This window comes from Aminobacterium sp. EBM-42, from assembly GCF_001896635.1.
Taxonomy (GTDB): Bacteria; Synergistota; Synergistia; order Synergistales; family Aminobacteriaceae; genus Aminobacterium; species Aminobacterium colombiense.
Map to the genome: position 1 here is coordinate 1 of NZ_MPPC01000010.1, position 230,686 is coordinate 230,686.

The window sequence follows — 230,686 nt, forward strand, 5'->3', positions numbered from 1 at the left end:
AGTGGGCTTGTCCTTTTGGCCATTGTTAAAACCTCCTGTTGTCAGTATATTTTACTTCACCGACTATGAGGAAGTTTACACAAACTTATAGGCACTACCCTCTAATGTGTTGGTAGGCGAGGTTATACCTTTTAAAAATATTGTCGGTATCGCAGTTACTAACATAGCAATAGGGGATGTAGGCGCCGTATCTATTTCTGGTGTATATCAAATGCCAGCAGTGAAGACAACGGCATTTGAAGTTGGAGACAAGCTCTATTGGAATGATACGGCAAATCAGTTGACAGCTACAGCTACAGATAATACATATGCTGGTATTTGCGTTGAGCCTAAGAATAGTGCTACTGAAATTGCACTAATAAAGCTGGGATAAACGGTGTCGAGATTTAAAGATTTTGTCCAGAGTGATTTAACAACTTTCTTTAATTCCTCAGAGTTCGCTTCGTACCATGTGATAAATGACAAAGAAATCCTTTGCGTGATTGATGAAGCCCTCATACACGAGCGCCGCCTACAGTCGAGAACAGAAGCTGTAGACGGCGTTTTTTCCAAAGAGATCATTCTTTATGCTAGGGCTGCTGACATGGAATGTGAACCCTTACGAGGAGAAGAGTTCCGGCTGGACGGATCTCTTTTTTTTGTAGGGGAAGTCGGGCATATCGGTGGTGTTTTAGAGATTACATTGGTGGCGAATGAATCATGATCGATTTAAACACAGAAAATATAGAACATACTCAGAAAGCATTAGCGGGAATTAAGGGAGGGGCCGAAAAGGCCCTTTCCCGTTCCTTGAATAAGGCAGTAAAAGGAATCAGAACAGATGCTGTTCGATCGGCGCGAGAAGAATATGTTGCTAAGGCAAAAGACATACGGAGTACGATTCGTATTTCACGCTCGAAGCCCAATGCATTAAGAGCAAGTGCAGTATCAAGAGGAAAGAGGATATCTCTTTATAACTTTAAGGTTAGTAAACAAAACGTAAAACAGAAACGGCCGGTTAGGGTGCAGGTAAAGAATACTGGGGGAGCCATGAAACCATTAGCTCATGCCTTTGTGAGAACAATGAACGGTAGTCAAACAGGAGTTTTTGAACGTGTTGGCAAAAGAAGACTTCCAATAAAAAAACTGACAGGCCCGGCTACTCCGACAATGATCGGCTCAGAAACAGTTCGCATAGCTATAGAAGAAAATGCCTTGCGACGTTTTGAGAAAGAGCTTGACCATCAAATCATCTACTTAATGGAAGGAGGCCGCTAAATGTGAATGACCTTGTCGATTCAATTTGTGCGTTTCTGGGTACTGTCGTTGCAAATTATTCGCTTGAAACAAACCAAAAAGCTACAAAGTCTCCGCAGGTTGTCGCTGGGTGGCTTCCTCCCAAAAGATCGAGCGACATCCCCGACTTCCCTTATGTCATTGTACGAGCTTCAGAAGGCAAAGACTCTGAAGAAATGGCCACTGTTACGGTAAAAATACTGGTTGGCACATATGCGGAAGATCCGAACGGATTCCGGGATGTTCTGAACATCATGGAACGAATTCGCATTGCATTTGGAGAGCAGCGTGTTTTAGAGAAAAAATATAGGATGGAATACCCTTTTTCGTGGCGGTTGTTTGATGACCAGCCATATCCTGAATGGGCTGGTGAAATTACAACAACGTGGGTTGTGCCACTTCCACAGGAAATAACCGAGGTGATGTAAATGTCAAAAAAACGAGACAAGAAAACTCTACCTGAAATTGATTCAGTTGTTTATTGCGGGCCGAACTTACCAGGAGGTAGCCTAGCTCAATTTACAGTGTTTCAAGGTGGAATACCTCCCCATGTAAAAAAAATGGTAGAAAAAACTCCAGCGATTGGAGCTCTTATTGTTCCAATCAAAGGTTTGAGCAACACTCGAAAAAAAATCAATGAACAAGGGACAAAAGAAAATCTTCTATACAGACAGGCAAAAGCTCATATGAGAGGTGATGAGGATGTCGTATAAACATGGCGTTTATGTTTCTGAGATTCCAACTGCCATTGTTCCACCAGTAAGAAGCGATGCGGCTCTGCCTGTCGTTATTGGCTCAGCTCCAGTGAATTTATCTTTAGATGGCAAGGGTAAGGTAAACGAGCCGGTTCTTTGCTACTCTTATCAAGAAGCTGTGCAAGCATTAGGCTATTCTGCAAACTGGAAAGATTACACGCTCTGTGAGTTTATATATTCGCAGTTTGCCTTATACGCCGTTGGGCCAGTTGTGCTTATAAACGTGCTAGACCCAGTGACCCATAAATCTTCAGTGCCAACAGAATCTGTAACATTAAATGCAGACGGCGAAGCCATTTTGAAAAATAAAGGCGTTCTCTTGTCTTCTGTTGTTATTAAAACCGATGCCACAACAAATAAGCTTAATACGGATTACGTTTTATCATTTAATAATGAAGAAGAGTGTGTTATTTCCCGTATACCTACAGGAACAATCACCGAAGGAGCTACTCTTACAGTTGAGTACGATTATCTTGACCCTTCTGCTGTTGCTTCGACGGATATTGTTGGAGGAGTAGACATAGCGACAGGTAAAAAGAAAGGCCTTGAGCTTATTAATGAGATATTCCCTCGATTTAGATTAATACCTGGTCAGATTGTCGCTCCTGGTTGGAGCGATGATCCCGTTGTTGCAGCAGTCATGACGGCAAAGGCAAGCAATATTAACGAACACTTCAAAGCCATTGCTATAACGGATATCCCGACAGATGAGGTAACTCTATATACAGATGTTGCTGCATGGAAGAACACGAACAATTATATGGACAAGCTTCAAGTTGTATGTTGGCCAAAGCTCAAATTAGGAGACAAGACTTTCCACATGAGCACTCATGTAGCTGGTGTTATTTGCAAAACAGACGCAGATAACGAAGACATCCCGTACATGAGCCCATCTAATAAGTCTTTCCAAGCAAATAGTGTTGTTTTGGACTCTGGGGAAGAAGTTTGGCTTGGGCCAGACCAGGCAGCCTATTTAAATGGGCAAGGTGTTGTGACAGGATTAAACTTTATTGGCGGTTGGAAGTGTTGGGGAAATAGAACTGGTGTTTACCCCTCTGTAACAGATCCCAAAGATGCATTTATACCACTACGACGCATGTTTAACTGGATAGGGAATACGTTAGTTCAAACCTTTTGGCAGAAGGTGGATTATCCCATCAACAAGCGGCTAATAGAAACAATAGTCGATTCAGCGAACATCTGGTTAAACGGATTGTCTGCGCGGCAATTTATTTTGGGTGGGCGAGTAGAGTTTTTGCAAGAAGAAAACCCTACTACGGACCTCATGGACGGTATAGTGAAATTCCACGTTTACATCACACCTCCTACTCCTGCCCGTGAAATAGATTTCCTTCTTGAATATGACCCGGCATATTTACAAACACTGTTTGCTTAGGAGGTCAGATAAATGAGTAACCCAGTACCTGAAAAACTAATAAATTTTAGAGTGTATCTAGAAGGTTCAATTGATTTACTTGGCGTTGCGGATGTTGAACTACCATCGCTAGAAGCCATGACAGAGACTGTTAAGGGCGCAGGCATTGCCGGAGAGGTAGATTCACCAGTGCTCGGGCACTTTGGCTCTATGGGCGTTACCTTAAACTGGAGGACTCTTACAGAGAAAGCAACTACCCTAGCAAAACAAAGAGCGCATGCGCTAGATTTACGTGGATCTGTTCAGGTTTATAATGCTGCCTCAGGAGAATACAAAACAACACCTATAAAGTTAGCCATCAGAGGTATTCCTAAAACTATCGGTTTGGGAAAGTTTGACGTTGGAACAACTTCTGATTCTAGTGTTGAATTTGAAGTCGTATACCTTAAGCTTTGGTATGACGGGGTTCCTCGAATAGAAATCGATAAGTTTAACTATATTTGTGTAATAGATGAAGAAGACTACCTAGCTTCTGTGAGAGAAGATTTAGGTCTGTAAGGAGTGGGTGAATATGAAACATGAATTGAATAAGCCTCTTACATTTGAGGGGAAAGAATATAAAGATATCAATGTTCCCCTAGAATCCCTAACCGGTGATGATATTGTTGTGGCGGAGAGGGAGTTTGTGGCCACGGGTAATGCTGCTGGAGTTGCAGAGACATCAAAGGCTTTTCAGGCTTATGTGGCAGCAAGGGCAGCGAAGGTTCCAGTTGAGCTCATCCTTTCTCTAGGAGCTAAGGATTTTACGGCTATAACATTGCAGGTGCAGAATTTTTTGCTAATGCAGGACTAGCCAAGAACGCCAGCAACCAGATCCGCGATATTGTAACTCAACTTGCCATATCATCTTCAACTTCTATAGCATTTTGGCTCAATGTCCCCCTTCGTGAACTACCAGCATGGGCTGAATCATTAAAAAAAGCACTGCCAAGGGTGTGATAGCATGGCAAAAATTTATGAGTTAGCTTTTCAGTTAGATGGGAAGCTAAAAAGCTCGTTTAATAAGTCTATGCTGACAGCAACTGGGGCTTTGCAAAATCTTAACAAAGAGGTTTCTGTTCTTAACAAGGTTCAAGCGGAAATAGGTAACTTTAAAAAGCTTGGATCTCAGGTGACAGAAACCTCTTTGCAATTTCGTAATGCGAAGGCAGATTTAGAGCGTCTCGCACGCGAAATAAAAAACACCCAAAACCCTAGCAAGGCACTCACGCAAGATTATGAACGGGCGAAAAAAAAGGTTTCTGAATTAAGTACAAAGCTTAAAGGGCAGAAAGAAGATTTTAAGTGCTCGGCTGAATCTATGAAAGCTGCTGGAATATCTACAAAGAACTTGAGCGCAGATACCGCTAAACTAGCGGCTCAAATAGAGAAGGCTACTCGGGCACAAAAAAACCTCCAAGCCACAAGGGGAGCAATAGAAGCAAACCGTGAAAGAACATCAAAACTTCGAGGTCAGCTTTTTGACGCTACGGCAATGGCAATTGCAGTAGGAGCACCTGTGCGTGCCGCGATGAATTTTGAGGCTACCATGTCTGAGGTGGGAGGCATTATGGATGCATCCGCCCAGGAAATGCAGGCTCTTAGTGTTGAGGCTAAACGGTTAGGGCGGGATACTGTTTTTTCTGCATCTCAAGCTGGCGAGGGCATGAAATTTTTAGGCATGGCAGGATTCAAGGTAAATGAAGTATTAGCAGCCATGCCTGGTATGCTGGATTTGGCTTCTGCAGGCCAACTCGATTTAGCGCAAACTGCTGATATCGCATCAAACATATTGTCAGGATTTAGTCTTAAGGCAAAAGAAATGGGTCGAGTGGGCGATGTTTTAGCGAAAACAGCCACAACATCAAACACTAACATTATCCAACTAGGCGATGCTATGAAATACATAGCTCCAGTTGCTTCTGCTATGGGAATCTCTATGGAAGAATCTTCGGCGATGGTAGGACTGCTCGGAAACGTTGGTATTCAGGGGTCGCAAGCCGGAACAACGCTAAGATCAGCTATTGTAAAGATCGCAAAACCATCAAAAGAAGCGTCTGATGCATTGGAATCACTTGGCCTATCGACAATGGATGCTCAGGGGAATTTGCGATCACTCCCGGCTATTTTGAAAGATATTGCACAAAAAACAGAAGGGATGGGGAGTGCTCAGAGAGCTGCTTTTATAGCTACTTTATTTGGTCAGGAAGCAGTCGCTGGCATGACAGAGCTTATTAAACAATCATCGACCGGAGCCTTGGATGAATATATCTTGCAAATTCAAAACGCAGAAGGCGCGGCGCAAAAGATGGCAAAAACATTTACTAGCAATGCCAAGGGGGCTATAACAAAATTTAGATCTGCTATGGAGTCTATTTCAATTTCTGTTGGAAATACTCTTTTACCGACAATAGCAGCTTTGGCATCTAGAGCTGCTACTGTTGTTTCGTTTGTTTCTATGGGGGCAGAAAAATTTCCTACCCTTACTAAAGTTGTTGTGGGCCTGGTTGCGGGGCTCATGGCATTACGAATTATTACTATAGGCACTTCTTATGCTTGGTCTCTTTTGTACGGAGGTTTCTTACAGGGGAAACTAGCATTGCAGACTCTTCAAGCTCTTTTAACCTCATCTCAGGTTAAGATGAAGCTAGTTACTATTGCTACTAAAGCTTGGTCAGGCGCCCAGTGGTTATTGAATGCGGCGATGAATGCAAATCCAATAGGCTTGTTGATTATGGGTGTTACTGCGTTAGTAGCTGCTGGGGTCATCTTATATAAAAACTGGGATGTCATAGCCGCTAAGTTTGGAGCTTTTGCAAATGGTATAAGAGAAAAATGTGCAGCTCTTGTAAGTTTCATAAAATCAATCCCAGCAAAAATCCTTAGTATTTTCAACTTTGACCTATCTGAGTCTGGAAGGGCCTTGATACAGACTTTTGTCGCAGGCGTAAAGAGCGCGGCCTCAGCGCCGGTCGAAGCTGTTAAAGGGGTGCTTTCTCGTGTCCGGAAGCTTCTGCCATTTTCCGACGCTAAGGAAGGACCTTTATCTCACCTAACGGAATCTGGGCAAGCGATAATGAAAACACTAGCCCAGGGTGCCAGGTCTGTTCCTCAAAGCACCTTGAGCACCCCATTAGAAGCAACACTTGGCCGTTCATTCAGCGATAGCATGAAAGGTTTTTTAGGGGATGCGGCATCAGCACCGACAATGCGCGATGGAGGATCTCATAACAACATAACGATAAACTATTCGCCTGTCATTCGTATCTCAACGAGTGAAACGCGAGACACCCGGCAAGATGTTGAAAGAGCTGTTGCCTCTGGTAACGACGATTTACTTGAAAAGATGCGAAAGATGTTTGATAACGAGAGGAGGCTAAGTTATGTCTAAATACAAGACGGTTCAGGGTGACACATGGGACCTCATTGCCTTAAAGACATGTGGGGACGAGCATTTTATGTCAGATATTATCGAAGCTAATCCCCAACATAGAGAAACAGTTTTTTTTAGTGAGGGGGTAGATATCAAAATACCTGACGTCAGTAAAAAATACAGGTTGCCAGACTCTATGCCTCCTTGGAAAAGGAAGAGACTTTTATGAAGAGTCGACGGACAGCGGTTTCCCTATTATACGAAGGTACTGATATTAGCGCAGACATTTCTGCCTTCCTTCTCTCAATTACATATACGGACAATGCGCATGGAAAAGCTGACGATATAACAATTATCCTACAAGATAAAAAGGAGCTTTGGAGAGGAGGGTGGATGCCTCAAAAAGGAGCAACTATTAATGTATCTTTTAAGACAAAAAATTGGAGAGCCGTTGGTGATGAAAAGATACTTCCTTGCGGCTCTTTTTCTATTGATGAGATTACATTATCTGGTCCACCTGGGGTTGTTGAAATAAAAGCTATTTCAATTCCTGGGAAAAGTTCATTGCAAAATGAGAAGAAAAATCGATCATGGGAAAACATTTCTCTTTCAGGCATTGCTGGAGATATCGCTAAAAATAATAGGGTTGAGCTTTTATACGATGCAGTTGATTCTTTATATGAGAGACGCGATCAGCGAGATGAATCTGACCTAGCTTTTCTTCAGAGACTTTGCGAAGAAGCCGGATGTTTATTAAAGGTAACAGATGAGAAAGTGGTTATTTTCGAAGAGCAGGCATATGAGCAAAAAGACGCGGCTCTAGTTATTAAAAGCGAACTTAGCTATGTAGAGCGTTACTCCTTTTCATCGAGTTTAGTCGATATTTTCGCTAAATGTACTGTGAAATACTATGACTCTGTAAAGAAAGAAGAACAAACTTATACATACACCGTTCCAGATGCTGAAGAAGGCCAGACGCTGGTGATAAATAAGCGTGTCGAATCTTTAGCCGAGGCTATGGATTTGGCACAAAAAGAGCTTAGGAAAAAAAATAAAAAGCAGGCAACGAGCAGTATTACGTTAGGTGGAGATCCGCGCATTGTCGCAGGTATCAATGTTGAATTTAGTGGCTGGGGGCATTTCGACGGTAAATATTTTATTGACAAAGCAGTGCATTCATATCAACAGGGAGGCTATTTAACTGCTTTGGAAGCTCACCGGGTGTTGGAGGGGTACTAATGTTCGACTATTATCAAGCCCTCATGGATATAGAGGAACGACTAAATAATATTTTGCGTGTAGGGACGATTTCATCGGCTAATGCCGAAGAAGGCACCGTTCGAGTGCTTTTTCGGGATAAAGACAGCATGGTAAGCTACGATTTACCTGTTCTAGTGAGGCAGACCTTGCGCAATAAAGACTATTTTATACCCGATGTTGGAGAGCAAGTGTTATGCGTTTTTTTGCCCAATGGTATGGAACAAGGTTTTTGTCTAGGGGCTATGTATAACGCAAAAGACAAGCCAACGATCGGTGACCCCAATAAACGCCGCATAGATTTTGAGGATGGTACATGGATTGAGCATGATCGTAGCAGTGGAGCTACGACGGTGCATTCCACAGGAGATATCGTAATTGAGAGCGAAAGTCATATAACGCTTCAGGCACCTCGAATTGATTTAAACTCTTAAGGGAGGTGAAGACGTGCCTGCTGCAACTAGGTTAGGAGATGTTTGTACCGGCCATGGCTGATGGCCATCTCGGCCTTCGGTTGAAGGATCTCCTAATATTTTTGTTAATGGCAAAGCATGGCATAGACAAGGCGATGCTTGGGCTGAGCATTGTTGCCCTGATATTCCAGAGTGCCACGCATCTGTGTTGGCGTCTGGTAGTTCGTCTGTGTTTATAAATGGCAAAGAAGCCGGAAGAGTTGGGGATCCTGTAGCGTGTGGATCTTCCGTTGCTACAGGATCAAATAACGTTTTTGCAGGGGGGTAACTTTAAATGATAGGTAGCTTTGATGATGTTGTTTTTGAGACGTCAGCCGATAAAGTGAGAACCCCTGAAAACTTTCAAAGGCAAGGTGCCGCACGATTTGGCACACATGAAGTGGCAGGCCAAAAGCCTGTATTGGAGTTTATGGGGCCTGGGCTAGATTCTGTGACAATGACAATTTGTTTTAGGGTTGCTTTGGGTGTAAATCCTCGCGTTGAAATAGATAGATTGCGCGAAATGAGAGACGATGGCATTTATGCACCTCTTATTTTAGCTGGAAGACCGTTGGGGACATTTGTTATAGAGAGCATAAACGAAACATGGTCACAAATTGATAATCATGGGCGCCTGCTTCGGGCTACTGTTGATTTGACTTTACGCGAATATGTGGAGGAATAAACAATGGAATATGAGGTGATCGGAGCACAAGGTGCAATTGATTTTGGGCCTAAAACGGAGGTTGCAGAAGTTTTACAAAACATTCGTACTATCCTCACCACGATGAAATATTCTGTTCCACTTGATCGCGAATTTGGACTCAGTGCAACCATGCTTGACGAGCCAATACCCAAGGCTCAGGCTGCATTGTCAGCTGAAATTGCTAGCGCGATTCAAAAGTTTGAACCTAGAGCGAAAATAACGTTTGTAGGTTTTGTTGAAAGCGATCATTTTGATGGAATTCTGATCCCGAAAGTGAAGGTGAGAATTCGTGACGTTACCTAACATAGACTTTACAGAAAAATCTGCAGCCAAGATCGAGGCTGAGATCATAGCGAAATATGAACAAACAGCAGGCCGGATTCTCGCAAAGGGGGATCCGGTCAGACTTTTCTTGGAGGCTGTAGCGGCTGTTATAGCGCAACAGCGTGTAATTATTGATTTTTCAGCGAAGCAAAATTTGCTGGCTTATTCAACGGGAACCTATCTTGATCATCTTGGTGACAGGCAGGGGGTTGTGAGGCTTCCTGAGCAGTCGGCAATGGCCACTGTTCGCTTTTCACTGCCCATAGCTCAAACATTCGCCGTTTCTATACCTCAGGGAACTCGCGTTACTCCTGGAGATGGGCTCTTTTTTGCTACGCAGGAAGCCCTCGAGATAACCCCAGGAGCAACGTATGTTGACGCTGTCGTTACCTGTACTCAGAGCGGTTCAATCGGGAATGGTTTTGCAATAGGGCAGATCAGTAAACTGGTGGATCCTCTTCCGTATATCTCAAAAGTGGAAAATATAACTGCTTCCACGGGTGGTGTTGATGAAGAATCAGATGATAATTTTAGATTGCGTATAAGGCAAGCTATGGAAAGGTACTCTGTTGCAGGGCCTCGACTTGCCTATGATTTCTGGGCACGTACTGCACACCAGGGAATAATTGACGTGTCGGTAAGATCTCCTGCTGCGGGAGAAGTTGAAATAAGGCCGTTGATGGAGGGAGGGGAACTCCCCAGTTCCGAAATTCTTGATGCCGTTTTAAAGATTTGTTCAGCTGATGACGTGCGCCCACTGACAGATCGGGTATCGGTTTTAGCCCCGGAACGGGTTGCCTATTCTATTGATATTACATATTTCATAGATCGCGTAGAAGCTATCTCTATTTCTGCGATACAGGCTCAGGTGGAAACTGCGGTGGGGGAATATATTGCGTGGCAGAAGGCGAAGCTGGGCCGAGATATTAACCCCTCGGCGCTTATCAAGCGTGTGATGGATGCTGGGGCGAAGAGAGTTTCTGTAACATCTCCAGTTTATACGGCATTAGAGTCATGGCAAATCGCTCAGGAAGATAGTGTGACGGTAAATTATGGAGGACTTGAAGATGGCTAGCGGGCTGAGGCAGCTTATCCCTGGAAGCATTGCTGAAGATCCTCAGGTGGAAGCCGCAACTTTAGCGTTAGATGACCAACTGGCTGATATTAATACCCATTTGATTCAAACTATCATATTGCCGCGTATCGATGAGCTGTCCGAAATGGTTCTAGATTTATTACTGTGGGAGTTTCATATCACCCTTGATGAGGGTGCGGGGTTGGCCGTTTCGGTTGAAGAGAAAAGAGATCTTGTTAAAGGGGCTGTTGAGATACATCGTCTGAAAGGAACGAAAGCGGCGCTGCTTCGCATTTTCGAAATGCTCTCCATGCGTGGAGTTATTTCAGAATGGTATGAATACGGTGGGGAGCCGTACAAATTCAAGGTAGAGATTCTTGAGCTTAGCGAGCGTGGACTTGATGAGCAGACCTATGTGCTTTTAGAGCGACTAATAGATGAGTACAAGAACGTTCGTTCGTGGCTCGACGAGTTGAATGTATATCTTACTGTACGGGGTGTGGTTCCTAAAGTTGCAATGGCAAGCCTCTTTGGTGAAGAAATTACAGTTTATCCGTACAACGTGACGGAAGTTGAGAGTGCAGCATTTTGGCGATGGGGCATTGGAGCCCAAGTTGTTGAAACTGTTACGGTTTATCCGCTTTAGGAGGTGGTGATATGGCTGAAAACTTTTATACGATTTTAACAAATACGGGAAAAGCTAAACTGGCTAACGCCCAAGCGTTGGGAACAACAGTGCAGTTTTCTTCCATAGCTGTTGGAGATGGCTCTGGAAATTATTACGATCCTATTGAGTCGCAAACAGCTCTTAAAAATGAGGTTTGGTGTGGCCCGATAAATCAGATAAAAACGGATAGTGAAAATCCCAACTGGATTATCGTTGAAGTGGTGATTCCGACATCAACAGGAGGTTTTACCGTTCGAGAGGCCGGAATTATTGACTCAGAGGGCGATTTGATAGCTCTGGGCAAATACCCGGCTACATACAAGCCAGCTCTGGCTGAGGGATCTGGAAAAGATCTTTATATCAGGATGATTTTAGAGGTGTCGAATACGTCTGTGGTTACGTTGAAGATTGACCCTGCCGTTGTGCTGTCAACACGGGGATATGTGGATGATAGCATTGCAGAGCATAACACAGCGCCCTTGGCGCATGGGAATTTGCCTTATCTAAAAACCTCCGAGGTAGTAACCTCTCCGGAACCGAACAAGGTTTTAAAGCTCGATGCGGCGGGGAAACTCCCGACGAGCATAACAGGAAATGCAGCAACCGCTACTATAGCCACTACTGCTAACGACTCTTCAACCCTCAACGGCAAACCCGATACAGCCTTCCAGGAAATGGCTGAAAAAGATCAGCCTGGTGGCTACGCAGGCCTGGACGCCGACGGGCACATTTTAGAGAGCGCTCTTCCCGCAATATCTGAGTTGAGCCCCTTCACCATCACGGCCAGGGATTCTCAAGGCGATCCGACGGCATACATCTTGGATGGCAGAGAATATACAGTAGCGAGAGATGCAGGTGGTAGGCTGACGCAGATACAAAGCGGGCTTACAAGCTATATATTACAGTATGACGAAATCGGCAACCTAATGGGAGGCGCGTATGCATGAATATAAATAAACTGACATACCCTAGCGGTAAGGGGCTGGCATGGAGCGTAGATATAAATATTGCCGAAGATTTTTCGGTTACGATTCCCGCCTTCGATATATCTGTCAATGGCGCAACACACAAAATGAGCGGTTCGACTTTTACCCTAAATGACGGCGATACAGTGTACATGACAGCTACGGGGCTTGTAGTTGAGAACGGAAACGAGGGAGCAATTCCTGTAGAAAAAGAATCATTCCAAGAGACGGGCAGTTGCTACTGGCTTGTAAGCCGGAGCGGGGACGACGTTCTTGTATTGGAGGTGCAGAATAATGATCACAATTAACGCTAGAAATTTTCCAACCTACTTCCAAGATGGCATCCTCGTAGAGCCGCTCTTCCTGAAGCCCGACGGAGAGAGAACGCGATACCCCATTGGGTGGCAGGGGAAGGGGCGATACGAAGCAGGGACATTACGGGTGTGGCGAGATGGGCAGAAACTTGTTCCAGGCACCGACTACACGGAAGAGGCAAACGGCGTCTTTTTCAACTTCACCACGTCGCCTCCTGCGAGCGCAAAGTACAGCGAATATATTATTGGGTATGTACCACGAGCGGCAGATCTCGCTTTTGCCCGTGGCGAGACGACGGGCGATGAGATGTTTTTGTTCCCGAATTGGCTTGGTGGCTCATGGATCGGCGATGCCTTTTGGGTCGGTCGGCACCTCGCAAGCAAATCCGACGCTACGGCGGCAAGTGGGGGTTCTACAACGACCCCAACGTCAAGACCTGGCGTTGTACCGTGGTGCAACGTAACCTTTGACGAAGCATATACAGCAATAACATCGAAGGGGACTGGCTGGCACATCGTACGCAACAGGGAGTGGGTAAATATCGCGAAATGGTGCATTCATCACGATATTTACCCCACCGGCAACAGTGTCAGCGGATCGGATGGCATGGGCGTAGCTCACACGCCAGACCCGACAGTTTCTGGCCGAGCGTTGACATCTACAGGGCCAGTAACGAGTGCACACAACCTTCGTGCAGACGGAATCTTTGATCTTGTGGGGAACACGTGGGAGTGGATTGACGGGCTGCAGCTTGTAAGTGGCACTTTATATCTCGCTGATGAAACAGGCAACATGGTATCAACGGGCATTCAGCCCACTTTTGGTACGAGTGGTGGATCTTTTAATTTTCTAAGGGCCGATTTCCCCCTAGAGCTTGTTCCGGCAATAAGCGGAGAAGCGTACAGGGGAACTGACGGCTTTTGGTTCGACACGGCTATTACGGCTCAGGCGTGTCGTGGTGGCCATTGGGGCAACGGCCCACTCGGCGGGCTGTGTGCCTTGATTCTGTGCGCCACTCGCTCGTACTCGGGCACGGACAGCGGGGTTCGCCTCGCTTGTTCCTTGACGATCTGATATCTGGGTTTCTGGTGATCTGTTTTGGAAAAGCTTGTAATAAAGAAGAAATTCGAGGATTGCATGGAATACGTTTTTCAGGCCCTTACGCATTTCCCAAAATCTGAACGGTTCACCACGGCGGCAGAAATACGGAATACGATGCTTCGAATTTTGAAACTTATTATTAGGGCGAACAAAACGAGAAGCAGGCTGACGCTACTCTATGACCTCGACGTTGAGCTGGATGTTTTGAGATCACTGATCCGCATTTCAATGGCTATGGGGTTTATGCCGTTCAAAAAATATGAGCAGGCATCTTTACGGCTTGCGGAGATTGGGAAAATGCTAGGCGGGTGGATTAAACAGACAGCAAGAAGATAAAGACATAGGGAACAAATCGTTAGTGGCGTTTCGTGGTGGCAATTGGAGCAACGGCCCACTCGACGGGCTGTGTGCCTTGAATCTGAACAACACTCGCTCGAACTCGAACACGAACAACGGGTTTCGCCTCGCTCTCCCTTCAGGAAGCCTAGATGTCGCAAGGCCATGGCCTTGCGAAGTGGCAGAAGGAAAAGGGATTTGTTTCCTCTCCAGTAGGGAGAAAGATATATATACGCGGCGCGGTAAGTAGCTTTGCTATGAGCGAAAATGGCGCTGCTTCGTCATTCTGGAAAGAGGTGAGAGAATCGCCTAAAACTTTCAATGGTCTTTGGTTAAGCATAGTATCGTTTGAAAATCTATATAAGGGATACCAAGAAGCACGGAAGCTAAAACGATTTAGATCTGAAATCCTTAGATACGAGAAGAACCTAGAGGAAAGGCTTATTGACACGCAGAACCGACTTATATGGCATGCATGGAGCCCAGGAAAGTGGAAGTCTTTTATCACGTATGAACCTAAAAAACGGGTTATACAAGCCCCGCCATTTACTGACAGAGTTGTTCACCATGCATTGGTACGGGTAATAGAGCCTCTTTTTGAGAAGAAATTTATCTATGATTCGTACGCATGCCGTAAAGACAAAGGCACTCATGCCGCGCATAGTAGAGTTGTTGAATTTTTACGGAGCTTTTCAGCTAAGCGATGCTATGTGCTCCAAACAGATATACGCAGTTATTTCCCATCTATTGATCACGATGTTTTGATGGGGCTTCTTCAAAGAACGATACGAGACAAAAATACTCTTTGGCTCTTGAACAAAATCGTGAGAAAAAGTGGCTTTGAAGGGAGGGGCATACCTATAGGAGCTCTCACATCGCAGCTTTTCGCAAATATCTATCTAAACGAGCTTGATCACTTCGTAAAAGATGATTTGGGGATCAAAAGGTACTTACGCTATATGGACGATGCCTTGTTCTTCTCAAGTGAAAAGGCGTCGCTGAAAGATATTTTAATCGAAGTGCGTGATTTCTTGCGTAATAAGCTAAAACTTGAGTTAAACCCTAAGACTCACATATACAGCGCTGTACAAGGGGTTAATTTTTGCGGGTATAGAACTTGGGCGACTCATACGCTCCCGCGTAAGAGAAATGTAAGACGAGCGCAGCGCAAATTGCGGAAAATGGCGAAGTTATATTCAGAAGGCAGAATTAGTATCGAAACAATAAAATCGGTGCTGTTTTCGTGGCTAGGATACATGCAACACTGCAATGGCCATAAAACAGTAGAGAAGTTTTTACAGGAGTTTAAATTGCGGCCAGAAGAGAAGCAGGAGGTGATTCCATGAAAAGAATCTGTATAGACCCCGGCCATGGCGGGAAAGACCCGGGGGCCATTGGTCCGGGTGAGAAAAAAGAGAAGATAATAGTACTTGCAGTAGCTAAAAAACTTGAAAAATTGCTTCAGGGAATACATAAAGTCCTCCTTACACGCCGGGGGGACTTTTTTGTTGGGTTGAACGACAGAGCTATTATGGCTAACGCCTTCAATGCGGATCTCTTTTTGTCGCTTCATTGCAACGGATCAGCTTCCGCACGGGCAAGTGGTTTTGAGGTATGGACGAGCCGTGGAAAAACAAGGGCTGATGATGTCGCTACGAGTATATCGAAAGCGTGGGCGGAAGCATTCCCTGATGTAGTGATCCGTGGAGACTGGAGCGATGGAGATATTGATAAGGAGTCCAATTTTTGTGTGCTTAGAAGGACATCTATGCCAGCAGTTCTTATCGAACTGGATTTTATTACGAATTCAAAAATGGAGACGCTCCTTTCAAATGCTGCGTATCAGGACTTAATGGCAGTTGCACTCTTTAGAGGAATAGAGGCAGCTTTCAAGGAGGAGCGGTATGACTGAAGACAGCAAGATTCTTCTGGAGATCCGCGACCGAACCGCCAGGATTGAGCAGCGGCTCGATGACAGGGATAGGCAGATGGCCGAGCTATCTTCTGATCAAGAGGGGCAGCATGCAAGAATTAGTGAGCTAGAACGGCAGTATGCAGGGCTCAAGGCGTGGATTACTGCTGCGGGGGTGGTTGGTGGCGTCATCGGATGGACAGCACATTCTCTATTCCCAACTTTCTTAAGGAAGTGATTCCATGTTGAACTGGATAGGGTCAAGGCCTTTGAGAAAGCCTTTAGCGGTTTATGCTGCGGTGCTGGTAGGAGGAGTTTTGATTGCATGCAGAGTTCAAGGTGTTGACGTGCCGCCTAATACAGCAGAACTCTTGAAGTGGTTCGGAGGAATTACCCTGGCAGCCTATTATGCATCATCAAGCTACGAAGCCACAAAGAAGGCAAGGGAGTGAGGGTATGTTTTCCAACAAGCAGTTGAATGTATTTCTTATTATTATGGCCATTCTCATAACGTTTGGGGCTGTATGGCTTACTTACTCAGCGTTTAAGGCTCCTCCAGTCCCAGAAGTGGCACAGCATACAGATTTACAGGCTCAAAAGATCCAGAAAGAAATCGAAGCCTTGGGGAAGAGAATAAACGATCTTGAAGCAGCGACTAAGAAAGAGGTGAGGGTGATTCGTGAGAAAACGATTAAAGAAATTAGTGTTTTGCCTCCTAATGATATTTGTAGCGAGCTTAATCGCGAGCTCTCCAAGTTTCGGATGGCAATACGTTCCGAAGGGCTGGATGACTTCTGAGCCAGGGTACTTTGGCTCCGAGGCTGACGGCAGAGATGCCCTCGCAGCGCTGAAGACATATAAGGGGCAATCTGAAGCCTGGGAGAATGCGTACGGGGATCTGAGATCTGAAATCCTCAGCTATCAAAAGAGCGCAAAAGAAGAATTGAAACTTTTAAAGGAGCAAATGGAAGTGGAAAGGAGAGCCTGGAAGAAAGAAATACAAGTCTCTCAGACAAAAAATACTATCTATCTCCTGCTCGCCCTTGGGATTGGGTATGTAGCAGGAAATTAGGAGGTGATAAAATGAATATGAACGTTTTAGCAGGAATTCTCGTCTTAGCAGCCGTAGGGTGCGTTATATTTAAGCGGACAAAAAATCATTGGCCTTGGGAGAAGAAATGACCTCTCAAAATGCGATTTAAACACCATAACTTTTTAAAGAAGCATCAATAAGTTCGTTAAACCATAACAAGATTTGAGGCCTATTCTGCCAAATAAGGGGGATGGGCCTTGTCTCTTTACTCCTAGAGGGGTATTATTTTCAAATAAGCTCTAAAGAGCGCGCCAAAAGAGAACGCTTCAAAAAGTAGCCACTTTGAACTAACCGGACACACAGCCGGACACAGAAGAAAAGTTATAGCTTAATAATGTAGTATTGATAAGGCTTTGTGAGATTTGTTCTATCCCCACCCTCTCCGCCAGAGAATATTACGGGCACATCGCCGTGCCCGTTTTTTATGGGGAAAGTGCTTGACGCCCCCATGGAAAAATGATATGGTTCCTAACCATGAAGAATATAGAGAAAACTCAAGAAACATTATCGATAAACCGCTTTTTCCTTTATTGGTTTAGCGTGGGTCCCTCACCTGGGATCGACGCTTAATTGCGTTGGTCTTTTAGGGCGGGGCCCCTTTTTTCTATGAGAGGGGCCCCGCCCTTTTTTTATATTTTTATATCTCAGGGGTGGAAAGGAGCAGAGATATGGAGCCCCCATTTCAAGAAACAGAGTTTTAATTATTTTCTTAAGAGGACGGTGAAAAAGATGAAAAAGGATGCCCCAAAGGGTTCTATCATCTCAAAATTACTGGATATTACGCAGGTCAAATGGTTTAGCCGATGGCTGATGATTGGGTTTTTATGTCAGTCTGTGCTTATTGGCGGCGGATACGCAACAGGCAGGGAGCTTGTTGAATTCTTCATGATGAACGGACTTGCCGAGGGTTTATACGGCATGGTAGTTTCTACTGTTTGTTTTGCTCTTGTAGGCATCCTTACCTTTGATTATGCTCGCAAATTTCGTCTGTACAATTACCGCAGCTTCTTTAAGAGCCTACTTCCTGGCTCAACCTGGCTTGTTTTTGAAGCGGGATATATCTTCCTGGTGGTTCTTGTGGGCGGCATTTTATCCTCTGCGGCTGGAACCATTCTTCAGCAATGGTTTGGCATTTCCTACTGGGTTGGCGTAACTGTCCTTCTTGTAGGTACTTCCATTCTCCTGTTTGCCGGAGGAAAAGTAATTTCAACCATTCTTTCATACTGGTCATTCTTCCTGTATGCCGTAATGTTTATTTTCCTTGTAGCTACAGTTCGACACTTTGGAATGGATGGGGTTTTTGGCAGTTTTATTCGAGACCATGGTGTCGCGACAAGTTCAAATTGGCTTATGGGGGGCATAAAATACACCCTTTACAATATGGTCTCATTTCTTCTGGTGCTGTATGCGTTACAAGATATAATAAAAACAAGACGGGATGCTGTCATCAACGGCATAGTGGCTTCAATCCTTATGATGATTCCTGCCTTTATCGAATACCTTGCCATGGCTCCTGTTTTTCCGGCAGTTCTGGAGGAGTCGGTTCCTATCTTTGGCATTCTTAAAGGCCACCTTGGAGGGGGAGTTCTTCTTTCTGCCTATGTGTTGATGCTTTTTGGAACAAGTATAGAAACAATTACGGGTTTTGTACACGGACTCAATGAGCGGATCAATTCGGTTTACCAGGAAAAGGGAGGAGAGATGTCTCCGAAGATGAGAGGTGTTGTAGGGCTTGCCGTTTTAGTGGTTTGCTTCATCTGTGCCAAGGCCGGTCTTGTCGCTCTCATAGCTCGCGGTTATTCTTTCATGGCGTGGTATTTTCTTGCGGTGATGGTTATTCCTCTGGCTACTGTAGGGCTTATGAGGCTGCGTGGCAAAGAGATGCCGGCAGTTCCTGATAAATTTGAGGAGGCGAAAGTGCATGTGGAACCCTAAAGTAAAACCCCACCTCAAAGATTTTGAGCGGGGAAGTTACATTCACGAAGCTCACTATCCTGTAGTCCTTAATTGCAATGGCCTGGAGTCGACATTGCCTCACGTTCCGGGGGTCGAAGAATTCATTCGCAATTTTGACTGGGTTTCAAATATGTGGAAAACGGGGGATACTTCTTACAAAACCCTTTTGGAAGAAATATGTCATTACTGGAAAGACTTTGCAGACATAAGAGAAGATCAGGTAAAAGTAGGTTATGGTTCCATGCAGGTATTAGAAAGGATCAACAAGGTGTTTCTTGATGATCGTTCTTCAGTATTGGGCTATATTCCTCAGTTTGTAGAATATATTACTGAAGTGCGGGTCACCGGGGCTCGCTTCGAAGGCATTGCCATGAACCCTGAAGACAATTTCAGTTTTCATGTGGACCCATTGCTTGGCGCGTTGAATGAAGGGCATACCCTGCTCTATGTAGATAACCCTAATAATCCCACAGGGCAGCTTATCCCTCTTGACCAGATAGAAGCACTTGTAGCCAGGGCCCATAAACTTGGAGTCATTGTCATAGTGGATGAGGCCTATTGTGATTATGCTCCGAAAGAAGCGTCGGCCATGCAGCTTGTGCCGAGATATGAGAACGTAATTGTGACTCGAACATTGACAAAAGGATTTCACTTTGCTGGAACTCGTGTGGGCTATGGGGTGTTTAGCGGAAATCTTGGAAAATTCTACGATAAAGGCGACCTCCCCTTCCCAATGCCCTCAGTAAGCGCCCTTTTAGCACGGGAAGCCCTGCGAGGCGGGACTCTTCTCGAAACAGTGCGTAAATTGATAGGGGAACAGAAAGAAGTACTCGTTTCCGGACTCAAAGAAAGAGGATATAGAGTGGCAACTACATATAACAGCTGCCCCATATCTCTCGTTTCTGTTTCAGATCGAGATGTTCATTTGGGAGAAGTTTTTGCTTCAAAGGGAATCGACGTAAGGTCTGGTGAAGATTACCCAAATCTGGGCAAGAATTATGTCAGGATCGCTACGCCTGAAAAAGCTTCAGACCTCTTTGCCTGTCTGGATCGATAAGCCAGCAAAGTATCCATGGGAGAAAGTCCTTTTAATTCAAGACTTTACAAAAACTCAAAGCTTTGGTAACATCTCGTGTCATTGCATCAGAACAGTTTGCTTAAAAAAAGGAGGAAACGGACCGTGAGAGAAGCAACGATATTAATAGTTCTTATTCTTATACTCGTGCTCATTATTACATGTCGGTCCTATCCTCGGGCGACAGTTCTGTGACGCATGGGCTGTTGAGAGGTCGGGACCTTAAGGTCCCGGCCTCTTTTTTTATACCCAAATATCCCGGGAAGATATATGGAGTACTCCGCAGCTACGATTACACTATTTCAAAAGAGAATTGGAGGAAGTATTCTATGAATTTTTTACTCGCATTGCTGCCTATTGCAATTATTATTGTTGGAATGGCAGGTCTTAACTACTCTTCGAAAGTCGTTGCTCCTGTTAGCTGGATAGTCGCTCTTTTTCTTGGGTTTCTGGTTTTTAAATCCCCGGTAGAAGCACTTTTGCTTACTAGCTGGAATGGTTTTCTCGATGGAATTAGAATCGTATGGCTTATATTTGCGGCCTTTACTCTCCTGATCATAATGGTGGATTCGAAAGCTATGGATTCTATTAAGCAAGGGCTTTCTCACGTCACTCGGGATAAAAGGCTCATGGTATTATTTTTAGCCATTCCCTTTGGAACATTTCTTGAAGGCGCTGCAGGTGCCGGTGCACCGGCAGCTCTGGCAGCCCCCTTCCTTGTAGGTCTCGGAATGGATCCCGTTATTGCAGCCGCAGCTTGCCTTATTGGCAACTCGTGCCCAGTATGCTGGGGTGGGGCAGGTGTTACAACAGTGGTTGGCTCAGGTGCTGCCGGTCTTGACTTTGTTCCTGTTTCTGCCATGACCGGTCGCTTTATGGCCCTGGGCTACTTGTTGCTTCCTGTTCTTATTATCGGATTTGTCTTCGGTAAAAAGGCCTTCAAGGGCATTTGGAAGGATATTGTTGTCATGGGCCTCATGATGGGAAGCATTAACTTCACCATGAGCAACTTTCTGATTTCCGTTACAGAACTGACCAGTTTGATCGGAGGAATGACTGGGACCTTCTTGTTTGGAGCATATCTCTGGTTCAGAAAAGACGCGGCAATGCCGGAAGAGTATAGATTTAACTCTCAGAATGAATCCCTATCAGAAGAAACCTCTGAAGAAAGGAGTTCCCAACTCAGCTTTATTCGTTCATTGTTGCCCTATCTCATCTTGAGTGCGTTACTTGTCGTTGTCCGTCTTTCATTCCCCTTGAAAACTCTTGTTTCTTTTGGCGGCGGCTACACTGTCTGGGTAGGTACAGTTATTTTAGCAAGTGCCTTTGTTGCTTCATTTATATTAGGGTATAGCCAATTTTTTGTATCATCCGCTGTAAAAGCTTTCAAACGGGTTATCCCGGCACTTGTTGCTATGGGGTTGCTTCTTGCCATGGTGAATTGTATGAAACTTTCTGGGCAGATAAGCACTCTGGCTGTCACCTTTGCAACCATTGCCCGTTTCTTCTATCCCGCAGTGGCAGTGCTCATTGGTCAGATTGGAAGCTTTGTTACAGGAACGAACCTCGGGTCCAATCTGATGTTTAATCCATTACACGTAGAAGCGGTTAAGAATCTTTCCATCAATGTTCTTCCTGTGGTTGCAGCGCAGAACACGGGGGGAGCTATTGGCAACATGATATGTCCAAACAACGTGGTAGCAGTGTGTGCTTGTGTAGCCATTTTGGGTCGTGAAGGGGAAGTGATGCGAAAAACCCTTATTCCTTCCTTCTGTTTCTTTCTCTTCTTCGGATCCTTAGCCATGTTCTACACATATGTTATTTTTCCTGCATGAGGAGGAGTATTGATGTATTCGAGCACCATAAAATATGGAAAAGGAGATGTAGCTTTTTCGATTCCCCGGAAGAACCTTCTCGGTGTTATCGATAGCGAACCCCTTGAATCTATCGGTACTGAAGAAGAAGTGACACGCCACGCTCTTGAGAATCCTATAGGTTCACCCAGATTGGGTGAGCTCGTAAAACCGGGAGAAACAGTTTGTATTGTAGTATCTGATGTAACCAGGGCCTGGCAGAGGATGTGGGTATATTTACCATTTATAGTAGAAGAACTTAATAGGGCAGGAGTGCGGGACGAAGATATACTTTTTCTCAGCTCTACGGGAACCCACAGAGAGCAGACGGCAGAGGAACATGCCTTGTTGCTGGGGCCGGAATTATCGAAAAGATTTTCTGTAACCGACCACCGTTGTCTGGCTCATGAAGACATGGTTCATGTTGGGACAACATCCTATGGGACAGCCGTACATTTGAACAAAAAGGCCCTGGAGTGCGACCATATTGTTGTGACTGGCGCCATAGTCTACCATTTTATGGCTGGGTGGGGCGGAGGCCGCAAAGGTATTCTCCCTGGCATTTCTTCCTACGAGACCATAATGGCTAATCACGCTCTGGCGCTTGACCCAGTTCCTGGAAATGGCCGGAATATGAACAGCAGATCGGGGAATTTTGAGAACAACCTCATGCACCTGGATATGATGGAAGCTACAGCTATGGTGCACCCGACCTTTATGCTCAACGCTATCCCTGGAAACGATGGCAAAATAGCCTTCGCTGTAGCGGGAGACTGGCAAGAAGCATTTTACGAAGGGGCCAGGATAGTTGATAAAAAAGATGGAGTTACTATCCCAGAGTTGGCTGACCTTGTTGTTGCAACGGCTGGGGGCTACCCTAAAGATATTAACTTTTATCAAACATCAAAAACCATCTTTAACGCTATGGAAGCGGCTCCCCATGGCGGATCCATGATAGTGTTGAGCGCGTGCAATGAAGGCTACGGCAATGATGAAGTTCAGTTCATGCTTCAAGAATTTCCTAACACAGTGGAACGGGAAAAGGAAGTCCGCCGTGAATTTACCATTGCAAAATATGTAGGCTATACAATCGGATATGTGGCTGAAAACTGGGATTTCTATATGGTGACTGAAATGCCTCCTTCTAAATTTGAGGGAACGGGCATTACCGTTGTAAAGACTCTTGATGAAGCCCTCGATATGGTCTACCAAAAACGGGGAACCAATCTGAAAACATGGCTCATGCCCCATGGTGCCAACACTTTGCCTAAACTGAAAAAATAAAAAATAGGAGGGCGCAAGCCCTCCTAAATATCGTCTCTCCAGAGAGGCATGGTGGAGCAGCGGGGGCCCCCTCCCCCTTTGACCAGCTCGTCAGCTTCCACGGCTACTACATCTATTCCGCCTTTTTCAAGGGCCTTCATAGTCGCTACATTTCGATCCCATATACAGACTTTACCCGGCTCAAGGTTGAAAGTGTTTCCTCCAGAGCCAGCTCTCTGTTCTGAAAAGGCAACGGCTTCGCTTTCATCCCCTCCCACCTTGATAATACGTATACTATCAAGTTTCAACACTTTTTTAATAGCGCCGAAAAGAGAGCTTTCCCGTTTGACATGAAGCCTCCCCCCCTTGCCGCGGGTAATATGAAGCACAGTGATCTTCTTTTCTATATAAGGAAAGAAAAGAAAGGCATCATAATCAATCATATTGAGGAACATGTCAACATGCACAGTCAACCCTATGGAATCTGTAGAGCTCAGTCTCGGATTTTCGAACATCAGTGCCAGCACATCCGTGATCGCTCCATCTTCCATTGTCCTTTGTGCGATCTTTTCGATAGAAGCTGGGTGGGTTCGTTCATTAATGCCAATAATAAATACGTTGGGGCTATAACAATGGACGTTTCCTCCCTCTACAGGGGTAGCATCATCAGGATCTTCTCCATACCAGGTTTTAAATTCCAAATTTCGAAATTCAGGATGATGTTTAAAAATAGCTCGAATACAATAGGGCTCTTTAATTCGATCCCGATTAAACATATTGCCGTAAACAATGCCGTTTCCCAGCACAGCGGCGGGATCTCTTGAATAGAGTACATTAGACATGGGAAAGAGGCACCACTCATTTTTCTTATCCACCAGGTCTACAAGGGAAACCTCTCCGGCTGCTTTATTAAGCTCATCTTTTGTTATACCAAATAACAACTGGTCTACAAGTTTAGGAGCAGAGAGACCTAAAAGATACTCTTGCAATACGTCCATAGTCTGCCTTGTAATAAAGGATTCTTCAGTTTGAACCAGTTGAGAGATAAGCTCCTTTTTTACTTTCGAAACAGAAAGGATCTTTCGCAAAAGATCTTCCATTAGAAAAACTCTGGCTCCAAATTTTTCTACTGTGGCAACCCATTTCTTATGCTCGTCTTCCGCTTTATGGGGGCTTGGAACGGCGTCCCATGCGAGAGCACCGATATTAAGGGGAGTGCATCGTTCGATGCCTTTCCCAGGAGGTTGCATAATGACGGCACGAAGCTTCCCAATCTCTGAGTTAACCTGTATTTTCATTCCCGTTACCTCCGCCTGTTTCCTCTTCAATTCTAATTTGTTGACCATGAGAAAGACTATCACTCTTTGTTCTGTTCGGCAACGAAATAATGAAAATATTTCTTAGCATACATCATTGCAAAATTCTCTATATTTAGTTTATAATACTTCTAACCGAAAGGAGGGATGAATATGAAAAAAGCTTTGGTAGCTATCGACCAGAGTCAAAACAGTCAGTCACTTATTAGTTACGCCTTTCGTTTTGCTGAGAAAAATAGTATTGAGCGCTTGGATTTTATTCATGTCGTAACTCGTATTGATCTGACCATACCAGGCTATGTAGACTATCCTCCTCACTATAATGAAGATTCTATCCGCCAGTCGTTCCTCAACATGATTGAAAAGGGCATGAGGGAGTCAGGGGCTTCTGCCACACCCTTTGAGTTTGTGCTGGCCACTGGAACACCATACGAAGAGATTTTGAGGATGGCAGAAAAAAATAAATATGAACTAATACTCATCGGCCATCGGGGACTGAGCAATCTTGAACGCTTCTTCATTGGAAGCGTAGCGGCTAAGGTTGTGCGTCATGCTCCGTGTAATATTCTTGTCCACCTTCCGAAGGAAACAGAGGAACCGGCGAAAACATGATAATACGATCGAGTCAAATAGAAGAACTTGAGAGCCATCCTCTTTTTGGCGTTTTAGATGGGGTAGGAAGCCGCACCATTTCCCCTGACGAATTTTATGAAGAAAGTAATTTTCATGAAATAAGCTGGGTGGAAATGGAGCCTCGTGCTCTGATTCCAGAGCACGAGCATGAAGGGTGTGAAGAAATTAAGATTATCATATATGGCATTGGTATGTACACTGAAGGTAAGCAGAAAGAACGGGTGGGTGCCGGAGATGTGATTCTGACAGAGAAGGGATTAAGGCATTCCTTGGAAAATATTGGCAGTTACCCGTTAGTATATATTGCTATTTCTTCAAAGTGTAATGGATAAACACCCCCTCCATTCAACGTGGGCAGACGGTGGCAGGGCCGATCTGCCCATTTTTTTACAGGGGGGTAGCAAAATTTTGAAGAAATTGTTATAATACCCAGCGTTGCCGATAGGGAGAAGTGGCCGAGTGGTCGAAGGCGGGCGCTTGGAGAGCGTCTGAACCGCGAGGTTCCGTGAGTTCGAATCTCACCTTCTCCGCCATGAATATTAAAAGCTGCCTCAATGGGCAGCTTTTTTTATGTCTTATTACCACACTATTGTATTTTTCCCCAGCTTTTTGGCTTCATAGAGCAGCGTGTCTGCTCGTTGGATGAGACTTTGCGCCGAATCATCTTTTTTAAGAGTGGCTACGCCTCCGCTTATGGATAAAAGATCGTTTCGTGTTCCTTGAAGACGTTCCAGCAAGTTTTTCCGAAAACGCTCGCTACACGTTACGGCAGATTCCAAATTTGTCTCAGGGAGGATAACCAGAAATTCATCCCCACCGTATCGACCAAGAATGTCTGTATTCCTAAAGGTTAATATCATGGTTTGGGCAACCCGCAAAATAACCACGTCTCCTTCCTGATGTCCAAATGTATCATTTACGTTTTTGAACCCGTCCAGATCGAATATTCCTACGGATAGGGGAGAATCGTAGCGAAATGCCCTTCGTATTTCTTCTTCGAGACGCTGACATATGTGTTTATGGTTATAAAGCCCTGTCATGCTGTCCCTTATAGAAAGGTCCTTTAATGTCTCAAGTTGTTCCTCTATGATCTTTCCGTCTAGGAAAGTCCTTGTTTTTAATTGAAAACTGATTCTCGACACTATGAAGGCTATCACAACCGCACCTGTCGAAATTAAGATGTGGTTTTGTATAACTGAAGTATTGCTTTGCACGTAAAAAAGAGTACCGACAAAAAAACCATGAGCAATTAGTAAAACACTCAATATGGTAGGGAGAGGTACGTAGAAAAAAGAAGCTGCACAAAAGAGTATGATTAGGTATTCAGAAATAGCTTCAGTATAGAACTGATTTGTCAAACTTAGAGATGCAGAAAAAATAAGGATATCCAAAAGGAATAAAAATTCAATGCGTGGAGAATAGGGGGGTCTTTCTATATATCTTCTTTTATTCAGAAACGCAATAAAAGGGAAAATAAAGAACACCACGCAATAAAGAGCACCATACAGAGGCAAGTATCGATCGGATCCGACCTTATAGACATGGATTGTATCAGCAAAAATAAGGACAAGGCCCAAGCAGCAAAAAATAAAAATATGATTAATGTTCTTCTGCCACAGAAAAAAATCAAACTCGCTTCGGTATTTAGCGTCAATTGATTGTTTGTTAATTCCCATCATTTAGTCTTTTAACATTCCTCTTCTTTTTTTATATTAATTTTATATTGAACATCCATTCTACACAAAAAAATGAAATTTTAAAAGATTAAATTGATAGGAAACGATCATAGTGTTCCATTTTTCGTGGTTATTAGAAATAGTATTGTTTCTGTTCAATGGAATCCATGAAATCCTTCCTTGACTGTGGCAAAAAACCCCTTTATAATACCATTTGTCGTAATATGACTGATTAGTCATATTAATGGATTGTTAGTCAACGGGCAGGGAGGGTTTATATGTCCCGAATTCAATCAAAGAAAAAAGAAGTTATCAGTGAACTAATGAGAGAAACCGTATATAAAGCGGCCCGTTCTGTCATAGAGCAGTATGGCTGGACTGGTACTACCATGGATCGAGTAGCCTCTGAGGCTGGCATAGCTAAGGGAACGGTTTACAACTATTTTAAAAATAAGCGCGAACTTATGATGGTGGTTATGGAGAAAAATATTGAACCTATAAATGAGCAAGTTATTACTATAGTTCAGAGAAAAAAGTTCTCCACGATGAAAGACACCTTATCAGCCATTGTTGAAACTGTCATAGTAGAGCTGATTAGAAATAAGAAAATAATATCGGCTATGATACTGGCCTTTCATGAGGATGGTGAACTTCGGCGAAAATTTGATCCACGGTCCCACCCCTACCAAAATGTGAGGGAAGTTATACATAAAGTAATCTCTCAGGGCGTTAATAATGGAGAATTCAGGCCCATAGATCCGAATTTGGCAGAAGCCATGGTCAATTCTCTTTTCTCAGGAATTTCCCGCCAGATAGCTCTGGGCGATATTGATATATCAAAGGAAGAAGTGGCCAGGGATGTTGCATCTTTTGTTTTGCGCGGTCTACTCGCTCCGGTTGAAGGAGGAACACTATGAAGGTTACAGATATCTCTTTACGCAGGCCAGTTACAGTTTTAATAGGAACCTTTGCTCTTATTTTCTTCGGAATCCTGGCTATGAGAAATATGGGAATGGAACGAATTCCAGACGTGGACTTCCCAGTTGTTGCTGTTTCAACAACAATGGTGGGGGCGAGCCCTACAGTTATAGATAACGACATAACTGACGTCCTCGAGGAAAAACTGAACACCATCTCCGGCATTGAAAATATCCGATCAAACAGCTACGAAGGCCGCTCTCTCGTTATAGTCGAATTTGAGCTGGGCCGGAACATTGACGCTGCGGCCGCTGACGTTCGCGATAAGGTGAATCTCGCCATATCAGATTTGCCGACAGAGGCCGAAACGCCCATAGTTCAGAAGTTCAACGCTGGTGATAGTCCAGTCATAACTTTAGGTGTAATGGGAACGGCGCCCTACAAGATACAGTCTCATTTTGCTGATAAAGTGATGAAGGAACACCTTCAGACTGTAGATGGGGTGGGCAGCGTTGAAACCATAGGCCTTCGAGAGCGTGAGGTCAGAATATGGCTTGACCCAGCTCTTTTAGAATCCCGCAATCTTACGGTTAAAGATATAAAAGATGCCATTAAAGATAAACACGTTGAACTTCCCGCGGGGCGTCTTGAGTCAGAACGCAGAGAACTCAGCATTCGTCTTGAAGGGGAATATGCTTCTGTTCAAGAATTGGAGGAACTTCCCATTGTTTCTAGGAATGGAGCTGTTATCCGCCTTCGAGACGTGGCGAGAGTAGAAGACGGCTACGAAGATCTTCGCTCAATTGCCACTTATAATGGGGAACCGGTTATTTTGCTTGAAATTCGAAAACAACGAGGAGCAAATGAGGTTTTTTTAGCGGATGGTGTGTATAGAGAGCTAGACTCCCTTAACAAGTTGGTTCCAGAGGGAGTAAAAATAGAAATGTTGGATGATACGTCAGGATTTATTCGCAAATCCATGGCTGGTGTTTTAAGTGACACCCTCATAGGCATAGGGCTCTGCTCGCTGATTATGCTTTTCTTTTTGCGTACCATACGCGCTACTTTTGTAACTGTAGTAACCATCCCTGTGTGTTTGCTTGGAAGCCTCATTGTCCTTAGAGCACTCGGGATTACTATCAATAACTTGAGCATGATGGGGCTGTCTTTGGCTGTGGGTATGGTTGTAGACGCCACTACAGTTGTTCTGGAAAATATTCACCGTCATCTTGAAAACGGGAAATTGCCCATGCAGGCAGCTTCTGAAGGAACCAGCGAAGTTGGATTTTCTGTTTTAGCTGGTGCGGCTACAACAATTTGTGTTTTCGCACCGATAGCGTCTATGGGAGGCATTATCGGACGATTCTTCTATGCTTTTGGAATTACAGTGGTTATGACCATCGTGATTTCTCTTGTTCTTTCCTTGACTCTTACACCTTTCCTTTGCTCTCGTATTCTGCGGAAAGATCATCCTGGCAAAATAGCCCTCAGAATAGAAGCATTTTTAGTGCGCCTTGAAGAAGCCTATAAAAAAGGGCTGGCTTTTTCTTTAAAGCACCGATTCATTGTGTTAGGGGCTGCTGCAGGGATATTTGCCCTGGGAATTTTTATTGCTGGATTCTTGGGAACAGGCTTTTTCCCCAGCGAAGATAGGGGAAGCTTTTCTATCAACTTTGAACTTCCTGCGGGAGCCTCTCTTGCGGAAAGCAGAAAATTCATGTCTGAACTGGGCGTCGCTGTCCGAGACCACGCTGAGGTGGCTTATACTTACGGAACCATTGGCTCTGGTATTGGTCAGGAAGTGAATAAGGGGAAACTGGCCGTTACGTTAATTCCCCGAAACCAGCGCGCTACATCTACAGAAATTATGGGTAAAATGAGAAAACAATTCTCCAACTATAAGGACGTAGAACTTACCTACGGAACGTGGAGTTCAGATATTACCCTTACTCTTGTAGGGCAAGATACAGAACAGCTTGACAGAGTGGCACAGAAAGTTAAAAAAGATCTTGAGCAGGATGGAAGGCTTACTGACATATCCACAGACGTAAGGCTTGACAGTCCCCGTATAAACGTCGGGATAAACAGGGGACTTGCTGATGAATTGAATGTGAACATACGGGATCTTTCCCAGGAAATACAGGCCTATTTTGGTGGTGTGAAGGCCGGAATATTTAAAGATGGCGGCTATCGTTACGATATCCGTTTAAAAGCGGAAGAGGGGTACCGACGGAACATACAGGATATTCAAAACATCGCCTTTAAAGATGGCAACAAAAACCTCATTAAAGCCCCAGGGCTCATTAAGGTTGAGGAGGGGCGAGGTCCAACCCTTGTTAAACGTTATGATAGACAGCGTTCTCTTACTATCAGCGCCAATACCGCGGGAATATCATCTGGAGAAGGAATGACTCTCGTTATGGGAACCTTTAGGAAATATGCGCCCACCGATGGTAGCATAAGAATTGTTCCCACAGGAATGTCCAAGCACATGAAGAGTAATTTTAAAGAACTCTTTATGGCTCTCGCCATTGCCATTATACTGGTCTACATGGTTATGGCGGTACAATTTGAATCCTTTATGTACCCTTTTATGGTTATGTTTTCATTGCCTCTTGCCACCACAGGGGTCTTTGGCATTTTGCTTCTTGCCGGCATAGAACTAGACATGATGAGTATGATGGGGATCATTCTTCTTGTTGGCATTGTTGTGAATAACGCTATCATCCTTGTCGACTTCGCCAACCAGCGGAAAGCCTCAGGGTGTGACCGCAGAACAGCTATGCAGGAAGCGGCCCCCCTTCGTCTCCGTCCCATCCTTATGACAGCTCTTTCTACCTCCATTGCGGCTGTGCCTATAGCTCTCGGACTGAGTGAAGGAGGAGAAATACGCCAGCCAATGTCTACTGCGGTTATTGGGGGAATGCTCACATCGACATTTTTAACGTTGTTCGTTATTCCTGCGGTCTATGTCATTCTGGGAGACGTTAAAGAAAAAGCGGCTCAGGTAGCCATGAGTGTTTTTAAAGAAAAAACATCTGCCGTACAGATAAAAGAACCTGGCGCGAATTTGAGTGGAGGGGAAAAATGAGACGCATACAGAAAATAATTATAATAAGTATGGTGTTGCTGTTTATAGGCGGCTCCTTATGGGCGGCTGCAAGCGAAGACACAGTATTGACATTAGAGAAAGCCCTTTCTGTGGCCAAAGAGCAGAACCTTGACATCCTCTCTGCCCAGCAGGAACTTGTCCGTGCGAAAGGCAAACTGACAGAAGCCAGGGCTGGAGGTCTTCCATCCCTTAATCTGGGAGCAGGTTATACCCGCCGTGAAAAACCTGACCTGGCAGGCAATGATGAAGAAAATATTTTTGGCGCTGCTTTAACTTTGACTCAGCCCCTCTATCAGGGCGGAAAGATTAGGGCAGGAAAGCAGCAGGCATCAATAGAAATACAGCAGGCAGAGTACTATTATGTTGAAATAGCTGAACAGGTTGCCCTTAACGTATATAACCGCTTCTATGCAGTTCTTCTTGAGAAAGAGAATGTAAAAACAGCTGAAGATGCCTTTGCTTTTGCCGAAAAATATCTGGATGAAGTCAAGAAAAAACATGTTTTGGGACTAGCGACAGGCTTAGAAATAACGAGGGCGGAAAAGCAACAGGCAGAAAGTAGAACGGCCCTGATTCGGGCCCGTAACAACCTTGAAGTAGCGAAGATCAACCTTCTTGAATTGCTAAATGTTAAACTCGATACATCCTATACAATTGAAGGAAATCTTTCTTACGCGCCTGTTGCTGGGCAGCCTGAAGAGTCGTTGAAAAAGGCCCTCGCCTACCGCCCAGACTACCAGCGGGCAAAATTGCAGGTAGATGTTCAGGATCAGCAGATAAGAATTGCCCAGAGCGGATTAAAGCCCTCCGCGTCTGTTTCGGGATCTTATCGGTATGATGACCCGGAACAGGCCTACTATGAGAGCGGCGACACATGGCAGGTTCGCCTCACTGTAGATATTCCTGTTATGGATAGCGGCCTTACCCATGGACGGATCGTACAGCAGAAAGCTCTGAGAGAGCAAACCATGAGGAACGTAGAAAAGAAAGAAGAAAGTATTCGATCTGAAGTGAGCAGCGTCTATCTTGACCTTAAAACAGCTGCACAAGTTTTAGAGGAAGCCAAGTTAAATCTGAAGCTTGCTGAAGAAACACTGCGTCTTGCAGAGGTTGGTTACAGAGAAGGGGTGGGTATCCAGTTGGATGTTTTGGATGCCAGGGCGTCATTGACCCAGGCGCGGCGTGAGTACTCGGCGGCTGTTAAGGATTACGCTTTTGCTATTGTGCGTTTGCGCAAGGCAGAAGGGGTACTAACCGAAGAGCCAGTTCTTCCTTAGATATGGGAGTGATCATTCTATGAAGTTTACAAAGAAACTGCTTATACTTGTTACCATCATAGTTGCTTTGGGCGGACTGTCTCTCTTCGGTCCATTAAAAAAGAAACCGGAAGCATCTCAAGACGGGTCTTCTGCCCTTCCAGCCGCGGCTAAGGTTTCTGTTATCACGGTAGAAAAAACGCCCTTATTGCGCAAAGGTTTTGAAGAAAACAGCACTATAGAAGCCATAGAGCGAGTTGTTGTGTATCCCAAGGTTACCGGGCGCCTTGAGTTTTTTCATGTCCGCCAGGGTGACCCTATAGAAAAAGGTCAGGTTGTCGCCGTTCTTGACCATAGAGATATCGACGCTCAAATTGCCTCGCTAAAAGCAAGAATAGCTGTGGCAGAAGCTCAGGTAGCAGAGGCAAGAGCCGCATTGAATAACGCGAAAACAGAACGTGAACGTTATGAGCGTCTGTTAAAGGAAGGTTTTTCAACCCAACAGCAGCTTGATAATAAAGTAACAGCCTATCTCCAGGCAGAAGCGCGGTACAAGCTTTCTGAAGCCACTGTTCTTCAGACTCGCTCTGAACTCAAGAATCTCGAGGTAACACTCTCTGAGTATTATATTAAGTCTCCCATAACAGGAACGGTGCTCAACGACTATGCTCATACCACCGGCGCAATGATGGGGCCATCCCTCGCTGTAGTGGAGATTGCCAACGTAGAAACGTTGAAGGCAGTTGTCAAAGTTCCAGAAGCAAGGGCCATTGGTCTGGAAAAGGGTATGAAGGGCTGGATCAGAAGCGATGGCCTTGGCGATAAAGTTTTTGAAGGGGCTATTGAGCGGATAAGCCCTTTCGTAAAAGAAGACACACGGACAGTTCAGGTTGAAGTCTATGTTGTCAATGGCCAAAACGGTTCCCGCCTTGTGCCTGGTATGTTCGCTCGAGTCTTTATCGTTCGCCAGGAAGCAGAAAACGCTTTGGTGGTTCCAGTGGATGCGGTGATAAAGGAAAGTGAAGCAAAAGTACTCCTCGTTAAAGACGGGAAGATTAAAGAAACGCCGGTAAAAATAGGGATAGAAACAGATTCCGTTCTTCAGATAACTGAAGGGGTTGCGGAAGGAGATATAGTTGTTATTTCTGGAGGCCGTCTTCTCAAGGATGGAGATGCAGTTGAGGTGTCACAGCAGGAATAAACTGCGGCTATTCTCTAACAGAGATAGGGATAACAGCGTAAAGCTCCCCGGGAAGATTTTACTAGCCTTTTCGGGGAGCTTTGCTGTAATATGGAGTACCATCAAAAGTATCGGAGGTTTAAAACAGAACAATGAAACGGTTCATATCTCTTCTCGTCATGTTTATCTGTGCTGCTTCTTTTTTCATCGGGCCTTGTGCGGAAGGGGCTGTAACACTTAAAGATGAAAAATCCTACGACCCCCTGGAAGTTTTACAGGCCTTGAACTATTGCACCTACTCGCTGAGTAAAATTGTTTCTTTCAACGATCGTGTCGTTCTATCTTTTGAGTACGACAACATCATCAACAACCTGAACCTCAACGCCATTACTGACGAAGAGATTGTAAAGCTTATGGCAAAGCTTATGGATACCCTAAAAGATGAGATTATATCTGAGCGAAAACGGGAACGTATCGAAAAAAGCTACCAAAAAAGGCTTGAGCGAACCCTTTATAATTTTCTATCAGGAGTGAATGTATCTCCTCAGAGTGTGGTTTCAGCCGCTGTAAGCGCTGTTTCTTCCATGGGGTCCATGTATGTAAACTATCAGAGGCGGATAGAGGAGTATATGGATGAAAGCGAAGAAATAATCGAGGCCCTTGACGATGAAAAACTCAATGTCATTAACTCCATACGCAAAGACATGCTCACAGCTTCGTGGTCTATTATTAAAAAGTACAATATCGATGACCAATATCGCTTAACTGAAAAACAGATCAATGAATTTGTTGAAAATGTAAAGTCGAATCCGGCAGAGATGCAGCATCGAAAACTTGAGCGGCTTTTGCAGGATAACCCTGCCTTTGAATACTTTCCTCCCTTCTGGTATTACTATTCTCTAACGAGAGAGGAAGATGAAGTATTTGTCCTTGACTGTCTTAACAGGTTTTTACAGACCCAGCGTCCCATATTCAGAAGAGATATCTTATGGGCCAGCGTTCTCATGGAGCGCGTTCGTTTACAAAAAGAAACAGACAGTCAAAGTATAAGAGCGGACCTTGAAGAGATTATTCGTCAATCGAATAACTCGGACTGGCAGAATTTTCTTTTTGTCGGTTTAGCCTACACGAAACTGGGAATGGTCGATGAAGCCCGCAGAAACTTGCAGCGCAACATTGATAACGGGTACGAGGTATCACTTAACAGCCGGTTGCTTGCCGAAATTTTGCTGGATACAGGCGATCAGCTGCAATTTGAGGAGACCATGAAAAAAATGCTCTCTGATACCCGCGTATCAAACAGCGATAAATTATATCTCATCGGACGATGCCGAAATGTAACCTATCTCAACAGGTTCAAGGAGGAAATATCGGAAATACGGCTTTCAGCAGTGAATGAGGCAGCAGCCACAGAGTTGGTAAACCCTACCTACCTTCTCACTATACCGAACAAATGGCTGGTAGAGGATGCTTCTTTTGATGTGAGACTTTTCAATGAGAACATAGACCGATCCCACCACTTCGAGTCCATCGACGACCCCGCCCTTGTTATCAGCACTAAAAAGAAAAGAGTCGCTATTAAGTTTCCCGAAACAGGCCATACCATAGCGAGGAAACCGGAAAAGGGAATAACGGTGAATATAAAACACCCCCTTATTGATATGACCCTCATATACGAACTGGAAAAGAAAGATATAGGGAGGGCGGCTAAGACTTTAATAGAAGCAGCGGTTCCCTTTTATTCAGAGGTTTTGGGAAATTACCGGCTAAAAGAAGTTGCTTTTATGGATGAACGGTATATCTTTACGGCGAAAGGAATTCTTGCTGAGAGTAAAAACAATAAATAGCTCCACAATTAGATGGAATAATTAAAGGACCGCCCCAATAGGCGGTCCTTTTTGTATTTTTAATCTATTGCAAATTGACAAACTATAAAGAAGACTCTATTATTGACGAAGGCAAAACTTCATAACAATAACATGAAAGTAGTTCGCACTTCTTTTTTATCCATTATCCGTTATCCATTATGCTCCCTTCCTTCTGCCTCATCGAATGTCAATTGTAACCATAAGGCTTTTTCTCTGTGGGTTCCGGCCGGACTACAACAGAGATCCTGCGAGAGTAATTTAAAAAACAGAGAGGGGATGGTTTGTGTGCCGGAATATGGGTCTATGATTCCTCGTAGCTACAAAACGGCCCTCAGAAAGGCAGTTCGAGGTGAAGGGATGTACCTCTTCGATGAAGAAGGTAAAGCCTATATCGATGGCTGCTGCGGGGCGTTGCTTTCGAGCGTGGGGCATGGCAATAAAGAGATAGCTGACGCTATATACAAACAGCTTACAACTCTTGAGTTTGCCCACCCTTCCCGATGGTATAACGATGCGACCATGGAAGCGTCAAAAGAAGTAGCGTCTATTACCCCTGACGGGCTCAACTATGTCTGGCTCGTCAGCGGCGGAAGCGAAGCCATTGAATCTGCTTTGAAGCTGGCCAGACAATATTTTGTGGAGCGGGATGGAGAGGGCTCTTCTAAGTATGTCATGATAGCCCGTTGGAACTCCTATCATGGGAGTACTATTGGAACTATGGGATTAGCAGGCAGCATGGCTCGGCGAAGAACGTTCTTTCCGCTCTATCAGGATCATCCCAAAATAGCATCCCATTATTGCTACCGATGCCCCTATGGTCTTTCTTACCCTTCCTGTGATCTTAGGTGTGCCCATGCCCTGGAACATGAAATAAGAAGAATAGGGCAACAATATGTGGCAGCTTTTGTGGCTGAACCCATTGTTGGCTCCACCGTTGGCGCCTTGCACCCGCCAAAAGAATATTGGCCCATCGTTAGGGATATTTGTTCCAGATACGATGTGCTGCTTATTGCCGATGAAATTATGACGGGTATAGGCCGCACTGGTAAAAATTTCTGCCTGAACCATTGGAATGTGACGCCAGACATGATTTGTTCCGCAAAGGCCTTATCTGGAGGGTACTCCCCGGTAGGCGCCCTTATAGCAAAAGATGAAATTGTTGAATCTCTAAAAAAAGGCAGCGGAGCTTTTCAGCATGGTCATACCTACAACGCGAACCCGGTAACTGCCGCAGCTGTAACTGCAACCCTCCGTTTGATCAAACGGGAAAAACTTGTTGAAAATGCAGCTTTACAGGGAGAGCGGTTCTACAAAAAACTAGAGACACTGTATCAAATACCCATCGTTGGTGAAGTTCGCGGAATGGGTCTTATGAGAGGAATTGAAATCGTGGCGAACCAGAGTACCAAAGAAGCTTTTTCCACTTCTGTAAATGCGGCTGGCGTAGTTACAGGCGAATGTTTCAAGGAAGGGCTTGTGATTTACCCCGGCCGGGGACAAATCGATGGAATAGAGGGAGACCAGTTCCTGGTGGCTCCTCCTCTTACTGTTACAGAGAGTGAGATCGACGAAATCTTTATGCGTCTAGAAAGAGGGCTGAGGTCAGCAAGCGATAAATTGCTGTCTGGGAAATAAGAGTGGAGTGAACCAAGTAAAAGGAGGGTCCTTATATGAAGAAAAAATGGTTGGTCTTGGTAGCGGTTCTGGCTCTCGTGGCATTTGGCTCGGCAGCTGCGGCTGTCACCTTTGTCACTATTGGGTCAGGCGGAGTGGGAGGAACATACTACCCTCTGGGCGGGGCCATGGCAGAAATTTTGTCAAAGGCCGATATTGGTGTCAAGGCGACCTCTCGTTCAACGGCAGCTTCTAAAGAGAACTGCCGCCTTGTAGCTTCAGGAAAGGCCCAAATAGGCATGTCTATGGGCTCCACTTTGTATCAGGCCTATACGGGCGTAGAAGCTTTTGAGCAGGATGGCAAACTTCCTCTTCGCATTCTTATGCATATGTATCCTGCCCCCCAGCATCTTGTGACCACGACTAAAACCGGTATTAAGTCCTTTGAAGACATAAAGGGGAAAAAAGTTTCTCTGGGAGCTCCAGGCGGCGGTGATCAGATATTGAGCCATATTATTTTGAACGCGGCAGGCATAGACCCAGATAAAGACATTCATAAACAGCAGCTGACCCAGCCGGAAGGAGTTATGGCGCTGAAGGACGGAAACGTTGACGCAGTCTTCTGGAACTTTGCGGCTCCCGGTTCGGCCGTTCTTGAAGTAGCAGCAGTTCGTGATATTGTAATGATTCCCCTTCCTAAGGAAGTGGTAGATAAAGTTGTGGAAAAGAATCCTTTCCTCTTCCCCTATATCATAACTAAAGGCACCTATCCTGATATTAAAGAAGATATTCTCACAGTTGCTGATGGCAACTTCCTTGTGGTTCACGAGGATATGCCAGAAGAGCTTGGGTACAACCTTGTAAAAACAATTATAGAGAATAATAAGGCATTTATGGATATTACACAGCAGGCTGCTCACTTTGTACCCGAAGAGGCCAGTGTGGGAATAATACCCTTTACAACAGGATCGGTGAAATTCTTCAAGGAAAAAGGCATAGAGGTGAAATAAGTCTCTTTTGAGCGGGAGAGGTTAACCTCTCCCGCATCAATGAGACGAAATTGGGGAGGGAAACTCAATGACGAATTCTTCAACATCAACGTCGCAGGATGTTCAGCCAGTAGATGTGGATGCGAAGAAAAGAGAACTCCATGGCTGGCAGTATTGGATTGTAGCTGCTCTGGCCTTGTCGGCATCTGTTTTTCACCTCTATACGGCTGTTTTTGGGTTGCGTTCAGCAATGTACCAGCGAAGCATCCACTGGCTCTTTATGGGAGGGCTTATGTTCCTTCTATATCCAGTGAGTAAAAACAGGCCTAAGAATCGCATTGATTGGTGGGACTGGGTTTTCGCCGGGCTGCTTATAGCAGGATGTCTCAATATTATTCTTAACTGGGAAGTCATTACCATGAGGGAGGGAGCACCAATAACCTCAGATATATATTGGGGCACTATTATGGTCTTGCTTGTTCTTGAAGGAACAAGAAGAGCTATGGGGCTGCCCTTGCCTATTATGGCTACGATCGCATTGGTATATGCCTTTCTTGGTCCCTATTTTCCAGGCATCCTGTCCCATGGCGGCTTTGCCCTTGATGAAATAGCTCCTTTTCAGTATCTGCGCACTGACGGGATATTTGGTGTTCCCCTGGGGGTATCTGCCTCCTTTATATTCCTTTTTGTTTTGTTTGGAGCGGTTCTTAGCGTTTCCGGGGCAGGGCAATTTTTCATTGACCTCTCCATCGCCCTGACAGGAAAAAGCCGTGGCGGCCCTGCCAAGGCGGCAGTTGTTGCCAGTGCTCTTATGGGAACCGTTTCCGGCAGTTCTGTAGCTAACACCGTTACGACTGGTGCTTTTACCATTCCTCTTATGAAGACGGCCGGATATCGGTCTGAGTTTGCAGGCGCCATAGTTGCGGCAGCCTCTACTGGAGGACAAGTTATGCCTCCCGTTATGGGAGCGGCGGCCTTTATTATGGCCCAGTTCTTAGGCATTTCCTATTGGGATATTGTTGTAGCCGCGGCTATTCCTGCGGCACTATACTTTTTTTCCATATGGGCTATGGTTCACTTCAGAGCCGGCAAAAGAGGAATCAGGGCCATGACCGATGAAGAAGTTCCCAAAATAGGGCCTGTATTGCGGGAAGGCTGGCATCTGCTAATTCCTATCATTACCCTTGTCCTTTTTCTTGCCACTGGGTATTCCGCGGTAAAAGCAGTTTTCTGGTCTATCGTTTGTCTTGTCGGCGCATCATGGTTAGGAGATAAAAAATACCGTATGACCCCCAAACGAGTTCTCAACTCCCTTATTGACGGGGCCATCGGAGCTGTTGATGTTGCGGCAGCCTGTGCCTGTTCAGGAATAGTCATTGGCGTTATCGGGATTACCGGTGTTGGTCTCGCATTTTCATCATTTGTTATGAGTCTCTCCCATGGAATACTTCCTCTGGCCCTTATCTTAACCATGATCGGCTCAATTATCCTTGGCATGGGTGTGCCTACCACTGCCCAGTACATTATTACATCGACTCTGGCAGCGCCGGCATTGGCCCAAATGGGCGTTCCCATGATGTCTGCCCACCTATTCTGCCTATACTTTGGAGTTCTGGCAGACGTGACACCCCCTGTCGCCCTTGCCACTTATGCCGCGGCGGGTATTGCCCGTTCCAATGCCATTAAAACTGGATTTACGGCCCTTGTTGTTGCTGTCGCAGGTTTTATAGTTCCCTATATGTTTGTGTATAACAGCTATCTTCTCTTCCAGGGCAGTTTAATCAGAATTGTTTTGGGCTGCGCTACGGCCTTTTTGGGAATCATTGGATTGGCGGCAGGCGTTCAGGGGTTTTTTGTTACCCATCTTGCCCTCTGGGGGCGGGCGGCTCTTCTTTCGGTTCCATTGCTGCTGATCCATCCTTCTCTTATATCGAATTGTTTAGCCGTGGGAATTATAGCGCTTATGTTTGTTATACAGAAACGAAGAGCAGCACAAGTTGTCTCTCCCGTGCTCGAAGAAAATCCGGAACAATAATGAAAGGGAGGTTCGGCAAATGCCCAAAAAAACCATTAAACCTGTTATGTCGGCAGAAGAAGCAGTTCGTTTTGTCAAGCCAGGCGCCTCTTTGATGGTCGGCGGATTCAACTATGGTGGTGTGCCTTACACGCTGGTTGATGCCCTGGTTGCTGCTGATGTGCGGGACTTGCATCTCATAGCCAACGATACCTTATATGCCAACGATAAATTTCCCCAAGGAGTGGGACACGGCAAACTTGTAGTTAATGGCCAGGTGCGTAAAGTAACCGCTTCTCACATTGGGCTCAACAGGGAAACCCAGCGCCTCTTCAACGAAAACAAAATGGAACTTGAGCTTGTCCCTCAGGGAAGTTTTGTAGAGCGCATTCGTGCTGGTGGGTTTGGCCTGGGAGGCATTCTGACGCCGACGGGTGTCGGCACATGTTATGAAGAAGGCAAGCAAACAATAGAAGTGGAGGGGAAAAAATATATTCTTGAGCTTCCGCTGCGTGCCGACATAGCTTTTATTCGTGCTTACAAGGCAGACAGATGGGGGAATTTGACCTATTTTGGAACGAACAGGAACTTCAACCCGGCTATGGCTACGGCCGCGGACATTGTTATAGCAGAAGTTGATTCCATTGTGCGTGAGGGAGAAATAGATCCCAATGACGTAGTTACTCCTGGAATCCTCATAGATATCCTTGTGCTGAAAGGAGATGGATACTATGCTTCCAGAACTTGATGAAAAGATTGTACGGGAACGAATTGCCAAGCGGATAGCCCTTGATTTCGATAACGGCGCGGTTGTCAATCTGGGCATAGGTATTCCAACACTCGTTTCAGATTATATTCCTGACAATGTTCGGGTCATCATGCAGACTGAAAACGGTGTTGTTGGAGCAGGCCCCTCTCCAGAAGAGCCTGATCTGCGCTTCATTGGCGCAGGCGGACGGGGCCTCAGCCTTATCGACGGTTCTTCTATTGTGGCGAGTGAAGTCAGCTTTGGCCTCATTCGCGGAGGCCATCTGGATGCTACGGTGCTCGGCGCTCTGGAGGTGGATCAGGAGGGGAATCTGGCAAACTGGTGGATTCCTGGCAAGCTGGTTCCCGGAATGGGAGGCGCCATGGACCTTGTCACTGGTGCCAGAGCTGTCTACGTTGCTACAACCCACACTGATAAAAAAGGCCGGCCCAAGCTCGTCAAGAAATGTTCTCTTCCCCTTACAGGCGCCGGGGTTGTTTCTACCATAGTTACAGAATACTGTGTTGTTCGAAAACAAAGTGGACGGATGGTTTTAACAGAAATAGCCCCTGGTGTAAACCTCGAGGAATTGCTGGCCAACACGGGAATGGAGTTAGAGGTAAGCAGCGATCTTTGCTTGATGAAAGGAACTGAAGAAGAAGTGTGCGAGGAGGCATCCAAATGATAAAAGCTGTTATTCTGAGCGCTTGCCGCACTCCAGGCGGAAAATATGGCGGCTCCCTTAAGCCTTTTGAAGCAACGGATCTGGGCGGAAAAGCCATTGCAGAAGCTGTTAAGCGTTCTGGTATAGCTACAGATGACATTGGAGAGGTGATTATGGGGAATGGCTGGCAAGCCGGAGTGGGAGCAAACCCCGCCCGTATTGCCATGGTTAAGGCAAACTTGCCTCAAAACATACCGGCCTTCACAGTGAATAAACGTTGCGGATCAAGTTTGCGAACCATCATGCTTATGTCCGACCGGGCAAGGCTTGGCGACATTAAGGCCGGTGTGGCTGGAGGCATGGAAAGTGCCTCCAATACGCCTTACCTCCTCCCCGAAGCCCGATGGGGTCATCGAATGGGAGAAAAAAAGGTGTTGGATGTACTCCATCAAGACGGATTTATTTGCCCTGTGGCGGGAGATTTAATGGGAACGCTGACAGAGCGCCTTGTTGATGAATATACCATTACAAGGCAGGAACAAGATGAATATGCTCTGTTAAGTCATATGAAAGCCGTGGAAGCAATGGAAAAAAAACTCTATGCCGAAGAAACCGTTCCCCTTATCATTCGAGATCGAAAAAAAGGTGAAATTGCCATCGATAGCGAAGAAATACCCAGAAGAGATACCACCATAGAAGCCCTTGGGCGCCTCCCTGCCATCTTTAAACAAGGGGGAACGATCACGGCCGGAAGCAGTTCCGCTTTATGCGATGCGGGAAGCGCAGTAGTTGTGGCAAACGAAGAGTGGGTAAAAAACGAAGGTCACGCGCCTATGGCACGAATCTTAGGGTATGCCAGCGCTGCCCTCGACGCGGACCGTTTCGGCATCGCTCCCACCCTTGCCATGCCTTTGGCTCTGGAAATGGCAAAAATGACCATGAACGATATGGACCTTATCGAAATTAATGAAGCCTTTGCGGCCCAGATCATCGCCTGTCATCGGGTCATGCCCTTCGACATGCAAAAACTGAACATACACGGCGGAGCTATCGCGCTCGGCCATCCTATAGGAGCATCGGGGGCCCGAATTCTGACAACCCTTCTCTATGCCCTTAAAAATACCGACAAAGAGTTCGGAATCGCAAGCGCGTGTATTGGAGGAGGGCAGGCTGCCGCTATAGTGGTACAACGTTTAAATTAAAAAATAAAATTAAACCTTTCTATTTAATCAATAGGTGATTTCTTGCGCAAGGCTCCCATCATCCTCTATGATGGGAGCCTTTGTCATAGCTAAAAATTCTTGATATAATAAATTCTATATGATTAATTATCCCGATTATTAAGGATTAAACCCCCTTGTTTGCTGGGTAAAAAGAACTAGAAAATGTATGATTTCTCTTGCATATAGAATGCATTTTTATTAAAATAAGATAAAATTTCCCGTTACATGGGTGGAGGAGCCTTTATGAGTGAAGATTCATTCCATGCAAAATTAAAGAGCATCTACGATAAGGTCTGTAAATATGTGGCGTTAAACCTGTCGAGTGTTTCAGTGATTCGTCAACAGGAGTTGCTGAAACTTAAAGAAGTGCGTGAAAAACTTGACTCCAATCAAAAAGACATTGACTACCTTCAACTATCTTCAACAAAAATTGATTCAGCCTTCAAAGCTGCCCAGCAAGAGCTTGTTGAAGCCATGAAAGAAGAGGACTCTGCAGCAGAACTCGCGGCTTACGAAAAAGCAGACACGTTGCGAAAAAAACTTTCAACTCACCAAGAGCGCAAGCAGAACCTGAAACTTCAACGAAGCTTTCTTCTAAAAGAAGAATATGGTGTAAAAGAGTTCCTTAGCAGAAGCGAAGAAATGGCAAACAAGTTTCGTCTTATCCTTGAGTTTTTACAGGAACAGGGAATTAAAGTCGTGTCAGACAGCGACAGTGAAAAAAACATAAAACTCCTCTCTGCCGCTTTTAGCCTGGCAGAGCTTGACAGCCGCTTTTTAGCCCGCAATCTTCATGATGGGTCTGCCCAAAAGCTTTCTGGGGCCATAATGCTCTGCGAGCTTGCAGAGCGATATTTAGAGGCTAAAAAAATAAAAGAGGCCCAGATAGAGCTTTGTAAGGTTAAAACACAAATGCAAGAGGCAGTTTCCGACATCAGAACCCTTCTTTTTCAGATACACCCACAGGGCCTTGAAGAAGGGTTGGATGTAGCTCTTGAGCGATATGCAAAGCAGGCTTGTGACCGATATGGTGTGGATATATCTTTTCAAACAGATGGCAACATTACAGGTCTCTCCATGACATTGCGAAGCAATCTTTTCAGGATTATTCATCAGGCCCTGGATAACGCCATACAAAGAGGCGGCGCTAAAAAAGTAGATATAAGCCTCAGTGCCAAGTCTGATGGGTTTAGCGCCCGTATCGCTGATAACGGCAAGGGCTTTGATGTGGCTAAGGCGAAAACTATTGCCCAGGAACGAGGTTCTTACGGCCTGACAAATATGGAAGAACGAACCCGTCTTTTTGGAGGAAAGCTTACTATCGACAGCTCTCCTGGCAACGGCACTGTCATTTTAATGAGTGTTCCCATTTCGGAGGATGATAGGTAATGAAAAAAATTACAGTTGTCTTAGCCGATGACCACAGTCTTTTTCGGGAGAGCATCCGAAAAATTCTTGACATGGAAGACGACATAGAGGTTGTTGGTGAGGCGCGGGATGGTCTTGAGGCCATAGATGTGGTGAAAAAAACCACTCCCCACGTGGTAATGCTTGATATACGCATGCCCAGGGCCGATGGCATCGAGGTGGTAAACACTCTTCGAAAAGAAGGATGTAAAAGTGCCTTTGTTGTTATAACGGCCCTTGATGCTGAAGATCAGATAACCCGTGTATCGAGAGCTGGTATAGAAGGGTATGTATTAAAATCTTCAGGTTTGGCAGAGCTTCTTTACGCCTTGCGTACGGTAGCCAGTGGAGCGCGGTACGTTGATCCTCTGATAGCCTCAAAGCTCCTTAAATCCTTTTCTCCCCATGCTGAATTTAAATCAAAGATTGAAACACTTACAATTAAGGAAAAAGAAGTTCTCTATTGGGTATCCCATGGCCTTTCTTCACGAGAGGTAGGGCGGCGTATGATTCTTTCAAACAAGACAGTGCAGAACCATATGTGCCAGATATTGAAGAAACTGGATGTGCAGGAAAAGAGCCAGGCCATCGCGCTGGCCTGGAAGTGGGGATTGACAGAACACCCCCCAACAGAAGATGAAGAGGCAGTAAGCAATTGAATTGAAGCAGACAGGCATGTTTTATTTCAATAGAGGCTTAATTATGTTAAAATCGGGAAAATTTCCCAATGTAGTGTATGGAAAATCCCCCTTTTTTAATGAGTTTCACTTTTTCTCTATGATTCTTAAGTTACTGTTAAATCTAAAATGAAGCGTGTATTATAATCCCAGTACAGTAGGGAAAATATCGTAGTAATAAATAAGGGAGGTAATATAAATGTTGAAAAGACTTCGTAATCTTGTAACAGATGAGGAAGGCCAGGGATTGGTGGAGTATGCGCTGATTATTGGGGCCATCGCAATTGGCGCTTTTGTAATTCTAAGTGGTATTGGAACAAAAATTTTAGCCCTGTTTACTGCTGTTGAGACGGAGCTTCCTTCTCCTTAAATCTAATATAGTTTATAGTTTTTAAGCATATTTTATACAGCGTGTAATCGTGAATTTTTAAGAAAGGGCAGGAAAACCTGCCCTTTCTTACTAAAACAGGAGGAGTTGTATGGAGTGGGTGGCGCTGGCAGTTCTTTGCTGGGCAGGCTTTTACGATCTGAAATATAAGAAGGTACCGAACTGGCTCACTTATGGATTTCTGTTGGTAGCGATTCTCTTCCATGCTTCCTATGGTTCTGTAGCGATGTCCCTTTTAGGGGCTGCTTTGGGGTTGGGGTGGTTTTTAATTCCCTATCTGCTGGGAGGCATGGGCGCAGGCGACGTAAAGCTTCTGGCCGCGGCTGGAGCGATGGCTGCATGGCCGGGAGCGCTCTATGTAATTTTGTACTCTTCAATAGCAGGCGGGATAGTGGTAATTGCCCTAGCCTTAAAACGCGTGGATTACCAAGGTTTTTGGGTGGCTCTCGCCGGAGGGCCGGGCAGTTTTTTTAAAAGCATTTTGAAGACAGGGCAGTCAAAACGTAGTGAAAAAGTGCCCTATGCCCTGGCAATAGCAATTGGGTACGCAATATATCTCCTGCTGTGAGCGGGGGTGATGGGATGAGGATGTTAGAGGTTTTGAAAAAAAGAAACCGAGGGCAGGCTCTCATTGAATTTGCTCTGGTGTTGCCTCTTTTGCTTGTTCTTGTAATGGGGATAATAGATTTTGGGTTGATAATGCAGCAGTATCTCACGCTTAACCACAGTGTCCGGGAAGGAGCACGCATGGCCTCTGTGGGCGGGTCAGCAGCAGATGTAACATCCAGGGTAGAAGAGATTCTGGCCGTACGGTGGACCAGTGCAGAGGTTTCTGTGAATGTTACAGAGACCGATAAAGGGTCTTATAAAGAGTCTGTGGTAACGGTGCAGGCTCCTGTCGCTTTTTTGACGCCCTTGGGGGCCTTTGTTGAAGGGCTGGTACCCAACTGGCAGGCCCACGCTTCGGCGTCTTTCAGGGTGGAGTGATAGCTATGAGAAGAGAGAATAGAAAAGAATTAAAGCGAAGCAGGGGAGCCGTTCTGGTGTGGGTGGCGGCCTCCATGGTGGTTTTGCTTGGGGCGGGTGCCCTCTCTCTTGACTATGGCCGTCTTGTTGTGGCTCGCTGGCGCCTTCAGACAGCTGTGGATGCGGGAAGCCTTGCGGGGGCCTGGGAGCTTGGAAACAAATCAGCAAGCCAGGCCCTTCGGGAAGCCAGCGCCGCACAAGTTGCCGGCTCTGTTGCCAGCGATAATAAAAGCGATGGAGCCTACTCCGTGGATTTTCCCGATGCAGATACATGCCATGTTGAAGGGCAAGAAACTATAGCCATGACCTTTGCCCGCATCTTAGGGGTTAACGAGAGTACCGTTCTGGCAGAGGCGGCGGCACGGCTTTCTGGCGCGGGGTCAGCAAAAGGGCTTCGACCCTTTGGTATCCAGAGCCAGGATTTTGTGTTTGGAGACCAATATCTTTTAAAGATAGGCCCCCACGATGGAACCTCCAGCGGCAATTTTCACGCATTGGCCCTTGGGGGGAAGGGGGCGAACAATTACCGTGAAAAAATTAAATATGGATATGATGGCGTTATATCCATTGGAGACACGATTACGACAGAACCGGGTAACATGTCGGGCCCTACAGAAGATGGCATCGATTATGTTGTTGCCCTCGAGATCATTAAAGAAGGCATAGAGTATATCCTTGACCAGTCGGGTCACATTTCGTGGGACTGGTATGCCTCCCACCTGGACGACCTTTATGCGAGCCCTCGTCTAATCCTTGTTCCCATTGTTGATAATTGGGAAGCTCACGGGCGGGATACCGTTGAGGTGGTTGGGTTTGCCAGCTTCTTTCTTGAGGGAGTAGAAGGCTCGGGAAAAAATTCTAGAGTTGTGGGGCGTTTCGTTGAAAGGGTTATACCGGGCAGCTCTGGAGGAGGAAGCACCGAGTTTGGCGGCTATTCTGTCAGTTTAATACAATGAGAGTGAGGTGAGGACGTGAAAAAACGCGGCATTTTTTTAATCGTTTCTCTGTTGTTGGGAATTATGGCAGGGCTTTTGGTATATCAGCAGATACGCAGCTATAAATTAAAGATAGCCCGGGCTGAAAGAGAGCTTGTTTCTGTGGTAGTGGCCGCACGTCCCAAGGATGCTTTTTCTATTATCACTGCTGAAGACGTGAAAGTTGTTCGCATGCCTCGAAGCAGCATTCCGACAGGTGAGGTTCTGTCTCTTGATGAAGTGGTTGGAAAGGCATCTATGCTGGCCCTCTCTGAAGGAGACCCTGTTCTTAAAGGCAAGCTTTCTTTGGATCCTGAAAAATTGGGAGTGGCCTTCCAGCTTCCTGATGGGCGCGTGGCCATTGCCTTGCCCATTGATGAAGTGATAGCGACGGGAGGGCTCCTTCGTCCGGGAGATTACGTTGATGTATTCCATGTCTATCGTGAAAAAGATGCGGTGAGCCCCACTTCCCGCCTTCTTCTCTCACGGGTGAAAGTTCTTGCCCTTGGCGGCGTTCTCACCCGAAAAGAGGAAAAAGAGGGAACCAAAGAAAAAGAAATGCTCGCCAGGTCAGCTGTGGTAGAAGTTTCTCCTGAAGAGGCAGCAGTAGCCGCATGGGCCCAGAGCCTGGGAAGCGTATGGCTGGCCCTGCGTCCTGCCAATGAAGAGACTTTGACTCCCGCAGTGGTCTATAAGGGGCCTGAAGTTTCTCCTGAGCCTCAGAAGGCAGCAGCCCAATCTGCCCCTCCAAAACCGGCTGCGAAAAGAAGCGTCAGGGCTGTTCCTCAAGGTTGGAAAATAGAAATGATACAACCTGGAAATGTATCCACAGTAACTGTATCTCCTGATGGGAGGTCTCGCTGATGGCTTGCCTTAAAAGAAAACTATGGGTGTTTTTTGCCGTTGTGTTTTTAACAGTTGTGGTGGGCGCCCTTCCTGTATTGGCGGCTACCTATCATCTTGATGTGGGCGACAGCGCGGTGCTGAAATACCAGAATGTCAAGCGAATGTCGGTGGGAAATCCAGACGTGCTTGATGCCATTCCCCTTGATAACAACCAGGTACTGCTCACAGGCAAGGTAGAAGGGGGTGCGGCCCTTATTGTCTGGGATGCCGCGGGCATGCATATGGAGAAAATTCTTGTCCACCCTTCCATAGAGGCCCCTTCCTGGGAACTTAAGGAGCTGCTTCAAGCCGAAAACATAGATGTTACAGTTCGGGGAGGCGCCGTAGTCCTCGAGGGAAAGGTAAAAACCCCTCGGGACAGGCTTCGCGCAGTGGCCATTGCCGGTGCTTTTGGCGAAAAGGTTATAAATCTTCTCGAAGTGGATAGCGCTCCCCAGATAAAGCTGAGGGCCGTGGTGATGGAAGTGAAGAAGCAGGATGGCGATGCCCTTGGCATGAAACGTCTTGAAGGTCAGGAGGGTACTTTCTGGGGGATTTTTGATTTAACGCCCGACACAGGCCATATGCTCGATTACACTAAAGGCGCTCACTATTCTGCCAAGATCAATGCCTGGATCAATGCCCTTGTAGAGAACAAGGAGGCGAAGATCTTAAGCAGGCCCTATCTTACTACATTGAGCGGCGAAGAGGCTTCCCTTAATGTAGGCGGGGAAATTCCCGTGCCGGTAGGTGTGGATAACAACGAAATAGAGATTGAATGGAAACCCTATGGCGTCATTATGAAATTTACTCCCGAACTTGACGGAATCGGCGAGATCTGGCTGACCTTTGAAGCCGAAGTGAGCGAAATAGATTGGGAGAATGCCATTGAAACCCAGGGCATTAAGATTCCGGCCATACGAACAAGAAAAATAGCCAATAAAGTGCGACTCGGCCACAACGAATCCCTTGTAGTTGGAGGTCTTCTCGACAATAAGCAGTCAAAGCTCGTTAAGAAGATACCCTTATTAGGGGATATTCCCATTATTGGCGAACTCTTCAAGAGCCGAGAGTTTACTAACGATGAAACTGAACTCGTAATCACGGTAACACCGGAGGTGGTGAGCCTATGATTCGGGTTTACGTTGTAGATGACGATGCTGTTACAAGAGATGTGATTCGGGGCATGATCCAGATCGAGCCGGATATGGAAATCATCGGCGAGAGCGACTGCCTTGAAGGTGTTATGGAAACGGTCACTCGCCTCAGGCCTTCTGTTTTGCTTCTCGATCTTCAGCTGCCCGATGGCGACGGTACGGATTTGGCAGAAAAACTGGCCCATATGCCCGGTGCGCCAGGGGTTATTATGATGTCTGTACAAAAAGACGTGGCCTTTTTGCGAAAGGCCATGCAGGCGGGTGCCAGAGATTATCTGTTAAAGCCCTTTGCCAGCAGCGAACTGGTGGATTCTATCAGGCGGGTAAATACAGAAACCCTTTCTAAAGGGGGAACCCGCCAGGCAGAGCGAATTGCTGTATTAAGCTGCCGCGGCGGGGCGGGAGGGTCGTCTTTTTCTATATCCCTTGCCTTGCAGCTTGCTTCTATGGGTAAGAGAACAGCATTGATAGACGGCGATCTCTATATGGGGGATGTGGCTTTTTTGCTCAATACCCCCTATGAGTTGAACTGGACCAGCTGGGCTAACGAATGCCTGAGCGGAACTGTTGATGGCGAAAGATATTTGGCCCTTGGCCCAAAAGATCTTATGATTATGCCGACGGCCAAGAACCCTGTACAGGCGGAACTGGTAAAATCCGGCATGGGGGACCGCCTTATAGAGTCTCTTTCTGACCGGTTCGATTATATTGTTGTTGACCTCCACCGAAACTTTGGAGATATAACCATTGAATTGGCAGAAGGATGCCAGCGGATCTGGCTCGTTACAGATTGCAGCTGTACCGGCGTTAAAAATCTCCACTTAGTGACAGGTTTGCTCGATCAGCTGAGAATATCGTGGATAGAGCGGGGGGTTATTGTTAATAAGGCGGGGCGGGAAGACCGGTCTATTGTAGAGAAGATACAAAGGGAATATGGTGTAAAGGGTCTGCTTCCCTTTGACGAAAAGCTTGAAAAGGGTTGGCTGAAGGGAGAGCCCCTTATTTTAAGCCAGCCTCGGTCTCCCTACTCTAAAGTCATACGGGAGATAGCCTCAGAGCTTGTTGGTAAGGAGAAGGTGAGCCTTTAAATGAGCCTTTTACGACGGATTGCTGGAAATACGGGGGGAGACAGGCGGGGACGAGGAAGCGTATCAGAGCTCTACCGCGAAACCCATCGCCGCATTCTCTCTCGTCTGGCCGATGAGATAGATATGGAAGAGGTTGCCTCGAAGCCCGATTGGGGAAAATCCCCTCTCGTTAAAGAGCAGATTACCCTTGAAATACAAGCTTTGCTCGAAGAGGTAAAGGGCCTCAATGCCTTAGAGATCAGTCGCCTTCACGATGATCTTTTGAACGAGGTCTTCGGATACGGCCCCATTCAGCCCTTGCTCGATGACGACACAGTGACAGAAATTATGGTAAATGGCTGCGAGCAGATTTTTGTAGAGCGGTGGGGCAAAATCGAGCCTACCGATGTATTCTTTAATAATGATAATCACATACGGCGTATTATCGACAAAATAGTGGCACCTCTGGGGCGGCGCATCGATGAGGCCTCCCCCATGGTGGATGCCCGTCTGCCCGACGGCTCCCGTGTCAATGCGGTGATTCCTCCTGTTTCTATTGATGGCCCCACGTTGACGGTGCGAAAGTTCAGACGGGAGCCATTTACAGCCCAGGACCTCATTGCCCTAGGCACTCTTTCTGATGAGTCTGTGAGCTTTTTGCGGGTTGCCACAGAGGCTCGATATAACATTATTGTCACAGGGGGAACAGGTTCAGGTAAAACCACCACCCTTAATGTGCTTTCAAGCTTTATACCAAACAGAGAGCGTATTGTTACCATTGAAGACGCGGCAGAGCTGAGCATGCAGCAGGATCACGTAGTGCGTATGGAATCCCGTCCCGTTAATATAGAGGGTACGGGGGCCATAACCATTCGCATGCTTGTTCGCAACTCCCTGCGCATGAGGCCCGATCGTATTATAGTGGGTGAGTGCCGCGGTGAAGAGGCCTTTGATATGCTTCAGGCCATGAACACGGGCCACGACGGTTCTCTGACCACGCTCCACGCCAATTCCCCCCGGGACGTACTCTCCCGTCTTGAGAGCATGGTTCTCATGGCTGGGATGGAGCTTCCCGTCCGCGCCATACGAGAACAAATATCCTCCGGTATCGACCTCATTGTTCATCAGGAGCGATTAAAGGACGGAACCCGCCGCGTTACTTCCATATCTGAAATTACAGGTATGGAAGGAGACACCATCCAGATGCAGGATCTGTTTTTGTTCAATCACCAGGGGTTCGATGACGCGGGAAGAATACGGGGTAACCTCGATCCCACGGGTATTCAGCCTCATCGCAGCTATAAGTTTGATATGGCTGGAGTGGCTTTGCCCAGCGACATATTGAGGTCTAGAAGGGGGATCTGACCATGGGAGGGATGTTGTTTGCTCTCATTATAGGGCTGCTTCTATTTTTAATGGTCTGGATTCTTTTCTTTGTCATGGTGGGAGAAGAAAAAGACCAGATGACACGAACTGAAGCCTGGTTTTTTTCAGACCGAGCGGGGAAGCAGACGAGTGAGAAAAAAACAGGGGGCAGGCCCTTTGCCCCTGATAACTTTCAAAAAAAGTTTGAGGCAGAGCTGAGCAAAGCCGACCTCCCTTTAAAGTTTCATGAAGCTTTGCTGATTTGGCTTGGCCTTATTATAGTCGTGCCTTTTTTGCTTTTTCTTCTTCGCGGCGCCTTCGGCCTGGCTGTAGGCATAGTGGTTGCAATAATTGTTCCCGTAATTATAGCCAGGGTGCGAAAACAGCGCCGTCTGCAACGCTTTGAGCGCCAGATCCCCCCCATGCTCGATATGGTTTCTTCGGGCTTGAGGGCAGGTTTTAGTTTTTTGCAATCCCTGCAGAATGCCGGGGCTCAGATAGAAGCGCCGCTGGGAGATACACTGCAGCAGGTAGTGGCAGAAATTTCTCTGGGGCTTGACCTCGAAGATGTACTCAATAGGTGGGTAGAACGGGTAGGAAGCCTAGACCTCGAGCTGGCCGTGACCTCCATATTGATTCAAAGAGAAATTGGGGGAAACCTGGCCAAAATTTTGGAAAACATTGCCAGGGTTATGCGGGATCGCCAGGATGTGGCAGCTCAAATGAAGGCTTTGACGTCTCAGGGACGTTTTGAGGGAGTTATTATCTCAGCGATGCCTCTTATTATGGGAATTGTCCTTAATTTACTAAGTCCTGGATATTTGACCCCCTTGTTTACCACTCCAACAGGGCAAATATTGCTTATTGCGGCAGTTTGTCTAGCACTTATAGGTATTGTTATAATTATGCGCATAGTGAAACCTCGATACTAAGGAGGTGGTGGAATGGATCTTCTGGTTATTACTTTTATAGCGATGGTTATAGTGCTGGGAGTTTTTCTTATATTGAATGTCATTTCTCCCGAAAAGGAAGATTCCTTTGACAGGGCCCTTCGCTTTGCAGAAGAGTGGGACGATGAAACAGCCTCCTTTAAAGAGCGGGTGGTTGATCCCTTGCGGGCAAGGATCAGCCGCATTGGCCGTTTTTTCTTTCCCAAGGAGGCTATTGCCCGTATGGATCGATACTGCCTTATGGCCGGCCGCCCCAGAGGGTTGCGGGGAGAAGTTTTGGCCGGGCTGAAGGTTTCTCTTGCCCTTATTTTGGCAATGGCTTCTTTTTTTCTTATTCCTGATCCCTTTCGCATCTCTGGAGCTCTTATTTTAGGGGCTCTAGGATATATGATTCCGGGACTCTGGATTACCAACAAGGGAAAACAGCGCCAGGTTGAGGCGCGAAACCAGCTTCCCGACGTTATGGATCTTATGGTGGTGAGCGTTGAGGCCGGTCTTGGCCTTGACGCGGCCATGTCTCGTGTGGCAGACCGTCTTCGTGGTCCCATGGGGGAAAACTTCGCCAGGGCCCTTCACGAAATAAGTTTGGGAGAGAGCCGTCAGGCTGCCTTTCGCGGCATTATGGAACGGCTGCCAATTGAGGAGGTGCGCCACTTCATAGCAAGTCTCATTCAGGCAGAAGAGCTGGGAGTGGCCGTAAGTGAAGTGCTTCGAAGCCAGGCAGGAACCCTTAAACGGCTGCGAAGGCTCAAGGCAGAGGAGCATGCCCGCAAGGCTCCCATTAAAATATTGTTCCCCATGATCCTTTTTATTTTTCCGTCTCTTTTTGTGGTTATTTTAGGGCCTATGATTATAATGATAATGAAAACGCTATAGGTAAAGAGTTGTATTAAATGACAGATCTGATAATTAATAATTCATTATTTAGCCTTTTAAATCAGGAGGGGAATCTTCTTTTCTTTCCTCTTTTTTATGCGGATTCTTTTTGGAGCCGTTTTCGGGGGCTTATGTTCTGCCCCCCCAAAAAGGGCTATGGCTTAATTTTGGTTCCCTGTAATTCCATCCACACCTTTTTTATGCGGTTTTCCCTAGATGTGTTCTTTCTTGACGAGATGGGACGGGTTCTAGATATTCGCTGGGACCTCGCCCCCTGGAGAATGGCTGTGTGCCGCGGCGCCCGCATGGTTGTTGAGTGTCCAGCGGGCCATATTCCTCATGAAAAAGTGTCTATTGGGTCGCGGCTTACTTTTCATTAACGGCTGTTTTTATTGATTTTTGGCCTCCTTTTTAACACCAAATAATATTTCTTCACATTCTCTTTGTTGCCCCCTTTTCAAATAAGAAAAGTAGTTTATAATGTGCGCACATAACGTTATACCAGAGGATGGTGAGTCTCATGACGACCGGAACGAGAGAAACACTGAAAGAGCTTTCTCTGGACCTTGTGCGGAAGTATATGGAAGAGACAAACTTCGAAAACATTACACTTATTGAGGGAGCGACCATTGTCCATAACATCTACGGAGAAGGGGAGATTGTGCAAGCGGAAGTTTCTGAAAAGGGAGTTTCGTACCTTCATATCGAATTTAAGGATCCTTCGAACACCGCTCCTCTCGTTAAAAAGTTTCCAGTGAAAAATGTTGTAGAAGCCTTCTTTTCCCGTCTTCATATTTCCCCAGAGCTTTATTCGAAGATTTGCCCCGATCGGCCATGTGAAAGGGGAGAAAAAAAGTCACCTCTCGAAGAGCGGTCTGTTCATTCCAGAGTGCTTGACACGGCACTCTCCAATGGCAACGGCAAATCCCGCCAGGAAATTTTAAGGGAGTGTCGGGCAGGGGATACGGTTTACTTTGTTGTCGAAGAAGACCATATTTTCGTTGTGACAGGGCAGCAAGAGCAGATAGGGACATTGCCAAGGGAAGTGGCAGAGTTCATATTCCCGGCTCTGGAAAAAGATTTGCCTGTGGAGGCCATAATTACGAGCATCCCCAGAGAGGGGACGCCTAGAAAACGAGGGTGTCGCCTCGAAGTGTATCTGGACGTGCCAGGGCGGGAAAAACCCACTCTTAAAGTTCTTGCAGAAAAGAATCGCACAGCAGAAAGAGCATCTCAAAGTGATGAAAACGAGATTCTCAGTCCAGAGGAGCGGTCATGGAACGATATGGGCGTGGATATTGACGAAATGAGTGATGAAGAGATTGATGTGGATATCGACCCATGGGAAGGCTACGGTGGATATGAGGATTCCAGTTACGATTCGTAGTTAAGGAAGCATTCTAGGGGCTGCCAGCGTGGCAGCCCCTAGTTTTATATGAAAGTTGCAATATTAATGGATTTGGTTACAATGGGTAGGGTTACAGGTTGACTTATCACATTACAAGGAGGTTCGTTCCATGGATGACGTCCCTAGTAGCAGGGAATGTTTAAAATTTATTACGTCTTTCAGGCAGGCCTCCTCCTTTCAGTATCGCTGATTTTTCACACGGGAACAGCCACACTCTTTTTCGGAGGCCTGATGATGGGCTCTGAATAGGAGTGATACCAATGAATATTTCGTTGACACAAGCTCTGCAGAGTTTTCTGCTGAGCAAAGATTTTTCTTTGATCAAAGAATTTTGTCTTTCTGCTCACCCAGCGATCGTTGCTGATTTTTTGTCTTCCCTTGAGCCTCAGGAAATATGGTCGGTGCTCTCTGCTCTCGATCCTCATAAAAGAGCAGAGGTTTTTTGTCAGATCGATGAAGACAGCCAGGTTGCTTTGGCCAACCGCCTGTCCCGTCTTGACCTGGCGGCTCTTGTAACCGACATGTCTCCAGATGATAGAGCTGATCTATTCAGACTGTTGCCCCATGCCACCCAGGAAATGCTGCTTCCAGCCCTTGCCCAGGCAGAAAGGGATGATATCAGGCGACTTGTTTCATACGAAGAGGGAACGTGCGGATCTGTTATGACATCCGACTATGCGGCCCTGACAGAGGGAATAACAGTGGCACAGGCCATTGAGGAACTGCGCAAGGAGGCTCCTGATAGAGAAACCATTTATTACGTCTATATTTTAGGGGAGGATCGCAAACTTCTGGGCTTCGTCTCTCTAAAAGATCTCATAGTTTCTAATCCTGCTCTCAAGGTCTCAGATATTATGCATCGGGATCTTATTTTTGCCCATGTAACGGAAGACCAGGAAGAAGGGGCTCGAAAAATAGCAAAGTACGATCTTATTGCCCTGCCAGTTGTAAATGATGCGGGCTCACTGGTCGGAATTATTACCCATGACGATGCCATTGACATTATTAACCAGGAGCATACGGAAGACATTGAAAAACTCATGGCTATTGGCGGCCGCCACGAAGTGGCATCCTATTTGAAAACTCCGGCATTGGACCACTTTAAAAACAGGGTTCTATGGGTTGTTGGCTTGGCGGCCATCGGCCTTATATCGGGAATGGTAATTCATCGGTTTGAAGCCACATTGGCTCATTTTATGATTTTGGCTCTCTACCTTCCCATGCTTACAGATAGTGGGGGTAATACAGGAAGCCAGGCTGCCACGGTGATCATACGGGCCTTGGCATTGCGTGACCTCCACCTGGAGGATATTTTTAAAGTACTATTCAAGGAATTGAAAGTATCATTGATGCTGGGGGCCGTTCTTGGGGCGCTTTCTTATGGGAAGGTTCTGTTTTTATCAAGAAGCCTGGCTATTCCGGGAGATATGACCTTATCAATGATAGCTCTGGCTATAGCCCTTGCTCTGGCCATACAGGTGATAACATCCACCCTTATAGGGGCGGCTCTTCCCATGGGAGCGGCAGCCCTGGGGTGTGACCCGGCCATTGTTGCGAGTCCGGCCCTGACAACGATAGTTGATATTACCGGACTACTAATTTATTTTAATGTAGCTCGTTTTGTCTTAGGACTCTGATGTGGTGCCAGGTCTTGAATTTTTGCATACCCATAGGGGTACGCAAAAATTCAAGACCTGGCACCATTCAAAAGGGGGAAGGAGCATATGTCTTCTGTGGTTAAACGTTTTTTACATTACACTGCATTTGATACCCAGTCTGTGGAAGGGACTGGCCTTGTTCCCAGCTCTGGAGGGCAGTTTCTTCTCGCTCATGACGTGGCTGAAGAGATGAAAACAATGGGGATGATGGATGTTTCTGTAGATGGCCATGCCTATGTCATGGGAACACTTCCGGCCAATACTGCCAAAAAAAAAGTACCGACTGTTGGATTTATAGCCCATCTTGATACATCAACTGAAATATCCGGCGCCAATGTAAAGGCGAGAGTGGTCTCCAATTATGACGGGGGCGACATCTTGTTGAACGAAGAACAGAACGTGGTGCTGTCCCCAAAGGATTTCCCCGAGCTGGAAAGCTACAAGGGAGAAGGCCTTATCGTTACAGATGGAACAACTCTTCTGGGTGTGGATGATAAGGGGGGAATGGCTCAAATAATGACGGCAGTGGAGTATCTTATTGCCCATCCAGAGATAGAACACGGGGCTGTTAAAATATGTTTCACTCCAGATGAAGAAATTGGGCACCAGGCCGCGTACCTTGACATAGAAGCCTTTGGCGCTGATTTCGCATACACTGTTGACGGCGGGCCTGTGGGGGAGTTGAACTATGAAACCTTTAACGGGGCGAAGGCTGTCATTACCATCCATGGCAGAAACGTTCATCCGGGAACGGCGAAGGGAAAAATGATAAATGCCGCTCTAATAGGGGCTGAATGCGTTTCGATGTTCCCCCAAAAGGAGACTCCTGCGGAAACAGAGAATTACGAGGGCTTTTACCATCTCCTCTCTTTCAGGGGGGATGTGGAGAAAGCTGAGCTTGAATATATTATTCGTGATCATGATGTGGAAAGGTTTGAAGAGCGTAAGGCCTTTGTAAAAGAGACAATTCTTAGTCTACAGCAGAAATATGGTTTTCGTGTTATAGGTTGTTCTCTGCGCGACCAATATTACAATATGGCGGGAAAGATCAGGGGGGCCATGTATATTGTTGAAATTGCTGAAAAGGCCATGAAAAAAGCGGGCGTGAATCCCACGGTGGTTCCTGTTCGCGGGGGAACTGACGGCTCAAGCCTTTCGCAGCGGGGCCTTTTAACTCCCAACCTTTTTACAGGCGGCCATAATTACCATGGGCGCTTTGAATACGTACCGGTATTTGCCCTTGAAAAAGGAGTAGAAGTGATAGTAAATATTATAGCAAACATCTGTGGTGCCAGGTCTTGAATTTGTGCATACCCATGTACGTATGCACAAATTCAAGACCTGGCACCATTTTTCGCTATGTGGCACCATTTTTCGCTATGGCCTGAAGGGTTTTGAATATAAGGTCAACTCCAATGAAAAGAGACCTTTCGTCGAAGTCGAAATACTTGTTATGATGTCCGGCGGTGAGATTAGATCCCACTATTATATAGGTTGCCTGGCCGCCAAGGTTTTGAACCCGTTTCATCATCCACGTAGCGTCATCGCTGCCTTCTGCTGCGGCAGTTTTTTCTATTTCTGTTATTCCATCTACTTTAACGGCTTCATTGGCGATGATGTCTACTATTTTATTGCTGCTGCGTGCAGTCGTAGCTGCTCCTGTTTCATAGACGACACTTTCAACACCGTACATTTTAGCTGCTCCATCGATAATCTCCCTTGCTCTGCTGTACATATAGGTTTCTATTTCTTCAGTTGCTCCCCTTGTTTCCACTTTCATGAATGCATTGGGAGGAACGACGTTGCGACCCTCTCCAGCTTGCAGCACTCCCACGTTTATACGGCTTATCCCTTTACCATGGGGTGCTATGGCATGCATGTTTAAAGCGGCAGCACAGGCGGCAAGAAGGGCGTTTCTTCCATTTTCAGGAGCGGCGCCGGCATGGGCGGAAACACCTGTATAGCGAACGTCAAACTTAGTAGTGCAGAGAAAACCTTGCGCTCCAGCAGTAACTTTGCCTGTTGGGTGGGACATGCCAAGGTGTACTGCGATAAAGTAGTCACAATCATCTAGAATGCCTTTGTCTGCCATGGCCTTAGCCCCTCTCACCCCTTCTTCCGCGGGCTGAAAGATAAGCTTGTATGTTCCTGTTAGAGAGTTGCTATGTTCTATAATAAGCTCGGCGATGCCTAGTCCCATGGCAGCGTGACCATCATGGCCGCATGCATGCATGGCTCCGTCATGTACCGAAGCAAAACCTTCTTTTACCGGGCGGTGGGCCGGATCCTTTGTTTCTGTAATATCCACGGCGTCTAAATCGAAACGGAGCGCTACAGTGGGGCCAGATCGTTTCGTATCCAGAATCGCCATCACTCCGGGATGACGTTCCATTTTATCTATCCATTCTTTTATCGCCCCTTGCCGGATAGCTGTCTCTACGTGGTGGTCGATGATGTCTTCATCAGGCCTTCCCATAACTGAGGTGAAATCGAAGATGGAAGAACCAAAAAGTAGATCTTTATAGCCCATTTTGTAAAGATATTCAGCGATAAGTGATGCTGTCCTGAACTCAGACCAAGCTGTTTCGGGATGTTTGTGAAAATCACGGCGATAAAAAAGCACTTTTTTTTCTAGTTCCTGAGAGATCACTATTACACCTCCGTAAGTAAAGAAATTGTCCTATCACGGCGATACAGTTAATCATACCTTTTAAATTTAAATTATGGTGTTTTCATATCTCTCGTCTATAATTATATTTATGATAGAAAGGGGGAAGGAAGAGGTGAAACTTACAAGTTCCAGTTTTAATCATGGAGAGATGATTCCCCGACATCACGGGCGAGGATTTGATAACAGCGCTCCCTCCCTGTGCTGGGAGGATGTACCAGTTGAAACTCGCACTTTCGCTCTTGTGTGCAGAGACCCCGATGCCCTTGCCGGTACATGGACACACTGGGTTGTTTATAATATTCCTGCTGAACGATGCTGCCTTCCGTCGGATCTGGGACGCGCTATCGAAACATCAGATGGCATACGACAGGGGCTGAATAGCTGGGGTGAGTCAGGGTATGATGGACCCCAACCGCCATCAGGTGTGCATCGTTATTATTTTACACTCTACGCCCTCGATGAGGAGCTTGATCTAAAGGGTGGAGTCCCATTGCATGTTCTTGAAGAGTCTATGGAAGGGCATGTGCTTGCCAAAACTGAGCTGATGGGGCGTTTTAGTAAGTAGGCAGACCTTTAGGGGCTGCAGGTTGCCAGCATTTCAAAAGGCTGTTACAATACCTTTCGGCGGTCTTCTCCGGGAGATTCAGCCCTGTGCGGCGAAACACCGTGAACCCTGTCAGGCCCGGGAGGGAGCAGCAGTAAGCGGAGCGTTTTGGGTGCCACAGGAAGCTGGATCTCCCGGAGAAGACCGCTTTTATATGCGGTTTATTCTTCTTTTTCCTGCTCCTGGTCTTCTGTAAATACCATGCCGGCAGGAGCTATGTCGATGAGAGCCTCGATGAGTTTTTCCAGGTTGCCAATGTCGGGATCCTTTGCTTCGTGGACGCATTGGTTAATGTAATTCTTCAATATCTCAATGCAAGCCTTCTGCATGGCCTTGCGTGCGGCAGAGAGCTGAAGAAGAACCTCATAGCAGGGTTTTTCTTCGATAATCATTCTCTGAATGCCGCGTAATTGGCCTTCTATGCGGCGCAATCTGTTGAGCATTGCTTTTCCGGTAGGAGACATGTTGTCCAGCTTGTTGATAAGGGAATTTTTAGTCATGGATTATCCTCCTTGAAACTATTGTTTAGTAACTTTACTCTCCAAACAATACAGGGTATACCCTTTTTCTGCAACAGTTGAAGGGCGTTCATAAAATGTGATATACTTTCCGTTGGCCCATATCACACACATAAACTGATGGAAGTGGGGGTGCCTTTGAGCTGCGAAGGTTCCACTTCCAAGGGATGTTTGTGGAGGGAATAAGAAACCAATTATGTAGGAGGGGTTATTATGTCAGTAGTAAGTATGAAGCAGCTTCTTGAGTGTGGCGTCCATTTCGGTCACCAGACGAGACGTTGGAATCCGAAGATGAAACCATACATCTTCACAGAGAGAAATGGCGTTTATATTATCGATTTGCAGAAAACTGTTCGGGGCCTTGAAAAAGCCTATGCTTTCGTTCGTGAGATAGCTCAGAATAATGGTTCTCTTCTCTTTGTCGGAACAAAACGACAGGCACAGGATACTATTCGTGAAGAGGCGGAGCGCAGCGGCCAGTACTTTATCAATCAGCGGTGGCTTGGCGGCCTTTTAACGAATTTCTCCACTATCCGCAAACGTGTAACCCGCATGGTAGAACTTCGTAAGATGGCGGCAGAAGATAATTGGAGCAATCTTCCTAAAAAAGAGGTTGCCCTTCTTAAAAAAGAGCTGGCTAAACTTGAGAAATATCTCAGTGGAATTGCCGGAATGAAAAATGTTCCCGATGCGCTGTTCCTCATTGACCCCCGGAGAGAGGAAATTGCCATTCTTGAAGCGAAGAAGTTGGGTATCCCCGTAATAGCTATTGTAGATACCAACTGTGATCCTGAAATGATAGATTACCCCATTCCCGGTAACGACGATGCGATTCGCGCAATTAAATTGATTTCTGGCCTTATGGCAGATGCCATGATCGAAGGCCGTCAGGGTGAAGATGCTGATGTAAAGAAAGTCGTTGAAGAAGGGGAAGAAGTGACGGATGAAGACATTATTTCCGTGCGAGAGCGGCTCCACGAAGTTTATGACGATACTGAAGAAGTAGAAGAATAATTAAGGGAGGACGTATTGAGCATGGCAGCGATTAGTGCATCTGCAGTAAAAGAACTAAGAGAGCGTACCGGAGCAGGTATGATGGATTGTAAACACGCTTTGGCAGAAACAAAGGGTGATATGGAAAAGGCGATTGACTATCTTCGTGAGAAGGGGATAGCAAAGGCTGCAAAGAAGGCAAGCCGCAGCGCCAAGGATGGAAGGGTCTTCTGTTATATTCATACCAATGCCAAGATTGCCTCAATGGTGGAGTTAAACTGTGAAACTGACTTTGTGGCGAAAACAGATGAGTTCCAGGAGCTTGGCCACGAGCTTGCGATGCAGGTGGCGGCTTCCGCGCCGTTGTTTGTTTCTTCAGAAGAAGTGCCTGAAGATGTTGTAGAAAGAGAAAAAGAAATTTATCGGCAGCAGGCTCTTGAAGAAGGCAAGCCTGCGAATATTGTGGACAGAATTGCTGAAGGAAAAGTGCAGAAGTATTTTGAAACATCATGCCTTCTTGATCAGGCCTATATTCGCGATGGCGATAAAAAAATAAACGATCTTATAATCGAACATATTGCTAAACTGGGTGAAAACATTAAAGTAGGACGAATCGCCCGTTTCGCGATCGGCGAGTAATAATTACAGGGGCGAGGCCAAAAGAGACCTCGCCTTTTTTTTGCCTTAATATTCTGTTGGAGGGGTATGCCATGGTAAAAAGGGTGTTGCTAAAACTCTCTGGAGAAGTATTGGCCGGCTCGAAAAGTTTCGGTCTTGATTTAGAAGCAATACATTCGATTTGTGAAGAAATTGCAGAAGTAGCACGTACGGGAGTAGAGATTGCCATGGTTGTTGGCGGCGGTAATATGCTTCGTGGCAGAGATGTTCAAACCATGGGCATAGAGAGAGCTCAGGCTGATTCTATGGGAATGCTGGCTACGGTCATAAACGCTCTGGCATTGCAGGATGTACTTGAAAAGCTGGGGGTGCCCACCCGGGTACAGACAGCCATTGAGATGAGGCAGCTAGCGGAGCCTTACATAAGAAGAAAGGCCATTCGGCACCTTGAAAAGGGACGGATTGTTATTTTTGCCGGGGGGACCGGGTCTCCTTATTTCTCCACAGATACGGCTGCTGCCCTACGGGCGGCGGAGGTTGACGCAGATTGTTTGTTGAAAGCGACGAAGGTAGATGGTATATATAGTGCGGATCCTGAAAAAAACCCCGATGCCGTGCTTTTGCATAAAATTACCTACATGGAAGCTCTAAAGCAGCAGCTCGAAATAATGGATGCGGCGGCTTTTTCCTTGTGTATGGAAAACCGTATTCCAATAGTGGTTCTTAATGTCCTTAAAAAAGGCAATTTACATAATTTTCTGGTTGATGGGAAAAAGATTGGAACAATAGTTTCGACAGGGGAGGAGGAAGTATACAGTGCCTAAAGAAGCTATAAAAACCATGAGTGAGAAAATGGAGAAGGTCATCGAGCATCTCAAAGAGGAATTTATCAGTATCAGAACAGGTAGAGCACACCCAGGTCTGGTAAACGACATCAGGGTTGACTACTATGGAAGCCAGACTCCCATTAAGCAGTTGGCGACAGTTTCCGTTCCTGAAGCGCGGCAAATTCTGATTGCTCCTTTTGATAGGTCTATTCTTAAAGGGATTGAAAAGGCCATTCAGGCATCTTCTCTTGGCATTAATCCCCAGAACGATGGAGAGAACATTCGTCTTACCCTTCCCGAACTAACAAAGGAACGGCGTATTGAGCTCTCTAAGGTTGTATCAAAATACGCTGAAGAGGCCAGGATCGCTGTTCGTAACATTCGAAGGGAAGTAAACGACACACTGAAAAAGATGGAGAAAGATTCTGTTATCAGCGAGGACGAACAGAGGAAATATACAAAAGATGTTCAGGATATAACAGACGACTTCATCAAAAAGATTGACGAAGTGCTTAAAGTGAAAGAAAAAGAAATTATTGAGGGAGACTAGCCACGATTCACTGTTTTTATTTCAAGGGCCCCCGTCGAGATACTGGATCGATCGACGGGGGCCCTTGTTATCCCTTTCAGTTTTGAAACCGCAACAGCTTAGTTGATAGCCAGTCTGTTAAAAGAATATCTCCTTGAGGATAAATACCACAAAGAGGAAGACCATCATGGGACTGATTTGATATTTGCGCCCGGTGAAAAACTTTACTATGACAAAACTGATTACTCCGAATTCGATTCCTGCCGCAATACTGTAGCTGAATGGCATAGTAAAAATAGCGATACAGGCTGGAACGAGGTCTGTCCACTCGGTAAAATCAAATTGTTTTAAGCTCATCATCATAAAGATGCCAACCATAACAAGGGCAGGGCCCGTAGCACAGGCGGGAACAATGGCAACTAATGGGCTGAAGAAGAGAGCTAAAATAAAAAGGACTGCCGTTACAAGAGCGGTGAGACCTGTCCGGCCTCCCTGTTCTACGCCGCTGGCGCTTTCTACATATGATGTAACTGTTGATGTTCCCAGAATGGCGCCGGCTGCGGTTCCAATAGCGTCGGCAAGAAGAGCTTCTTTTGCTCTGGGAAGGTTACCCTCGGCATCGAGCATTCCTGCTCTGTGGGTTACGCCTACAAGGGTTCCAACTGTGTCAAAGAAATCTACAAAGAAAAAGGTAAAGACAACTATCCAGAAGTTGGGGTTCAGAATAGAAGAAAAGTCAAGTTTTGCGAATATGGGGGCAATAGATGGCGGCATTGAAATGAGGCCGTTAGGCATGTTTGTAACACCTAGTGGGATACTTGCCGCAGTAATGATGAGTATGCCCCAGAGGATGGCTCCTCTGATTCGCCGGGCTTCCATGGTGACCATTATGAAGAAGCCGAGGATGGCTAAGAGGGCAGTGGGGGTTTTCAAATTGCCCATGCCCACCAGAACAGCATCGTTGTTAACAATAATGCCAGCGCTTTGAAGGCCGATAAATGTAATAAACAAGCCGATACCTGTAGAGATGCCTATCTTTAGGGATGTTGGGATGGCGTTGACCACTTCTTCGCGAAGACGTGTTAATGTAAGGAGTATGAAAATGACGCCTTCAGTGAATATGGCGGCCAAGGCGGTTTGCCAGCTGATCCCCATTCCAAGGACTACTCCGAAGGCAAAGAAGGCATTAAGCCCCATGCCTACTGAAAGAGCAATGGGGTAGTTGGCTAGGAATGCCATGAGAAGAGTGGCAAAAGCGCTTGCGAGGCATGTGGCGGTCATTACGGGACCGAAAGGCATTCCTGCACTTTCCATAATACTTGGATTGACGAAAATAATATACGCCATTGTCATAAAGGTCGTTATCCCCGCCAAAATTTCAGTACGCACGTCACTTCCTGCTTCCCGCACTTTAAAACGTTTTTCAAGCCATGAAGCCATGGTTTTACAACCTCCTGTTTCATTGTTTTAATATGATAAGAACAGTGGGAAGTATAATCCATACTTATATAAAATTCAATGAGCTAAAGTACATTTGTGTCATCAAACAGGATAACATCATCCCCAAAGGGGATAAAGAAATGTCTGACCAGTCAGCAGATATGGGCAAAGGTGAAAATGTGAAATATTTTACCTGCTAGAATATTATCATAACCTTTAGCGAATAATTAGGAGGTGGATTTATTGGCTTTGCCTAAAGTATATGTCACCCAAAGGATTTTAAAAGAGGGAATGGACCTTCTCAATGGACATGTGGATTATAAAATGTGGAGAGGGGAGGGAGCCCCAGATCGCGCAACTCTGTTACGGGAGGTTCAGGACGTGGAAGGGCTTCTTTCAATGCCGGCAAACGCAATTGACGACGAGCTTTTTTCCCATGCTCCAAAACTGAAAGTTGTGAGTCAGCACGCGGTAGGATTTGATAATATCGATATTGAAGCGGCAAAACGTCATGGGATCATGATCTGCAATACCCCTGATGTTTTAACTGACGCCACTGCTGATCTGGCTTTCACTTTGTTGTTGGCAGCAGCGCGCCGCCTCGTGGAGTGCAGCGAGTATTTGAGGAGAGGCCAGTGGACTACCTGGTATCCGGATATGTGGCTTGGAATGGATACAGCTGGCAAGAAACTTGGCATTGTGGGCTTTGGACAAATTGGGCAAGCAGTGGCCAGGCGGGCAAAGGGTTTTGGCATGTCCATCTGTTACTATAATCCATCAGCGAAGCCAGCGGCGGAAAAAGAGTTGGGAGCCCAGAGGGTTTCACTAGATAAATTGCTTCAAACGTCTGATTATGTGACCCTTCACTGCCCTTTGAAGGATGAAACGCGCAGTCTCATTGGAGAGCGAGAGCTGCGAATGATGAAACCTACAGCGATTCTGGTGAATACTTCCCGCGGCCTGGTGGTGGATCAAAAGGCCTTGTGTAAGGCTTTGTCAGAAAAATGGATATGGGCTGCAGGCCTCGATGTTTTTGCAAAGGAGCCGGTACCTTTGGACGAGCCCCTCCTTACCCTTCCGAACGTGACAGTTATGCCCCATATGGGAAGTGCCACGTACGATTCCAGGGGGGGCATGAGCCGCCTTGCCGCGCAAAACTTGATTGATGCCCTGGAAGGACGGCAACCGCTTTATGTGGTAAACCCATAATAATTAAAGGGCAGGGACTCTCTTTTTTGAGAAAGCTCCTGCCCCATCTTTTTTCACGCTATTTGCGAACCTATGGTTTCAGTTTATTTAATTTCCTCAAGAAATTCTTTGAGGCGCCCCATTCCCTCCGTAATTTCTTCTGTTGAGTTCGAATAGGAGATGCGCATATATCCAGGCACCATAAAGGCTGTTCCTGGTACGCCCGCTACATACTTGCTGTCGAGAAGGGCTGAGCAGAAAGAGCTATCATCTGTGATAAGTGTATTCCCGTGTTTTTTGCCAAAGGTCTTCTCTATATTGATCCATACATAGAAGGCGCCCTGAGGTTCCTGAAAGGTGATGAGCGGCATATCTTTAAGAAGACTGACAGCAAGGTCTTTCCGTTTGCTGAATTGACTGTGCATGGCGATTACATCATTGTTTGCCTCTCGAAGGGCTCCCACCGCCGCCCATTGGGCCACAGAACAGGCATTGGATGTAAGGTGCCCCTGAAAAGAACCCATAGTGGCTATTATCTCTGTGGGGCCGAGAGCATAGCCTATGCGCCAGCCAGTCATGGCGAAGGCCTTGCTTACGCCGTTTACGATGATGGTCAAATCTTTGGCTTCTGGGCAAAGATTGAGGATCTGGTGGTGTCTGGCATGGCCATAGACAAGGCGTTCATATATTTCGTCATAGATGATGACAATGTTTTTTTCCACGGCAAGTTCCGCGAGTCCTTTAAGGGTTTTCTCGTCGTAGACAGCGCCGGTAGGGTTGTTTGGCGTATTGAGCATCATGCATCGTGTTCGCGGAGTGATGGCTTGGCGTACTACGTCGAGGTTGGGAACATACCCGGTGCTTGATGTGTCTATGAGCACTTCTTTTCCTTCAAAAAGGCGAATCTGTTCCACATAGCTCACCCATGCCGGAGTAAAAACTAGAACTTCATCGCCTGGATCTACAATGCAGCCTAGGGCTTCATAGAGAAGAGGCTTGGCGCCTGCCCCTACAAGAACCTGATTGCTTTCGTATGTAAGTCCAAAGTGATTCTTGTAGTATGAACATACAGCTTCCTTAAGTTCAGGAATGCCTGCTGCGGGGGTGTAGTGGGTTTGCTCTCTTTCCATTGCCTCTTCTGCATATCGCAGAGCCGAAGAAGGAGAAGGAAAATCCGGTTCACCGGCACCAAAGGAAATTATAGGTTTTCCCTCCCGTTTGAGTGCTTTAGCCTTTGCTGTGACAACAAGGGTCGCGGAGGGTTCCATTCTCTTTGCCCGTTGGGAAATATGCATAGAATATCAACTCCTGATTTTTATAGTAAGTCACTGTATAGGATATTATACTGGTCTCTGCTTCTTAAGTCAGCCAGTGCTTGTTTATTGCTCATATCATGGGGCAATGTTAGAATAAACAGGAATAGAGCAAGATTGGAGGGATGTATATGGACGTACGCTTTGTAGCACGAAATGCTGTAATTGACGACGAGCTCAGAAGTTACATGAGGGAGAAGGTTTCGAAATTAGGCAAGTTTTTTAACCGGATCCTTGATAACCAAGTGCTTGTGAGTTTCGGTCGCGGGATGCACAACGTTGAAATTACCTCCAACGCGAATGGTGTGATTATGCGAAGCGAGGAGAGTGCTCCTGATATGCGAAAAGCCTTTGACAAGGCTTTGAAGAATATTGAGCGTCAGATCAAACGGCATAACGATTATCTCAAAGACAGGGCCCTGTTGCGGACCCGTGATATATCCTTTAATCTCGAGGGCTTTGTGGAAACTGAGCCGTTGCTCCCAGCGGAAGAAGAGATAGTGAAGACCAAACGGTTTCCTCTTCGTCCTATGACGGCCAAAGAGGCGACAATGCAGATGGAGCTTCTGGGCCATGAGTTCTTTCTTTTCAAAAACGTAGAGACTGGTTTAGTTAATGTGGTGTATAAAAGGAAAAACGGTGGTTTTGGGCTCATTGAGCCTTTAGAGTAACACTGAAAGGTTTTCTGTGAAGGTACAGAAGGCCCCCCTTTGGGGGCCTTTTTTTCTGTAGGTGTTGTTGTTAGGGGGAGTACCAATGCATGAAATGTCTCTTGTGGAGTCTGTGATTGAATCTCTTCTTGAGTTGAAAGGCCAGCACGGCTGGAAACGGATAGAGAAAGTAACCCTTCATGTCGGAGCCATGCGTCAGGTCATTCCTGATGTTATGATGTTTGCCTATGAAGTGGCAACAGAAGGGACTCCCCTTGAAGGTTCTCGTATGGAAATTAAGCAAATACCCATGGGCTTTCAATGCAAGGGTTGCCTTAAAGAATGGGGAGAGGATCAAATGGATTTTATTTGCCCTTTCTGTGGAAGTTACGAAGTAAATGTTCTATCTGGTATGGAACTGGATATAGAGTCTGTGGAGGTGGAAGAGGACCATGGCGAAAGTATATAAAATAAGGCAGTCTGTTATGGCCGCCGATGAAGAATTTGCCCGCCGGATGAGGGATGAAAGCCATCACCGTGGCATTCTTGTGATCAATATTATTGGTTCCCCCGGAGCTGGAAAGACCACCCTTCTCGAAGCTACAAAAAAGGCGGCCTCCTTCAGGTTTGCCGTTATCGAAGGAGATATTGCCACATCGCGAGATGCCGAGCGGTTGTCTAAACTGGGAGTTCCTGCTATTCAGATAAATACCCATGGGGGCTGCCATCTCGAAGCGAATCTTGTGAGTAAGGCTTTTAAAGAGCTTCCTCTTGAAGATCTTGATGTTATTTTTATAGAGAATGTAGGGAATTTAGTGTGCCCCGCGGAATTTGATATCGGCGAAGATATGAAGGTCGCGGTGAGCAGCGTTCCAGAAGGTGCTGATAAACCCCTCAAATACCCCCACCTTTTTTCTGAGGCAAAGGCAGTGCTGCTGACAAAAATGGATCTGGCCCCCTACGTCCCCTTCGATATGGATCTCTACAAAAATGATTTGCAGCATCTGAACCCGCGTGTGGAATGTATAGAAATAGAAGCTTTGAACGGAAAAGGGATTGACCGATGGGTGTCACTAGTTGAAACATGGTTGAAGGAGAAACGTTCTGTATGAGTGTAGCTGATTCTATTTTAGATAAACTGAACCCAAGGCAGCAAGAGGCAGTGCGTTATTGTGATGGGCCACTCCTTGTACTGGCAGGGGCGGGGAGTGGTAAAACCCGTGTCTTAGCCCATAAAATAGCTTATCTCATCGAGAAGGGGTACGCTTCACCCAAGGGCATTTTAGCTGTGACCTTTACAAACAAAGCAGCCAGGGAAATGGGGGAGAGAGTGCAGGCCTTGGTCGGAGCCAAGGCTTCGGCAATGCAGGTAAGCACCTTCCATTCTTTTGGTCTCCACTTTCTTTTTCGCAATAGCGACCAGCTGGAATTTCTCGGTCTCAGAAAAGGCTTTGCCATCTTTGACCGGAACGATAGCCGTTCTCTTGTAAAGAAAATTATGGAGGATCTAAAGCTTGATCCAAAACAGATAGATCCGACCAACGTCCTTGACCATATTTCAAAGGCTAAAACAGAAGGAAACCATAAAACCCTTGAGCCTGTAGGTCTTGAAGGAATAGAACATGAGGTCTATAGAAAATATCATGACGAACTTCGCAGGCAGAATGCTGTAGATTTTGACGACCTTCTTATTTTGCCTCTTCACCTTCTTATGGTTGACGAAAAACTTCGTGAGCAAGAGCAATCCCGTCTGGACTGGATTCTTGTTGATGAATATCAGGACGTTAACAAACCCCAGTATTTCTTGCTTCGCAGACTTATTGGGACAAAAGGAAATATTATGGTAGTAGGCGACCCTGATCAGTCTATTTATGGTTGGCGGGGAGCCGATATGACCATGATTCTTAATTTTGAGAAAGATTTCCCGGCGGCCAAGGTGGTAGTTCTTGATCAGAACTATCGGTCTACAGGAAATATATTAAAAGCGGCCAATGCAGTTATTATCAGCAACGAACGCAGAAGGAAAAAGAACCTCTGGACAGCAAGGGATATGGGAGAAAAAATTTATGTCCTCCTCGCCCCTAACGAATACCAGGAGGCAGATTTTATTTTATCTGAGATGCATAGACTTCATAATTTCTGCGGGTACAGGTATGGGGACATGGCGGTATTGTATCGGATAAATGCCATGAGCCGCATATACGAACAAAAATGCATAGAAAAAGGGGTTCCATATCGAGTTGTGCGAGGCACCGCTTTCTATGATCGTAAAGAGATTAAAGATGTGCTTTCATTTATGCGTTTGGCTGTGAATCCTCTCGATGGCGCCTCATTAGGAAGAATAGCAAACGTTCCGACCCGTGGGATTGGTAAGAAAAGCCAGGAAAAGCTTATGGAGGGCCTTGGGGCCATTCCTGAAATGGAAGCTGAACAGCTATGGAGAGCTGTGGCCGATGGAAAAGATCTGGGGTTGACGGGAAAAGCCAAGATTGGTGCGATGGAATTAGGCCGTCATATGTTTAATATTATAAAAAGATCAGGTAGTTTTCATGATGTTCTTCTTTATATTCTTGATAGTATAGAATATGAGGATCAGTTGAAAAAAGACGACCCCGAAGGATGGGAAGAGCGGGTAGAAAATATACGTGAGTTAGGCTCTTTGGTCACTAGTGGTGGTGATCTCGCGGAGGTTCTGGCTGAAGTAGCCCTTTTTACAGACCTTGAAACTACAGATATGGATGATCTTGAAGCTGTGAACTTCCTTACCCTCCACGCAGCCAAAGGACTCGAGTTCCCAGTAGTATTTCTTGTGGGGCTCGAAGAAGCGATCTTCCCTCATTTTAAATGTCTTGAGGTTCAGGAAAGTCTCGAAGAAGAACGGCGTCTGTGCTATGTTGGTATGACTCGGGCTGAAGAGAAACTTTATATGTCTGGCGCCCGGAGTCGACGCCTTTTTGGCACAGTGTTCCGTAATGGGCTTTCCCGGTTCTTATGGGAGATTCCAGACGGAAATAAAAATGTTGATGATCGAGGCGAGGAGGAGAGGACCAATGCTGGTTTTGGGAGTGACAGGAGACGTTGGGGCTGGTAAGTCAACTGTAAGCCAAATCTGGAAAAGCCTTGGCGCTACTATTATCGATGCCGATGCATTAGCCCATGAGGCGTGGAAAGACACCACAGTGCTTCGTAGGGCAAGTGAGCGTTGGGGAACCCAGGTCCTTCTTGGAAATGGCCATATAAATCCGTCGGTGGTGGCCTCCATTGTTTTCTCCGATATGACGGAGTATGAATGGGTTTGTGACATGATCCATCCATTTGTCCGTATCGAAATGGAACGGAAAGTTGCCTCTCTACAAGGATGGGTTATAGCGGAGATTCCCCTTCTTTTTGAAAACAGGATTCCCTGGTGGGTCGATCTCTCTGTTTACGTAACAGCCCCCCTTGATCTTCGCCTAGCAAGAAACGAAGTGCGGGGATGGAACAAAGAAGAAATAGAACGTCGCGAACGTTTTCTCCGTAACGCTGAAGAAAAGCGCGCTGAAGCCGATCTGGTTATACGCAATGATAGCTCAATTGACACTCTTGAACAGAGTCTGAGCCGATATGCGGCCTTATTTAAGAAAATGGCCGCTCTTTGCGAAATAAGAGGCTATTCTTCCGATGAACTTGTTATACGGAAGGCCGCCATACGATTAGGAGCCTCTGGTCAGGTCACAAGAATTGAAATAGTGCCCTTGACAAACGCTCTGGTTCGAGGCGGTTCCCTTTCTATGAACAAAAGATATATGATGAGGGCCTATTCATGTGAGTTTTATTGGGCCTTTGTTGAAAGGACATTGACAGAAGAGGGACTTGAAGAAACTGAGCTTATTTCGATTCGCCGCCTTTCTCGCTCTCTTCGGAACGAGCTAGTGGAGGAGATCATTGGGTGAAAGTAATAACGAGTCATATGGGAAATGATTTTGATTCCATCGCAAGTATGGTAGCGGCGTCTAAATTATACCCCGACGCTGTCCTTTCCCTGTCTGGTTCCACGAGCCGGACGGTGCGGGATTTCTTGAGGAAATTTCCGCAGCGCTGGCCAATTGTGACTCCTCGCAAAGTGCGTAAGGATGAAGTTACTCAGCTGATTATCGTCGATACTCGGTCTCGATCCCGGATTGGTCCCTATGTTACATTGCTTGGGCGCAAAGATGTTTCGGTTCATGTGTACGATCACCACCCTCCCTCTTTCGACGATATTGATGGAGAACTTATGGTCATAGACCCCGTTGGGGCCACTACCACCTTACTTGTAGAGATTCTTCTTGAACGGCAGATACCAATTACACCCCATGAAGCGACCCTTTTTGCCATGGGAATTTACGAAGACACAGGAGGCTTAACCTTTGGCGGCACGACGGAGAGGGACTTTCATGCCATCTCCAGACTCAAAGAGTTAGGAGCCGATCTGACAATCATCCCTTCCCATATAGAGATGAGCTTCTCTGCCCCTGAGCGGCGAATTCTTGATCTCCTTATCGAGAACGCCTGGGTTCGTTATATAAACGGCGCTCGGGTAGTTCTTTCATACACATCTTCCCCTGTATATGTGGACGGCCTTTCTCTCTTCGTTCATCGACTTAGAGATTATTTTGCCGCAGAGATAGCCATTGCGGCTGTCCGCATGGAGAAGAGAACCTATGTAGTGGCGCGAAGCCACGAGAGCATTCTGGATGTATCGAAGTTTCTCGCCCATCTCGGTGGAGGGGGACATCCCCAGGCCGCCTCTGTGACTTTGCATAATGTGCGCCCTCTATCTATACTGGAAAGTCTTGAAAAAAAGCTGGAGGAATCCATTCAGCCCCGTATCAAAGTGGAAGATATAATGACTAGCCCAGTTATGGCTGTGGAGCCGGATTCTTCGGTGAATGATGCCTACAGGACCATGATAAGGTATGGTCACTCCGCCCTCCCAGTTGTTTATGGAGAAAAGGTCAAGGGCATCATTACCAGGAAAGACCTTGACAAGGCCCAGCTTCACGGTTTTGGCCTGGCTCTCGTGAGGGAATTTATGACGGAGGGCGTTATTTCAGTATCAAAAGAAGCTTCCATAGCAGAGGCCCATCGGATTCTTGTTTTTCACAATATAGGCCGTCTTCCTGTGCTTGACGGCCATGTTTTGGTCGGGATAGTGACCCGTACAGATCTCATCCGGGCTCTCTATCCAGAATCCCTCCCCCCTGAAGAAAGAAAGATAGCTCCAGAGATGCCGTGGACAGATAACCTGGAACATCTTTTAAAAGAAACTCTTACTCCGCGCCAGTATGAAATTCTTATTTATCTGGGAAAGGAAGCTCAGTCTCTCGGCATGAAAGCCTATATCGTTGGAGGTATTGTGAGGGATATTATGCTTGGCAGAGAGAGCCTTGACCTTGATGTGGTTGTAGAAGGAAACGCAGTGGATTTCTTGAAAAGCATAAATCAGGAAGGGTGTCACATATCGTTGCACGAGCGTTATAAGACAGGTTCCCTCATTTTTTCTGATGGCATGAAAGTTGATGTGGCCACAGCCCGTCGCGAGTTCTACGAGTACCCATTGGCCCAGCCCAGGGTATCCAGCGATTCCCTAAAGCATGATTTGTATCGTAGAGACTTTACCATTAACGCTATGGCTGTTTCCATAACCCCTGATTCCTGGGGAACTCTTATCGATTACTTCGGCGGACGAAGGGACTTGAATAAAAAAACACTGAAAGTACTCCATAACCTGAGTTTTGTTGAAGATCCCACAAGGGTCATCCGGGGCATACGTCTTGAGCAGCGTCTTAATTTTCACTTGGAAGATAATACTCTTCGCCTTTTGCATAGTTGTTTAAAAGGCGGTCTTCTGGCCCGGCTTTCAGGTTATCGTCTTCGCAGCGAACTTGAATTGACCATGCAGGAAAAGGCTCCTTTCCCTGCGTTAAAGCGGATGGCCGAACTCGGTGTATGGGATATTCTCTTTCCCGGATTACGTATTGGAAAGACAGCTGTGCGGACTATTCGCCGTCTTTCTGCTTTTCTTGCCCGTATATCAAGAGATTTTCCTGACTTCAGAGGATATGAATGGCTGGCGTTTCTCGCTGCCCTAGCCATAGAATCTCATGAAACAGTTCAGTTTGCTATTCTTGACCGTTTGAGTCTGGCACCAAGAGAACGGGATATCATGGTACAATCCCTTGACGGCCTTCGTGCGGCAGAGCAGGATCTGGGAGGTCGAACCCTTGTAAAGAACTCTGAAATTTATGGTTATCTCCGTGAGATATCGCCTGTAACGGCCTTGTTCTGGAGCGCTGCTACGGAACGCTGGCGGGTGAGGCGTCGGATTCTTTCTTACTTGACTCGCCTTTATAGAACTAAGAGCCACCTGACAGGTCGCGATCTGATAGAGATGGGGTACAGGGGGGGGCCTCAGATCGGAGAGATTTTATCTCAGCTGAGAGATCGTTGTTTAAACGAAGAACTGACTACCCTCGAAGAGGAAGTAGCCTGGATAAAAAACAACTTCCCCTTAGAGTTGCGACAAACAAAGCGCCATTGAATATATAAGGAGTGTGAGAGCTATGTTCCATTTTCCATCCCTTCCTGAATTATTATTAAGCCTCCCTGCCGTATTATGGGCCATAACATTCCATGAATTTTGCCATGGCTATATGGCCTATCTTTTAGGAGACCCTACGGCTGAAAGAGCAGGCCGTTTATCCCTCAACCCCCTGGCCCATCTCGACCCCGTAGGGGCGCTGATGCTTCTTGTTTTTCGTTTTGGATGGGCAAAACCGGTCCCCATAGATACGCGCTATTTTAAGAAGCCCAGGCGTGATCTTTTTCTTGTTTCCATTGCCGGTGTAACAGGGAATATTCTGACCGCTTTTGCAATAGGACTGCTTATACGTCTTTTCCCGAGTTTCTTTTTGGGAAATTCCGCCCTCCGTCTCTTTATGTTCCTCATGGTGGCTATCAATGTGGGGCTGGCGGTGTTTAATCTGATCCCAATTCCTCCCCTCGACGGTTCGAAGATTCTGTATGTTCTTCTACCGCCGCAGTGGCTTGAAAAATATTTTTGGCTCGAACAGTATGGGTTTATTATTCTCATGGTTCTTCTTGCCCTAGGAGTTATTCAGGCCTTTATGAACCCCATTGTCTTTTTGTTGATACGTTGGATTCTATAATCAGTGTAGAGTGAGAAGAGAGGATGAGAGATAGTGAAATTACTTTTAACGAATGACGATGGAGTATTTGCACCAGGACTTATGACCATGGCAGCTCACCTCGCTGATAAGGGATATTCATGGGCCGTAGTGGCTCCAGATCGTGAAAGAAGCAGTGTGGGACACGCTATAACCTTGACCCGCCCCCTTCGTCTGTGGAGTGTGAGCCAGGGACTTTATCCCGAGGGACAGAATGTGAACGCTTGCGACGGCACTCCATCGGATTGCGTTGTTTTGGGAATAGAGGAAGTGCAGCCTGAAACAGATATGGTTATTTCGGGAATCAACAGCGGCCCTAATGTGGGAGATGACCTGACCTATTCCGGCACTGTTTCGGCAGCTATGGAAGGGGTCATTATGGGATGCCCGTCAATAGCGGTGTCGTTGAATTGCAGCAGCCGTGATGATACCTGCCATTACAGAACAGCCGCCGTCGTAGTGGAAAAAATATTGAAAGTCATTGAGAAAGAACCGCTGGAAGAAGGAGTATTGCTCAATGTAAATGTTCCTAATCTCTCCTTAACCTTATTGAGAGGCGTCAAGGTTACCCGTAAAGGGGTGCGTCTTTACGAAGGGAAAGTTACGAAACTTCGAGATCCCCACGGACGGGCATATTATTGGGTTTCAGGCCGGCCGGAAGACCAGCTTGTGGAAGGCTGCGACGTCTGGGCTCTGGCCAATGGTTATGTCTCTATAACGCCAGTCCATATGGACATGACTCACTATCCGTCACTGGAGCGATACAGCGAGAACGGACTTCAAAAAATAAACTTTTAGTTACTTTAAAAAAAATAGTTGACAAAGGTTCATTGACGTGTATAATCTTCTGCTATAAATAATAAGCAGTTGCGACACGGCAATGAAAGGGAAGAGTAATCCCTCCGCTATTCAACAGAGAGAAAAGGTCATCGGCTGAAAGCCTTTTCAGAATATGGGGGAAGAATAGAGCCCTTGAGCCGGCCTCGAAGAAAGACATTTTTGTCAAGTAGAGGCAAGAGAGCGGGCAAAGGGAAGGGAACATTACATCTTTTGCCAATAAGGGTGGCACCGCGGGTATCAGACCCGTCCCTGGTTGTACTGGGGACGGGTCTGTTTATTTTTTAGGGATGTTGGAAAGGGGAGTTCTTGAAAATGTTAGATAAGAAAAAGGTAGTTCTCGCGTATAGTGGGGGGCTTGACACATCGGTGGCCACTATGTGGCTCAAGGAACAGGGGTATGAGGTTATTACCATGACCGCCGACGTGGGTCAGCAGGTGGATCTTGAAGCTGCCAAACAGAAGGCACTTAAAAGCGGCGCTTCCAAGGCCTATGTTATGGATCTGAAACAGGAGTTCGTTAAAGAGTTTGTTTGGCCTGCCTTAAAGGCGAATGCCATGTATCAGGGGACCTACCCCTTGAATTCAGCTCTTTCCCGTCCGCTAATTGCCAAAGTTATGGCTATGGTGGCAAAAAAAGAGAACGCGGGAGCCGTGGCCCATGGTTGTACCGGAAAAGGGCAGGATCAGGTGCGAATCGAAGTGTGCACCAATGCGCTAAACCCCGAACTTGACGTTTTGGCCCCTGTGCGAGACTGGCATTTTAGCCGAGAGGCAGAGATGGAGTATGCCCAGGCCCACGACATCCCTGTGATGGCTACTACAGCTTCTCCATACAGTATAGATGAGAACATCTGGGGCCGCTCTATAGAATGCGGCATTTTGGAGGATCCGTGGAACGAACCCCCTGCAGACGCATATACCCTGACAGTGGACCCATGGAATGCCCCAGACCACCAGGAGTTTGTGGAGATAACTTTTGAAAAGGGAATTCCCGTTGCTTTAAATGGCGAAGCAATGGATGGCCCTTCATTGATTCAGACGCTGAACGAGCAGGCTGGTAAACATGGAGTAGGAAGGATCGACATGGTGGAAGACCGGCTTGTAGGCTTTAAGAGCCGGGAAGTCTATGAGTGTCCTGCGGCCATGACTCTTATTGCCGCCCATAAGGCTCTTGAAACTCTGACCCTTGATAAAAAAGTTTTAGCTTCTAAAAAAGAGCTGGAGGTGAAGTATGCGGAACTGACCTATGAAGGATATTGGTACTCTCCTTTGAAAGAGGCAATTGATTCTTTTGTAGATACAACTCAGGAATATGTAAACGGTGTTGTTAAGGTCAGGTTCTATAAAGGTCAGGCAGTGGTACGGGGGATGAAATCGCCCAACTCCATATACCAGCAAAATCTGGCCACCTACTCAGAGGGCGACGCATTCGATCACGCAGCGGCTGTCGGGTTTATCAAGATATGGGGACTTCCTGTAAAAACATGGAAACAGGTTCACAAAGACAAAATGCCAGTTGAAATCTTTTGCTAATGGTGCCAGGTCTTGAATTTTTGCATACCCCCCGGGGGGAGGAGAGATGGTAATGAAAAAGAGTGTAGTGCTAGTAATGTTTTTTGCGCTTCTGTTAGGGGTTGTCGGGGGTCCGGCATTTGGAGCAGGGTCCGTTATGGAGAAGGACACGGTGATTATTGGGACTTCCGGTTCCTACCCTCCCTTTGAGTTTCATGATAAAACGGGGGCTCTGGTCGGTTTTGACATAGATCTTGCCAATGAAGTGGTTGCTCGCCTTGGCAAAAAGGCGGAGTGGGTGGACATGGCCTTTGATGGGGTTATTCCTTCACTTCTGACCGGGAAGATCGATATGATCGCGGCGTGCCTGAGCATCACTGAAGAACGAAGCAAGAAGGTCGCTTTCTCTACTCCTTATATGGTGAGCCTCAGTGCCTTTGTGCTCAATAAGGATAGCGGTGAAATGGCAACCCTTGAAGACCTTAAAGGAAAGACTGTTGCCGTTCAGCTTGGAACGACGCAGGATGTATATATTTCAGAAGTGGAAGGAGTCACGGTAAAGCAGTTTCCAAAGCTGAACGATGCTGTTCGAGAGGTGACTCTTAAACGTGCCGACGCTTCTCTCATGGACGAAACCGTAGCTGAAACATATATAAACAGCGAAGAGTTCAAGGGGCAGCTTAAAAAATCCTTTACAGTGGAGTTGAAGGGTGCCAAGCAGGCTTTGGCCGTAAGCCAAAACGACCCTGCTTTTCTGGAGGCTGTAAATAAAATTGTGGTTCAGCTTCAGGAGGAAGGGTTTATCTCTGAACTCCACAAGAAATGGAACACTAAAAAGGAGTAGGTTTCTCTACTTTATGAGCATAAGAATGAGGGTGCCAGTAAATAGCTGGCACCCTTTTATTTTGCGGACATTTTTAAAAGCTGTACAATAGAGAAAATGTTTTTCTCATTATTCCCGAAAGGATGGGTCGATAAATGGCAGAAGAAAAAAGGTTGCCCCCCCGTGGGAAAATAATTATTGCATTAACCATTTTCGTTATGGTCATTTTTCTTTTAACTGCTTTCCTCGGCAGAGAAACAGTAGGAACTCTTTTTCAGGGAAAACTACGGTACTTCTGGATTATAGTACTTCTTGCCATAGGCTATTTTGCAGCCCATGACAACAGGCGTTGAATCTTGTCAAGTTAAGACAATGGACGGAACATCAAAAATGCCTCTGCAGGCGCGTTAGGTAAATCCACAATGGTTTCGCGGCCCTGCTGGATTTTTTGCGCTTCCTCTTCCCTAAAGAGAGTTAACTGCTTTCTTATCTCTTCATTCTTTCTGGCCAATATGCGGAGGGCTAGAAGAGAGGCGTTTTTTGAGCCGTCGATGCCAGTGGAAGCCACAGGAACCCCTGGGGGCATCTGGGCAATAGAGAGAAGGGCATCAAGACCGCCAAGGGTTCCTGCAGAGACGGGAACACCTATTACCGGCAGAAGGGTATGAGCCGCTAACACGCCAGGCAGCGCCGCCGACAAACCGGCTATGGCTATAATGACCTCAAGGCCTCTATCCTCGGCGAGAGCTGCATACTGGGCCGCATCTTCGGGGGTTCTGTGGGCTGACGCAATAGTCACTTCAAAAGGAACATTGAATTGGTTCAGAATCTCCGCAGCTTTATGGGCAGCTGGAAGATCAGATTTAGACCCCAACACAATTCCTATCTGTGGTGTTTTCTCCTCACTCATAGAATACCTCCTTATCGCGCTTTGGCCGCAATATCTTTACGATAATGAGCTCCCGTAAAGTGTATCTTCCTAACACTTTTGTACGATTGTTCGAGGGCTTCCTCCAGGGTTTTTCCAAGGCCCACTACATTGAGCACCCTTCCTCCCGCAGTGACGATCTCATCCTTTTCATTCAAGGCAGTTCCGGCATGAAACACTAGAACCTTGCCAGTGGCAGCGGCTTCATCAAGGCCGGTGATAGGATAACCTTTTGTGTAGGCACCGGGATAACCTTCAGAAGTCATCACCACATCCACAGCCCACTGGGTGGAATGAATTTTCGGCAGAGACCGCAGGTTCCCATCGCATGTTGCCATTATGAGCTGGGCGAAGTCAACATTTAATGTGGGTAAAACCACTTCTGCCTCTGGATCTCCGAAACGCACATTATATTCCACGACACGGGGACTTCCGTCCGGATCAATCATCAATCCGAAATAGAGAACGCCGCAGTAGGAAATATTTTCAGATCGCAGCCCCGAAAACGTAGGGGAAATTACAGTTTCCTCTACCCGGCGCAGCAGATCTTCATCTACCCAGGGGACAGGGCAGTAGGCCCCCATTCCGCCAGTATTGGGACCTTGATCATGGTCAAAGACCCTTTTGTGATCCTGGCTGCCCGGCAATATACGATAGTTTTTTCCATCGCTCACGCATAGGATGGTTAGTTCCAGGCCGGGCATAAAATCCTCAATAATGATTTTCTCTCCAGAGGTTCCCAGCTCTTTTTTGACAAGAAGATTGGAAATGACAGCCAGGGCTTCTTCTCTTGTCTGAAGAACGAATGCCCCTTTCCCCGCCGCAAGACCGTCTGCCTTTACAACGAAAGGCGCCTGGCGCTTATTGAGAGCCGCCTCTCCTTCTTCTATGGAGAGGCAGACATCGAAGGGGGCCGTTGGAATAGAGTGGCGTGCCATGAACTCTTTGGCGAAGATCTTGCTTCCTTCCAGAGACGCACCTTCCCTTCCAGGGCCGAAAACTTTAAAGCCGTTCTTGCGCAAAAGGTCGGAGGCCCCTACGACGAGGGGAGCCTCAGGGCCTACTATAATGTAATCCGGCTGAATTTTTTTGGCCAGGGCCAGTATCTCTTTCTTGTTTTCTACAGAGGCGCTGTGCAATGTAGCCAAATCTTTCATCCCTGGATTACCCGGGGCGGCATGCAATTCATTGACTTTTTCAGATTGAGAAAGAGCCCAGACGAGGGCGTGTTCCCGACCGCCGCTTCCAATCACAAGAAAATTCACAGGGCTCCCTCCTTAATGACGGAATGTGCGCCAGCCGCTAATGAACATGCTGAGTCCCAGCTCTTCCGCCCTTTTAAAGACTTCGTCATCTCGTACCGATCCGCCAGGTTGAATAATAGCCTTGATACCAGCTTTGGCTGCTGCTTCTACGCCATCTGGAAAGGGGAAAAAAGCATCGCTGCCCATCACGGCGCCTTTTGCTTTTTCCTTAGCCTGGTTTGAGGCAAAATCTACAGCGAATACACGACTGCAAAACCCCATGCCTATTCCCACGGCTTCACCATCTTTTATTATGGCTACAGCATTACTCTTTGAAAGACAGGCAACCTTCCATGCGAGGAGCATGTCTTTCCAGAGATCGTCCCTTCGTGGTCCAATCCATGTTCCCTTATCAGGATTGGGAAGAGGGGGTAAAATGTCCTGCTGTACAAGGAAGCCGCTCCATGTGCTGGTAATTTGCCAGGGGAGCACTTTGCCGCCTTTCCATTTCAGAATGCGCAGAGAGGGTTTATCCTTTTTTAGGAACTCTAAGGCCTCATCTTCCCCATCTGGAACGAGAAGTACTTCTGTAAAATGCTGTGAAACAGCGAGAGCTGTTTCCATATCCAGAGGGCGGGAAAAGCCCACAACGCCACCAAAGGCGGAAAGTGGATCACACCTGAAGGCCTTTTCGTAGGCTTCTTTCAATGTTGATCCATAGGCCATTCCGCAGGGTGTCGTATGTTTAATGACAAGCGCCCCCGGCCCATCCTGAAGCAGGGCAGCTCCCCTCATGGCACAATCGAGATCAAGTATGTTGTTATATGAAAGAGGTTTCCCCCCAAGCTGCACCCATGGCAGTTTCTTCATAGGAGGAAGATAGAGGGCCGCCTCCTGATGAGGGTTTTCTCCATAGCGGAGATCTTGTTCCTTTTTCAGGGGGATAGTGAGCTCTTTTTTCATTTCAGGCTCAACGCCGAGTTCAGAAGAAAGCCCTTCCACGATAGCGCCATCATAGGCGGCCGTATGAGCGAAGGCTTTCAAAGCAAGGCTCTGACGGGTGAGAAGGGTGACGTTGCCTTCCGCATCTAGCTCTTCCAGTATTTGTTCATAGTCTAAAGGGTCGGTCAGTATAATGACATGAGGGTAATTTTTAGCCCCGGCACGGATAAGAGTAACCCCGCCAATATCAATGTTTTCAAGGAGTTCGTCTATATTAGCCCCTCTTTGGGCCACTTCCTGGAAGGGGTAAAGATTGCAAACCACCATATCTATTAAAGGTATCTTAAAAGTTTCTATGTCCCTCAGATCTCCGTCCACATGGCGGCGGGCAAGAATTCCGCCTGAAATAAAGGGATGGAGGGTCTTGACCCTGCCTCCTAAAATGTGGGGGAATCCTGTGAGATCAGAAACTTCTATGACATTTATACCTGCTTCCTGCAGCTTTTTGGCAGTACCAGAGCTGGAAACGATCTCCCAGCCTCTTTCTATAAGTTTCTTTGCAAAATCTTCTACTCCCTGTTTGTCAAAAACAGAAATAAGAGCTCTTTTAGTTGCTGTCATCTATTGCTCTCCTCCCTTGAAAAGAATATGCGCCTTGGAATAGCTTTTTAAGTGTTTGCCAATAGAGATCATATTCTACCTCATGGATCTTTTTTACAAGATAATCAAGGGTGTCTTCTTTTTCAATAGTAACGGCTTTTTGAGAAAGAATAATACCAGTATCCACTCCGCTGTCCACTAAATGGACCGTCACCCCTGTTACTCTTACGCCATAGTCCCAGGCATCCCTGGCCCCATTTGTTCCGGGGAAGGAAGGAAGAAGGGCCGGATGTATATTAACGATTTTCCGTTCCCATTTCCTCACAAACCTGGGTGAAAGGATTTTCATAAAGCCTGCGAGGACGATCCATTCAACATCACGGGAACAACAGAGATCATGCAATACCTTTTCTGCTTTGTCTCTCCCCTCTGTTCCATAGGGAAGCAGCACTGTTTCGAGCCCCTCTCTCTGGGCATATTGCAAGCCTAATGCGACAGGATTATCGCTTGCTACAAAAGAAATTTCACAGGAAAGGTCATGGCTCTTAACTCTCTTGTTGATTTCAGCCATATTGGTTCCTGTTCCAGAGATGAGGATAGCGATACGGGGCATGACTAGTAAACTTCTCCGAATATCACAGGTTTTTCGCCTTCTCTGGTCAGAAAGCCAACAATGCCATCCGCTTCAGAAGGAGAAACTATGAAGCTGTATCCAATACCAAGGTTAAATACATGACGCATTTCTTTTTCTTCTACGCCTGCCTCAGAGATCACCTGGAAAACCGCAGGACGTTCCCATGCTGAAAAATCCACATGGAGCGATAGCCCCGAAGGTAAAACCCTCTGTATGTTCTCTTCCAGCCCGCCGCCGGTAATATGGGCCATCCCGTGGATCTGGTGTTTTTCTATGGTTTTTAAAGCAATTCTTGAGTAGAGGCGAGTTGGACGAAGAAGGGCCTTTGACAACGATTCCCCCAGCTGGGGAAGAAAGGTGTCTATGGGCAGGGCCCTTTCACCTTCCAGAAGTACTTTCCTCACAAGGCTATAGCCGTTGCTATGGATGCCAGAGCTTGGCAGACCGACGAGAACGTCTCCTTTTTCTATGGAACGCCCATCTATCAGCTTTGAAGCCGATACGATGCCGACAGAAAAACCTGCGAGATCAAAGCCGGTTTCAGGGTAGACTCCCGGCATTTCCGCTGTTTCTCCTCCGAGAAGGGCGCAGCCGCTTTCTATACAGGCTTCTGCCGCGCTTTTAACAATTGGCGCGAGCACGTCTTGGTCTAAGCGCCCACATGCAATATAGTCCAGAAAGAAGAGAGGTTTGGCGCCGCAGGTGATGAGGTCATTAACATTCATGGCCACCAGATCCTGGCCAAGGCCGCTGTAATCAGAGGCCAGTTTGGCAACTTCCAGTTTTGTTCCTACGCCGTCACAGCAGCCGGCAAGCATCAGATCATCGCTTATTTTGTAAAGGCCGCTAAATCCTCCAATTCCACCTACCACGTTAGGATCTCTTGGTAGGGTCGACATAATGCGGCCGATGGTACGAACCCACTCATTGCCGCCTTCAATGTCAACACCGGCTTCTTTATAGCTCAAGCTCATCCTGAGTTTCTCCTTCCATATATTCTCCCGTAAAACATGCGGTACAGAGTTCGTTACGGGGTAATCCGATGGCCTGGACAAGATCGTCAACAGTAATATATTCCAGGGAATCGGCTCCTATAATTTTCTCCAACTCCTTAATATTCATACGGGCAGCGGCCAATTCAACACGGCTTGGCGTATCGATCCCGTAGTAACAGGGGAAACAGACGGGAGGAGAAGAGATCCGTACATGGACTTCTTTTGCTCCCCCCGCTCGGATCATGGCTATGATGCGCTGACTTGTTGTTCCCCGTACGATAGAATCGTCGATAACTACGATCTTGCGATCTTTGATCAGATCATGTATAGGGTTCAATTTGATACGGACCCCAAGTTCTCTGACTCTCTGTGTAGGGTTAATAAAGGTTCGTCCCACATATCGGTTTCGTACGATGGCCTTTTCATAGGGGAGAGTGCTTCCTTCCGCAAATCCCATAGAAGCGATGGTTCCGCTATCCGGCATCCCTGTGACCATGTTTGCGGAAAGACATGGAGCTCTTTTAGCCAGGCAGTGCCCCAGTGCTTTGCGGACAGCGTAAACAGAACGACCTGCCAGGATGCTGTCGGGGCGGGCGAAATAAACATATTCGAAGGAGCACTGATAATGACACTTGGTCTGAACAGGAATTCTAATGCTTTTTATCTCATCCTTGTCAATAACCACCACTTCGCCAGGCGCGACTTCTCGAAGTGCTTTCGCCCCTACAAGGTCCAGTGCGCATGTTTCAGAAGAAACATATATGATACGATCGCGCTGTCCAATGACCAGGGGGCGGAACCCCCATGGGTCCCGCGCAGCTACCAATTTCCCGTCGAGAATCATAACCAGGGAATAGGCGCCCTTGAGCCGCCTCAGAGAGTCGACAAAAGCATCGATCATGGGTTTATGGGGCTGATGAGCCATGAGGTGTAGCAACACTTCAGTATCAGTAAGGGAGTGGAAAATAGCCCCCCTGTTTTCAAGGTATTGTTTCAGTGCTTCGGCGTTTGTAATGTTGCCGTTATGGGCGACAGCAACAGAACCTCTGGAATTGCTGGCGGTAAGGGGCTGAATGTTTCTTGGGTCGGAACCACCCGCAGTGGAATACCGTACATGCCCAATTGCACATCGAGTGTCTATTTTAGCCAAAGCTTCCTGATCAAGGGCGAGGTGGACCAGCCCATTTCCCTTTTGAGTTCTTATTGCGTTGTTGTCATCTACCCAGGCAACACCTGCTGATTCCTGCCCCCGATGCTGAAGGGCATAAAGACCGAGATACACATCTTCAAGGACAGGCCCTCCATTTTGGGTAAACGCACCGAAGACACCGCACATTTAACGCCCCTCCCAACGCTCAGTGAGAACCGGGACTGGAAGATCGAATATATTTTCGAGTGTTAGATAGTTTCCACCAATCTGACCGAGTTCCACAAAGGGAAATCCATTCCATACTAACCTGAACTGCACCACTTTGTCTGAAGGGACAGCGTAGAGGGCTCGCGGAGTGCCTTCTCCGAAGAGAAAAACATCCATGCGGGTTGGGAAGGGCATCCTCATCGCCGCTCCAAGACCGGTCATTACGGCTTCTTTTACCAGTGCCGCTGCCAGCCCGCCGCCAGCGATGGGTCGACCGCTATGGGCAAGCTGCTGCCGCGCTGTTTTAAGGGCGCGAAGGGAAAAATCCGTCTCTATTTCTGGGGTGAAGGGCAGTGGCCGCCCCATTGTCTTTCCAGTAGCCTGCAAGAGATACTGGCTGCCGTCCAGAGGAGCATTCATCGCACCAACGAGAAAAAGATGATCCCCTTCCTGCCAGGTGCCGCTTCTAAGATAATGGTCAGGTGAATCTATAACCCCTACGGTTCCCACAACAGGGGTTGGAAGAATGCGCTGAGTTGAACTTTCATTGTAAAGGCTCACATTACCGGAAACCACAGGGCACTCCAGGTTTTTACAGCAATCTGACATTCCGTGGACAACCTCTTCCAGCTCCCAATATTGCTCAGGCTTTTCCGGTGAAGGGAAGTTCAGACAGTCTGTGAGGCCAAGGGGAGTAGCTCCTGCCACGGCCAGCGCTCTGATGGAGCGGGCAACAGTTTCGGCTCCGCCGCGGTAGGGGTCGAGGTAGCATTTCCATGGGTCGGATTCCATTGTCATGGCTATGAGACGACCGGTTTCCTTTATTCTGATAACACTGACTGGCGCCCCCGGTCCCTGAACAGTATTGGCCTGGACCATCTGGTCGTATTGTTCATATATCCACCGTCTGCTTCGAAGAGATGGAGATGTTACAAGATCAAGTACGGCCTTATTGAAATCTTCTGGCATGGGCAGATCTTCCAGATCGAATTCCCATCTTTTTTCAAGGTCTCCCGGACGTTTTGAGGGCCAGTGTATGGATGGGCAACGGTCTCCAATAAGGGAGGCTGGCATTTGAGCCACAACTTCGGAGTTCCACAGGATGGTGTACTGATCTCCGGGGATGGTTTCTCCGATATCGGTACAGTCAAGCCCCCACTTAGAAGCAACAGCAGCTACCTCGTCATAATCTTCTGGCTCGACGATAAGGAGCATTCTCTCTTGGGATTCTGATAAGGCAATTTCCCAAGGGGTCATTCCTTCTTCTCGAAGAGGAACCTTATCGAAATGGAGGATCATGCCAACGCCGCTCTTAGCAGCTATTTCGCTGGAAGAAGACGTAATGCCGGCGGCTCCCATGTCCTGCATGCTGACAATAAGTTTTTTATCTCTGAGTTCAAGACAGGCTTCGATCAGCAGCTTTTCTGTAAAAGGGTCTCCGATCTGTATGGAAGGGCGGCTTGACTTCGTGTCGTCCGAAAGCTCGGCTGATGCAAAAGCTGCGCCAGCTATTCCATCCCTTCCCGTTTTAGAACCAAGGATCAGAACTCGAAGGCCGGGTCTGGCTGTTTTAGAACTTACAAGCTGGTCAAGGCGGACAAGGCCAAGATTAAAAGCGTTGACGAGGGGATTATCGGTATAGCAGGAATCATATACAGTTTTTCCTCCTACTGTGGGAACTCCAACAGGGTTGCCGTAACCGCCCACTCCTTCCACGATTCCCTGTGAAAGTGTCTGCGTTCTCCTATTTTCAGGATCGCCAAAGAAAAGACCGTCCATAGATGCGGCAGGTCTGGCACCAAGAGCAAGGACATCACGGATGATGCCGCCTACGCCAGTGGCTGCTCCCTGGTAGGGCGCAACGGCAGAGGGATGGTTATGGCTCTCTACTTTAAAGGCTGCTCCCCATCCATTGCCAGCGTCGACTACGCCAGCATTTTCACCGGGGCCAAGGATGACTTTTTCTCCAGTGGTGGGAAAATTGCGCAGAAGATGTTTCGTCGATTTATAGCTGCAGTGTTCTGACCACATAACTCCCATGATACGAAGTTCGTTTTCGTTGGGTTCACGGCCAAGAACGCGTTTTATCTCTTCATATTCTTCCTGTCTCAATCCAGCCAGGCGATAGTCCATCATCTGACACCTTCCTTTTTGATCCATGCTTTGATCGATTGCCACATTACAGCTCCGTCGTCTCCGCCTAAAAGCAGTTCGCTGGCTCGTTCCGGGTGAGGCATAAGACCTAAGATATTTCCTTTTTCATTGGTAATCCCTGCAATATGGTGTAAAGCTCCGTTTGGGTTGTGCTGCTCAGCTATTTCTCCATCGCGGGAAGCATATCTGAACACCACCTGATTATTTTTTTCCAGTACTTTCAAATCTTCTTCCGGAAGATAAAAAAGCCCTTCATGATGGGCGATGGGGAACTGAACTATCTGTCCTTTAGAGTAGCGAAGGGTAAAGGGTGTGTCATTGCGTTCTACCTTCAAATAACAGGGGCTGCAGATAAAACGAAGAAATTTGTTCGCAAGAAGCACTCCAGGCAGAAGACCGGCCTCTGTAAGTATCTGAAAACCGTTACAAATACCAAGAAGGAGCCCCCCCTTTTCAGAATACTCACGAATGGCATCCATAATTGGAGAGCGTGCAGCCATAGCGCCAGTGCGAAGATAGTCACCGTAGGAGTAGCCTCCTGGCAGAACAACAAGATCCGTGTTTGCTGGCAGGTTCTTTTCTTTATGCCACACAGTTTCTACTGTGGCCTGAACTACATGGCGCAGGGCATAGACTACGTCCTGGTCGCAGTTGCTTCCAGGAAAGACCACTACACATGCTTTCACGGCTATGCCTCCACTGAAATAATGGTAAATTCCTCAATAAGGGAATTTACAAGAAGATCATCACACATCTTTTCCACTTGCTGACGTGCCTCTTCTGCCGTGTCGCTATTGATCAATAGCTGGATATAGCGTCCAATGCGCACGTTTTTTACAGAAGAATACCCTAAAGATAAAAGGGAGCCGGCAACGGCTTTTCCCGGAGAATCAAGCACCTCTTCTTTTGGATAGACTAAAAGTTTTACGTTAAAGGTCATTTAATTTGCCTCCTTTTCAGAAATACGACGCCAGATCTCTCTGTATGCGCCTAGAACATCGCCAAGATCTTTCCGGAATCTGTCTTTGTCAAGTTTTTTCATTGTGGTCTTATCCCAAAAACGGCAGGTGTCTGGTGACATTTCGTCGGCCAGAAGAATAGTGCCATTTGCATCCACCCCGAACTCAAGCTTGAAATCCACCAGAATGATATTCAGAGTGTCAAAATAGGCACTCATCAGTGTATTGACTTTCAAAGATGTTTCTTTCATAAAGGAAATTTGTTCTTTTGTAGCCCAGCCAAAGAGTTCGGCATGGTCTTCAAGGATAAGGGGATCGCCGAGCTGGTCATTTTTGTAATAGAATTCTATTAGGGGACGGGGGAGACGGATGTTTTCTTCGATGCCAAGGCGTTTGCAAAGGGTTCCGGTGGTAATGTTCCGAACCACGACTTCGACGGGAAGGATTCTTACTTTTTTTACAATCTGGTGAGTATCGTCAATTTTCTGGATAAAATGGTTCGGTATGCCATTTTCGTTCATATACTCGAAAAGAGAAGCACTAATAGCGTTGTTGAGGGAACCTTTCCCTTCAATAGAATCCTTTTTCAGGGCATTGAACGCCGTGAGGTCATTTTTGTACTCTACAATAATCATATTTGGATCATCTGTTTTGTACATTTTTTTGGCTTTTCCTTCATATAAAAGCTCTTTTTTTACCATGTAAGGCACCTCCAAAAAGGGTATATGCTTACATTATTATTCTTAGCCTGAAAAATGTCAACCTTTACCTCTTCTGTTTCGAGAGATTGCGAAAGGGCGTTTATGTATGGGAAAAAAGGCTTCCCAGCCTTTTTATTGTCTCTGTCTGATGGCAAGTCAGAGGCATTATCAAGAAATATGTTTGGAATGTCTTTTCGGGTATAATGTCATTTGTTTCTGTATAATATATGTTCATCTATAATTGTAGAATGGTGGTTTGTAATAATTATAGTGTATATGGTTCGGAATTTTGTTAAAAATGAAGAGACAACTGCCTTCGAAAGAGGAGAAGCGGAGGGAATAGTTTAAATATGAGTCTTTCTAGAATACGCAACTTTTGTATTATCGCCCATATTGACCATGGGAAGTCAACGCTGGCCGACCGTCTTATTGAATATACAGGGACGGTGGAAATTAGAAAAATGAAGGCTCAGCTTCTTGATTCCCTTGATCTGGAGCGAGAACGGGGAATAACCATCAAACTTGTGCCGGTGAGAATGAGTTATAAGAGTAAGGACGGCAACGAATACATACTGAATCTGATCGACACCCCAGGACACGTGGATTTTACCTACGAAGTGTCCAGGTCTATTGCGTCCTGTGAAGGGGCTCTGCTTGTGGTTGATGCATCCCAGGGCGTGGAAGCCCAGACGGTGGCCAATGCCTATATGGCGGTAGACCAGGGGCTTGAAATAATACCGGTCATCAACAAAATTGACCTTCCATCAGCCCACCCGGAATCGGTTCAAAAAGAAATAGAGGAAGTTGTCGGTATAGACGCTGATGGCGCTATTTTAGCAAGCGCCAAGGAAGGAATAGGCATACAGGATATTCTTGAACGGATTGTAGCCCAGGTTCCGGCACCAGAAGGAGATACGGAAGCCCCCCTTCAGGCGTTGATCTTCGACTCCGTTTATAACAATTATCGTGGTGTTATCTGTTATGTCAGGGTTGTAAATGGCACCATTACGGCTGGTCAGAATGTTCGTTTCATGGTGACGGGCTCGTCTTATCAAATAGAGGAAGTGGGAGTTTTCAGACCTCTTTTCGAACCTGTGGAAACCCTTTCAGCCGGGGAAGTGGGGTATGTCATAGCCAATATCAAAACAGTAGCTGAGGCCCATGTGGGAGATACTATTACTGATTATGAGAAACCAGCGGTCAAACAATTGCCAGGGTACAAGAAGGTAAAGCCAGTTGTTTTCTGCGGATTTTACCCTGTGGAGAGAGATGATTATCCTCAGCTTCGTGATGCCCTTGAAAAACTGACCCTAAACGACTCATCCATTACCTTCGAGCCAGAATCTTCCGAGGCCCTTGGATTTGGCTTCAGATGCGGCTTTCTGGGACTATTGCACATGGACGTGGCGAAAGAGCGTCTGCACAGAGAATTTGGCGTAGATCTTGTGGCTACCGCTCCTAACGTTCTATATGAAATAACTACAAAAGAGGGAGATATTATAGAGGCCCACCGACCTTCGGATTTTCCCGACATATCAGAAATTGAAGAGGTGCGCGAGCCCATTATTCGCCTTACAACCTTTTTGCCCTCAGAGTTTGTAGGGAAAGCTATGCAGCTTTGCCAGGATAAGCGTGGAAACTACGTATCCATGGATTATCTTTCCCCGGAGAGGGTTCGTTTAGTCTATGATTTGCCCTTAGCCGAATTTATACTTGATTTTCATGATAAACTAAAATCACAAACTCGGGGTTTTGCATCACTCGATTACGACTATCGCGGGTATAGTGCGGCAGACCTGGTGCGCGTAGACGTGCTTATCAGCGGAGAAGCAGCCGATGCCTTTTCATTTATTTGTCACAAAGATGCGGCATTTCATCGGGGACAGGCAGTGGTAAGAAAACTGAAAGAGCTTATTCCACGACAGCTTTTTGAGGTGCCGATCCAGGCGTCTGTAGGACGAAGAGTTATCGTTCGGCAGAATGTTAAAGCCCTTCGTAAAGATGTTTTGGCTAAATGTTATGGCGGAGATATTTCTCGAAAGAGAAAACTGCTTGAAAAACAGAAGGAAGGAAAAAAACGAATGAAGCAGTTGGGGAAGGTTTCAATTCCTCAGGAAGCGTTCCTTGCTTTTCTCAAGGTTGATGAGGAGGATGAACAATAGACCCCCTTTCTGTTTATCTTCATGTTCCTTTTTGTTCTGTAAAATGTCCCTATTGTGCTTTTTATAGCCAGAGAGGGACAGACGATGAAAAAGATGCTTATGTTCGATCTATAGAGAAGGAGTTGCGGTGGTGGGATCGCCAATATGGCGAAAAGCCCCTTATCCATACTTTATATGTAGGGGGGGGCACTCCCACGTGCCTTTCGGTATTGCAGTGGCAGAGACTTATAGAATCCCTTGTGACCCACCTTGAACGTTGTTTGGATACAGAAATTTCAATCGAGGCCAATCCTGAATCTCTCTCAGTGGAGCATATGGCTTTGTGGAAGGATTGGGGTGTAACAAGGGTTAGTCTAGGGATACAAAGTCTATGGGACGATGAACTTCTATGGCTAAAAAGGCATCATACCGCAACACGGGCTCTATGGGCTGTTGATCAGCTTTTGAAATATGGTTTTAATGTAAGCGGCGACCTCATGTTCGGACTTGCAGGCCAGTCTCTTAAAAAATGGCATCACTCCCTTTCTGGTCTGGTCCATTCAGGAGTATCGCACCTTTCGATCTACCAGCTTTCTATAGAAGAGGGCTCTGTCTGGGGGAAAATGCCTCCTTCCGGTCTGCAGAATGGATATGGTCATTATCGATGGTCTCAGTGGTATCTGGAAGAAAAAGGCTTTTCTCAATATGAGATTGCGAGCTTTGCCAAACCTGGCTGTGAGTGTCGTCACAATCAAGCGTACTGGTTCCAAAAGAACGTATTGCCCCTCGGCCCTTCGGCGTGGGGCTATAATGATGGGGTCCGTTTCTGGAATGTAAGAACCCTAGCTGAGTACGTGGACAGGATATCTCAAGATAAATCTGCAGTAGAGGGGAAAGAGTGCCTCGACTTAGAAAAAAGGGGTAGAGAATTTGCTGTACTAGCTTTGCGAACTTCTCAGGGTATTGATATCTCTCTTTTTACACAGCGGTTTGGGGATAAACTCTTTAATAGCATCCTCAGTGATCTGCAAAATGTGCCAGAAGATTGCCTTCTCATGAACGGGACGTCTCTGGCTCTCTCCAGAAAGGGTATGAGAGTGGCCAACGCTATATGGTCGCTCATTATCTAGCTCCAAAAATACAATAAGTTTAGGAAGGAAGGAAGGAAGAGGACAGTGTATTGGTTGCTGAAATTTTCTAACGCTAACGAAGACTTATTTCAACATCTCTTATTTGAGATCCCCCGGTTTTATGCAGAAAAAACCAGGCCGCCCAAAGGCTATGAGTTGGAAGTGGAGAAAGATCTCAGGAACTATCTCGATTACGTATCTGAGGTGTCATCATCCTATGTGTATTGCATAAAAAACATGTTGAGAGTTTATGCGGCGGATGATCAAAGTGGACTCCTCGTTCTATTGGTGGGGAATGAAGCGGAAAAACTAGGAGTATGGCTGGAGAACGACGAGCTTGTCCATAAATCATCCACAGTGTTGGGCCCATTGACAGAAGTTCCCGAAATGGATTGGGCGGTTATGGGCATAACCTTTCCCGGCTGGCTGGTTATTTTTGATGAAACAGCCCCTCATACGAGCAGAGACGAGACTGGTGAAGATTTCGAGATCGTTTATGTTCCGGAGGTCGAGAAGTACAAAGATTTATTTGAAGCTCTCACTCCAGAAAAAAATACGGAAGAGGCCGCGTCCCTTCTTTTAAACATGGTGTTCAGCTCTCTTCCGTTACGGCTCTAAAGCAATGCTGGATGATCAGGCAACTCTAAAAGGATATTACTTTTGCGGCTTTAAGCAGAGTGTCAGTGATTTCAAACATGTTTGAAATAGTGCCTACGCCAACGTTATCCGTTATTCCAAAATGATTGGTACATGTGCCGCACACGAGCACTGTCGTTCCCTTTGCTGCTATTTCTTGAAGGTGCTCGCATGTGGGTGTTCCTTTGTTGGCAAGCTTAACGCCTTCGTTCATAAGGGCTATGGATGCAGGTGGAACTTCGAGCTGGGCAAGAGTTCCTAAAAAGCCTTTGATGAGAACTTCTCCAAGCTCTGCGTCTTTTCCGCCCAGAATGATTCGGGTGATCAAAATCGCTGTTTTGTTGTCCTGGGCTTGTACTAGGGTAGGAACAGGAGAAAGGTTCCCCTGTGCCTTGGCTTCTATAATTATGTGGCCTTCTTCATCCCGGAGGGACATGGAAAATCCCTGTTTTGAAAGAAAACGCTGTACATTCGATGCGGCTACAGGGTTGTCAAGATAAATAACAAGGTCCCTTTCTCCTTTTTCTACGGCCTCCTTAGTCATCATGACCGGCTGGGGGCATGCTTTTCCTCGGGCATCAATTTTCTTTGTCATTGTTGTTTCCTCCATTCTTGTTATATGGGCTGCGGCAAGGGAAGCTTTATGAATTTATGTTTGCCTCCTTGCGCGGTTAATCTTCATTATCGGTTAGAATAGTGCCTATATAGAGAGCGATACAGTTTTTAGGAATAATAATTATAATGTATCCCATTCTCTTGTTTTTTTCTAGTTTATAGATGAAAGGCATAGACGATGCCATTAGGAAGGCAGGGAGCTGCGGTGGAATCAAATAAGAACAAAATTTTAAAAAATCTTCCCGCAATGGACGAGTTGCTGAGTGAGCCATGGGTTCTTTTTTACGAGGAGCAGCTGGGGCGAGAAATGGTTAAAAATGTGTTTTCTTCTATTTTGGCGGAAACGCGAAAAGCCGTTCTCCATGACGAAGCAGTAGAAACATCCATAGACGGAATTAATCAAAGAGCAATTGCTGTTTTGAAAGGGCGAGTTGCTCTCAGTTTACAGCCTATAGTGAACGCCACTGGGGTGGTTGTGCACACTAATCTGGGACGCTCCTGCCTGCCTATTGAGGCCGTGGAAGCAGTTTGTCAGGTTGCGGCGCGCTATAACACCCTTGAGTTTGATCTAAAAGAAGGCAAAAGAGGGCAGCGTAACGCCCATGTAGAATGGCTCCTTTGTCAGTTTACAGGCGCAGAAGCTGCTGTTGTTGTGAATAATAATGCGGGAGCTGTCCTTTTATGCCTGGCGGCTCTGGCAAGGGAAAAAGAAGTTATTGTTTCACGGGGAGAACTGGTGGAGATAGGTGGTTCCTTCAGAATCCCGGATATTATGGCCTTTTCAGGGGCTAGGTTAGTAGAAGTTGGCGCTACAAACCGTACCCATCTGAAAGACTATGGGCAGGCATTTACAGATGAAACATCCATGGTGCTGAAGGTGCACCCTTCAAACTTCAGAATCGAGGGGTTCACTTCCTCTGTGCCTCGGGAAGAACTGAGCCATTTGGCCCAGGAAAAAAACGTAATCTTTATGGAGGATTTGGGAAGCGGGGTTCTTATAGACCTTTCTCCGTGGGGACTTTGCGGAGAACCCACTGTAAAGGATTGTATTATGGCGGGAGTGGATCTCGTCACCTTTTCAGGAGACAAGATGCTGGGAGGTCCCCAAATAGGAGCGGTTGTGGGCAAAAAAAGCCTCATTGACAGACTTCGCACCTATCCTCTTTTGCGTGCGTTGCGTGTAGACAAGATGACGCTGGCCGCCTTTGAAAAAGTTCTTCGAATGTATTTGCAGGGGCGATGGAATGAAATTCCCACATTGAGCATGCTTACATTAAAGGTGGAAGATCTCAGGAAAAAAGCCCAGGCTCTACGCCGTAAGATCAAAAAAACCTTTCCCCATCTGGAGCCAGCCGTGGTCGAAGTAAACGATGCTGTTGGCGGGGGGGCCTTCCCGGTAACCAGGCTTAAAGGATATGGGGTGGCATTGAAAATTCAACACATTGGAAGTGCCGGCACTCTTCAGACCCTGTTGCGTCAGGCAGAGATGCCTATAGTTGCGGGAGCCAGTGAAGACTCTCTGATCTTTCATGTGAGGACTCTGATGGACAAAGATGATGAGCGGATTCTTCAGGGGCTGGCGTGGCTGCTGGAGGTGAAGAAAGGTGAATGAGAAGGAAATATCTCTCGTTCTAGGGACAGCCGGCCATATCGATCACGGAAAGACTACTCTGGTAAAGGCGCTGACGGGGGTAAGTTGTGATAGGCTGAACGAAGAGAAAAAGAGAGGCATAACCATAGAATTGGGCTTTGCCCCTCTTAAGCTTCATGATGGCCGCGTTGTGAGCATAGTAGATGTGCCAGGACATGAGAAGTTTATTCGTCAAATGGTGGCCGGCGCGTCAGGCATTGATGCCGTTATGCTTGTTGTGGCTGCAGATGAGGGAGTTATGCCCCAGACACGAGAGCATTTGGCCATTCTCAATCTTCTTGGAGTGCATGACGGAGTCATTGTCATTTCTAAGGCTGATCTGGTTGATGAAGAGCTTTTGGAGCTTGCTATTGCCGACGTTACTGATTTTGTGCAAGGTACTTTTCTTGAGGGGAAGGTGGTAGTCCCCGTTTCATCAGTGACAAATAAAAATATTCCCCTTCTTATGGAGGAATTAGCTAAATTAATAGATAGGGTTCAGCCTCGTACAAGGCGGGGACCTTTTTTTATGCCCATAGACAGGGCCTTTCCCATTTCAGGCTTTGGAACGGTCGTTACCGGTACGGCCTATAAGGGGCAAGTAGGGCCCGGGATGGAAGTTTCAATTCTTCCCGCAGATCAGGATGTACGGGTTCGAAGTGTACAGGTGCACAGTCATACTGTGGATGTTGCCTGGGCTGGCCAGCGTGTAGCCATGAGTCTGTCGGGCGTTTCTTTAGATGAGCTGACTCGTGGAGATGTAGTTTGTGCCCGTGATGTTTACAGAGAGACCAGATGTTTCGATGTTGAACTTTCTCTTCTCACCTCCTTTTCGGAACCCTTAAAGCATTGGCAGCGGGTACGCCTTCATGTTGGGACGGCTGATGTGATTGCCCGGGTTTCACTTTTTGATAAAACGTCTCTTTTACCTGGGGAATCAGCTGTTGCTCAATTGGTTATGGAAGAAGGCGTTGTGGCCACCATAGATCAGCGATTTGTCATTCGTTTCTACAGTCCGCTGGTAACCATCGGCGGCGGAAGAATCCTCTTTGCTTACGGTAAAAAACCCAAGGGGAAAGGGGCTAAAGGTGCTTATAAACAGTGTCTTGAAGAGTTGCGTGACGCAAAGGGGCCAAAAGAAAGAATGGAAATTCTGGTGCGTTTCCATGGAAGCATTTCCAGAGAAAATATCCTTGTGGATTTGCAGGAACTTCCCGCTGATGTGGACGAAATGGCTCGTCAGCTGCAAAAGGATAACAAGATAGTTCTGCTGGCCTCGGGGGTGGATTGCTATATGTCTCAGGATACCTTCGCCCACTACCAGCATGATATTGCTGCCTTCTTGAAAGCATTTCACGAAGAACGCCCTCACCAGGCTGGCGCAATGATCGACGATATACTTACCGGCCCCCTTAAAAGTATAGAGAGAAAAACGGCTCGTTTGTTGATCGACTTCATGGCGCAGAAAAATATTTTTGTTATTGATAGCAACATGATGCGCTTGCCTGATTTTGTTCCTCAGGACGACAGCGCTTTCTTTAAAAAGCTTGACGAGTTCAAGATTTTTTGCGGGAACCTTGAATTTCAGCTGCCCCTTATAGATGAGCTGCAGCATGGTCTTTCCATGGGAGAAAAGGAATTCTCTCTTTTCTTGAAGGATTTACGGGAACGGGGGGAGGCCTTCGTTATTGGCGGAAAGTTTGTTTTGGCGAAAGATGTAGAGGAGAAGTTTATTACAATTGTTAAAGAGATCAAAGATGACATCACTATCGCTGCAGTTCGTGATATAACTGGAAGCAGCAGAAAATTCGTTCTTCCCCTTCTCGAGTATTTGGATGCCAGGGGGTATACTCGTCGAGTGGGGGAGAAACGAGTCTTGCTTCTTCATAAACTGGAACAAAAAAGTCAAAAATAAGGTAACAAAATTGCAAGACTCCAGCCATATTGTTTGTGTTTTTTGCATTTTTGTGTTATAATTCGTGAAACTTATTTATAATAGAGGTGACCCTGGATGGCTGGAAATCTTGCCTCAATTCGTGAGCAAGTAGCATTGTACAAGGGAATGCGCGTGAAGTACCGGACATCCAAAGGACGTCGCAAAATTGAAGAGAAACAGGGAGTTGTTCTTGAGGTTTATCCGAATCTATTTACCCTCTATGTGGAGTCTCAAGACAGTAAGGTTTCGTTCAGTTATGCGGAACTACTAACAAAAGAAGTAGAATTAGAGCCTATGTCCGGTAACAATACATAATAAACCTTGTAATGCAACAAAACCCTGGCGTTCAACACGCCGGGGTATTTTTTTGCCTGCTGTGGGATATGGAGGTCGATAATATGCGATACACCCTTTCTTCTGATGGGAAATTAAACCTCACCTTGAGAATTACAGAAAAAAGGGGAGATGGCTATCATAACCTGGTCTCCCTGTTTTTACGTTTACCGGCGATGGAGTCATTGACAATTTCTACATATAAAGATAATAATGTCAGGGAAATTGCCACAACTGGCCATATCGTCATAGATGGGAAAAATATTGTAGAAAAGACAATAGAGTGTCTTGAAAGTAAAGGATGGAGTCTTCCTGGTTTACATGTTGCCCTCGCTAAGCAGATCCCGCCTGGAACAGGGTTGGGGGCTGGGAGCGGCAATGCGGCTTCTTTCTTGCGATGGGCTCGGCTTTTCGAAGGAAGCGAAGTGACTTCCGATATTCTTGAAAAGATCGGTTCAGATGTTTCCTTCCTTTACAGCAGATATTTCCTTTCCCTTGTTGTGGGGAAAGGAGAAAAATCAGCTTGCAGAGGGCCGTTGCCGCCCATGCAGATAGTTGTCGCCATCCCTGGATGGGGGGTGTCTACGTCCCTTGCCTACGCAGGTGTAGATGCCTTTTACGGAGTGGATAAGGGGGGCAGTTTCCCCTGTAATGAGTGGACTGGCCTGGCAGAGGTGGAAAAAATCTACCAAAGTCTTCTGAGGGGAGAAAATGTAGGGTTTCTACCCAATGATTTTTATCCTTGGCTGGCGGAACAACATCCTGAATATGAAGCTTTTTTTAATGAATGTGAGAGTTCCAATGCATTGGGCTATGGGTTGTCTGGCAGCGGAAGCAGTGTTTTCGCCTTGTTCCCGGCAAATGGTAAACCGGTTAAGCTCTCACAATTTGAAAAGATGGAATGGATCCAACAAATCTTATTTTGGAGTGATGATCGTTGAAAGGACAGAGAACGGAACGTCTCATCAGGACTGTATGCCGTTTTTTGACAACGCCGTCTCGGCAAATTTCACTCACAGCTCTTTCGAACGATTTTGGCGTTTCAAAAACTGTTATAAGTGATGACGTGGTACTGATTGATTCGGCGCTGACCCAGGAAGGTCTTGGGGGCATACAGGTAGACAGAGGCCGTACAGGCGGAGCTTCTTTTATCCCCTCTATGTCTGAAAATGTAAAAGGCCAGCTTTTTTTGGAGATCAAAGACCTGCTTTCCCAAGAGGATCGAATTTTACCCGGCGGGCTTATTTATTACAGCGATATTCTGTTTAATCCCTATTATGCGTCACGTCTTGGGCTTATTATGGCGACGTATTTCCAGGCAACGAAACCTGATATCGTTATGACAACTGAAGTTAAGGGAATTCCTCTGGGGCTCTTTACTGCCCATGCTCTCGGCGTTCCCCTTGCAGTTTGCCGGTTCCGCAACCGTCCCAGTGATGGTTCTGCCGTAGCCGTTCATTTCCCGACAAAAACAGGGGAAGTGAGAGCAATGTATATGGGAACAAAGCAACTGGAACGTGGCAGCAGAGTCTTGATAGTTGACGATTTTATGAGGGGCGGAAGCACAGCGGCGGGGATGCTGCTTGTTGCCAAAGAATTTGGCGCAGAAGTATGCGGCATAGGAGTTTTCCTTGCTTCTGCGGAACCAGAGATAAAGGCTGTGTCTGACTATACAGCTTTATTCAGCCTGAAAAGTATGGGTAAGTCTACTCCGGAAGTGGCTTTTTGGAAATAAGTTTGAGGACAAAGTTTGACTCATGCATCGACCTGATATAAAATCCTGCTTCAGGAGGAGGTGACCGGTCTTCATGCGTGTAAGTCTCGATCAAAATGAGTGCATCGGTTGCGGTGTGTGCGCTCAGATTTGCCCCGAGGTGTTTTCTTTAGATGAAGATGCCGGGGTTGCAAAGGTAATGAAGCCGGAAGGTGCAGAATGTGCTAAGGATGCAGCAGATAGCTGTCCAGTAGCCTGCATAACAGTAGAGGAATAGATTCTCTTTGGCTGGAATCCCCCTTTTTAATTGCTAAAGGGTAATTTTGACGAAGCAGGGGTTGCAATTAGAGGGGGAAGGGGCGTATAATGGTCAGCGTTCTTTTAGGGCCTATAGCTCAAGTGGCTAGAGCCACCGGCTCATAACCGGAAGGTTCCTGGTTCGAGTCCAGGTAGGCCCACCATTGAAGGTTAATGCCGTTTCCCTGTAGGAAGCGGCATTTTTTATATAGTTTGATTGCCGTAAAGTAGGAACTTGGAGGTGAAAAGATGCTAGTAATTGATATTATAAATCATATCAATACCTTTGCTCCCCTGAGTCTTGCAGAACCATGGGATAATGTTGGTCTTATGGTAGGAAGCTCGCAGTGGAGGGCTTCAAAAATAGGAGTGGCCCTGGATCCAGACGTACATGTTTTAGAAGAGGCTAGAGGTGAAAAATGTGATTGTCTCGTGGTGCATCACCCTCTTATTTTCTCGCCGCTGAAAACTATCGATCTTGAAAGCCCTGTCTCTCTGGTTATTCAGAAGGCCCTTGAGTATGGTATAGCTGTCATCAGCGTGCACACTAACTGGGACAAGGCGCGTGAAGGCGTTAATGTACAGCTTGCAAGACCTTTGCTGAAAGAGGGCTTTCTCCCTTTGCTTCCAATGGAAAACTCTGAGGGGCTTGGGGCATGGGGATCTTTGCTAAAACCTTGTTCCCTGCAAAATTTGATGGTTAAGCTTCGCAATGACTGGAATCTGTCATGGGTGACCGGATATGGGGAACCAGATAGAATTGTGAAGACTGCTGCCCTCTGCGGCGGATCCGGTGGTGATCTCTGGACTGCCGCCCTTGATAAGGGCGCTGATGTCTATATTACCGCTGACATGAAGTATCATCAGATCTTGGATGCATGCTCTTTGGGCATGGCCCTTTGTGTTGTGGATCACGGCGAAATGGAGCGATATTCGTTGGCCGCCCTTTGCAGGCTGATGGCCCTCTCTAATCTTCCTGTAGTACAACTTAAAGATAAAGGCCCTAACAGACTTCAAATCGAGTAAAATAACAGTAGTCAAAGATTATTTTTTAATTTTATTTCAAATAAATGAGGTGGAGAAACATGGCAAAAAGAGTTTTCAGCGGCATGCGACCTACAGGAAAACTTCATTTGGGCCATTTGGCCGGGGCTCTAACAAATTGGGTGCGCCTTCAGAACGAATACGAATGTCTTTACTGTATTGTTGACTGGCATGCTTTGATGTCTGATTACGCAGATAGCAGCAGGATTCGAAAAAACTGCAAGGAGGTTCTTTTAGATTGGCTTGCGGCTGGTCTTGACCCTGAAAAGAGTACAATTTTTGTGCAGTCTCATGTTCCCCAGCATGCTGAGCTCCATTTGGCTTTATCCATGATAACCCCTCTTGGCTGGCTTCAGCGGAATCCAACCTACAAAGAGCAGATATTAAACATACAGAATAAAGACTTAGGTACCTATGCTTTTTTGGGTTATCCAGTTCTTATGGCATCAGATATTCTTCTTTACAAGGCAGAGATGGTTCCGGTAGGGGAGGATCAGAGCGCCCATCTTGAGATCAGTAGAGAGCTGGCCCGTCGTTTCAATAATTTTTATGGAGAAATACTCCCTGAGCCGCAAATGCTTTTGACACCGACTCCCAAGGTACCAGGTACAGACGGTCGAAAAATGAGCAAATCTTATGGAAACAGCATAGATATAGCTGACTCTCCAGAAGAAATGTGGAATAAGATTCGGACCATGATTACAGATCCCGCTAGAGAGCGCAGAACAGATCCTGGGGATCCGGAAAAATGCCCAGTCTGGGATCTGCACAAAGTTTTTAATGATGACAAGGAACAGCATAAAGAAATTATAAAAGGATGTACTACAGCGGGAATAGGGTGCGTTCAGTGTAAAAAAATGCTTATGGAGCATGTAAAGCGGGTGATGGAACCTATCCATGAGCGACGCCGATATTACGAATCCCATTCTGAGAACTTGAGGAATATCATACTGGCTGGCGCAGAAAGAGCACAGATTTTAGCTCAGCAAACCATCGACGAGATAGTAAATTCTATTGGTTTTGTCCCCAGGGGATAGGGGAGATAGAGTGTGGAAAAAGGGACCTTCCCCCTCCAGGTGGAGATAGAGGGATTTTCAGGGCCTTTAGATCTTCTTTGTTATCTCGTAGAGAGTCGCCAGTTTGAAGCCACTCAGATAAAGGTTTCAGACCTGGTTAATATTTACGGGGCCTATCTGTCCCATTCTAAAAAGGTGTCTATATATGTGGTGGCAGAGTTTCTTTCCCTTGCAGCAGGGCTGGTTCTTGAAAAGATTATGGCGCTATTGCCTGGTCAGCATAAGACTGATGGGGAAGAAAGCTCCCCTCCCGAAGATCCTATTTCTGAAGAAGAATTGTTGGGGCACCTTTTGCGGTACAGACCCTATCGTGAGGCAGCTTTTCGCCTTATAGAAAAAAAAGAGGAGCAGGATAATCTCTTTAAGAGAGCAGCTGCTGTTGAGGAAGTCCCATCTTACGACCTGGGAGATCTTTACAGTTTAAGCCATCTCTGGTGGCAGCTGATCGCTGCCCATAGCAGAAAAGAGCCAATGTCGAATATAGAAAAACAATCCATTGGAAACTGGCGGGGAATTCCTGCGGCAGTGCCTGAAGAAATACAAATCGACAGAAAAATAGAAGAGCTCAGGGCGTATTTAGAAGATCATTCCTCTTTATCCCTTTCTCACGTTCTCAAAGGGACTTCCACTCGTTCTGTTCTTGTGGTTACGATCCTGGCTCTTCTGGAAATGGCTAGGACTGGACTCATATCCATTACACAAAAGGAGTTGTTTGGAGATGTTATCATCTCTAGCCAAACACGTTGAGGTTCTCCTTTTTGTCGCTGTTACACCTGTGTCGGAGAAGGAACTGTCTATGCATTTGGATGAATCTCTGGAAGCTGTATGCTCAGCGTTAGGAGAGCTTTCAGACCATTATGCCCAGGATCATGGAATTACCCTGCGAAAAGTGGCAGAGGGTTGGGAACTATGCACAGACCCTGAGTTTGCCGAAACCGTGGCTATTTTCAGAGAAACGGCATTACGTCAAAAAGTGCGGTTAAGCCGCGCAGCTGTTGAAAGTCTTGCTGTAATAGCCTATAACCAGCCAGTTACGAGGGCGGAAATTGAAGAAATCAGAGGGGTCAGGTGTGAACGGGTACTTGAAACCCTTCTTTCCCATGGCCTTATACGTATTGCGGGGCGAAGGCGAGGGACAGGATCTCCCTTGCTTTACAGGACTACCGAAACTTTTCTTGAACATTTTGGTCTTGAGTCAATAGCGGAACTTCCCACTCTCGAAGAAGTGGAAGAATACAGTGTGGAGGAGAGCGAACACTAACCAATGGCAATTAGATTGAACAAGTATCTTGCTTCATGCGGCCTTGCATCCCGCAGAAAGGTAGAAGAGTTTGTCTTATCAGGCCGCGTAGCCTTGAATGGAAGGGTTGTCCGCGATCTCTCTACCACAGTAGAAGAAACGGACACAGTAACCCTTGACGGAAAAGAAGTATCTCCGGAGAGCAGGGTCTACATAGTAATGAATAAACCTCAGGGGGTCGTTTGTGCGGTGGAAGACCGCTTTGACATGACAGTGATCGATGTTCTCCCCCCCGCCTACTCAAAGTTTCGTCTTTTTCCGGTAGGGCGTCTTGATAAAGAAAGCGAAGGATTGCTCGTCTTAACGAACGACGGGGATTTCGCTCACTTTCTTATGCACCCTTCGTCAAATATAAAAAGAGATTACGAGGTACTGTTAAACGAAGAGTTGACGGTAGAAAAAATGAAGTTGTGGCTTAAGGGCTTTGAAATAGAAGGGGGATTTGTACGCCCCCTTTCCGTCCAACCACTTTGCAGACCACCTTATGGCCGATGGGTCACAGTATCGATCACTGAGGGTCTGAAAAGAGAGGTTCGTTTAATGGCTGAGCATCTAGGGTATAAGGTAATGGTGCTTATTCGGCGTAGAATTGGTAGAATGGAGTTGCGAAATCTTAATAAAGGACAAACTATAAAGCTTTCTCAAGACGAACTTTTAAAGAAAATAGAGCGTGGCGGTATCGTCTAAATCTCGTAATGAAATGGGGAAAACTTTCCAACATGAAGGATTTCATGTCTGCGCACATATGCTGCAGCGTATGCTTCTTTGAAGAGATGGGAGAATTGCAATCAATGATAATGAAAAATCTTGTTGTTGCGATTGACGGACCAGCGGGGGCAGGCAAAAGCTCTGTTGCAAAAAAAGTAGCAGAACTTCTAGGGTTGGATTATCTTGACACAGGCGCGATCTACAGGGCATTGGCCTTTTATTTGAACGCTATGGGTTTCGAACCAGTAGAAAGCCCTTATCTGACGGAAATTCTTTCTAAGATCAAAGTTTCTCTGAGCGATGGCTGTGTTTATATTAACGGTGCAGACGTAACTGAACATATTCGTTCTCCAAGGGTTGATAGTATTGTTTCTAGCTATGCCGCTCTGCCGACAGTCAGGCGCTGTCTGCTTTCCATTCAGCGTGAGCAGGCAGAAGAAGGGGGGCTAGTAGCTGATGGAAGAGATATGGGTACTGTGGTCTTCCCTGACGCAACTATTAAAATATACCTTACCGCCAGTGACAGCGTCCGTGCGAAAAGACGGCACTTGCAGCTGTTAGAGCGGGGAGAAAAAGTATCATTTGATGAGGTGCTGCGACAGATCCAGAATCGTGACCAGTTTGATTCAAATCGCGAAATAGCGCCATTGTGCCAGGCTTCAGATGCAATTTTTGTTGATACGTCTTCTATGACAGAGGATGAAGTTGTTGATTATCTTGTTCGATTAGTAAAGGAAAATAGCAATCAGGTGGTTCTATGAGGCACTTATTTTATACACTGACAAAAATATTCTGCTTTATTGTTCTTAAGCTTTATAATCGTCTTTCTGTCCGCTGGCTCGCGAGTTTGCCCAAAGAAGATCCTGTAATTGTAGTGGCTAACCATTGCAGCAACCTTGACCCAATCATAATAGGGGCTTTATTTCCAAGACGCTTGCGATATCTGGCCAAATCAGAACTTTTTTCAACCTTGGGGATGAGTCTGCTAATACGGACACTGGGGGCCATTCCTGTAAAGAAACAGGATCAGCAAAGTGCAGGAGCAGCCCTGAAAGCCTTTTTGGACTTATTGGAAAAAGGAGAAAATGTGCTTCTTTTTCCAGAAGGAGCCAGATCCCTTAATGGCAAACTTCAGCCCTTGCAAGGAGGGGTAGCGTTAATCGCCATGAAGAGCGGTGCGCCAGTTATCCCTGCCTTTATTAAAGGGAGCTTCGAGTCCATGCCTCCCGGAGCGAGTTTTGTACGGCCGAACCGCATCCAAGTGACTTTCGGCGAGGCCATCTACCCCAGGGAATTGGAGACAGGCCTGTCTGCCAAAGATAGCCGGCAACAGTTTTTGGATAGAGTGTACGAGGCTTTAGAAAATCTTGAAAAGAGTGATTGACATAGACGGCGGGGCGCGTCATCAACGAGCAGTTGTTGCTGCTCTCGATATACCTGCCCAGGACTATACCCCGCGAATCCTTTTAGACGAGCTGAAGATGCTTCTTGTAAATCTGAACATAGATGTGGCAGGTGAGGTTATTCAAAGAAGAGACAAGCCTGACCCAGCCTATATGCTGGGCAAGGGAAAGGCAGAAGAGAGCGCCCTCTTTTGTAAAGAGGTAAAGGCGGATCTGTTCGTTTGCAACGAACAGCTTACTCCGGGACAACGGCTGAATTTGCAGCAAATATTAGGGATTGAGATCTGGGATCGTCCTTTTGTCATTATGAAAATATTTGAGAGAAGGGCGAGAACAACAGAGGCCCGTTTGCAGATAGAGCTGGCCATGTGCCAATACGAAATACCACATCTGAAAGGTTTAGGGCGCCAAATGTCCCGGCTTGGAGCAGGCATAGGTACCCGTGGCCCAGGCGAAACGGAATTTGAGCGCCATCGCCGCAAACTCGAACGACGGGTGCGGGATATTAACGAGAGGCTCGTAAAGGTTAGGAAGAGGAGGACATTCCAACGGTATAGACGTGAAAAAGCGGGAATACCGACTGTAGCACTGACCGGTTATACAAATAGTGGGAAATCTACTCTTTTACAGCAATTGAGTCATGGACGAAACTTGTATGTTGCGGACCAGCTCTTTTCAACTCTTGACACATACGTTCGCAAGGTTGAACTTTCAGATGGACATGATGTGCTTGTTTCTGACACTGTTGGGTTTATACGGGACCTTCCTCCTGCTCTCATTGCTGCTTTCCGAACAACCCTTGAGGAAATTTCAGTATCGTCACTCATTCTCCTCGTTCTTGATGGGAGTATGCCAGATGTAATGGAAACACTTGATGTGGTGGAGGAAACTTTGTCTGATATTGGGGCAGGAGCCATACCTCGCCTCATCGTTTTGAATAAAATAGACAAAATAGATCTTTCATTGATTCCTTTTCTTCAAACTCGCCTTCAAGGCAGAAGCAAAGCTAAAGTGCTTCCTATTTGCGCTCTGTCAGGAGTAGGCGTAACAGAACTATTGCAAGAAGTGGAGTATCAGCTGTTTAATAAGATGGCAAAGTAGCTCCAAAATAGATGGGAGGATTTATAGTGCTGTTGAGCATGACAGGTTTTAGCCGGGAAAGCCAGACATTTTCATGGGGAACGCTCTCAGTGGAAATGTCTACAATTAATCATAGGTATCAGGATATCTCCATACGGCTGCCAAGGGAGCTTTCATATTGCGAGCCGTCGCTGAACAATAGATTAAGACAATCTATAAGGCGGGGAAAGATAAGACTTAGTGTAGAAGTTACATGGTCTTCTGATCTTCGTGCGGTTTCTCTTGACGGGCAAATTCTTGAAAACTACTATCATCAGATAAAGGGATTGCAGGAAAAATTGGGAAATCAAGAAGCTATACGACTAGAGTCGTTGCTTAATTTGCCGGGGGTTACTGATTCAGCTTCTGGGCGGGAATCTCTAGAGGAAGATATAGAGAAATCCCTTGATTCTATGGTGGCAAAAGCAGTGGATTCCTTGCAGAAGATGCGTCAGACCGAAGGGAAAGATCTGGAACTGGATATCAAAACCAATTTAGAGAGTTTCTCGTCTTTGACAGGCCAGATTTTACAGCAATGGGAGAAGGCCCGAGATAGTGCCGTTGAAGAAACGCGAGAACGGATCAAAAAAATATTTGAAGACAATGGCCCTGCGGTTGAAGAAAGCAGGATAGCTCAGGAAATTGCTCTCATAGCTGATAAATGGGACATATCAGAAGAATTGGCTCGCGCACAGAGCCATATTGAAAAATTCCAGACAGTGTTGAACAGCCCATCTTCAGAAGGACGGAAAATGGATTTTTTGATTCAGGAAATGAACAGAGAAGTGAACACTGTTGCATCTAAAGTAACGAACGCAGAAATACGATGGCTTGCGGTGGAAGCTAAGACAGCTCTAGAGCGAATACGAGAACAAGTACAGAATGTGGAGTGATTGGGATGTCTTATCGTTTAGTTCACATAGGGTTTGGTAATATGATTGTGGCAGAAAGGATTGTAGCGATTATCCATCCAAACTCTGCTCCGATCAAACGCTTGAAAGAAGAAGCAAAAGACCAGGGCCGTCTGATCGACGCGACTCAGGGGAGAAAAACGCGTGCTATTCTTGTTACAGATAGCAATCATGTTGTGCTTTCTGCCATTCAGCCTGAAACCATTGTAAATCGATTTGAGGAAGAGCCAGATAATGAAGAAAACAAGTAAGAGGGGGAAGTTGTTTGTAATTTCCGGCCCAAGTGGCGCAGGAAAGGGGACAGTGAGAAAAGCTCTTTTCGAACAGATGCCAGATCTCGTATATTCTATTTCATGCACCACCCGCCAACCAAGGGACGGGGAGAGGGATGGTGTGGATTATCGTTTTTTGAGTGAAGAAGAATTTAAAAAATTGGTCGAAGAGAAAAAATTTCTTGAATGGGCAGTTGTTCATGAGCATTTGTACGGGACTCTAAAGTCTGACGTGGAAAAAGTTCTTGAGGCTGGAGTCGATGTTGTTTTGGAGATAGATGTGCAAGGGGCTCTTCAGGTAAAAAATGCTTTTGATGACTCAGTGCTTATATTTATCATGCCCCCATCTAAAGAGGAGCTGGAACGGAGGCTTCGCAACAGAGGGACTGAAGAAGAGGATACAGTGCAGCTTCGTCTGAGCAATGCCCTTAAAGAAATGGAAAAAATGCATATGTATGATTATGTTGTAGTAAATGATTCTGTTCTTCGCGCGGCCCTGGAAATAAAACGTATTATTGCAAGTTACAACCTTGAGTGCTGTTTATAGAATGGAGGTTTAAGTATGAAATTTTACGATATAGATTATTTAGAAAAAAGAGCTGGCATTACCAATAAATATCTATTGACGGTTATTGTGGCAAATTGGTCTCGCTATATTAGCGAACAGAAAAGCCGTGTTCTCGAAGAAGATCTTGAGCAATACCTGTCGGTTGCTATGGATGATATTGCGAAAGAACGGGTCAAGCTCAGAATCCCAGCATCACGGGCTAAAGGAGTGCTTCCCGGTGGCTACGATGTTGACGTGGAAAAATAAAAGACGAGTAGTTCTTGGAATTACAGGCGGTATTGCCGCATATAAGGGGCCAGAGATACTTCGAGCCCTTCAAAGGGCAGGTTGTGAAGTTGAAGTGGTATTGACAGAAGGAGCCGAGTCTTTTGTCAGCCCAATGGTGCTTTCCACGTTGGCCGGCAGACGGACTTGGACCCAAGACGATTTTCTTTCGCAGGAGAAGGGTTGGGAAATACCTCACATAAATTTGGCGGACTGGGCTGAGCTTGTCATTATAGCACCCTGTACTGCCGAAACCCTTGCCCGTCTTGTTCAGGGGCGGGGGGAAAGCCTTCTTGACGCTACGGTTCTCGCTACGAAGGCTCCAGTGCTTCTTTTTCCTGCTATGAACAGCCATATGCTTGAGCATCCAGCAACAGTGAGAAATATAAAAGAGGCAAGGGCCATGAGCTATACGGTTGTTGATCCTGATGAAGGAAGCCTTGCCTGTGGGTATGAAGGAAAGGGACGTCTGCCTGCCCCTTCTGTTATTGTTGAGGAAGCATGGCGTGCTCTTTCTCCCCGAAAGGATTTTGCTGGTGTTTCTGTTCTTGTTACGGCTGGCCCCACATGGGAATTTATTGACCCAGTCCGTTTTATAAGTAACCCAAGCAGTGGGAAAATGGGTTTTGCTCTTGCTAGAACGGCATGGTATCGAGGAGCCGATGTAACTCTTGTTTCAGGACCTGTTTCCCTCCCGACTCCCCATGGGATAACGTACTGTCCCGTAAAATCTGCCATGGACATGTATAAGGCTGTTATCGAAAAAATGGATTTCGCGAAAATTATCATAAAATCTGCCGCAGTGAGTGATTACAGGGCTGCTTCTATTGAAATGGAAAAGATGAAAAGAGAAGGGAAAGATACCTTGACCCTTAATCTGGTGCAAAATCCAGATATTGCCGCAGAAGTAGGAGCCCGCAAATCTCCCGACCAGATACTTGTGGGATTTGCCGCGGAGAGCAGCCATCTTGTAGAACATGCAAAGGAAAAAATGTTACGAAAGAATCTGGATCTTATAGTAGCAAACGATATTACGGCAACAGATGCCGGATTTGCCGTTGATACCAATAGGGTAAAGATCATAAAAAAGGCTGGAGATTGGCACGAACTTGTAGGCACCAAAGAAGAAGTTGCCTGGGGGGTCTTGAATACGGTTAGTGAAATGTGCCAAAAGGAAGAGAACAGGTGACACTGATCGATGTCATTGTGCCTGGGCCATGGTGGAATCCTCTAACTTATGAACATGAAGAAGCTGTACCTGCCGGAAATCGTGTACAGGTCCCAGTAGGACCTGCTAAAAGGGTTGGTTTTTCTCTGGGAGTTTCCTCTGTCACTTCCAATAAGAGTGGAGCATATCGTATTCGCACGATCAATAAAGTACTTGATACGGCGGCCCCCTTACCCCGCGACCTCTGGATTTTAAGCCGCTGGATAGGCGTCAATTTTTATTGCGGACAGGGCGAAGCTCTGCGCGTTATGTCCCCATCTCAGCTTATGAAGGGGGAAGAAGTGCCTCCTGCAGCTCCTTGGGAATGTCTTTGGGAGAGCAGAGCCTTTAAGGATAATTATTATTATTTCCCCGAAGACCAGGAAAGACATGCAAGATACCTTAAAATTTTACAGGAGCATCCCGGCCCGGCTATCCTGCTCTTTCCAGAAAGGGCTTTAGCCGAGTTTTTTTACTCTTTTCTGGAAACGGAGGGTGTCGAAAACATTTTTCTTTGGCCATCTGTTGGGGGTAAAAAATTATGGGAGGCGTGGAATAGAACCCGCAGTGGAGAGCATAAGATCATCATCGGCGGACCGGGTGCCATCTTTGCCCCCTTGCCGGATCCCCAGCTTATACTTGTTGATGAAGAGAGCAGCCCGGCCTATCGTATGCAGGCTGCGCCGTTGCTCCATATCCGCTCAATAGCCATGCAGCGGGCTCGCATAGCCAACAGTTCCCTATTTCTCTGTGGGCGGTTGCCATCTTCTAAGGTATCTCTTTATAAAATGCCGGAAGAGCACGGCACTTCCATGGGAAATCGTCTTATATTCGTAGATATGAACCGAGCTTCGAGACCCTCTTTTCCAGGCATAACTTCCTCGTTTCCCTTAAGTGATGCTTTAGTTCGAGAGTCGATGAGCTGTTTAAAAGAGAGAAAAGCTGCATTGTGGATTCTCGATCGGAAAGGGTACGCGGGTGAAATCACCTGCGAAGAGTGCGGTGGCACTCTCATCTGTCATTCTTGCGGGGTAGCTTTGCGGGCTGAGGAAGAAGCATCCCGGCTTGTTTGCCCTCTATGCGGCTATAGCACGGTTTTTCCTCGGGAATGCCCTAAATGCAGGGGGCTGCTGCTTAGTGGGAAGCGCCCAGGTCTGGAAATAGTTTATAAAGTAGCCCAGGCACTATGTGGAGAGGCTTTCCCAGTGGTAGAATGGCATGCAGAAAAAAATACGAGTAAGAAAGCCTTTCAAAAAGTCTGTACAGTTTTGGCAGGAGGGGGCATAGTCGTTGGATCACGGGCTGCCATCTCTCTTTGTGATGCTGTGAATGTCGGGATGGTAGGATGGATAGATGCAGATGCAGAAGCGCGCAAGATCTTATATCGCTCCAGGTTTGATGCTTATCGAATGGTGTTAGAGTCGGCCTGGCGCGGAACCAATCCTTCAGAGCGCAAGGTAGTGATTCAATCTCGCAGGCCAGGAAGCGGTTGGCAGAGAGGGCTAAAATATGGTTGGAAAGCATTTTGGCGCAGAGAGCTGAAGGAACGAGAAGAGTATGGTTTCCCGCCTTTTAATATATTAGCTGAAATTACCCCACCATCGGGGAAGAAGGAAGCTTTGCTTCAATATTTAGTGGACGAGAACCTTACTATTATGGACCCTGGAGGTGAACAAAATTCACTGTGGGCTTTCATCCAGCGACCTCAGAAATTAAAGAAAGCTCTTGAACCATGGTTCAATATATCGAAGTCTAGGGAAGGTTTTCCAAGTGTCTCTCTTTGGATTGATTAAAATGACGGAGAAGAAATGCATTAAAGGAGGAAATCAAAGACGATGCCCATAATAGCTATAGTGGGAAGACCCAATGTGGGGAAGTCTTCGCTATTCAATAGAATCTTGGGACGACGGGAAGCAATCGTGGATGATATGCCAGGAGTTACCCGCGACCGTATCTATGGAGAAACTGAGTGGAAAGGAAGACAATTCTATATTGTAGACACAGGAGGCCTTCTCGTTCGAGATGAACATCCTCTTGTTGAAGGTATAAGAAAACAAGCCACTCTCGCTATTGAGGAAAGTCACGTCATATTGTTTGTTATTGATGGCTTCAATGGCCCCAACTGGATGGATGAAGACGTAGCTCATATTCTCAGGCGATCTGGCAAACCTGTTATTGTCGTTGCAAACAAGCTGGATGACGGCATTCATGAGGATAGGGTCTACGATGCCTATTCTCTTGGGTTTGAGCATGTGGTGGGGATTAGTGCGCTCCACAAGCGTTATATTGATGATCTTATGGACATGGCTGTGTCTCTTCTTCCTTCAGATGAAGAGGAGGAACGGGATCCTGAGGAAATAAGAGTTTCAATCGTAGGCCGTCCCAATGTGGGGAAATCAAGCCTGGTCAATGCATTAGCAGGGAGCGATCGTGTTTTAGTAAGCGATATCCCAGGAACTACGAGAGATGCCACAGACACTGTTATCGAGATGAAAGAGGGTAAATTCCGTTTTATAGATACGGCTGGACTTCGCAAGAAAAGCCGCATTGACAGCGACATTGAATATTATTCTTTTGTAAGAACATTGCAGGCGGTGGATCGGAGTGATGTCGCCCTGCTCGTCATGGATGCTTCCGAACCCACAACAGATCAGGATAAAAAAATGGCGGCTCAAGTTATCGAGAAGGGGAAGGGGTTAATCCTTCTTATTAACAAATGGGACACCTTAGAAGCAGCAGACAAGCTGGGGGATGAAATGAGAAAAAGAGTACGGGATGAAATGCCCTTTCTCTCCCATGCCCCCTTGCTGTTTGTTTCAGCTTTGACAAAAAGAGGGCTAAACAAACTAACACAAACAATTAAAAACGTTCAAGAAAATAGAAGTAGAAGAATAGGGACTACTGAACTGAACCGTCTTATAAGGGATGTGCTGGCCTTTCAGACTTTGCCCACAAGCCGCAAAGGGAGAGTCTTAAAAATTTATTACTGTACTCAGACGAGCATAGAGCCTCCTACGTTTGTGTTCTTTGTAAATGACCCAGAAATTGTCAGTCAGTCATTTAACAAGCATATTGAGAACAAAATAAGAGAAATGGATACTTTTGATGGAACCCCTTTGCGTCTCTACTGGCGTGTGAAGCAGTAATTCTATAAATATAGTGAAATTAGGGCTTGACCGCAGTGCCAGTTACTGGTAATAATAAAACGACGCGAAGCTTGTCAATTACATACCTTTATATTAAATTAAAAGAAAAGGAGGTAATTAAGGGTGACAAAGACAGATCTTGTTAACGCAGTAGCTAAAGCAACAGGGCTGAACAAGCGCGAGGCAGGTGCCGCAGTAGGTGCGGTGCTGCAGGCTATTGAGAATTCTCTGGCCAAGGGTGATAAAGTACAGCTTGTTGGTTTTGGTACCTTCGAGGTTCGCGAAAGAGCGGCTAGAGAAGGAAGAAACCCTCAGGATCCTAAAAAAGTCATTAAGATTCCAGCGAAGAAGGTTCCCGTCTTTAGGCCAGGCAAGGCTCTTAAGGAAAAAGTGGAATAGGAATTTTTGTTTTATTATTAAAGAAGAGGCCCCTAAAAGGGGCCTCTCTCTTTTTCAATGCTATTTAACATATGCCAGAGTTCAAGCCACTGTTTTCCTGTAAGATTCTCTGCCCGAAGGGAGGGATTGAAATGGAGGGCAGAAAAGGCATCAATAAGGTGGTTTTTGCTGACGCCATTTCGAGAGGCAGAGTTAATCAGTGTTTTCCTCCTCTGGGCAAAGGAAGCCCGAAGGAGGGTCCTCCAGTTTTTCTGCCGGGGCAGATCAAAGTTCCTTTGTACCTTTATCTCAATTACAGCGGAATCTACTGCAGGTTGAGGATAAAAAGCCTGAGGCGGAACCTTCCTTAATATTTTTCGTTCTCCCATAATCTCAAGGGTGATCCCAAGGGGATATCTATCCTTGGTATTAGGGGAAGCGTTTAAACGAAGAGCAGCTTCTCGCTGAACCATTAAGATCATCGAATGTAAACCTTTGCCAGCAAAGGCTTCTAGAAGCCTCCAGATAAGAGGTGTTGTTATATTGTAGGGGATATTGGCGACAACCTTAGTTGGGGCAGCTGGTAATTTGGTTTCGTAATCAAAAGTAACCGCGTCATCCCAGATAATAGAAAGCCTCGGTCTGAATTCTTCTTCTAGAGGGTCGAGATGAGTGTGAAGTGTCTTATCGATTTCGAGGGCAAATATACGGCTGCATGGAGAAAGAGCGAGCTCTCTTGTTAAAACCCCTTGACCGGCCCCTATTTCCAAAAGAATGTCAGACTCATCTATGGCAGCCCATTTAACTATCTGCCCTAGAATATTTCTATCCGTAAGAAAGTTTTGCCCTAAACTAGATTTGTGTTTAAATGTTTGATCCTTCATATAACTTTCGTTGCCCTTTCTAAACTAAAAACCATAATGTCTACAAAACAAAAAAGCGGGGTAAATACCCCGCTTACTTATCCATGGTCGGGACGAGAGGATTCGAACCTCCGACCACCTGCACCCCATGCAGGTGCGCTAGCCAGGCTGCGCTACGTCCCGATGACTTGGGTATTTTACCTAATATACCAGTGAAGGTCAAGCTTTCATGGCGTCTTTCTATTATACATTCTCTGTAAAGCAATAAAAAAGGCCGCCCGCTGAGGAACGGCCTTTTGCTTGATTATTTATGGGTTATGCTTCTGTTTTAACAGCTTCTTTTCCCATTTCAGCAAGCTGTTTGTAAGATTCATATCTATCCTTGGCGTCTTCCGCCGCCTTCTCGAAGAGAGACTCAGCGATATCCGGGAAGGATTTAGCCAGAGAAGCGTATCGAACCTCGCTCATAAGGAACTCTTTGAAGTCTGCCTTGGGTTCCTTGGAGTCAAGAACGAAGGGGTTCTTGCCAGCTTCTTTGAGGAGCGGGTTGAAACGATACAGGTGCCAGTATCCCGCCTCAACAGCCTTTTTCTCCTGAGCCTGGGATTTGCCCATGCCAACCTTAATGCCGTGATTGATGCATGGAGCGTAGCCGATGATGAGGGAAGGTCCGTTATAGGCTTCAGCTTCAGTAATAGCCTTCATAAGCTGGTTCTTATCTGCTCCCATAGCTACCTGGGCAACATAGACATAGCCATAGGTCATGGCGATATGGCCGAGGTCCTTTTTCTTGACCCTCTTGCCGGAAGCAGCGAATTTAGCTACAGCGGCGGTAGGAGTGGCTTTTGAGGACTGTCCGCCTGTATTCGAGTAAACTTCAGTGTCGAATACAAATACGTTTACGTCTTCGCCAGAGGCGAGAACGTGGTCAAGTCCGCCAAATCCGATGTCATATGCCCAGCCGTCGCCGCCGAAGATCCACACAGACTTTTTCACAAGATAGTCTTTGCTCTCGGCTATTTTGGCGAGCAGCGCATTTGCTTCGGCGTTTCCAAGGTCTTTGTCAAGAATGGCATAAACCTTTTCAGCTGTCACCTTGGACTTATCTCCGTCATTTTTATTTTCAAGCCACTCTTCAAAAACAGCTTTAACATCCGCGGGGATGTCAAGGGCGAGCAGTTTTCTGACACTTTCCGCAAGGGCCTTCACGCTGTTCTTGACGGAAAGATACATGCCGTATCCATATTCAGCGTTATCTTCGAAGAGGGAGTTGCCCCATGCTGGGCCCTGACCCTTTGCGTTCTTTGTGTAGGGCATGCTTGGAGCAGAGCCGCCCCAGATGGAGGAGCAACCTGTGGCGTTAGCGATGAGCATGCGATCACCGTAAAGCTGGGTGATCAGTTTGGCATAGGGTGTTTCTCCGCATCCAGCACACGCGCCGGAAAACTCGAACAGCGGCTGAGAGAACTGACTCCCCTTCACAGTGCTCTTGTTGGTGAGATGTGACTTGTCTGTTACTGTGACAGAGTAATCCCAGTTGGGAACTTCCGCCTCTGTCTGAGAGGCGAGAGGTTTCATTTCAAGAGCGCTTACGGGGCAGATGTCTACGCAGTTTCCGCAGCCAAGGCAGTCAAGGGAAGAAACCTGCATGCGGAAGGAAAGTCCCGCAAATTCTTTGCCCTTGGCTTCAACTGTAGCGAAGGTCGCAGGTGCATTTTTCTTTTCTTCTTCATCAAGAAGAACCGGGCGGATGGCTGCGTGGGGGCAGACCATAGCGCACTGGTTGCACTGGATGCATTTGTCTTTGAGCCACTCAGGAATATTAACGGCTACGCCGCGTTTTTCGTATGCGGATGTCCCTGAGGGGAAGCTACCGTCTTCTCTGCCTAAGAATGCGCTGACAGGAAGTTTGTCGCCTTCCTGGCGGTTGATAACGTCACAGACGTTTTTAATGAAATCAGGTCTGTCGCTATCTTTGCTACAGCCACAGCAGCTCTCTTCTGCATTTTCCCAGCTTGCAGGAACGTCTATTTTAATAAGGGCGCCTATTCCTGCATCTACTGCTTTGTAGTTCATCTCAACGATCTTTTCACCCTTCAGACCATATGTTTCTAAAATGGCATCCTTCATATATTTCACGGCATCGTCAAGAGGAATGACTTTGGCCAGTTTGAAGAAGGCTGACTGCATGATCATATTGATTCTGTTGCCTAGGCCAATTTCCATTCCGAGGTCAATGCCGTTTAGTACGTATAGTTCTATTTCATTTTCGGCAAGATATTTCTTTACATTTCCAGGAAGGTTCTTTTCAAGTTCTTCTAAGGTTGTCCACTGGGTATTAAGAAGGAATGTCCCGCCTTTTTTAAGACCGGCAAGAACGTCGTAAAGGTAAACGTACTCCTGTTTGTGGCAAGCGATGAAGTCCGCTTCGTCAATGAGATAGGTAGAACGAATCGGTTTTTTCCCGAAACGAAGGTGGGAGATCGTTACGCCGCCAGATTTTTTAGAATCATAGGCGAAATATCCCTGAGCGTACATGTCAGTGTTATCGCCGATGATCTTAATGGAGTTTTTATTAGCGCCTACAGTACCGTCAGAGCCAAGTCCCCAGAACTTGCAGCGGATGGTTCCTTCAGGAGCTGCATTAATGTTTTCGTTCACTTCAAGGGAAGTGTGGGTTACATCATCAACGATACCAATGGTAAAGTGGTTTCTGGGCTCATCTGCCTTCAGATTATCAAATACTGCCTTGATCTGTGCTGGAGTAGTATCTTTAGAACCAAGGCCATAGCGGCCACCAACGATAACCGGTCTATCTGCTCTATCGTAGAAAAGCGTACAGACATCTTCGTAAAGAGGTTCGCCAAGTGCGCCCTGTTCTTTCGTTCTGTCGAGTACGGCAATTTTTTTGACTGAGTTGGGAAGAACGTTGAAGAAGTATTTTGCGGAGAAAGGTCGATACAGGTGTACAGCTATAACTCCCACTTTCTCTCCTCTTGCGTTAAGGTAATCCACTGTTTCTTCTGCAGCCATGCAGGCTGAACCCATAAGAACGATTATGCGGTCTGCGTCAGGTGCTCCGTAGTAGTTAAAGGGATGATATTCTCTTCCTGTTATTTTTTTTATTTCCTGCATGTAGCCTTCAACGATGTCAGGAAGGTCTGTGTAGAATCTGTTTGCCGCTTCTTTGGCCTGGAAGTAAATATCTGGGTTCTGTGCGGTACCTTTCTGATAAGGACGCTCCGGGTTTAACCCACGGGCTTTAAAGCGTTTTATCGCATCCCAGTCAACAATTTTAGCCAGATCGTCATAGTTCATAACTTCGACTTTTTGAATCTCATGAGAAGTCCTGAACCCGTCAAAAAAGTTAACGAAGGGAATGCTTGCCTTAATGGAAGCAAGGTGTGCAACTCCTGTCAGGTCCATAACTTCCTGTACACTACCAGAAGCGAGGAATCCGAAACCGGTAGCGCGGCATGCTGTCACGTCGCTGTGGTCACCAAAGATTGAAAGAGCGTGACCTGCTACAGCCCTGGCAGTAACATCAAAAACCCCCGGCAAAAGTTCGCCGGCAATTTTATACATGTTGGGAAGCATTAACAAGAGTCCCTGTGAAGCTGTGAAGGTTGTCGTTAAAGAACCTGCCGAAAGAGAACCGTGTACTGCACCTGCTGCGCCAGCTTCTGATTGAAGCTCAACCACATCAACTGTTCTGCCAAAAATATTTTTCAAACCATGTGCTGCCCACTCATCAATCTCTTCTGCCATAGGAGAAGAAGGAGTGATGGGATAGATAGCAGCAACCTCAGTGAACGCGTAGGAAACATGCGCTGCCGCGGTGTTTCCATCCATCGTCTTCCACTGCTTAGCCACCATTCATGTACCCCCTCTGTTTTTTTCAATAAAGAGCCCTTATACTTCTGGTATCCCAGAATAATTGTGTCTCTATTGAAATATAATAACAATTAATTGCTAAAAATAAGTTCAGGAGAAGGAAAAACATTTGTAAAAACCCATATTTAAAAACTTTATTTCCATTAAAACGATGGTAAAACCAGACCTTCTTTTGTGTTTGATATTATCATAATGAAAGGTGCTGTCAATGTTGTAGTAGCTACAAAATGTTATAGTAATAACAAATGGTAGATACATTTTCTTAGTATGTCAACGCTGCATTTAATGAAAAGACTGCTATAATTTATTTGCTTTTTTACGAGTGTGAATTAAGGTTGAGGAGGCGTTGATGCCTGTGGATTCAGTAGCGTTAGAGAATGTGATTGTTCGGCCAGAAGGTATAGATATTCCCTTTGACCTATCATCCTATGGTACAGGAAAACATGTGGTAGAAATAGGCTTTGGCAACGGGGAGTTTCCGGTATATATGGCCCGTTCCCATGGGGAAGATACTTTTTGGGGTATAGAGGTTTCTCAGACCTGCGTGTTAAAAGCGGCAAAAAGAATACGAAACCTTGGAATAAAAAATTTATTTCTCATGTGCGGCGATGCGCGTTTTCTGCTTCGAGAATGTTTTCAGGATGAAACTATTCATAAAGTATATATGAACTTCCCATGTCCATGGCCTAAATCCCGCCATGGAAAGCGGCGAGTAACATACTCGGGCTTTGCGGATATGCTTGCCGCCGTTCTTTGTCGTGGCGGTGTTTTTGAACTGGTAACCGACGAAGAGTGGTATGCAGATGAAGTCAAAGCCGTTCTCTCTGATCATCAGGCCCTTGCCCTTTATGCTTACGAGAAGAATCCCCACCGTTCAGTAACTACGAAGTACGAAAGAAAATGGCTTGCCCAGGGAAAAGATATCTTCCTCGTCCAGATAGAGAAGAAAGAAAAATTTACTGTAGATCGCCTCATCAAGGAGGAAAATGTTATGCACACAAAAATTGGAAACGTTACCTGGACTCCCTCTCAACTTCAAGTCCTTAATGGATTAGAGGGGAAAGCGGGGGATTGCCATTGGACCTATAAGAATTATTACATGTCTTCAGGGGAGTCCTTTTTGCTGGAAACAATAGCTTCTGATGGAGGCTTCGAGCAACGCTTCTTTTTAAAGTTAGTTAAAGGGGAAAAAGAGACCCTTATTAAACTTGACCCTAATTGTACTGCTTTTCGTACCCCTGCATTGAAACAATCTATATATTGTCTGGCAGAGCATCTTTCACAGGCAAAGGACCATTCATGAAAGGTTTTGCATTAAGCCCTGTGGGGGTTGTACGATCCTCAATGAAGAATCCTGTTTCTCCTGACATGTTCAAAGATCATGAGTCTCGTATCGTTCTTGATTCCTTCTATCTTCCAGCTTTCGAAGATTTAAAGGATCCACAGGATATTCTGGTTATTTTCCGCTTTCATAGGTCTTCATCCTTTCCTTTTGTGGTCCATCCAAGAGGAGATGCCAGCCGTCCCTTACGGGGGGTTTTTTCCACATGTTCCCCCCGTCGTCCAAATTTTCTTGGGGCTACTCGTTGCCGCCTGGTCAGAAGAGAAGGAGCGGTGCTTGTTGTTAAAGGGCTTGATGCTATTGACGGAACCCCGGTCCTTGACATTAAACCTTTTGTCATGGAGAGTTCCAAATGAAAGATGTTCGTCCCACTTCATCTAAGGTCCTTCAGGCTTTGTTTAATATTTTGGGGCCCCTTCATGGTTTGACCTTCCTTGATCTCTTCGCCGGAACAGGTAGGGTGGGGCTTGAGGCCTATGAGCGTGGAGCGTTTGCTGTGGTTGAAGTGGAATTACTGCAAAAAAGGGCTGCAGCTATCCGTAAAAACATAAGAATAGGCATGGAGAATAACAACTATATTGTACTTTCTATGGATATTCGAAGGGCCCTCCAGTGGCTAGAGAAGAAAAACTACTCTTTTGATATTATTTTCGCAGATCCTCCTTACGAAGAAGGATGGCCTAGAAAGATCCTTCAGTTGTTAAAAGAGAGAAATTCTATAATCAAAAATGAAGGAGATATTATTATAGAACATTCTATTCATGAACCTCTTGATATACTTGAAGGAGATTTTGTAGTGATTGATCGTCGCACTTACGGAGACACCATACTCACCTTTCTAAAAAAGAAGGAGGCCATTTCATGAGACGCCCCATGCGAGCTGTCTATCCAGGTTCTTTCGACCCCATTACCAATGGGCACATCTACATTGCAGAGCGAGCGGCAGCTCTTTTTGACGAACTCGTAGTAAGTGTGTTGCTTAACCCTCAAAAAAAGGCAACGTTTAGTGTGGAGGAGCGGCAGGCCATGGCGAGAGAGGCTCTAAGCCATTTACCTAATGTCAAAGTGAGTTTCTTTGAGGGGCTTCTTGTAGATTTTTCGCGGCAAGAGAGAAGCCGTGTCATTATACGCGGCCTCCGGGCTCTTTCTGATTTCGAGTATGAATTTCAGCTTGCGCTTATGAATAGGCAGCTTGCCCCAGATATAGAAACCCTTTTTATTGTGACTGACGCAAAGTATTCCTATCTTTCAAGCCATGCCGTTAAAGAGATCTTCCACTTTGGAGGACCCATTCAGGAAATGGTGCCTCCGGGAGTGTATAGGCGGCTTCGAGAACGTTTTCCGAGACCCTTCCATAGTTAATTAAGGTCAAGGAAGGAGCTCTCTGTCTGAAGAGGCTTTGCCTTTATTTCCTGGTTGAATAGAGGAGATGGGACAAGATGCTCCCACAATATGGAGGCAAAGTGTTCCAGTTGTAGGAGCCGGCTTCCAATCCCCTGGGAGGGCGGCATGTGCCCCCTTGTTATAATAGGTAGTGTAGACCTTTTTCTCATATCCCTCAGCATTTTCTGCCCCTTTTGTGAAAATCCGAGTACGCGAATATATTGAGGGCCTAATCGCTGCCATGCTCTGTTCTCCCAATGGGAGATACCTAATAGGTAATGGATTGCGAGGCGCTGGAGCGTCCCCATGGTATAGCGCTTAGAGGTGCCCTTTGAAATGAATTCTTTCCATGAAGAACTCGTGGCAGCTAGCTTGAGAAATAGATTTTCAAGCCCTTCTTTCATTTCCGCCGTACGAGAAATTTCTTCCTGTGAGCTCCGCAGAAGGCTTGTCTGAAGGAAGGGCCAGAGATTTTGGGCAGAAAAAACGATCCTTCCTTCCTCCAAGGTTCTTTCAAGGACCAGACGGGAGTAGAGGGGGAGGGCCATGTGTACATCAGAGATCCTTCCATCACTATATGCTTTTCTGATGGCAGATGCGCTGGCCCATTTGCCGCAGCTCTTTTCATCATGGAAATCCGCCCCCTTCCTCTCTATGGGAAGGGGCTGGAAGGGGTATCCCTTTTTTCTGGAGTGGAGAAGGTAGGCCAGAGCGAGAGAATTGTTGGGGAGAGAAAGAATGGAACCAGATAATGGGATCATTTCATCCATAGCCATTGCTCGCGCTTTTACATATGAGTACCCTTTATCCAGATAACGGCGGAGTTGTCTCTTGAAAGGATCAGGTTCGTGAATTAGAATGTCAAGGATTGCAGACAAATCACTGCAATGATTTTCCATGCCAAAAGATAGATGGGTAACAGTGTGGCATGCTGCCAGAATATCTACCGCTCCTGCGGCGAAAACTCCGGCATTATGGCACGAGAAAAAAACTGGCAGTTCTAAGACAATATCTGCTCCTGCCTGAAGGGCCAGGGCAGTGCGCTGCCATTTATCAATAAAAGAGGGTTCTCCTCTTTGGGTGAAGTGGGAAGAGAGAACAACAACTATTCCTGAAGCTTCTGCTCTTCGAGCAGCCTCTTCCAATTGGAATACATGCCCATTATGCAGTGGGTTATACTCTGCGATGATGCCAACAATGTTGTTGCTCATGGTTTATCACACTTTCTTAAAGTTATATGATCTATATATTTATAAAGATACCCTGTAGAATTCTATCAGGTCAAGAAGAGGGAGGAATCTAGAAACAATGAAAATACTAGTTCTTAATTGCGGAAGCTCGTCTTTAAAGTATCAGCTTTTTGATATGGAAACAGAGGCCGTTCTAGCCAAGGGGCTGGTAGAGCGTATTGGGATTGAAGGTTCTCGTATTAAGCATTCTAAGACTGGAATGGATCCTGTAATTAAAAACATTGAAATTAATAACCACAAAGTAGCTATCAAACATGTACTTGAGGCCTTGCTCAGCACAGAACACGGTGTGCTGAAAAGTCTAGACGAGCTCAATGCGGTCGGACATAGGGTAGTTCATGCGGGAGAGAAGTTCGCCTATTCTGTCATGATAAACAAAGAAGTTATCGATGCTCTTCAGGAATGTGTGCCTCTTGCCCCTCTTCATAATCCGGCAAATCTTATGGGCATCGAAGCTATGCAGGAAGCTCTTCCCAATGTTCCTCAGGTTGGTGTTTTTGATACAGCTTTCCATCAGACAATGCCGGGTCGGGCATTTATGTACGGAGTCCCATATCACTACTATGAAAAGTATAAAGTTCGCCGATATGGTTTTCATGGAACAAGCCATTTCTATGTTTCCTACAGAGCGGCTGAGTTTTTAGGGAGAGATGTTAAAGATCTGAAGATTGTAACATGCCATTTAGGGAATGGAAGTTCCATTACGGCTGTCGATGGCGGCAAATCCATCGACACAAGCATGGGTTTCAGCCCGCTTCCCGGCGTTATTATGGGAACTCGCGCCGGAGATGTCGACCCCCAGCTTCTTACGTTCCTTGCTGAGCAGGAAGATATTGACCCGAAAGCAATGAATCATATTCTGAACAAAGAAAGCGGCCTTCTTGGCATTTCAGGAATAAGCAGCGATCTTCGGGACATAGAAGAAGAAGCGGCGAAGGGAAATAAACGGGCAGAGCTTGCTGAATCCATGCTCTATTACGGCATTAAAAAGTATGTTGGCGCCTATGCCGCAGCTATGGGCGGTATAGATGCGCTTGTATTTACTGCTGGAATTGGAGAAAATAGTGCCAGGGCCAGAGAAATGGTTTGTAAGAATATGGAATTCCTTGGCATTAAGATCGATTCAGAGAAGAATAATGTCCGAGGGAAAGAAGCGGTAATCAGCACCGACGATTCCAGAGTCAAGGTGCTTGTCATCCCCACAAACGAAGAGCTTGTTATTGCCCGTGATACCAGGGATATAGTATCAAAGTAAGAGAAGACGGGAGGATGGTGCAGCATGGCGATAACTGATCTGCCTTCTGACTGGTCGTTCTGGATTCTTCTTCCAGATCGAGAGGAAGGTCCGGAAGTTGTAGATGCTTCCTGGAATGTGGAACTCAAGGAGCCGTTATTTTTTGCTCAGGAAGAATTTACTTTTATTTCTCCATTTCAGGTCAACGCTCATGCGCGCTGGGCTGATCAGTCAGTTATGGTTGAAATAGATCTAGAGGCAACGATTTCAGTTCCCTGTGTTCGCTGTCTTGAGCTAACAGATATTGCATTACGGACGCATTTCATGTATCTTTACTCTTTGCGGGATTTTGTATCGTCAGGTCGTGAACAGGAAGCTGACGAACATATAGTGCTTGTGGATTCTTTAGAAAACAGACTGGATATTACTCCCCAGGTGTGGGAGAGTCTTATTTTAAGCCTTCCGCTCCATCCCCTTTGCAGAGAGGAGTGCAAGGGGCTTTGTCCTATTTGCGGAGCATCTCTTAACGAAGGGGACTGCGGCTGTAACCGCCAGGCTATAGATCCCAGGCTCTCAGACCTGTTGAAAATGAAAGAAGACGATTTGGAAGCTTAAAGAAAAGGAGGGGAACTGATATGGCAACGCCGAAAAGCAGAGTTTCTCATGCACGTACCCATAAAAGAAAAGCAAATTGGCTTGGATCTGCCTCTATGCCAGGTCTTACTACGTGCCCTCATTGCGGTGAAATGATCATGACCTACAGAGCTTGTCCCGAGTGTGGTTATTATCGTAGCCGTAAGGTTATTAAGACAACAGCTGAAGAAACAGTGGAAGAGGCCTAAAAGGCATATATAAAACCCTTAGAAATTTCTAAGAAAGTTTATAACGGAGAGGAAATTGCTCTCCGTTATTTTTTTCTTGACCTCCCTTGAGAAACATATTATACTGACCAAGTCATCAGATCAGATGTTGGTACCTGGTCATAAGTAAGATTGGAGGTCGTTGGTAATTCGTTCAAAAAAGAAGAAACAACGGCAAGGGAAATTATTAAAACTCCTAGAGCAAAATCCGCTTTATACGGATAAAGAATTGGCTGATGCCTTGTCAGCTAGTGTTAGCACTATTCGCCTTGATCGAGCTCTCCTTGGTGTGCCAGAATTGAGAGAGCGCACCATAAATATGGCTCAGCGTGCTACGAGCAAGCTGCGCTCATTAAAACAAAGTGAAGTGGTAGGCGATCTTCTCGAACTTGAGCCCAATAAATGGGCTTTATCAGTTCTTCAGACAAAAAAAGAGATGGCTTTCCGCCATACAGATTATGTATGTGATCATTATATATACTCCCAGGCGAGTTCAATAGCGATTGCTGTCGTTGAAGCAGATATGGTTATAATCGATTCAATGAGAGGCGAGTATAAAAGCCACGCCAAAGTTGGGGACGTACTGATCGCACGCGCTAAAGTCGGTGTTCATAAAGACAACAAATATATAGTCAGTGTCAGGACTCGGGTAGGAGATCAAGAAATTTTTGTCGGCCGTTTTATCGCTGTGGTCATCGACTCCCTCGAGATGAAGAGTTAAGAGGGGAGGCAATTTGCCATGTTGTTGGCTCTTGATGCAATGGGGGGAGACAATGCTCCACATGAGCCCTGTAAAGGGGCTATTTTAGCCTGTAGGGAATTTAGCGATCTTGAAATCATTCTTGTGGGAAATCGTGCACAAATTGAACCTATTATAGATCAGGCGGCTGATGATGTACGCCGAAGACTTTCTGTGGTCCATACGGAAGAATATATTTCCATGGATGAACATCCGAGCAGAAGCATACGACAAAAACGACATTCCAGCCTCCGGCTGGCCATGGAAATGGCTAGAAGCGGTGAAGCCCAGGGGTGTGTTTCAGCTGGGAACACGGGGGCTATCGTTGCTGGTGGTGTTCTTGTCGTAGGTCGTATATCCGGAATTGACCGCCCCGCATTAGGAGTGGCCATGCCGACTCTGAATAAATATACTTTCCTTTTAGATGTGGGAGCTACTGTTCGAGCAAAGCCTATTAATCTTTATCAATTCGCTTTAATGGGTAATATCTACTCAAAATATATCTTAGGGGTGCCTTCCCCAGAAATAGCTCTGCTTTCTAATGGTTCTGAAGATATTAAGGGAGACGAAGTTATAGCAAGCGCAAAGGAAATGTTAAAAGTTAGCTCCTTAAATTTTACAGGATACGTGGAAGGTGACGAAGTTCCTTTCAGTAAGGCTGATGTTGTGGTTTGTGATGGATTTTCTGGAAACGTGGTCTTGAAATTTGCTGAGGGCGTTATTCAGGCTGTTTATTCAATTGCCAAAGAAGAGATGGGACGAAGAATATTGCCTAAAATAGGCATGGTTTTCATGGTCCCCATGCTTAAAAGTTTATGGGGCCGGTTCGATTACGAAAAGCATGGAGGAACACCTCTTCTCGGCGTAAAAGGAGTTGTAATTAAAGCTCATGGCCGTTCGAAAGCCCCAGCTGTTGCGAGTGCGATTAGAGTGGCGAGAAACTTTGTTCTGCAAAAGGGCGTCGAACATATAACGAATGAGCTTCACAAGGAGGTTTAATTATATTATGGGGCAGTTTCATGGTCGTGATGTCGCTATTCTTGGAACGGGAATGTATGTTCCAGAAAAAACATTGACAAACGACGATCTTTCAAAAATAGTCGATACGAGTGATGAGTGGATACAGGAGCGTTCAGGTATTCGGGAGAGACATATCGCATCAGAAGGAGAATTGACAAGCGATTTAGCGTATAAAGCTTCTTTAGCGGCTCTTGAAAAAAGCGGCGTATCACCATCTGAACTAGACATGGTCATTGTGGCGACAAACTCCCCGGATACGGTGTTTCCTGGAGTAGCACCTAAAGTGCAGGGAAAACTAAATGCTTCTCGTGCTGGAGCCTTTGACCTCCAGTCTGGATGCACAGGGTGTGTGTATGCTCTTACTGTGGCTGCAACCGGCATTTCCTGCGGGCTTTGGGACAAGGTTCTAGTTGTGGGAGCAGAAGTGCTTTCCAGAATTATAAATTGGCAGGATCGCAATACGTGTGTGCTTTTCGGAGATGGTGCCGGAGCGGTAGTTCTTGGTTCAGCCCATGCTGGGCAAGGTCGGTTTATCTCATCTGATCTTAGGTCAGACGGAACAAAGTCAGACCTCATTATTTTCCCTGGTGGGGTTGTTGAAAATCCAGCCTCAGAAAAGACCCTTAAAGAGGGTTTGCATTATGTCCATATGAAAGGGAACGAGGTCTTTAAGTTTGTGAACCAGGTTATTCCAACCTTTTTAAAGGAGTTTGTTCGAGCTGAAAATATTCAACCGGCAGAAATCGATTGGTGGCTGTTCCATCAGGCCAATCTTCGCATAGTAGACGGAGTGATGAAGCGCCTTGATGCTGAACCTGAAAAAACATGGATAAATCTTGATCGTTACGGAAACACATCTGCGGCTTCTATTTTTCTTGTCCTTGCCGAACTTTTTGAGAGCGGGCAAGTGAAAAAAGGACATAAAATGGTGTTGACAAGTTTTGGAGCGGGCATGACATACGGCTCTATACTGTATGAGATGTGAGGTGAAAATTTTGGTTTGGGAAAATAGAGTAACGCGAATTCTTGGGGTGAAATATCCACTCATACAGGGAGGCATGGCCTGGGTAGCAAATTCGGCCCTTGCCGCAGCTGTGAGCAATGGCGGAGGGATAGGACTTATCGGGGCAGCTAATATGCCTCCAGAAATTCTCGACCAGGAACTCGTGCGGATAAGGCAGCTTACAGATAAGCCTTTTGGGCTCAATATTATGCTTATGTCTCCTACCGCGGATGATGCACTGGAACTTGCAGAAAAACACCGTGTCCCCATAGTGACCACTGGTGCGGGAAGTCCGGGGAAAGTTATCGATAGATTAAAACCTCTCGGGACGGTAGTTATCCCTGTTGTCGCATCAGTAGCTCAGGCTAAACGGGTGGAAAAACAAGGTGCTGACGCTGTTGTGGCAGAAGGAACAGAAGCGGGGGGACACGTTGGAGATACGACTACGATGGTTCTCGTGCCTCAAGTAGTGGATGCACTTGGAATTCCAGTTATAGCGGCAGGTGGAATAGCGGATGGACGTGGAGTAGCCGCCGCTTTCTGTCTTGGCGCTGAGGGAGTTCAGGTGGGAACCAGGATGGTATGCTGTTCTGAGTGTTCAGTTCATCAGAATTACAAAGAGGCTATTATAAAGGCTCGTGACAGAAGCAATGTAGTAACGGGTAGGCCTACCGGGCACCCTGTACGTTGTCTAAAAAATAAACTAACATCACGTTTTGAAGAACTTGAATCAGCAGGAGCATCAATAGAGGAAATAGAAAAACTTGGCACTGGAAGGCTGAGGGCGGCGGTGGTTAATGGCGACGTTGAGTGGGGGTCTCTTATGGCCGGGCAAAGCTCTGCCATGATCAATGACATTAAACCAGCTGCGGAAATTATACATGCCATGTTTGACGAAGCTGCTGGCGTTATAGCTAAGCTCCCTCATTTTGTGTTTTAGGGAAACGAGGTGTCTACTGTGAGATATGCTCTGGTTTTTCCTGGCCAAGGGGCTCAGGAAGTCGGTATGGGGAAAAGTTTATATGATACTTTTGATGCCGCACGAGACGTTTTTCAAAAAGCTGACCATGCCCTCAATTTCAAATTAAGCCAGCTCATATTTGAAGGACCCGAAGAGAAATTGACCCTTACGGCTTTTACTCAACCTGCTATTTTAACTGCAAGCATTGCCGCATATAGGGTTTTGACAGAGAGCATGGGTGTATCGTTAAAGCCGGCATTTCTTGCGGGACACAGCCTTGGAGAATATACGGCCCTTGTTGCCGCAGGAGCCCTTTCCCTGGAAGATGGAGTTCGCCTAGTCCATTTGCGAGGATCCCTGATGCAGGAGGCTGTTCCTGAGGGTAAGGGGGCAATGGCTGCCCTCATAGGGCTAGAGCCTGATGTGGTCGAAGAGGTTTGCCGAAGGGTTGCTCCGAACAAAGAATGCCAGGCCGCGAATTTCAATTCTCCTGGGCAGGTAGTTATTTCCGGAGAAACATCTTTTGTAGAAAAGGCGGTTGAAGAGGCGAAGGTCCAGGGAGCGCGTAAAGCCGTTATGTTGAAGGTGAGTGCTCCCTTCCATAGCAATTTGATGGTGCCCGTAGCGGATCAGTTGCAAAAGGCTTTTGAAAAATGCCAGTGGAATCTTCCACACTGCCCCATAGTTGCTAATGTTTCGGCCCAGCCTGTTTTTACAGTGGAAGATATTCAAAAGGCACTTTTTCATCAGACCTATAGTCCTGTCCTATGGGCAGATTCGGTTTTATATATGGCTTCACAAGAAGTTGACACTTACCTGGAATTAGGTCCAGGAACAGTTCTGGCTGGACTTATTAAAAGATGCCAGAAGGGGCTGAAAACCTATTCGGCTATGAATGAAGAGGATTTGCGGATTATAGCCGCTCTGTTTAACGAGGGAGGTGCCGCGTAAAATGTCTGGAAGGGTTGCTCTTGTAACAGGAGGTGGACGGGGCATAGGGAGTGCTATTGCACTGGAACTTGCCTCTCGAGGGAATAATGTAGCCATTAGTTATAACAGAAGCGAAAACGAAGCGATGAAAATATGTGAAAAAATGTCAACCTTTGGCGTTAAGAGCCTGGCGGTAAAATGTAACGTTACATTTGCAGATCAGGTAGAGGCTCTGTTTTCAGAGATTGAAAAAGAGCTTGGGCCTGTGGAAATACTTGTTAACAACGCAGGTGTAACCCGGGACAATCTTCTTATGCGCATGAAGGATGATGATTGGGATAGCGTTATTTCAGCCAATCTGACATCCGTATATCGCTGTTCTAAACAGGCCCTTAAGAAAATGGTAAAAGCCAGGTGGGGGCGAATAATTAATATTTCATCAGTTGTAGGGCTCATTGGAAACCCCGGCCAGTCAAACTACTGTGCTTCAAAGGCAGGCATAATAGGCTTTTCAAAGGCTATTGCAAGAGAATACGGAGGGAGGGGCATTACAGTCAATGCCATAGCACCGGGATTTATTGAAACAGATATGACCGCTATCTTGAAAGAAGAGATAAAACAGATTATGCTGTCTCAGATCCCACTGAATAGAGTAGGAATACCCGAGGATATAGCGAAAGCTGCAGCTTTTTTTGCCAGTGATGATGCAGCATATATTACAGGACAGGTGTTAGCCGTCGATGGCGGCATGACCATGTGTTAAAGACATTTTATATTTGAATTAAGAGTTTGGAAGGGGGTGAAAGAGAATGAAGAAAGACGAAGTAATTGCCCATCTGAAAGAAATAATCATCGATAGACTAGACGTAGAAGAAAGCCAGATCGTCCCTGAGGCATCCTTTGTAGAAGATCTTGGGGCAGATTCTCTTGACATTGTTGAGCTCATTATGGGTATAGAGGAAGAGTTTGACATCGAGATTCCTGATGAGGATGCAGAAAAGCTCACTTCCGTAGGGGAAGCTATGAAGTATACCCTCGATAAGCTTGGAGTGGAAGAATAAACACAATAAATGCATCGTAAAGGCCGGAGGGGAAAGATTTTAACATCCTCCGGCCTTCCAAAACAATGAAACGCCCTATCCCTGAACGGTGAGGAGTGACATAATTTGAGAAGGGTAGTTATCACAGGGCTTGGTCTTGTCAGCCCAATCGCGAATGGTAGGGAAAACTTTTGGCAGGCTCTTAAAGAAGGGAAAAACGGAGTTTTACCTTTTTCCACATTTGATGCCAGTGATCTCCCGGTAACCTTTGGCGCCGAGATAAAAGATTTTGACCCAACACTTTGGCTTGACAAAAAAGAGGCAAAACGATCGGATCGGGTAATTCATTTTGCCGTTGCTGCTGCAGATCTTGCAGTTGAGGATGCCCATCTGGATGTAACGAGCCTGGATTCGAATAGATTCGGAGTTTATATTGGAACAGGTCAGGGGGGTATTGAAACCACATTTAACAACTTTCAGACCCTTATTGAAAAAGGACCAAGACGGGTAAGTCCCTTCTTTATCCCTATGATGATCAGTAATATGTCAACGGCCTATGTGGCTATCAGATATGGTGCCAAGGGCCCCAATATGTGTGTTGTTACAGCTTGTGCCACTGGAACGAATAGCATTGGCGAAGCATATTACTCCATATTGCGTGATGATGCTGACATTATTCTAGCTGGAGGGACAGAAGCAGCCCTTCGTTCCATAAGCATAGCTGGTTTTGCGGCAATGAAAGCTCTCTCTACTCGAAATGACGAACCAGAACGCGCATCTCGTCCTTTTGATAAGGATCGTGACGGGTTCGTTATGGGAGAAGGGGCAGGGGTTCTTGTTTTAGAAGAGCTCGAGCATGCCAAAAAAAGAGGAGCTACGATCTATGGCGAGATAGTGGGATATGGCTCTACATGCGATGCGAGCCACATAACGGCGCCAGACCCCCAGGGTGATGGAGCTGTAAGAGCTATGCGCCAGGCCATGCGTCAGGCAAAATGGCTTCCTGAAGATGTAGACTATATCAATGCCCATGGGACATCGACAGAGCTCAATGATAAAATGGAAGCCATGGCAATAAATACTGTTTTTGGCGACCATACGCCGAAAGTTCACGTTAACTCAACAAAATCTATGATAGGACACTGTTTGGGAGCAGCAGGAGCCCTTGAAACCATAGCCGCAATCCAGACAATTGCAGAGGGAGTTATTCATCCAACAAGAAACTATGAAACTCCAGATCCAGAGTGCGCTATTAATGTTGTGGGGACAGAGGCCGTTTCTAAAGATGTCGCCCGTCTTCTCGTTAATAGCTTTGGTTTTGGCGGGCATAACGCAGTTGTAGCAATCCAGAAATTCGAGGGGTAAAATTTTGAAAGGGAGCTTATCAGAGAGGGAGCAATGGTGGCAACGAGAGCTTGCCTCCTTCCAGGAACGGTTAGGGTACCTTTTTTCAAAAAAGGAAATTCTCCAGGAGGCCCTAACCCATGCTTCTTATGCACATGAAAAGGGCCTCCATTTTCATAACGAGCGTTTAGAGTTTTTGGGAGACGCTGTTCTTGAATTAATTGTTTCAGCTAATCTTTTTAACGGATATCCTGATGTTGACGAGGGTACCCTCACTCGATACCGTTCAAATCTTGTTTGCAAAAATGCATTATCAGTATGGGGAAAATCCATAGGGTTGCCACAGATCATCCGTTTGGGAAAGGGCCTAGAACAGCAAGGAGCGAGTGCGTCTATAATTGCTGATACGTCTGAAGCTGTATTAGGTGCAGTTTTTTCAGATGGCGGATTTGCGGCAGCCCAAAACGTTGTGCGGAGATATCTTTTTTTCCAATCGAACATTAACGCTTATGACAAGAATAGCGACCCAAAATCTCTCATACAGGAAGAAACACAAAAAAGAGGTTTAGGGCAGCCCTGTTATGTGGTTATTTCAACAGAAGGCCCCCCTCACATGCCGATTTTTACAGTTCAGCTTAAAATAGATGGGCAGCTTTACGGGAGCGGCCAGGGGCATTCTATTAAAGTAGCGGAAACTCTAGCGGCGCAGCGAGCGTTGAAACAGGTAGGTTTGGGGTGTAAAAAATAACCATTATGGAGGGCCTTGGAAATGCTCAGGGAAAAAGCAATAATTATGAACAGCGACGATATGGAAAGGGTTTTCAAACGAATCGTCAATGAAATTATTGAAAAAAACAGAGGAACAGAGAATATAGCTTTAGTAGGTATTCAAAGACGCGGCGTTTTTTTGGCCAAGCATCTCCAGAATTTGTTTAAAAAACAGGAAAAGGTAAAAATACCTGCTGGCGAACTTGACATAACGCTTTACAGGGATGACCTCACCCTCCTTCATGAACAGCCGGTTGTTCAAAGCACGTCTATTCCCTTCGATGTGAACGGAGCAAAAGTGGTTTTAGTGGATGATGTGATCTACACGGGACGAACAGTCCGCGCTGCCCTCGACGCCCTTATGGATTTAGGGCGCCCATCAGTTGTTCAGCTGGCTGTCCTTATTGATCGTGGGCATAGGGAGCTTCCAATCCAGCCTGATTATTGCGGCAAAAAGGTTCCCACATCTTCCAACGAAATAGTGGAAGTACGTGTAGAAGAAATAGATGGCAAGAATGACGTGGTTATCTGTGAAAAAGAAAGCTAACCCAGGAATTTCTCGGTTTCGAAAGGGTGCGGCAAGATTTTTGCTGTTGCTCTTCTGTCTGTTTTCCTTTTCTTCCGAAGTCTTTGCCATGGACGTATGGATAACTTCTCCATGGCTTTCTGTAGTTGCTAATTTTATGGGAGGTGTTTTCATCAATGTTAAGCCATTAGGCCAATGGGCAGAAGATGGTGGAATAAATAAGCTTTCTATAAAAAAAGTTCCCGCTGGCAGCCATTTTATTGCTTTAGATTATGATGAGGCACTGAAATATGGCATCCAGTCATCTCAGAAGAATCTTTTTGTTCTATATACACATCTGCCTTTTTCTTACGAAGAGGCGGACACATATTTTACAGACCCATCAGTCCTCCCTTTTATAGCACAAAGGATTATGAACATTTTTTCGAGTCTTGATCATGAACATTACTTTTTCTATCAACGTCGGCTGGCCGAGTTCCAAGGGCGTCTTGAGAGTACTGTCCTTCTTGGACGGCAGTTGCTAAAAGGGAAAAAGGTTTTCAACCTCTCCAAGGGCTTCGTTGAGTTTTTACGTGCAGCGCAATGCGAGATTCTTCATCCAGAGGATGAGCTTTGGAAGGAGTGGGCCAAAGGAGACTCTCTGGATGGCCTTAAACAAAAAATCGAGGAATGCCGAAAGAACAACGTCCCGGTGCTATTTGATATGAAAAGCCCGGTCTCTATTCATAAAGTGCTTTTAGAGAGTAAAAGCCTTGGTGTTGTCCTATTGGAATATCCTGATATTGGACAAGATATTATTCTTTCTCTGTACGATCAATACTTGGCGATTTGGAACGCGGCTTCCTCGGGTGGAAGTTAATCAACGTTTTCCACAGTAGATACTTCTTTCTTTTTTATAAGAAAGAGGAAGGGAATTGTGGCTGAAAAAATAAAAACAGCTAACACATGGAAGGGACTGAGAGAAAGAGTTGATTGAACTACAAAACCATTGAGAACTGGGCCGGTCATCAAGCCGAGACTAAAGAAAATGTTAAATACACCCATGGTCCTGCCGCTGCCAAACATGAAACTGTTTTCTGCAGCGATAGCTGCAAGGGATGGCGACGAAAGAGCATGTCCTACGCCGAAAATTACACTTGCCACTGTGAGTCCTATGAAAGTATTGAAAAAAGGAATGATCATAAAAACTATCCCCGAAATGATACCCCCTATGATGATCAGGTTATACCGGGATATCTTGTCTGCGAGTTTCCCGAAATATCTTTGCAGTACACCAGTTGTAAGAGAGTTCAGAGATAATATTATTCCTATTTGTGAGAAGGATAGGGACAAACCGGCCGCCATAAGGGGAATGGCCATGAGCATTGTGCCCCGACACATGGCAAAGCAGAATTGGTAATAAAAACATGTACGAAGGGCAGAGTTCCTTATCATTCCACCAATAGAAGAAAGCATTTGGCCGCTGGAAGAAGGTTTGGCAGTCAGCTCTACGGGGAGTTTTTTGATAACCATAACTAGAGCTAAAGCAGTGAGAGCTGTCATAAAGTAAAAAGGAACATGCCACCCGAAATGGTCTGTAAGGACACCACTGATAAGGGGACCAAAACCAATCCCCAGAAAATGCGCTCCCTGCAAGGTGCCGAAAAAGACTCCCTCTTTACCCTTTTCCGCAATATCCGCACCTATAGCCATAGCAATAGGAACGACAAAGGCGGAGCCAAGTCCGTGGAAAAAACGGATCGTAATAAGGGATTCAGTTGTTTCCGCATGAATATAAGCCAAAGATGCTAGTGAATAGACTAGCAAACCGGCACTTAGCAAACGTTTTCTATCAAAACGTTCTGCAAGTTCACTGCTTAGTATCATTCCCCCAGTTCTTGCAAAAGGGAAAGTTCCGAATATTAACCCCATGAGGATTCCGCTTGCACCAAGCTTTGATGCGTAAATCGGCAAAATAGGGCTGATAACTCCAACTCCGAGCATTGCACAGAAAAGCGCCAAGGAAAGAGTCAATAAAATGTAGCTATGATGAGATGATAAAGTTTTGCGCATAGAGTAGAGCCCCTTTGAAACTCCCTCATTTTAATGAGGGAGTTTAATTAAAAGTCATGCTATAGTCTTATATTACTAAACGTTATGGACAATTTCAATCTGTCCCTGCCCTTTCTTGAAATAACCGATACATTCAGTTTTTTCGAAACCAGCTTCTTTTAAAGCGGCTATCACCGCCGGCACATGATCTTTGTGAACGGAGAGAAGCAATCCGCCTGATGTCTGGGCATCATAAAGCATGTCGACCCTTTCTTCCTGCAAAGTTTCAATTTCGACAACACTATTCTCGTACTGGATTCTGTTGTTATACGTTCCTGCAGGTACGAGCCCGCTCTCTGCCAGCTCTATGACCCCGGGAAGAAGAGGAACATTATGAAGGCCGAGACATAGATTCAGTTCTTTGGTTGAAAGCATATCAAGGGCATGACCTATTAGGCCAAAACCTGTTACATCTGTACAGGCATGAACCTCATCAAGAAGGTGCTGCGGAAGAACAAGGGGAACATTGTTCAGTGTTGTCATCCAGCGTATGGCTTCCTCTGGTCCCATAGGATCTTCGATCATGTCCGCTTTGATTCCAGTAGCTATAACGCCTGTCCCTACCGGCTTTGTCAGTATTAGGGCGTCTTCTGGCATGGATCCTATAACTTGCCATGGATGATCTCTGGACACTTCTCCATACACCGCAAGGCCATATTTAGGTTCATCGTCTTCTACACTATGGCCTCCTACTAGAAAAGCCCCTGCTTCCCTGACTTTTGCGTAGCCGCCTTCCAGAACTTGCCGCAATACCTCTATATCAAGTTTTTTAACAGGGAAGCCCACGATATTTAGGGCCACTATCGGACGTCCACCCATGGCGAAAACATCGCTTATGGAGTTGCACGCAGCGATTTCCCCCCATTTTCTTGGGTTATCCACAATAGGTGTTATAAAATCCAGGGTCAATATGCCAAGACGCTTCTGATCAATGATCCAAAGAGCCGCATCTTCTCCTGATGCCCATGTCGAAATAATACGGTCATCTTTTACGGGAGGGAGATCCCGCAAAATCTTTTCCAGGTCCGCCGGACCTATTTTGGCTGCTCAGCCACTTGTTTTAGAGAGTTCTGTTAATCGCATAGCGCGAAGGCCTCCTTTGATGTTTAAACGCAATAATAATTATAACAAAAAGACATAGCTTTCTTAAAGAGGCACCTCTATTAAAAGGTGCACTTTATATGGTGGATATTTAGTATGTTTTATCTTTACAATTCTTTGGAATAAAAGCAATTACAGCTCAATCAGAATGTTATAATAAAATGCTTGAAGAAAATTATACAGCATTTTGTAAAGGGGGCATTTGGAATTATGGCAACAATTCCAAACTCTACAGTATTGGAGGAACTGCGTTCCTTAAAAGATGAACTGCAGGAAAGTCTTTGACCTGCCCATTTTGGAGATAAAAATACAAGAACTGGAAGAAAAGACTTTAAAACCGGATTTCTGGGGAAGTGATGAGGCAAGGAAAGTAACACAGGAATTGGCTCGCTATCAGGACAAACTTGATTCCTGGAAGAAGATAGCCGAAGACTATGAGGATCTTGAAATCATAGAAGAGATGCTTAAGGAAGAAGAAGACAGAGAGCTTCAAAAGGATTTTGAGCAGAAAGCATTTTCCCTTAAAAAAGAAATAGAACGCCAGCAGCTTATTGAGCTTCTGAGTGAAGATTATGACCAGGGCAATGCTATTGTGTCTGTCCATGCAGGATCAGGCGGTCTGGATTCCCAGGATTGGGCAGAAATGCTTTATAGGATGTATGCGCGATGGATGGAACAGAATGACTTTCGTGTAAAGGTACTCGACTTGATCAAAGATTCAGAAGGCGGAATTAGCAACGTTACATTACTTGTTGAAGGTAGCTATGCCTATGGGTATTTAAAGTCTGAAAAGGGTGTTCATCGTCTCGTCAGGATTTCGCCCTTTGATTCAGCGGGGAGACGTCATACGAGTTTTGCTTCTGTGGATATTGTTCCTGAACTTCCTGAAGATGAAGACATAGAGATACGGACTGAAGACTTGCGGATCGATACCTACCGATCAAGCGGAGCTGGCGGCCAGCATGTCAACATGACTGACTCAGCAGTTCGTATAACCCATTTCCCCTCCGGTATTGTGGTAAGCTGCCAGAATGAGCGTTCTCAGCATATGAATAAAGCTGTGGCAATGCAGGTTCTGAAGAGCAAGCTCTATGAGAGGGCCATTGAAGAGCGAAGAAACGAAATGGATACCATTATAGGAGAGAAAAAAGAAATAAGCTGGGGGAGTCAGATCCGTTCATATGTCCTTCACCCCTATACCCTCGTCAAAGATCACAGGACTGGAGAGGAAACGGGGAATGTGCAGGCCGTGCTAGATGGAGATATTGACGACTTCATAATGGCCTACTTGCGTTGGAAGAAACTTGGCAGCAAATAGCGAATAGAGTGGTTAGGAGGAGGATAGTCTTGATAGAACGTTATGTACGAAGCAAAGTTTCCGTTGGCATTGTTTCCATTTTAATTTTACTCACAATATTAATAGAAACAGGTTTTGCCTCTTCAGTTTCTTTTGCTTCATCTGTACCAATTCTTCCTCTCAGTGAGATCAAGCCGGGAATGAAAGGGGAAGCTTTGACCGTTATTCAAGGTGAAGATGTAGTATCCTTTCCCATAGAGATAATAAGCGTAGTCCCCCAGCTTGAAAGCAGGCCGCGCCATTTGATTATGGTACGTGCTGGCGGTGATATTATAAAAAAGACAGGGGGCATTGCGGCAGGGATGAGCGGAAGCCCTGTTTATATCAATAAAAAACTCATAGGAGCAATAGGATACGGTTTTAATTTTAGCGAGCATGATATTGGGTACGTAACCCCTATAGAAGATATGATGTCTATTTGGGAATGGCCAGATGAAAGACAGAAACTTCCACAACTATCGGTTTTTCCTCCGGAAGAACATGAACTTGAACTGGAACAAGAAAAAGAGGATGAAAAGGAAAATGAGATTACAGGGTTGATCAAAAAAGCAGCTCCCCTTCAAGTTGGTGGAGTCAGCCAGAGGACAGCAGATCGTCTTGGGACCTTTCTGGGAGGAAAGGCAGTCCTTGCCGGAGGATTAAATGGCGAGGGACAACTGGTAGACTACAGCAGTCAGTTGGTCCCAGGGGAGGCGGTAGGGGTTCTTCTGGCATGGGGTGACGTAACAGTTGGAACTATTGGTACTGTAACATCCATTGATGAAAAGGGGCGTTTTTTAGCTTTCGGGCATCCTTTTCTACAGAAAGGCGTTGTAGCCTTCCCTGCCACAAAAGTTCAGGTACATAATGTCATCCCGAGTTTGGAAAGTCCATTTAAAGTGGGCAGCTTCTCGCGAATTATAGGAACGGTGACTCAGGATCGAGCAGAGGCTGTTGGTGGCCAAGTAGGTTACTTTACTCCATCTGTGGATGCCTCCTTTCGTTTTAGGGATATTGATCGAAACCAGAGAGACTTAAAGCGGTTCCATATCGTATCAGATCCCTTTGTGAACTCTGATATGACATCAACCCTTTTTACGGGCTTGATTGACCGCCTATGGGGAAGAATTGGAGAAGGGACGGCAAGGATTTCTCTGCAGATAGAGGGGTTTGGCCTCCCAAAAGGGTGGACTCGAAGTAACATGTTCTTTTCAGACAAAGATATTGGCGATGAAGCTCTTAGCGAGATTAGAGAAATAATGAAAGCGATCTCCCTGAATCCTTATAAGGAGGTCTATCCGCTGGGCTTTCACCTCGCTGTGGAGATAACACAAAAACCCAACGTTATATATATTGAGGGCCTGGAAGTTGAAGGTGAAACCTTTCTCCCAGGTGAAAAGGTTCCTGTGGAAATAACATTGCGTCCCTACCGGGGAGAACAGACAAAAAAGAAATTTGAACTGATGGTGCCCCAAAATGCTGCCGGATCAGTTGAGGTCGCGGTGCGTGGCGGTGGAATCATGCCCCTTGAAGAAGAGGCTATTGTCCAGGGGTGGAAGTCTATTGATAATTTTGACCAGATGCTGAAAGAAATTAACGCTCTTGAAACTAACAATGAGGTTATATTAGAACTGAACTATGATAAAGTTCCTGATGATGGAGCGAAGCCGGGGCCAACAAAAGAAGATCGTGAGCTTTTGAGTCAGACCAAGGAAAGAAGGCTTGACGAGGGGACATTGCGCATCTTTAAAACAGATTATGTGGTGGAAGGCCTCCTTCGTGAAATAATACAGGTAGAACCACAAGAAAATGATGCCAAGGAAAGGAAATAACGATGTTTATAACCCTTGAGGGGATTGACGGTTGCGGCAAAAGCACCCAGGCAGCCTTTTTAAAAGAACAGTTGCAACAGAAGAAAAAGGAGCCTGTGCTCTGGACTCGTGAGCCGGGAGGATGGGTTCATGGAGATTTTGTGCGAACACTTCTTTTGGAGAAGGATCTACGCCACGAACTAAGCGAGCTGTTCCTTTTTGTAATTGATCGCTGTGAACATGTGAGTCAGGTTATATCTCCAGCCCTTTCGTGCGGCCAGATTGTTTTATGTGAGCGTTATACCGACTCCACTCGAGCCTACCAGATCTGGGGAAGAGGCTTGCCGGAAGAGAAAGTAGAAGACCTTTTCGCATGGTGTTCTTTCCCCGAACCTGATCTTACATTATGGATAGACACGCCCCTTCCCGTGGCAATAAACAGGATAAAAACCACAAGGGGGCATTTTGATCGCATAGAGTCCGAAACAGACGGGTTCCTTAACAGGGTTTGTGAAGGATATAAAGAGCTTTCAAAGCGTTTCCCCCATAGGATAGTGCGAATAGACGGTTCGCAGCCAACCGAGGAAGTATCGGCACAGATATGGAAAGTTGTGGAGGTCCATCTATCGAAATGAACGAAAAAGAAACATGTTTCGTGACATCAAGCCTAATGTGGTCTGAACTGAAAAAAGCTTTGGAGGGAAATCGGTTTCCACAGAGCTTGGCGCTGTCAGCGCCTAAGCAGTATCATGAAAAGATAGCAATTGATATTGCCCGGCTTCTCCTATGTGAAAAGAAGAATGCATGCGGACAGTGTCTCTCGTGCTGTTCCTGGCACGAGAAAACCCACCCTGATCTCGTCCTTTCGGGTTCCTTAGAAAAGGCGCCTACCATCAGCGAGTGCAGGGAGATAGCAGTAGAACTTTCTCTTTATCCGGTGGTTGCCTCTTGTCGGCTTGTAGTTATTCAGTCAGCGGACACTCTATTACTTCCAGCTGCCAATAGCATGTTGAAAATAGTTGAAGAACCGCCAGAACACGGAGTTATTCTTTTCCTTTTGGAAAATGACAAATTTTTACCAACACTAAAGAGCCGATGCTGGAATCTCGCTTTAGCTCATGAAGAACGCTTTGAGCCAGAAGAAATTCCATCAGCAGAGAGAAGCTGGAAAAAATGGCTTGAAAGTGGGGAAACTATGACTATAGAAGAGTTGGAGAAACAACTTCATTGTTGGGAAACATGGGCCATTGAAGAGGGACAAGCCTCTCTTGCTGCCCGGGTCGATAGGTTACGTCTCATATGTGAAAGCCGCAAACTTCCACAGGGGATGGTGCTTGATCTTATATTATTATCACTCAAGGAGGGTTTTGCGTTTGAACATGTATTTGACAATCTTTGGTAAACCAAGATACCTAGGTTTAGTAAACATAGAAGACACAGCCTTCACCCTGGAAAAAGGGGAAAAAATTGTTGCTGAAACAATGAGAGGGATAGAACTGGCTATTGTGGGCGGCCCAATTTCTGAAGAGCAGGAGGACCGCTATCGAAATACATGTTGCGAGGATCTCTGCGATGGACAGCCCAAGGGTGGGGAACCTATGTTGCAAAATATCTCTTTTGTACGCACTGCGACGGAAGAGGATGAAGAGATGGCACAAACTCAGCGGGAAGAAGAGGAAGCTATTCTTGTTAAGGCGAGAGAGCTTCTTTCCCAGCATGACCTATCTATGAAGTTGGTAGATGTTGAATATTTATTAGACCGCAAAAAACTTTTTTTCTATTTCACATCAGAACAGAGGGTGGATTTCAGGGCCTATGTTCGTGACCTTGCTCGGGAATTTAAAACGCGGATAGAACTTCGCCAAATTGGAGTTCGTGATGAAGCTAAAACTGTGCGCGGCCTGGGGCCATGCGGAAGAGAATGTTGTTGCGGATATTGGCTGCATAAATTTGATCCCATTTGTATAAAAATGGTAAAAGAGCAAAATCTTGCCCTTAACCCCACCAAAATATCTGGCGTTTGTGGGCGGCTCATGTGTTGTATGGCCTATGAACATCAGATGTACGGGTGTCTTTGGAAGGATCTTCCCAATCCTGGAGCGAAGATTAAAGCTCCTCAAGGTGTTTATATTATACTTGGCGTCGACCTGGCCCATAGCGCTTTTCGAGCAAGGACTCCCGAAGGGACTGAAGTACTAGTATCTGTAAAAGACTTTGAAAACTTCAAGGAAACGGTCATGAAGGGTGAAAACTGGGAATCGTCTATTCTCGAAACCCCTTCCCTTTTACCAGAAGAGGGAGTGCTCGTTGCATTCAATCATGATATAGAAGAAGAACGTTTGGCAGCGACAGTCCTTACAGATGCAGAAGCCTTTAAACCTGCAGATGTTCAGGAAGAGGACGAAAATATAAAAGAGAAAAAAGAAAGGCATAGAGGAAAAGAAGAAAATAATGCCAGAAATAAAAAGAAACGGAAACGCAAAAAGAAACCACAGTCTGGGAGTGGTGGGGCGGAGGGGAAAAAAGAAAAAAACCCCCGAAACAAAATAACCCGTTCGGGAGAAGAACGGAGCCGTCCCCGAAACAAACGGCCCTTGAGAAAAAAAAGGCCGGAAAAAACAGATACGTCTAAAGACGATTAGTGGTGTGAGGTGGAGCGAATGTTTCTTTGGAGTAAATTAAAAGATAGCCTGAAAGAGGTAAAAAATCGTTGGAGCGGCGGGTTGGTTTCACTTTTTTCAGGCTCCACAATAGATGAAGAATTTTGGGACAGCCTAGAAGAAATTCTTATATCTGGCGACGTAGGTATTGATCTTACAGAAGAATTGATCGAAGAGCTTCAAAAAACTGTGAAGCGGGAAGGCCTGAAAACGCCTGACCAGCTAATAGCGTATTTTATCGACTTAGTGACAGAACGCCTTGTAGCTGTTGATGGAATGGGCAAGGAAATTGTCCTTGACAAATCACCTAAAGTCATCGTGCTCGTGGGAGTGAATGGCAGTGGTAAGACTACTACTGCTGCAAAATTAGCGGAACAGTTCCATCGACAGGGTAAAAAGGTTATTTTAGGCGCAGCCGATACCTTTAGAGCTGCTGCTATCGATCAACTGAAAATATGGGGTGAGCGTACGGGAAGCCGCGTTATTGCCCAGCAGCAGGGAAGCGATTCTGCCGCAGTCGCTTATGATGCCCTTCAGGCAGCTCGGGCTTCTGGAGCGGATGTTTTGATTATCGATACAGCAGGAAGGCTTCATTCAAAACATAATCTGATGGAGGAACTTACAAAGATTGTCCGTGTTATTGAGCGCGAAGTGGGGCGGGATTCTATGGAAAACCTTCTAGTGCTTGATGCCGTTATGGGGCAGAATGGATTTGCCCAGGCCGAATCATTCCATAAGGCTCTCAGCCTGAATGGAGTGATTTTGTCGAAATATGACAACACTGCAAAAGGTGGCGTCATCCTTGCCATAGCCCACCGTCTTGCTTTGCCGATCAGATATATAGGTCTTGGCGAAAGTGTGGATGATCTGAGGCTGTTTGAACCCCAGGAATTTGTGCGGGCGTTGCTTGAAAATAACGGAAATAACGTATAAAAGGAGTCCTCTGTATGTTTTATCCAGTGAAATTGATCACGGGAGTTCTGTACCCTGACGAGAGATGGCGAGAATGGGTAATAGAAAAAGTTACTGCGGTTTGGGGCGAGATTGACGCAGAGAGTGAACCTGTTCCTTTTGATCTTACAAATTATTACCATGACATAGCTCCAACTCTCTATCGGCAGTTTCTTTCTTTTAAGGGACTTCGCCACGGAGGAGATATTGTCCGATGGAAAAAAGAGAGCTGTTCTATTGAAGAAGAGAGCAGCAAGGCATTTGAAAACCGAACCATACGAACTGTGAATATTGATCCGGGGTATGTCAATGGAGCTAGGCTTGTGCTGGCTTCCACTAAGGACCATGCCCATCGTATTTATATTTCTGATGGGATTTTTGCAGAGGTCACAATGAGATACCGCTTTAAGCGGTGGGTTCCCTTTGATTATACGTTCCCTGATTTTGCCAGTGGGCGTTATGATGCTTTTCTGTTGAAAGCCAGGGATATCTGGTCTAAGGAAATGTCGGAGAGGAGATAACGTTCATGATTGATAGATATGAAACTCCATTGATGAAAAAAATTTGGTCTGATGATAACAAATATAAAACGTGGCTCCAGGTAGAACTGGCTGTATGTAAAGCCTGGACGGAAGATGGGCTCATTCCTCGGGAAGCCCTGGAAGAAATTGAAAAAAAAGCAGATTTCGATATAGAGAGGATTTACGAGATAGAAAATCAGGTTCATCATGACATGATCGCCTTTGTTTCAGCGGTGGCAGAAAAAGTTGGCCCCTGCGGCCGTTTCATTCATTTAGGCCTCACTAGCAGTGATGTGCTTGATACAGCTTCATCATTATTGCTTAAAGAATCACTTGACGTTGTCATAATAGAGGTAGACAGACTTCTTTCTTTCATATGGAAACGCGCGGTTGAACACAAATATACCCCCTGTGTTGGGCGAACCCACGGAATTCACGCTGAACCCATGACCTTTGGATTGAAACTTTTAAATTGGTATTATGAACTGCTTCGAGACAAACAACGTCTGGGACAAGCCAGGGAGCAGATCAGCTACGGTAAGATTTCTGGTGCCGTAGGTACTTATGCCCATTGCCCCACCCGCATAGAAAGGCGTGTCTGCGAAATTCTTGATCTTCAGCCTGCGGCGATATCAACCCAGATTCTTCAGCGGGATCGACATGCTCATGTCATGAATGCTCTGGCCCTTCTTGGCGCAGCTATTGAACGCATGGCCGTGGAGGTTCGTCACCTTCAACGGACAGAAGTTCTTGAAGCTCTCGAACCTTTTGGCAAAAAGCAAAAAGGTTCTTCAGCCATGCCCCATAAAAGAAACCCGATCCTTTGCGAAAGGCTTACGGGAATGGCCCGTTTGTTGAGGGGATACGCCGCAGCTGCCATGGAGAATGTGGCTCTCTGGCATGAAAGGGATATCAGTCATTCTTCCGTAGAGAGGATAATCTGGCCGGATGCCTTCCATCTCATTACTTATATGCTGCAGAAAATGTCCCAGATTGTGGAAGGCCTTGACGTAGAACCTGAAAATATGATGGCCAACCTTAAAAAGATGAAGGGGCTTGTTTTTAGTCAGAGGGTTTTGCTTGAACTTGTTGAAAAGTTTGGGCTGGCTCGGGAAGAAGCTTACGCAGTGGTACAGGAAAATGCTATGAAATGCTGGCGCGGAGAAGGAACCTTTGCAGACCTTCTATGGGCTGACAATAGAGTTAATCAATATATTTTAAGGGAAGAACTTGATAGCCTATTCCACATTGACTACTATTTGAGTGCTGTAGATGAGGTCTTTTCAAGATTTACTGAACCGTCTCAGATTCAAGAATAAGATTAGGAGGATAAATTATGGCGATTCCAGAACGAAATCTGGCTCTTGAACTGGTGCGAGGAACAGAGGCTGCTGCTATGGCTGCCGGCCGTTGGATGGGCAGGGGAGATAAGAACGAAGCTGATGGGGCTGCCGTTACAGCTATGCGCTATATGCTGAATACGATAGCTATGGATGGGACCGTAGTCATAGGAGAGGGAGAAAAAGACGAGGCTCCCATGCTTTTCAATGGCGAACGCCTGGGTTCCGGGGTTTCCCCCGAAGTGGATATTGCCGTTGATCCCATAGATGGCACCCGCCTAACGGCCATGGGGCTTCCTGGTGCAATTAGCGTAGTGGCCCTTTCTGAAAAAGGAACCATGTATGATCCCCGGAATATTTTTTACATGAACAAACTAGCTACCGGTCCCGATGCGGCCGGAGTCATAGATATAGAGGCTCCCATCGAAGAGAATATTAAGAGGGTAGCTAAAAAGAAAGCTAAATCTGTTGGAGACGTAACAGTTGTTGTTCTAGATCGACCCCGTCACGATGAGATAAAAAGCCGCATACGCCAAATAGGGGCACGTATAAAGCTGATTCCGGATGGAGATGTGGCAGGAGCTCTTTTGACTTGCAAGGAAGAGGGTGGCGCAGACCTTCTCGTAGGGATAGGAGGCTCTCCGGAGGCTGTTATTACTGCTTGTGCCATTAAATGTCTTGGGGGTAATATGCAGTGCAAACTTTGGGTAAGGGATGAGAAGGAAGCTGAAGAGAGCAGGGCCATGGGGCTTGATCTTGATGCTGTGCTTACCCTAGACGACCTCGTTAAAGGAGACAATGTCTTCTTTGCTGCCACTGGCGTTACAGACGGTGATTTCTTGAAGGGGGTTCGTTATGAAGGGCGTCGCATTCGTACCTTCTCTATGGTAATGCGCTCGAAAAGCGGTACTGTGCGATATGTAGAGGCCATTCATCACCCTAAAAAACTATGTACTATCAGTGGCATAGACTATGCACCTGAATATGAGGCTAACCATCAATAAGAAACATTTATTTTGAATGAAACTGTAAAGGGGCTGTTTCTGACGAAGCAGCTCCTTTTTATTGCCCACTCTGCACATATTCAAGACCTGGCACTGCCCAGTGGGCCATGCCTATGGCCGCTTGTCCCACAGAAACGTTCTCATCGTTTGGAGAAAGCAGATGATGGGTAAGTGGGAGAAGTCCCCTTCTGCGAAGATAGGAAAGAGTCAGAACCAGGAGCCTCCTGTTCTGCCACACTCCGCCTGATAGGGCTACGTGTTTTATCCCGGTTCGCTCAGAGATGCGCAAACACAGGTTAGCCGTGCCAAGAGCAAGCCCTCCATGGAATGCGGCTGCAAGGGATTCCTTTCTATGGTGTTGGCGGTTTTCTACCATCCATTTCAATGCGGGACGCCAGTCCAAAGACAAAAAATCGTCCTTTTCCAGAATTTCAAAGGGAGCAATAGATTCTCCTTTCGCATGTCCTTCGAGCTCCATTGCCGCCTGTCCATCGTAGGAAATGTCGGTGCAGAAACCCAATAGAGCGGATACACCGTCAAAGAAACGTCCGCAAGAAGTGGTTATAGGGGAAGCATTCATTATAGCGAGCTGACTCGGTAGCAGACTCTTCTTTTCAGGCCAAATTTGACCAGAAAGCGCTATTGCCTCTTCATTTCCCAGGGTTAATGTTAAAAGAGCCAGGCCGTATCTCCACGGTTCAAGCACAGCCTTTTCTCCCCCTGGAAGTGGGCAAGGCAGCAGTGAGCCCTTACGCTCATAGGATTTCATATCTGCCACTAAAAATTCTCCACCCCATATCGTTCCGTCATCTCCATACCCGGTGCCATCAAAGATTGCTCCTATAGTCGGTTCTTCCCTGCGATTTTCAAGAAGGCATGCTGCCATATGGGCATGGTGATGCTGTACTCCAAGAGTTGCATTAAAGGGTCTTTTTATCACCTTTCGGGCGAGTGGACCAGAAATATATTGGGGGTGAAGATCGTAGACAAGATATTCTGGGTGCAAATTATAAAGCTTAAGAAAATGCTCTAATGCCTTTTTATAATAGACTATTGTCCCTATCTGTTTGAGATCGCCTAGATATTGTCCTGGGAAGATGGTGTTATCCTGGGTCAGTGTAAATGTGGATTTCATCTCCGCCCCTGCAGCAATTATTACTGGTCCCTTATGAAGAGATGCAAGGGGGATAGGAACAAATCCTCTAGCCCGGCGCAGCACTATGTACTCTTGCCCCTGGGATGCAATGACAGAATCATCGATGGCCATGTGGATATCCCGATTGTGCATAAGGAAAAAGTCAGCGAGGTCAGAAAGGGACGCCTGGGCTTCGTTGTTATCAGAAATAATGGGGGCGTCACTCATGTTGGCGCTTGTCATAATAAGGGCATCGAAGTGCTCTAGCAACAAATGGTGAAGGGGTGTGTAGGGCAACATGATGCCAAGGGCATTCTGTCCAGGGGCCACCAATGGAGACAGACCGCTATTTCTCTTGGCGGGGCACAAAACAATTGGTCGTTTTGAGGATGTAAGAAGTTTTTCTGCTGTCCCTGTCAGATAGACAAGTTGTTTGGCCCGAGCAAGATCTGAAACCATTAAAGCGAAGGGTTTGTCTTTTCTGTTTTTACGTCGCCTCAGCTTTTGCGTAGCCTCACTATTGAAAGGGTCACAGGCGAGATGGAACCCTCCTAGCCCTTTAATGGCAGCTGTTTCCCCTTTTTTTAACCGTGAGCAGCAGATCTGAAGGGCCTCTTCACCCTCGGCCGCGACCCTGCCGTTTTTATCAATGAGGTAGAGAGAGGGGCCGCAATCGAAACAGGCGTTAGGTTGTGCGTGATATCTTCGATCAGATGACCGAGTATACTCAAAATGACATTGAGGGCACATAGCAAAAGATCTCATGGTGGTAGATGGTCTGTCATAAGGTAGATCTTCTATGATGGTGTATCGGGGCCCACAGTTAGTGCAATTGATAAAGGGATACCGATACCGCCTGTTTGATGGGTCTCTCATTTCTCTGAGACAATCATTGCAGGTAGCGATATCAGGAGGTATAAGCACCCGTTGATGTTCAAGACGCAGACTTTTTTCTATAACAAAGTTTCCCTTTTCTTCACAACTGTCCTCCTGAAAAAGCAGGTCTATAGATGATATGTGGGAGGCCTCAGGTTTTTCTTTTTGTAGTCTTTGAAGGTAAGCTTCGATTTGGGTTTGGGAACCTTGCAACTTTATGACAACCCCATCGGAGGTGTTCTTGACTGAGCCGCCAAGCCCCATGTCTTCGGCCAGTCGGGCACAAAATGGCCGAAATCCTACTCCCTGTACTATTCCTGTAACAAGAAAAGTCGAGATATTGTGCATTGACAAACCTCCGTTCTCAAGGCATTTTAAAACAGAGAAAGCTTTGGCTCAAGGGCCAAATATATGAAATAAAGGAGCTTTGCCATCAAAATGGGTAAAAATACAGTGGTCAGGCGTTTTGTTCAGGTCTATATGGGCGATGGGAAAGGGAAGACAACTGCTGCTCTAGGACTAGCAATAAGAGCTGCGGGATGGAACATGAAAGTCGGGATCATTCAATTTATGAAGGGCTGGCCCCAATATGGAGAACTTGCCAGTTTAGCCCGCTTCCCAGAGATTCAATTGGTTCAGACAGGACGCCCTGATTTTGTTAAAAAGGGCTCCCCTTTGCAATTTGATATAGAAGAAGCCCAACGAGGGCTCGAACTGGCAAAAAAATGGATTGAAAAAGGACTTTTTGATATTGTTATTTTAGATGAAATAAACGTTGCCCTTGACTACGAACTTGTCGAACTGGATCAAGTTATAGACATTCTTAAAAAGCGCCCTCCCTTCGTGGAAGTGGTGTTGACAGGGCGGAATCCGCCAGTAGCCTTGCTGGAATACGCTGATCTGATAACTGAAATGAAAGAAATTCGCCATCCTTTTCAGAAGGGGATAACGGGTCGACGGGGCATTGAATACTAAGGGGCTTGGGATGGAGAAAGGAAGACAGTTACATGAATAGGAATCCTCACGCTGCATCAGCAGAGCATCTTATGAACGAACTCGGGACACTTCCCGAGGGGGGGCTAAACGACAGGCAGGCCGCACTGGCCCTGGAAAAGTACGGTGCGAATGTACTGGAAGAAACGGAAACCGTTCCATGGTGGAAAATTTTATTACGGCAGTTTACCACATCTATGGTCTATCTTCTGACAGCGGCTGCCATTATCAGTTTTGTGATGAAAGAAACTCTCGATGGAAGTGCGATAGTTGTGGTAATCATTATTAATGGGGTTATTGGTTTTCTTACAGAATACAGGGCAGAACGGGCTTTGCAAGCTTTGAAAGCCATGACATCTCCCCATTGCCGTGTGTTGAGGAATGGCCGGCCCGCATTGATTCAATCGAAGGACGTGGTTCCTGGTGATATTTTAATTCTGGAAGCTGGGGATGTGATTCCGGCAGACGGACGGCTTTTTAAAATATCTAACTTTATGGTGAACGAAGCAGCCTTGACGGGAGAATCCATGCCCATCGAAAAAATAACAGAAACTTTGGCATATGAAACATTGCTTCCTGACCGAAAGAATTGCGTATATGCCGGGACGAGCGTTGTAAAAGGCACTGCTCGAGCTCTGGTCTTCAATACTGGTATGGATAGCGAAATAGGGCGAATCGGGAAAATGCTGCAGCATGTGGCCGCTCAGTCTACACCCTTAGAAGAACGTCTGGCAAGATTCAGTCAATTCCTTATCTGGGCAACCCTTGCCATAGCGACAATCATTGTAGGGATAGGCATCTTTCAGGGGCGAGGCTTTGTTTCTATGCTTGAAACCGGCATTGCTCTAGCAGTAGCGGCAGTTCCAGAAGGTCTTCCCTTTGTTGCCACCATGACCCTGGCCCTCGGCGTTCATAGAATGGCCAAAATCAATGCACTGGTACGGAATCTTGCATCGGTAGAGACCCTGGGTTCCACCACTGTAATCTGTACAGATAAAACGGGCACCCTCACTATGAATAACATGACAGTTCGAACGGCAGAGCTTGTCCATCCTTTGGCAAGTTCTCTTTTTCTTCGAACAGCGGTACTCTGTAACGATGCTGTTCTTTCAAAGGACGAAGGAATTGGCGACCCTATGGAAGTAGCTCTTTTGCGCTATGCGGGAGAGGACATCGTGTCTTTACGAAAAAGCTTTCCTCGGATAAAGGAAGAACCCTTCGATTCTCAAGCTATGAGAATGGTTACATGGCATGAGAATGGGGTCGCAGTGAAAGGGGCTCCAGAGCGGATACTGAATGATTCCAGCGCTATCTGGTCTGAAGAAGGTGCGATCCCCCTCACCGAAGAATCGCGGGAGGAATGGTATGCCAAGGTAAGGGAGCTTGCTTCAAAAGGAATGCGTACCATAGCGATGGCTTGGGGTTCCTCATTGGAAGACCTTGTTTTTTTAGGAGTGGCGGGAATAGATGATCCCCCTAGAGAAGAAGTGCCCGAAGCAGTATCTCTGTGCCATAAGGCCGGCATACACGTTATTATGATAACGGGAGACCATCGTGTTACCGCGGAAGCCATAGCTCAGGAGATTGGTATATTAAAAGATACCCACAAGACGTCTCTGACAGGTGCAGATCTCGAAAGGATGTCGGAAAATGAAATTGCTGCCCAGGCTGGTCAAGTGGCAGTTGTGGCAAGAGTTGCGCCGGAACACAAGTTAAAAATAGTGAAGGGACTTCAAAAAGCGGGAGAAGTCGTTGCCATGACAGGTGACGGAGTGAACGATGCCGTAGCGTTGAAGCAGGCGGATGTTGGGATTGCCATGGGCATTCAGGGAACGGAAGTGAGTAAGGAGGCATCTGACATTATTCTGCAGGACGATCGGTTCAATACTATAGTGGAAGCTGTAAAAGAAGGCCGCCGCATTTTTGATAATATTCGAAAAGCCATACTCTTTTTACTTTGCTGCAACATGAGCGAGGTCTTGACAGTCTTCATCAGCATTATAATGAAACTGCCGGCTATACTCATTCCCCTTCAGATTCTCTGGATCAATCTAGTAACAGATGTTTTGCCGGCCCTCGCTCTTTCTCTTGATTCTGCAGAGCCAGGCATTATGGACCGTAAGCCTAAAAGCAGAGATGAAGGTATAATTACAGGAACCCACAAGATATTGATTCTTTTCTACAGTGTGGTTATCACTTCCGGTGTTTTTGCGGCGTATTACTGGTCTCTCTGGTATCATAAAGGAGATTTTGTAAGGGCAACAGAGATCAGTTTCCATACTTTGGTTCTGGCTCAGCTCTTTTTTGTCGTAAGTGTGCGGAAGCAGAGCCTTTTCAGATACCCATCGCAATTATGGCAGAATCTGTGGCTCTTGTGTGGAATAGCTTTATCCATATCACTTCAAATTAGTATTACGTACATTCCTCTTTTTCAGGAGGTATTAAGAATTGTCCCCCTTCAACTGGAAGAGTGGGGGATAGTTTTCTGTGCGGCGCTTCTTCCAACTTTAATTGCCCAGTTGCGTAAGTTCATTACAGAATTCTAGGTGAAAAAATGAAGAAAAAAGTTCTCGTAGGGATGAGTGGCGGTCTTGATAGCGCAGTCACATCTCTTCTTTTAAAAAAACAGGGGTATGAGGTAGTGGGAGTTTTTTTCGCCCTTTCAGGAGCAGATGAAAGCGTTGCTGAAAGACAGGCCGCAGATCTGGCCCAGAAACTTGACATAAAATTCGAAGTTTACGATGGCCGGGAACTCTTTCAAAAAAACGTGTTAACGAAACTTCTTTCTGCTTATGAGAAGGGAATGACGCCCAATCCATGTATTCTTTGTAACCCTTCTGTCAAGTTTAAACTCTTGTTTTTTCTTGCAGAGCAAAAAGCTATTCCATACGTTGCTACAGGCCATTATGCCCGTATAGTGGAGGAAGAAAGCGGGCCTGCCATAGCACGCGGAGTTGACGAAAAAAAAGACCAAAGTTACATGTTGTATCGCCTTCCTCGGGAGTGGCTGAGTTCTATTGTTTTTCCCCTTGGCGATCTTCGCAAGGAGGAAGTTCGGGAGATAGCCAAGTCGTTTTTGCCAGAGTGGGTGGTTCAAAAAAAGGAGAGTCAGGATGTTTGTTTTGCGCCGGAAGGTCTTGACGATTTTTTAAATTTTCATTTGAGTGATAAGAAGACATGCCAGCCGGGCAGTATTATGGATGAAAGCGGCAAAGAAATCGGAACTCACAACGGGTTGTGGCGTTACACCATCGGGCAGCGGAAAGGTTTAGGTTTGCCTGGGGGTCCTTGGTTTGTAGTTTCTAAAAATATAGTTCATAATATTTTGCGTGTCTCACGTAAAAAGGAGCTTTCTTCTTTGCGTATTTGGTGTGAAGCACCCGTGATGTATCGCTATTTAACTGAAGGAGCTTTTTACATGGCTGAGCATAGATACAGAACTCGCCCCTTTTCAGTAATGATAGAGAGTGTGACGGAACAAGCCATGGTGGTTAGAGGAGTGGAAATTTGTCCAGTTGTAGCTCCAGGACAATCCCTCGTTCTGTATAATAAAGACGTTGTTTGTGGCGGAGGAATTATTATCTCATCGGAGGAGGTGTCCCCGTGTCAGTAATCAATAAAAACAAACTACCTTTAGAGAAACTGAGGAAAAGAACTGATATTAGCGCCCTTTCCTTTAAAACAACAGATGATATAGAATGTCTGGAAAAATTTATTGGACAAGAGAGGGCAGTGCAAGCTATTTCCTTTGGTTTGTCTGTGGAAAGTAAAGGTTATAACATCTTTGTTCTTGGAAATCCAGGGAGTGGCCGCACGAGCTACTCTCTTCAGCGACTTCATGAAAGTGCCAAAGAGAAACCAGCGCCAGATGACTGGATCTACGCATATAATTTTAGTGATCCCAGTCGACCGCTGGCCATAAATTTACCAGCGGGAAAAGGAAAGGAAATGGGATCTGCATTCGAAGAACTGCTGAGTGAGCTTAAAATAGCGATCAGTAAAGCCTTCGAGAAGAGCCAGTATGAAGATGCCAAAGCCCAGCTTGTAAAAAACTTTCAGGAGCAGGTCAATGGGCTTATGGAAGAGGTGCGGGCCTGGGCAGGTGAGAAAGGCTTCGCTCTTAAACGAACTCCTCAGGGCTTTGTCAATATTCCTATGATCGAAGAAACTACGGAATCAGGTGATGTGTCTAAAAGAGAATTGCAGCAGGAGGAATTTGAATCTCTCTCTGAAGAGAAACAGAAGGAATTGCAGGGAAAATCAGAAGAGATCTCTCAAAGGACTCTCGACACCCTGCGTAAAATCCGTGATCTTGAAAAAGCCTTAAAAGAAGAGATTGGCAAACTGGAAGCGGAAATTTGCCGTTCCGCTATTACCCCCTACCTGCAGGATGTTAAAGAAAAGTATGGAACCACTGAGATCCTCTGCAAGTGGATCGATGCCCTGGCCGAAGATATTATCAGCAACTTCAATATATTCGTTGCGGCAGCAAAAGACGAATCAACGGAAATAGACTTCAGCCGGTACACCATAAATGTCTTTGTAGCCAATGACCCTGAAAACGGCGTGCCTGTGATTTGGGAAACCAACCCCACTTATTATAATCTGACAGGTAAAGTGGAGTATGAAAGCCGTCAAGGCTACCTTTACACTGACTTCCATAAGATTGTATCTGGCGCCTTTCAGAAGGCAAATGGCGGATATCTCGTGCTTGATGCTGAAAAGGTACTTCTCAACTTCATGTCCTGGGAAGCGTTGAAGCGTGCTCTTAGAACAGGAGAAGCGACCATTGAAAACCTTGGGGAGCAGTATGGGGCAATTCCCATTTCCTCCCTTCGACCTCAGCCTATTCCAATTAACGTTAAGGTTGTTATGGTGGGAACGCCCTATCTCTACGCTTTGTTGCAATATTACGATCCCGAGTTCCTTAAGATGTTTAAGATCAAGGCCGAATTTGATAGGGATATGCCGCGTACTTTTGAATCAGAGCAGCAGATGGCCCAATTTATCTGTGGTTTCGTACGTAATGAGGGGAAAATACCATTCACTGTAAAAGCGGTTGCGGAGGTTATAGAATGGGCAGGTCGTCTGGCAGAGCATCAGAATCGTGTAACAACGGAATTCAATAAGATAATAGAGGTTATTGTAGAAGCCACGGCATGGGCTCTTTCTGAGAATGCGACTCTCGTTGAAGATCGTCACGTTTATAAGGCCATAGAAGAAAAAAGATTTCGAAGCAACCTTATTCAGGAGCGTATCCAGAGAGCCTATGAAGAGGGAGTTATCAATATTCAGACGGAAGGCTCCCTGGTAGGGCAGATCAACGGACTTTCTGTTATCGATCTGAGGGATTATGCTTTCGGACACCCCTCGCGGATCACGTCAAATGTCTACATGGGGCAGGAAGGCATTGTAAATATTGAGCGAGAAGTGAAATTAACGGGGCCTATCCATAATAAGGGGCTAATGATTCTTACCAGCTACCTTGGAAGGAAATATGCTCAGGACATGCCTCTTTCCCTCTCAGCTCGTATAGCTTTTGAGCAGACCTATGGAGAGATTGAGGGGGATAGCGCATCCTCTACCGAGTTATACTGCCTGCTTTCAGCTCTCTCCGGCCTCCCGCTGCGGCAGGATATAGCGGTGACGGGCTCTGTGGACCAGTTTGGGAATGTGCAGGCCATAGGGGGAGTAAATGAGAAAATAGAAGGATTCTACAGGTACTGTGAGCATCGTGGCCTGACGGGAACTCAGGGTGTCATGATCCCGGCGCCCAATACTATTCACTTAATGTTAAGCCAGAATGTGCTGGATGCCGTAGAAAAGGGTCAATTCCATATCTGGGCAGTGGAAACTATTGACCAGGGGGTAGAGATCCTTACAGGTAAACCGGCAGGAGTGCCTGACGAAAAGGGTGCGTATCCTGAGGATTCCGTGCATGGTCTTGTGAAAAAGCAGCTTGTTACGTGGATGGAAGAAGCCGCGAAGCTGAAGAAGAAATATGGTGCGTCATCAGAGAATGAGAAAGACACCTCAAAAGCTTGACCGGGGGAGCCCATTGAAGGAAAAAGCTTGCAAATCTCTCCCAAATTCGTTTCATGTCGCTAAAGTTTTAGATCGTCTTGAACTTTGCTGGAATATGGAGAAAAATCCTCCGGATCTTCGCCATGAAGAGCCTTTGGATGGGCTCATATTAACCCTTCTGTCCCAGAATACGAACGATAGGAACAGAGACAGGGCTTACGAGAGTTTAAGACAACTATACCCAACGTGGGAAGAAGTTGCACAGGCTGATACTGAACGAATAAAAGAAGCCATACGGGTCGCAGGTCTATCCGATATCAAATCGAAAAGAATAAAAGAAATTCTTGTAGCTGTACAAGACGCATTTGGCAGCTACTCCATAAAAGAGCTTCGAAAGCGTGGCCGCGAACAGGCAAGGGCTTTTCTTTTCAAATTGCCTGGAGTGGGGGCAAAAACTGTGGCATGTGTGCTGCTATTTGATCTCGGGTATCCTGCTTTCCCAGTAGACACCCATATCCACCGATTTTCTAAGAGGATTGGCTGGGCCCATGATCGTTGTAAACCAGAAGAAATAGAAGGAATGTTAGAGCAGGTAGTTCCAGAAGAGCGTTACCTGGGTGGCCACATTAATATCATTACCCACGGAAGAAATATCTGTCTCGCAAGGCAGCCCCGATGCGATAAATGTTCTGTAAACGACTTATGTGCTTTTGTAATAAATGGAGAAGTGCAATAGGCGGCCTTCTGGCCGCCTATTGCACTTCTTTTGTTTCCTCGGATTTTTTGAGGTTTCCCAAGACAGCGCGATATCCGTCTGCTCCGTACTCGAGAAACTTTTTTACTCGGCTTATGGTTGCAGTGCTCGCTCCGGTTTGTTGCGCAATTTGAGGATAGGTGTATCCTTCGTCGAGAAGTCTAGCCACTTCAAGGCGTTGTGCCAAGGCACGTATTTCCCCAATGGTAGCTACGTCTTCGAGAAACCCATACATTTCATCAACAGAGTTTAACGAGAGCAGCGCTTCGCAAAGTTGATCTGTTAACCGATCTTTCCACTTTTCTGACATATACTCCTTACCTCCTCGTTATTCAAAACGTTTTGATAGTCGAGAAAGGCAATCTAGCACCTTTTCCATCTCGCTGGAGAGGCCAATTGAAACTCGAATCCAACTATCATCTTCATGGGATATCTTGAAAAACTTGACTGCTACATTGTTTTCTTCAAAAAACCGCTGCAAAAACTTTTTCTCTTCAGGAATATGAAGCAACACGAAGTTAGCTTCACTCGGATAAATTTTAAGCCATGGGAATCGTGAACATTGATCAATAAAAGAGTCTCTGATTTTTATAAGTTCCATCTTTCGATTTTCAAATAATTGGGGATACTTCAGAACTATTTGAACTATAGCAGCAGTAAGCTGATTGACGTTAAAAGGGCTTTTTATAGTATTTAGAGCGTGGGCTACTGTGGGATCACAGATGCCGTAGCCAAAACGAATACCTGCCAACCCCCATGCTTTGGAGAGAGTTTTAAGAATTACAGTATTCGGAGGCATTTCTTTCGTCTGGAGGGATTGCAAAAAGGTTTTCTGAGCAAATTCCCCATAAGCTTCATCAATCACTGTAATTCCCTCGTTGTTTTCTATAACCTCTCTAAGGAACTGTTGCGGCAAATTTTTACCGGTGGGGTTATTGGGTGAATCTATAAGGACTAGGGCCGGTCTTTCACTTTTGACCTTCTCTAAGAAAAGGCCTGTGTCAAAAGAGCAATCCTTATCGCCCATATCGATGGGCACTGTTACATGACGGGCATGAAAGACCTTGCATAAGTGGGCATATTCTGAAAAAGAAGGAGAAAAAGAAAGAATGGTCGCGTTTGGCCCTGCGTACGCGGCAAACAGAAGCCAGAGAACCTCGTCTCCACCGTTTCCTAAAATATAGTTTTTAGGTGAAAAACCTGTTAATATTCGCAGCGACTCCTTAATTTCTCCATACGATGCGTCGGGGTATCTATTTATTTCTGTATGTACAAGAGCAGAAAAGATTTCCTTTTGAATAAAATCTGGAATGGAAAAGGGATTCTCGTTTTTATCGAGACGGATCATTTGTTTGAAAGATGACATCTTAAGACCCCACTTCTTTGCAGCTTTATCTAATTAAAGGATAAAACTCTTAATTTATAACGCAGTCTATCATGGTGATAAATACCTGTCAACAGATGGGCATAGGCGCGAAATGCATGCAATGCATAATAAGTTTCATGGATAAATTATTTAGGTGATGTGGCATAATATACATAAGAAGAGCTATCATAGCAAATACTTATAAAAAAGCGGCTTTAACAGAAAGTGTCACTTCTACACTTTGCATCTATAGCGTTTATGCTGTATCCTTACTGCATGTGTATAACAAGCTCTGATATTACTAGGAGGTAAGAAATGCATGAGTCAAGTTATTGACACCAGTGATTTTTATTCGGGCATAAAAGTGAAGTGGCAAGATGGAATATGGGAAATAATAGATTACCAGCATCATAAAATGGGCCGCGGTGGAGCTGTTATTCGCACAAAACTTAGAAATGTCGAAACAGGATCTTCTGTAGAGACGACATTCCGTTCCGGAGAAAAATTTGAAAGAGTCATTTATGACGAGAAAGCAGCGCAGTTTCTTTACCAGGAAGGGGACAGCTACGTTTTCATGGATATGGGAACCTATGATCAGCTCTATATCCATAAAGATGTGCTCGGGGATGCAATTAATTATTTGACTGACAACCTGGAAGTACAGATTGAGTATTTTGAAGAACGAGTAATGGGAATCGATCTCCCCAAAAGCGTGGAGTTGCAAGTTATAGACACTCCTCCTGGATACAAGGGGGATACTGTTTCCAGCGGAGGGAAACCGGCGACACTGGAAACAGGAATAACAATTACAGTGCCAATTTTTATAAACATTGGAGACACAGTGGTTGTTGATACCCGTTCTGGAGAATATCTCGAACGGGCTAAAAAATGAGAATCTGGGAGGGCAAACTATGAGCGCAAAAGAAAAGATAGCATATCTGAAGGGCTTGTTGGCTGGGCTTAACATGAAGGATGAAACTGCAGCTAAAGCGTTTAGCTCGGTTACTGAAGCTCTTGAAGCTCTTGCAGATGAAATTGAAGAGCATGCAGCGCTAATTGAAGAGCAGCAGGATCTTTATGAAGAGCTTGAAGACGATTTCTCTCTTCTTGACGAGGACCTTGATACTTTAGAACGATCCTTTGCAGAGTTCATGGGTGAAGATTTTGAAGAAACCGACGAAGAAGAGAATGAATTTGATGAAGCCTATGAGTCTGTAGCATGTCCGAAATGCGGACATGTTTTTTACTACCAGCCGGAAATGTATGAAGAAGGCGAAGCTCTTCAATGCCCTGACTGTGGAGAGACCTTTGCCCAACCAGCTGAGGAGTAAGCTAAAAAGGAGGGTTAGTGATGGATGAAGTTCATAACACCCTGGACCTGGAATCTCAGGAGCAAGAAAAAGAACCAGAAGGAGCAATAGAAGAACAGACAATGGCTGCTGAAGAGCGTTCTGTTCAGGGGAGTGTTCATATAGCAGAAGATGTCATCACTGAACTAGCCCGAAAAACGTTATCTCTTGTCCCTGGGGTGCAACCGGCAAATCCAGGGCTAGCCTCTAAATTAGGGTTAGTAGGACGCAAAGCTATTGACGGGATAAAGGTTTCTGTTGAAGAGAACGTAACTCCACCCCTTATAACTGTGGATGTGTTCGTACTGGTAAAATACGGGCTTCGTATTCCTGATGTGGCTTGGGATCTTCAGGAGGCAGTAAAAAACAATCTCGAACAGTATACTGGTTATGCAGTGAAAGCTGTCAATGTCAATGTGCAGGGAATATTTATTAATGATCGCCCGGCAGAGAATGTTGTTGCCGATACAGAAAAACTAGCTTCAGATAAGATTCCTACCAAAGAAGATTTTACTTCAGGAATTGATGTTGACGCTGAGCCTAAATAGAATTAGTTCTTACTATAAGATTGACAGGCCGGCCATTGTGGCCGGCCTGTCTTTAATCCCGGGGGTGGTTAAAAGTGTATCTTTTTTGGAAAAGTACAGCCCTTGGAAGTCTCAGTCTTTCTAGGGAAGGGATAACAGAATTTATAAATTCCTTGCTTTTGCCTTCCTATGCATGCAAAGAAGTAGCCCTTTCCAGAGCAGAGAATTCGTTGTATATTGTTTTATCGTTGCCTCATCCCCATAATACTCTCGAAGTTAAGATGCTAGAGGAGAAAATTTCAGCGTCTTGTAATGAAATGGGATTAGGTGCCCATATTTCGTGGACTGAAGAAAAGCAGCCCATAGAACCTAGGGTTTTTCCAGAAATCTTAAAAAACCCCTTGTCATGGACTGTGGGAGCAGCGGGGCTAACGGCCCTTATCCATATGCGCATAAGAGGTGTTCTGTGGACAATAGTAGTGGGTGCGCTGACTTTTGTGATAGCTCGATTCCTTCTTTCTGAAAATGGGCAGATTTTGTTGCACCGATTCATCAATCGTGTTAAACAGATCATTAGGAGGTAAATGTTGACTAAGAACATCCTTCCTCAAAAAAGACGCAGATCTCGTGAAATTGCGATACAGATTTTATATGCCCTCGATATTCGCAATAGTGAAAAGGTAAATGAAATGTTCTCACTCTATCCATTTGGAGATGAGGAGCCAGATGTTGTTTCTTATGCTTCTCTTCTTGTTAAAGGAGTGTGGGAAGCGCGCTTTGAAATTGATACCCTTATACGCAAACATGTAGTAGGGTGGAGGCCTGAGCGAATGGTGGCCGTTGATCGCGCCGCCCTCCGTCTCGCTATTTATGAAGGGATTATAAAACAGATGATCCCTGTACCTGTGGCCATCTCTGAAGCCGTGGAGCTGGCGAAAACCTTTGGAACAGACGAGTCAGGCCGATTTGTCAATGGAGTACTCGGCAAAATTGTACGTGCTCTTTCACCATCGGTAAAGGATGAGGAAAATGCAGGGGACAAACCTTCCAAAACTCTCAGTTGACGAGGTAACAAACCGCATTCAAGGACTATTTTTTTCTGATCCGGTACTACAGAACCTTATAGTTGTGGGCGAAATAGTTGAAATTAAAAAGCATACAAGCGGCCATGTTTATTTTACTTTATCAGGGGATGAAGGGCGGTTATCATGTGTTCTTTTCAAGAATGATGCTGCTCGTGTTCCTGAGTGGCCCCGAAAAGGGGATGAAGTGTGGGCGGAAGGCCGTGTTGGAGTGTATCCTCCCAGGGGGAGCTATCAGCTCTATGTACGCCGTCTTACCCCTCAAGGAATAGGGGCTGCGGCTCGTGCCAGGGAAGAATTACGCTTGCGGCTTGATAAAGAGGGGCTTTTTGACCCTCGCTTAAAAAGAAAACTTCCCGCTTATCCGCAGAAAGTGGCAGTAATCACTTCCTCGACAGGGGCTGCTATAAAAGATGTGCTGAAGGTGTCACGTAATCGTTTTCCCCAATGTTCTATTGTGATTGTCCCTTGTCTTGTTCAGGGTTACGACGCGCCGGAAGAAATATTTTCTGCCTTCGTGCAGATCAGGCCTCTCATAGATGTTGACGCAGTGATGCTTGTGAGGGGAGGGGGAAGTCGCGATGATCTCAACCCTTTCGATGACGAAAGGGTTATCCGCGCCATACGGTCATGTCCTGTCCCAGTGATAACTGGAGTAGGACATGAAACAGACACGACCTTAAGCGATTTGGCTGCTGATGTCGCTGCTTCTACACCTTCAGCAGCGGCAGAGCGTCTTTTCCCCGACCACATAGACCTCATTCGTCACGTAGATTTTTTCTCATCTTCTTTGTCTAGAACCATGCAGACGGATATTAGAAAGAAAAAAGATAACCTCGCTCATTTCCAACAGCTCATGTTTACTCACTCTTCCAGAATGGTGGAAAGAGGGGCTAAAATCCTCCAGGAAAATAAAAGACATATGGATCTTCTAATGAAAACCCTCCTGGAAGGGAGAAAACAGGCACTATCATCTGTAGCAGGCGCACTTAATGCCCTTTCTCCCTTATCCATCCTTGGAAGAGGATTTATAAGCTGTACAAAGGAAGAAGGAGAAGTGGTAACCTCTGTAGATCAGCTTGAGATTCGGGAAAAACTCATTCTTTCCTTTATAGATGGACGATCAAATGTGCGGGTAGAAAAGATAACAAAAACTGGAGAAAAGGACGAAGACCATGCTGCCTTGTCCGGTCTGCTGGAATAACCAAGAAAAAAACCTCTGCGTTTTAGACCAGAGGCTTCTTCCCTGGGAAGTGTCTTTTATATTTTGCAACACTTGTGAAGATGTGGCGCAAGCAATAGAAAGCCTGGCAGTTCGCGGCGCCCCGGCCATAGGAGTTGCGGCAGCCTATGGGGTGGCACTTGGGGCACGAAAGGGAAAGTTAGAAGTAGAAAGAGCCATAGAAAGGCTTTCCAGAACGAGACCAACTGCTGTAAATCTATTCTGGGCTCTGGATCGAATGTCACAAATTGCGGCGGGAACAGAAGAAGAGAAACTCTTTTCGTGTTTGCTTAATGAAGCCCACGCCATTCGGGAAGAAGATATTGCTATAAATCGTCAGATCGGCACTTTGGGTCAGAGCCTTCTTCCCAGGGATGGCATAGTTTTAACTCACTGCAATGCTGGTTCTCTTGCCACTGCAGGTTATGGTACAGCATTGGGAGTAATTCGTGCAGCACGGGAACATGGTAAAAATATAAAGGTCTATGCTGATGAAACCCGTCCGGTCTTTCAAGGGGCTCGCCTTACCGCATGGGAACTGCTTGAGGAGGGGTTTGATGTTACTGTAATATGTGACAATATGGCAGGTGCTCTTATGCAAAAACAGGCTGTTGCCGCTGTTTTGGTAGGAGCCGATAGAATTGCATTGAATGGTGATACAGCTAATAAAATTGGCACTTATTCCCTCGCTATTCTGGCCCGCTATCACTCAGTGCCCTTTTATGTGGTTGCGCCAACGTCGACCATAGATAAGGAGGCCTGCGAGGGGTCTTGCATTGAAATTGAAGAAAGGGACGGCAGCGAGGTGCGGGAGCCTGCCGGCCATCCTCTGATCCCAGAGTCATTTCCTGTTTGGAACCCGGCCTTCGATGTAACCCCACATACACTAATACAAGCAATCGTCACAGAAAAAGGGGTTCTGACTCCGCCCTTTCTTGAAAAGATCATTGATATATAAAATTTTTAGGGAGGAAATACCCCATGGAAAACCGCATTGCAGATGTGAACCTTGCACCAGCAGGGATGAAAAAGATTACATGGGCATGGCAATTTATGCCAGTGCTTCGAACTCTTTCCAAGGACTACGTTCCTAAGGCTCCTTTACATGGACTGAAACTGGCGGCATGCCTGCATCTCGAAGCAAAGACAGCATGTTTGCTTATAACTCTTCATAAACTCGGGGCAGAGGTCTGGGCTGCAGGGAGTAATCCCCTTTCAACCCAGGATGATGTCTGTGCTGCCCTCGTGGAAAAGGGGGTTCACGTTTTTAGCCATTATGGAATGTCAACAAAAGAATATTATGATAACCTACGTTCAGTTCTTAGAATTGCCCCTGATATTATTATCGATGACGGAGCTGATCTCGTAGCTACTCTTCATACAGAATTCCCTCAGCTCATTTCTTTGGTGCGGGGAGGTTCTGAAGAGACAACTACCGGCGTTAAGCGTCTCAAGGCCATGGAGGAAGACGGCACACTAAAATTTCCCATGATTGCCGTAAATGATGCCTACAGCAAGTATCTTTTCGACAATCGTTACGGGACAGGGCAATCGGTGATGGATGGCCTTATGCGTACCACCAATATGCTCATTGCCGGCAAAAGGGTTGTTGTGGCAGGGTATGGATGGTGCGGCAGGGGGGTAGCCATGCGGGCACAGAGCATGGGGGCCTCTGTTATTGTCGTGGAAGTAGATCCTCACCGTGCCTTTGAAGCTCTGATGGATGGCCATCAGGTTATGAACATGGAAGAAGCAGCCTCCCTTGGGGACATTTTCCTAACCCTTACAGGGAATACACAGGTTATCAGAAAAGAGCATTTTCAGCACATGAAAAGTGGTGCGATTCTTGCCAACGCAGGCCATTTCGATGTGGAGATAAGTAAGCGCGACCTCTCAGAAATGGCTCGTTCCATTGAATCTACCAGGCAGAATATTGAAACCTATGAACTGCGCGATGGGCGGTTTCTTCATCTTTTAGGAGAAGGACGTCTTGTGAATCTGGCTTGTGCAGACGGACATCCCATAGAAATCATGGACCTGAGCTTCGCCCTTCAACTTGAGTCCGCACTTCATATTTCTCGCATCTCCCTTCCTGCCGGAGTGCACCCAGTTCCTGAAGAAATAGACAGGAGTGTCATGGAAGTAAAGTTGGCGTCTCTTGGTATTTCGCTGGAAAAGTTAACTGAGGAGCAAGAGCTTTATATGAAAAGCTGGGAGGAATAATGAATGTCAACCTACCTCTTTCAAAACACATACATTTACGATGGACAAATGGAACGAGGCCTGCGCTGCGATGTGCTCGTAGAGAATGGGGTAATTTCTAAAATAGAAGCTCCTAACACCATCGACGATGGCCATGTCTCCCTTATTGACTGTAACGGGGAAAAACTACTTCTTCCCGGTTTTGTTAATGGTCACACCCATGCGGCCATGTCCCTTTTACGGGGACTTGGCGAAGAAACGCCTTTGATGTCGTGGTTGAAAGAACAGATTTGGCCAGTGGAAGGCCGCCTTACACCGGAATATATTTATTGGGGAACGGCATTGGCCCTTTTAGAAATGGCTTCCTGCGGGGTAACATGTTTTGGCGATATGTATTTTGAAATGGATCAGGTGGCTCAAGTTTCTTTGGCCATGGGAATGAAATGCGCTCTTTCCAGAGGCCTCATCGGTGAAGATCAGAAGAGGGTCGATGAGAACCTGAAACTTATCGATGATTGGCATGGAAAGAAAGGACTTCTCTCTGTGCAGCTAGGTCCCCATGCTCCCTATACCGTCCCCATGAATGCCATGAAAAAAATAAGTGAGCTGGCTTTAGAAAGGAACGTAGGAATCCACACCCATTTTCTTGAAACTGAATGGGAACGGCAGTACCTGAGAGACGAACTTCATTGTCAGCCAGTGGAATATCTGGAAAAGACAGGATTGCTTAATACTCCAAGAACCATACTTGCCCACGGAGTATGGTTCTTGCCAGAGGAACTTCCATTGTTAAAAGATTCCAATATAACCATAGTTCATAATCCTAATAGCAATTTAAAATTGGGAAGCGGCATTATGCCTCTTCCTGAAATGATCGATCAGGGTATTTCTGTTTCCCTCGGCACGGATGGCGCCGCCAGCAACAACCGGCTCGATATATGGGAAGAAATGCGTCATGGGGCCCTTATTCATAAAGGTGTTCGCCATGACCCTACAATAATAAAAGCGAAACAAATTTTGACCATGGCAACTTTGAATGGAGCCCGTGGACTGGGCTTTGAAAAAACGGGACTTATCCGCGAAACTTGGGATGCTGACCTCGTTCTCATCGATCTTGATCGCCCTCACTATCTCGGCTTTGACGTAGAGACCCTTCCCGTATATATTGTTTACGCAGGCTCTTCTACCGATGTTGAAGCGACAATGGTAAAAGGGCAGTGGGTTTATTTTAATGGGGAATTCCCCAGTGTGGATCGAGAAGAAATTTTGAAACAAGCGGCTCAGGCAAGAAAAGCTTTAATCTCTTGAGAGTTGAGAAAGAAGGGAAAAATATATGCGTTGGCGAACAGGAAAAGAAATACGTTCTCTTTTCATTGATTTTTGGGAATCGAAGGGAAGCAAGCATTATCCGAGTTTCTCCTTAATTCCTAATGATCCTTCTTTACTTTTTACCATTGCGGGGATGGTCCCTTTCAAACCATACTATCTTGGTATTCAACAGCCGGAATTTACACGAGCGGTGACATCTCAGAAGTGTGTACGGACAAATGATATCGAAAATGTAGGGCGAACCGCTCGTCATCATACTTTTTTCGAAATGCTTGGTAATTTCAGTTGGGGTGATTATTTTAAAAAAGAAGCTATAACGTGGGGCTGGGAGTTTCTGACGGAAGTGATAGGACTCGAACCTGAGCGGCTATACGCAACGATCTATAAAGATGACGAAGAAGCATATTCTGTGTGGAGGAACGAGGTTGGCCTCCCGGAAAATAAGATCTATCGTTTCGACAAGGATGAAAATTTCTGGTTTATGGGAAACACCGGTCCTTGCGGCCCCTGTTCCGAAATCATTTATGATCAGGGCCCGGAATTTTCCTGCGGCAAGCCTACTTGTGACGTTGGCTGTAATTGTGACCGCTATCTTGAGATTTGGAACCTTGTTTTTACCCAATTTGATCTTCAGGAAGACGGCACCCTGGTTCCACTCCCGAAAAAGAACATTGATACCGGTATGGGGCTAGAACGTTTAACATCCATAGTGCAGCGTGTACGAACCGATTTTGAAACTGATCTCTTTAAACCGCTCATAGATCATATTTGCGCCATGACAGGCGTGACCTACGGTTCTTCTCCATCTCATAACCTTGCGGTACGGGTCATAGCCGACCATATCCGCTCTGTTGCCTTCATGATTGCCGATGGCATTTTGCCAGCGAACGATGGACGAGGCTACGTGCTGCGCCGACTTATCAGGAGGGCAGCTCGTTATGGAAAGCTTATTGGTCTTGACCGGCCATTTCTTCTCGAACTCTTCCCCGATGTGTTAGATCTCATGGCCGATCCCTACAGGGAGCTTCTTGATAACCGCCCCATGATAGAACAGATTGTGAGCATGGAGGAAAAACGCTTTGGAAGGACTCTTCAACAGGGAACAGAACTTATAGAACAGGAAATTTCCAGACTGAGGCTACGTCATGTAGACGCTCTTTCGGGAACAATTGCCTTTGAACTATACGATACCTACGGATTTCCTCTTGAACTCACAACTGAAATTTGTGCTGAAAATGACATTAAAGTGGATGAAGCAGGATTTCACGTAGAAATGGAGAAACAGAGAGAGCGGGCTCGGGCTTCGAGCAAACAATTAAGCAGCGAAATGAAAGGTGATGTTTACTCTCAAATTGCTGCTGAAAAGGGACAAACTTCTTTTGAGGGCTATGTGCTTTCTGAACTGGACACAGAAGTTGTAGCTCTTATAAAAGATGGACAGCCTGTTGATTTTCTTTCTGAAGGTGAAAGTGGAGAGGCAGTATTAAAAGTATCTCCATTCTACGCTGAACGGGGCGGAGAGATTGGGGATCAGGGGCTTCTTTCCGCGGCGGGCGTTAAGGTTTGTGTAACTGACACCACATCTGAAACAGCTGATCTTATTGTTCATAGAGTAACAGTTCTTGAAGGCGTCCTTACAGAAGGTCTTGCCGTCCATGCTTCTGTTGATAAAGAGAAAAGGGAATCCATACGAAGAAACCACACAGCAACCCACCTTCTTCATGAAGCTTTGTCACAGGTTCTTGGAAGCCATGTTCGTCAGGCGGGCTCCCTTGTAAACGAAGCCTTGCTTCGCTTCGATTTTACCCATTTCGAATCCATGACAAGAGAACAGATTGCAGCTGTGGAAGATATGGTCAATAGGCAAATCCTCAAGAACATTCCTCTTGAAACAATAGAAAGCGACCTTGAACAGGCAAGAGAGATGGGAGCGAAAGCTCTCTTTGATGAGAAATACGGAGATATTGTACGGGTTGTACGTATAAAAGATTTCTCTACTGAATTATGCGGCGGCCTCCACGTGGATGCCACTGGCGATATTGGCGCCTTCAAGATCATAAAAGAAGAGGGCATTGGATCTGGAACCAGGAGGATTACCGCATTGACTGGACTTAATGCCTTCCGTGCCTTCCAAAACTCTTTTAGAGTAGTAGAAGACCTTTGCAATGTTCTGACATTAACCACAGATGAACTGGTTTCCCATGTCGAGAATATGCAGGCGGAAATAAAGGGATTAGGCAGAAAGATCGACGAGCTTAAACTGAACAATCTTGCAGCAGCCATAGATGAATCAGTGAAAAAAGAAATTCTGTCCAACGGAACGTCCATTTTTCAGGGGAGTTTTAAGGGTGTTTCAGCTGACATGCTGCGTGAACTTTGCGATCGTATCAAGGTAAAAAATAAGAACATAGTTATTGTCTTAGCAAGCCAGATCTCAGAAGAAAATGTTTTGATAGTTGCCATGGCTGATGACGAAGCCATGAAGGCGGGGGCCCATGCCGGGAAAATCGTAAAAGAAGTAGCGGTTATTCTAGGCGGTGGCGGCGGCGGTAAGCCTGCTATAGCTCAGGCCGGCGGCAAAAAACCTGAGAAAATAGACGAGGCCTTTCATGCGTTGCGAGGGATCGTTGAAAAACAGATGGGAGTGTGACATGGGCCGAATTCTTGCCCTTGATATTGGCGAAAAAAGGATAGGAATGGCTGTTTCCGATCCCCTGGGGTGTTTCGCCCAGGGGGTCGGTTTCATCCCCATGAATAAGGAATGGCTTTTAAAACTAGACGAAAGTCTCATCTCTCTAAATGTAGAAATGCTGTTAATCGGCAACCCCCTCCGCACTAATGGAACAGCTGGCCCTGAAACCGACAAGATAAAAAACATTGCGGCAGAACTGAAAATAAGATATCCTCACATTTCTATAGTATTATGGGACGAGAGGTTCACAACATCCATAGCTCAACAGGTGCTTCTCGAAGGGAATGTGTCGCGAAAAAAAAGAAAAGAAAAGGTGGATCAGCTTGCAGCGGCCCTTATTCTTCAGAATTATCTTGACCATACGAGAGGTGTTTAGCTTTTGATACTTCCTCCCAATGTAAAAATGACCCCCATGCTTTCTCAATATGTGGAATGGAAGAAGAAATACCCTGATTGTCTTCTATTCTTTCGGATGGGGGATTTTTATGAAATGTTTTTTGAAGACGCGCAGAAGGCGTCTGAAATACTCGATATAGCCTTGACGAGCAGAGACCCTTCCAAGAGTATTCCTATGGCTGGCGTTCCGTTCCATGCTGTGGACAATTACCTTGGAAAACTTGTTAAAGCAGGTTATAAAGTAGCTATTTGTGAGCAGGTAAGCGTCCCAGACGGAAAAAGCCTTGTAGACCGCAGGGTTATTCGCATTGTAACTCCCGGAACCTATGTCCCTGAAGAGGCAGGGGAAGAGGGACGTCTAGCCTCGATAAACCTCTTAAATGATGACACTATCGCTTTAGCCATGCTTTCTGTAAATACTGGATGTCTCGAGGCAGGAGTATTGAAGAAAGAAGAGGCTCTGTCACTTATTACCGGTTTTAATCCAGGAGAGGTTCTTATTCCAGATACGATCAAAAGAGAGGATCTTCCTGTGGAACTGCAAAACTTTTTTATCCTCCAAAGAACAAAAGAGCAGTTTACCCCTGACGGGGCTGCCCGCTGGCTGTGCAAGATCTTTAATGTTCCTGCTTTATCGGTTTTTGGCCTCGAAGAAGGGGCTTTTGATACAGGGTGTGCGGGAGCGGTTCTTCATTACCTTGAAGAAACCCAGTTTGGGGCTATACAGCATGTGACGCGAATATATCCCTTGCGCGAGAAACATTTTTTACATCTTGATGTCGCCTCTCAACAGAACCTGGAACTTGTCAGCGGCGATGGCCCTACTTTATATTCAGTGCTGAATAAATGTAAAAATCCAATGGGGCGGAGGCTTCTCAGGGAGTGGATACTTCGCCCTCTTCTTGATCAAGATGCAATCAACAAGAGACAGAACGGTGTTGAATTTCTTGTACAGGATCCTGTTGTGCGGCAAAAGCTTCAAAATTTGCTGGGGGAATGTCGAGACATAGAACGGGCATCTTCCAGGCTGAGCCTTGGCACAGGAAATCCCAGGGACCTGGCAGCCATTCGTGACACTTTGCTTCTTATTCCTCTTGTTTATGGGTATTGTAAATCTTCACCACTGGAAAAGTTCATATCATCCGATAACAGTTTGGAGACACTCTCCACCCTGCTGGCTTCTGCCCTGTGCGATGAAGTCCCTCGCCATTTGCATAATGGGGACGTAATTCGCACCGGTTTTAATAGCGAGCTCGATTCGTGGAGAGAATTGCGGGAGCATGGCGACCAGTGGCTTGATCAATATTTGGAAAAAGAGAAAGCCAAAACGGATATTCCCAAACTGAAAGTGGGAAGTAATAAGATTTTCGGCTACTATTTAGAAATCAGCAAAGGCAACCTTGACAAGGTGCCGGAAAATTACATTCGCAAACAGACCTTGGTTTCGGCTGAACGTTTTATTACTCCTGAACTTAAGGAGTTTGAAGAAAAAATGGCAGCATCTGAACAGGAAATAGCCAGCTTAGAATCGAAGATCTACGCAGATCTTGTTCAGCACACCTTGGAACACGTACAAAAAATACAAGATGGGGCTGCTATGCTCAGCTGTATTGATGTTCTTGCTTCACTTGCTCAGGTTGCCTGGGAGCGAAACTATATCCGCCCACAAATAAATAACGGTTTGAATCTGAAAATAGAAGGCGGCCGCCATCCAGTCATAGAAGCCACATTTCTAGATCTGCCATTTGTTCCCAACGATATCGTTCTTGATGGGGACGAAGAGAGGATAGCCTTGATTACCGGGCCAAACATGGCAGGCAAGTCTACCTATTTGCGAATGGCCGCATTGCTTGTCATCATGGCTCAGATGGGGGCATTTATCCCAGCTGCCGAGGCCTCCATGGGATTGATGGACAGGGTCTTTACCCGTATAGGGGCTCGTGACGAGCTCTCTCGCGGTAACAGCACATTTATGGTGGAAATGATAGAAACAGCTAATATACTCCACAATGTAACGGATAGAAGCATTGTGGTGCTGGATGAAATCGGGCGTGGCACTTCTACCTATGATGGGATGAGCATCGCATGGGCTGTGCTTGAATATCTTGATCATGGGTGCGGCTCCAAACCGAAAGTTCTTTTTGCCACCCATTACCATGAGCTTGTGGCGTTGGAAGATCATCTTAATGGTCTTAAAAATTTGAGTATGGCCGTTCATGAAGGAGAAAGGGGCATCTCATTCTTGTATAAAGTAGTTGATGGGCCAGCTGACCGTTCATATGGCATTGAGGTTGCCCGTTTGGCCGGCATTCCTCCAGCAGTGCTGAAAAGGGCCTTCCATTTGCTCGAAACCTTTGAGCGCGCCGATGAGGTAAAGCCATCGGGCGGAGTTATGGAAACATCCCAGCAAATACAGCTTTTCCCTGTTTCAAGTCAGGCTATAATAGAGGAGCTTGCGGCAATTGACCCCAACAAAATGACTCCCTTCAGGGCGTTAGAGATGATGTATAAAATCACTGATCAATGCAGAGAGGAGCTACAGTCTCATGGCAATACTTAAACTTCCCCGTGAAGTTGCTCTCAAAATAGCGGCTGGGGAAGTTGTGGAACGCCCAGTGTCGGTAGTGAAGGAAGCGCTGGAAAACTCTCTTGACGCCCATTCGTCTCGCATCCTGGTAACTTTAACTGAAGGGGGAAAGTCCTCCATCGTTGTTGAAGATAATGGTAACGGCATCCTATGGCAGGAAATGCCCCTGGTCATTACTCGGTATGCCACTAGCAAAATAGCAACTGTTAATGACCTGAGCAATATTAAGACATTAGGATATCGTGGTGAAGCTATTGCCAGTATTGCCGCTGTGAGCAGAATAGACCTTCGAAGCAAAGCTAAAGGAGCCGCCGAAGGAGGACTTCTAAAGGCGGAGGGGGGCAGTATTGTCTGTCATGAACAGCTGCCATGGAAAGAAGGGACCCGCCTGCAGGTGGATGACCTTTTTTTCAATTTCCCGGCACGTAAGAAATTTCTGCGAAGCAACCTTTCCGAATTGAGGAAAATATCTGCGTTAATGCGAGACTTTGGAGCAGCCTACCCTGCAGTGTTATTCAGTCTCTATCATAATGGCAATAAAATATTTGAAACTCAGGGCACTGGGGATCGTGCCGCCGTTCTTCGTTCATTATGGGGGGCCTCTCCTGAAACGCGGTCCACAACAGTCTCATGCGGATCAATAAAGCTTGAGTGCTGGTGGCAGTCCACTCCTGGACGCCAAAAAAACATAATTACCTCCTTTGTTAACGGAAGAATTGTATCTGACCCGTTGATACGTGGAGCGGCTTCTGCAGCCTGTAAGGATTTTTCTGGAAATTGGATGTTCTTTTTTACTCTTCCCCCGGAACTTGTGGATGTTAATATCCATCCGGCAAAGGCAGAAGTACGTTTTAGATATCCTGCCGAAATTTTCGAGGCGGTGAAAGCGGCGAGTCTGGATTTGCAGAACAGGCCGACCAGGCTCTCTTTCCCTTCTTTTTGGGAAGGGAAAGAACTGAAGGAATTTGTTGCGCCTCATTTACATCGACAAGCACTTCCGCAACGAGAAGAAGGACAGGATCTATTTTCCAGAGTTTCATCCCCGGAACTTTTAGAAGAAGTGAAAATTGAAAGTTGGGGGGAAAAAAGTGTCTTTTCCCCAGATGAGTCAAAGATATTTTTCATAGCTCAAATGGCTGCAGGGTACCTTCTGTTTGAGAAAAACGGGCAGCTCATTATTATGGATCCTCATGCGGCTCACGAGCGCATAGAATATGAAAAAGTCTTATCCAGAATGAAATCTGAGCAATTTCCATCTCAAAAGTTGAATCCGCCGCTTCTCATCCCACCAACTCTTGCCTCTGAAGTTGAGGAGTATGGAGTGGAGTTGGAAAAGGCAGGTTTTATTTTTGAAATTGAAGAAGGACAAAGCATGCTTTCTGCTTCCCCCGCTCTTCCCATTGAAGGAAGAGAGGGACCTCTCTTTCTCTTAAGGACGGCAATTTTGACATGGAATGAAACTGGTTCTCGAGCTATGGATGATGTGATTTGGAAAAAATGGGCTACAATTGCCTGCAAACGAGCGGTAAAACTTACAACCCATTGCAATGCTGCAGAAGCATTACACCTTTATGCAGCACTGCAGTTCTGTGAAAATCCTTCTGTTTGCCCTCACGGCCGGCCGACAACACTCGTACTAGATAAATATGAAATCGAACAATTTTTCGGGAGGGAAAAATGATGAAGGGGAAGCTGCCAATTCTTGCTATTATTGGCCCCACAGCAGTGGGGAAAACCAAATTAAGCTTAGAAATAGCAGAAACGTTAAAGGCCGAGGTCATCTCTGTGGATTCAAGACAAGTCTATCGATATATGAATGTGGGTACTGATAAAGTAACCTTCCAGACAAGGCAGCACATTTTACATCATATGCTTGATGTGGTGGATCCTGACGAAGTTTTTTCTGCTGCAGATTTTGTGGACAAAAGCATGGCGGCGATTGAGCGAATCATGAATCGGGGGAAAATTCCCCTTTTTGTGGGAGGAACACCTTTTTATTACCATGCGCTTTTTGAAGGAGTTCTGACGAAAGACCTTCCTAGGGATAGAAAACTCACTGATGAACTTGAAAAGTTTGCATCAAAACATGGAAACCAGGCTCTTCATGACCAACTGAGCGCGATTGATCCGAAAAGAGCCTCACAGCTTCATGTTAACGATGTGCGTCGTGTAAGCCGGGCTATTGAAATTTACAAGTTAACAGGACAAAATGCTACATGGTGGTATTCCTCCGAAGAAAAAAGAAAAGGATATTATGATGTGCTTTATTTAGGGTTGAATAGGCCTAGACTACTTCTTTTCGACGCTATAGAGAAACGTGTCCATCAACAGTTCGATGGAGGCTTTATAGAAGAAGTGGAATGGCTTTTACATCATGGTTTTGATGAGCGGTTTCCATCCATGCAGGGTTTCGGATATAAGGAAATATCACTTTATCTTCGTGGGAAATTAACAAAAGAAGAAGCTGTCGAAGGAGACATAAGCGCAACTAAAAAGTTTTGCAGAAGACAAATGACCTGGTTTAAAAAGTTTTTGCCAACTCTGTGGTATGATATTTCTGCTTACAAAGAAGATGATTTGAAGCGAAATGTTTTAGAAGCCTGTTTAAGGCATCTTGAAAGGGGCAACGAAATCTGAAGCAAATAATAGTTGCTGACCCTACGGGTTTTTGTTTTGGCGTTCGCAGAGCTATAGAAACCCTTGAAAAAATATTGAGCGATGAAGGCCCCATATATTCTCTCGGCATGCCCATACATAATCCACAGGAGGTTGAGAGACTTGCGAAGAAGGGCCTTGTTGTTGTTGACTCCCCCGATATGATTCCCCCGTTATCCCGTATCTTTATTCGCGCCCATGGGATATCATCAGAACTCTTTTCCACTCTTCAAAAACACTCCATTCACATAGTAGATGGGACATGTCCATTTGTTAAAAAAGCTCAGGAGCGAATAAAGCTTCTTGCTCGGGAAGGATATAAAATTTGTATCATCGGTAACGGGAATCACCCAGAAATAAAAGCTCTTCAGGGGATAGTTGAGGGCAAGGCTACAGTCATAGAAAAAAAAGAGGACGTCACAGAGATTGGTAAAACTGCTAAATTAGGAGTAATATCACAGACAACACAGGATAGTAAGGTTTTTGCAGCCATTGTTTCAGAGCTCGCGCTCAGAACTCAGGAAATGCGCGTCTATAACACGATTTGCAATGCAACTCGTGAACGACAAGATGCCACTCGCAAGCTAGCTCAATTTGTAGATGGTATTATAGTAGTGGGGGGCAGGAACAGCGCAAATACAGGGAAGCTGTATGATATAGCCCGCTTTTCCGGAATTGACGTTGTGTGGATAGAACACGCTGAAGAATTGGACAGGAGGTGGTTATCAGGTAAGGCGCGAGTAGGAATCACAGCCGGGGCCAGTACTCCGGATTGGCTGATTAGTCAGCTTAAAAATACATTGTCATCACGCAGGTAGCCAAGGGGGATGGAAGGTTATGATGGAAGAAATGAATAATGATGTTAAAACAACCGAAAATTTCGAAAATATGGATATGGAATCCATGCTCGAGAAATATGCGGGAGAGGAAATTCACAAAGGGAAAGTTGTAACAGGGACAATTGTTGGAGCAAATGAAGATGGTTGGCTCGTGGATGTAGGATATAAGTGTGAAGGTTTTCTTCCTCGAAGAGAGTGGACTCATAAAATATTAGTTGAAGAGGAAGAAGAGCCCTCAATTAATGATGAAATTCAAGTGCAGGTCATCAATATACGCCACGGAGAAGATGCTCAGCTTCTGGTAAGCCGCTGGCGCTGTGAATTTGACAGGCGTTGGGCTGAGTTGGAATCCTTTGTTTCTTCTCACGATCTTATTTCAGTGAGAGGGATACGCAAGGTTAAGGGCGGATTGATGGTCAACTGCTTTAATCTCGAAGGGTTTATTCCTATTTCCCATCTTGCTGAAGAGGGACGAGGGGTGAACCCCGGTAAATTTGTGGGAGAAGTCTTTGATGTAAAACTTTTGGAGAAAGACCGACGCAAGAGACGTCTTGTCCTTTCAAGAAGAATGCTTGTTGAAGAAGCAGTAGAGGAGCAGCGGAATAAATTTTATACAACAGTTTCAGAGGGAGACATTCTTGAGGGCAGGGTAAGCAGCATTACATCTTTCGGCGCTTTTATCAATCTTGGCCCCATCGATGGTCTTGTTCACATTAGCGAGCTTTCATGGAAGCGCAATGTAAAACCGAAAGAAGTTGTTAAAAAAGGTGAAACCGTAAAGGTAAAGGTTATTGGTATAGAGCAGGAAAACAACCGTGTTTCCCTCAGCATAAAACAAACCCAGCCAGATCCCTGGAGCATTGTAGAAGAAAACTGGAAAATTGGGGACAAAGCTTCTGGTGTAGTTACAAATGTCACAGACTTTGGGGCTTTTGTAGAAGTGGGGCCTGGCATTGAAGGGCTTATCCATATTGGTGACCTTAGCTGGGCGCGTATTAAACATCCACGTGATGTCCTTAAAAAGGGCCAGAATGTAGAAGTTGTGGTTCTTGATGTGGATGCGGAGAAAAAACGTATGAGCCTCGGCTACAAACAGCTTAATGACCCTTGGACAGGAATAGAGGAAAGATATACCAAAGGACAGGATATTACTGTTAAAGTTGTCAGGCTGGCTGATTTCGGTGCCTTTGTAGAAGTGGAAGAAGGCGTTGAGGGGCTCATCCATATCTCTCAACTGAGCACAAAACGTGTAGACAAGCCCGAAGACGTATTGTCTGAAGGCGAGGAAGTTTTAGCGCGGGTCATTGAAATTAATCCTGCAGAGCGAAGAATGAGACTAAGTATTAGCGCTCTCTTCGAAGAAGAGATTCGTAAGAATCGAGAAGAAGAGAAAAAGAAACGTCTCGCTCAGAAAGCAGAAGAGAGCAGGCAAAAACAGCAGCCAACATTCCATGAAGAAGAGCCCTCGATTACTATCGGGGATGTCTTGAAAGACTTTCTTAATCGCTAAATAAAGGGAAGGGCTGCTGGAACCAGCAGCCCTTTTTAGTGAATAAAATTTTGAAAAGTCTTAATTTAGAGGAGCAAGATCTTGAAAAAATTTCTGATTCGAACCTATCCAGATCCTGTTTTGCGAAAAGAAACAGAAGCCATAGACCTGTTTGATTCAAAACTAATGGATCTCATTGAAGAAATGAAGGTTATTATGCTTGAATCGGACGGTGTAGGACTTGCAGCCCCCCAAGTGGGCGTATCAAAAAAGCTGGCAATTGTATATTATGATGAAACTCTTTATGTCCTCATTAACCCCATCCTTTTAAAAGCCGATGGCGAGCAGGTTAGTGAAGAGGGGTGCCTGAGTTTCCCGGGAATATTCGGGAATGTTCTTCGCCCCCGTCATGTAGTAATTGAGGCTTATAATGAACATGGGGAGAAACTGACAATAGAAGCTGAAGATTTTCTTGCCCGAGCTTTTCTTCATGAGATGGACCATCTTGAAGGGAGGCTTTTGATCGACCATTTTTCTCCCTTGAAAAAGAATATCATACGGAAAAGAATGAGACAGCATGCAAAGGATGAACGCTAATAATGAAGATATGGTTTATAGGAACGGGTTCATTTGCGGCTTTTTGCCTTGAACATCTTGTTTCGAAATGTAATATGCATTTTGATCGAATTATTACTGGCATGCCTAAGCGTGGAGGCAGAGGGATGGGGGAAAGACCTTCATATGTAGAAGAAACAGCGACAAAATTGAACAGATCCGTTTTTCGGACAGATAAACTTTCAAAAGACGAGGAACTAAAAAGAGTTCTTCTCGAATCTCCACCCCATTGCGTCATCGTTGTTGATTTTGGACAGAAGGTCCAGGAACCATTTTTAAGCACCCCCTTATGGGGCTGCCTCAACATCCACCCCTCCATTCTACCTCAATATCGAGGTGCCGCTCCCATCCAGAGAGCCTTGATGGATGGACAAAAAGCAACAGGTGTGACAGTGTTTAGACTGGTGGAGGAAATGGACGCTGGGCCCGTTCTCGGACAGACCCAAATAGAGATAGGGCCAGATGAAACCTCGGGGGACCTATTTCAGAGGTTAGCGGAAGAGGGTAGCAATTTACTGAAAGTAGTTGTAAAATCTTGTAATGAGGGTACTAATATAACAACGTTACAAAATTCTAAATTAGTTACATATGCTTCAAAAATAGAAAAAAGAGAAACTCAGCTTTCTTGGAGTTTTGATGCACAGAGATTCCACAACACGGTTCGAGCTCTGAATCCCCAACCGGGGGCCTTTATTTTTTATAAAAAACGCAGGCTTAAAATTTGGAAAACATCTGTTTGTGAAGGGACAGGAAAACCAGGCGAAGTACTTGGTTTTATAGAAGGGAATCCTCTCGTAGCATTGCAAGAAGGCGCAGTTCTTCTTCTTGAGGTTCAGCCAGAAGGCCGCCGAGTTCAATCAGGTTCAGAATGGAGCAGAGGCATTCGTTTAAAGAAGGGGGACAACCTTGTTGAATAACAGACTTACTCTTCTTGCTAGTTTAATTCGCCTTTATGAATGGCCAAAAGCTGTAGCGGTTACAGGTGCCCTCGGTTCAGGAAAAACCGAATGGGTTTTGAATATGGCCCTTGCCCTTTTAGAGGCTGGGGAGAAAGTAACGATTGCTGATATTGACATTATTAATCCATATTTTTGTATACGTCAGGTAAGCGACGTTCTTGAAAAAAAGGGGCTATCTGTCATAACCATGCCTGAACAAGCGAAATGGCTTGATATGTCCCTTGTAACACCCAAGGTGGACTGGGCTCTCCATGATGAAAGTACACGCCTCCTTATGGATATAGGAGGGGATGCAGAAGGGGCCTTGGCACTAAAGCAATTTGAACCTATTATCAAAAAAGTTGGTTATCGGCTTATCCTTGTAGTAAACGCGTTTCGCCCTCAGACCGCCAGCGTAACAAGAATCCAGAAAATGATGAAAAAAATGGAGAGTATTTGCGGGCTGGAAGTGGGTGCTCTTATAAGTAATTCTCACCTTATGCATGAAACAACAGTCCACGATGCTATAGAAGGAATAAAAACCGTCTATGATGCTGGGCAGAACCTCGATCTGCCAGTTCTTTATGCAGGTGTTAATCCGTCGTTAGTTCCTGATGTAAAAAGAGTCTTGGGAGAGGGATACCCTGTCCCGATATGGCCTCTTTCGAGATATATGCTTCTTCCATGGGAAGATGGTTTTATGTGGTCGCGTCAGACTGAAGAGTCGAACTAAATGGGGAAGGGGTGTGTCACGTAATGGCAAAAGGACGTATTAACGTTCTTGAAGAGTATTGCAAGAGTTGTGGGCTTTGTGTCGCTGCCTGTCCTGTCAAAGTTCTGCGAATATCAGAAAAAATTAATAGCAGAGGGCATAGGCCGGTTGAGCAATTCAAAGAAGGATGTATTGGGTGCGCAATGTGTGCAACCTCATGTCCTGACGCAGCGATCGAAGTATTTAAGGTCGTTGAAGGCTAACGTTTTCTGGAGGTGGAAAATCTAATGGGACGCGTACTGATGAAAGGAACTGAAGCCATTGCAGAGGCAGCCATACAGGCTGGCTGCAAATTTTTCTTTGGTTACCCTATTACACCGCAAAATGAAATTCCCGAATACATGTCAGCCCATCTGCCAGAGATTGGCGGAACCTTCGTGCAAGCTGAAAGTGAAGTGGCGGCCAGTTATATGATCATGGGAGGCGGTGCAACTGGTCATAAGGTTATGACAACATCGTCCAGTCCTGGAATCTCTCTCATGTCAGAAGGAATAACCTATATGGCTGGAGCTGAAATCCCAGTTGTTATTGTAAATGTTATGCGAGGAGGGCCAGGCCTTGGTGGGATCCTACCATCCCAGGCAGATTATTTACAGGCTACCAAGGGTGGCGGGAATGGCGATTACAACTTGATAGTAATGGCCCCAAGCACCCTACAAGAAGCGGTCGATATTACACAGGAATCATTTGAGCTTGCTTTGCGTTACCGCAATCCCGTGCTTATTCTTGCCGACGGCTTTATGGGGCAGATGATGGAAGCTGTTGAAATAAAACCCTACGTCGATAAGGATGTACCAGATATTTCTGAATGGGCATTGGGATACATGGGAGAAAGAGGCGGGAAACGAAGTTCACTTAAAAGCTTGTATCTCTCTCCGGAAGCCCTTGAGAACCACAATAAAGATCTTCAGAAGAAATATGCTTTAATAAAAGAAAGAGAGTCTCGATGTGAAAGCTATATGACTGAGGACGCAGAATTGGTCATAGCAGCTTATGGAACAACAGCCCGTATCTCTCGTTCTGTTATCAACAATCTTAGAGAACAAGGTCACAAGGTCGGTCTGATTAGGCCCATCACCCTATGGCCCTATCCTTACGCAGACTTTGCAAAGCTGCCTAAGACCGTAAAGAATATTCTTGTGGCAGAAATGAACTGCGGACAAATGGTGGACGATGTGAAAGTTGCAACCGGATGTAAAATCCCAGTTAGTTTCTATGGTCGATCCGGCGGCATGTCACCTTCCGTAAAAGAAATTGAACAGCAGTGCAGAAATTTGCTCGGCCTGGAGTAGGGAGGGATAATGCGATGAAAGAAGTAAAGGTATATGAACGCCCTAAAGCATGGATGCCTGAAGTACATACCCACTATTGTCCTGGCTGCGGACATGGCATAGCCCACCGTCTTGTCTGTGAGATCATCGATGAGCTTAATATTCAAAAGGATACTATCGGAGTAGCGCCAGTGGGATGCGCCGCCATGATGTACGATTATATAGATACAGATTTTTGCGAGGCGGGACATGGAAGAGCTCCGGCAGTGGCAACAGGGTTGAAACGTGTTCGTCCAGATAAGGTAGTTTTTACCTATCAGGGAGATGGGGACCTTGCCTCTATTGGAACAGCAGAAATTATCCATGCCGCGAACAGGGGCGAAAATATTACTGTTGTTTTTATCAATAATGCCATTTACGGCATGACAGGCGGCCAGATGGCACCAACAACTCTTATAGGCCAGAGAGCGACAACCTGTCCTCTGGGAAGAGACCCCAAAGTCAGCGGCTATCCCATACGGGTTTGCGAGCTTTTGAGCTCACTTGCTACTCCTGGCTACATAGAGAGGGTTACAGTGGCACAGCCTAAATATATAATCAGAGCAAAACAGGCCCTGAAAAAAGCTTTCCAGTATCAAATCGATAAGAAGGGGTTTTCCTTCGTTGAAATTCTCTCATCCTGCCCTACTAATTGGGGAATGAGACCCGTGGAAGCTTTTGAATGGACTGTGAATTCAATGATGCCCTACTATCCCCTTGGTCTGTTTAAGGATTACGAGTAGGAGGCAGACACAATGACTGTTAAATATGATAGAAGCCTCATCGCGGCGGGATTTGGCGGACAAGGTGTAATGGTGCTTGGCCAGTTGGTAGCATATACTGGCATAGCCCAGGGACTTCATGTAACGTGGATTCCATCCTACGGCCCTGAGATGCGAGGCGGTACAGCAAACTGCGGTGTTGTTCTAAGCAGTGAAGAAATTGCGTCTCCTGTTGTCGCGGAAGCCGATGCTGTTGTTATTATGAACCAGCCCTCTCTTACCAAATTTGTAAAATCAGTCAGGGAAGGCGGAGTTCTTATATACAATAGAGATCTTGTGACATATGAGAATCCCCGCACTGACATTAAGATTATTGCTGTTCCGGCTAACTCAGTAGCAGCAGAGCTAGGCAGCGACAAAGTGGCTAATATTGTTGCTTTGGGGGCCTTAGTCGAAGCTACAGGAATTGTTGAAGAAGAAACGTGTATCGAAACAATAAAAGATAAATTGGGGAAAAGGAAACCACAATTTCTTCCAATGAACCTCGAGGCTTTTGCTAAAGGGAAGGAAATTGCGAGAAAGATTCTAGGTTGATAAATGAATTCCGTCGAAAAAGTTCTATCACGAAATGTCGTCTATAGAGGAAAGATCCTTGACCTTAGAGTGGATAATGTCCGTTTGTCCTCTGGCAAAAGAGTAGTACGAGAAGTGGTAGAACATGAACCGGCAGTAGCGGTAATTCCTTTGACAAGTGACAAAGAAGTACTGCTGGTTAAGCAATTTCGCTATGCCCTTGAACAAAAAATACTTGAGATTCCGGCAGGGATAGTTGAAGAAGGCGAAACATTTAAAGACACGGCCATTAGGGAGCTTCAGGAAGAAATAGGATATTACCCCGGAGAACTGATGGAAATTGGGCGATTTTTCACTTCCCCAGGGTTCAGTGACGAAGTTCTTGTCATCTTTCTTGCCCTAGATCTCTGCCCGTCATCTCTTGAACAAGATGATGATGAAGAAATTGTAGTAGAAACTGTAAGTGTGGATGATATCCCCAGGCTATTGAAAGATGGATCCATTCGGGACTGTAAAACTTTTGGAGCCCTATCCTGGCTCTTAAATTACCTCAAAGACTCATAAATAACTTAGCAGGAGGAAGGGGCTGGCATAACCAGCCCTTTTTTAATAATATCCCATGGTAAAGTTTGAATACGACCAATTGCTTGATGATTTTCTTGATTATCTCTTTCTTGAAAGAGGATGCAGTGAAAACACGATCTTGGCCTATAATCGTGATATCAAGGCCTGGCTGGATTTTTGCGATAAAAATGATCAACCAGCCTACCCCCCCAATCAAACTTATTTAGAAAGATATCAGCGATCCTTACACGAAGAAGGTAAAAAGCGTTCTTCCCAGCAGCGTGCAATTGCATCCCTTCGTTCATGGCTGCGATATCTCGACAGTGAAAAATTGGTGGAAGAAGAAGTTACATTGCCAACCCTCCCTTTAAAGGGGGACAGCCTGCCTCATATATTAAATGAGGGAGAAGTGGAGAGAATTTTTGAGGCCTGTTCTGGTAACTCCTTTCTGGCTCTTCGTGACAGAGCGATTCTTGAAACTGCCTATGGTTGCGGGTTGAGAGCAAGTGAGCTTTGTACTATCTGTTTGAGAGATATAGATTTCTCAGGCCGGACACTGCGAATCTTTGGCAAGGGTGGGAAAGAGCGAATAATCCCCTTCCTTGGAGAAGTCAGCCGCCGCGTAGGTTTTTACATGGAAAAAGCACGTCCAGATGCACATGTTCAGGAATTATTTATTTCTAAGACTGGAAATCCCCTAAGACGAGAGGATATATGGAGGATTGTAAAAAAGAGAGGAGCTGCGGCAGGAATTTCCTCCTCCCGACTTTTTCCTCATATTTTGCGCCATTCATTTGCTACTCATTTATTGCGGCGAGGAATGGATCTCCGTACCCTCCAGGAGTTGTTAGGGCATGCTACCATAGCTACCACTGAAAAATATGTTCATTTTGACCTGGAGCTTCGGGACATATATGATAAGACTCATCCACGAGCTTAATTTCGGAGGTGTCTCTTATGGAATACAATAAAAAAGTAGCGGAAGCACTCTCATACATAAGCGAGAGGGTTTCTACAACCCCTAAAGCTGTGCTTGTTTTAGGTTCCGGTCTCGGAGGTCTTGCTGACTCCATTAAAGATCCTATCGTTATCCCTTATACGGAAATTCCTCACTGGCCACTTTCCACTGCCCCAGGCCACGCGGGCCGACTGGTCTTTGGCTTTTTGGATAATGTTTACGTTGCCGTTATGCAGGGCAGAATACATTTTTACGAAGGTTATTCAATGAAAGACATCACATTCCCAGTGAGAGTTTTTGGTGAATGGGGAATTTCTTGTTATATAGCCAGCAATGCTTCTGGCGGGATCAATCTCGCATACTTGCCTGGCGACATGGTTGTGCTTTATGACCACATCAACTATATGGGAACTAACCCTCTCATTGGGACTGTTTTCTCAGAAAAAGAAGAACGCTTCCCTGACATGTCATATACATATGACAGGGAACTTCTTGATATGGCAGAAGCATCTGCAAGAGAAAACAATCTTACAGTTCGCCGGGGAGTATATATTGCCTTTACAGGCCCTTCCTACGAAACCCCCGCAGAGATACGGATGGCCAGGACGTTAGGGGCCGACGTGGTGGGCATGTCTACAGTACCGGAGACAATAGTCGCTCATTCAATGGGCATGCGGGTCTTTGCAGTTTCTTGTGTAGCTAACTATGCTGCTGGAGTTACCTCTCAGAAATTGTCAGAAGAGGAAGTTATTCGTGAAATGGAAAAGGCAACGGGAAAATTGACAATTCTATTGAAGGGCCTTTTGCGCAAAATAGGTGAGGAACATGTTTGATATTCTCTCTTTCCTCGAAGAGAAAAGAGACGGTATGGTTCATAAAGCTGCGGATATCGAAACTTTTGTAAATCAGTTTCATCAGGGAACCATTCCGGATTATCAGGTCAGTGCCTGGCTTACGTCCGTTTATCATAAGGGGCTGAGCACTGAAGAGCTTAAAACTCTAACACTAGCTTTGGCTCATTCTGGCCACGTTGTATCCTTCCCTCAAGGTTTTAAAGCGGCAGACAAGCACAGTACAGGAGGAGTAGGAGATAAAACCACACTTGTGGTAGTTCCTCTTGTAGCAGCTTCAGGAGTTTCAGTAGCTAAACTTTCAGGGCGTGGCCTTGGTTTTACAGGTGGAACGGTGGACAAACTGGAAGCCATTCCAGGGATGAACGTACATCTTTCTACAGAAGCCTTTATGAACCAGGTACACAGAATAGGATGCGCAATTTCTGGCCACTCGCTGGAGCTAGCTCCTGCCGAAGGAAAGTTTTATGCGCTGAGGGATGTGACGGCTACCGTTCCTTCTCTTCCTCTCATATGCAGCAGCATAGTCAGTAAAAAAATAGCTGGGGGAGCGTCAAGCTTTGTTTTTGATGTCAAATGCGGAAGAGGTGCCTTTATGCAAACCTTCTCTGGGGCACGTGACCTGGCCGAAGCTCTTGTTTCTCTTTCCGCATCGTTGGGACGTCCCAGCATGGCCGTAATAAGCGCAATGGACCAACCTCTTGGGAAATGGGTAGGAAACAGCATGGAAGTGTACGAAGCCATCCGTGTTCTTCAGGGAGCGGGGCCATCTGACACAGAAACGCTGTCTCTCAATCTTGCTGGAACCATGATTTATCTAGGTGGAAAAGCAACGTCGCTGGCAGAAGGAATAGAAATGTCACAAAATACCCTTAAAAGCGGAAAAGCTTTGGAGAAATTCAAGGAGCTCATAATTGCTCAACAGGGAGACGGGGCAGCATGCGACTCCCCTGAGAAGGTTCTAAAACCAGCCGAAAAAAAATATACAGTCTTTGCTTCAGAATCTGGTTTTGTGAGTGATCTTAACGCCCGGTCCATAGGAGAGGGCGTAAAACGCATAGGGGGTGGGCGCACTCGCCAAGAAGAACATATTGACTTGAAAGTTGCTGTCCATCTTATCGCTAAAATAGGGGATTATGTAGAAAAAGGCGACCCGCTGCTGGACATCTATTATTCAAAGGAAGAGAAGCTTCAACAGGCGATCTTTTACTTTGAGCATGCTGTAACTCTTCAGAGCATCAAACCTTTAGACCAAAACCTTATTATGGAGATAGTAGCCTCATGACTAAATTCTTTGCGCCGCGATTTAAACAACTTTTTTGCGGCCTCTTGATCCTTATGCTTCTGACTTTTGGGAAGGTGGCCTACGGAGGAGAGATCAAGGTGTCTTTCCCCCCTTCAGTGGAAGTAGGAATGCCCTTTATTATTCACTTGAAAACGTCGCAACTGCCACTGGAAGGAAAAGCCTACTGGTGCGGACAACAGATACCTATTCACTTTTCTGAAAAAACCTCTTACTCTCAGTCTCTGCTCATGGGGACGAGCGCTAAAACAGCATCTCCAGGGCGGGCTACCTTTCGTATGGAGTTCTTTATGAACGGAAAAGAGGAGAAGTTTGCAGTGCCTGTAGAAATTCTGGCTAAAAGCTATCCTCGCGAGCTTCTTACGCTGCCTGAAAAAATGGTTGTGCCACCCCGTCACGAACTCGTCAGAATAAAAGAGGAGCAAAGAGTAGTTCGGCAAACATTACTCGATATCCGACAAGAGCGATTTTGGGATTTGCCTTTTTTAAAACCTGTTGACAGTATGATAACAAGCACTTATGGTAAAAGGCGAGTCCTCAATGGAAAACCTTCTAACCCTCATACGGGAATAGACTTACGGGCGTCAGCGGGAACAGACGTTTATGCAGCGGCAGACGGAATTGTAACTCTTGTCGCTGAACACTATTTCAGCGGGCATGTTATATATATTAATTCAGGCTCTGGAGTTGTTTCTCTATATTGTCACTTATCGAAGCCACTGGTTCAGGCAGGAGAGCATGTCAGGAGGGGGGATCTCATCGCTAAGAGTGGAGTTTCAGGACGTATTACAGGGCCTCATCTTCATTTTGGGATGGCACTTCAAGGACAACTTGTCGATCCAATGCCACTTTTTACGACAGGGGAAAAAGAACTCTCTAAAAAAAATAAGGAGCAGGTGTTTAGATGGTAGGAGGAACCCCATGAGTTGCGAACACTACGGAAACAACACAATCATTGTTTTTTGCTTTATTATCGACAAAGATAAAATTCTTTTAATCCGCAGAACAAAAGAACCCTATGCAAATACCCTTACTGTGCCTGGAGGCAAGAAAGAACATGGAGAGAGTCTTTCCCAGGCATGCATTCGAGAAGTTGAGGAAGAGACAGGGCTGACGCCGTGTTCTCTTGAACTTGCTGGTATGGTTCATAATTACCAGGAAAACAACCCTCAAGAAACTCTCACTTTTTACTTTACTTGCCGTTCATATTCAGGTGACTTGAAGAGTGGTGAAGAGGGGGTAGTTGAATGGTATGACATTGATGAAAGCTTTACCCTCCATGACATGAATCTCTTTTATCTGCAAATTGCCCCCTTTGTCTTCTCAAGAAAAAAATTCCCCTTTGAGGGACAAATAGTGCTCTCGGAAAAAGGAGATATCATACGATCAACAATAGATTATTTAAAAGCCTTATAAGGACGATGTGAAATGGCACGTTTTAAGAAAAATAAACACTCTCTTGAAGAAGAGGAATTATATAACACGGCTTTTCGTGATGTTTTTAAAAGAACTGCTTATGAATCCGATCATCATGAAAAGAAAGAACCCAAGAAGGATACAGCTTCTTCTTTTAAAACTACTCTCTCAGGCAAAGTCGCAATAAGGATCGAAAGAAAGGGAAGAGGGGGCAAAACAGTTACTCTTGTTGAGACTGCCAGCGGAACCCTTGAGGAAAAAGATTTACTCGCAAAATATCTGCGGAAACAGTTAGGATGTGGAAGCAGCATCGAAAATGAAACAATAATGGTTCAGGGTGACCAAAGAGAAAGAATCAAAGCCCTTCTTGAAAAAGAAGGAGTTAAGAGAATATCAATCTCATAAAAAGAGGGGCCTCATAATGTTCCGCTAGAGGTGCACTTCATCGAGGCCCTTCTTTTGTTCTTTTATTTATTCAGAATTTCTGGTATTTCTCTTTGGCAAGTCCGCACACGGGACATTTATCTGGTGCTTCATTGAGAATTGTATGCCCGCAGACAGGACAAACAAGAACAGCTTTCAACTCTAGGTCAATGCCGCCCTTTGCCGCTGCTTGAGCCTTTGAAAAAAGCTTGGAATGAATTTTTTCTGCTTCTAAAGCATAGGTAAAGGATCTTGCCGCATCCTTTTCCCCCTGGAATTTAGCTGTTTCCAGATAGACTGGGTACATTTGATCAACTTCAAAATCTTCGCCTATAATGGCTCCGATAAGATTTTCTGCTGTCACCTTGTTCCCAAAAACCCCCCCTGCCATCACAGAGTTGTCTGCTACATTGCCATTAAGCACTGTAAAATGGTTTCTTGCATGAACCCACTCCGCATAGGCTATGGCTTCAAAAAGTTTTGCGATATTGGGGAAGCCTTCTTTTCGAGCTATTTCTCCCCATATAAGATATCGCATGTGAGCCATGCTTTCGCCGCCATAAGCGGAACGCAAAAACTCTATTGTCATAGCATTTTTGACACTCATCTCTCCTAACCTCCTTGATATTTAGTATACCAATGGGGGCAAAAAACAGGGTGACTTTAATAATATCACAGCATGAGAAAAGAAACACCTCTCAAGTTAAAAGGTTAGAAAATAAAAGATTAAAAAAATTCACCTACACGAACCTTGAAATTTTATTAAATAACTGTACAATATTAATAATAGTACGGTGTGTTTCTATAACCTCAGAAACGAACTATTCCCAAGGTGTTCGAAATATTATATATAGGAGGAAATGGGATGAAGAAGACAGTATTTCTTCTCACGCTTTTATTCTTTGGGGTCATATTATTTTCAGGCATTACTTTTTCAAATTCAGCAGAAATAGCGATGCAAAAAGGTAATGAAGCCAGAGTTAGAGGAGATATTCAGACAGCTGCAAAGTGGTATTGCCAGGCAGGGCACGAAAGATTCACAAAAGCACAGCGTAATCTCGGGTTTTAAATACGAACAGCCAGTTTACCAATGTTATTTAAAACTATGTTGAAGGAGAATATATTTATATCCCTCGTAAGGAATGTAATAAAAAGGTGTGAGGAGAAGTAAAGAAGACTAAGAAAACTATAGTTGCTCGTAAGCTGAAAATATTCGCAAAGTGCAAACACGAAGTAACTGTGGAGCAACGTGCAAAATTGCATTGTCTTTTTTCTAAGACGATCTATAAGATAATAAGAAATACTGAATGTAACTCTTGATGAAAAGAGCCATGAGATTGAATCTTGTGGCTTTTGTTTGTTTCAGAAACATGAAGGAGGTCTTCCTTTTTCTCAGTAGGTGGTATAAAGAAATAACCCCGTAGATAAGAGAGGAGTGTAAAAATGGGAACCAAAAGAGAAAATTTATTTACTAGGGAATTCTTGCTTCAGAACATGATGGGGCCCAATTGTGTCAGAATTCTTGAAGAGCTTTTGGCATCAGTAGAATTACATTCGGAGATGCGTGTCTTAGATTTGGGTTGCGGCAGAGGACTAACGTCAATTTTTCTAGCAGGGATATATGATGTTGAAGTATTTGCTACAGACCTATGGATTAATGCGACAGAAAATTATGAGCGGTTCAAACTTGTTCAGCTTGATCATAAAATTATTCCAATTCATGCAGATGCTCACGAATTGCCCTATGCTAAAGGTTTTTTTGATGCGATCATTAGTATAGATGCATATCATTATTTTGGTGCTAAAAGAAGCTTCTTGGACGAATATATAGTTCCTTTGACTAAAAAAGGCGGCATTATAGCAGTTGCCATTCCTGGATTGCAAAAAGATTTTTTTAATGATGTTCCTGAGGTATTGAAACCTTATTGGCAAGATGAAGACATGAATTTTTATTCAAGAAGTTGGTGGCGTTCTTTATGGGAAGAGTCTAAGAAGGTGAAAATAGAGCAGAGCCTATCTTTGTCTTGTCATAAAAAAGCATGGGAAGATTGGTTAGAATGTGACAATCCATACGCGAAAAGAGATATAGAAATGATGAAGGCTGAAAATAACCAATATTTTGACACCATAGGGTTAATAGCAACAGTAAAATGAATAGCATATCGATAATGTTGCATATAAAAGCCAAAGACAAACTTTTAATGTCCACATTTTATACTGTTTAACTACACTGTGGTAAGTGTGTGTAGCAAAGTGTTTATAAGGCTTTAAGGGTGCAAATTCCAGTAATCGGCTTCTGAAAAGTCTGTAATAGCAAGGCTCCGTAAAAAAATGGCGGAGGCGTGTGAGAATCGAACTCACCAAAGACAGCCAATGCCGCCTCTCGGCCGGGTTTGAAGCCCGGGGGCCTCACCAGAGACCACTCGCCTCCATAGACAATTGATAATTCTAAAGGTGAATATGAAAAAAGTCCACCCGTAGATTTACGTTTTGGTTAAGTATGCGGGGTTTAACTCTCCAACTACATGTGGCATAATTTTCTTGCACATGTTCATGAAACAACAGAAAGGAGAGAATGAAAATGCTTGAAAGCAAAATTTCAAGAATTCAGCGTGATATAGAAACCATGGCTCAATATACAGCCACACCTGGTAATGGAATGACACGACTTTCCTTTACTGAAGAAGATAGAAAAACTAGAGCATACATTTGTTCTGAAATGGGAAAGGCGGGGCTGCATGTTTATACAGATGCGGCAGGCAGCATCTGTGGGCGAAGAGATGGCGTTGGTGAGGGAGCTCCAATTGTAATGATCGGTTCTCACTTTGATTCAGTAAAAAATGGCGGGAACTTTGATGGGCCTGCTGGAGTTGCGGCAGCCCTGGAAGTAGCAAGGATTCTTCATGAAAATAATATTTCCACAGAAAACCCTATTGAGTTTGTAGCTATGATCGAAGAGGAAGGCACACGATTTGGCGCAGGCCTTTACGGTAGCAGAGCCATGGCTGGACAAGTATCTAATAATGAAATAAAAACATTTCGTGATGCTAATGGCATTTCTCTTGAAAAAGCTCTTCAGGACTTTGGCCTCGACCCTCTTAAAGTAAAAGACGCTGTTCGTAACCCTGAAGACTTAAAGGCCTTTATTGAGCTTCATATCGAGCAGGGTCCAGTGCTTGAGTCTGAAACCCTTGATGCGGGTTTTGTGAGCACCATAGTTGGTATAACTCGATTTGATATAGAAATTGAGGGGCGGGCAGATCATGCGGGAACAACTCCCATGCACATGAGAAAAGATGCCCTTCTGGCTTCTCTTGAAGTGGCAAAGACAGTGCACGATGTTGCCTATGCTAAAGGGGAAGGAACTGTGGGAACTGTAGGTATAATGCAGATCTATCCAGGAGGCGCCAACATTGTTCCTGGAAAAGCATTTTTCACTGTTGATATCCGCTCTGTGGAGCAACGCAATATAGAAGATATTGTGAAAGAGATGAAAAAAACACTGGAATTAGTATCCGCCCGCATGGGGGTTTCCGTTCATATGGAGAGGAAAATCTCGGTTCCGCCTATTCACCTCGATAAAAAAATACGGGGTATCTTTGAGCAGGAAGCAAACCATAGAGGAATTAGTTATCGCACTATGGTGAGTGGTGCCGGCCACGATGCCATGATTATGGCAAGTTTAACCAGGGTCGGTCTTCTCTTCGTGCCCAGTAAAGGTGGTAGAAGTCACTGTCCCGAAGAGTGGACAGATTATGAGCAGCTGAAAAAAGGTGTAGATATTGCGCTTGGCACCATTTTAAAATTGGCCGAAGCCAATATATAAAGAGTATCTCTTTCGGCCCGATAGGTTTGGGAATCATTTCCAGGCCCTTAATCTTTCTAAAGGAGATTTGTTTAATGAATGAAAGGATGAAAGAATTTTTAACGATTAAAAACATAGTAATTTCGGCTCTCATAGCTGCTATATACGCTACAGTAACCATAATTCTGGCTCCCATCTCTTATGGCCCAATACAAGTTAGAGTGTCAGAAGCCCTGACACTTTTGCCCTATCTCTGGCCGCAGGCCATACCCGGACTCTTCATAGGCTGCCTTATAGCCAATTTTGCCGGGGGCTTCGGCATCATCGATGTAGTCTTTGGGAGCGCAGCGACCCTTATAGCGGCCATAATTACAAGCCGCATGCCCACTCCCTATCTCGCCGCAGTTCCACCGGTAGTGGTTAATAGCCTTGTGGTGGGGGGATATCTGTCGATTCTAGCAAAAATGCCCTTTATTTATACGGCCCTTTATGTGGGACTTGGCGAAATTGTTGCGTGCGCTTTTCTTGGCATTCCATTGATTATTTTTCTTGAGAAAAAATATGGAAAAGAAAAGCGGGAGTAATTATAGCTCCCGCTTAAAGTCTTTGTCCCTTTGTTAGGACAGCTGCTTCTTCCATTTGGTTCCTTCGGGGGTATCTTCAAGGATGATACCCTTTTCTGCTAATTGGTCTCGTATGGCATCTGACTTTGCAAAGTCCCTTGCCTTACGCGCAGCGGTGCGTTCTTCTATCATGGATTCTATTTCAGAAGTATCCAATTCTTCCTTCTCTGATTCAAGACCCATGATGCCCATAATCCCATCGATTTTTGTAAAGAATGTTTGGGCAGCTTTGCAAACTTTAAAATCGATTGAACTGTTATCTTTAAGATACGTATTTATCAGGCGAACAACTTCGAAAACCGAACCCAAAGCTCCTGCTGTGTTAAAATCGTCGTTCATTTCTTCATAGAATTTTGTTTCAGCCTGTTTAATCTCGCTAAGGAATGCTTCTGTATCATCCTTTTCTTTCTGTTCCCGAGACTGAAGGGCATACTCAAGGTCTGTCCAGCAATTGCGCAGCCGCTCTACGGCACCTGTCGCCTGATTCAGCCCTTCCTCTGAAAAATTAATGGGGGAACGATAATGGGCACTCAGCATAAAGTAGCGAATAGCGAGGGGAGAGTACTTCTTCCGAGCATTTCGTACAGTAAGGAAGTTTCCCAGGGATTTCGACATTTTTTCCTTGTCTATCAATAGATATCCATTATGGAGCCAAAATCGCACAAACTGCATTCCAGTGGCGGCTTCTGCCTGTGCTACCTCATTTTCGTGATGGGGGAAGATAAGGTCGCTTCCGCCAGAGTGGATATCGAAAGTGTTTCCTAAATACTTAGTCGACATAACGCTGCACTCAATATGCCATCCCGGACGTCCCAGACCCCATGGACTTTCCCATGCGGGCTCTCCAGGTTTCTGGGCTTTCCACAGGGCAAAATCAAGGGGATGACGTTTTTGTTCGTTCACATCTATACGTGAGCCTGATTGTAAGTCTTCTATACTCTGTTTTGACAACTTGCCATATCCCGGAAAACTTTCGACACTGAAAAAAACGTCCCCGTCCACAACGTATGCATGTCCCTTATCAATAAGAGTTTGAACCACTTCTACAATCTCTTTCATATGATCAGTAGCTCGAGGATAAATGTCGGCCCGCCGAACACCCAGAGCATCAGCATCTTCAAAATATTCTTTGATGAAAGCATCTGCCAATTCTTTAACGGTGATGCCTTCTTCGTTGGCCCTATTGATCATCTTGTCATCAATATCGGTAAAGTTCTGGACGAAAACTACTTTGTAGCCAATGTCCTCAAGATACCTGCGGAATACATCGAAAACAATAAATGGGCGAGCATTTCCTATATGGAAAAAATCGTATACTGTTGGCCCACAACTATAAAAGCCCACCTCTCCCTCTTTTAAAGGGATGAAAGGTTCTTTTTTTCGCGTTAAATCGTTATAGAGCATTAAACTCACTCTATTCACCTCCGTTTGTTAGAATACATTATAATATGGAGTCATATAAAAGGAAGATAGAGCTTAGAAACCATATTATACTTCATATAATGGTGATCTAATGATAAACCAAAAATTGAAAAATACGATAAGAAATCTTCCCCTTCGCCCTGGGGTTTATATCATGCGCGACGAGGAAGGGAAAGTAATATACGTAGGCAAAGCAAAATCCCTTCGAAAAAGAGTGTCGTCTTATTTTAGACATGAGGGTTTTGCTTCTCCCCGTTTGCGTAAACTTGTAGAAAGCATTGCTGATATATCTGTTATACGAACTGAAACAGAAGCGGAGGCCCTTATTGTAGAGTCACGCCTTATTAAAAAATACAAGCCCTTTTTCAATATAGATCTCAAAATGAATGAACGCTACCCTTATATTAAAATAACGGATGACGCGTTCCCGCGGCTTGTAATTACCCGGCATAAGGATGACGACGGCGCAACATATCTAGGTCCCTTTATCAGCGCAAAAGATGTTAGGGCGCTTTTAAGAGTGGCTGAACGTTATTTCCCCCTTCGGAGTTGTAAGGCAGAAGTGAAGCCAGATAAGAAAAAAAGGCCCTGTCTCAATTATTCCCTTGGAAGATGTCTTGCACCTTGTGCAGCACTTTGCAGTGAAACAGAGTACAGAGAAAGGGTTGACGATGTTATTCTGCTTTTAACAGGACAATCTTCCGAACTTGTAGAACGAATACGAAAGCGGATGGAAGAAGCCGCGCACTCCCTTGATTTTGAAAAAGCTGCACGCCACCGTGATGCTATTAGCGCCATATGGCGCCTCTCCCGTCAACGGATATCTTCTAGTCTTCGCGAGGATATCGATAGTGAAACATGGGAAGCTCTGAATAAATTGCAGTGCCTTCTCCATATGGATACCCTTCCATGGCGAATCGACGGATTTGATATTTCCCATATGGCTGGTCACGAAACCTATGGTGTCGTAGTGGTCTTTGAACAAGGGGTTTCGAACCCCTCTCTATACAGGCGATTTAAAGTACGGACCGTTGAAGGTATCGATGATTTTCGATCTATTGAAGAAGTTGTAAAACGTCGCTATAGCAAGATGCTTGAAAATAACGAACCTCTTCCTCAGCTTATTCTCATAGATGGCGGCCCTATACAGCTGGAGTTTGCGAAAAAAGCCCTTTCTGAATTGAAAATGGAAAAGATACCTGCCATTTCCCTGGCGAAAAGGGAGGAACTGATATACCATAACGAAAAAGAACCGCCAATTCGTCTTGATTGGACAGATCCGGTCCTTCGCCTTTTACAACGTGTTCGTGATGAATCCCATCGCTTTGCCATTAAGAGCCATAGGCGAGGAAGGGGCATGGTTTTGACGCGTTCGGTGCTGGAAGAAATCCCTGGAGTAGGCAAACACATGGCTGCTTCTCTTCTTTCCTCGTTCGGCAGCGTCAAAAAAATAGCTGTACTAACTCCTGAGGAGCTGATGCAAGTTAAAGGGATAGGTCCGGTTTTAGCCAAAAATATAGCTGCATTTTTCAGAGGTGAAGACAATGAGTCTGAAACAGAGGCGTGACGACGAATATTATATGAGACGGGCTATAAGTCTCGCACGCCGCGGGACGGGGCAGACATCTCCCAATCCGCTGGTAGGCTGTGTCATTGTAAAAGAGGATACAATTGTAGCGGAGGGATATCATAGATCCTATGGAATGCCTCACGCGGAAGTAGAGGCTTTACAGCGCGCGGGAGATGGCGCGAAAGGTGCCACTGTCTATGTCAATCTTGAGCCATGCGCTCATTTTGGTAAAACTCCTCCCTGCGCTCCACAATTAGCGAGATCTAAAGTAAGTCGGGTTGTTATAGGGATGGTTGATCCCAATGCAGTTGTAAATGGGAAAGGAGTTGAAATACTCCGATCGAACCAACTCATCACAGAAACAGGTGTTCTTGAAGACGAGTGCAAATGGGTGAATAGAGGATTCATTCGGAGGGTGAGGGATCAGCGCCCTTGGTTCACCTTAAAATCTGCCTCGACTATAGATGGACAAATAGCTCTTCCCAACGGAGAAAGCCAATGGATCACATCGGAAGAATCTCGGAATAAGGCTCATTTGTTACGGGCGGAGCATGACGGCATTATGGTTGGGGTAGGAACGGTGCTTCGCGATGACCCCTCTCTTACAGTTCGCCATACCGTTGGGAGGTCACCTATTCGGATTGTGGTGGACACCATGCTTCGCACACCAGCAGATGCTGCTATTTTAAGGGGTGATGGAGCCATCATTCTGGCGGGTATTTCTGCTCAAAAAATGGGTAAACACGATCAGCTCTCTAAAGCAGGGGCAGAAATCTATTATCTTCCTGAAAAAAACAATCGAGTCGACCTTAGAAGCGCGGCTATCATACTGGGAGAACGGGGACTTAATTCTGTTCTTGTCGAAGGCGGGGCAACTTTGGCTTCGGCTTTTATCCAGGAAAAGCTGATAGATGGCCTATCTCTTTTTATTGCACCAACTATAATGGGACAGGGAATTTCTCTTTTTAAAGAAATTGTAGTACCATCTTTGGACAAGCTTATTCGTTTTAGAGTGCTTAACATGTCGAGAACGGGGCGGGATATATGGATAGAGGGGGTTCCAGAATGTTCACCGGACTTATAGAGTGCATAGGGAAGCTCGTATCTATAACACCTGCAGATGATGTGGTTCGTCTAAAAATAGAAGCACCGATGATTGCTTCAGAACTTGTTCTTGGCCAATCTGTTGCAGTTTCAGGAGCGTGTGTTACTGTTACGTCCCATGATAATAGATCTTTCACTGCTGATATAATGCCAGAAACACAGAAACGGACGAAATTCCGTTTATTAAAAACAGGTAGTTCCGTTAATTTGGAAAGAGCCCTTATGGCGGGCGGTCGTTTCGATGGTCATATAGTCAGTGGTCATATTGATGGGACAGGTGCTGTTGCTGAAATTATTTCTATGGGAACGACCAGGATCATGCGTATAGAGGCAGAGAAAGATATTATTGATATGATTGTAGTAAAAGGTTCTGTAACCCTTGATGGCGTCAGTCTCACTGTTATAGATGTGACGCAAAACTGGTTTTCAGTAGGTCTTATCCCAGTGACACTTGCTGGTTGCACCCTTGGCACAGTGCGGGAAGGTGAAATAATCAACATTGAAACAGACATTTTAGGCAAATATGTATTAAAATTTATGAATTACCTGAAAGATGAAAAAATCACCACGTCTTCAGCAGATATCACCATTGAGCGTCTGAGAGAGATAGGTTGGAGTTAAATTATCTGAAAGAGGAAAGGATCGGGGCATTTATGAGCGAGCGAAGGGAGCAATTTTTTAGTTCAATAGATGAAGCTATTGAGGATATAAAGAATGGTAAGATGGTTATTGTAGTTGATGACGATAACCGAGAAAATGAGGGCGATTTGGTGGTTGCAGCGGAAATGGCCACCACAGAGATTATCAACTTCATGGTAAGAGAGGCCAGAGGGCTTGTGTGCGTACCTATCACTGCTGAAAGGGCCCAATGCTTGGATCTTGAATTAATGGCAAAAGACAATACAGACCGTCACGGAACGGCTTTTCTTGTCAGTGTCGATGCCAGGGAAGGAACCACCACAGGTATTTCTGCGGCAGAACGAGCGATTACAGCCCGGCTTCTTGCTGATCCAAACACAAAATCGGAGGACTTCTTGCGGCCTGGACATATGTTCCCACTGGCAGCGCGCAAGGGTGGAGTTCTAAAACGAGCTGGACATACAGAGGCTGCAGTAGATCTTACACGGCTTGCTGGTCTGTATCCCGCGGGGGTTATCTGTGAAATCATGAACCAAGATGGCAGTATGGCCCGTCTGCCTCAGCTTTTGAAGTTTGCTGAAGCTCATGACATCCGCATTATCTCTATTGAAGAGTTGATTCGATATAGAAGTTGTAGGGAACAACTTGTGGAAAAAGTAGCCGAAGTTAAACTCCCCACAGCCTATGGTGACTTTATTGCCCATGCCTACCATGATGTTTTGGATGAAGATCAGGACCGTGTCCACATTGCCCTTGTAAAGGGCGAGGTGCGAGAGGCAGAAGATGTTCTTGTTCGGGTACACTCCGAATGTTTAACAGGAGATGTTTTTGGATCTTTGCGGTGCGATTGTGGGCCACAGCTTCATTCAGCCATGACAAGAATCGAAGAAGAGGGCCGCGGCGTGGTTCTCTATATGCGTCAAGAAGGGCGAGGCATAGGGATCGTTAATAAATTAAAAGCCTACCAACTTCAGGAAAAAGGCCTCGATACCGTGGAAGCCAATGAGGCCCTTGGGTATGAAGCAGATTTGAGAGATTACGGGGTTGGAGCACAGATCTTGAGAGATCTTGGATTAAGTTCCATTCGCCTGATGACCAACAACCCCCGAAAAGTAGTGGGGCTGGAGGGATATGGCCTTAAAATTACAGAACGAGTATCACTTGTAATAGAACCCAACGAATTCAATCAGCGTTATTTGAACACAAAAGAAGAGAAGCTGGGACACTTGCTTCATCTAAAAGATATTCTCCGATAGAAAAAGGGGGGGAACGTACGAATGAAGATATCAGAGGGAAAACTTATTGGAACTGGTTTAAAGGTCTGTATAATAGCTTCACGCTTTAATGAGCTCATTACGTCAAAGTTGATCGAAGGGGCAAAAGACATTTTATTGCGTCATGAAGTTTCACATCAAAACATCGAAATTATTTGGGTTCCCGGTGCTTGGGAACTTCCCCTGGTCGCTCAGGAGGCGGCCCTTTCAGGCCGGTTTGATGGCATTATTGCTCTTGGAGCTGTTATTAGAGGTGATACACCCCATTTTGAATATGTATCCTCCGAAATGGCAAAAGGTCTCGCAACAGTAGGACTCTCACATAGAACACCTATCTCCTTTGGTGTTTTGACATGTGACACCCTTGAGCAGGCTCTTCTACGTGCTGGTAGCAAAGCTGGAAATAAAGGAGCTGAGTCAGCTCTGGCTTTCATAGAAACAGCTAATCTCTTAAAGGTACTCAGAACGGGAAAGGAGCAGGAAGATTAATGCTTGAAATCAAATGGATACGTAACAACATTGAAGAAGTGAAAGCATTTCTGGTAAACAGAAATAACGATTTCGATGTGGACAGGATAGTGATTCTTGATGAGGAAAAGAGATCCCTGCTCACTGAAACTGAAAATCTAAAAGCCCAGAGAAACGAAGGTTCCCGTAAAGTTGCAGAGGCGAAGGCTTCCGGTCAGGATGCCGATGTCCTTATGGAAGAAATGAAAAATCTTGGGCAGATGGTAAAGGAAAAAGACAGCAAGATTGCGGAAATAGACCAGGAGCTGCAGTCCTTGCTGCTCCAGATGCCTAATCGCCCTCATGACTCCGTTCCTGTGGGTAAAGATGAAAATGACAACATGGAAGTTCGAAAATGGGGCACCCCAAAAGAATTTGTCTTTGAGCCTCAGGCTCACTGGGACATCGGGGAAAAGCTTGGAATTCTTGACTTTGAAAAGGGTGTTTCTCTTGCGGAAAGCCGTTTTACTGTCCTTAAAGGTGCTGGCGCCCGTCTTGAAAGAGCCCTGATTAATTTTATGCTCGACCTTCACACAGAACACCATGGATATAAAGAGATACAGCCCCCCTTTATGGTTTCATCACAGACTATGCAGGGCACTGGCCAGCTTCCCAAATTTGCGGAAGACTTATACAAATGTGAGGGAGAAGACCTCTGGCTTATCCCGACTGCAGAAGTTCCTTTAACCAATCTTCATAGTGGGGAAATTCTCCCTGAAGAAGTTTTGCCTCTATATTACACAGCCTACACACCTTGCTTTAGAAAAGAAGCAGGAAGCTACGGCAGGGATGTAAGAGGAATGATGCGTCAGCATCAGTTCGACAAAGTAGAACTTGTCAAAATAAGCAAACCGGAGAATAGTTATGATGAGCTTGAAAAACTTACAGCTAATGCAGAGGAAGTTCTGCAGAAACTGGGGCTCCCCTACAGGGTTATTACGCTTTGCACAGGAGATATGGGCTTTGGCGCAAGCAAAACCTATGACCTTGAAGTTTGGCTTCCCTTCCAGGATAAATACCGTGAAATCAGCTCTTGCAGTAATTGTGAGGATTTCCAGGCGAGGAGAATGGGAACCCGCTATAAGCCTGCCGATGGAGGAAGGCCGCGTTATGTACACACCCTTAACGGATCTGGTATTGCTGTAGGCAGAACCTTGATCGCAGTTCTCGAGAACTACCAGAGAGAAGATGGTTCTGTGGAAATTCCGGAGGCACTCGTTCCCTATATGGGCGGAATGAAAGAAATACGGTGAAGCGTGGAAGAGGTAACCCATAGGAGAAACTACCTTGTGGGTAGTCTCAAACAAATAAAGTAACAAATAAAGAGCATTGGCGTTGACGGTCAATGCTCTTTCACACCTTTACTTGTGGGCATAGATAATAAGACTAGGGGGCTATGGGATGAAACTACTGGATCATAAAATAGCCGCAATTAAAGATGAGCTGGTAACTATCAGGAAAGATTTGCACAGTTATCCGGAGCTTGGTTTCCAGGAGTTTCGTACCGCCGCAAAAGTGGCGAATTACATGGAAAAGCTAGGATTTGAAGTGAAAACTGGCATAGGAGAAACTGGTGTTATAGGTCTTCTACGAGGTAAAAACGATGGTTTCACCATTGGGTTGAGAGCTTGTCTGGATGCGCTGGCCATTGAAGAACAATCCAGTGTAGAATATTCTTCTAAAAACAGTGGAATCATGCATGCCTGCGGACATGATGGTAATATGGCGATTGTATTGGGAGCTGCCAAAATATTGTCTCAGTACAAGGATAAACTAAATGGAAATGTGAAGTTCATTTTTCAGCCGTCAGAAGAAGACACAGGCGGCGCGGCCGAAATCATTAAGGCGGGCGGACTGAAATTCCCCGATGTGGATGCCATTGTTACTCTTCATAACTGGCCGGGACTCAAGCAAGGTGTTATGGCGGTTAAATCGGGCCCCGTAATGGCTTCCAGTGATATCTTTCAACTGAAAATAATTGGAACACCCGGACATGGCGCATGGCCCCATTTGGCAGTTGATCCGATTGTTGTTGCTGCTGATGTAATTTCTCAGCTTCAACACATCATTAGTCGAGAGATTGATCCTCTTGAAACAGCGGCAATTACCATTGGGAAGATTAGCGGCGGAACGGCTGTAAACATCATTCCAGAAGCCGTAACCTTAGACGGGACCGTTCGTGCCTTTGATCCTAAAGTGCGTGATTTTATTCAAATCCGCATAGAAGAGATAGTTAAGGGTATTACTCAAGCAGCTCGCGCAGCATTTGAAATAACCTATGACCGCATAATGCCGCCAGTCAACAACGATGCTTGTCTGACAGCCCAGGTTTACGAAATTCTAAAGAAAGCACTTGAGCCAGACATGGTAACCGATAACTTTACTCCAGTAATGGGGTGTGAGGAGTTTGCTTTGTTTCAGGAACAGATACCGGGCCTTTTTCTCTATATAGGAAATGATATGGAAGGATACGATATGATACCGATACATGCTCCCAACTATGTTTTCAATGATGAGATACTTGTTATAGGTGTAAAGGCACTGTGTGAAATTGTATTTGGCTTTAAGAAGATCAGCGAGTGACTTTGCACTGTTTTTCTTGTAGTCATCTTCAGAATCAGCTTACATTGATGAATATGCTTCCTCAATGTGTTAATCTAATAGATAACCTTTTATTTTTTTAAGGAAATAGTGCAAAAGCACTGTAAAATTGATAAAATATCTTAATGAGCTTCTTTATAATTACTCTTGAGGAAAGGTGGGCTTGTCATAGTCAACGTAAAATCTCTACTATTCGAGATTGATCTCTATGTCTTCATGTTCATACTCGTCTTCGCATGCTTTCTCTTTCAAAGACTATGCAGGCGTTCCCTGGAGAATAGCCAATATAACTATTTGAGAGACATACTGCTCATTGGAGCTTGGATGGTTAGCGGCATATGGTCAGGGGATCCTGAGATCACACTCATTACAGGAACAGCAGTTATCGCGGCTGTAGTGGGGATGTATCAGCATGTCTACCCTCAGAAAAAGATACGCTGGATCTATTTTTTACTAGGCGTTCTTTTCGCTGTATCGGGTCCTAAAATAACTTTTTTAGGATTACCTCAGGGAGAGTATCTTTATTTGAATGATTTTATTTCAGTAGCTCTCACAGGCGCATGGCTTGCGGTTTTCCCCATTCTTATACAGGAACTGGACAACATCCCCGGCATGGCTGGCCACCTTCTTGCCGTGACATTCTCAATTTTGCTGGCAGCTACAATCATGTCAGGTCAATATTTGCCAGATGCTTTTTATACAAGTTTGACTGGTCTTTTGCTTCTTGGCGTGTTCTGGAGCCGTCATGGCCATATGTATCGCCGCCTGGGAGAATCCCTCTCCGCCTTTTGGGGGGTTCTTGTAGCTGGCACATCCCTTCTTGGCGTGAGTAAAGGAATAACATTTAGCACCATGATGGTGCTCCCTCTAGGGCTTTTTGCCATCCCCTTGATGGAAACGTCCCTTCATTTTGCCAGTATGGCGCTTTCAGCCAACCCTAAAGGTGCCATGGTTATCTATCGCAGCCTTATTGGGAAAGGCATAGACCACCCAAGTGCTGTAAAATTCATTACCTCTATTTGTGCATTGGTAGGTGCTGTTATCGCTATGTTTCAGCTTACTGCAGGACAACAGACAGTCTTTTTCGTAAGTGTATTGGTCTTTTTTGCGGGCTTGACAATGATCCCCGTATTCTCAAGGCTTATGTCTCTGAAAACTCCAAGTGGGGCGCGCCCTGAATTATGGGGTGTCGCTCTCGACAATGTATCCATGAACTATGCCGTGGCAAAAGTCCACTCCCTTCTTATTCAAAATACGGGGTGTTCCCTTATCACCACTGTAAATTCGTTGGCCGTGCAGACGGCAGTGAAGGATCAGGAGTATAAAGAGATAGTTTCTCACTCAGCCCTTACCCTGGCAGACGGAACAGGATTAATCTGGGCATTGCGTTTCCTTGGGAAACCCATTCAGGAACGTATTACGGGCATTGATTTTTTGCTTCAGCTTTGTCGTACAGCAAGTGCTGAAGAATGGCCAGTCTATTTGCTTGGGGGAAAACCTGATATTGCGGATCAAGCGGCGAAAAAACTTCAGGCTCTCTATCCTGGGCTAAAAGTAGCTGGAGTTCAACATGGCTATTTTTCGGCTGCTGAAGAAAAAAGGATTATAGAAGAAATTCGACAGAACGGGACACGTCTTCTTTTTGTAGGAATGGGAATTCCACGTCAGGAAAAATGGATCCATGCCCATCGTCAAGAGTTAGGTGACCTGGTAGCCATTGGTGTAGGAGGGTCATTTGACGTCATTTCAGGGAACCTTTCCCGTGCTCCTCTCTTTATTCAAAAAGCAGGTCTGGAATGGTTATATCGCCTTATTCAGGAACCTTGGCGTTGGAAAAGGGACCTGGACCTCTTTGCTTTTGCTGTCAGGGTTTTGCTAACGAAACTGGGTATAGTGAGGAGGTAGCAGCACATTGAACACGTGTGCCGGGGAACTAATGCATCGTGATCTTACTGCCGTTATGGAAGAAGATCTGATACAGGATGCTGTTCACATCCTTTACAGTCATAATTTATCAGGCATACCTGTTGTAAAAGAAGATTGGGAGCTTGTGGGCTATCTTTCGGAGACTGATATATTGCAGGCAGCTATTCCCACATATTTGGAAATACTTGCTCAGAGTTCTTTTTTAAATAACGGGGAGATTCATCTTGTTGACCGTTTCAAAAATTTAGGTAAAAAGGTAGTAAGGGAATTTATGACAAAAAACCCCTATTCAGTACCCCCTTCTGCCAGCCTCATGACTGTGGCTGATCTCATGTTGAGAAAAAAAATAAAGAGGCTTCCCGTTGTTGAAGGGAACAAGCTTATAGGAATTATCAATCGAGAGGCTTTCTGCGAGTATGTGATGGAGGAACGGGATAGTGAATAACTTCGAAGTTCAATCTGTGGAGAAACAAATAGATGAATTTCGTTTAAAACTTGAAGAAGAATATGAACATGAAGAACAAAATCTTCTGGAACAAAAGAAAAGAGCATTAGCTCGTCTAGAGGAAATGGAAAAGGCTACGATTCAACAAGTTGAGGATGAGTGGAAAGACAGAGAAATGAAAGTTGCCTTTCAAACAGAAGAATATGAGAAAGAACTTCGCTCTGTTCTCTCACAACTTATAGAGAAGGTGAACAGCTCTATAGGTTTAGGCAACTTAATAGATGAAGGGATAAATGCTGTTGCTGTAGTCGAAAGAAAAAAAGCAAACAACGGCAATTAAGAAAATAGAAGACTGAGGAGGCGGGTGGGCTGAGAGAAAGGAAGATACTCTCTTGATACGTGATATGCTCAAATTTGCCATATGGGGTGTTTCAAGCCGCAAAACCGAAATAATAGAGTCTTTACATGATTTCGGGGTTCTTCATCTTGATTTTCCAAGGTCGACGGATATGTCGACACCTCATCTTGACAAACTGCGACTATTGAGGGGAAAGCTGTTGGGGATGTTAGAATCCCTTGAGTGGAAAGAGTGGGCTAGTCTGAAAGACAGCGATATTGAACATGCCCGAAAAAGCATGCGCCTGCCTCTTGACGAAATAATTTCAGAAGTAAACGAAAGCCTTGATCAGTTTTCAGATCGTCTCATTTCCACCCTTAACGAAAGAAATTCTTTGCAAGAGCTGCATCACAAACTAAAAAGATCCCAAGATATCCTCTTTCATTTTCATTCCTTTATCAAAGAAGAAACAAGTCAAGGAGTTTTTGTTTCCTTATGGTGGGTTGAAAGAGAGAATATTCCTGAAATTCTATCTACTCTTCGCAACGAAATTGTTCAGGCAACACCAGCTAAAGACAGAGAATATCTTCGCCACCATTCCTATCGCCACAGCGGCGATGAAACCTTACTTGCAATCAGTGTATTAGGTCAGGATGCGGATGTTGTTTCTAGAGTGCTTGTTTCCTATGATGCCATACGCTGGAAAGCTCCAGCCGGATTCGAACGGGAAGTTCTTTTAGATTCTGTTGATGCAATAAAAGAAGAAATAAGCGTGATCCCTCGCCGCCTTGAAGAATTGCAGGTGAACTTAAGGGAAACAGCCCTCACTTGGGGACCAAAATTCGCAGCCCTTTATATACTTGCCGATGAGAAACTAGAAGCGCTTCTCGTTGAAAATGCGGCCCATTCCCTTGATGACGCCTTTCTTATAGAAGGGTGGATCCCTGGAGATGAACTTGAGCTCACCGTAGTTCGTCTCAAAGAGCAGTTTGGGGAAAATGTTTTTATCCAATGGCGCTATCCTTCTGCAGAGGAGTGGAACTATGTGCCCACATCCCTCTCAAATCGAGCCCTTTTTAAGCCTTTCGAGATTTTTCTAAAACTTTTACAACCTCCGCGTTATAAAACCGCTGATCCTACAGCTGTGATCGCCCTGTTTTTCCCGTTTTTCGCGGGTTGTATGGTTGGAGATATGGGGTACGGAGCGCTTATTTTGCTTTTAGGGCTTTGGCTCTACGGTAAAAAGAAAAAAAAGATACTCTCTAATGTGGGATATATTTTTATCTTCTTAGCTTTTTGGAGCATCTTTTGGGGGGCCGCTTACGGCGAGTTCTTTGGCGACCTCGCCCATCGTCTTTTTCACTTGAACCCCTTATGGCTCGAGCGCTCCCATGCAGTTATGCCCGTTATGATCTTTACAGTGGTTTTGGGCGCTGCTCATATCATTTTGGGACTGTTGATAGGGTTCTATGAAGGGGTGAAAACTAAGAACAGGCATGTCTGGATGGAGAAAGCTGGAAACCTTCTTGTTATCTTCGCTCTGATCTGTGCTTTAGTAGGGCTTAAAGGCTGGCTGCCAGAGAGCTTTTTTACTATGGCAATTTCTCTATTAATTTTAGGCCTTGTTTTTCTTATTGCTGGTGGCGGCATAGGAGGACTTGTTGAGTCCTTCGGATCACTAGGGAATATTTTAAGTTACGTACGCATTGCGGCCATAGGACTATCATCCGCCATACTTGCTCTTGTCGCTTCAAAATTCGTAGATGTCTTTGGTCTTTCTATTTTAGGATTGTTTTTGGCTCTTTGTATCCATTTGCTAAATTTTGTTTTGGCCATAGGCGGGTCGAGCATACACGCAGCCCGGTTACATTACGTGGAGTTCATGGGCAAATTTTACGTAGGTGGCGGTAAAAATTACAGACCGTTTTCACGGAGGAGGGAACTTCGATGGAAAAAGGAATAATAGCACTAGCAGCTGCCTTAGCTGTTGGAATCCCTGCATTTGCCACAGCTATGGCTCAGGCGAAAATAGGCAGCGCTGGGGCAGGGACCATTGCTGAGAAACCAGAAACTGCCGGTGTCATGATTATCCTTGAAGCAATTCCAGAGACCATGGTCATCCTTGGGTTTGTTGTTGCTATTATGTTGATTTTACAATTTGCCTAGGTGGAGAGATCCTTGGGGAATTTTTTGCAGAATCAGGACCTGACTCTTTTTATTGAGGCCCTGAAAAAAGAGCACGATGAAAAAATTGATAGTTTGAGAAAAAAGACTGAGAACGACATTGCCGATGCCATATCATCAAGGCGAAGTGATGTGGAAATTCGTATTGCCCAAATGCGGAACCTTCATAAAGAAAGGGCGCAAAGGCTTTTAGAGAAGAATAAGAAGAGAGTACACAATCGCCTTCGGAAAGAATTTCTTGATGAATATAACAACATAGTGGCGGAGGTGGTGCGAAGAGTCACTACACGTCTAAGTGAGTTACGACAAGATCCTGAGCTGTATGGGGTCATAATGAAAAATTTACTGGATGAGGCTCTTGAATTTTGCCCCATCCCATGTGTCATTTTTGTTCATGCTGGAGATGAAATTTTTTTCACCCACGATCGCGGAGTGGTCATAAAAGCCGATAAAACCATGGAGCGATGGGGTGGCTGTATGGTGATGTCAGAAAAGGGTGACTTTATTGTTGATAACACCTTTAGAACAAGATGGGAAAAATTTGAGCCTGTCATTACGAGGAAAATTGCAGCACAGGCTAACCAAATTCTTCGGGAAGCAGAGTTTCTCTCACGAAAATTACGGCTATCTTAACGCCTGTCTTCGGGGGAGGACGTCGAGGCTCTTCAAGACTGAAGACTATAGCATCATTGCTCGCGGGACATTGCAGTCACTTGAACAGTTTTTGCTTGAAAGTCACTATGGTGAAAGTTTGCGTCTTAAATTGGTAACATCCCGCGGGGGGCCATTGCGCAGAATAGAGGCAGCAATTGCTCATGAGGTCAATCTTCAGCTGCGATTTGTTCAGGAAAAAGCCGAAGGAGAAGCAAAAGAACTATTAGGAGTGGTCTTGGCCCGTTCTGATTTAATGAACGGGCGCATCCTTTTGCGAGCTCTCCATACTGGGAGTAAAAACGGCGAAGAACCCCAATGGCACAATTATGGCAACCTTACCGAAGGTTTTTATAGTGATCTATGGAAAAACACTAAAACAGCAACAGACATAATTGAGGGGTGCAGGGCTTTGGGGCATCCTTATGCGCTGGCCATAGCAGCTTCTTTTGCAGAACTGGATCAATCAGGCAATCTCGTCAGAGCTGAAAGGATGCTTCTACTTTCAATGCTCGATCTTTTCTGGAAGAAAGTAGGTCAGTTTGACTCGGGCAACAGCAGGCTTCTTCAGGAATACCTGGAGCGATCTATTGATATGTGGAATTTAGGAATATGGCTTCGACAAAGATATGGACAGGTTCCTACAGTAGAGGCTACTAAAATGTATCTTCAAAACGGGCGATGGATATTCATAGAAAAACTTTCAAAAACAACGATCCTATCTGAGGTCGTTCAAGGAACACCCTGGCAGGGGATTATAAAACCGATAGAAAACAACAAACCACAAGAATTTCAACGGGCCTTATTTGTTCAGTTTATGAAATGGCAATCAGATCTTTTCAGGGCTGATCCCCTCGGTGTGGCCGTGGGTTTGGGATTTATTGCTAAATATCTTATAGAATGGCAGAACCTAAGTCTTTTAGCTGTGGGACTCTCGCTAGGGCTCTCTGAAAAAGAATTAGAATCTCGTCTTATTCCTATACATAGTTGACCATGAGGAAGTGAAAGGCAATGACTTTTCAGGAGAAAAGAGCGCTTGTTCTTGGGCGGCAGCTTTTTATTGATCTCTGGGGCCTCGAGGGATTCGAAGGGGTTCTTTGTGAAAAACCATCTGATATTCAGCATATCTTTAGAGAGCTGCTTGACGAATCCATTGCATTTGTTCTTGTAGAAGAGAGTTGGTTTAGGAATTTGCCTGATACTTACAGAAAAAGGCTGGCAAAAACGCAAAAGCCTGTCTGGATCCCTTTCCCATCCCTTGAAATAGAAACGGACTGAGGTGAAAAATAATGGGAGTAGCTTCTTCTGGAAACATAACGGGCATATCCGGCCCAGTTATAGGGGCTGTAACATATACCCCCATAAAAATGTTCGAGGTGGCCTATATTGGCCATAGCAAACTTCTAGGAGAGGTTATCAGGATCAAGGGGGACCGTGTGGATATTCAGGTCTATGAAGATACAAGCGGCTTGACAAAAGGAGAACCTGTAATATTTACAGGTGAACTGTTAGCGGTAGATCTTGGGCCGGGCATCCTTGGTAGCGTTTTTGACGGCATTGGCCGCCCTTTAGAAATTTTGGGCAAAGATAGCATCTATTTAAAGAAAGGCATACATCTCCCCGCTATAGATTCTAGAAAAAAATGGTATTTTACTCCTTCAATAAAAGAGGGAGAAATTGTTACTCCGGGAACATTTATAGGTTACGTGTTTGAAGGCTCTTTCCTTCAGCACAGGATCATGGCTCCCCCCTATATAGAGCCGGCAAAAGTTGTTTGGGTTGCTTCTGAGGAAAACTATACCATTGAGGATAGTATTTGCCGTCTTGAAAATGGAGTTGAACTTACAATGAAACAACGATGGGAAGTACGACGCCCTCGCCCAGTCTTAAGCCGCCTTTCCTTTGACGCCCCACTTCTGACAGGGCAGCGAATACTTGACACCTTATTTCCCATTGCCATAGGAGGAGCAGCAGTGCTTCCAGGAGGATTTGGCACTGGAAAGACTGTTACGCAGCAATCCCTCGCTAAATGGTGTAATGCCGAAATTATTATATATATAGGCTGTGGAGAGCGAGGCAATGAAATGACAGAGGTCCTTGAAGAGTTTCCAGAGCTTAGCGACCCTTTCCATAACGCTCCTCTTATGGAAAGGATGGTCTTAATTGCCAACACTTCTAATATGCCGGTAGCAGCTAGAGAAGCTAGTGTCTATCTGGGCATGACCCTGGCTGAATATTTCAGGGACATGGGCTATAACACTGCAATTATGGCTGACTCAACCTCACGATGGGCAGAAGCGCTTCGGGAAATTGGTGGCCGACTTGAAGAAATGCCGGGAGAAGAAGGATATCCAGCCTATCTGGGAACACGTCTTGCTCAATATTATGAACGCGCTGGCAGAGCGAAATTGTTGGGGCTTCCGGAACGAGAAGGGTCAGTGACTGTTATCAATGCAGTTTCTCCAGCGGGTGGGGATTTCTCTGAGCCTGTTACTCAGGCAAGCCTTCGCCTGTCAGGGGCCTTTTGGGCCCTTGATAAACGACTGGCCCAGCAGCGTCATTTCCCAGCTATTAACTGGCAGCAGAGTTACACTCTTTACGAAGGGAGTCTTGCTTCTGTATTTGAGAGGGAGCTTGGATCTCAATGGAAAGTTTTAAAAAGTTATCTGAAGGAAATGCTTGATCGGGAAAAAGTGCTCACTGACCTTGTTCAGCTCGTTGGGAGAGATGGCCTTTCTGAGGAAGATAAATGGCTATTAGCCCATGTGGAAACCATAAAAGTAGTCTTCTTACAACAAAATGCCTATAGTGATGCAGATGCAAGTTGCTCTATGAAGAAGCAATTTATACTTCTGAAGCTACTTTATGACCTGGATAATTTAATGCGGCAGCGTATAGAATCAGGGCTTCTATATGACCAGGTGGCCGACTACCCCTTACGAGTCGAATTGTTGCGCTTGAGGGAAAAGCCAGAAATAGAACTTGAGCAACAGGGTAATCAGTGGCTTAAGAACTTTGATGATAAGCTCGAAAGTCTGGTGGTGATTCCAGAATGAGACTTGCCCTTGAAGGCTATCGTTCGGTTTTCGGAATAGCAGGGCCCCTTATTTTTGTTTCGGGCATAAGAGAAGCAGGATATAGTGAGCTTGTGCGCATAGAGACACCTTATGGCTTGCGTTCAGGCCAGATTTTGCAAATTCAGGATGATATATGCGTCATTCAGGTCTTTGACGGGACTATGGGGCTCAATACTGGTGAAACAACAGTTTGGCTTGAGCGGGATGTAGTGAAAATGCCGGTGGGACTCTCCCTTGTAGGCCAGGTACTGAACGGAAGGGGACGATCTATTGACGGCACCCCTCTTTCTTTTATAGATAAAGATTTGCCTATAACAGGAATGCCTATCAATCCGGTGCGGCGGACGAGTCCTAATGCGTATGTAGAAACGGGGATATCCTCAATTGACATGATGAATACCCTTGTACGAGGTCAGAAACTTCCGATATTCTCTGGTTCAGGCCTTCCTGCTAATGAGATAGCAGCTCAAATAGTACAGCAGGCCGCAGTTCCAGGTCGCGAAACTGATTTTCTTGTTATTTTCGCTGCCATGGGGATTACTCGGCGAGAGGCGCGGTATTTTATTGATACTTTCGAATCGACAGGTGCCATTAATAATGGCATTTTCTTTATGAACCTGGCCAGCGATTCTGCAGTAGAAAGATTGCTTACACCTCGTATGGCCCTAACCGCAGCTGAATATTTTGCCTTTGAAAAAGGATACGATGTTCTCGTAATTATGACAGACATGCTTTACTATTGTGAGTCTCTGCGAGAAATAAGCGCGGCTCGCGAAGAAGTGCCAGGCCGACGAGGATATCCAGGATATATGTATTCGGACCTGGCTGAAATCTATGAGCGGGCAGGGTGTGTAGAAAATTGCCAGGGAAGTATTACTCAAATTCCAATTATAACCATGCCGGATGATGATATGACCCACCCTGTCGTAGACCTTTCCGGCTATATTACAGAGGGACAAATTGTTCTTGACCGGGGTATTCATGATAGAGGAGCCTATCCTCCCATTAATGTTCTTCCGAGTTTAAGCAGGCTGATGAATAAGGGGATAGGCAAAGGGAAGACCTTTGATTATCACCGGGCTCTCGCAGATCAGCTCTATGCATCTTATGCCAGGGCTCTGGAACTTTCTCGCCTTCGTTTAATAGTCGGTGATGACGGCCTCACTGAAACGGAGCATCTCTACATAAAATTTGGGGAAAATTTTGAAAGGAATTTCGTTAATCAGAGACACATTCATAGGACTATTGCAGAGTCTGTCAATGTTGCGTGGCAATGTCTATCTGAGCTTCCGGTGAGAGAACTTTACCGCTTGCCTGAGCATTATATAACAGAGAAATTGGGGCGCCATGAGTAAGGGAATGCGGCCGCCCACAAGAGAGCAGCTTCTGGATATTAGGCGGCAAATGGGCACAGTACAGTACGGCAAACAGCTTCTGGAGAAAAAAAGAGACGCGCTCCTCCGAGCAATTGAGGAGGACCGCCGCAAATTTAAAGAGCTTGACAAGCTCTTTAGAGAACAGATAAAGCATCTATCTTTTGTCTATGCACTGGTCCGCATGTATGAGGGGCAGACTGTTATGCAACTTTTAAAGCCGGATGCCGGAACTTTGAAAGTAATTTCCAAACGCCATACCCTTATGGGTTGTCGCTTTACTCAGTTTCAACCTGGAAAGGGCCGCGGCTCTCCCCTTACCGGGCTTTCTTACGACCCGGCAATGACTTCTCTTTATCTAGACGAACTGCTTAGTGAAATGAAGAAGATCGAAGAAAGAATATGGACTTATATTAACTTGAAGGCAAAATTAGCTTCTCTTGAGAAAGAACTGTCAAAAACCATGATGAAGATAAACACGTTACAATATATACTTCTTCCTGAGTTAAAACAGGAAGAGAGCAGAATACGTGACATTCTCTCAGAAAGAGAACGTCAAGAGCGTTACGCAATAAAGAAACTTTCAAAAAAGAAGAAAGGAAAGGGATATTCCCCTATTGCAAAGTGATTGGTAATGAAAATAGTTATAATAACTGTAGGGCAGCCTAGAAATCAAAATATAGCGGAATTGATCAATGAATACTCGAAACGCTGTCGACCCTTTATGCCTCTGGAGTTTGAACATGTTCCGGAAGCACGGGGGGCTTCTGCTCCTGAAAAAGCAATAGAGCAAGAATCTGATGGGCTTCTCAAGCGAATCAAGAATCGGGATTATCTTGTTCTCTTAGATGAGAAGGGAGAGCAATTTACCAGCGTGGCCTTCTCTCAATGGGTGTATAGATCTATAGGAGAAGTGAGAGGGCGGTTGGTCTTTGTTATAGGCGGTTCCCATGGGGTTGCTGAAAGGGTAAAGAAGCGCAGTCAGGTGAAAATAGCTCTTTCTATGTTGACGTTTCCCCACGAATTGTGTTTACTTTTTCTTACAGAACAATTATATCGGGCTATCGCCATTCATGAAGGAATGTCGTATCATCATTAATTATTCAAGAAGGGAAGTCGAGCACTATGAAAATGGATAAACTTATGAAACAAGCTCAAAAAATGCAAGCACAAATGATGAAAATGCAAGAGGAACTTGCTCATGAAAGAGTAGAAGGCAATGCTGGCGGAGGAATGGTCAAAGTTATCGCGAATGGGCAAGGAGACATTGTTTCTGTAAAAATAGAAAAAGAAGTTGTTGATCCTGAAGATATAGAAATGCTTGAAGACCTCGTCCTAGCCGCTGTTTCAGATGCTCTCAAGAACAGCAGAGAGCTAGCCAACTCAAAAATGGGGCAATTTTCAGGGGCTCTTGGATCATTGGGGATAATGTAACGTGGCCCTTCCAGAACCACTTTTGCAACTTGTTACTCTCTTAAAAAGACTACCGGGAGTGGGAGAAAAAAGCGCCCGGCGCATGGCATTTTTCATTATTCAGCAGCCAGGCTCTTATCCAGAAGAATTAGCGATAGCTCTTCATGGATTAAAAGAACGTTTGTGTGAATGCTCTAAATGCGGAAATATAACAGATGTTGATCCATGCTCTATTTGTACAGACCCCTTACGGGAAAGACAGACTCTTTGCGTTGTTGAGACAGCTGAGGATCTGTTGAGCATGGAGCAGGCAGGGATATATAATGGATTGTACCATGTGTTAAAAGGGAAAATATCACCACTGGATGGGGAAGATCTTCCTCCTTCAGAATACGAGCGGTTAAAAGAGCGTATTATAAATACACGAGTAAAGGAGGTTATTATAGCAACGAATCCCAGGGTAGAGGGCGACCTTACTTTTTATTCTCTTTTTTCTGAGCTCGAAGATCTTGATGTGAAGATTAGCCGCCTTGCCTATGGACTTCCTGTGGGGGGAAGTATAGAATTTGCCGACAGAATTACACTGCATGCAGCGTTTGAGTCACGTGTTGACGTAAGAAAGAATAAGAGGAGGTGAGGGTGTATGACAGACGGCTTTAACAACATGATCAAAAGATTGTGTAGAATGCTTATGATGGTTTTCTTTGGGATAGCAGGATATCAGATAGCCATGTTGGCCATGCCCTTTATTCCTGCACCTGTATCAGAAGTTTTTCGTTTATGGATGCCCGGCTGGTTGGCGAAAGAGATTTTCTTTGTGGTAGCCTGTGTAGCCATATTTGCCCTCATAGGGTGGGCAATAACGCCTTTGCTGCTTAAAGGACTTGGCTTTATTGGGGCCTTATTTGAATTTCACCTCAAAAGGTTGAGCTGGCAAGACATTTCTTCTGCAATATTAGGTCTTATTGTCGGTCTATTGATCGCCAATCTAATAGCTGTTCCATTTTTTGATTTACCTGTTGGAAGCTACATTGCTGTGGTACTGAACATTGTTCTAGGATACCTTGGCGCTAGAATTTTTTGGAAACGGCAAGAGGATATAAGAGGAGTCTTTAATTTAGGAGCCCTTAAAGAGCGCTTGACGACTAGGAAAATTCGGGGTAAAAAGGGCGTTGCCGGTGAAGAGATATTAGAAGAGGAATGGTGCCCTCCAAGAAAGATTCTCGATACTAGCGTAATCATTGACGGCCGAATTCTCGACATTGCCCGAACGGGTTTTATGGAAGGAGTCCTTGTCTTACCTCGCTTTATATTATTAGAACTGCAAGCCGTAGCGGATTCAACTGATCCAGCCCGCAGGACAAGGGGAAGAAGGGGACTTGATGTTGTAAATGAGCTACAAAAACTTTCGACCCTTGAAGTTGAAATTATGGAAGTGACGCTGAAACAATTGAAAGTTGAAACTGTGGATAGCGGGCTCGTGGCTCTTGCCCAGCAAATAGGCGGAGAAATATTAACCACTGATTATAATCTTAATAAGATAGCGCAGATCCAGGGTGTCACAGTTCTCAACGTAAACGATCTTGCCAATGCCTTGAAACCTATGCTTTTGCCAGGAGAATCCATAATAGTTGATGTCATACGGGAAGGTAAGGAACCCCATCAGGGTGTTGGCTACCTCGATGATGGAACCATGCTTGTCGTTGAGGATGGAGAGGAATATGTGGGTAAACGAGTAGAAGTAGTTGTTACTTCTATGCTTCAGACCTCAGCTGGGCGGATGGTCTTCGGACGAATTCGCCGAGAGGTTCGGGTATGAAACGGTTTTCCTTCATTATAGTGGCTGCAGGTTTGGGAGAGCGCATGGGTGGCTCTCCCAAACAATTTCGTAGGCTAGGAGGGAAACCTCTGTGGCAATGGAGTTTTTTTACGGCCTGGGAGCTATTTAAGAAAAAGGCCATCCATGAAATAGTTCTCGTTGTTCCGCTCTTTGCTGTAGAGCAGATAAGAAAGGAAGTTGCCGTATTGAGTGGCTCTTCTCAAAACTGTACTGTAACCGCAGGAGGGCTGAGCCGCACAGAATCTGTGAGAAATGGACTCAAAGGGGCGGGTTGTGAGTACGTTTTGGTTCATGACGCAGCCAGGCCGTTCTTATCAGTAAACCTTTGTCATAGAATTATAGAGGCTATGGATTCGGAATGTGGTGTCATTCCAGTATTGCCGATTACCGATGCCCTTAAGAAGGTTGAAACGATACAAAATCAGGAAGCCATTTTGTCTCTGTCAAGGGAAAATCTATATATAACCCAGACTCCTCAGGCCTTTCCACGGTGTGGTTTATTGACCGTCTTGAAAGGAGAAGATGATTCCTATAGGGACGAAGCAGAAGCATGGCTAAAATTTAAAGGGTCTCTAAAAAAAGTAGAAGGGGATTCCTTCAACATGAAAATAACATACCCGCAGGACTTTCAAATGGCTGAAATGCTCATGGGAAATAAAAAAGAATACCGCACCGGACAAGGGTTCGATATCCATCCCCTTACTCCCTCCAGGATTCTAGTTCTCGGTGGGGTTACAATAGACTCCCCCTTAGGCCTTGAAGGCCACTCTGATGGGGATGTTATAACTCATGCTGTAATGGACGCACTTTTGGGAGCTGCTGGTCTTCCCGACATAGGCATACTCTTCCCAGCGTCAGAGCCATCCTATAAGGATGCCTATTCTTTCGATCTGCTAAAAGAAGTGGCAACGCTGCTTCAACGTGACAGATGGAATATTGAGTGGGTTGATGTTACCCTGCAAGCCCAGGTTCCGCCTTTGGCTTCTTATATAGACGTTATTGTAGAAAAGTTACAGAGTGGGCTGTGCCATTGCGGCGATAAGAAGCTGATAGTTCATCTTAAAGTGAAATCCGGTGAGCTTATAGGGCCGGTAGGAAATGCACAATGTATGATTTGTACTGCAACGGCGACTCTTTCTCGCAATGGGAGGTTTAATGAATGATACGCACACGTTTTGCTCCCTCGCCAACGGGATTGCTCCACATTGGGGGAGCACGGACAGCTCTTTTTAATTGGCTGTTTGCTAAAAAAAACAGAGGGCAATTTATTCTGAGAATAGAAGATACTGATCAGGAACGATCAAGGCACGAATACGCTGAAATGCTCAATGAAGATCTTACGTGGCTTGGCCTTTGTTCTGATGAAAACCCGTGGTCCGGCGGTTCCTATGGCCCCTATACTCAAAGTCAACGCTTTGAATATTACGAGCACTATTTAAAAATACTTAAAGAAAAAGGGGCTATATATCCCTGTTTCTGTACTCCTGAACAGCTGGCGGAAGATCGTCGGCAACAGTTGGAGAAAAGCAAACCCCCTCGCTATGAAGGGCGTTGCCGCTTCCTTTCCACCGAAGAAATCGGCGAAAAAATAGCTAAGGGCGAACGCCCCTGCTGGCGGTTTGCAGTGCCGGAATCAGGATTCTTTGTATTGAGTGACCTTATCCATGGGGACATTTCTTTTGATTATGCAGAAATCGGTGATTTTGTAGTTCAGCGATCTGATAATTGGCCTACCTATCTTTTTACTGCAGCTCTGGACGACGCCCTTATGCATATTACCCATGTAATTCGCGGTGACGAGCATATTAAAAATGCTGTACTGCAAATTCTTATACAAAAAGCCCTGGGTTTACCTTCCCCTTTTTTCGGCCATGTTCCAATGATAGTGAGCATGGATAGACAAAAATTAAGTAAGCGGACGGGAGCGGACGCCATTAGGGAATTTAGGGAGAAAGGATATTTGCCAGAAGCTCTCATAGCATATCTCTCTACTTTAAGCTGGGCGCCGGATTCATCCGTCAATCTTTTGGACAAGGAAGAAATCATCATGGCGTTTTCTCTTGAAAGAATAGCCTCATCGTCGCCTGTCCACGATGAAACACATCTAGACCACTGGCAATCACAGGCTTTGAGGGCAAGAGGGCCACAATGGCTTCTTGAAGAATTTATAAAGCTAGACTCATCAATAACAGCTAAGATTCTCGCAATGAACCTCCGGTTTTTACATTTATTACTCGAAGATATTTCGGGGGCTTGCCTTACAGTCCTTGAAGTTTTAGAATCTTCCAAATGGCTTTTTGACTCTCCTGATTTGAGCGAAGTAAAAGAAAATTTATCACCAGAGTGGAAGCCTGAAATTATTGAGATACTTCGCCAGACACAAGAATGGGAACCTGCCATTCTTGACAAGACTCTCCGAAGTTGGCAAAAGGGAAAAAAGCTGAAGGGGAAGGAGTTTTTTCATCCATTGAGACTTCTTCTGTCGGGAGAAGAAAAAGGGCCGGCAATTCCTTTGGAAATGGCGGCATTAGGGAGATCAGAAACTCTTCGACGGCTTGAAAGAGCATAGAGAAATGAAAGAGGAGGTTATTTCATGTCAATAGAAAACAAATTTGTACCCTATGAAGGGTTTACCTTTGATGATGTGCTTCTTGAACCTGGTTACAGTGAGGTTCTTCCATCACTGGTTGATGTAAGTACCTACCTTACACCTGATATTCAGATGAACGCCCCTATATGTAGCGCAGCTATGGATACTGTCACAGATGGTCGTCTTGCCATAGCTATTGCGCGAGAAGGCGGTCTAGGCGTTGTTCATAGAAATATGCCCATAGAGAGACAGGCAAAAGAAGTGGATATGGTTAAACGTTCAGAGGCAGGAATTATCGTCGATCCTTTTTTTCTTCATCCGCAAGATAAGGTTAAGCAGGCAGTGGAGCTCATGGAGCACTACCACATATCAGGGGTTCCTATTGTAGACCATAGCCAGAAACTTGTTGGAATTATAACAAACAGGGATCTTCGTTTTGTTACAAACTTTGAACAGGACATCTCGGCCTTAATGACACATGAGCGTCTTATTACGGGTCCAGAAGGAACGACTCTTGAAGAAGCTAAAGACATTTTGATGCGGCATAAGATAGAAAAATTGCCTCTCGTTGATAAAAACAACAAACTTAAAGGGCTCATCACTATAAAAGACATTCAAAAAGTAAAGGACTTTCCTAGCGCGTGCAAGGATGGTCATGGACGCCTTCGTGTTGGAGCCGCAGTGGGAACAGGCGCTGATGTCTTCGAAAGAGCAGAGGCCCTTATAAAGTGTGGTGTAGACCTTATAGTTGTAGATACGGCCCACGGACATTCGTCTAAAGTGCTTCAGACTATTAGAGAAATACGCAGAAAAAATAAGGACATCCCCCTTATTGGTGGGAATATTGCTACGGCCGAAGCTGCCATAGCACTCATTGACTCAGGTGTAGATGCAGTAAAAGTAGGAGTTGGGCCTGGTTCTATCTGTACAACGCGAGTTATCGCAGGAATTGGAGTCCCGCAGCTTTCAGCTGTTTTCAATGTTGCTAAGGTCGCCCATGAGCGAGGTAGAAAAGTAATAGCAGATGGAGGCATTCGTTATTCTGGAGATATCGTAAAAGCTTTGGCTGGTGGGGCAGACAGCGTGATGATAGGTTCGCTTTTTGCCGGCACAGAAGAAAGCCCCGGAGAGGTTGTTATCTACAGGGGACGGTCTTTTAAGAGCTATCGTGGCATGGGTTCTCTGGGAGCAATGAAAGAAGGATGTAGCAAAGACAGATATTTTCAGGAAAGCGCTACTGCCGAAAAACTTGTTCCAGAAGGCATCGAAGGGCTTGCTCCTCATAAGGGTCCCTTAGGAGCGGTAGTTTACCAGCTCGTAGGCGGCTTGAGAGCCGGAATGGGATACGTAGGGGCAAAGACCATTGAAGATCTGCATAAAATAGCACGTTTTGTCAAAATAACGCCGTCGTCAGTCAAGGAAAGCCATCCTCACGATGTGGTCGTAACAAAGGAGGCCCCAAACTACTGGATTGAATAGGGGCTGTGTCTTTAGTGCGCCGTTGCCATTTGTTTTATAGTATTGTAAAAAAAACATAAAACGTGCTATACTATGCAACAGTACGTGATGTGCGTGACGTTATGTGTGTATTTTCCAAAGAGTGGGTTTCGCCCACTCTTTGTTTTTTGTTTAACGCTCAAAGGCTACAAAGGGGGAGAAGATCGTGTCTAAACCATTATTTGATAAAGAAAAACTATCTGCTTCTCTTCGCCAGATTGTCGAAAGTTTGGGATATGAATGCGTGGGAGTAGTTTTTGCTCAGGAATCAAAAAACCTTTATGTTAAAGTCTATATTGATGTGCTCGGCGGCATTACTGTAAAAGATTGTGAAACAGTATCTCGCAGTCTCAGCCGTTATCTTGATGAAAACGACTCCGCTCTTCCAGATCGTTATTTTCTTGAAGTAGGGTCTGCTGGGTTGGACAGGCCTCTTTTTTCCCTTGATGACTATGCCCGATTTGCTGGCAAAAAGGTAAAAATTCGCTGTCAAACATTGGTAGAGGGGCGGAAACGCTTTACCGGGACAATACTTTCAGTGGACAATGCAACAAAAACTGTATGCGTTCAACTGGAAGAATCAGATCAAAAAGTAGAAATTCCCTTTGCTTCTATTCAAAAAGGGAACCTTGTTTACGACCAATAGAGGAGGAGGAGTACTATGCAGCTTGGGCGTGATTTCGTCCGTGCATTGAAACAGTTAACGGCGGAACGGGGGCTGACCTCAGAGGTCATAGCGTCAAGTCTGGAGGCGGCGCTTATTTCAGCGTATAAAAAATATCAGGGTGGAGACAGAAATGTCGAAGTCCATATCGATCTTGAAAGTGGAAATGTTTCTATCTATGAAGTAAGGCTTGTGGTAGATGAAGTAGACAACCCTGATGCTCAAATCAGTCTTATAGATGTTCAAAAGCTTGGGTTTACAGATGTGGAAGTGAATGAGTATGTAAGAATAGAAAAAAACCCTGAGAACTTTGGACGTATAGCTGCGCAGACTGCCAGGCAGGTTATTATTCAAAAACTTAAGGATGCAGAACGACAAATTATTTTCGAAGAGTTTTCCGGTCGAGTAGGAGACCTTGTCAATGGAATCATTTTTAAATCCGAAAACGATCAGGTTCTTGTGCGTCTAAATGACCGAACAGAAGCGATTTTGCCGAAGGAAGAGCGTGTTATCAATGAAAAATACACTCCTGGCGAACGACTTAAGTTCTATCTCCTTGATGTGCGTCAAACGACACGGGGTCCTAGAATAGTCGTTTCCAGAACCCACCCGGGATTACTGCGTAAACTTCTTGAGCTTGAAGTGCCTGAGATTCAGGAAGGGATCATTGAAATAAAAAGCATTGTCAGGGAAGCTGGTACCAGAGCTAAGGTAGCGGTTCAAACCCTGGATATTAATGTGGATCCGGTTGGCGCCTGTGTAGGAAATAATGGAGCTCGTATCAAATCTATCAGCCAAGAGCTTTCAGGAGAAAAAATAGATGTTATCATATGGAGCAGCGATCCTTTAATTTTTGTTCGCAACTCGCTGTCGCCTGCAAAAATTGTAAAGATAGAACCGATTCTTGAGCAGGATAAGGCTGTTACTGTATATGCAAGACCGGATCAGCTCTCCCTTGCTATTGGCAAGGCTGGCCAAAATGTGCGTCTGGCAGCACGGTTAACAAGCTGGAAAATAGATATCAAGGCGCTGGAGCCAGAGCGCATGCCTACACTGCAGGATATTTTTCAGGATATTATAGAGTAAGAGGAGTTGTCCTCTATGGCAGATGAAAAGCGCAGAAGGCCAAGAACTTGCATAGGCTGTCTCTCTGAAAGCCCGAAGAAAACCCTAATTCGAATTGTTCGGTCTCCTGATGGTATAGTAACTATCGACAGAACAGGCAAGAAACCGGGGCGGGGAGCGTATCTTTGCCTGGATATGGAATGCATAGAGAAGGCCCGAAAAAAGAATTCTTTGGCCAGAGCGTTGCGTTGTACGGTGGATAATTCTATTTATGATGAGTTAATTGCCATAGTAGAAGGAGAGCAAGGTCGTTGATAGAACAAGAGCTTTTTTCTGTTCTCGGGTTGGCTCGCAGAGCTGGCCTGCTCATAATAGGGGTAGATGAAATAAATAAAAAATTAAAAAAAAATAAAGAGGGGCTCCTCGTCCTTTTGGCTTCTGATGCTTCTTCTAGTGTTAAGCGAAGCGTAACAGCCAAAATGGCGGAAGGGCAAAGTATTTTAATCAACATACCCCTCACTTGCGGAGAGGTATCAAGGGCCATAGGAACCACGAGTACGCAAATTGTGGCATTGTCACGAAGAAGTGGACTTGGGGAGAAAATACAAGCCCTGCTAGCGGAAGGGGGAAATATGCTTGAGTAAAATAAGAGTTTATGAATTAGCCAAGATGTTAGAAATAAGCAACAAAGATTTACTGACAATGCTAGAGGATCTTGGCATTGACGCTAAAACTCACATGAGCTCTATCGATAACGACGCAGCACAACTTGTTGAAGAGACTATACGCAAAAAAGAAGCTAAACAACCACCTAAAACACAGAAAGAGGAAACAAAGGTGAAGGAAAAACAAACCATACGTGTTCGAGAAGCAGCAACTGTTAAAGAGGTTGCTCAAGTAATTGATGTTCCAGTAGCAGAAGCGGTGAAAGCCCTTTTAGATTTAGGAATCATGGCGCCAGCGGGAGCTCAAGTGGATGAAACTATTCTTATAGCCTTGGGTGAAGCGTATGGTATTGATTTTGAATATGAAGAACCGGAAGAAGAGAAAGTCGCAACTGGCAGGCCCGTTTTTCATGGGAAGCACATGGAACCCAGACCACCAATTGTTACGGTAATGGGACATGTTGACCACGGGAAGACCACGCTGCTTGACTATATCAGGCAGACAAATATTACTGCTCGTGAAGCCGGGGGCATTACTCAGCACATTGGAGCTTCCACTGTGACATATGAGGGAAAGAACATCGTTTTTCTTGACACTCCAGGGCACGAAGCTTTCACAGCCATGCGGGCACGAGGCGCCCAGGCTACGGATATAGCCATACTTGTTGTAGCTGCCGATGATGGCCTTATGCCCCAGACAAAAGAAGCGATCAACCATGCCCGTGCGGCAGGCGTGCCCATAGTAGTGGCCGTTAATAAAATAGATAAACCCGCAGCACGTCCTGACAGGGTGAGACAACAGCTTTCCGATGTTGGTCTTGTTCCAGAAGAGTGGGGCGGAGACTCAATCATGGTTGATGTTTCTGCTAAGACTGGCGAAGGCATTCCACATCTTTTAGAGATGGTGCTTCTTGTTGCAGAAATGGAAGAGCTTCGGGCTGATCCCACAGTTACACCGGAAGGAATAGTAATTGAAGCGAATCTTGATAAAGGCAAGGGGCCTGTCGCTACAGTGATAGTTCAGCAGGGGACTCTTCGCAAAGGAGATATTATTCTTCTCGACACAACGTGGGGAAAGATAAGAGCTATGCTCGACTCTCGCGGACGGCAGTTTCTAAAAGCCGGGCCAAGCACTCCTGTGGAGATTTTGGGGCTCACTTCTGTCCCACAGCCAGGCGAACACTTCGTACGGGTGGACAATGAAAAAAGCGCAAGGGATGAGATATCAAAAAGAGAACAGGAAAAACGCGAAAGTGAAAACGTGACTGCGAAACGTCTCACCCTTGAAGAGCTTTACTCTCAGTTGAAAGAGGGAGAAATCCCTCAGCTTAATCTTCTGGTTAAAACTGACGTACAGGGAACAAACGAGGCTCTGTGTGCTGCTTTGGAGAAGATGGGAACTAATGAGGTGGGTATTAATATTATTCACCGCGGTGTCGGCCGCATAGCTGAGTCGGATATAATGCTCGCGACTGCCTCTAATGCTGTGGTTATCGGTTTTAACGTCAGACCTGACAAAAATGCTGAGAGGATTGCTGAAGTAGAGGGTGTTCAAATCCGACTGTACAATGTCATCTATGACGTTGTTGATGATGTAAAGGCAGCTCTGGAAGGAATGCTTACCCCCACAATTAAAGAAGAAGAATTGGGGCAGGCAGAGATCAGACAGGTTTTTAAGGTGCCTAAGGCTGGTAAAATTGCTGGCTGCTATGTTACTGAAGGCATGATTAAGCGTAATTGCAGGGTGAGGATTATCCGGGATGGGGTTGTAATATGGACTGGAAGTCTGGCTAACTTGCGACGCTTTAAAGACGAAGCAAAAGAAGTGAAAGCAGGTTATGAATGCGGCATGAGCTTTACCAACTACCAGGACTTTAGAGAAGGCGATGTTGTTGAAGCCTATGAACTCGTGGAGGAAAAACGATATCTCGAATAATGAAAAATAACGAGAGCATATTGCCCTATGTAGGTTTTTTTCAGGTACAAATAGATATTCCAGCATGTCGAAGTGTAAAAGAACGACGGCAGGTTGTAAGGTCCCTTATCGACAAGATTCGTCGCCGGTGGAATGTTTCAGCTATTGATTTGGGGCCGGAAAATAGATGGGATCAGGCCTATCTTGCCTTTTCTCTCGTCGGGACTTCTTATGGGATGTGTAAGGATCGTATAGAAGCCCTGAAAAATTTCCTGGAACGAGAAGAGGAAATGGCGACGTTTAATATTATTCATTTCTGGCAAGAGGTAGATGCTTATGGCGACTTATCGGATGCAGAGGATTAACAAACAGCTTCAGCGAGAAATTTGTTTGCTTTTGGAGTATAAGATAAAAAATGATGTGGCAAAGGATGCTATTATTACAGAAGTATCTTGTTCAAAAGACCTTGAAGTTGCTACAGTCTTTTTTGTCACTCTCGATCAGAAGCAGCGTAAGGCTGTGCTTAAGGCCTTAGAGAGCGTAGCTGGTCCAATCCGCTCTTTGCTTGGGAAACGGCTACGTCTTCGACAGATACCGGAGATACGTTTTGAAATAGATTCTTCAGTGGACTATGGACGGCGTATTGATGCGCTTTTAGACAGTATCAAAGAAAGCAGCAACAATGAATTATCGGCCGAGGATGATCAAATAGATGAATTTGGAGAGTAGTATTACCCTTCAGGAAATATTTTCTCTTTTAAGTTCATTTCGCACGTGGATTATTCTTACTCATCAAAAACCAGACGGCGACGCTGTGGGGGCGGCATCATCACTTGCTGTATACGGAATGGAGCACGGTAAAAATATTCGTTGGGGAGGGGTAGACCCTCTCCCTACAACGTATTCCTTTTTGCCTTTGGCAGATCAGTACGAAATCTTCCCCCATATAAACGAACTATTGCCCTTCCCTGAAAAAACTGCGGTCATCTCCCTCGACACGAGCAACCTGGAACGTTCGGTGCCAGGTCTTGAAATTGTGCAGGGGAAGCATCCAATCTTTAATATTGATCACCACGGTGACAATACACGATATGGCGATTATAACTATATTGATGAGAGCGCTTCTTCGTTAGGAGAGATCCTTTGGCATATGTTCCATCTTGCCAATGCTCAATATGACTACAATACTGCCATGGGACTTTACACAGCTATCATCACAGATAGTGGGAAGTTTTCGTTTTCTTCTACATCCCCCCGAACCCACCAGGCAGCAGCCGAACTGCTTCAGAAGGGGGTTTCTCCCTCAGATCTTAATCATAAGATTTTCTATAGCCAGCCTGTAGAAAGCGTGCATTTGTGGGGAAAGGCTTTTGCAAGAGTTCAGCTCATAGTCGATGATAGGGCCTCTCTCTCGTGGCTCTCTCTTCAGGATTTCTCTCAACTTGGGTCTTCGCCTGCTGATACGGAGGGTCTGGTTAATGAACTGCTGCGAGTTAAAGGAGCAGAGTTTGCTGTTCTCCTTGTAGAGGAACAAGATCAGGTAAGAGTAAGCCTTCGTTCCCGGGGGGATATCTCAGCCCGTGAAATTGCTCAACAATTTGGTGGGGGCGGGCATATTCAGGCTGCAGGGTGTCATATAGAAGCTGCTCTCACCGAAGCCATTGCTATTATCACTGAGTCTGTGAAAGAGGCAATGCAATGATAGAAGGTCTTCTCCTTCTTAATAAGCCAAGAGGGTTACGAAGTGCTCAGTGCGTTTCTGCTTTTCGGCATAAACTTCCACAAAAAATAAAAGTGGGTCATGGCGGAACTCTTGATTCCACGGCTGATGGCCTTCTTGTTCTTCTTGCAGGAGCGGCTACACGACTTTCAAACTACGTTATGATGTTGCCTAAAGAATATATGGTGACGATACAATTAGGAACGACGACAGATACCCTTGACTATGACGGTACCGTAACGGCTACCTATCCCTTTCGTCATATTCAGGATAAAGACATAGACAGGATATTACCGGCTTTTCTGGGCATGCGAATGCAGAAACCACCAGTTATATCGGCTATTAAGCTTAATGGGAAGCGGGCATCTGACCTTAAACGAAAGGGGATTGAACCCCAAATATCTCCGCGTCCAGTAACAATAACCAGTATTCTGCGTACTTCCACTATCTCAGAAGAGGGGCAAGTTTCGTTTTTTATTAAATGCCACAAAGGGACCTATATACGAAGCATAGTCAGAGATCTTGGTTATATGCTAGGATGTGGAGCTATTGTGGGGGAACTAACTAGATTAAAAACTGGGCTGCTGTCTTTAGACCAGGCCATTTCTTTTGAAGAGTTAGAAACTGCAGCAGAACAAGATATAGACAAACACATAATGTCTATAGGAGAATTTATAAGACATTTCACGGTCTTTTCCGGAGACGATCAAACGGAGAATGACCTAAAAAACGGGATGTTTATTTCAATTAGAAAACTGCATTGCGAATCTCGTGGTCAGGTACCCACAGAAGTAGTTGTCTGTTTTACCGGCAGGGATCTGATCTCTTTAGGCGTGTTTGTAAAAAAAGAAAACAATATTTTCTTTAAGCCGCAAACTAATCTTTTTCTCTAGAACAATAAGAGGGGTAGGCAATGATTCAGGTTATAGGCGCTTTTGACGGTTTTCATAAGGGGCATCAATTGCTTCTGAAAGAAGCTGAACGTCTCTCTGTGGAACAAAACGACACTTGGGGAGTAGTAACTTTTACCCCTCATCCCCAGTATGTGTTTAATCCAGATCGTCTTTTTTTGCTTTTTACAGAGGCTGAAAAGCGACAGATAGCTTCAGCCCTTCATATTCAAAATATTCTATGGATGCCCTTTGATCAGTATATTGCGGCCCTGAACCCTCTGGATTTTCTGCGCAGGCTCGAAAGCCAAACATCAGTAACCGGAATTGTTGTTGGAGAGAATTTCCGTTTTGGAGCTGGCCGAAAGGGTGACATAGCTTTTTTACGGCAATATTGCAAGAAGAAAAACATTCTTTTCTCTCCTGTCCCAACTCTTGAAATAGATGGTTTGGCAGTAAGCAGCACTGTAATACGGAGTGAAGTTCTTTCTGGGCGGATGCAAATGGCCAAGTATTTGTTAGGCTACCCTTTCTTCTTATATGAAACCGTAGTGCATGGTCACCATCGAGGAAGAGAGCTAGGGTTCCCTACTGCTAACCTTACTGTTCCTGACCATAAAATCATCCCGCCAAGCGGCACCTATGCCGCGACCGTTATAATAGACGGTTCCTTTCATCCTGGAGCCCTCAACATCGGATCGAATCCCACATTTACAGATGTAAAAGGGTTAAGGATAGAAGTACATATCCCGGGTTTTTCAGATGATCTTTACAACAAAAAAATAATGGTATTCATCGAAGAATATCTGAGGAGCGAAAAACGTTTTTCGAACCGCCAAGCATTGGCAAAGCAGCTTTCTCGGGATTCAGAAATTGCGGTGACGCTCTTCGAAGAAAACACAGAAAGGGAAAACCCTTTTTACAGACGTTTTAGTCAGCAGTTTCTACATAAGGAACATCTTCCCATCGAGTAGTATAAGCAGGAGATTTCAAGTTTGAGCGAGGGGCCCATTCCTTTCCCTCATTGAAATGAAGAATCGCAGGTGAAATAATTTTTTCCCCCACATTCTCGTTTATGGCGTCCACTACATCCATCAAGGTCTGCTTTTTATCTGCGTCATCGCCTTCGTCCTTGGCAAAAAGATACCTTTGCATATAGCTGCGGGACGATAGATCTTCTAAAGTAACGCCGGCCTTCGTGTAGTAATATCCAGGTTTGTAAATCCTGTCCAGCCCCAACAGGGCCAACTTTATGAGCTGGGGTGTATAGTTTGTAGGGTAGGGAGCTGGAATGCTGACACTGTTGGAATAGTAAGGGGTCAGAAAAGGATTTGTCGTAATATATACGCTTATAGCTCCGGCCAGGGCCTTTTCCTGACGAAGACGAATTCCTGCTGATGAAACAAAATGAGTAATAGCTGCTGCGATCCCATCAACATCTTTAATCTCTCTCCCAAAAGAGCGGGAAACCTGAAGGGTTTTCTGCAAGGTTTCAGCTTCCTTTATTTTGATACAGGGAATCCCCCTGAGCTCCCATGCCGTTTTCACCCCTGGCATGCCTATTATCTTCATAATTCTTTCATCTCGAACATCACGCAGCTCCCTTGCCGTACGTATCCTATGTTTTCCCAGGCGCATAGCCAGTTGTTTCCCTATGCCCCAGATATTACCTACAGGTACTCTCTCGAGGAAGTTTGTCATTTCTTCAGAAGCTAAAGACAGAAGGCTGTAACAACCCCCTGTTTCTTCGTGTTTCTTTCCATATTCAGCGGCAAGTTTTGTCAAAGTCTTAGAGGAGGCAGCACCAATGGAAACCGGAATTCCAACCCACTGATAGACTTGCTTGTGAATCTGGGCCATTTTTTCTTCTATATGAGCATAACTTGACAAATCAAAGGTCAAAAAGGCTTCGTCTATAGAATATACTTCTACGGTTGGAGCATTATCTTTCATAACAGCTATAACTCGGGAAGAAATATCCTGGTAGAGTTCAAAATTACTGGAAAAAACGGCAATCCCATAATGGCGGCATGCTTTTTCTACTTGGAAGAATGGCACTCCCATGGGAATCCCTAATGCTTTAGCCTCATTTGATCGTGACACAACACAACCATCATTGCTTGATAGAACTATTACCGGCTTCTTTTGCAGATCAGGCCTGTAAATTCTCTCGCATGAAACAAAAAAATTATTACAATCGCACAGAACTATTGGCTTTACTGCCACATGCTTCATGACAAATCCACGTCACAACACCCCATACTTGTTCATTATCAACTCGTTCGCTAAAGGTGATTCGCTGAAATCCCTGACTTTCATTGTAAATAATGACGCTGTCTCCGTTGGAAGGAGATACAGATCGATCGACGATGCAAATAGCCCCGTTTTCTTTGAATAAAAATGCTGCGGGAGGGGTAGGAATAAGAATTCCCAGCAGTTCATCGTGGATTGACCGTATTTTCCCATCCGATCTGGTAAATTGTATTCCCATACGTATACTCCCCAATCCTTTAAATTCCCCTTTTGGGGATAACACTTACAACCATAACCTTTCCGCATATCCTAAAAAAATCGATATTCCCAGCCTCCGCTTCTTGTTCTATTTCTTCTTTCGTAATAATGATTGGGGGGTATTTGGCAGGATTTGAAGAGCGCAACTCCACACGATCGTTATATTCGTAATACCACTTTACAGCTAAATCTCCCCGCCGCCCCCACTTCACTAATACAGCGTCGCCATTGTAAATGGGTTCTTCCGGATTCACGGAAATTCGGGCTCCATCGGGAATTCCCGCTTCCTGCATGCTGTCACCTTCAACTTTTACAGCATAAGGGCATTTTCCCCCTATCCGCCCTATATCGTCTTTGCCCACTATCAAAGTAGCACAAAAATCGGGTTCTATGCCTTCCATATCACCAAAGCCCCATCCAGCACAGGCAACAAAAGAGGAGTCAAGCAAAGGAACCGCTATAACGGCTTCCTTATCAATGTCCCGAGCATAATATTTGCCGCTTCCATTTTTTTTCTCCCCCATAAGGTAGGCTACACTTGTTTCCAAGACATCAGCAAGGATGGAGAGGTGGAAAACATCTGGGAATCGCCGTTCTTTTTCCCAGCGGAGAATTGTATGAAAAGATACCCCTAGCTTTTCAGCTAGTTCTAATTGTGTTAATCCTCGTTTTACTCTTAATTCGGATAGTCTTTTCCCAGAAAACATGCCATCGCCTCCTTTTTCCTCTCTATATACTATCCAATTAGCTATAAAAGACAAGGGGGAATTTAAAATAAAGCATATTGCACGAAAAAGTACCTCATGATAACATTATCGCCGTCCCGAGCGGGCCTGTAGCTCAGGGGATAGAGCAACGGCCTCCTAAGCCGTAGGTCGGCCGTTCGAATCGGCCCAGGTCCGCCATATTATTGTCCTTTCAGTTGCCAATTAACGTTGAAAACAGGTATAATCCTCTTTGTGGGTTATGAGTCTGAAAAGACTGAAAATCAGGGAGGGGGTAAGAACGTCGAAACGTTGGACCTCGAACATCCTTATATCACTCATTCTTTTTTCTGCCTTTTATCTTCTTTTTATACCAGTGCATTTTCTTTCTTTTCGAACCCAGGATTGGGAACTCTGTTCAGCGCTAGCCCCCTCTGGAGTCGAAATAAAAACTGGTTACATTCATTCTGTGGAAAAAACTCCAGTGGAAGATGTTTATGTGTTGTCAGGCCCTCGTCTTTGGCTTTGGGAGGAGCGTTTTCGTTCTCATAATGCTGGCCTCCCTACAGAACCACCTCCACGAGGGCGATTTTTGTTGCAGAAAGATTGGATGGTTATTCGGGGAAGTCCTTACACATGGGAAGTTTTACGTATTCGTATAGGCGACGATGAATTAGGCAAAAACTGGGTTTATTCCTCAACAACTGGAAAGCTTGATTTATATCAACTTATACCCAATAACGTTTTTTACATTGAAGTGACACAAGTCCCACTGCTTTTCAGAAAAAGATAATTATTTGATAAATTACATACTGACTGGAGGTGGAGATTTTTGGGCGACGTGAACAATATGCCAAATGAAAAAACAGAAGCAGCTCAAAATTCAGAAATCAATCTAGACGAACTTAGACGTCAGTTTGACACTGAAGCCAGGTATCGTGATCTTTTAGGATGGCAGGGGATACTTATTACTGCCATTGCTGTAGCCATGTCACTTTTTCATTTTTATACGTCTGGTTTCGGTTTGCTATTGGCTATGAAACAGGGGTCTTTGCACCTGGCCTTTGTTCTAGTTCTTGTTTTTTTATTGTATCCTGCCCGAGAAACAAGCAGAAGAGACGGCATTCCATTGTACGATTTTATACTGGCGGCCCTTGCTGCATTTGCGACTCTTTATATTTTCTTTGAGTTTGAAGACCTTGTGAATAGGGCTGGTTTGCCAACGACCATGGATATCATTGTTGGTTTTATGGGTATTATTCTCTTGTTGGAAGCAACGCGCAGAGTGTCAAGTCCAGTGTTGCCCTGTATCGCTATTTTCTTCCTTTTTTATTGTTATTTTGGGCGCCATTTCCCACAAATGTTTCAGCATCGAGGGTTTAATATCCAAAGGATTATTAACCACATGTATCTAGGAACAGAGGGTGTATTTGGCATTCCCTTGGGAGTATCCGCTACTTTTGTGTTTATGTTCATTTTGTTTGGATCTGTATTGGAACAAACAGGTATGGGGCGGTTCATTATCGATCTGGCCATGGCAATGGCAGGTGGGGCTACTGGTGGGCCTGCCAAGGTCGCTGTTCTAAGCTCAGGTTTTATGGGCTCAATTTCAGGATCCTCTGTGGCAAATGTCTGTACTACGGGAATGTTCACTATTCCTTTGATGAAAAGTGTTGGATATAAGCCCCACTTTGCCGGAGCAGTAGAAGCGGTGGCTTCAACAGGAGGACAAATAATGCCTCCTGTTATGGGAGCAGCTGCCTTCATTATGGCTCAGTTTATGGGTGTTCCTTATGTTCAGGTAGCTCTTGCGGCAGTAGTTCCGGCCCTTCTTTATTATTTTGCGGTTATGGTTCAGGTACACTTTGAAGCGACACGCCTCGGACTCCTGGGGCTTCCAAAGGAAAAACTCCCAAGCCTTTTGAAACTTTTGAAGGCTAAAGGGCATCTTTTACTGCCCCTTTTTGGTATAGTGTATTTTTTACTAGCAGGATTTACTCCACTGAAGGCTGCTTATAATGGGATAATAATCAGCATAGCCGTATCTTTTCTGAATAAGGAAACGAGGCTTACGCCGAAAAAACTAAAACTAGCACTCGAAAATGGCGCAAAAGGAGCTCTTGGCGTAGCCTGTGCATGTGGCACAGTCGGTATTATTGTAGGAACAGCTACGTTAACAGGTTTGGGATTGAGAATAGCGAGTGCCATTGTTGCTATAGCCGGAGGGAAGCTCTTGGCAACATTGCTTCTTACAATGGTAGCCTGTATTCTCCTTGGAGCAGGTCTTCCCACAACAGCTAACTTTATAGTCACAAGCACTATGGCGGCTCCAGCGCTCTTCAAACTGGGGGTCCCGCCCATGGCAGCATACATGTTCGTTCTTTATTTTGGCATAGCGGCTGACCTTAGTCCCCCTGTAGCTCTTGCTGCCTATGCCGGTGCTGGCATTGCGGGCGCAGAACCAATGCGTACAGGGATAACAGCTGTTAAACTGGCGCTGGCTGGGTTTATTGTTCCTTTTATCTATGTTTATAATCCAATGCTTGTGCTTGTTGACTTTAAACCATTCCCCTTTATTTTAGCGGTTGTCACTGCTGTTTTGGGTGTATTTTTACTAGGGATGGCTACTATTGGATTCTATAAAACTTCAATGGCCTGGTGGAAGAGGATTATTTCCCTGGGCGGTGCTCTAGGTCTATTGATCCCTGGCTGGCAAACAGATGTCATAGGATTGATTATCCTCATAGGTATCCATATACTTCAGGTTAGAAAAGCAAAGAAAGAAGCCGGGACGACAGAGTAACATTTTACAAGTTTTCAACTTGTGCTAAAATCAACAGGTTACGAATTTGCCGTCTCTGTTTTTTGGAGACGGCCTTTTCCTATTTGAAAGGAGGTACATAACATTGGCTACAGACTACAAGGATACACTTAAGCTTCCCCAAACGTCTTTCCCGATGAGAGCTAATCTCGCTAAGAGAGAGCCTGAATATCTTGATTTCTGGAAAGACATCGATATTTACCACAAAATGTTAAAAAAACAGGAGGGGAAAGAGTCCTTCATTCTTCATGACGGACCTCCCTATGCAAATGGGAACATACATATTGGAACAGCATTCAATAAAATCCTGAAAGATTTTATTCCCAAATACAAAATTATGAAGGGATATTATTCCCCTTATGTCCCCGGATGGGATACTCATGGCCTTCCAATAGAACTTCATGTTCTCAAGAGCCACGGCATTACAAAAGATGCCATTGACCCTGTAGAGCTTCGAGAGAAATGCACTAAATATGCCTATGAATATCTTGACATTCAGCGAAATGAATTTATCCGCTTGGGTGTAGTGGGTGACTGGGAGAACCCTTATGTAACTCTTCATTCGGAATATGAGGCCGCTCAACTAGGAGCTTTTGCCGACATGGTTGAATTGGGGCTTGTATACAAAGGACACAAGCCAGTGTACTGGTGCACTGATTGCCAGACAGCGCTCGCTGCTGCTGAAATAGAATACTGGGATGAAACATCTCCTTCTATTTTCGTTGCCTATTCAATGCCTGAAATTGGCGATTCCATTGAGGTTTTAAAGGGGCGGGATGTAAATGTAGTGGTATGGACAACAACCCCCTGGACTCTCCCTGCCAGTATGGCTGTAGCCCTTGGCCCAGGCTACGACTATGTTTTTGTAGAAAGTGGAGACAAGGTATATCTTCTGGCAGAAGCCCTTCTTGAAGCTGTTACAAAGGAAATAGGCCTGGAATTCGGTGAAATTCTGTTTCGTTGCAAAGGGAGAGAACTTGAGCACGCTAAAGCTATTCACCCATTCTATCCTGATAGGACAACCCCTTTGCTTCTTGCTGATTATGTCATGCTCGATACGGGAACTGGCTGTGTTCACACTGCACCCGGCCACGGCGTAGAAGACTATGAAACTGGTGTTCGGTATGGAATAGAGATCTATAACCCCGTGGATGGTAGCGGCTACTTCTTGCCCAAAACACCCATAGTTGGTGGTCTTTCCCTCGACGATGGGGCAAATAAAGTTCTTGCCCTTCTTGCTGAAACCGGAAGACTCCTTGGAAAGGTTAAAATCAAACACTCCTATCCCCATTGCTGGAGATGTAAACGTCCCATTATATTCAGGTCTACAGAGCAATGGTTCATAGCTGTTTCCAAGTTCAGGCAGGAAACCCTCGACATTATTGAGAAGGGTGTACGTTGGATTCCTGACTGGGGAAAGGATCGCATTTACAACATGGTACGAGACCGTTCCGACTGGTGCATCAGCAGACAGCGAGTATGGGGTGTTCCGATTCCAGCATTTTACTGTAAGGAATGTGGCGAACTCATCCTCAAACCCGAATTGATCCGGGCTGTTCAGGCTAAAGTGAAAGAAGAGGGATCAAGTGTCTGGTGGAAACTGTCCCCTGAAGAGCTTCTTGGAAACCTGGCGCAGTGCCCGACTTGCGGAAGCCGCCATCTTGTGAAAGATACCAACATTATGGACGTATGGTTCGATTCAGGCGTAAGCCATTTTTCAGTTCTAGAAACAAGACCTGAACTTAAATGGCCTGCTGACATGTACCTGGAAGGAAGCGACCAGCATCGCGGTTGGTTCCAGACATCGCTCTTGACATCAGTTGCGATACGTAAAAAGGCCCCATATAGAAATGTTCTCACTCACGGATTTATTGTTGACGGGGAAGGGAAAAAGATGTCTAAATCCCTTGGGAACGTCGTTCGTCCTCAGGAAGTGGTAGACAAATATGGTGCAGATATACTAAGACTTTGGGTGGCCTCTACAGACTACAGAAACGATATCCGAATCTCAGAAGGTATTATCAAGAGCCTCACAGAGTCTTATCGCCGCATTCGTAATACGGCTCGTTATCTTCTTGGCAACCTTGTGGATTTTGATCCAGCGAAAGACACAGTTCCTTATAATGAGCTTCTTGAAATCGATAAATGGATTTTATCGAAATTGAATCAAGTTGTAGATCGAGCGACCCATGGCTTCGACGAATATGAATTCCATGTGCCTACATTTGTAATTCACCAGTTCTGCGTTACAGAGCTGAGCTCCTTCTTCCTCGATGTAAGCAAAGACCGCCTCTATGCAGATGAAACGGATTCAATATCAAGGCGAGGCTGCCAGACAGCTATGTGGCAAGTTCTCCTTACATTGACCCGCATGTTGGCACCTATTCTCAGCTTCACTGCAGAAGAGATCTGGCAGGAAATGATAAAGATAGACGCCCGTCTTCCAGAAAGCGTATTCCTTTCAGACTGGCCTGAAATTGAAAAAAAACATATTGCACCAGAACTCGAAGATAAATGGGATCGGGTGCTAACGGTCAGAGGAGCTGTCAGCCGTGCCCTTGAGTCAGCAAGAACGTCGGACATTATTGGACATTCCCTTGAAGCAAGGGTGGAAGTTAAGATATCAA

At 45.5% G+C, this 230,686-nt stretch carries 236 protein-coding genes, 5 tRNA genes and 1 other RNA gene (1 of these 242 cut by a window edge); 210 read left to right on the forward strand and 32 right to left on the reverse strand.

Annotated features, from left to right (window positions below):
* Positions 1 to 106: 106 nt before the first annotated feature.
* The 31 genes from BUC50_RS01955 to BUC50_RS02105 all read left to right on the forward strand — a co-directional run bounded on the left by BUC50_RS01955 (position 107) and on the right by BUC50_RS02105 (position 23,188).
* Positions 107 to 373, forward strand: coding sequence for a DUF2190 family protein (locus tag BUC50_RS01955; protein ID WP_286677085.1), 267 nt, complete (start codon positions 107 to 109; stop codon positions 371 to 373).
* A gap of 3 nt (positions 374 to 376) precedes the next feature.
* On the forward strand, positions 377 to 703 hold the full coding sequence (locus tag BUC50_RS01960) for a hypothetical protein (protein WP_286677086.1): 327 nt from the start codon (positions 377 to 379) through the stop codon (positions 701 to 703).
* Positions 700 to 1,257, forward strand: coding sequence for a phage tail protein (locus BUC50_RS01965; protein WP_286677087.1), 558 nt, complete (start codon positions 700 to 702; stop codon positions 1,255 to 1,257). Before BUC50_RS01960 ends, BUC50_RS01965 begins: the two co-directional genes overlap by 4 nt.
* 2 nt (positions 1,258 to 1,259) lie before the next feature.
* Positions 1,260 to 1,703: a hypothetical protein gene (locus BUC50_RS01970; protein ID WP_286677088.1), complete on the forward strand. Its 444-nt coding sequence runs from the start codon at positions 1,260 to 1,262 to the stop codon at positions 1,701 to 1,703.
* The gene (locus BUC50_RS01975) at positions 1,704 to 1,988 is read left to right on the forward strand and encodes a hypothetical protein (protein ID WP_286677089.1); all 285 of its coding nucleotides are present in this window, start codon (positions 1,704 to 1,706) and stop codon (positions 1,986 to 1,988) included.
* A complete protein-coding gene (locus tag BUC50_RS01980) occupies positions 1,978 to 3,426 on the forward strand; it encodes a phage tail sheath family protein (protein WP_013048501.1) in 1,449 nt (482 codons plus the stop codon). The genes BUC50_RS01975 and BUC50_RS01980 overlap by 11 nt, the downstream gene beginning before the upstream one ends.
* Before the next feature lie 12 nt (positions 3,427 to 3,438).
* Positions 3,439 to 3,963 (forward strand): phage major tail tube protein, encoded by a 525-nt coding sequence (locus tag BUC50_RS01985; RefSeq protein WP_013048500.1) that lies wholly within the window; start codon positions 3,439 to 3,441, stop codon positions 3,961 to 3,963.
* Between the two features lie 13 nt (positions 3,964 to 3,976).
* Positions 3,977 to 4,258: a phage tail assembly protein gene (locus BUC50_RS01990; protein ID WP_013048499.1), complete on the forward strand. Its 282-nt coding sequence runs from the start codon at positions 3,977 to 3,979 to the stop codon at positions 4,256 to 4,258.
* Positions 4,259 to 4,408: 150 nt separating this feature from the next.
* Positions 4,409 to 6,835, forward strand: coding sequence for a phage tail tape measure protein (locus BUC50_RS01995; RefSeq protein ID WP_286677090.1), 2,427 nt, complete (start codon positions 4,409 to 4,411; stop codon positions 6,833 to 6,835).
* A complete protein-coding gene (locus tag BUC50_RS02000; protein ID WP_013048497.1) occupies positions 6,828 to 7,046 on the forward strand; it encodes a tail protein X in 219 nt (72 codons plus the stop codon). Before BUC50_RS01995 ends, BUC50_RS02000 begins: the two co-directional genes overlap by 8 nt.
* The gene (locus BUC50_RS02005; protein WP_013048496.1) at positions 7,043 to 8,056 is read left to right on the forward strand and encodes a phage late control D family protein; all 1,014 of its coding nucleotides are present in this window, start codon (positions 7,043 to 7,045) and stop codon (positions 8,054 to 8,056) included. Before BUC50_RS02000 ends, BUC50_RS02005 begins: the two co-directional genes overlap by 4 nt.
* A complete protein-coding gene (locus BUC50_RS02010; RefSeq protein ID WP_286677091.1) occupies positions 8,056 to 8,508 on the forward strand; it encodes a phage baseplate assembly protein V in 453 nt (150 codons plus the stop codon). The genes BUC50_RS02005 and BUC50_RS02010 overlap by 1 nt, the downstream gene beginning before the upstream one ends.
* Before the next feature lie 97 nt (positions 8,509 to 8,605).
* Positions 8,606 to 8,815: a PAAR domain-containing protein gene (locus BUC50_RS09640; protein ID WP_213692145.1), complete on the forward strand. Its 210-nt coding sequence runs from the start codon at positions 8,606 to 8,608 to the stop codon at positions 8,813 to 8,815.
* A gap of 6 nt (positions 8,816 to 8,821) precedes the next feature.
* Positions 8,822 to 9,211, forward strand: a complete 390-nt coding sequence (locus BUC50_RS02020; RefSeq protein ID WP_213692121.1) for a phage tail protein — start codon at positions 8,822 to 8,824, stop codon at positions 9,209 to 9,211.
* 3 nt (positions 9,212 to 9,214) lie between these two features.
* The gene (locus BUC50_RS02025) at positions 9,215 to 9,535 is read left to right on the forward strand and encodes a GPW/gp25 family protein (RefSeq protein ID WP_286677093.1); all 321 of its coding nucleotides are present in this window, start codon (positions 9,215 to 9,217) and stop codon (positions 9,533 to 9,535) included.
* Entirely contained in the window at positions 9,522 to 10,631 is a 1,110-nt protein-coding gene (locus tag BUC50_RS02030) for a baseplate assembly protein (protein ID WP_286677094.1), read from the forward strand. The genes BUC50_RS02025 and BUC50_RS02030 overlap by 14 nt, the downstream gene beginning before the upstream one ends.
* The gene (locus BUC50_RS02035; RefSeq protein ID WP_286677095.1) at positions 10,624 to 11,277 is read left to right on the forward strand and encodes a phage tail protein I; all 654 of its coding nucleotides are present in this window, start codon (positions 10,624 to 10,626) and stop codon (positions 11,275 to 11,277) included. Before BUC50_RS02030 ends, BUC50_RS02035 begins: the two co-directional genes overlap by 8 nt.
* 11 nt (positions 11,278 to 11,288) lie before the next feature.
* Positions 11,289 to 12,245: a phage tail protein gene (locus tag BUC50_RS02040; protein WP_286677096.1), complete on the forward strand. Its 957-nt coding sequence runs from the start codon at positions 11,289 to 11,291 to the stop codon at positions 12,243 to 12,245.
* Positions 12,242 to 12,571 carry a hypothetical protein gene (locus BUC50_RS02045; RefSeq protein WP_286677097.1) on the forward strand — a complete coding sequence of 110 codons (330 nt, stop codon included), beginning with the start codon at positions 12,242 to 12,244 and terminating at the stop codon, positions 12,569 to 12,571. The genes BUC50_RS02040 and BUC50_RS02045 overlap by 4 nt, the downstream gene beginning before the upstream one ends.
* Positions 12,558 to 13,652, forward strand: a complete 1,095-nt coding sequence (locus tag BUC50_RS02050; protein ID WP_286677098.1) for an SUMF1/EgtB/PvdO family nonheme iron enzyme — start codon at positions 12,558 to 12,560, stop codon at positions 13,650 to 13,652. Before BUC50_RS02045 ends, BUC50_RS02050 begins: the two co-directional genes overlap by 14 nt.
* Before the next feature lie 24 nt (positions 13,653 to 13,676).
* On the forward strand, positions 13,677 to 14,015 hold the full coding sequence (gene avd / locus BUC50_RS02055; RefSeq protein WP_286677099.1) for a diversity-generating retroelement protein Avd: 339 nt from the start codon (positions 13,677 to 13,679) through the stop codon (positions 14,013 to 14,015).
* Between the two features lie 152 nt (positions 14,016 to 14,167).
* Positions 14,168 to 15,361 (forward strand): reverse transcriptase/maturase family protein, encoded by a 1,194-nt coding sequence (locus BUC50_RS02060; protein ID WP_286677100.1) that lies wholly within the window; start codon positions 14,168 to 14,170, stop codon positions 15,359 to 15,361.
* Positions 15,358 to 15,927: an N-acetylmuramoyl-L-alanine amidase family protein gene (locus tag BUC50_RS02065; RefSeq protein WP_286677101.1), complete on the forward strand. Its 570-nt coding sequence runs from the start codon at positions 15,358 to 15,360 to the stop codon at positions 15,925 to 15,927. Before BUC50_RS02060 ends, BUC50_RS02065 begins: the two co-directional genes overlap by 4 nt.
* Complete coding sequence (locus BUC50_RS02070) at positions 15,920 to 16,165, forward strand: hypothetical protein (protein ID WP_213690765.1); 246 nt, start codon at positions 15,920 to 15,922, stop codon at positions 16,163 to 16,165. The genes BUC50_RS02065 and BUC50_RS02070 overlap by 8 nt, the downstream gene beginning before the upstream one ends.
* A gap of 4 nt (positions 16,166 to 16,169) precedes the next feature.
* The gene (locus BUC50_RS02075; RefSeq protein ID WP_286677102.1) at positions 16,170 to 16,379 is read left to right on the forward strand and encodes a hypothetical protein; all 210 of its coding nucleotides are present in this window, start codon (positions 16,170 to 16,172) and stop codon (positions 16,377 to 16,379) included.
* Positions 16,380 to 16,383: 4 nt separating this feature from the next.
* The gene (locus BUC50_RS02080) at positions 16,384 to 16,725 is read left to right on the forward strand and encodes a hypothetical protein (RefSeq protein WP_286677103.1); all 342 of its coding nucleotides are present in this window, start codon (positions 16,384 to 16,386) and stop codon (positions 16,723 to 16,725) included.
* Entirely contained in the window at positions 16,715 to 16,999 is a 285-nt protein-coding gene (locus BUC50_RS02085; protein WP_286677104.1) for a hypothetical protein, read from the forward strand. Before BUC50_RS02080 ends, BUC50_RS02085 begins: the two co-directional genes overlap by 11 nt.
* Positions 17,000 to 17,749: 750 nt before the next feature.
* On the forward strand, positions 17,750 to 18,955 hold the full coding sequence (locus BUC50_RS02090) for a YkvI family membrane protein (RefSeq protein ID WP_013048612.1): 1,206 nt from the start codon (positions 17,750 to 17,752) through the stop codon (positions 18,953 to 18,955).
* Complete coding sequence (locus tag BUC50_RS02095) at positions 18,942 to 20,033, forward strand: pyridoxal phosphate-dependent aminotransferase (RefSeq protein ID WP_013048611.1); 1,092 nt, start codon at positions 18,942 to 18,944, stop codon at positions 20,031 to 20,033. The genes BUC50_RS02090 and BUC50_RS02095 overlap by 14 nt, the downstream gene beginning before the upstream one ends.
* 347 nt (positions 20,034 to 20,380) lie before the next feature.
* Positions 20,381 to 21,886, forward strand: a complete 1,506-nt coding sequence (locus BUC50_RS02100; protein ID WP_013048610.1) for an L-lactate permease — start codon at positions 20,381 to 20,383, stop codon at positions 21,884 to 21,886.
* Positions 21,887 to 21,898: 12 nt separating this feature from the next.
* Positions 21,899 to 23,188 (forward strand): lactate racemase domain-containing protein, encoded by a 1,290-nt coding sequence (locus BUC50_RS02105; protein WP_013048609.1) that lies wholly within the window; start codon positions 21,899 to 21,901, stop codon positions 23,186 to 23,188.
* A 23-nt stretch (positions 23,189 to 23,211) separates the two neighbouring features.
* Here BUC50_RS02105 and BUC50_RS02110 read toward each other — a convergent pair whose 3' ends face one another.
* Complete coding sequence (locus BUC50_RS02110; RefSeq protein WP_013048608.1) at positions 23,212 to 24,465, reverse strand: arginine deiminase; 1,254 nt, start codon at positions 24,463 to 24,465, stop codon at positions 23,212 to 23,214.
* A 171-nt stretch (positions 24,466 to 24,636) separates the two neighbouring features.
* Here BUC50_RS02110 and BUC50_RS02115 point away from each other — a divergent pair, with 171 nt between their 5' ends.
* The 3 genes from BUC50_RS02115 to BUC50_RS02125 all read left to right on the forward strand — a co-directional run bounded on the left by BUC50_RS02115 (position 24,637) and on the right by BUC50_RS02125 (position 25,649).
* Positions 24,637 to 25,095: a universal stress protein gene (locus tag BUC50_RS02115; protein ID WP_013048607.1), complete on the forward strand. Its 459-nt coding sequence runs from the start codon at positions 24,637 to 24,639 to the stop codon at positions 25,093 to 25,095.
* Complete coding sequence (locus BUC50_RS02120) at positions 25,092 to 25,448, forward strand: cupin domain-containing protein (RefSeq protein WP_013048606.1); 357 nt, start codon at positions 25,092 to 25,094, stop codon at positions 25,446 to 25,448. Before BUC50_RS02115 ends, BUC50_RS02120 begins: the two co-directional genes overlap by 4 nt.
* A 113-nt stretch (positions 25,449 to 25,561) precedes the next feature.
* A tRNA-Ser gene (locus BUC50_RS02125) sits at positions 25,562 to 25,649 on the forward strand.
* A gap of 45 nt (positions 25,650 to 25,694) precedes the next feature.
* Here the strand turns inward: BUC50_RS02125 and BUC50_RS02130 are convergent.
* Entirely contained in the window at positions 25,695 to 26,258 is a 564-nt protein-coding gene (locus BUC50_RS02130) for a GGDEF domain-containing protein (protein ID WP_169302811.1), read from the reverse strand.
* An 812-nt stretch (positions 26,259 to 27,070) separates the two neighbouring features.
* On the opposite strand from BUC50_RS02130, the gene BUC50_RS02135 reads away from it, so the two are divergent.
* The 27 genes from BUC50_RS02135 to pepT all read left to right on the forward strand — a co-directional run bounded on the left by BUC50_RS02135 (position 27,071) and on the right by pepT (position 57,518).
* Positions 27,071 to 27,709, forward strand: coding sequence for a TetR/AcrR family transcriptional regulator (locus BUC50_RS02135; RefSeq protein ID WP_013048604.1), 639 nt, complete (start codon positions 27,071 to 27,073; stop codon positions 27,707 to 27,709).
* Complete coding sequence (locus BUC50_RS02140; protein WP_013048603.1) at positions 27,706 to 30,801, forward strand: efflux RND transporter permease subunit; 3,096 nt, start codon at positions 27,706 to 27,708, stop codon at positions 30,799 to 30,801. The genes BUC50_RS02135 and BUC50_RS02140 overlap by 4 nt, the downstream gene beginning before the upstream one ends.
* Entirely contained in the window at positions 30,798 to 32,099 is a 1,302-nt protein-coding gene (locus BUC50_RS02145) for a TolC family protein (RefSeq protein WP_013048602.1), read from the forward strand. Before BUC50_RS02140 ends, BUC50_RS02145 begins: the two co-directional genes overlap by 4 nt.
* Positions 32,100 to 32,118: 19 nt before the next feature.
* A complete protein-coding gene (locus BUC50_RS02150) occupies positions 32,119 to 33,279 on the forward strand; it encodes an efflux RND transporter periplasmic adaptor subunit (RefSeq protein ID WP_013048601.1) in 1,161 nt (386 codons plus the stop codon).
* Between the two features lie 131 nt (positions 33,280 to 33,410).
* The gene (locus BUC50_RS02155) at positions 33,411 to 35,105 is read left to right on the forward strand and encodes a hypothetical protein (RefSeq protein WP_286677105.1); all 1,695 of its coding nucleotides are present in this window, start codon (positions 33,411 to 33,413) and stop codon (positions 35,103 to 35,105) included.
* Positions 35,106 to 35,207: 102 nt separating this feature from the next.
* Positions 35,208 to 36,761 (forward strand): aminotransferase family protein, encoded by a 1,554-nt coding sequence (locus BUC50_RS02160; protein ID WP_353743401.1) that lies wholly within the window; start codon positions 35,208 to 35,210, stop codon positions 36,759 to 36,761.
* 35 nt (positions 36,762 to 36,796) lie between these two features.
* Positions 36,797 to 37,750 carry a TAXI family TRAP transporter solute-binding subunit gene (locus BUC50_RS02165; RefSeq protein ID WP_273312138.1) on the forward strand — a complete coding sequence of 318 codons (954 nt, stop codon included), beginning with the start codon at positions 36,797 to 36,799 and terminating at the stop codon, positions 37,748 to 37,750.
* Positions 37,751 to 37,817: 67 nt separating this feature from the next.
* Positions 37,818 to 39,764, forward strand: a complete 1,947-nt coding sequence (locus BUC50_RS02170) for a TRAP transporter permease (RefSeq protein WP_286677106.1) — start codon at positions 37,818 to 37,820, stop codon at positions 39,762 to 39,764.
* Positions 39,765 to 39,783: 19 nt separating this feature from the next.
* Positions 39,784 to 40,491, forward strand: a complete 708-nt coding sequence (locus BUC50_RS02175; RefSeq protein WP_273312135.1) for a CoA transferase subunit A — start codon at positions 39,784 to 39,786, stop codon at positions 40,489 to 40,491.
* Positions 40,475 to 41,176, forward strand: a complete 702-nt coding sequence (locus BUC50_RS02180) for a 3-oxoacid CoA-transferase subunit B (RefSeq protein WP_013048596.1) — start codon at positions 40,475 to 40,477, stop codon at positions 41,174 to 41,176. Before BUC50_RS02175 ends, BUC50_RS02180 begins: the two co-directional genes overlap by 17 nt.
* Positions 41,173 to 42,357, forward strand: a complete 1,185-nt coding sequence (locus BUC50_RS02185) for a thiolase family protein (RefSeq protein WP_286677107.1) — start codon at positions 41,173 to 41,175, stop codon at positions 42,355 to 42,357. Before BUC50_RS02180 ends, BUC50_RS02185 begins: the two co-directional genes overlap by 4 nt.
* 264 nt (positions 42,358 to 42,621) lie before the next feature.
* Positions 42,622 to 43,767: a sensor histidine kinase gene (locus BUC50_RS02190; protein WP_286677108.1), complete on the forward strand. Its 1,146-nt coding sequence runs from the start codon at positions 42,622 to 42,624 to the stop codon at positions 43,765 to 43,767.
* Positions 43,767 to 44,444 carry a response regulator transcription factor gene (locus tag BUC50_RS02195; protein ID WP_286677109.1) on the forward strand — a complete coding sequence of 226 codons (678 nt, stop codon included), beginning with the start codon at positions 43,767 to 43,769 and terminating at the stop codon, positions 44,442 to 44,444. Before BUC50_RS02190 ends, BUC50_RS02195 begins: the two co-directional genes overlap by 1 nt.
* Before the next feature lie 217 nt (positions 44,445 to 44,661).
* Positions 44,662 to 44,832 (forward strand): Flp family type IVb pilin, encoded by a 171-nt coding sequence (locus BUC50_RS02200; protein WP_286677110.1) that lies wholly within the window; start codon positions 44,662 to 44,664, stop codon positions 44,830 to 44,832.
* A 109-nt stretch (positions 44,833 to 44,941) separates the two neighbouring features.
* Positions 44,942 to 45,418 (forward strand): A24 family peptidase, encoded by a 477-nt coding sequence (locus tag BUC50_RS02205; RefSeq protein ID WP_286677111.1) that lies wholly within the window; start codon positions 44,942 to 44,944, stop codon positions 45,416 to 45,418.
* Positions 45,419 to 45,450: 32 nt separating this feature from the next.
* Positions 45,451 to 45,837, forward strand: coding sequence for a TadE/TadG family type IV pilus assembly protein (locus BUC50_RS02210; RefSeq protein ID WP_286677112.1), 387 nt, complete (start codon positions 45,451 to 45,453; stop codon positions 45,835 to 45,837).
* A 5-nt stretch (positions 45,838 to 45,842) separates the two neighbouring features.
* Entirely contained in the window at positions 45,843 to 46,832 is a 990-nt protein-coding gene (locus BUC50_RS02215; protein WP_286677113.1) for a pilus assembly protein TadG-related protein, read from the forward strand.
* Positions 46,833 to 46,847: 15 nt separating this feature from the next.
* A complete protein-coding gene (gene cpaB, locus BUC50_RS02220; protein WP_286677114.1) occupies positions 46,848 to 47,714 on the forward strand; it encodes a Flp pilus assembly protein CpaB in 867 nt (288 codons plus the stop codon).
* Complete coding sequence (locus tag BUC50_RS02225) at positions 47,714 to 48,868, forward strand: type II and III secretion system protein family protein (protein ID WP_286677115.1); 1,155 nt, start codon at positions 47,714 to 47,716, stop codon at positions 48,866 to 48,868. The genes cpaB and BUC50_RS02225 overlap by 1 nt, the downstream gene beginning before the upstream one ends.
* Positions 48,865 to 49,980 carry a CpaE/TadZ family protein gene (locus BUC50_RS02230; RefSeq protein WP_286677116.1) on the forward strand — a complete coding sequence of 372 codons (1,116 nt, stop codon included), beginning with the start codon at positions 48,865 to 48,867 and terminating at the stop codon, positions 49,978 to 49,980. The genes BUC50_RS02225 and BUC50_RS02230 overlap by 4 nt, the downstream gene beginning before the upstream one ends.
* Complete coding sequence (locus BUC50_RS02235; protein ID WP_286677117.1) at positions 49,981 to 51,324, forward strand: TadA family conjugal transfer-associated ATPase; 1,344 nt, start codon at positions 49,981 to 49,983, stop codon at positions 51,322 to 51,324.
* 2 nt (positions 51,325 to 51,326) lie between these two features.
* The gene (locus BUC50_RS02240) at positions 51,327 to 52,256 is read left to right on the forward strand and encodes a type II secretion system F family protein (RefSeq protein ID WP_286677118.1); all 930 of its coding nucleotides are present in this window, start codon (positions 51,327 to 51,329) and stop codon (positions 52,254 to 52,256) included.
* 12 nt (positions 52,257 to 52,268) lie between these two features.
* The gene (locus BUC50_RS02245) at positions 52,269 to 53,150 is read left to right on the forward strand and encodes a type II secretion system F family protein (RefSeq protein WP_286677119.1); all 882 of its coding nucleotides are present in this window, start codon (positions 52,269 to 52,271) and stop codon (positions 53,148 to 53,150) included.
* A gap of 17 nt (positions 53,151 to 53,167) precedes the next feature.
* Complete coding sequence (locus tag BUC50_RS02250; protein ID WP_286677120.1) at positions 53,168 to 53,530, forward strand: DUF192 domain-containing protein; 363 nt, start codon at positions 53,168 to 53,170, stop codon at positions 53,528 to 53,530.
* A 140-nt stretch (positions 53,531 to 53,670) separates the two neighbouring features.
* Positions 53,671 to 54,537, forward strand: a complete 867-nt coding sequence (locus BUC50_RS02255) for a hypothetical protein (RefSeq protein WP_286677121.1) — start codon at positions 53,671 to 53,673, stop codon at positions 54,535 to 54,537.
* 281 nt (positions 54,538 to 54,818) lie between these two features.
* The gene (gene mgtE, locus BUC50_RS02260) at positions 54,819 to 56,195 is read left to right on the forward strand and encodes a magnesium transporter (RefSeq protein ID WP_013048579.1); all 1,377 of its coding nucleotides are present in this window, start codon (positions 54,819 to 54,821) and stop codon (positions 56,193 to 56,195) included.
* A gap of 87 nt (positions 56,196 to 56,282) precedes the next feature.
* Positions 56,283 to 57,518: a peptidase T gene (pepT, locus tag BUC50_RS02265; RefSeq protein WP_286677122.1), complete on the forward strand. Its 1,236-nt coding sequence runs from the start codon at positions 56,283 to 56,285 to the stop codon at positions 57,516 to 57,518.
* 55 nt (positions 57,519 to 57,573) lie between these two features.
* Here pepT and BUC50_RS02270 read toward each other — a convergent pair whose 3' ends face one another.
* The gene (locus BUC50_RS02270) at positions 57,574 to 58,866 is read right to left on the reverse strand and encodes an amidohydrolase (RefSeq protein WP_286677123.1); all 1,293 of its coding nucleotides are present in this window, start codon (positions 58,864 to 58,866) and stop codon (positions 57,574 to 57,576) included.
* Between the two features lie 133 nt (positions 58,867 to 58,999).
* Here BUC50_RS02270 and BUC50_RS02275 point away from each other — a divergent pair, with 133 nt between their 5' ends.
* Both BUC50_RS02275 and ffs read left to right on the forward strand, forming a co-directional pair.
* The gene (locus BUC50_RS02275) at positions 59,000 to 59,452 is read left to right on the forward strand and encodes a YbhB/YbcL family Raf kinase inhibitor-like protein (protein ID WP_273015035.1); all 453 of its coding nucleotides are present in this window, start codon (positions 59,000 to 59,002) and stop codon (positions 59,450 to 59,452) included.
* A gap of 75 nt (positions 59,453 to 59,527) precedes the next feature.
* An RNA gene (gene ffs, locus BUC50_RS02280) (signal recognition particle sRNA small type) lies at positions 59,528 to 59,626 on the forward strand.
* A gap of 26 nt (positions 59,627 to 59,652) precedes the next feature.
* On the opposite strand, the gene BUC50_RS02285 is transcribed toward ffs, so the two are convergent.
* Positions 59,653 to 59,991 (reverse strand): metal-sensitive transcriptional regulator, encoded by a 339-nt coding sequence (locus BUC50_RS02285; RefSeq protein ID WP_213700041.1) that lies wholly within the window; start codon positions 59,989 to 59,991, stop codon positions 59,653 to 59,655.
* 231 nt (positions 59,992 to 60,222) lie between these two features.
* Between BUC50_RS02285 and rpsB the strand changes: the two genes are divergently transcribed.
* The 4 genes from rpsB to frr all read left to right on the forward strand — a co-directional run bounded on the left by rpsB (position 60,223) and on the right by frr (position 62,997).
* A complete protein-coding gene (gene rpsB / locus BUC50_RS02290; protein ID WP_013048575.1) occupies positions 60,223 to 61,023 on the forward strand; it encodes a 30S ribosomal protein S2 in 801 nt (266 codons plus the stop codon).
* Between the two features lie 21 nt (positions 61,024 to 61,044).
* The gene (gene tsf / locus BUC50_RS02295) at positions 61,045 to 61,641 is read left to right on the forward strand and encodes a translation elongation factor Ts (RefSeq protein ID WP_013048574.1); all 597 of its coding nucleotides are present in this window, start codon (positions 61,045 to 61,047) and stop codon (positions 61,639 to 61,641) included.
* Between the two features lie 71 nt (positions 61,642 to 61,712).
* The gene (pyrH, locus tag BUC50_RS02300) at positions 61,713 to 62,444 is read left to right on the forward strand and encodes a UMP kinase (RefSeq protein ID WP_013048573.1); all 732 of its coding nucleotides are present in this window, start codon (positions 61,713 to 61,715) and stop codon (positions 62,442 to 62,444) included.
* Positions 62,437 to 62,997, forward strand: coding sequence for a ribosome recycling factor (frr, locus tag BUC50_RS02305; protein WP_013048572.1), 561 nt, complete (start codon positions 62,437 to 62,439; stop codon positions 62,995 to 62,997). The genes pyrH and frr overlap by 8 nt, the downstream gene beginning before the upstream one ends.
* Before the next feature lie 117 nt (positions 62,998 to 63,114).
* On the opposite strand, the gene BUC50_RS02310 is transcribed toward frr, so the two are convergent.
* Complete coding sequence (locus BUC50_RS02310) at positions 63,115 to 64,416, reverse strand: NCS2 family permease (protein ID WP_013048571.1); 1,302 nt, start codon at positions 64,414 to 64,416, stop codon at positions 63,115 to 63,117.
* A 234-nt stretch (positions 64,417 to 64,650) separates the two neighbouring features.
* Here BUC50_RS02310 and BUC50_RS02315 point away from each other — a divergent pair, with 234 nt between their 5' ends.
* Complete coding sequence (locus BUC50_RS02315; RefSeq protein WP_244392377.1) at positions 64,651 to 65,625, forward strand: 2-hydroxyacid dehydrogenase; 975 nt, start codon at positions 64,651 to 64,653, stop codon at positions 65,623 to 65,625.
* A gap of 83 nt (positions 65,626 to 65,708) precedes the next feature.
* Here the strand turns inward: BUC50_RS02315 and BUC50_RS02320 are convergent, their stop codons facing one another.
* Positions 65,709 to 66,899: a pyridoxal phosphate-dependent aminotransferase gene (locus tag BUC50_RS02320; protein WP_013048569.1), complete on the reverse strand. Its 1,191-nt coding sequence runs from the start codon at positions 66,897 to 66,899 to the stop codon at positions 65,709 to 65,711.
* 149 nt (positions 66,900 to 67,048) lie between these two features.
* On the opposite strand from BUC50_RS02320, the gene hpf reads away from it, so the two are divergent.
* The 11 genes from hpf (at position 67,049) to BUC50_RS02375 (ending at position 78,303) form a co-directional block, all read left to right on the forward strand.
* Entirely contained in the window at positions 67,049 to 67,588 is a 540-nt protein-coding gene (hpf, locus tag BUC50_RS02325; protein WP_013048568.1) for a ribosome hibernation-promoting factor, HPF/YfiA family, read from the forward strand.
* A gap of 85 nt (positions 67,589 to 67,673) precedes the next feature.
* Positions 67,674 to 68,036, forward strand: a complete 363-nt coding sequence (gene hypA, locus BUC50_RS02330) for a hydrogenase maturation nickel metallochaperone HypA (RefSeq protein ID WP_013048567.1) — start codon at positions 67,674 to 67,676, stop codon at positions 68,034 to 68,036.
* Positions 68,020 to 68,679, forward strand: a complete 660-nt coding sequence (hypB, locus tag BUC50_RS02335; protein ID WP_013048566.1) for a hydrogenase nickel incorporation protein HypB — start codon at positions 68,020 to 68,022, stop codon at positions 68,677 to 68,679. Before hypA ends, hypB begins: the two co-directional genes overlap by 17 nt.
* A complete protein-coding gene (locus tag BUC50_RS02340) occupies positions 68,676 to 70,658 on the forward strand; it encodes an ATP-dependent helicase (protein WP_013048565.1) in 1,983 nt (660 codons plus the stop codon). Before hypB ends, BUC50_RS02340 begins: the two co-directional genes overlap by 4 nt.
* Positions 70,618 to 71,499, forward strand: coding sequence for a dephospho-CoA kinase (coaE, locus tag BUC50_RS02345; RefSeq protein ID WP_013048564.1), 882 nt, complete (start codon positions 70,618 to 70,620; stop codon positions 71,497 to 71,499). The genes BUC50_RS02340 and coaE overlap by 41 nt, the downstream gene beginning before the upstream one ends.
* Positions 71,496 to 74,129 (forward strand): CBS domain-containing protein, encoded by a 2,634-nt coding sequence (locus tag BUC50_RS02350; RefSeq protein WP_013048563.1) that lies wholly within the window; start codon positions 71,496 to 71,498, stop codon positions 74,127 to 74,129. The genes coaE and BUC50_RS02350 overlap by 4 nt, the downstream gene beginning before the upstream one ends.
* 22 nt (positions 74,130 to 74,151) lie before the next feature.
* Positions 74,152 to 74,757 carry a site-2 protease family protein gene (locus BUC50_RS02355; protein ID WP_013048562.1) on the forward strand — a complete coding sequence of 202 codons (606 nt, stop codon included), beginning with the start codon at positions 74,152 to 74,154 and terminating at the stop codon, positions 74,755 to 74,757.
* A gap of 33 nt (positions 74,758 to 74,790) precedes the next feature.
* Positions 74,791 to 75,573 carry a 5'/3'-nucleotidase SurE gene (gene surE, locus BUC50_RS02360; protein WP_013048561.1) on the forward strand — a complete coding sequence of 261 codons (783 nt, stop codon included), beginning with the start codon at positions 74,791 to 74,793 and terminating at the stop codon, positions 75,571 to 75,573.
* Positions 75,574 to 75,927: 354 nt separating this feature from the next.
* A complete protein-coding gene (locus BUC50_RS02365) occupies positions 75,928 to 77,148 on the forward strand; it encodes an argininosuccinate synthase (protein ID WP_013048560.1) in 1,221 nt (406 codons plus the stop codon).
* A 52-nt stretch (positions 77,149 to 77,200) separates the two neighbouring features.
* Positions 77,201 to 77,971: a transporter substrate-binding domain-containing protein gene (locus tag BUC50_RS02370; RefSeq protein WP_013048559.1), complete on the forward strand. Its 771-nt coding sequence runs from the start codon at positions 77,201 to 77,203 to the stop codon at positions 77,969 to 77,971.
* Positions 77,972 to 78,105: 134 nt separating this feature from the next.
* A complete protein-coding gene (locus BUC50_RS02375; RefSeq protein ID WP_013048558.1) occupies positions 78,106 to 78,303 on the forward strand; it encodes a hypothetical protein in 198 nt (65 codons plus the stop codon).
* Positions 78,304 to 78,314: 11 nt separating this feature from the next.
* On the opposite strand, the gene purE is transcribed toward BUC50_RS02375, so the two are convergent.
* Genes purE through purC form a run of 10 tightly spaced genes read right to left on the reverse strand, consistent with a single transcriptional unit; the run spans position 78,315 to position 88,464 of the window.
* Positions 78,315 to 78,860: a 5-(carboxyamino)imidazole ribonucleotide mutase gene (purE, locus tag BUC50_RS02380; RefSeq protein ID WP_013048557.1), complete on the reverse strand. Its 546-nt coding sequence runs from the start codon at positions 78,858 to 78,860 to the stop codon at positions 78,315 to 78,317.
* An 11-nt stretch (positions 78,861 to 78,871) separates the two neighbouring features.
* Complete coding sequence (purD, locus tag BUC50_RS02385) at positions 78,872 to 80,143, reverse strand: phosphoribosylamine--glycine ligase (RefSeq protein ID WP_013048556.1); 1,272 nt, start codon at positions 80,141 to 80,143, stop codon at positions 78,872 to 78,874.
* Positions 80,144 to 80,155: 12 nt separating this feature from the next.
* Positions 80,156 to 81,685 (reverse strand): bifunctional phosphoribosylaminoimidazolecarboxamide formyltransferase/IMP cyclohydrolase, encoded by a 1,530-nt coding sequence (gene purH / locus BUC50_RS02390; protein ID WP_273313225.1) that lies wholly within the window; start codon positions 81,683 to 81,685, stop codon positions 80,156 to 80,158.
* Positions 81,672 to 82,277 (reverse strand): phosphoribosylglycinamide formyltransferase, encoded by a 606-nt coding sequence (gene purN, locus BUC50_RS02395; protein ID WP_213700753.1) that lies wholly within the window; start codon positions 82,275 to 82,277, stop codon positions 81,672 to 81,674. The genes purH and purN overlap by 14 nt, the downstream gene beginning before the upstream one ends.
* Positions 82,278 to 82,279: 2 nt before the next feature.
* The gene (gene purM, locus BUC50_RS02400) at positions 82,280 to 83,272 is read right to left on the reverse strand and encodes a phosphoribosylformylglycinamidine cyclo-ligase (RefSeq protein ID WP_286677124.1); all 993 of its coding nucleotides are present in this window, start codon (positions 83,270 to 83,272) and stop codon (positions 82,280 to 82,282) included.
* The gene (gene purF, locus BUC50_RS02405) at positions 83,256 to 84,629 is read right to left on the reverse strand and encodes an amidophosphoribosyltransferase (RefSeq protein WP_013048552.1); all 1,374 of its coding nucleotides are present in this window, start codon (positions 84,627 to 84,629) and stop codon (positions 83,256 to 83,258) included. Before purF ends, purM begins: the two co-directional genes overlap by 17 nt.
* Entirely contained in the window at positions 84,630 to 86,783 is a 2,154-nt protein-coding gene (gene purL / locus BUC50_RS02410; protein ID WP_041459608.1) for a phosphoribosylformylglycinamidine synthase subunit PurL, read from the reverse strand.
* The gene (purQ, locus tag BUC50_RS02415; RefSeq protein ID WP_013048550.1) at positions 86,783 to 87,490 is read right to left on the reverse strand and encodes a phosphoribosylformylglycinamidine synthase subunit PurQ; all 708 of its coding nucleotides are present in this window, start codon (positions 87,488 to 87,490) and stop codon (positions 86,783 to 86,785) included. The genes purL and purQ overlap by 1 nt, the downstream gene beginning before the upstream one ends.
* Before the next feature lie 2 nt (positions 87,491 to 87,492).
* A complete protein-coding gene (purS, locus tag BUC50_RS02420) occupies positions 87,493 to 87,744 on the reverse strand; it encodes a phosphoribosylformylglycinamidine synthase subunit PurS (RefSeq protein ID WP_013048549.1) in 252 nt (83 codons plus the stop codon).
* Positions 87,745 to 88,464, reverse strand: a complete 720-nt coding sequence (purC, locus tag BUC50_RS02425) for a phosphoribosylaminoimidazolesuccinocarboxamide synthase (RefSeq protein ID WP_013048548.1) — start codon at positions 88,462 to 88,464, stop codon at positions 87,745 to 87,747.
* A 350-nt stretch (positions 88,465 to 88,814) separates the two neighbouring features.
* Here purC and lepA point away from each other — a divergent pair, with 350 nt between their 5' ends.
* The 3 genes from lepA to BUC50_RS02440 are packed head-to-tail and all read left to right on the forward strand — an operon-like array spanning position 88,815 to position 92,353.
* A complete protein-coding gene (gene lepA, locus BUC50_RS02430) occupies positions 88,815 to 90,626 on the forward strand; it encodes a translation elongation factor 4 (RefSeq protein ID WP_013048547.1) in 1,812 nt (603 codons plus the stop codon).
* Complete coding sequence (gene hemW / locus BUC50_RS02435; protein WP_013048546.1) at positions 90,623 to 91,735, forward strand: radical SAM family heme chaperone HemW; 1,113 nt, start codon at positions 90,623 to 90,625, stop codon at positions 91,733 to 91,735. Before lepA ends, hemW begins: the two co-directional genes overlap by 4 nt.
* 45 nt (positions 91,736 to 91,780) lie before the next feature.
* Positions 91,781 to 92,353: a hypothetical protein gene (locus BUC50_RS02440; protein WP_013048545.1), complete on the forward strand. Its 573-nt coding sequence runs from the start codon at positions 91,781 to 91,783 to the stop codon at positions 92,351 to 92,353.
* Between the two features lie 25 nt (positions 92,354 to 92,378).
* Here the strand turns inward: BUC50_RS02440 and yedF are convergent, their stop codons facing one another.
* A complete protein-coding gene (gene yedF, locus BUC50_RS02445; protein ID WP_013048544.1) occupies positions 92,379 to 92,966 on the reverse strand; it encodes a sulfurtransferase-like selenium metabolism protein YedF in 588 nt (195 codons plus the stop codon).
* Positions 92,967 to 93,164: 198 nt separating this feature from the next.
* On the opposite strand from yedF, the gene selA reads away from it, so the two are divergent.
* The 23 genes from selA to BUC50_RS02560 all read left to right on the forward strand — a co-directional run bounded on the left by selA (position 93,165) and on the right by BUC50_RS02560 (position 112,313).
* Positions 93,165 to 94,598 (forward strand): L-seryl-tRNA(Sec) selenium transferase, encoded by a 1,434-nt coding sequence (gene selA / locus BUC50_RS02450; RefSeq protein ID WP_052292810.1) that lies wholly within the window; start codon positions 93,165 to 93,167, stop codon positions 94,596 to 94,598.
* Positions 94,591 to 96,531, forward strand: coding sequence for a selenocysteine-specific translation elongation factor (selB, locus tag BUC50_RS02455; RefSeq protein ID WP_213700756.1), 1,941 nt, complete (start codon positions 94,591 to 94,593; stop codon positions 96,529 to 96,531). The genes selA and selB overlap by 8 nt, the downstream gene beginning before the upstream one ends.
* A 96-nt stretch (positions 96,532 to 96,627) precedes the next feature.
* Positions 96,628 to 96,867, forward strand: a complete 240-nt coding sequence (locus BUC50_RS02460) for a Veg family protein (RefSeq protein WP_013048541.1) — start codon at positions 96,628 to 96,630, stop codon at positions 96,865 to 96,867.
* A gap of 83 nt (positions 96,868 to 96,950) precedes the next feature.
* Positions 96,951 to 97,826 (forward strand): 4-(cytidine 5'-diphospho)-2-C-methyl-D-erythritol kinase, encoded by an 876-nt coding sequence (locus tag BUC50_RS02465; RefSeq protein WP_286677125.1) that lies wholly within the window; start codon positions 96,951 to 96,953, stop codon positions 97,824 to 97,826.
* Positions 97,823 to 98,620 carry a phosphoribosyltransferase family protein gene (locus BUC50_RS02470; RefSeq protein ID WP_273312376.1) on the forward strand — a complete coding sequence of 266 codons (798 nt, stop codon included), beginning with the start codon at positions 97,823 to 97,825 and terminating at the stop codon, positions 98,618 to 98,620. Before BUC50_RS02465 ends, BUC50_RS02470 begins: the two co-directional genes overlap by 4 nt.
* 73 nt (positions 98,621 to 98,693) lie before the next feature.
* Positions 98,694 to 98,876 carry a ferredoxin gene (locus BUC50_RS02475; protein ID WP_013048538.1) on the forward strand — a complete coding sequence of 61 codons (183 nt, stop codon included), beginning with the start codon at positions 98,694 to 98,696 and terminating at the stop codon, positions 98,874 to 98,876.
* Between the two features lie 107 nt (positions 98,877 to 98,983).
* Positions 98,984 to 99,060 (forward strand) — tRNA-Ile (locus tag BUC50_RS02480).
* Positions 99,061 to 99,145: 85 nt separating this feature from the next.
* On the forward strand, positions 99,146 to 99,922 hold the full coding sequence (locus BUC50_RS02485) for a Nif3-like dinuclear metal center hexameric protein (protein ID WP_286677126.1): 777 nt from the start codon (positions 99,146 to 99,148) through the stop codon (positions 99,920 to 99,922).
* 59 nt (positions 99,923 to 99,981) lie between these two features.
* Positions 99,982 to 100,977: a tryptophan--tRNA ligase gene (gene trpS / locus BUC50_RS02490; RefSeq protein ID WP_013048480.1), complete on the forward strand. Its 996-nt coding sequence runs from the start codon at positions 99,982 to 99,984 to the stop codon at positions 100,975 to 100,977.
* A gap of 12 nt (positions 100,978 to 100,989) precedes the next feature.
* The gene (locus BUC50_RS02495; RefSeq protein ID WP_013048479.1) at positions 100,990 to 101,763 is read left to right on the forward strand and encodes a segregation and condensation protein A; all 774 of its coding nucleotides are present in this window, start codon (positions 100,990 to 100,992) and stop codon (positions 101,761 to 101,763) included.
* On the forward strand, positions 101,735 to 102,277 hold the full coding sequence (scpB, locus tag BUC50_RS02500) for an SMC-Scp complex subunit ScpB (protein WP_013048478.1): 543 nt from the start codon (positions 101,735 to 101,737) through the stop codon (positions 102,275 to 102,277). The genes BUC50_RS02495 and scpB overlap by 29 nt, the downstream gene beginning before the upstream one ends.
* Before the next feature lie 3 nt (positions 102,278 to 102,280).
* A complete protein-coding gene (locus tag BUC50_RS02505) occupies positions 102,281 to 103,003 on the forward strand; it encodes a pseudouridine synthase (protein ID WP_273015776.1) in 723 nt (240 codons plus the stop codon).
* Positions 103,004 to 103,011: 8 nt separating this feature from the next.
* The gene (cmk, locus tag BUC50_RS02510; RefSeq protein ID WP_286677127.1) at positions 103,012 to 103,785 is read left to right on the forward strand and encodes a (d)CMP kinase; all 774 of its coding nucleotides are present in this window, start codon (positions 103,012 to 103,014) and stop codon (positions 103,783 to 103,785) included.
* Positions 103,782 to 104,408: a lysophospholipid acyltransferase family protein gene (locus BUC50_RS02515; protein ID WP_213700208.1), complete on the forward strand. Its 627-nt coding sequence runs from the start codon at positions 103,782 to 103,784 to the stop codon at positions 104,406 to 104,408. The genes cmk and BUC50_RS02515 overlap by 4 nt, the downstream gene beginning before the upstream one ends.
* Complete coding sequence (hflX, locus tag BUC50_RS02520) at positions 104,401 to 105,528, forward strand: GTPase HflX (protein ID WP_244392471.1); 1,128 nt, start codon at positions 104,401 to 104,403, stop codon at positions 105,526 to 105,528. Before BUC50_RS02515 ends, hflX begins: the two co-directional genes overlap by 8 nt.
* A gap of 26 nt (positions 105,529 to 105,554) precedes the next feature.
* Positions 105,555 to 106,439 (forward strand): YicC/YloC family endoribonuclease, encoded by an 885-nt coding sequence (locus tag BUC50_RS02525; RefSeq protein WP_013048473.1) that lies wholly within the window; start codon positions 105,555 to 105,557, stop codon positions 106,437 to 106,439.
* A gap of 5 nt (positions 106,440 to 106,444) precedes the next feature.
* Positions 106,445 to 106,708: a DUF370 domain-containing protein gene (locus BUC50_RS02530; protein ID WP_013048472.1), complete on the forward strand. Its 264-nt coding sequence runs from the start codon at positions 106,445 to 106,447 to the stop codon at positions 106,706 to 106,708.
* Positions 106,692 to 107,276: a guanylate kinase gene (gene gmk, locus BUC50_RS02535; RefSeq protein ID WP_041459351.1), complete on the forward strand. Its 585-nt coding sequence runs from the start codon at positions 106,692 to 106,694 to the stop codon at positions 107,274 to 107,276. The genes BUC50_RS02530 and gmk overlap by 17 nt, the downstream gene beginning before the upstream one ends.
* Before the next feature lie 15 nt (positions 107,277 to 107,291).
* Entirely contained in the window at positions 107,292 to 107,543 is a 252-nt protein-coding gene (locus tag BUC50_RS02540; protein ID WP_013048470.1) for a DNA-directed RNA polymerase subunit omega, read from the forward strand.
* Positions 107,524 to 108,750 (forward strand): bifunctional phosphopantothenoylcysteine decarboxylase/phosphopantothenate--cysteine ligase CoaBC, encoded by a 1,227-nt coding sequence (gene coaBC / locus BUC50_RS02545; RefSeq protein WP_041459350.1) that lies wholly within the window; start codon positions 107,524 to 107,526, stop codon positions 108,748 to 108,750. The genes BUC50_RS02540 and coaBC overlap by 20 nt, the downstream gene beginning before the upstream one ends.
* A complete protein-coding gene (locus BUC50_RS02550) occupies positions 108,747 to 110,561 on the forward strand; it encodes a primosomal protein N' family DNA-binding protein (protein ID WP_286677128.1) in 1,815 nt (604 codons plus the stop codon). Before coaBC ends, BUC50_RS02550 begins: the two co-directional genes overlap by 4 nt.
* 42 nt (positions 110,562 to 110,603) lie before the next feature.
* Positions 110,604 to 111,914, forward strand: coding sequence for a ribosome biogenesis GTPase Der (gene der / locus BUC50_RS02555; RefSeq protein ID WP_013048467.1), 1,311 nt, complete (start codon positions 110,604 to 110,606; stop codon positions 111,912 to 111,914).
* Between the two features lie 123 nt (positions 111,915 to 112,037).
* Positions 112,038 to 112,313: an HU family DNA-binding protein gene (locus tag BUC50_RS02560; RefSeq protein WP_013048466.1), complete on the forward strand. Its 276-nt coding sequence runs from the start codon at positions 112,038 to 112,040 to the stop codon at positions 112,311 to 112,313.
* A 32-nt stretch (positions 112,314 to 112,345) separates the two neighbouring features.
* Here the strand turns inward: BUC50_RS02560 and rsmA are convergent, their stop codons facing one another.
* The 3 genes from rsmA to nifJ all read right to left on the reverse strand — a co-directional run bounded on the left by rsmA (position 112,346) and on the right by nifJ (position 117,031).
* Positions 112,346 to 113,176 (reverse strand): 16S rRNA (adenine(1518)-N(6)/adenine(1519)-N(6))-dimethyltransferase RsmA, encoded by an 831-nt coding sequence (gene rsmA, locus BUC50_RS02565; protein WP_013048465.1) that lies wholly within the window; start codon positions 113,174 to 113,176, stop codon positions 112,346 to 112,348.
* 84 nt (positions 113,177 to 113,260) lie between these two features.
* Positions 113,261 to 113,338, reverse strand: a tRNA-Pro gene (locus BUC50_RS02570).
* 132 nt (positions 113,339 to 113,470) lie between these two features.
* Complete coding sequence (gene nifJ / locus BUC50_RS02575; protein WP_273311853.1) at positions 113,471 to 117,031, reverse strand: pyruvate:ferredoxin (flavodoxin) oxidoreductase; 3,561 nt, start codon at positions 117,029 to 117,031, stop codon at positions 113,471 to 113,473.
* Positions 117,032 to 117,398: 367 nt separating this feature from the next.
* On the opposite strand from nifJ, the gene trmB reads away from it, so the two are divergent.
* From trmB to coaD, 4 genes are read left to right on the forward strand one after another with little or no spacing between them, the layout of a single operon-like run.
* Positions 117,399 to 118,352 carry a tRNA (guanosine(46)-N7)-methyltransferase TrmB gene (trmB, locus tag BUC50_RS02580; RefSeq protein ID WP_013048463.1) on the forward strand — a complete coding sequence of 318 codons (954 nt, stop codon included), beginning with the start codon at positions 117,399 to 117,401 and terminating at the stop codon, positions 118,350 to 118,352.
* Complete coding sequence (gene tsaA / locus BUC50_RS02585) at positions 118,349 to 118,747, forward strand: tRNA (N6-threonylcarbamoyladenosine(37)-N6)-methyltransferase TrmO (RefSeq protein ID WP_013048462.1); 399 nt, start codon at positions 118,349 to 118,351, stop codon at positions 118,745 to 118,747. The genes trmB and tsaA overlap by 4 nt, the downstream gene beginning before the upstream one ends.
* Positions 118,744 to 119,256: an RsmD family RNA methyltransferase gene (locus BUC50_RS02590; protein WP_286677129.1), complete on the forward strand. Its 513-nt coding sequence runs from the start codon at positions 118,744 to 118,746 to the stop codon at positions 119,254 to 119,256. Before tsaA ends, BUC50_RS02590 begins: the two co-directional genes overlap by 4 nt.
* A complete protein-coding gene (coaD, locus tag BUC50_RS02595) occupies positions 119,253 to 119,753 on the forward strand; it encodes a pantetheine-phosphate adenylyltransferase (protein WP_013048460.1) in 501 nt (166 codons plus the stop codon). Before BUC50_RS02590 ends, coaD begins: the two co-directional genes overlap by 4 nt.
* Here the strand turns inward: coaD and BUC50_RS02600 are convergent.
* A complete protein-coding gene (locus BUC50_RS02600; RefSeq protein WP_013048459.1) occupies positions 119,750 to 120,985 on the reverse strand; it encodes a tRNA(Met) cytidine acetate ligase in 1,236 nt (411 codons plus the stop codon). The genes coaD and BUC50_RS02600 overlap by 4 nt on opposite strands.
* Positions 120,986 to 121,082: 97 nt before the next feature.
* Between BUC50_RS02600 and BUC50_RS02605 the strand changes: the two genes are divergently transcribed.
* From BUC50_RS02605 to BUC50_RS02670, 14 genes are all read left to right on the forward strand, one after another.
* Complete coding sequence (locus tag BUC50_RS02605; RefSeq protein WP_013048458.1) at positions 121,083 to 122,279, forward strand: acetate/propionate family kinase; 1,197 nt, start codon at positions 121,083 to 121,085, stop codon at positions 122,277 to 122,279.
* Between the two features lie 24 nt (positions 122,280 to 122,303).
* Complete coding sequence (locus BUC50_RS02610) at positions 122,304 to 122,873, forward strand: YceD family protein (RefSeq protein WP_013048457.1); 570 nt, start codon at positions 122,304 to 122,306, stop codon at positions 122,871 to 122,873.
* Positions 122,874 to 122,893: 20 nt separating this feature from the next.
* Positions 122,894 to 123,100, forward strand: coding sequence for a 50S ribosomal protein L32 (rpmF, locus tag BUC50_RS02615; RefSeq protein WP_013048456.1), 207 nt, complete (start codon positions 122,894 to 122,896; stop codon positions 123,098 to 123,100).
* Positions 123,101 to 123,260: 160 nt separating this feature from the next.
* Positions 123,261 to 123,839: a transcription factor FapR gene (gene fapR / locus BUC50_RS02620; RefSeq protein ID WP_013048455.1), complete on the forward strand. Its 579-nt coding sequence runs from the start codon at positions 123,261 to 123,263 to the stop codon at positions 123,837 to 123,839.
* Between the two features lie 18 nt (positions 123,840 to 123,857).
* A complete protein-coding gene (gene plsX, locus BUC50_RS02625; protein ID WP_013048454.1) occupies positions 123,858 to 124,856 on the forward strand; it encodes a phosphate acyltransferase PlsX in 999 nt (332 codons plus the stop codon).
* 7 nt (positions 124,857 to 124,863) lie between these two features.
* Entirely contained in the window at positions 124,864 to 125,862 is a 999-nt protein-coding gene (locus BUC50_RS02630) for a beta-ketoacyl-ACP synthase III (protein WP_013048453.1), read from the forward strand.
* 10 nt (positions 125,863 to 125,872) lie between these two features.
* The gene (locus tag BUC50_RS02635; protein ID WP_013048452.1) at positions 125,873 to 126,820 is read left to right on the forward strand and encodes a nitronate monooxygenase; all 948 of its coding nucleotides are present in this window, start codon (positions 125,873 to 125,875) and stop codon (positions 126,818 to 126,820) included.
* A gap of 18 nt (positions 126,821 to 126,838) precedes the next feature.
* Positions 126,839 to 127,792: an ACP S-malonyltransferase gene (fabD, locus tag BUC50_RS02640; protein ID WP_013048451.1), complete on the forward strand. Its 954-nt coding sequence runs from the start codon at positions 126,839 to 126,841 to the stop codon at positions 127,790 to 127,792.
* Between the two features lies 1 nt (position 127,793).
* Positions 127,794 to 128,534: a 3-oxoacyl-[acyl-carrier-protein] reductase gene (gene fabG, locus BUC50_RS02645; protein ID WP_013048450.1), complete on the forward strand. Its 741-nt coding sequence runs from the start codon at positions 127,794 to 127,796 to the stop codon at positions 128,532 to 128,534.
* Positions 128,535 to 128,580: 46 nt separating this feature from the next.
* Entirely contained in the window at positions 128,581 to 128,832 is a 252-nt protein-coding gene (gene acpP, locus BUC50_RS02650; protein ID WP_013048449.1) for an acyl carrier protein, read from the forward strand.
* A 105-nt stretch (positions 128,833 to 128,937) separates the two neighbouring features.
* Positions 128,938 to 130,176, forward strand: a complete 1,239-nt coding sequence (fabF, locus tag BUC50_RS02655) for a beta-ketoacyl-ACP synthase II (RefSeq protein WP_013048448.1) — start codon at positions 128,938 to 128,940, stop codon at positions 130,174 to 130,176.
* A 4-nt stretch (positions 130,177 to 130,180) separates the two neighbouring features.
* Positions 130,181 to 130,903 (forward strand): ribonuclease III, encoded by a 723-nt coding sequence (rnc, locus tag BUC50_RS02660; RefSeq protein ID WP_013048447.1) that lies wholly within the window; start codon positions 130,181 to 130,183, stop codon positions 130,901 to 130,903.
* A 21-nt stretch (positions 130,904 to 130,924) separates the two neighbouring features.
* Complete coding sequence (pyrR, locus tag BUC50_RS02665) at positions 130,925 to 131,470, forward strand: bifunctional pyr operon transcriptional regulator/uracil phosphoribosyltransferase PyrR (RefSeq protein WP_013048446.1); 546 nt, start codon at positions 130,925 to 130,927, stop codon at positions 131,468 to 131,470.
* Entirely contained in the window at positions 131,454 to 132,308 is an 855-nt protein-coding gene (locus tag BUC50_RS02670; RefSeq protein ID WP_013048445.1) for a hypothetical protein, read from the forward strand. Before pyrR ends, BUC50_RS02670 begins: the two co-directional genes overlap by 17 nt.
* On the opposite strand, the gene BUC50_RS02675 is transcribed toward BUC50_RS02670, so the two are convergent.
* Entirely contained in the window at positions 132,305 to 133,501 is a 1,197-nt protein-coding gene (locus BUC50_RS02675; protein ID WP_013048444.1) for an MFS transporter, read from the reverse strand. The two genes, BUC50_RS02670 and BUC50_RS02675, sit on opposite strands and share 4 nt — an antisense overlap.
* A gap of 75 nt (positions 133,502 to 133,576) precedes the next feature.
* Entirely contained in the window at positions 133,577 to 134,623 is a 1,047-nt protein-coding gene (gene selD, locus BUC50_RS02680) for a selenide, water dikinase SelD (RefSeq protein ID WP_083775780.1), read from the reverse strand.
* A 228-nt stretch (positions 134,624 to 134,851) separates the two neighbouring features.
* Between selD and prfB the strand changes: the two genes are divergently transcribed.
* From prfB to glpX, 9 genes are all read left to right on the forward strand, one after another.
* A protein-coding gene (prfB, locus tag BUC50_RS02685) for a peptide chain release factor 2 (RefSeq protein ID WP_013048442.1) occupies positions 134,852 to 135,959 on the forward strand; the annotation gives its coding sequence in 2 pieces (ribosomal slippage) (positions 134,852 to 134,923 and positions 134,925 to 135,959; 1,107 coding nt in all).
* Positions 135,960 to 135,988: 29 nt separating this feature from the next.
* The gene (locus BUC50_RS02690) at positions 135,989 to 137,809 is read left to right on the forward strand and encodes a SpoIVB peptidase S55 domain-containing protein (protein WP_013048441.1); all 1,821 of its coding nucleotides are present in this window, start codon (positions 135,989 to 135,991) and stop codon (positions 137,807 to 137,809) included.
* Positions 137,810 to 137,811: 2 nt separating this feature from the next.
* Positions 137,812 to 138,423 carry a dTMP kinase gene (gene tmk, locus BUC50_RS02695; protein WP_013048440.1) on the forward strand — a complete coding sequence of 204 codons (612 nt, stop codon included), beginning with the start codon at positions 137,812 to 137,814 and terminating at the stop codon, positions 138,421 to 138,423.
* Positions 138,420 to 139,190, forward strand: coding sequence for a DNA polymerase III delta subunit-related protein (locus BUC50_RS02700; RefSeq protein ID WP_013048439.1), 771 nt, complete (start codon positions 138,420 to 138,422; stop codon positions 139,188 to 139,190). The genes tmk and BUC50_RS02700 overlap by 4 nt, the downstream gene beginning before the upstream one ends.
* Positions 139,168 to 140,430, forward strand: coding sequence for a PSP1 domain-containing protein (locus BUC50_RS02705; protein ID WP_286677143.1), 1,263 nt, complete (start codon positions 139,168 to 139,170; stop codon positions 140,428 to 140,430). The genes BUC50_RS02700 and BUC50_RS02705 overlap by 23 nt, the downstream gene beginning before the upstream one ends.
* An 18-nt stretch (positions 140,431 to 140,448) precedes the next feature.
* The gene (gene ftsY, locus BUC50_RS02710; RefSeq protein ID WP_013048437.1) at positions 140,449 to 141,381 is read left to right on the forward strand and encodes a signal recognition particle-docking protein FtsY; all 933 of its coding nucleotides are present in this window, start codon (positions 140,449 to 140,451) and stop codon (positions 141,379 to 141,381) included.
* Positions 141,382 to 141,395: 14 nt separating this feature from the next.
* Positions 141,396 to 141,920 (forward strand): DUF4416 family protein, encoded by a 525-nt coding sequence (locus BUC50_RS02715; RefSeq protein ID WP_013048436.1) that lies wholly within the window; start codon positions 141,396 to 141,398, stop codon positions 141,918 to 141,920.
* A gap of 5 nt (positions 141,921 to 141,925) precedes the next feature.
* The gene (gene purB, locus BUC50_RS02720; RefSeq protein ID WP_013048435.1) at positions 141,926 to 143,239 is read left to right on the forward strand and encodes an adenylosuccinate lyase; all 1,314 of its coding nucleotides are present in this window, start codon (positions 141,926 to 141,928) and stop codon (positions 143,237 to 143,239) included.
* Positions 143,240 to 143,256: 17 nt separating this feature from the next.
* On the forward strand, positions 143,257 to 144,264 hold the full coding sequence (gene glpX, locus BUC50_RS02725) for a class II fructose-bisphosphatase (protein ID WP_013048434.1): 1,008 nt from the start codon (positions 143,257 to 143,259) through the stop codon (positions 144,262 to 144,264).
* Between the two features lie 58 nt (positions 144,265 to 144,322).
* Here the strand turns inward: glpX and hypF are convergent, their stop codons facing one another.
* Positions 144,323 to 146,623: a carbamoyltransferase HypF gene (hypF, locus tag BUC50_RS02730; protein ID WP_213700108.1), complete on the reverse strand. Its 2,301-nt coding sequence runs from the start codon at positions 146,621 to 146,623 to the stop codon at positions 144,323 to 144,325.
* Between the two features lie 90 nt (positions 146,624 to 146,713).
* On the opposite strand from hypF, the gene BUC50_RS02735 reads away from it, so the two are divergent.
* From BUC50_RS02735 to BUC50_RS02755, 5 genes are read left to right on the forward strand one after another with little or no spacing between them, the layout of a single operon-like run.
* Positions 146,714 to 147,250 (forward strand): cob(I)yrinic acid a,c-diamide adenosyltransferase, encoded by a 537-nt coding sequence (locus BUC50_RS02735; RefSeq protein ID WP_013048432.1) that lies wholly within the window; start codon positions 146,714 to 146,716, stop codon positions 147,248 to 147,250.
* A gap of 32 nt (positions 147,251 to 147,282) precedes the next feature.
* Positions 147,283 to 149,814, forward strand: coding sequence for a cation-translocating P-type ATPase (locus BUC50_RS02740; protein ID WP_286677130.1), 2,532 nt, complete (start codon positions 147,283 to 147,285; stop codon positions 149,812 to 149,814).
* Positions 149,815 to 149,822: 8 nt separating this feature from the next.
* The gene (gene mnmA / locus BUC50_RS02745) at positions 149,823 to 150,881 is read left to right on the forward strand and encodes a tRNA 2-thiouridine(34) synthase MnmA (protein WP_013048430.1); all 1,059 of its coding nucleotides are present in this window, start codon (positions 149,823 to 149,825) and stop codon (positions 150,879 to 150,881) included.
* Entirely contained in the window at positions 150,872 to 153,313 is a 2,442-nt protein-coding gene (locus BUC50_RS02750) for a Lon protease family protein (protein WP_013048429.1), read from the forward strand. Before mnmA ends, BUC50_RS02750 begins: the two co-directional genes overlap by 10 nt.
* Positions 153,270 to 154,028, forward strand: coding sequence for an endonuclease III domain-containing protein (locus BUC50_RS02755; RefSeq protein ID WP_286677131.1), 759 nt, complete (start codon positions 153,270 to 153,272; stop codon positions 154,026 to 154,028). Before BUC50_RS02750 ends, BUC50_RS02755 begins: the two co-directional genes overlap by 44 nt.
* Positions 154,029 to 154,044: 16 nt before the next feature.
* Here the strand turns inward: BUC50_RS02755 and BUC50_RS02760 are convergent, their stop codons facing one another.
* Together BUC50_RS02760 and BUC50_RS02765 are read right to left on the reverse strand one after the other, a co-directional pair.
* Complete coding sequence (locus BUC50_RS02760; protein WP_013048427.1) at positions 154,045 to 154,356, reverse strand: YerC/YecD family TrpR-related protein; 312 nt, start codon at positions 154,354 to 154,356, stop codon at positions 154,045 to 154,047.
* An 18-nt stretch (positions 154,357 to 154,374) separates the two neighbouring features.
* Entirely contained in the window at positions 154,375 to 155,412 is a 1,038-nt protein-coding gene (locus BUC50_RS02765) for a pyridoxal phosphate-dependent aminotransferase (protein ID WP_013048426.1), read from the reverse strand.
* A 319-nt stretch (positions 155,413 to 155,731) separates the two neighbouring features.
* Between BUC50_RS02765 and efp the strand changes: the two genes are divergently transcribed.
* From efp to BUC50_RS02915, 30 genes are all read left to right on the forward strand, one after another.
* Positions 155,732 to 156,304 (forward strand): elongation factor P, encoded by a 573-nt coding sequence (gene efp, locus BUC50_RS02770; protein ID WP_013048425.1) that lies wholly within the window; start codon positions 155,732 to 155,734, stop codon positions 156,302 to 156,304.
* A gap of 19 nt (positions 156,305 to 156,323) precedes the next feature.
* On the forward strand, positions 156,324 to 156,743 hold the full coding sequence (locus BUC50_RS02775) for a CD1247 N-terminal domain-containing protein (RefSeq protein WP_013048424.1): 420 nt from the start codon (positions 156,324 to 156,326) through the stop codon (positions 156,741 to 156,743).
* A 20-nt stretch (positions 156,744 to 156,763) separates the two neighbouring features.
* Positions 156,764 to 157,309: an Asp23/Gls24 family envelope stress response protein gene (locus BUC50_RS02780; RefSeq protein WP_013048423.1), complete on the forward strand. Its 546-nt coding sequence runs from the start codon at positions 156,764 to 156,766 to the stop codon at positions 157,307 to 157,309.
* Positions 157,310 to 157,383: 74 nt separating this feature from the next.
* Positions 157,384 to 157,872: a hypothetical protein gene (locus BUC50_RS02785; RefSeq protein ID WP_013048422.1), complete on the forward strand. Its 489-nt coding sequence runs from the start codon at positions 157,384 to 157,386 to the stop codon at positions 157,870 to 157,872.
* Positions 157,873 to 158,352, forward strand: a complete 480-nt coding sequence (gene nusB, locus BUC50_RS02790) for a transcription antitermination factor NusB (RefSeq protein WP_041459348.1) — start codon at positions 157,873 to 157,875, stop codon at positions 158,350 to 158,352.
* Positions 158,318 to 159,574 (forward strand): exodeoxyribonuclease VII large subunit, encoded by a 1,257-nt coding sequence (xseA, locus tag BUC50_RS02795; protein ID WP_013048420.1) that lies wholly within the window; start codon positions 158,318 to 158,320, stop codon positions 159,572 to 159,574. Before nusB ends, xseA begins: the two co-directional genes overlap by 35 nt.
* The gene (gene mtnA, locus BUC50_RS02800) at positions 159,546 to 160,550 is read left to right on the forward strand and encodes an S-methyl-5-thioribose-1-phosphate isomerase (RefSeq protein WP_013048419.1); all 1,005 of its coding nucleotides are present in this window, start codon (positions 159,546 to 159,548) and stop codon (positions 160,548 to 160,550) included. The genes xseA and mtnA overlap by 29 nt, the downstream gene beginning before the upstream one ends.
* A gap of 23 nt (positions 160,551 to 160,573) precedes the next feature.
* Entirely contained in the window at positions 160,574 to 161,815 is a 1,242-nt protein-coding gene (locus BUC50_RS02805; RefSeq protein WP_013048418.1) for an adenosylhomocysteinase, read from the forward strand.
* 3 nt (positions 161,816 to 161,818) lie between these two features.
* Complete coding sequence (locus BUC50_RS02810) at positions 161,819 to 163,102, forward strand: amidohydrolase (protein WP_286677132.1); 1,284 nt, start codon at positions 161,819 to 161,821, stop codon at positions 163,100 to 163,102.
* 25 nt (positions 163,103 to 163,127) lie between these two features.
* Positions 163,128 to 165,773 (forward strand): alanine--tRNA ligase, encoded by a 2,646-nt coding sequence (gene alaS / locus BUC50_RS02815; protein ID WP_013048416.1) that lies wholly within the window; start codon positions 163,128 to 163,130, stop codon positions 165,771 to 165,773.
* Positions 165,751 to 166,191: a Holliday junction resolvase RuvX gene (ruvX, locus tag BUC50_RS02820; protein WP_273311851.1), complete on the forward strand. Its 441-nt coding sequence runs from the start codon at positions 165,751 to 165,753 to the stop codon at positions 166,189 to 166,191. Before alaS ends, ruvX begins: the two co-directional genes overlap by 23 nt.
* Before the next feature lie 27 nt (positions 166,192 to 166,218).
* On the forward strand, positions 166,219 to 168,771 hold the full coding sequence (gene mutS, locus BUC50_RS02825) for a DNA mismatch repair protein MutS (protein WP_041459581.1): 2,553 nt from the start codon (positions 166,219 to 166,221) through the stop codon (positions 168,769 to 168,771).
* Entirely contained in the window at positions 168,758 to 170,479 is a 1,722-nt protein-coding gene (gene mutL, locus BUC50_RS02830; RefSeq protein WP_013048413.1) for a DNA mismatch repair endonuclease MutL, read from the forward strand. Before mutS ends, mutL begins: the two co-directional genes overlap by 14 nt.
* Positions 170,476 to 171,435, forward strand: a complete 960-nt coding sequence (gene miaA, locus BUC50_RS02835; RefSeq protein WP_013048412.1) for a tRNA (adenosine(37)-N6)-dimethylallyltransferase MiaA — start codon at positions 170,476 to 170,478, stop codon at positions 171,433 to 171,435. The genes mutL and miaA overlap by 4 nt, the downstream gene beginning before the upstream one ends.
* 53 nt (positions 171,436 to 171,488) lie before the next feature.
* Positions 171,489 to 172,271: a 4-hydroxy-3-methylbut-2-enyl diphosphate reductase gene (gene ispH, locus BUC50_RS02840; protein ID WP_433863624.1), complete on the forward strand. Its 783-nt coding sequence runs from the start codon at positions 171,489 to 171,491 to the stop codon at positions 172,269 to 172,271.
* Between the two features lie 19 nt (positions 172,272 to 172,290).
* On the forward strand, positions 172,291 to 173,802 hold the full coding sequence (locus tag BUC50_RS02845; RefSeq protein WP_013048410.1) for a 30S ribosomal protein S1: 1,512 nt from the start codon (positions 172,291 to 172,293) through the stop codon (positions 173,800 to 173,802).
* Between the two features lie 81 nt (positions 173,803 to 173,883).
* Positions 173,884 to 174,378, forward strand: coding sequence for a peptide deformylase (def, locus tag BUC50_RS02850; protein WP_013048409.1), 495 nt, complete (start codon positions 173,884 to 173,886; stop codon positions 174,376 to 174,378).
* A 2-nt stretch (positions 174,379 to 174,380) separates the two neighbouring features.
* Positions 174,381 to 175,313: a methionyl-tRNA formyltransferase gene (gene fmt, locus BUC50_RS02855; protein WP_213700943.1), complete on the forward strand. Its 933-nt coding sequence runs from the start codon at positions 174,381 to 174,383 to the stop codon at positions 175,311 to 175,313.
* Complete coding sequence (locus tag BUC50_RS02860) at positions 175,306 to 176,067, forward strand: DEAD/DEAH box helicase family protein (RefSeq protein WP_013048407.1); 762 nt, start codon at positions 175,306 to 175,308, stop codon at positions 176,065 to 176,067. The genes fmt and BUC50_RS02860 overlap by 8 nt, the downstream gene beginning before the upstream one ends.
* Positions 176,068 to 176,090: 23 nt before the next feature.
* Positions 176,091 to 176,309: a 4Fe-4S dicluster domain-containing protein gene (locus BUC50_RS02865; RefSeq protein WP_013048406.1), complete on the forward strand. Its 219-nt coding sequence runs from the start codon at positions 176,091 to 176,093 to the stop codon at positions 176,307 to 176,309.
* A 24-nt stretch (positions 176,310 to 176,333) separates the two neighbouring features.
* Entirely contained in the window at positions 176,334 to 177,398 is a 1,065-nt protein-coding gene (gene vorB / locus BUC50_RS02870; RefSeq protein ID WP_013048405.1) for a 3-methyl-2-oxobutanoate dehydrogenase subunit VorB, read from the forward strand.
* Between the two features lie 14 nt (positions 177,399 to 177,412).
* Entirely contained in the window at positions 177,413 to 178,159 is a 747-nt protein-coding gene (locus tag BUC50_RS02875) for a thiamine pyrophosphate-dependent enzyme (protein WP_013048404.1), read from the forward strand.
* A gap of 12 nt (positions 178,160 to 178,171) precedes the next feature.
* Positions 178,172 to 178,732: a 2-oxoacid:ferredoxin oxidoreductase subunit gamma family protein gene (locus BUC50_RS02880; protein ID WP_286677133.1), complete on the forward strand. Its 561-nt coding sequence runs from the start codon at positions 178,172 to 178,174 to the stop codon at positions 178,730 to 178,732.
* A gap of 3 nt (positions 178,733 to 178,735) precedes the next feature.
* Positions 178,736 to 179,275, forward strand: a complete 540-nt coding sequence (locus BUC50_RS02885) for an NUDIX hydrolase (RefSeq protein WP_013048402.1) — start codon at positions 178,736 to 178,738, stop codon at positions 179,273 to 179,275.
* A 55-nt stretch (positions 179,276 to 179,330) separates the two neighbouring features.
* Positions 179,331 to 180,215, forward strand: coding sequence for a tyrosine-type recombinase/integrase (locus tag BUC50_RS02890; RefSeq protein WP_013048401.1), 885 nt, complete (start codon positions 179,331 to 179,333; stop codon positions 180,213 to 180,215).
* Positions 180,216 to 180,232: 17 nt separating this feature from the next.
* Positions 180,233 to 181,066 (forward strand): purine-nucleoside phosphorylase, encoded by an 834-nt coding sequence (locus tag BUC50_RS02895; protein WP_213699919.1) that lies wholly within the window; start codon positions 180,233 to 180,235, stop codon positions 181,064 to 181,066.
* Complete coding sequence (locus BUC50_RS02900; protein WP_213699920.1) at positions 181,059 to 182,369, forward strand: thymidine phosphorylase; 1,311 nt, start codon at positions 181,059 to 181,061, stop codon at positions 182,367 to 182,369. Before BUC50_RS02895 ends, BUC50_RS02900 begins: the two co-directional genes overlap by 8 nt.
* Positions 182,366 to 183,298, forward strand: a complete 933-nt coding sequence (locus tag BUC50_RS02905; RefSeq protein WP_013048398.1) for a M23 family metallopeptidase — start codon at positions 182,366 to 182,368, stop codon at positions 183,296 to 183,298. The genes BUC50_RS02900 and BUC50_RS02905 overlap by 4 nt, the downstream gene beginning before the upstream one ends.
* 10 nt (positions 183,299 to 183,308) lie before the next feature.
* Positions 183,309 to 183,803, forward strand: coding sequence for an NUDIX hydrolase (locus BUC50_RS02910; RefSeq protein ID WP_013048397.1), 495 nt, complete (start codon positions 183,309 to 183,311; stop codon positions 183,801 to 183,803).
* A gap of 12 nt (positions 183,804 to 183,815) precedes the next feature.
* Positions 183,816 to 184,208, forward strand: coding sequence for a translation initiation factor (locus BUC50_RS02915; protein WP_013048396.1), 393 nt, complete (start codon positions 183,816 to 183,818; stop codon positions 184,206 to 184,208).
* Between the two features lie 70 nt (positions 184,209 to 184,278).
* Here BUC50_RS02915 and BUC50_RS02920 read toward each other — a convergent pair whose 3' ends face one another.
* The gene (locus BUC50_RS02920; RefSeq protein WP_013048395.1) at positions 184,279 to 184,833 is read right to left on the reverse strand and encodes a rubrerythrin family protein; all 555 of its coding nucleotides are present in this window, start codon (positions 184,831 to 184,833) and stop codon (positions 184,279 to 184,281) included.
* Positions 184,834 to 185,091: 258 nt separating this feature from the next.
* Here BUC50_RS02920 and BUC50_RS02925 point away from each other — a divergent pair, with 258 nt between their 5' ends.
* The gene (locus BUC50_RS02925; RefSeq protein WP_013048394.1) at positions 185,092 to 185,295 is read left to right on the forward strand and encodes a hypothetical protein; all 204 of its coding nucleotides are present in this window, start codon (positions 185,092 to 185,094) and stop codon (positions 185,293 to 185,295) included.
* A 374-nt stretch (positions 185,296 to 185,669) separates the two neighbouring features.
* On the forward strand, positions 185,670 to 186,380 hold the full coding sequence (locus tag BUC50_RS02930; RefSeq protein ID WP_273311848.1) for an SAM-dependent methyltransferase: 711 nt from the start codon (positions 185,670 to 185,672) through the stop codon (positions 186,378 to 186,380).
* 178 nt (positions 186,381 to 186,558) lie between these two features.
* Here BUC50_RS02930 and BUC50_RS02935 read toward each other — a convergent pair.
* Positions 186,559 to 186,657: transfer RNA gene (locus BUC50_RS02935), tRNA-Sec, on the reverse strand.
* 150 nt (positions 186,658 to 186,807) lie between these two features.
* Between BUC50_RS02935 and BUC50_RS02940 the strand changes: the two genes are divergently transcribed.
* Both BUC50_RS02940 and BUC50_RS02945 read left to right on the forward strand, forming a co-directional pair.
* A complete protein-coding gene (locus tag BUC50_RS02940; RefSeq protein WP_013048392.1) occupies positions 186,808 to 188,052 on the forward strand; it encodes a Zn-dependent hydrolase in 1,245 nt (414 codons plus the stop codon).
* Positions 188,053 to 188,126: 74 nt separating this feature from the next.
* Positions 188,127 to 188,615 carry a QueT transporter family protein gene (locus tag BUC50_RS02945; RefSeq protein WP_013048391.1) on the forward strand — a complete coding sequence of 163 codons (489 nt, stop codon included), beginning with the start codon at positions 188,127 to 188,129 and terminating at the stop codon, positions 188,613 to 188,615.
* A gap of 33 nt (positions 188,616 to 188,648) precedes the next feature.
* On the opposite strand, the gene cysS is transcribed toward BUC50_RS02945, so the two are convergent.
* A complete protein-coding gene (cysS, locus tag BUC50_RS02950; RefSeq protein WP_013048390.1) occupies positions 188,649 to 190,067 on the reverse strand; it encodes a cysteine--tRNA ligase in 1,419 nt (472 codons plus the stop codon).
* 100 nt (positions 190,068 to 190,167) lie between these two features.
* Between cysS and BUC50_RS02955 the strand changes: the two genes are divergently transcribed.
* The 35 genes from BUC50_RS02955 to ribF all read left to right on the forward strand — a co-directional run bounded on the left by BUC50_RS02955 (position 190,168) and on the right by ribF (position 222,997).
* Positions 190,168 to 191,643 carry an excinuclease ABC subunit UvrC gene (locus BUC50_RS02955; protein ID WP_013048389.1) on the forward strand — a complete coding sequence of 492 codons (1,476 nt, stop codon included), beginning with the start codon at positions 190,168 to 190,170 and terminating at the stop codon, positions 191,641 to 191,643.
* A complete protein-coding gene (gene ribD / locus BUC50_RS02960; protein ID WP_013048388.1) occupies positions 191,621 to 192,730 on the forward strand; it encodes a bifunctional diaminohydroxyphosphoribosylaminopyrimidine deaminase/5-amino-6-(5-phosphoribosylamino)uracil reductase RibD in 1,110 nt (369 codons plus the stop codon). The genes BUC50_RS02955 and ribD overlap by 23 nt, the downstream gene beginning before the upstream one ends.
* Positions 192,712 to 193,371, forward strand: a complete 660-nt coding sequence (locus BUC50_RS02965; protein WP_013048387.1) for a riboflavin synthase — start codon at positions 192,712 to 192,714, stop codon at positions 193,369 to 193,371. Before ribD ends, BUC50_RS02965 begins: the two co-directional genes overlap by 19 nt.
* A 32-nt stretch (positions 193,372 to 193,403) precedes the next feature.
* A complete protein-coding gene (locus BUC50_RS02970) occupies positions 193,404 to 194,645 on the forward strand; it encodes a bifunctional 3,4-dihydroxy-2-butanone-4-phosphate synthase/GTP cyclohydrolase II (RefSeq protein WP_013048386.1) in 1,242 nt (413 codons plus the stop codon).
* 21 nt (positions 194,646 to 194,666) lie between these two features.
* Positions 194,667 to 195,152, forward strand: a complete 486-nt coding sequence (ribH, locus tag BUC50_RS02975; RefSeq protein ID WP_013048385.1) for a 6,7-dimethyl-8-ribityllumazine synthase — start codon at positions 194,667 to 194,669, stop codon at positions 195,150 to 195,152.
* Complete coding sequence (gene serS, locus BUC50_RS02980) at positions 195,152 to 196,423, forward strand: serine--tRNA ligase (RefSeq protein ID WP_013048384.1); 1,272 nt, start codon at positions 195,152 to 195,154, stop codon at positions 196,421 to 196,423. The genes ribH and serS overlap by 1 nt, the downstream gene beginning before the upstream one ends.
* A 148-nt stretch (positions 196,424 to 196,571) precedes the next feature.
* Positions 196,572 to 197,753 (forward strand): M20 metallopeptidase family protein, encoded by a 1,182-nt coding sequence (locus tag BUC50_RS02985; RefSeq protein WP_213700405.1) that lies wholly within the window; start codon positions 196,572 to 196,574, stop codon positions 197,751 to 197,753.
* Between the two features lie 312 nt (positions 197,754 to 198,065).
* On the forward strand, positions 198,066 to 199,676 hold the full coding sequence (locus tag BUC50_RS02990) for a WecB/TagA/CpsF family glycosyltransferase (RefSeq protein WP_286677134.1): 1,611 nt from the start codon (positions 198,066 to 198,068) through the stop codon (positions 199,674 to 199,676).
* Between the two features lie 7 nt (positions 199,677 to 199,683).
* Positions 199,684 to 200,142 (forward strand): CBS domain-containing protein, encoded by a 459-nt coding sequence (locus tag BUC50_RS02995; RefSeq protein ID WP_013048381.1) that lies wholly within the window; start codon positions 199,684 to 199,686, stop codon positions 200,140 to 200,142.
* Positions 200,135 to 200,482, forward strand: a complete 348-nt coding sequence (locus tag BUC50_RS03000; RefSeq protein ID WP_213700408.1) for a hypothetical protein — start codon at positions 200,135 to 200,137, stop codon at positions 200,480 to 200,482. Before BUC50_RS02995 ends, BUC50_RS03000 begins: the two co-directional genes overlap by 8 nt.
* Positions 200,483 to 200,534: 52 nt before the next feature.
* Positions 200,535 to 202,442 (forward strand): V-type ATP synthase subunit I, encoded by a 1,908-nt coding sequence (locus BUC50_RS03005; protein ID WP_286677135.1) that lies wholly within the window; start codon positions 200,535 to 200,537, stop codon positions 202,440 to 202,442.
* Positions 202,427 to 202,645, forward strand: coding sequence for an ATP synthase subunit C-like protein (locus BUC50_RS03010; RefSeq protein ID WP_013048378.1), 219 nt, complete (start codon positions 202,427 to 202,429; stop codon positions 202,643 to 202,645). The genes BUC50_RS03005 and BUC50_RS03010 overlap by 16 nt, the downstream gene beginning before the upstream one ends.
* 12 nt (positions 202,646 to 202,657) lie before the next feature.
* Positions 202,658 to 203,296, forward strand: coding sequence for a V-type ATP synthase subunit E (locus BUC50_RS03015; RefSeq protein ID WP_013048377.1), 639 nt, complete (start codon positions 202,658 to 202,660; stop codon positions 203,294 to 203,296).
* Entirely contained in the window at positions 203,229 to 204,305 is a 1,077-nt protein-coding gene (locus BUC50_RS03020; protein WP_213700411.1) for a V-type ATPase subunit, read from the forward strand. Before BUC50_RS03015 ends, BUC50_RS03020 begins: the two co-directional genes overlap by 68 nt.
* Positions 204,306 to 204,325: 20 nt before the next feature.
* Positions 204,326 to 204,592: a V-type ATP synthase subunit F gene (locus tag BUC50_RS03025; protein WP_013048375.1), complete on the forward strand. Its 267-nt coding sequence runs from the start codon at positions 204,326 to 204,328 to the stop codon at positions 204,590 to 204,592.
* 11 nt (positions 204,593 to 204,603) lie between these two features.
* Positions 204,604 to 206,370 (forward strand): V-type ATP synthase subunit A, encoded by a 1,767-nt coding sequence (locus BUC50_RS03030; protein WP_013048374.1) that lies wholly within the window; start codon positions 204,604 to 204,606, stop codon positions 206,368 to 206,370.
* Complete coding sequence (locus BUC50_RS03035; RefSeq protein WP_013048373.1) at positions 206,367 to 207,746, forward strand: V-type ATP synthase subunit B; 1,380 nt, start codon at positions 206,367 to 206,369, stop codon at positions 207,744 to 207,746. Before BUC50_RS03030 ends, BUC50_RS03035 begins: the two co-directional genes overlap by 4 nt.
* Positions 207,739 to 208,392 (forward strand): V-type ATP synthase subunit D, encoded by a 654-nt coding sequence (locus BUC50_RS03040; RefSeq protein WP_041459346.1) that lies wholly within the window; start codon positions 207,739 to 207,741, stop codon positions 208,390 to 208,392. Before BUC50_RS03035 ends, BUC50_RS03040 begins: the two co-directional genes overlap by 8 nt.
* A 6-nt stretch (positions 208,393 to 208,398) precedes the next feature.
* Positions 208,399 to 208,863, forward strand: coding sequence for a 23S rRNA (pseudouridine(1915)-N(3))-methyltransferase RlmH (locus BUC50_RS03045; protein ID WP_013048371.1), 465 nt, complete (start codon positions 208,399 to 208,401; stop codon positions 208,861 to 208,863).
* 26 nt (positions 208,864 to 208,889) lie between these two features.
* Positions 208,890 to 209,198, forward strand: coding sequence for a YbaB/EbfC family nucleoid-associated protein (locus BUC50_RS03050; protein ID WP_013048370.1), 309 nt, complete (start codon positions 208,890 to 208,892; stop codon positions 209,196 to 209,198).
* A 1-nt stretch (position 209,199) separates the two neighbouring features.
* Complete coding sequence (gene recR / locus BUC50_RS03055; protein WP_013048369.1) at positions 209,200 to 209,814, forward strand: recombination mediator RecR; 615 nt, start codon at positions 209,200 to 209,202, stop codon at positions 209,812 to 209,814.
* A gap of 6 nt (positions 209,815 to 209,820) precedes the next feature.
* Entirely contained in the window at positions 209,821 to 210,996 is a 1,176-nt protein-coding gene (locus tag BUC50_RS03060; RefSeq protein WP_286677136.1) for a PIN/TRAM domain-containing protein, read from the forward strand.
* On the forward strand, positions 210,993 to 212,180 hold the full coding sequence (gene ispF, locus BUC50_RS03065) for a 2-C-methyl-D-erythritol 2,4-cyclodiphosphate synthase (RefSeq protein ID WP_013048367.1): 1,188 nt from the start codon (positions 210,993 to 210,995) through the stop codon (positions 212,178 to 212,180). Before BUC50_RS03060 ends, ispF begins: the two co-directional genes overlap by 4 nt.
* On the forward strand, positions 212,177 to 213,586 hold the full coding sequence (gltX, locus tag BUC50_RS03070) for a glutamate--tRNA ligase (RefSeq protein WP_013048366.1): 1,410 nt from the start codon (positions 212,177 to 212,179) through the stop codon (positions 213,584 to 213,586). The genes ispF and gltX overlap by 4 nt, the downstream gene beginning before the upstream one ends.
* Positions 213,587 to 213,610: 24 nt before the next feature.
* Positions 213,611 to 215,086 carry an IMP dehydrogenase gene (gene guaB, locus BUC50_RS03075; protein WP_013048365.1) on the forward strand — a complete coding sequence of 492 codons (1,476 nt, stop codon included), beginning with the start codon at positions 213,611 to 213,613 and terminating at the stop codon, positions 215,084 to 215,086.
* Between the two features lie 184 nt (positions 215,087 to 215,270).
* Positions 215,271 to 215,750 carry a ribosome maturation factor RimP gene (gene rimP / locus BUC50_RS03080; RefSeq protein WP_013048364.1) on the forward strand — a complete coding sequence of 160 codons (480 nt, stop codon included), beginning with the start codon at positions 215,271 to 215,273 and terminating at the stop codon, positions 215,748 to 215,750.
* 15 nt (positions 215,751 to 215,765) lie between these two features.
* Complete coding sequence (gene nusA / locus BUC50_RS03085) at positions 215,766 to 216,854, forward strand: transcription termination factor NusA (protein WP_013048363.1); 1,089 nt, start codon at positions 215,766 to 215,768, stop codon at positions 216,852 to 216,854.
* 15 nt (positions 216,855 to 216,869) lie between these two features.
* Complete coding sequence (gene rnpM / locus BUC50_RS03090; RefSeq protein ID WP_013048362.1) at positions 216,870 to 217,148, forward strand: RNase P modulator RnpM; 279 nt, start codon at positions 216,870 to 216,872, stop codon at positions 217,146 to 217,148.
* Positions 217,145 to 217,477 carry a L7Ae/L30e/S12e/Gadd45 family ribosomal protein gene (locus tag BUC50_RS03095; protein WP_013048361.1) on the forward strand — a complete coding sequence of 111 codons (333 nt, stop codon included), beginning with the start codon at positions 217,145 to 217,147 and terminating at the stop codon, positions 217,475 to 217,477. Before rnpM ends, BUC50_RS03095 begins: the two co-directional genes overlap by 4 nt.
* Positions 217,470 to 219,434 (forward strand): translation initiation factor IF-2, encoded by a 1,965-nt coding sequence (infB, locus tag BUC50_RS03100; protein WP_013048360.1) that lies wholly within the window; start codon positions 217,470 to 217,472, stop codon positions 219,432 to 219,434. Before BUC50_RS03095 ends, infB begins: the two co-directional genes overlap by 8 nt.
* On the forward strand, positions 219,434 to 219,778 hold the full coding sequence (locus BUC50_RS03105) for a DUF503 domain-containing protein (protein ID WP_013048359.1): 345 nt from the start codon (positions 219,434 to 219,436) through the stop codon (positions 219,776 to 219,778). Before infB ends, BUC50_RS03105 begins: the two co-directional genes overlap by 1 nt.
* Positions 219,750 to 220,142: a 30S ribosome-binding factor RbfA gene (gene rbfA / locus BUC50_RS03110; RefSeq protein WP_013048358.1), complete on the forward strand. Its 393-nt coding sequence runs from the start codon at positions 219,750 to 219,752 to the stop codon at positions 220,140 to 220,142. The genes BUC50_RS03105 and rbfA overlap by 29 nt, the downstream gene beginning before the upstream one ends.
* Positions 220,126 to 221,115, forward strand: a complete 990-nt coding sequence (locus tag BUC50_RS03115) for a DHH family phosphoesterase (RefSeq protein ID WP_013048357.1) — start codon at positions 220,126 to 220,128, stop codon at positions 221,113 to 221,115. Before rbfA ends, BUC50_RS03115 begins: the two co-directional genes overlap by 17 nt.
* Positions 221,112 to 222,026: a tRNA pseudouridine(55) synthase TruB gene (truB, locus tag BUC50_RS03120; RefSeq protein WP_013048356.1), complete on the forward strand. Its 915-nt coding sequence runs from the start codon at positions 221,112 to 221,114 to the stop codon at positions 222,024 to 222,026. Before BUC50_RS03115 ends, truB begins: the two co-directional genes overlap by 4 nt.
* A 20-nt stretch (positions 222,027 to 222,046) precedes the next feature.
* On the forward strand, positions 222,047 to 222,997 hold the full coding sequence (ribF, locus tag BUC50_RS03125) for a riboflavin biosynthesis protein RibF (RefSeq protein WP_013048355.1): 951 nt from the start codon (positions 222,047 to 222,049) through the stop codon (positions 222,995 to 222,997).
* Here ribF and BUC50_RS03130 read toward each other — a convergent pair.
* From BUC50_RS03130 to BUC50_RS03140, 3 genes are read right to left on the reverse strand one after another with little or no spacing between them, the layout of a single operon-like run.
* Positions 222,954 to 224,249 carry a Y-family DNA polymerase gene (locus BUC50_RS03130; protein ID WP_286677137.1) on the reverse strand — a complete coding sequence of 432 codons (1,296 nt, stop codon included), beginning with the start codon at positions 224,247 to 224,249 and terminating at the stop codon, positions 222,954 to 222,956. The genes ribF and BUC50_RS03130 overlap by 44 nt on opposite strands.
* Positions 224,215 to 224,514: a hypothetical protein gene (locus tag BUC50_RS03135; RefSeq protein WP_013048353.1), complete on the reverse strand. Its 300-nt coding sequence runs from the start codon at positions 224,512 to 224,514 to the stop codon at positions 224,215 to 224,217. The genes BUC50_RS03130 and BUC50_RS03135 overlap by 35 nt, the downstream gene beginning before the upstream one ends.
* Before the next feature lie 19 nt (positions 224,515 to 224,533).
* Positions 224,534 to 225,241 carry a LexA family protein gene (locus tag BUC50_RS03140; protein ID WP_213700855.1) on the reverse strand — a complete coding sequence of 236 codons (708 nt, stop codon included), beginning with the start codon at positions 225,239 to 225,241 and terminating at the stop codon, positions 224,534 to 224,536.
* Positions 225,242 to 225,363: 122 nt separating this feature from the next.
* On the opposite strand from BUC50_RS03140, the gene BUC50_RS03145 reads away from it, so the two are divergent.
* From BUC50_RS03145 to ileS, 4 genes are all read left to right on the forward strand, one after another.
* Positions 225,364 to 225,439 (forward strand) — tRNA-Arg (locus BUC50_RS03145).
* A gap of 61 nt (positions 225,440 to 225,500) precedes the next feature.
* On the forward strand, positions 225,501 to 226,031 hold the full coding sequence (locus BUC50_RS03150) for a DUF1850 domain-containing protein (protein WP_148211336.1): 531 nt from the start codon (positions 225,501 to 225,503) through the stop codon (positions 226,029 to 226,031).
* A 57-nt stretch (positions 226,032 to 226,088) separates the two neighbouring features.
* Complete coding sequence (locus BUC50_RS03155) at positions 226,089 to 228,041, forward strand: TRAP transporter permease (RefSeq protein ID WP_273312217.1); 1,953 nt, start codon at positions 226,089 to 226,091, stop codon at positions 228,039 to 228,041.
* 103 nt (positions 228,042 to 228,144) lie between these two features.
* Positions 228,145 to 230,686, forward strand: partial view of an isoleucine--tRNA ligase gene (ileS, locus tag BUC50_RS03160; protein WP_013048349.1) — the 5' portion only. 239 nt of this gene lie beyond the right edge of the window; only the first 2,542 of its 2,781 coding nucleotides appear in the window; it begins with the start codon at positions 228,145 to 228,147; its stop codon lies beyond the right edge, outside the window.

Excerpts from the sequence above, each read along its gene's own strand:
- gltX (WP_013048366.1), top strand. The coding sequence starts at position 212,177 with ATGATACGCACACGTTTTGCTCCCTCGCCAACGGGATTGCTCCACATT.
- BUC50_RS02945 (WP_013048391.1), top strand. The coding sequence starts at position 188,127 with ATGAATGAAAGGATGAAAGAATTTTTAACGATTAAAAACATAGTAATT.
- tsaA (WP_013048462.1), top strand. The coding sequence starts at position 118,349 with ATGAAAGGTTTTGCATTAAGCCCTGTGGGGGTTGTACGATCCTCAATG.
- BUC50_RS02605 (WP_013048458.1), top strand. The coding sequence starts at position 121,083 with ATGAAAATACTAGTTCTTAATTGCGGAAGCTCGTCTTTAAAGTATCAG.
- BUC50_RS02675 (WP_013048444.1), bottom strand. The coding sequence starts at position 133,501 with ATGCGCAAAACTTTATCATCTCATCATAGCTACATTTTATTGACTCTT.
- BUC50_RS02715 (WP_013048436.1), top strand. The coding sequence starts at position 141,396 with ATGTTTTATCCAGTGAAATTGATCACGGGAGTTCTGTACCCTGACGAG.
- BUC50_RS02040 (WP_286677096.1), top strand. The coding sequence starts at position 11,289 with ATGGCTGAAAACTTTTATACGATTTTAACAAATACGGGAAAAGCTAAA.
- xseA (WP_013048420.1), top strand. The coding sequence starts at position 158,318 with ATGCAGGGGACAAACCTTCCAAAACTCTCAGTTGACGAGGTAACAAAC.
- BUC50_RS02065 (WP_286677101.1), top strand. The coding sequence starts at position 15,358 with ATGAAAAGAATCTGTATAGACCCCGGCCATGGCGGGAAAGACCCGGGG.
- purC (WP_013048548.1), bottom strand. The coding sequence starts at position 88,464 with ATGGTAAAAAAAGAGCTTTTATATGAAGGAAAAGCCAAAAAAATGTAC.
- mgtE (WP_013048579.1), top strand. The coding sequence starts at position 54,819 with ATGAATATTTCGTTGACACAAGCTCTGCAGAGTTTTCTGCTGAGCAAA.
- BUC50_RS03025 (WP_013048375.1), top strand. The coding sequence starts at position 204,326 with ATGACTTTTCAGGAGAAAAGAGCGCTTGTTCTTGGGCGGCAGCTTTTT.
- der (WP_013048467.1), top strand. The coding sequence starts at position 110,604 with ATGCCCATAATAGCTATAGTGGGAAGACCCAATGTGGGGAAGTCTTCG.
- BUC50_RS02060 (WP_286677100.1), top strand. The coding sequence starts at position 14,168 with ATGTCGCAAGGCCATGGCCTTGCGAAGTGGCAGAAGGAAAAGGGATTT.
- purF (WP_013048552.1), bottom strand. The coding sequence starts at position 84,629 with ATGTGCGGTGTCTTCGGTGCGTTTACCCAAAATGGAGGGCCTGTCCTT.
- BUC50_RS02810 (WP_286677132.1), top strand. The coding sequence starts at position 161,819 with ATGTCAACCTACCTCTTTCAAAACACATACATTTACGATGGACAAATG.
- BUC50_RS02475 (WP_013048538.1), top strand. The coding sequence starts at position 98,694 with ATGCGTGTAAGTCTCGATCAAAATGAGTGCATCGGTTGCGGTGTGTGC.
- pyrH (WP_013048573.1), top strand. The coding sequence starts at position 61,713 with ATGGTAAAAAGGGTGTTGCTAAAACTCTCTGGAGAAGTATTGGCCGGC.
- BUC50_RS02865 (WP_013048406.1), top strand. The coding sequence starts at position 176,091 with ATGGCAAAAGGACGTATTAACGTTCTTGAAGAGTATTGCAAGAGTTGT.
- BUC50_RS02465 (WP_286677125.1), top strand. The coding sequence starts at position 96,951 with ATGCGATACACCCTTTCTTCTGATGGGAAATTAAACCTCACCTTGAGA.
- BUC50_RS02705 (WP_286677143.1), top strand. The coding sequence starts at position 139,168 with ATGTATTTGACAATCTTTGGTAAACCAAGATACCTAGGTTTAGTAAAC.
- efp (WP_013048425.1), top strand. The coding sequence starts at position 155,732 with ATGAGTCAAGTTATTGACACCAGTGATTTTTATTCGGGCATAAAAGTG.
- rnpM (WP_013048362.1), top strand. The coding sequence starts at position 216,870 with ATGGCAGATGAAAAGCGCAGAAGGCCAAGAACTTGCATAGGCTGTCTC.
- rsmA (WP_013048465.1), bottom strand. The coding sequence starts at position 113,176 with ATGAAGGATCAAACATTTAAACACAAATCTAGTTTAGGGCAAAACTTT.
- BUC50_RS02515 (WP_213700208.1), top strand. The coding sequence starts at position 103,782 with ATGAGGCACTTATTTTATACACTGACAAAAATATTCTGCTTTATTGTT.
- BUC50_RS02845 (WP_013048410.1), top strand. The coding sequence starts at position 172,291 with ATGATGGAAGAAATGAATAATGATGTTAAAACAACCGAAAATTTCGAA.
- BUC50_RS02180 (WP_013048596.1), top strand. The coding sequence starts at position 40,475 with ATGCTTCCAGAACTTGATGAAAAGATTGTACGGGAACGAATTGCCAAG.
- hypF (WP_213700108.1), bottom strand. The coding sequence starts at position 146,623 with ATGCACAATATCTCGACTTTTCTTGTTACAGGAATAGTACAGGGAGTA.
- BUC50_RS02165 (WP_273312138.1), top strand. The coding sequence starts at position 36,797 with ATGAAGAAAAAATGGTTGGTCTTGGTAGCGGTTCTGGCTCTCGTGGCA.
- purS (WP_013048549.1), bottom strand. The coding sequence starts at position 87,744 with ATGACCTTTAACGTAAAACTTTTAGTCTATCCAAAAGAAGAGGTGCTT.
- BUC50_RS02320 (WP_013048569.1), bottom strand. The coding sequence starts at position 66,899 with ATGCATATTTCCCAACGGGCAAAGAGAATGGAACCCTCCGCGACCCTT.
- purN (WP_213700753.1), bottom strand. The coding sequence starts at position 82,277 with ATGCCCCGTATCGCTATCCTCATCTCTGGAACAGGAACCAATATGGCT.
- purB (WP_013048435.1), top strand. The coding sequence starts at position 141,926 with ATGATTGATAGATATGAAACTCCATTGATGAAAAAAATTTGGTCTGAT.
- BUC50_RS02245 (WP_286677119.1), top strand. The coding sequence starts at position 52,269 with ATGGATCTTCTGGTTATTACTTTTATAGCGATGGTTATAGTGCTGGGA.
- fabG (WP_013048450.1), top strand. The coding sequence starts at position 127,794 with ATGTCTGGAAGGGTTGCTCTTGTAACAGGAGGTGGACGGGGCATAGGG.
- BUC50_RS02230 (WP_286677116.1), top strand. The coding sequence starts at position 48,865 with ATGATTCGGGTTTACGTTGTAGATGACGATGCTGTTACAAGAGATGTG.
- BUC50_RS02940 (WP_013048392.1), top strand. The coding sequence starts at position 186,808 with ATGCTTGAAAGCAAAATTTCAAGAATTCAGCGTGATATAGAAACCATG.
- BUC50_RS01980 (WP_013048501.1), top strand. The coding sequence starts at position 1,978 with ATGTCGTATAAACATGGCGTTTATGTTTCTGAGATTCCAACTGCCATT.
- cmk (WP_286677127.1), top strand. The coding sequence starts at position 103,012 with ATGAAATGGGGAAAACTTTCCAACATGAAGGATTTCATGTCTGCGCAC.
- BUC50_RS03155 (WP_273312217.1), top strand. The coding sequence starts at position 226,089 with ATGCCAAATGAAAAAACAGAAGCAGCTCAAAATTCAGAAATCAATCTA.
- nifJ (WP_273311853.1), bottom strand. The coding sequence starts at position 117,031 with ATGGTGGCTAAGCAGTGGAAGACGATGGATGGAAACACCGCGGCAGCG.
- BUC50_RS02175 (WP_273312135.1), top strand. The coding sequence starts at position 39,784 with ATGCCCAAAAAAACCATTAAACCTGTTATGTCGGCAGAAGAAGCAGTT.
- pepT (WP_286677122.1), top strand. The coding sequence starts at position 56,283 with ATGTCTTCTGTGGTTAAACGTTTTTTACATTACACTGCATTTGATACC.
- BUC50_RS01995 (WP_286677090.1), top strand. The coding sequence starts at position 4,409 with ATGGCAAAAATTTATGAGTTAGCTTTTCAGTTAGATGGGAAGCTAAAA.
- rbfA (WP_013048358.1), top strand. The coding sequence starts at position 219,750 with ATGGCGACTTATCGGATGCAGAGGATTAACAAACAGCTTCAGCGAGAA.
- selA (WP_052292810.1), top strand. The coding sequence starts at position 93,165 with ATGCCATTAGGAAGGCAGGGAGCTGCGGTGGAATCAAATAAGAACAAA.
- BUC50_RS02925 (WP_013048394.1), top strand. The coding sequence starts at position 185,092 with ATGAAGAAGACAGTATTTCTTCTCACGCTTTTATTCTTTGGGGTCATA.
- ribH (WP_013048385.1), top strand. The coding sequence starts at position 194,667 with ATGAAGATATCAGAGGGAAAACTTATTGGAACTGGTTTAAAGGTCTGT.
- purE (WP_013048557.1), bottom strand. The coding sequence starts at position 78,860 with ATGAGTGAGGAGAAAACACCACAGATAGGAATTGTGTTGGGGTCTAAA.
- BUC50_RS03045 (WP_013048371.1), top strand. The coding sequence starts at position 208,399 with ATGAAAATAGTTATAATAACTGTAGGGCAGCCTAGAAATCAAAATATA.
- BUC50_RS02530 (WP_013048472.1), top strand. The coding sequence starts at position 106,445 with ATGTCTTATCGTTTAGTTCACATAGGGTTTGGTAATATGATTGTGGCA.
- BUC50_RS02120 (WP_013048606.1), top strand. The coding sequence starts at position 25,092 with ATGATAATACGATCGAGTCAAATAGAAGAACTTGAGAGCCATCCTCTT.
- acpP (WP_013048449.1), top strand. The coding sequence starts at position 128,581 with ATGAAGAAAGACGAAGTAATTGCCCATCTGAAAGAAATAATCATCGAT.
- BUC50_RS02365 (WP_013048560.1), top strand. The coding sequence starts at position 75,928 with ATGTTAGATAAGAAAAAGGTAGTTCTCGCGTATAGTGGGGGGCTTGAC.
- BUC50_RS02955 (WP_013048389.1), top strand. The coding sequence starts at position 190,168 with ATGATAAACCAAAAATTGAAAAATACGATAAGAAATCTTCCCCTTCGC.
- coaE (WP_013048564.1), top strand. The coding sequence starts at position 70,618 with ATGCTGGTTTTGGGAGTGACAGGAGACGTTGGGGCTGGTAAGTCAACT.
- BUC50_RS03140 (WP_213700855.1), bottom strand. The coding sequence starts at position 225,241 with ATGTTTTCTGGGAAAAGACTATCCGAATTAAGAGTAAAACGAGGATTA.
- fmt (WP_213700943.1), top strand. The coding sequence starts at position 174,381 with ATGAAGATATGGTTTATAGGAACGGGTTCATTTGCGGCTTTTTGCCTT.
- BUC50_RS02240 (WP_286677118.1), top strand. The coding sequence starts at position 51,327 with ATGGGAGGGATGTTGTTTGCTCTCATTATAGGGCTGCTTCTATTTTTA.
- mutL (WP_013048413.1), top strand. The coding sequence starts at position 168,758 with ATGGCAATACTTAAACTTCCCCGTGAAGTTGCTCTCAAAATAGCGGCT.
- BUC50_RS02010 (WP_286677091.1), top strand. The coding sequence starts at position 8,056 with ATGTTCGACTATTATCAAGCCCTCATGGATATAGAGGAACGACTAAAT.
- hypB (WP_013048566.1), top strand. The coding sequence starts at position 68,020 with ATGGCGAAAGTATATAAAATAAGGCAGTCTGTTATGGCCGCCGATGAA.
- BUC50_RS02885 (WP_013048402.1), top strand. The coding sequence starts at position 178,736 with ATGAATTCCGTCGAAAAAGTTCTATCACGAAATGTCGTCTATAGAGGA.
- BUC50_RS02285 (WP_213700041.1), bottom strand. The coding sequence starts at position 59,991 with ATGACTAAAAATTCCCTTATCAACAAGCTGGACAACATGTCTCCTACC.
- BUC50_RS02090 (WP_013048612.1), top strand. The coding sequence starts at position 17,750 with ATGAAAAAGGATGCCCCAAAGGGTTCTATCATCTCAAAATTACTGGAT.
- pyrR (WP_013048446.1), top strand. The coding sequence starts at position 130,925 with ATGCTCAGGGAAAAAGCAATAATTATGAACAGCGACGATATGGAAAGG.
- BUC50_RS02880 (WP_286677133.1), top strand. The coding sequence starts at position 178,172 with ATGACTGTTAAATATGATAGAAGCCTCATCGCGGCGGGATTTGGCGGA.
- nusA (WP_013048363.1), top strand. The coding sequence starts at position 215,766 with ATGCAGCTTGGGCGTGATTTCGTCCGTGCATTGAAACAGTTAACGGCG.
- purM (WP_286677124.1), bottom strand. The coding sequence starts at position 83,272 with ATGAGCTTGAGCTATAAAGAAGCCGGTGTTGACATTGAAGGCGGCAAT.
- hpf (WP_013048568.1), top strand. The coding sequence starts at position 67,049 with ATGGACGTACGCTTTGTAGCACGAAATGCTGTAATTGACGACGAGCTC.
- BUC50_RS02900 (WP_213699920.1), top strand. The coding sequence starts at position 181,059 with ATGTTTGATATTCTCTCTTTCCTCGAAGAGAAAAGAGACGGTATGGTT.
- BUC50_RS02875 (WP_013048404.1), top strand. The coding sequence starts at position 177,413 with ATGAAAGAAGTAAAGGTATATGAACGCCCTAAAGCATGGATGCCTGAA.
- yedF (WP_013048544.1), bottom strand. The coding sequence starts at position 92,966 with ATGACAAAGAAAATTGATGCCCGAGGAAAAGCATGCCCCCAGCCGGTC.
- BUC50_RS02965 (WP_013048387.1), top strand. The coding sequence starts at position 192,712 with ATGTTCACCGGACTTATAGAGTGCATAGGGAAGCTCGTATCTATAACA.
- mtnA (WP_013048419.1), top strand. The coding sequence starts at position 159,546 with ATGCTGCCTTGTCCGGTCTGCTGGAATAACCAAGAAAAAAACCTCTGC.
- BUC50_RS02355 (WP_013048562.1), top strand. The coding sequence starts at position 74,152 with ATGTTCCATTTTCCATCCCTTCCTGAATTATTATTAAGCCTCCCTGCC.
- BUC50_RS02340 (WP_013048565.1), top strand. The coding sequence starts at position 68,676 with ATGAGTGTAGCTGATTCTATTTTAGATAAACTGAACCCAAGGCAGCAA.
- BUC50_RS02755 (WP_286677131.1), top strand. The coding sequence starts at position 153,270 with ATGGTGCGTCATCAGAGAATGAGAAAGACACCTCAAAAGCTTGACCGG.
- BUC50_RS03050 (WP_013048370.1), top strand. The coding sequence starts at position 208,890 with ATGAAAATGGATAAACTTATGAAACAAGCTCAAAAAATGCAAGCACAA.
- guaB (WP_013048365.1), top strand. The coding sequence starts at position 213,611 with ATGTCAATAGAAAACAAATTTGTACCCTATGAAGGGTTTACCTTTGAT.
- BUC50_RS02760 (WP_013048427.1), bottom strand. The coding sequence starts at position 154,356 with ATGTCAGAAAAGTGGAAAGATCGGTTAACAGATCAACTTTGCGAAGCG.
- BUC50_RS02485 (WP_286677126.1), top strand. The coding sequence starts at position 99,146 with ATGCTAGTAATTGATATTATAAATCATATCAATACCTTTGCTCCCCTG.
- BUC50_RS03010 (WP_013048378.1), top strand. The coding sequence starts at position 202,427 with ATGGAAAAAGGAATAATAGCACTAGCAGCTGCCTTAGCTGTTGGAATC.
- vorB (WP_013048405.1), top strand. The coding sequence starts at position 176,334 with ATGGGACGCGTACTGATGAAAGGAACTGAAGCCATTGCAGAGGCAGCC.
- BUC50_RS02895 (WP_213699919.1), top strand. The coding sequence starts at position 180,233 with ATGGAATACAATAAAAAAGTAGCGGAAGCACTCTCATACATAAGCGAG.
- BUC50_RS02505 (WP_273015776.1), top strand. The coding sequence starts at position 102,281 with ATGGCAATTAGATTGAACAAGTATCTTGCTTCATGCGGCCTTGCATCC.
- BUC50_RS02540 (WP_013048470.1), top strand. The coding sequence starts at position 107,292 with ATGAAATTTTACGATATAGATTATTTAGAAAAAAGAGCTGGCATTACC.
- BUC50_RS02075 (WP_286677102.1), top strand. The coding sequence starts at position 16,170 with ATGTTGAACTGGATAGGGTCAAGGCCTTTGAGAAAGCCTTTAGCGGTT.
- glpX (WP_013048434.1), top strand. The coding sequence starts at position 143,257 with ATGGCGATTCCAGAACGAAATCTGGCTCTTGAACTGGTGCGAGGAACA.
- BUC50_RS02035 (WP_286677095.1), top strand. The coding sequence starts at position 10,624 with ATGGCTAGCGGGCTGAGGCAGCTTATCCCTGGAAGCATTGCTGAAGAT.
- BUC50_RS02000 (WP_013048497.1), top strand. The coding sequence starts at position 6,828 with ATGTCTAAATACAAGACGGTTCAGGGTGACACATGGGACCTCATTGCC.
- BUC50_RS02110 (WP_013048608.1), bottom strand. The coding sequence starts at position 24,465 with ATGAAAATACAGGTTAACTCAGAGATTGGGAAGCTTCGTGCCGTCATT.
- BUC50_RS02215 (WP_286677113.1), top strand. The coding sequence starts at position 45,843 with ATGAGAAGAGAGAATAGAAAAGAATTAAAGCGAAGCAGGGGAGCCGTT.
- BUC50_RS01965 (WP_286677087.1), top strand. The coding sequence starts at position 700 with ATGATCGATTTAAACACAGAAAATATAGAACATACTCAGAAAGCATTA.
- BUC50_RS02115 (WP_013048607.1), top strand. The coding sequence starts at position 24,637 with ATGAAAAAAGCTTTGGTAGCTATCGACCAGAGTCAAAACAGTCAGTCA.
- BUC50_RS02590 (WP_286677129.1), top strand. The coding sequence starts at position 118,744 with ATGAAAGATGTTCGTCCCACTTCATCTAAGGTCCTTCAGGCTTTGTTT.
- BUC50_RS02970 (WP_013048386.1), top strand. The coding sequence starts at position 193,404 with ATGAGCGAGCGAAGGGAGCAATTTTTTAGTTCAATAGATGAAGCTATT.
- BUC50_RS02250 (WP_286677120.1), top strand. The coding sequence starts at position 53,168 with ATGACAGATCTGATAATTAATAATTCATTATTTAGCCTTTTAAATCAG.
- BUC50_RS02205 (WP_286677111.1), top strand. The coding sequence starts at position 44,942 with ATGGAGTGGGTGGCGCTGGCAGTTCTTTGCTGGGCAGGCTTTTACGAT.
- nusB (WP_041459348.1), top strand. The coding sequence starts at position 157,873 with ATGTTGACTAAGAACATCCTTCCTCAAAAAAGACGCAGATCTCGTGAA.
- tsf (WP_013048574.1), top strand. The coding sequence starts at position 61,045 with ATGGCAGCGATTAGTGCATCTGCAGTAAAAGAACTAAGAGAGCGTACC.
- BUC50_RS02610 (WP_013048457.1), top strand. The coding sequence starts at position 122,304 with ATGGCGATAACTGATCTGCCTTCTGACTGGTCGTTCTGGATTCTTCTT.
- BUC50_RS02195 (WP_286677109.1), top strand. The coding sequence starts at position 43,767 with ATGAAAAAAATTACAGTTGTCTTAGCCGATGACCACAGTCTTTTTCGG.
- BUC50_RS02630 (WP_013048453.1), top strand. The coding sequence starts at position 124,864 with ATGGGGCAGTTTCATGGTCGTGATGTCGCTATTCTTGGAACGGGAATG.
- BUC50_RS02100 (WP_013048610.1), top strand. The coding sequence starts at position 20,381 with ATGAATTTTTTACTCGCATTGCTGCCTATTGCAATTATTATTGTTGGA.
- BUC50_RS02985 (WP_213700405.1), top strand. The coding sequence starts at position 196,572 with ATGAAACTACTGGATCATAAAATAGCCGCAATTAAAGATGAGCTGGTA.
- BUC50_RS02095 (WP_013048611.1), top strand. The coding sequence starts at position 18,942 with ATGTGGAACCCTAAAGTAAAACCCCACCTCAAAGATTTTGAGCGGGGA.
- BUC50_RS02920 (WP_013048395.1), bottom strand. The coding sequence starts at position 184,833 with ATGAGTGTCAAAAATGCTATGACAATAGAGTTTTTGCGTTCCGCTTAT.
- BUC50_RS02910 (WP_013048397.1), top strand. The coding sequence starts at position 183,309 with ATGAGTTGCGAACACTACGGAAACAACACAATCATTGTTTTTTGCTTT.
- BUC50_RS02915 (WP_013048396.1), top strand. The coding sequence starts at position 183,816 with ATGGCACGTTTTAAGAAAAATAAACACTCTCTTGAAGAAGAGGAATTA.
- alaS (WP_013048416.1), top strand. The coding sequence starts at position 163,128 with ATGCGTTGGCGAACAGGAAAAGAAATACGTTCTCTTTTCATTGATTTT.
- BUC50_RS03135 (WP_013048353.1), bottom strand. The coding sequence starts at position 224,514 with ATGGGAATACAATTTACCAGATCGGATGGGAAAATACGGTCAATCCAC.
- BUC50_RS03105 (WP_013048359.1), top strand. The coding sequence starts at position 219,434 with ATGAAAAATAACGAGAGCATATTGCCCTATGTAGGTTTTTTTCAGGTA.
- BUC50_RS02005 (WP_013048496.1), top strand. The coding sequence starts at position 7,043 with ATGAAGAGTCGACGGACAGCGGTTTCCCTATTATACGAAGGTACTGAT.
- gmk (WP_041459351.1), top strand. The coding sequence starts at position 106,692 with ATGAAGAAAACAAGTAAGAGGGGGAAGTTGTTTGTAATTTCCGGCCCA.
- BUC50_RS02170 (WP_286677106.1), top strand. The coding sequence starts at position 37,818 with ATGACGAATTCTTCAACATCAACGTCGCAGGATGTTCAGCCAGTAGAT.
- trpS (WP_013048480.1), top strand. The coding sequence starts at position 99,982 with ATGGCAAAAAGAGTTTTCAGCGGCATGCGACCTACAGGAAAACTTCAT.
- BUC50_RS02025 (WP_286677093.1), top strand. The coding sequence starts at position 9,215 with ATGGAATATGAGGTGATCGGAGCACAAGGTGCAATTGATTTTGGGCCT.
- BUC50_RS02070 (WP_213690765.1), top strand. The coding sequence starts at position 15,920 with ATGACTGAAGACAGCAAGATTCTTCTGGAGATCCGCGACCGAACCGCC.
- BUC50_RS02375 (WP_013048558.1), top strand. The coding sequence starts at position 78,106 with ATGGCAGAAGAAAAAAGGTTGCCCCCCCGTGGGAAAATAATTATTGCA.
- BUC50_RS02460 (WP_013048541.1), top strand. The coding sequence starts at position 96,628 with ATGGCTGGAAATCTTGCCTCAATTCGTGAGCAAGTAGCATTGTACAAG.
- BUC50_RS02200 (WP_286677110.1), top strand. The coding sequence starts at position 44,662 with ATGTTGAAAAGACTTCGTAATCTTGTAACAGATGAGGAAGGCCAGGGA.
- miaA (WP_013048412.1), top strand. The coding sequence starts at position 170,476 with ATGATGAAGGGGAAGCTGCCAATTCTTGCTATTATTGGCCCCACAGCA.
- BUC50_RS02190 (WP_286677108.1), top strand. The coding sequence starts at position 42,622 with ATGAGTGAAGATTCATTCCATGCAAAATTAAAGAGCATCTACGATAAG.
- tmk (WP_013048440.1), top strand. The coding sequence starts at position 137,812 with ATGTTTATAACCCTTGAGGGGATTGACGGTTGCGGCAAAAGCACCCAG.
- BUC50_RS02140 (WP_013048603.1), top strand. The coding sequence starts at position 27,706 with ATGAAGGTTACAGATATCTCTTTACGCAGGCCAGTTACAGTTTTAATA.
- rpsB (WP_013048575.1), top strand. The coding sequence starts at position 60,223 with ATGTCAGTAGTAAGTATGAAGCAGCTTCTTGAGTGTGGCGTCCATTTC.
- BUC50_RS02370 (WP_013048559.1), top strand. The coding sequence starts at position 77,201 with ATGAAAAAGAGTGTAGTGCTAGTAATGTTTTTTGCGCTTCTGTTAGGG.
- BUC50_RS02255 (WP_286677121.1), top strand. The coding sequence starts at position 53,671 with ATGACGACCGGAACGAGAGAAACACTGAAAGAGCTTTCTCTGGACCTT.
- coaD (WP_013048460.1), top strand. The coding sequence starts at position 119,253 with ATGAGACGCCCCATGCGAGCTGTCTATCCAGGTTCTTTCGACCCCATT.
- BUC50_RS03150 (WP_148211336.1), top strand. The coding sequence starts at position 225,501 with ATGAGTCTGAAAAGACTGAAAATCAGGGAGGGGGTAAGAACGTCGAAA.
- BUC50_RS02045 (WP_286677097.1), top strand. The coding sequence starts at position 12,242 with ATGAATATAAATAAACTGACATACCCTAGCGGTAAGGGGCTGGCATGG.
- BUC50_RS02780 (WP_013048423.1), top strand. The coding sequence starts at position 156,764 with ATGGATGAAGTTCATAACACCCTGGACCTGGAATCTCAGGAGCAAGAA.
- BUC50_RS01990 (WP_013048499.1), top strand. The coding sequence starts at position 3,977 with ATGAAACATGAATTGAATAAGCCTCTTACATTTGAGGGGAAAGAATAT.
- BUC50_RS02080 (WP_286677103.1), top strand. The coding sequence starts at position 16,384 with ATGTTTTCCAACAAGCAGTTGAATGTATTTCTTATTATTATGGCCATT.
- ispF (WP_013048367.1), top strand. The coding sequence starts at position 210,993 with ATGAAACGGTTTTCCTTCATTATAGTGGCTGCAGGTTTGGGAGAGCGC.
- BUC50_RS02085 (WP_286677104.1), top strand. The coding sequence starts at position 16,715 with ATGACTTCTGAGCCAGGGTACTTTGGCTCCGAGGCTGACGGCAGAGAT.
- BUC50_RS03030 (WP_013048374.1), top strand. The coding sequence starts at position 204,604 with ATGGGAGTAGCTTCTTCTGGAAACATAACGGGCATATCCGGCCCAGTT.
- BUC50_RS02225 (WP_286677115.1), top strand. The coding sequence starts at position 47,714 with ATGGCTTGCCTTAAAAGAAAACTATGGGTGTTTTTTGCCGTTGTGTTT.
- scpB (WP_013048478.1), top strand. The coding sequence starts at position 101,735 with ATGTTATCATCTCTAGCCAAACACGTTGAGGTTCTCCTTTTTGTCGCT.
- hypA (WP_013048567.1), top strand. The coding sequence starts at position 67,674 with ATGCATGAAATGTCTCTTGTGGAGTCTGTGATTGAATCTCTTCTTGAG.
- BUC50_RS02805 (WP_013048418.1), top strand. The coding sequence starts at position 160,574 with ATGGAAAACCGCATTGCAGATGTGAACCTTGCACCAGCAGGGATGAAA.
- BUC50_RS03060 (WP_286677136.1), top strand. The coding sequence starts at position 209,821 with ATGACAGACGGCTTTAACAACATGATCAAAAGATTGTGTAGAATGCTT.
- BUC50_RS02310 (WP_013048571.1), bottom strand. The coding sequence starts at position 64,416 with ATGGCTTCATGGCTTGAAAAACGTTTTAAAGTGCGGGAAGCAGGAAGT.
- BUC50_RS02765 (WP_013048426.1), bottom strand. The coding sequence starts at position 155,412 with ATGTCATCTTTCAAACAAATGATCCGTCTCGATAAAAACGAGAATCCC.
- BUC50_RS02150 (WP_013048601.1), top strand. The coding sequence starts at position 32,119 with ATGAAGTTTACAAAGAAACTGCTTATACTTGTTACCATCATAGTTGCT.
- ribF (WP_013048355.1), top strand. The coding sequence starts at position 222,047 with ATGATTCAGGTTATAGGCGCTTTTGACGGTTTTCATAAGGGGCATCAA.
- ftsY (WP_013048437.1), top strand. The coding sequence starts at position 140,449 with ATGTTTCTTTGGAGTAAATTAAAAGATAGCCTGAAAGAGGTAAAAAAT.
- BUC50_RS03035 (WP_013048373.1), top strand. The coding sequence starts at position 206,367 with ATGAGACTTGCCCTTGAAGGCTATCGTTCGGTTTTCGGAATAGCAGGG.
- ribD (WP_013048388.1), top strand. The coding sequence starts at position 191,621 with ATGAGTCTGAAACAGAGGCGTGACGACGAATATTATATGAGACGGGCT.
- BUC50_RS02235 (WP_286677117.1), top strand. The coding sequence starts at position 49,981 with ATGAGCCTTTTACGACGGATTGCTGGAAATACGGGGGGAGACAGGCGG.
- trmB (WP_013048463.1), top strand. The coding sequence starts at position 117,399 with ATGCCTGTGGATTCAGTAGCGTTAGAGAATGTGATTGTTCGGCCAGAA.
- purH (WP_273313225.1), bottom strand. The coding sequence starts at position 81,685 with ATGACAGCAACTAAAAGAGCTCTTATTTCTGTTTTTGACAAACAGGGA.
- BUC50_RS02135 (WP_013048604.1), top strand. The coding sequence starts at position 27,071 with ATGTCCCGAATTCAATCAAAGAAAAAAGAAGTTATCAGTGAACTAATG.
- BUC50_RS02600 (WP_013048459.1), bottom strand. The coding sequence starts at position 120,985 with ATGAGCAACAACATTGTTGGCATCATCGCAGAGTATAACCCACTGCAT.
- BUC50_RS02155 (WP_286677105.1), top strand. The coding sequence starts at position 33,411 with ATGAAACGGTTCATATCTCTTCTCGTCATGTTTATCTGTGCTGCTTCT.
- BUC50_RS02050 (WP_286677098.1), top strand. The coding sequence starts at position 12,558 with ATGATCACAATTAACGCTAGAAATTTTCCAACCTACTTCCAAGATGGC.
- mutS (WP_041459581.1), top strand. The coding sequence starts at position 166,219 with ATGACCCCCATGCTTTCTCAATATGTGGAATGGAAGAAGAAATACCCT.
- BUC50_RS02890 (WP_013048401.1), top strand. The coding sequence starts at position 179,331 with ATGGTAAAGTTTGAATACGACCAATTGCTTGATGATTTTCTTGATTAT.
- BUC50_RS02185 (WP_286677107.1), top strand. The coding sequence starts at position 41,173 with ATGATAAAAGCTGTTATTCTGAGCGCTTGCCGCACTCCAGGCGGAAAA.
- BUC50_RS02905 (WP_013048398.1), top strand. The coding sequence starts at position 182,366 with ATGACTAAATTCTTTGCGCCGCGATTTAAACAACTTTTTTGCGGCCTC.
- purL (WP_041459608.1), bottom strand. The coding sequence starts at position 86,783 with ATGGACTATCGCCTGGCTGGATTGAGACAGGAAGAATATGAAGAGATA.
- rpmF (WP_013048456.1), top strand. The coding sequence starts at position 122,894 with ATGGCAACGCCGAAAAGCAGAGTTTCTCATGCACGTACCCATAAAAGA.
- BUC50_RS01975 (WP_286677089.1), top strand. The coding sequence starts at position 1,704 with ATGTCAAAAAAACGAGACAAGAAAACTCTACCTGAAATTGATTCAGTT.
- coaBC (WP_041459350.1), top strand. The coding sequence starts at position 107,524 with ATGTTGACGTGGAAAAATAAAAGACGAGTAGTTCTTGGAATTACAGGC.
- truB (WP_013048356.1), top strand. The coding sequence starts at position 221,112 with ATGATAGAAGGTCTTCTCCTTCTTAATAAGCCAAGAGGGTTACGAAGT.
- serS (WP_013048384.1), top strand. The coding sequence starts at position 195,152 with ATGCTTGAAATCAAATGGATACGTAACAACATTGAAGAAGTGAAAGCA.
- BUC50_RS02700 (WP_013048439.1), top strand. The coding sequence starts at position 138,420 with ATGAACGAAAAAGAAACATGTTTCGTGACATCAAGCCTAATGTGGTCT.
- mnmA (WP_013048430.1), top strand. The coding sequence starts at position 149,823 with ATGAAGAAAAAAGTTCTCGTAGGGATGAGTGGCGGTCTTGATAGCGCA.
- BUC50_RS02740 (WP_286677130.1), top strand. The coding sequence starts at position 147,283 with ATGAATAGGAATCCTCACGCTGCATCAGCAGAGCATCTTATGAACGAA.
- BUC50_RS02105 (WP_013048609.1), top strand. The coding sequence starts at position 21,899 with ATGTATTCGAGCACCATAAAATATGGAAAAGGAGATGTAGCTTTTTCG.
- BUC50_RS02735 (WP_013048432.1), top strand. The coding sequence starts at position 146,714 with ATGGGTAAAAATACAGTGGTCAGGCGTTTTGTTCAGGTCTATATGGGC.
- lepA (WP_013048547.1), top strand. The coding sequence starts at position 88,815 with ATGAGTCTTTCTAGAATACGCAACTTTTGTATTATCGCCCATATTGAC.
- BUC50_RS02775 (WP_013048424.1), top strand. The coding sequence starts at position 156,324 with ATGAGCGCAAAAGAAAAGATAGCATATCTGAAGGGCTTGTTGGCTGGG.
- BUC50_RS03115 (WP_013048357.1), top strand. The coding sequence starts at position 220,126 with ATGAATTTGGAGAGTAGTATTACCCTTCAGGAAATATTTTCTCTTTTA.
- BUC50_RS02020 (WP_213692121.1), top strand. The coding sequence starts at position 8,822 with ATGATAGGTAGCTTTGATGATGTTGTTTTTGAGACGTCAGCCGATAAA.
- BUC50_RS03040 (WP_041459346.1), top strand. The coding sequence starts at position 207,739 with ATGAGTAAGGGAATGCGGCCGCCCACAAGAGAGCAGCTTCTGGATATT.
- BUC50_RS02145 (WP_013048602.1), top strand. The coding sequence starts at position 30,798 with ATGAGACGCATACAGAAAATAATTATAATAAGTATGGTGTTGCTGTTT.
- plsX (WP_013048454.1), top strand. The coding sequence starts at position 123,858 with ATGTTGTTGGCTCTTGATGCAATGGGGGGAGACAATGCTCCACATGAG.
- BUC50_RS01985 (WP_013048500.1), top strand. The coding sequence starts at position 3,439 with ATGAGTAACCCAGTACCTGAAAAACTAATAAATTTTAGAGTGTATCTA.
- BUC50_RS02930 (WP_273311848.1), top strand. The coding sequence starts at position 185,670 with ATGGGAACCAAAAGAGAAAATTTATTTACTAGGGAATTCTTGCTTCAG.